This is a genomic window from Roseburia sp. OM02-15 (assembly GCF_003481835.1).
GTDB classification, from domain to species: Bacteria; Bacillota; Clostridia; order Lachnospirales; family Lachnospiraceae; genus Eubacterium_I; species Eubacterium_I ramulus_A.
The window spans coordinates 1-202,293 of sequence record NZ_QULX01000007.1 but is presented as its reverse complement, the minus strand read 5'-3'; the positions used below and the strand labels follow the sequence as shown (position 1 = coordinate 202,293).

The window sequence follows — 202,293 nt, the reverse complement described above, 5'->3', positions numbered from 1 at the left end:
ATGATACCTTAATTATATCAGATATATGATTTTACGACCACTTTTTCAGTGGCGTCCTTGCAGAAGTGGGAGTCTCAACTCAGACTGAGATGAAATATACAAATAAGAACTTTCTTGTGTCAAATTCAAGAAGCATTCCTCTCTTAACACTCAGTTAATCAAGATTATTATGTATCATTACCTTAATTTCCTAGTTTGTTCCAGATTTATCTTCCAGCTCCGGTGTTCCACGCATCTGAATCAGTGGACCGCCTGTCTTTTCAATATATGCCTCTGTAATGGTAACAGCACCTATATTGTCATCTTTCGGAATCTCATACATGATATCCAGCATAAATTCCTCAATGATGGAACGCAGTGCACGAGCTCCCACGTTTTTCTCTTTGGCACATTTTGCAATGGCACGTAATGCACCATCGTCAAACTCCAGTTTTACTTCATCCATAGCCAGCAATTTCTGATACTGCTTAATGATCGCGTTTTTCGGCTCTTTCAGAATCTGTACCAGCATATCCTCAGACAATGCATCCAGTGAAAACAGAATCGGCAGACGTCCGATAAACTCCGGGATCATACCAAATTTACGGATATCCTCTGTGGTCACCTGACGAAGCAGATTTTCTTCTTTATCATATTTATCCTTCAGATCTGCCTGAAAACCGATGGACGCATGTTCATTCAAACGCTCTTTGATGATGTCCTCCAGTCCCGGGAACGCACCACCGCAGATAAATAAAATATTTGAGGTATCAATGGTTGTCATCGGAACCATGGCATTTTTACTGGTTGCTCCGATCGGCACTTCTACTTCCGCGCCTTCTAACAGTTTCAACATTCCCTGCTGTACGGATTCACCGCTGACATCACGCTGTGTCGCATTTTTCTTCTTGGCAAGTTTGTCAATTTCGTCGATAAACACGATGCCGCGCTCTGCTTTTTCCACGTCGTTATCTGCTGCTGTCAGTAGTTTGGACAGTACACTTTCAATATCATCGCCTATGTAACCAGCTTCTGTCAGGGAAGTTGCATCTGCGATAGCAAGCGGCACATCCAAAAGTTTTGCCAGTGTTTTTACCAGATAAGTCTTACCGCAACCGGTCGGTCCAACCATCAGCATGTTGGATTTTTCAATCTCGACACCATCTGCATTTGCTTCAGCACCTGCTGCCACACGTTTGTAATGATTGTAAACAGCTACTGACATCACTTTTTTCGCATAATCCTGACCAACTACATAATCATCCAGACTTGCTTTAATCTTGTGTGGTGCAGGAATTTTACGGATATCTAAATCCGGCTCTTCTTTCTTTTTCTCTTTCGGTTTTTTCTTCTTTACTTTCTGCTGATTGCCAAACGGCAGGTCAGACATATTTACAAACTGAATGTTCGGCATCTTTCCGCTGGAAAGCATATCTCCGATATTAATGTCACCCAGTCCCGGGATTCCCGGCATCTGTCCCATGGTATCAAAGGTCTTCTGCATACAATCCTGACAGATTGCCATATTCGGAGCCACATGGATCAGTTTGCCAGCTTTGCTTGCCGGACGTCTGCACATTGCACAGAACTCGTCAAAATCATCGGATTTTTCATGCTCCTCTGCGTGATCGTCTGTCACTACCTCACCGGTCTCTACCGGAGTCTCGGTTGTCTCGTTTTTCTCAGATACAGCCTCGTCTTTTTCGTCTGTATCTACTTCTCTGTAATCGTTATCTATCATAAAAATTTCTCCATTCGTCTGTATTTTCCTCAAAAATGCCGTTGAGACTTTTTTATCTTACCATAGATTGACGGTTATTTTCAACTGTACTTACCTCATTTAATAAAAGGTTTATGTTTCGGGTAATTGTGTGATTTATAATTTTAGTTAGTGAAGGCGCCAGGCAGGCACTCTTACCTCTGCCGCTAACAATCGCTTACAGAGGAAAGAGTGCCTGCCTGGCGCCATATACGTTTCGCTAAATTCACAAACTGAATTAAGACCTCCTGGAATTTTTTCTCAAGGAGCGATTGTTAGCGACTGAGACAAAATTCCAGGAGGTCCTATCATAACCTAAATCAGTCAAGCGGATATTCGCAATCCGCTTCGCTACTTGCTCATAACCGAATAACTGCTCCGCAGTTTATCAGAAGGAGCTTGCACTCCTCCTGATACAAGCAAGTCCCCACCCACTGCTTATTGCTTTTCGCAATTGAAGCAGGGGACTTACTTGATTCGGTTAAATTTTTAAGTCATCCCTAAACAAGAATCCCTAAGCAAGAAGTTCCTGCAAAATCGCATTCACCATAGCCGGATTTGCTTTTCCTTTCATCGCCTTCATGGTCTGTCCAACAAGAAATCCCATAGCCTTCTTTTTACCATTATGGTAATCTTCCACCGACTGCGGATTCTCCGCAATGACTTTTTCAATGGTCTCTCTCAGAGCCCCCTCGTCATTGACCACTTTCAAACCTTTTTCTTCGACATATTTCTCCGGATCAACGTCTGATTTAAACATCTCCTCGAATACTTCTTTTGCCACGGAACCATTGATAGTACCCGCATCTACCAGCTCGATCAATGCAGCCAGATGCTCCGGTGCAAAACAGATTTCCTCTGCTTCCATGCTGTTCTCTTTTAACAGACGCATGGTCTCACCCATGAGCCAGTTGGATACTTTTTTCGGCTTGCCACAGATTTTTGTAGTCTCCTCAAAAAGATCTGCCATATGCTTTGTTCCGGTGATGATCTCTGCATCGTAATCCGGAATATCGTACTCTCTGTGGTAACGCTCCAGCTTCTGCGGACGCAGTTCCGGCTGACGGCTTCGGATCTCATTAATCCACTCCTCGGAAATGACGATTGGTGCCAGATCCGGTTCCGGGAAGTAACGGTAATCCTGCGCATCCTCTTTGGAACGCATTGCATGAGAAGATTCCTTATTGTCATCCCAACGACGGGTTTCCTGCACAACTTTTCTTTCCATTTCAAGAAGCTCGATCTGACGCTCACGCTCACCCTCGATAGCATGTGCGATCGCCTTGAAGGAGTTCAGGTTTTTCATCTCGGTACGGGTTCCAAATTTCGGTGAACCGACCTCACGCACAGACAGGTTGACATCGGCACGCATGGAACCTTCGTTTAATTTACAGTCGGATGCCCCCAGATACTGAATGGTCTGGCGCAGTGTCTCCAGATAAGCGATCACCTCATCTGCGGAACGCATATCTGGCTCAGATACGATCTCAATCAGCGGCACACCGGAACGGTTGTAATCCACGATGGATACGTCCTCCCACTCGTCGTGCACCAGTTTACCAGCATCTTCCTCCATATGGATCTCATGGATGCGCACCTGTTTTTTGCCCGCCGGTGTATCAATCTCCACATAACCATTTCGGCAGATCGGCAGATATAACTGTGAGATCTGGTAGTTCTGTGGGTTATCCGGGTAAAAATAGTTTTTCCGGTCGAATTTACTGTATCGGGTAATGCTGCAGTTTGTAGCCAGACCAACTGCCATGGCATATTCTACCACCTGTTTATTCAACACCGGAAGGGAACCCGGCATACCGGTACAAACCGGGCAGGTGTGTGTGTTTGGTTTTCCTCCGAACTCTGTGGAACAGGAACAGAAGATTTTTGTTTTGGTTGCAAGCTCTACATGCACTTCCAGTCCGATGACTGTTTCATAATTCTTACTCATTATCTTCTCCTCCTTCCTACGCCAGACTCAGCGGGCTGTGCTGATATGGACGTGTCTGCTCAAAACTGTATGCTGCCTGAATAATTTTTTTCTCTTGGAAACAGTCTCCTATCAACTGTAAACCGATCGGCAGTCCCTGACTGTCCGTGCCACACGGAAGGGAAATGCCCGGAAGTCCCGCAAGGTTGACGGAAATTGTGTAAATATCGCCAAGATACATGCTGATCGGATCCTGCAGGCTCTCGCCAAGCTTTGGTGCCGTGGTCGGTGCTGCCGGTCCAAGGATCATGTCATATTTTGCAAATGCATCGTCAAAGGCTTTTTTAATTAACGCTTTAACACGCAGTGCTTTCAGATAATACGCGTCATAATATCCGGAACTTAAAACGAAAGAGCCAAGCATGATTCTTCGTTTTACCTCTGGACCAAATCCTTCGGAACGGGATTTTTTATACATGTTGTGAAGGCCTTCGTATTCTTTGGTACGATAACCGTATTTTACGCCATCAAAACGTGCCAGGTTAGAGCTTGCTTCTGCGCAGGCGATAACGTAATACGCCGGAATCGCATATTTTACAAGTCCAAGGTCAAATTCTTCTACAATGGCACCTTTTTCTTCCAGTACTTTTGCTGCTGCCAGTACTGCATCCTTTACTTCCGGATTTAAACCTTCCCCAAAATAATCTTTCGGGATACCGATACGCATGCCTTTGACATCGTCCACCAGTGCAGAAGTAAAATCGGTATCATCTCTTTTTACGGAAGTAGAATCCTTTTTATCATAGGAAGTGATTGCTTCCAGAATCGTTGCGCAATCGGTCACATCTTTTGCCACCGGTCCGATCTGATCCAGAGAAGAACCATAGGCGATCAGTCCATAACGGGAAACTGTTCCGTATGTCGGTTTGATACCGGTTACGCCGCAGAAAGAACTCGGCTGACGGATGGAACCGCCGGTGTCAGAACCAAGAGCAAAGGAACACTCCTCGGCTGCCACTGCTGCGCAGGAACCGCCGGAAGATCCTCCCGGAACATGCTCTGTATTCCATGGATTTTTTGTCTCGCCGTAAGCGGAAGTCTCTGTGGTACTTCCCATGGCAAACTCATCCATATTTGTTTTTCCGATAATGACCGCTCCGGCTTCCTCCAGTTTTTTCACTGCTTCTGCCGTATAGGTCGGTATAAAGTTATATAAAATTTTTGAGGAACAGGTGGTCAAAAGGCCTTCCGTACACATATTGTCCTTGATAGCTACCGGGACACCCACCAGCGGGCCGGTCAGCTCTCCTGCATCGATTTTTGCCTGTACTTCCTTCGCACGGGCAAGGGCGCCTTCCTCATCTACGGTCACAAAACTGTGTACCTGTTCTTCTTTTGCGTGTACCGCATTCAGAGCTTCCCGAACGGCAGCTTCCACGGTCACTTCTTTTGCTTTTATCTTTTTTCCCAGCTCTACAGCTGTCAAACTCATCAAACTCATTTCCATGTCCTCCGTTCTTATTCGCCGATTGTCTTCGGTACTTTGAATCCGCCATCTTTCTGCTCCGGAGCATTCTTCAGTGTCGCTTCACTGCCGTCTCCGTTTGTCACAACATCCTCGCGGAATACATTTTCAATCGGAAATACATGGGACATTGGCTCAATGCCTGTGGTGTCAAGCTCGTTTAAGAGATCAATGTAATCCAACATATCTTCCATGTCTTTTTTTGCTGCTTCTGCCTCTTCCGGACTCAACTCCAGTTTTGCCAGAATGCCGACATATTCCATGGTGTCATCGGAAATGACATTTTTCATGGTTCCGTCCTCTGCCATCACTTTTGTGACAGATGCACCACTGGTCTGCTCCTCTTCTTCCGGTTCTTCGTCCAGTGCTACATGGCTGATTTTTGCATAAACAGCGGAATCCACGATGCCCTGATTATTCTTTGCGGACTGACGCAGGGTTCCTTCGTAATCCATGCCGGCTTTTTTCATCACTTCACCGGAATTTGGATTTGCCACATCATGCTGTGCCCAGACACGTCCGGCTCCGACTTCTGCCATCAGAAAACGGATGACTGCCTCCACTGCCTCCGTGGTGTAGCCCTGATGCCACCAGGATTTTCCGATGCAGTAACCAATTTCTGCACTCTGTACATCTTCATTCAGCGATACCACGTTGATGCTTCCGATTGGCTGCTCGATGTCATTTACCTCGATGGCCCACTGATAAAAATCATTTTTGCTGTAATCTTCTTCCCACTGCTGCAGAATCTCTGTGGTCTCTTCCACACTTTTGTGTGGCTGCCAGGTCAGATATTTTGTCACTTCCGGGTCGCTCGCCCAGTTGTAATACATATTTTCTGCATCTTCTATCGTAAAACGCCGTAAAGTCAGGCGTTCTGTTGCTATTGTCTGTGTTCCTGTATGTCTCACGTTTTTTCTCCTCCTATGGCTCTAATCTGCTCAGGTCTCTCGGGAACATGGTTGCTTCCCGGACGTTATCTTCTCCGATCAGCTGCATGGTCAGACGCTCCATACCGATACCAAGTCCACCATGTGGCGGCATACCGTATTTGAACGCGGACAGGTAATGCTCCATGCCCTCTGTCTCCATGCCACGCTGGGCGATCTTTTCCATTAATTTATCATACTGATGAATACGCTGTCCACCGGTTGTAATCTCCAGACCTTTGTAAAGCAGGTCAAAACTTAAGGTGTAGGTCGAATCTGCCGGATCATCCATCGCATAAAACGGACGTTTCTTGGACGGATAATGTGTGACAAATACAAAATCACTGCCGAATTCTTCTTTTGCATACTGACCGATCAGATGCTCCTCCTCCGGCTCCAGATCGTATGGATTACGGAACTGTCTGTCATATTTTTCAGCCACGCACTGTTTTGCCTCATCGAAACGGATCGCCGGAATCTGGCTTACATCCGGAAGCTCGATCTGCAAAATATCTAACTCTTTCGCATAGTCTTTTTTCAGCAGTTCCATGGTATACTGCAAAAATCCGGTCTCCATCGCCATGATATCTTCGAATCCGTCAATGTAACCCATCTCAAAATCCAGACTGTTATATTCGTTCAAATGGCGTTTTGTGTTATGTTTTTCCGCACGAAAAACCGGTGCTGTCTCAAAGACTCTGTCAAACACGCCCACCATCATCTGTTTGTAAAACTGTGGACTCTGCTGTAAGATCGCAGGTCTGTGGAAATACTCCAGCTTAAACAGGTTGGCTCCGCCCTCGGCACTTTTTGCGCCAAGCTTTGGTGTGTGGATCTCTGTAAATCCCTGACTATAGAGGAAATCACGGAAGCCTCTTACGATGCCTTCCTGAATCCGAAAGGTAGCACGCTCTCTGATATTTCTCAGAGCTACGGCGCGGTGATTTAATTTGGCTTCCAGGGAAGTATTCATCTTCCATTTCGCAATTGGAAGCGGCAGGCTTTCTGTCGGCTCGGAAAGGATTTTGACCTCTTTCATGCGGATCTCGAATCCTCCCGGCGCGCGATCTTCCTTATTTAATACACCGCTCACCTCGATAGCTGCACCTTCTTTGAGTTCCTTCAGGTCAATGGCAGTCACGCCTTCTTCATATACGCACTGCAGCAGACCTTCTCTTTTTCTAAGGACTACAAAGGCGACTTCGCCCATGTCACGCACCGTATGAACGGCTCCGTTGACGCTGATCGTCTGCCCATACAGGTCAGACGCCAGGATTTCGCTGATTTCCATGGTCTCTTTTGGCATTACACCGGTCATCATTTTCATTGTTTCGTACACTCCTTTTGCATAAAATGTTGTAAGGTGCGGGACGGAACAAACTCCCAAAAAAGCAAAAATCGCCCTAAGGATACGTCTTTGTATCCCAGGACGAAATAATGTTCTTTTATATTATTCCGCGGTACCACCCGCATTGAGAAAAACAATACTACAAAACACTCATGATCTGTGTCTTTCCCCACTCAGGCACGTAACGTGTGCGATCCGTACAGACCTACTGAATTTCTCGTTCAATCTGTCTGCTCCAGAGTGTTCCCTTCATCTCCTCCGCCAAACAGCGTTCTCAGTCGGTGACGCCGTATTCCTGTCGGTTTCTGAAGACAAGAGTCTCCTTCTACGCATTTGCTCATGATTTTGTATCTTAGCACAACATTTTTCGGTTTGCAAGCCTTAATCATACAATAATGGTATCTTTTTCTGTAAATTTCATGTGAAAAGCATTATCTTTTTTCATAAATACAACCCAAATTTTATTTTTCATTCCATTCATTATCTGACATCTTAAGAAATTATTTACTTTTTCTTCCAAAAGTTTCCTTATTATATAATTTATAATACCCAAAAAATAAGATAAAAATCTGTTTACTGCTTATTTAGTAACTCATAAAGCACGTTCCAATACAAATAGGAACGTTCCTTAAAATAAATAGCATAAACAGACAATTCTGCTGTATTATTCTACAAAAGAAAATGACTATATGAATTTTTTTTGTTCATATCGTGCATTTTATACTTTTTTAATTGACTTTTTGTAAAATTGGGACTAATATCTGTACGGTTATGTAAAATTCTTTTAACTTAATAGTAAAGTTTATATCTTTCGTAGTACGTTTTGAGAGAAGGAGTTTATATGAAATCATTTAGAAAAGAAAGAAAAGAAAAACCGATCATCATCGGTAACAACAACACCAAAAGACGACATGGATTTTTCAGTTTTCTGAAAAGTTTCAATTTTCCGGATCTGTCTGACAGTCCAAAAGTAAAATTTATGAACAAATTTTCTTTACTGTTCCACGGACTGCTGGCATGCATCCTGGTTTTTGCGATTGAATGGGTATCCAGACATTCCTTTACCTCAGCAGTAAGCTTCTGCATCAGCTCCCCGCTGACATTCCTTTACAATGCGCTACTGATTTTTGCAACGCTGCTGATCGTGTACCTGTTCAAACATCGTGCACTGGTCCGTATCGTGATATCCGTATTCTGGATGCTGCTCGGTGTCATCAACGGCTGCGTACTTGCATCCCGTGTCACACCGTTTAACTTTGCAGACCTGAAACTGATCGGAGACCTGCTCTCCATGAAAAACAGCAAATATCTGTCCGCCGGACAGGAGATCGCAGTTATCGCTCTGCTGATCGCACTTGCAGCGTTCCTGATCGTTTTTGCATTCAAGGGACCGAAATTCAAAGAAAGAGTTCACCTGTTCCGTAACCTTGGTTTACTGGTGCTCTGTGTAGCAACGATTCCTTTTATCACAAAAGCTGCTATCCATTCCGATATTCTTTCCGGATACTTCGGAAATCTGGCTCAGGGATATAAGGACTACGGTTTTGTATACAGTTTCTCCGCCAGCGTGGTAGACACTGGTATGAGTAAACCGGCTAACTATAATGAAGAGACCATCGACACGATCAATGACAATGTAAAAACTGCTCAGACAACGGTCGATTCTTCCGATATGCCAAATATCATTTTCGTACAGCTTGAGACATTCATTGATCCGTACGAATTAAACTTTTTAAGTTACTCTGAAGACCCGATCCCGAATTTTCATAAATTAATGCAGAACTACACTTCCGGATATCTTACCGTTCCGGTTGTCGGTGCAGGAACTGCAAACACAGAGTTCGAGGTTCTGACAGGAATGGGCATTCGTTTCTTCGGTCTGGGTGAATACCCATACAAAACGGTTTTAAAAGATACTTCCTGTGAAAGTGCTGCTGACGTCCTTGGTGATCTCGGATACGCAACACACGCACTTCACAACAACGGTGGTAACTTCTACGGACGTGCAACCGTTTTCTCCCAGATGGGATTTGATACCTTCACCAGCAAAGAGCTGATGAACATTACAGAATATAACGAAATTGCTTCCTGGCCGACAGATAACATTCTGATCGACGAGACAACAAAGACTCTGGATTCTACTCCTAACCAGTCCGATTTCCTGTACACCATTACCGTACAGAGCCACGGAAGCTACCCGGATTACAAAGTATTTGAAAATCCGGAAATTCAGGTAACCGGTGGTGATACCGAAGCTGAGCATTATCAGTGGGAGTACTACATCAACGAACTTCACGAAGTTGACAAATTTATTGAAAACCTGATCGATACTTTATCCAAACGTGATGAGAAAACAATCGTTGTTATGTACGGCGATCACCTTCCAACTCTTGGTCTGGAAGATTCCGATATGAATACCGGAAACCTGTATGACACTACATACGTGACATGGAACAACTTTGGTCTGGAAAAACAGGATAAAGACGTGGCAGCTTACCAGTTGATGTCTTATATCACAGATCAGCTTGGTATTCACGAAGGAACCATGTTCCGTTATCATCAGTCTGAGATGAATGCAGGCGTATCTACTGACGATGCTTCTTACCTCACAAACTGGAAATTACTGCAGTATGATCTGCTTTACGGAGACCGCTACTCCTACCATGGTGTAGATAAATATCCGGCATCTGACCTTGTAATGGGTGTTCAGGACGTTGTGATCGATCACACTTCCATGAATACGGATGAGACAAAATTGACACTGTTTGGTAAAAACTTCACTCCTTGGAGTAAGGTTTATATCGATGGTGAAAAAGTCTCTACGGAATATATTTCCGGAAACTGTCTGGAGATTTCCATGGCAGACTTAAAAGCCGGCTCACAGATCGTTGTAAATCAGGTTGGATCAAGCAATACGATCTTCCGCAGTTCCAATACGATCACATTTAATGCACCGGCTGATTTCAATGAGCATGATGCAGATAATGTGGAAGTTCCGGATACTTCCGGAGATGATCTGGGTGTGCCGGTAGTCATTCCGCCAGATGAGCAGACCACAGATGATGGGGCTGCGACAACTACGACTGCCGCTCAGTAGGAAAAAATTATTTTGTGAATTAAATTTACGATATTGAATAAGAGAGAAGAAAATTTCCCTTTGCAGCTGACAATCGCTTGCCAAGGGAAGTTTTTCTTCTCCCTTTATTTACAACGTACACTCGGAAACTTTCAAAGCCGAGTCATTCTGGCTATTTTTTACAATACAAAATATTGTAGTATAAAATTAGTAATTGGCAAAACGTATATGGCGCCAGACAGGCAATCTTTCCTCGGCATGCGATTATCAGCTGCAGAGGTAAGATTGATGTCTGGCGCCTTCACTACCTAAAATTCAAACCTTATCATTATCCGAACCAACTACACTCCAGAAGTATCAAATTCCGGTATAAAACTTTCTTCCGCTGTCTCCCCCTCCTGAATAAATCCATTTTCCACACCGCTTTCAATTGCATAATCCACGACTTCGTCGTATTCTCGCAATGTAATCTTTCTTCCAAGTTCCGGATACTGTACTTCAATTCCGGACATCGGCGTATACTGGTTCATAATACTGATATAAATCTGATTTCCATATGTCTCATATAGATAACGAATCACATTTTTAGATTCTTCTACATACCCCGGAAGCACCAGATGCCGAACTACCACGCCCTGCAACATCCGTTCCAGTTCACCGTCTCCATAATCCACGTCTGTGAGCAGCTCATCCGTAACCCTCCCGGAATTTTCCCCGGATACAATTTCAAACTGAGCACTTCCCACCTGCCGCACCATCTCCTGCAACGCCAGTTTTGCTACCTGCGGATAATCTGCCGCATGGGAATAAGCATCAGCAAGCTCCGCACTCAGGTATTTAAAATCCGGCAGATAAATATCCACCAGGCCTTCAAACATCCGCAACGTTTCTACCTTTTCATATCCGGAAGTATTGTACACGATTGGAAGTTTTAATCCCTGTCCTTTTGCCAACTCCAGCGCCCGGACTACCTGCGGCGCAAAATGCCCCGCCGTCACCAGATTAATATTCCATGCTTTCTGATCCTGAAGTTCTAAAAATATCTCTGCCAGCCGCTCCGTGGCGATTGTTTTTCCCAATCTTCCTGCTGCAATGGAATGATTCTGGCAAAATACGCAGCCTAAGGGACAGCCTGAAAAAAACACGGCTCCGGAACCTGCATCGCCGGATATGCAGGGTTCCTCCCACATATGCAATGCAGCCCGTGCCGCGCGTATCTGATCGGTCTGTCCACAGTAACCTGTTTTCCCCTGTGTCCGATCCACATGACAGTTTCTCGGACACAGACAGCAATCAGTAAATTTATTCATATTCAACTTCTCCAAATTTGGACTCTATTTCTTTGTCTTCCTCATCCAGATGCTCTGCCGGAAGATGATGTTCGATAATCTCCAGGAAACGCCCGATCTCCTGCCATGCATGTTTGGATTCCGGAATCATCAGCATTGCCATCTGGAAAATATGAAACATTCCCTCATACACACTGAGACGCACTTTGCAGCCGGCACGTTTCGCCTTTTCTGCCACAAGTTCGGAATCACTCAGCAGCATTTCATAACTTCCCACCTGGATCAACATCGGCGGAAATCCACTGAAATTACCATACAGAGGAGAAATATACGGATTGGTCGGATCTTCATCCTGAATATAGTCCCTGCTGTAAATCAGACTGTCTCTGGTATTTCCAAACAATGGATCCCGCTCATAATTAAAATCATAAGACGCTCCGGACTGCGTCATATCCGTCCAAGGAGACATACAGATAAGTCCCGCCGGAAGCTTCCGGTTCTGATTCTTCAGATACATACAAAGTGCCAACGCCAGTCCACCACCGGCAGAATCTCCTGCGACTACAATCTCATGCTCCTGCCAGCCCTGCTGCAGCAGCCAGTTATAACCGGTGATGGCATCCTCCAGAGCCGCCGGGTACGGATGCTCTGGTGCCACACGGTAATCCACTGTCAAGACGCTCATGCCCCGGCCAAGTTCACTGTAAAGTCCCGCAAAACTGCGGTACGCATTGCGCATTCCCCCGATATATCCGCCTCCGTGCAGCTGAAGCAGCACCAGGCGCTCATTTTTGATATCACACTCCAATAATTCCAGACGGCAGTTTTTCTCTTCAATCACGCGCAGATTGTAAAATTCCGGCACTCTCCACTCGGGTTCTGTCATCTTTTTGCGCAGTTCGCCGCTTTTTAACTTTCTTCCGATCAGGTTGTCGGATGCGACCCTTGCGATCAATTCACGCATTACTTTTCCGCGAATACTGTTGTCGGTCTGTAACATTCACTTCTCTCCTATATTAATCCTATTTTTGCTCTCTTATTCAAGAATGCCTCGGTATTCTTGCTGCAAGGTGCGCGTCATGCAATTGCTTGACATCCTTCAACTGCGCACCTCTGCAATCCTGCCGGAGGCTATATCAGATGTGGGATTGGCTCCCATCTGATATACTATACATGGAAACGACGGTACAGCTCATCCATTGCCCGACGGCCTCCAATGATCACACTGCCGGCAAATACAAAGATCGCCACACACAATGCGATCAGACACATAATACTATCACTGGAAATTCCAAAATGATGCAAAATATATGGAATGATGCAGAGCACGATGAGCAACAGCTGCATCGGAATATAACTCTGCCAATTTCTGCTATTTACGATCATCAGAACAATTACCGTCGCATCGATCAGAACAAAAGCCGCCGGCAACACATAGTTTACCGACCATCCGGAAAATCCCGTCAAAAAATCAATCAGTACGACGACAGCAACACCTAACAGCGTCTGCATTAGTATCTTAAACTGATATCCATTGTGCTTTTGAATGGAAAATTTCAATGTAATATACGCATACACCATGCAGGCTCCGGTCATGATAGACCAGCCGATCCGGTCTCCCACATGAAAATCAATGATCACCAGGATTGCTTCTGCAATAATTGCTGCCAGCGTATAGATGCTCATTGCCAGCTGAATTTTCTTTATTTCCTTGTCCGGACGAAACGGATACGTCGGTTTGAACTCCTCTTCCTCCGCATCATCCCGTTCTGTAATACATTTGCAAAGTGGACATACGTTGGTCGGATCGATAAATTCCACTCCGCAGTTCCAACATTTATTCATAATACACACCATTACTTTCTATTGTTACCGGAATATCATTTGCCACCAGATAACGGTAAAATGCTTTCTGCAGCTTCGTATCCTTCATCACGGATGAGATCGTGGATGTCAGCGTGCCCTTATAAGAACACAGACACATCTTCAGGTTCTGTCCTTTGGAACGCGACAGGATGACACTGAAATGATCCACGTAATCCTCATATTCCGGTGCCACCTGAATGTTGCCCAGATTTGTGATGGTCGCGGTATTCGCACTTGCCGCCATGTTGTAAATGTATTTCATACCAAGTTTTTTGAATACCAGCGGAATCGTTCGAAGGATCATCGTCTTCTCTCCGGTTACATTATAAGAAAAGATCTCTTCCAGATGTTCTTTTGTGATCTGTTCCCGCAGCGATTCTTTCACTTCTCCGATCACATCCTCAAAAGGCTGATTTTCAGTCTTCGGATGAAAGGTTGCCGTAACCATAACAAAAAAGTTCTTCGTCGTTACGGAATTAAAATACGGCCGCAGGTTGACCGGTACACTGGTAGTGATTGGCCGTTTGGACGGCATGCCCTTTAAATATTCCTGATAGATTGCCCAGATAAACACTGCTACCAGAAATTCGTTGATGGTGGCATCGTATTTTTTTGCCGCGCGTTTTACCGCATCCACCGGCATATGGCCATGAATGATACCCATTTTTCCTTCCGGGAACATACTGCCCTTTAATATATAGGCTTTTTCTGATTTATATGATTTTTCAAAACGGCTCTTTCTGTAATTCTGCAAAAAGCTGTCTTCTGTATTCAGTGAAGTGTCCTTGTGGAGTCGGTTTCCATACTGTTCTCCAAGCTCCGGATGGGACAGACGCAGATACTGATACGTCAGCTCCTTTAAGAAATTTAATGCACCATTGCCATCTGTCAGGGAATGAAATACCTCCAAATTAATCCGGCAGCCGTAATAAGTTACCCGGAACAGATAGCTGCGGTTGCGATGCTCATCGATATAACGGCATGGATACGTGTGTTCTTCATGTACCGTCGGCGATTTTTTACCGTTTTCCTCAAAGTAATACCAGAACATACCTTGTCGCAGTCTGCAGTTAAATACGGAAAACTTCGGTAGCACCATATCCAGTGCCTGTTGCAGCAAATCCTGCTGAATTTCTTCTTTTAAAATAATTGCCACTCGGTAGACATTCGTCATGCCTTCACCGGCAATGACCGGAAATAAATGTGCGGTATTGTCCAGTTTTCCCCACTTGATCTCCCGGTCCTTGTTTCCTTTTTGTTCCCTGTAAACAGATCTGGCTTCCCGTTTCTGTTGCTTTTCTTCTGCTTTCTGCAACTTTTTCTGAGCCTTCTGTTGTTTCTTTTCTTCTTTACTCATAAATTTCCTGATTTTCCTAAATATTCCTGATTATTCTGATTGTTTCGATATTTTCCAATATTAATTTTGTTTTCCGCCACCTGTAACAGCGGCAGTTATCTCTCATCAGATATAGCGCGCGATTCCGACCCGAATCCTTCCTTTTTTCGTCTCCTGTAAAAATCCGCGAAATACGAATTTGCCAAATCCACGCACCGAAACAATATCCTGCGCTTTCAGTATACCACTATTGCGGTCATATTGTCTTCCATTTACAAATATTTTTCCTGCCCGGAATAATTCCGCACTTTGCGTCCGGGACAGCCTGTATGCTTTTGAAACGACAGCATCACATCGATTGGAACTGACGACAAACTCTTCTTCCGCAAACTGCGGTGCCGCCTGCGCCGGACATTCTTTCGTCACTTCCGTCGTCATGGTCGTGTGCCGCACCTGTGTGATGTTTTTTTCCAGATAGTCGGCCATCGCATCCTCGCAGAAAACATAACCAACAGCACCCCTGACAATAATATCGCCCAGAACATCCCGCTCTATTCCAAGATTCATCAATGCGCCCAAAAAATCCCGATGGGTCAGCTCTTCCGCAAATTTCGGTGCCGAAGGTCGGATCACAACACAACTGATGGGAAATGCCTCCTCATATCCCAGCGTTTCTTCTGAGCCAAAGCGCAGCATCTGCCGCTCACAACCTTCTGTTCCTCCAAACAATTTCCATGGCACAAAGTCAAGTTCCCGCTCCATGGCATACACATCCGACACTTCTGCCACATTTAAAAATCCGGAAAACGTATAAATATTTTGCTGATAACAACGGTTTGCCAGATCCAGCACCCGCCGCTTTAATTCTTCCTTTTCTTTCATGGAACACAGTATACCATACACCGGTCTTTCTGCACAATACAAAAACCTCCACAGAAATCACAGTCTCTCGTGATCCATATGGAGGTTTTTCTTACCTGTATCTATATATATTATGTTTTATATCGCTTTCTTTTTATGGGATAACAGCTTCATACTGTAGGTTACAATATTCTGAATCTCTGCCTCATAATCATCTTCGGTGATACCAAGCAGATCAACCGTTGTTTCTTCCGGCAGATACTTGTTCAGATAATGGATATCCGTGTATTTCACCATATCAAATCCACTCTCGTACCCGTTTCTTCTCTGCACTTTTTTCAACCGTTTTCCACCGGCTGTATACATGAATTTCGGAATCAGACGCATCTTACGATCAGATAGATTCAATGCATCTCTCATAATTTCTGTAATATGACTCCAGGATTCATTATATTTGCCCACCGGATAGCAGCCGCCTTCCAGCTCACCTTCCAGCGCACCGACAATCGCTTCTCCGGCCTGACGTCTGGTCAGCAGACTGATGCCGCCACCGGAATACACGATTTCTTTCTTCATATTGGAAAAGCTGTCTACCATATAAAACCAGGAGGGTTTTCGTCCTTCCTGCACACCGACGATTGGAGAAAATTCCAGAACGATAACGGAAAATCCAGGCTCATTTTCTGCCAGACAGACACGTTCCTGCTCTGCCAGACTTCGCACATACGGATGCCATTTTGCCAGCTTCAGTTCCGGCATCGTTCTCTCAAAATAAGTATAATAAGAGCCGCAGATCACCGTTTTTTTCACATCTGCCGCTTTTGCCGCCCACAGAATGCGTTTTACCATCTCTACATTATGCATCTCATACAGATCATAGATTGGCGCTTTGCCATCTACTCTCTCGTCAATTCCCGCCGCATAAACCAGCGAATCACATCCAACAAGTATCGCTGCCAGTGCATCCTCTGATAACCCGCTGATATCATTCTGGATCAATTCCAGTCCTTCCGGCTGTTCATAGTCTACCGGCAGTTCCGGAAGGGCCAGCGCTTTTACGCGATGTCCCTGTTCCAGCAGCATTCTTACTGCCTGATCTCCGATAAATCCGGTTCCCCCAATCACCAGTATGTTCATATATTTCTCCTTTTACGCTCTGACGTACATTTTTTTCAGGATCTCAACCAGTTCTTCCTTGGAAGGCTGAACCGGATTACAGATATAACCCATTTCCTGCATTGCAAGATCTGCCAGACGGTCTAAATCTTCCTCTTTGACACCATATTCGGACATCATCGGAATATGGATCTCTTTCATCAGTTCTTTGATCGCTGTGATCACATCTTCCGGCTGAAGGTCCTCTTTTGTAAGTCCCATTGCTCTGCCGACATTTATAATGCGTTCTCCCTCAGACGGAATCTCATACTCCAGTACATACGGAAGACCAAAAGCGTTTGCCACACCATGTGGTACATGCCATACAGCGCCCAGCGGATGTGCGATACCATGTACCAGACCAAGCAGGGCATTTGCAAATGAGCATCCTGCCAGCATGCTTCCCATCATAACAGCGCTTCTTGCTTCTATATTGGTCGGGTCATCTACTACACAGGTTTTAAGGTTATTGTATATCAAAGACACTGCTTTGAGGGAAAGCATATCGGACAGATCATTTGGTGTCTTGCATGCATAAGATTCAATGGCATGGGTCAGTGCATCCATTCCGGTAGCTGCTGTGATACCAGCCGGCAGACCTACAGTCAGCTCCGGATCTACGATTGCCTGTGTTGCTACCACACTTTTTCCGATCAGATTGACTTTCTGCTGTGTGGAAGTATCAGAAATAACGGCAAAATCCGTTAATTCGGATCCTGTTCCTGCTGTTGTCGGAATCGTAACTAATGTTCCGGTCAGATTTGGGATCGCATCCCACTGGTTTTTGTAATCCTGAATCGTTCCGTCATTGTATAACAGTACATTTACGGCTTTTCCAAAATCCATACAGCTTCCGCCTCCGACTGCGACGATGGCATCCGGACGGTCGTTTTTGTATTTTGCAGCACATGCTGCTACTGTGGTATCTTTTGGATCCGGCTCGATCTGATCAAAGATCTCTGTACGGCTGCACACTTCTTTTGCAACAGAAATGACTTTATCCGCAATACCTGCTTTTACAATTCCCTGATCTGTTACAACCAGTACATACTCTGCTTTTATATTTCTTAAAACATCTGCAAGCTGTTTTAAACTGCCCGCTCCCCAGAAAACTTCCGGTAATAATTTAAATCCCATGATCATTCTCCCTTCAATGCTTTTACTGTCTGCTCACATGCACGTCCGAACAGCATCAGGTCCGTACAGCAGATAATATAGCGAAATCCCATCTTAGCATATTCTTTTGCCTGTTCCGGTGACATGGCAAAAATGCCAGCATATTTATGATGTTTTTTCGTTTCTTCCAATACAATGTCAATAACTTCTTTTACACGCGGATCCTGTGTCTGTCCGACAATTCCCATGGATTCTGTCAGATCCATTGGTCCGATAAAGATCACATCGACTCCATCTACGGCTGCGATCTCGCCTACGTTTGGCACACCCGCTACATTTTCGCACTGTACGGCAATCAGCATATTTTCGTTATTATGTACAACATAATCCCCTTTGCAGAAACCATAGTCCGCGTTGCGTGGCATGGTAAATCCACGCATGCCTTCCGGATAATATTTGGCAGCCCGTACAATGGATTCCGCCTCTTCCTTTGTGTTCACCTGCGGTACAAGAAGTCCCTGTGCTCCCGCATCGCAATGTCTTAAAACGGTAGAATCCAATTTATTCGGAATACGTGTAAACATGCTCGCTCCGCGGCACTCTCCCGCCATATTTAAGATACGGTTTGTCTCCGGGCCAGAAGAAGAATGTTCACTGTCCACTACGATAAAATCAAACCCGGTAATTCCCATAATCTCGATTAATTCCGGGGAGATCGCATTTGCGAAAATTCCATACAGGGTTTCACCCGCATATAATCTCTTTTTTGCAATATTCTCTCTCATGTTACTCTCTGCACTTTCTGAATTTATTTTCTCACTTAATCTTCTTTCTGTTCAAAGCCTTCCAGCTCATATCCCATCACGCCACCGGCGCTGAATCTCTTCGGATTGATTTCTCTGACGATGACGCGCACCTGATCCGGTTTCACATCCAGCTCTTTCATCAGCACTTCTGCGATGGATTTTGTCAGATTATCTCCATGTTTCGGGTCTTTTCCTTTCGGATACTGAATCGTTGCAAGTACAGGCATTTACTTTTCCTCCTTTTTCTCTTCCGGCAGCTTCTGGAATACTTTCGGCCGTCCGCCGATGGCAAAATGATTTCCTTCACTGGATAAAATATAGATGCGTACTTCTTCCTTTTTACAGCCAAGATTTTCACTTAAGATCTCTGTTACCTTTGTTGCAAATTTCTGTTTCGCTTCCGTACTTCTGCCCGGTCCGATGGTAAACACAACAGACGGATTGATCTTATCCACCACTGCTTCCCCATTTTCAAAATTCATCTCCGGCTCCGCCTCGAAAACACTGACTCTCAACATCCGTTTTTTTGTATTTTCCAGAATATCCTCTGCAGCCTGCGGAATCTGTAACAGACAGTTTTCAATCGCCTGATCACTGCAGCCTTTTCGCATGGTAATATCTATTGTCGGCATGCTCACACGCTCCTTTCCAATCTCTAAAATCAGCAAAGGATGACGGTTTCCCGCCATCCTTCCCTTTTTAATAATCTGTATTTGTTTTATCAAACATGACTTTTCCGTTTACAATAGTAGCAACCGGAAGTACCTGTTTATTACCTTTGGTTTTTACACCAAACGCATCGACAAATTCTACTTCGCCCTCTTTCAGATCCAGTACACTGATATTGGCACGATTTCCGACTTTCAGACCTACGGTCACGTTGTTCATAACAGCCGCCGGTGCGTCAGTTACACAGTACAACACATCTTTGAAATCCATACCGAGTGCCATACATTCTGCCATATGTACATTTAATCTGGAAGTATGCGGATCGTTACTTAAAGAAGACAGATCCGAAGTAATCATCTGTGGATAAAAACCCTGCTCAAAGGCCGGTTTTGCCATCTCGACACTCCAGTTTCTGGAACCTCTTCCGGTATCAAAAATAACGCCGCGTTTTCTTGCTTCCCATACTTCCGGTAATACCTGTCCGTTCTCGTCCAGAATGTTTCCTTTGTTGTAAGTATGTGTGACTACATCACCCGGTTTGAAGTAGGAAAGCCACTCGCTTGCCGGAATCGGCGGATTTGCGATATGTGCAAACATTCTGCAGCCAATCTCGTCACATGCTTCTCTTGTTTTCTTAAATACTCTGTGGATCAGTTCCGGTGTCGGTGTCTCATTTTTACCAACCAGAATCTTGATACCTACCAAAATGTCTTTGTTGATCTCGAAACATTCTTTCAGACGTTCAATATTGACTTCGGCATCTACATCTGCCCAGAGTTCTGCCGCACAGCCGATCTCCGCATTGACGGTCAACATCAATGCTGCCTGGATCGTTGCCGGAAAATCATTGATACATTTCTTTCTGTTGCGGTTGAACCCTGGCCATGATACGCTTCCAAGATCAATACAGGAAGTGATGCCGCGCTCAAACATACGCTCCGGTGGAAAATTAAACCATGCTCCGTCTACTACATGTGCATGTCCGTCGATCAGACCCGGTACTACATAATATCCGGTTGCATCAATGACGCGGTGTGCGCAGATCTTGCCCGGAATATGGTCCGGATCAATAATCGTCGCAATATTCGGTTCCAAGATACCGATATGTCCGATCATATCAACGCCCCGTTCCGGATCATAAATATGTCCGTTTTTAATCAATGTGTCATAACAATCAACTCGAAATCCCATTTTTTGTCGCCTACTTTCTTATCAGCCTGTAATACTTAAAATAATATTTGCAGCTCCAAGTCCAAGGTATGCACCGAGTACCTGTCCCAATACTGCCAGAATACATCCCGGAAGTACCATATCTTTCCATCCGTAGTTGTCACACAGAGGTCCGATGGTAACCGGTCCGCCGATCAGTGCCATATGGGAGATGAGACCATATTCCCAAGGCATACGGATCAGTTTCAGTACAAGGAATACTAACAGGAAGGATACTGCGTAAATAAAGATAACACCTACCGTTACTTTCCATGTGGAGTTTGCGATACTTGCCAGTGTTGCATTTGCTCCCAGTGAGAAAATATACATACCAAACATGAAGGAAGCAAGATCTTCACTGATTTTAAATTTACCAATTTTTGTAAAGTTTGCAATTACAACTGCGATACCTGCGTAGAATACGATGGAATAGAATCCGGTCAGCTCGCCAAGGAAGTTACCAAGTGCTGCAACTGCCATACCTGCGCCCATAACGACTGCAACGTCGATGATGCCGACTTTCTTTTCTTTGCTTGCCATCTCTTCTGCATATGCAAGACGCTCTTCTTCTGATAATGCCATATCTGTCACTTCATCTCTGTAAGATTTGAAGTTTTTCTTAAAGAATTTACTTTTACCAATATCGAATGCGATCAGACTGTAAACCATCCAGATGATCATACCGGTTGCAGAAAATACAACCAGATCGCCGTCCTGTAATCCAAGCGCCGCAGCTACACCGGATAATGTAGAGAAGTTACCTATCATATTTGCTGTAACAGCGCCCCAGAGTTTCCATCCACCTTCATACTGGAAGATAATACCTGCCAGAACACAGATTGCAAATACGATTACCAGTGAAATACCAAACACTGCGATTAATTTCTTACCGATTTTCCATAATTTTTTCAAATTTGCCTGGAATAACATCAAAACGATTGCCAGCGGTATAAAATAATTTGACAATATGCTGTACTGCTCACAGAACTGCGGTACCACTTTGATATTAACCAGTACAAAACCACCAATAATACATAAATTAATATAACCCAGTTTACGTCCAAGTTTCGTTTTGTTACTTAACCAGATAGACAAACCTGTCCATCCCAAGATAATGCCCCACATGAGCCATGGATAATTTGCTAACATTTTGTTCTCCTTTTCCGGGTCGTAAAATCAACTTTTTCTCATTTGTCATTCACTCTTTACGGTTTCACAACGGGTTCAAACGCCAAATACTTCTCCTTCCTTTCCCTGATTTTGTCTTTCCCCTCGAATGCTCTTCGATGTGCTGATGCGATATCAGCCTGATGATCGACCTCTCCCTGCTTCGTAAAACGATGAGTTTCTACCGACTGTTTGTCCCAGTATATGACCAGAGCATCGTTTTTGATTGAAATTTTTCCTCTGGATTTACAAAATGCACACGTTACATCTAATCCGTTTTGTGGTACAATTACATTGCAGTGGCATCCTGGACAGACGCCCTTCGGTCCCTGATATTGCGCGTTTTGCTTGTTTAACAGCGCGTTTACCATATTGGAACCCAGTTGTGCTGCCCGGCTCAACAAGTCATCGTCCAGGAGTACCATTGCAGGTGCTGTGTAACCTCCAATTACCAGTCTGTCTATAACGATTGCATCTTTGCTCAGGTTCGTTAATACGAGATTCATGACCGGTTCTGTAAAATCAATCCAGTCAGATCCCCCAACAGCGATCGCAGCACACACTTTTTTCTGTGCCCTGCACATCTCTCTGTATTCTTTTCCCACGCCTAAGGCCCGGTTTAATAATGTGATCAGATTTCCGGAAGGAAGCAGATCATAGATAGGTGCTGCCACGATCAGTCCGTCTGCATCTTTCAGTTCTTCCAGCAGCCAGGACAGATCATCCTGTTTCTTTACGCAGCAGCCATCGCCGCCCGATATCAGTGTTTTCATGCAGCTCTCACATCCGCTGCAATGCTCGATATCCAGATCCGATAATCGAATGATCGTAAATTCCAGATCCAGTTGCTCCCGCATGGTAAGCATTGCATGTTTCATCAGCAGTTCACTGTTTCCATTTTTTCTTCCTGCGGCAAGTCCTACAATTTTCATCGTGCAACCTCCAGTCTGATCGAACCGATTTCACTGAAATCTGACTCCACCACATCGCCCGGATGTAAAAAGGTGGATGGAATGATGGCTCCGGATAACACGATGGATCCTGCCGGAAGCGGCATATCCAGATACTGATACATCAGTCTTACCAGTGCGGATACGGCTCTCGCCGGATGTCCCATAACAGCTCCGGAAGCTCCGAAATTCACAAGCTGACCATTGATTCTTGTTCTGACTCCGAGATTTGCCAGATTAATCTGTCTCGGATCCGCTTTCACTTCGCCGAGTTTAAATCTTGCGGAAGATACATTATCGATCACCGCATCGGTCAGTCCTCCTACTTTAAAATCTTTGAACCGGCTGTCAATAATCTCAAAGGCCGGTGCCACATATTCAGTAGCGTTCATGACATCTACGGAATACACATCCGGTCCGTATAACTCACGATTGGTTACAAAAGCAAGTTCTGTTTCTACCTTCGGATGGATCAGATCCTTCAGATCCAGTATTTCCTCCGGCTTCATCGGCATATATTCAAACAGAAATCCATAGGATGGATCTGCATTGACCTTGACGCCTTCCAGAGTCATGGTGTCACGCACCTGCGCGATCTTTGCCATGCTTGTATTTCCAAGTTTTGCACCGATCATTCTGTGACCTTTTTTTTCAGCCAGATCAAGTCTCATGCCCATTGCCCGATAGGCTTCTTCCGGTGTGATGTCTGGATACTTGATTTTGAAAGATTCAATCTCTTTTTTCTGTTCTTCCGCCGTCAGTGAAATCTGTGCAAGTTCTTTTAACAATTCTGCTGTAGCAGCCATATGTGTGATACCTCCTTCCTATCTGTTACTATTGAAATTTTACTCCTACGGTTCCGTATCTGCCGTACTGGCAACAAATATAGTCGCCTTTTTCTACCGGAACTGCCTTAACGGCGGATCCTGCCAGCACCAGCTCTCCTTTTTTCAGCGGATTGCCGAGGGAATAGAATTTTTCCCCGAGCCATGCAATGGATTTTGCCGGATCATCTAAGATGGCAGCTCCACAGGAGGTTTCCAACTGTTTGTGATTTTTTTCAAAAATAAAACTGATCAGTCCCAGATCCGTCTCCCCAGGATAAATCGGATAATCACCTACTACATATCCACCGAATGCCGCATTATCCGCTACGGTGTCAAAAATCTTTCTCGGGCGGTCATTCAACTGACGGATATCTACGATTTCCAGACATGGAACAATGTATTCTGTCGCATTCAGCACCATCTCTGCATCGATTTTCTCATAATCCAAATCCTCTTTTAATTTAAATGCAAGTTCTGCTTCAATGGCCGGCTGGCAATACACCTCATCAAATGGGATTACGGATTCGTTCTCATAACAGTCTTCCTGAAAAATAATTCCATAGTCCGGCTCCTCTATTCCTGCCAGCTTTCGCATGGCGTTGCTGGTCAGTCCCACTTTTTTACCGGATGGATGTCTTCCGTTTTTTACATACTCTTCGACCATCACACTGGCAATGGCGTAAGCATCTTCATAATTGATATCCGGAAAATCATAACTCGGCGGCATAATTAGCTTATGATCCAGTGTTGCCTGATAATGCATCCGTCCGATTCTTTCAATATCTTCTCGTTTCATCTCTTCTCCCTTCTGTATAATATTTTATACTCTTGCGTTATTTTTTTATTTTTTCTGTTTGTTATATTGTATTCTTATATTGTGATCTTGTCAATATGTTTTGATATTTCTGTTTATTTTTACGTTTTTTTGTATGCTTATTTTAGCCATTTGTCACAAATTTTAAAAACTACTTTAATTTTTGCACAATTATTGTTATACTTAGTATGAAAAAATATATAAAGGACTAACTTATATGGCAGAAAAAATAACTCATAATAATATATCACTGGATAAAGCATTTCAGATTATTGAATATCTGAGTTTATCGAATATTCCGCTCAGTGTTTCGGAAATCAGTCAGAAATTAAATTTTAACCGCGCGACAACAAACAACCTGCTTGGCACCATGCTGAGCCACAAATATGTAACAAAAGACCGTTATGGAAAATATTCTATATCCAGCAAATTTTTTGAGATTGGCTGCGCGTACCACAACAACAATCCACTGGTACAGGCCTTTGTTCAGCAGAACTTTTTTGAAACACACAATTACAACTGTGCCTTCGGTCTGTCCATTCCGGTTTATCCGCAAAAGGGAATTCTGCTCTGTGTACAGAACCATATGGATAATTTTGACGATATTCCTTTGGTAGGTAACTCCCTGCCGCTGTATGCATCCGGAGCCGGCAAACTGATCCTCGCTTATTCTTCCGAAGAATACCGCGATCTGTTTTTTTCCACACACGAATTACTTCCACTGACACCTCAGACGATTACTGACCGCGATACGTTAGAGAGGGAATTAGTTTTGGCTAAAACACAGGGATACGCACAGGACAACTGTGAAGTTCGTCCAAATCTGTGCTGTGTTTCCGCGCCTGTCTTTAATGCCGAACAGGCGCTTGCTGCTGCGGTCAGTATCACAGGAAGCAAAGATTTCATTCTCTCGAACGAGTCCAAGCTCATCAAGGATATCACTTCCTGCGCACAACTGATCACATACCGTATCGGCGGTCAAACTCCGTAATCATCTTCGTTGTATATCGGTTATTTCCGAAGCCCTCTGTATTGTGTCAGAGGGCTTCTTTTGTATGTTACTATATTTCGTACTTTCCACATTTTCCTGTACATTTCACATCCGCAATATTTATTCTGCCAGATGTTTATATATTTCATAACGTTCCTTCGCATCTTCCTCCGTGATCTGATACATTTGTTCTGCATGATCCGGAGAAACAAGGCTCAGGGCTCGATACCTGTTTTCACCCAGCAGGAACTCTCTGAGATTTCCTGTCGGTTCTTTGGAATCCAGAGTAAATGGATTCTTTCCTTCTTTTTTCCTCTCTGGATTATAACGGTACAGATGCCAGTAGCCGGCTTCCACTGCTTTTTTCATATGGGTCTGGCTCTTTGACATACCCTCGTGGATTCCATGCTCGATACATGGGCAGTACGCAATAATAATGGATGGTCCGTCATATTTTTCTGCCTCCCGTATCGCCCGAAGTGTCTGCTCTGGATCATATCCCATGGCAACCTGTGCCACATAGACATAACCGTAACTCATTGCCATCCGCCCCAGATCTTTCTTCTTTGTCCGCTTGCCCGCTGCAGCAAATTTTGCGATGGCGCTGGCCGGTGTGGACTTGGAAGACTGTCCGCCGGTGTTGGAATATACTTCTGTATCCAGTACTAAAATATTGATATTTTTGTTGGATGCGATGACATGATCCAAACCGCCGTAGCCGATATCATAAGCCCAGCCGTCTCCGCCGAAGGCCCAGTAGGATTTTTTTACCAGATATTCCCGGTCTTTTAAAATATCCTGAACTTCGGAAATGCTGCTGTATTCCGGTTTTTCTAAAGCCGCAACCAGCGCATCTGTCACGCTTCTTGTTTTCTCGCTGTCATTGCAGTCTGCAAGCCATGCTTCTGCCTCGTTCTTTGCAATACCCTGTTCTGCCAGATCTTTTACTTTTCCGGTCAATGCTGCCCGTACTTTTTCCGCACCGAGCATCAAACCGTAGGCATACTCAGCATTGTCCTCAAATAAGGACATTGCCCAGGCGGTACCATGACCGCATTTATTCTTTGTATATGGTGTGGACGGAGTACTTCCACCATAAGCGGAGGAACATCCTGAAGCATTTGCCACGTACATCCGATCGCCAAATAACTGAGTCACCAGTTTGATATACGGTGTTTCTGCGCATCCTGCACATGCTCCGGAAAACTCAAATAATGGCTGTGCAAACTGACTGTTTTTCACATTGTTTTTGCCCGTTATTGCTGATTTATCGGATACTTCCTTCACTGCATAAGTCCAGTTCTCTTTCTGTGCCAACTGGCTCTCTAACGGTTTCATCTCCAATGCTTTATCTTTTACCGGACACACATTGACACAGCTTCCACAACCAGTACAGTCAAGCGGGGATACCTGAATACGGAATTCATATTCAGACAAGTTCTTACCGATGGCCTTTTTTGTCTCAAAACCAGTTGGTCTTACCTGTTGTTCGCTTTTGTCTAACAGATATGGACGAATTGCCGCATGTGGACATACATAGGCACAACGGTTACACTGAATACATTTTTCCAGATCCCACTCCGGTACATCCGTTGCCTGTCCGCGTTTCTCATAAGCACTTGTTCCGTTCGGGAATGTTCCATTTTCCAGACCGATAAATTTGCTGACCGGAAGTTTTTCACCCTGCTGACGGTTCATCGGTACCACAAGTTCTTTTACAAATTCCGGTAACGCGCTTGCCGTTGTGTCATCCTGCGCATCTTTCCACGCTTCCGGGACTTCCACCCTAATCAGGCTCGAAACGCCAAGTTCAATGGCTTTATAGTTTTTCTCAATGACATCGACACCTTTTTTTGCATAAGTTTTCTTTACAGCTTCTTTCATATACTGTACTGCATCCTCAAGTGGAAGCACCGGAACCAGTTTAAAAAACGCACCCTGCAGAATGGAATTCGTACGTCCTGCCATTCCGATCTCTTTTGCAAGTCTGGTGGCATCAATGACATAGAACTGTACCTGTTTTTTCGCCAGAATCCGTTTCATGGCAGCCGGCAGATGTTCTGCCAGTTCTTTTTCATTCCATCCACAGTTCAAAAGGAAGGTTCCCCCCTGCTTCATACCATCTAACAGATCATAATTGTTCAAATAAGACGGTGCGGAGCATGCGATAAAGTCAGCATCTGTTACCAGATATGGAGAACGGATCGGCCGCTTGCCAAATCGCAAATGGGACTGGGTCAGTCCTCCGGATTTCTTGGAGTCGTATACAAAATACGCCTGACAGAACTGTTCGGTATGGTTACCGATGATCTTGACGGAGTTTTTGTTTGCACCAACGGTTCCGTCGGAGCCAAGTCCCCAGAATTTACAGTTAATCGTATCGGTACTACTCAGTTGTTTTGTTTCATCTACCTCCAGTGACAGATGGGTCACATCATCGACAATACCGATGGTAAAATTGTGTCTCGGAGCAGTTTTTAACATCTCATAGACAGCCATGATCTGTGCCGGTGTCGTATCCTTTGAAGCAAGTCCGTAACGGCCGCCGTACACTTCCATCTCAATCTGTGCCTGATACAGTGCATTACAGATATCCAGATATAATGGTTCTCCACCTGCTCCCGGCTCTTTTGTTCTGTCCAGTACCACAATTCGTTTTACACTTGGCGGTAATTGTTCCAGAAAATGGCGGATGGAAAACGGGCGGTACAGATGTACATTAATCAGTCCGACTTTTTCACCTTTTCCATTCAGATAATCTACGGTCTCGCAGATGGTATCACAGACGGAACCCATGGCAATGATGACATATTCTGCATCTTTTACACCATAGTAGTTGAAAAGCTGATAGTTTCTGCCGGTTACCTCTGATACCTGCTTCATATATTCTTCCACGATTTGTGGCATTTTCTCGTAATACTGGTTAGCAGCCTCTCTGCGCTGGAAATAAATATCCGGGTTCTCGGTACACCCGCGTGTGGTCGGCCGCTCCGGATTTAATGATTTTTTCCGGAATGCATCAACCGCATCCATATCCACCATGCCCTTTAATACATCATAATCCCAGGTTTCGATCTTCTGTATCTCATGGGAAGTACGGAATCCATCAAAGAAATGGATAAACGGTATACTTCCCTTAATGGCAGCCAGATGTGCTACTGCACCCAGATCCATGACTTCCTGCGGATTGGAAGAAGCAAGCATTGCTGTACCGATCTGTCTGCAGGCCATAACATCGGAATGGTCTCCGAAAATGGATAACGCATGTACCGACAGTGCTCTGGCTGATACATGAAATACACCCGGCAGTAATTCGCCCGCTACTTTATAAATATTCGGAATCATAAGCAGCAGTCCCTGAGATGCTGTATAGGTTGTGGTTAGCGCACCTGCTGCCAGAGAACCATGCATCGTTCCGGCTGCACCGCCTTCTGACTGCATCTCTACGACTTCTACCGTCTCTTCAAAAATGTTCTTTTTTCCTTTTGCTGCCCACTCATCGACATATTCTGCCATCGGGGAAGACGGGGTGATTGGGAAAATAGCGGCCACTTCCGTAAATGCATAGGATACATATGCGGCAGCCGTATTTCCATCCATTACTTCATAATTCTTTTTCATTGCTTTTGCTCCTTAGTCTAACGGCTTCTCTCCTGTATATTTCAAAATGTAAATGCCGTCCTGCTGGGTACTTATATAGATATAACCTCTGTCATCTACCACCAGATCTTCGGTAATAGCGACCGGTGCCCCCGGCATCACATCATGCGTCTCATTATCCGTCAGCATTTCCGGCGGATCCGGCGGAAGAAAATATGCGATTTCTTTCGGTACAAACGGATCATGTACATCATAGATCCTCAGTCCCGCATGGAAATAGCAGTTAAACACTGTATTGTTAAATTGTCCATATACCGGTGTTCCAAACTGATCAAAGCAGTTATGCGGTCCAAACGGTACCCGGACACCATCCACAAAGTTAAAATTCTCTCCATGGGTATAGCCCTCCGGCATTTCCGGATACGGAAATACAGAAATCATACGCGGATGTTCCATATCGCCGGTTTCAATCATCATCATGGCATTCATTGCCTGATATTCAATTTTTTTGCCAAATCCTTCTGTTTTCTTCCCATCAAAGAAACGGCTGCGCTCTCCCTCTGTAGATACTACCGCAAACGGGCGGTCTCCCAGCGGATAAGCAGAATGCACCGGCGCACCTGCTGCATCTCCACCAAACGGAGGATTGAGCGATAGCTTTCCGATCATCTTCGGATTCGTTTTGTCACTGACATCCACCAATACAAAGCCGACATTTGAATAAGCCAGATATGCAATATCATCTTTTACCGTCACTGCATGCACAAACGGTTTGAACAGATGATCGCCAAACTGCAGGTTACTCTCGCCCTGAATGATCTGTTCTGGAACACAATATCTGCCTGCCTCTACTGGATGTGCTGGATCTGCCAGGTCAATAATTCTTAAAATAAAACTCTCATATCCATTATCACAACCGGTGATATAGGCATAACGGCCTCCATTATAGAAGGATCTGTGGACGCCCTGACCACCCGGGCACTCAAATGTTCCAAGCAATTTCGGATCTGTCGGATCTGTTTTTACGTCCCACACCATCAGACCACACCAGGCCGGGCAGCCTTCCGGACAACCGGTTAGAAATCCCGCCATCGTTCCATGCGCTGTCAACATCAGACCGTCCGCCACCTGAATTTTGCATGTATTCTGTCCGTCGTGGCAATCCTCATTGATCCATGGTCCTTCTTTAAACTGAATCATTTTCGGATTCGTCGGATCCGTCACATCCAGAATGGACCAGCCATTGTGTCTCCAGGATGCACAGTATAAATAATATTTTTCTCCGCATTTTTGCATTACAATCTGAAATGCCGGACGTTTCTGCAGGTCGTGGTAACCGACCTGCTCTATATTTTTCATTAATGCCTTATTTCGTAACGTCATTTTTCTCTCCTAATGCTCTATAAATTCAATTAGAATATCGTTCGGTCCATGGATGAAACAGTAATAATTTCCAATCAAATGCTCCGGTCCCTGTACGATTTCCACATCATTTTCATAAAAAGTCTCTACCAGTGCATCGAGATTATCCACAGCAAAACAGATATGTTTCGTTCCGAGTGTTTTCAGATCCAGATTCGGCACTTTTCGCTCCTCCGACATCTCTTTGTACTCATAGCATTGAAACAGTTCGATTTCAAAATTCCCATTTCTTAAAAATGCCAGATCAAATCCTGCTGCTGGAATAGAATCTCTGGATACTACTTCAAAATCTAACACTCGTCCGAACCACTCGATGGATGCTTCCAGATTACTGACACTGATGCCGCAATGTAACGGACTGATGTTCCATGTATGTTCTGCCATATGTTCTTCTCCTTTCCGCATCAATGACTAAAATTCCATTTCCAGTCGATTGATGATATCGTTCTGCAGATTTTCTCCAAGTTCTACGAAGTATGCACTGTAAGTTGCCACACGTACCAAAAGATCACGATATTTATCCGGGTTCTTCTGTGCGTCACGCAACGTCTCGGTATCTACAATATTAAACTGTACGAAGAATCCGCCTGTCTCCAGGAAATTACGCAGCATGGAGCTGAATTTTTTCTTTGCTTCTTCTGTTTTTAAAGTCTCCGGATTGAATCTCATGTTCAGAACGGAACCATTGGTCAACTGAATATGGTCAATCTTGGATACAGAATTATAAGTTGCTACCGGACCGCTGACATTTCGTCCCTGATGAGGAGAAATACCGCCTTCTGAAATCGGTTCTCCGGCACTTCTTCCATCCGGTAATGCTCCAACATTGTAGCCAAAAATTACGTTGGCAGTAACAGCCGCTGCTGCACAGTTGATTTTGGTTCCACATGCCCCCTGCATTCCGGTCAGAACACCAGCACCATACATCAGGACATCATTTACAATGTTGTCTACATAATCATCATCGTTACCAAATTTCGGTGCAGAAATCATCAGTTTGTGGATATCCTCATGGCCTTCCCAGTTTGCATCCAGTGCGTCGATAAGTTCTGCCATGGTACAGATATGATCCTCGAATACATTTTTGCGGATGGCCGCCAATGCATCACCAACATCCGGCGTTCCAGACATTGAAATTGCAATTCTTGAGTATTTTAATGCTCCATCTGCCATATCTTTTCCTTTCTGGATCGTTCCTTCAAACAGGGAAGACTCTAACGGAACCGGACGATATTTTGCAAACATGTAACGATCAGAATTTCGGAACATAATCGCGATTGGGAAGAAATAATCCACCTGTTTTTTAAACGCGTTCCAAACCTGCTCATAAGAAGTAAAGTTTCTCGGATCTCCGGTCTCAACACCGATCAAATCTCCAGTCAGACGTTGACGACCGTTATTTAATGCCAGCTCCAATAACAGTGGCATATTGATATTGCCACCCGGCAGATCAGAAGATTTTCCCGGGATCGTCGGATTGTTACATCCGGTGATTACAAAGTTTCTGGCATCTTTCAGATCATATCCGTCATGCAATAACTGATCGATACACATCTCATCGCTCATGAATTTTAGCTTTCCTTTTAACGCGATCGCCAGATCAATGGATTTTCTCACAAATTTTTCCGGTGATTTTTTGGAAATACGGACAACCAGATCATTGGACGGAAGTCCTACTTCCATATCTGCATCCAGACAGAGATAAGTAAGCTCATTGACTGCATCATGACCGTTCTCATCCACACCACCAAGGTTGATATTTACCGTCTGTGGTAAACCGGTGAAGAATCCGGATGTAATGCGGTCTGTAATGATAACAATCTCGTTCGCTTTGATATAAAACATGGAGATCAGCATCTGTGCATAATCATCTGTCAGTGTGCCCGCTTCTTTTTCTTTTTTGTAATACGGATATAACCACTGATCCAGACGTCCGCCCAGTGTCATACCATAGCCGCAGCCTTCGATATTCATACAGATCCAGATCATCAGCATACTCTGAAGTGCCTCATGAAAGTTTCTAGCCGGTTTTGCCGGAACCTGCGCACATACTTCTGCGATCTTTAACAGTTCTTCTTTTCGCTGCGGATCTTCGCAGGTGGCTGCCATCTCTTTAGCCAGTATGGAATATCTCATGGCATAATCCATAGTTGCCTGCAGTGAAATCTTCATGGCTTTCAGATACTGCATTTTTTCAAACTCATCCGGATTGGAGATATTTACCCCAGCAAGTTCAGTCTCTACTTCTTCGAGAACACCTTCCAGTCCGATCTGTAATACTTTTTCATAATCTACACAGGAATGTTTTAGGTAATGTCCGTTTAATGCGTAAACTGCACCGCCAACCGAACCACATTCCAGATATTTCAGCTTGTCTTCCGGAATTTTTGCTTTCCACATAGAGATCAGATTGCGCTGATTCCAGTACGGAAGAAAATTACGGATGGTTGCCTTATCTTCCTCGCTGATCGGTTCAAAGGTATCCTGCGGTCTTGTAGATAATTCTTCCATCTCATCGTATAGAAACTGGGAACTGAGTTCTGGGATAATATTACCGCCACGATATTTCATGGTCATTCGTCCTACCAGTAATTCGTCGTCAAAGATTGCAATCGTCTTTTTCGCCAGATTCTTCTCCAGTGCTTTTGCCTGACGATAAGCTGGTTCTCTGCCCTCGGTCTCCATATAGGCTTCTGTCATATAGACGCCACGCTCCACATCCACCTCGGCTTTAGTCACCATACGCTTTCTCATTCTTCTGATTCTTTCAATGTACTCTGTGTTCATAGATTTCCTCCTTTTATAAAATGCTTATTTCATCAACCACCAATCTGCACATTCAACCCTCGTTTTCGGAACAATTCCACAAAATGTGCTTCCTCTTCTTTGCTATATGCCGTTACATCCGCAATCGCGTAATCCATTCCAAGCTGTTCGTATTTGATCATTCCGTATTTGTGCACCGGCAGCAGATCTACCCGGCGGATGGACCTTAATGTTTTTAAAAAATCTGCCGTCTGATTCAGATTTTCTTCCGATGCATTGTAACCGGGTATGATTGGAACCCGGACAATAATGTCTTTTCCTAAAGAATCCCGATATCTGAGATTTTTATGGATCAACTGATTCGATACTCCTGTATTGATCCTGTGCTGTGCATCATCCATACCTTTTAAGTCAAACAGCACCAGATCCGCTTCTTCCAGACATTTTCTTCCGTTCTCTGTCTCGATAAATCCACAGGTGTCTAGGGCAACATGGATATAATTGTCGTGACACATCCTGATCAATTCCAATGTAAAATCCGGAAAATACGTTGCTTCTCCGCCACCGATGGTCAGTCCTCCGTCACTCCCAAAATACCGTTCGTCCCGCGCGATACAGTCAAAAATCTCTTTGACAGAATAATATTTTCCAAATACATCCATTGCCGATGTCTCACATATTTTCGTGCAGGCAAGACAGTCATCGCACTGACTCCGGTCCACAACTGCCAGATGTTTCTCTGGATCCATGTGGATTGCCTGCTTCGGACAGACCGTCACGCATTTCCCGCAGCCATTGCAGTCCTGCTGTGTAAACCGAAGCTCCGGATAGGTCTTCTGCCCTTCCGGATTACAGCACCATACACAATTCAGCGGACAGCCTTTTAAGAAAATGGTGGTTCGTGTTCCCCATCCATCAACAAAAGATCCATGAACAATATTAAAAACTGGTGCTCTCAATTCTTTTGCATCTACTCCTCCAACCATAATTTCTCCCTTTTTGTATAATTTTTTATTTACTCTGTTTCTTTTTTTATATTATCATGGTATAATTTTTATGTGAAATACATAAATTTTATGTATCAATTTGGTTATAAGATTTTTTTATATCAATTTTAGATTGGATTAGTTCCAGGGAGGTTTTCTATGACATCTCGTCAGCTTGATTATTTTTCAACCATCGCTGAATGTCAGAATTTTTCAGCGGCAGCAAGGAAATTATATGTATCACAGCCGGCCATCAGCCAGCAGATTCAGGTACTCGAAGAAGAGATTGGGTATCCACTGATTCACCGGACACGCCATCATGTAGAATTAACCGAATACGGTCAGATTTTTCTGCAGTTTTGTCAGAAACTCAAAGATGATTACACAGATTTGTGTGACTCCATGTATGAGCTAAAAAAATCAAAAGAAAATCAATTCACCATCGGATTGTTAGAAGGCCTGTCCATACCATGGTTTTCCCGCCTGCTTCAGGACTTTTCAGCAGAAAACCCGGACTGCATTGTTTCCATACAAAGTCACAGTTTCTCCGGCTTAACAAGAGAACTGCAGCAAAATAGGTTAGACCTTACACTTTCCTTATTATTAGACAGTACAGAGCCAGAAATCCTTGTCAAAAAGCTATGCGAATCTCCATGTATGTTTGTTATTTCCAGAAATCATCCGCTCTCGCAAAAAAATGAAATCTGTATCCGTGACTTTGATAACAACATTTTTTATCAGATCACACAGGATGAACTCCCCTCCGCTCCCAGAATCATGGCCGATGTCTGTCAGCATTACGGAATCTCGCCCAAACAGATCATTCCTGTCCCAAATCCGTCTTCCATGCTTTTGATGCTGACTTCAGGTGTCGGTGTCACGCTGTTGGACAAATATACCTACCCTGAGATTTTGAAATTTAACTCCTTGAAGACGATAGACACCGACTATTCACACAATTTGAACCTGATGTGGAACGCAAAAACAGCCAATCCTTATACCGAAAAATTTGTTTCCTATGCTCAGACATATATCCATAAATATATAGAGAATACTGTATAAAATCATATACAAAAAGGAACTTCTTCCTTCATTCAGAAGTGAAAGATGTTCCTTTTTCTTTTTTAATATTTCTAAAAAAGATATTTTCTTTGTAAATTATGTTCAATTTTGGGCATAATAACTAGCAAGATTGTCTAATTTTAAACAATTGGAAATAATGCTTGCATGTCGAACAAGAGTATATTATAATGTTTTCTAAATTGTATTTTATTTAGTACAACGCATAAAAGAAGAAGGGAAGTGAACATATGGAATTACAGATTCAAGACTTAGTTTCCTCCATCCGCAAAGACGGAATTGATGCAGCAAATGCCGAGGCAGAGGCAATTATTACAGAAGCTAAGAAAAAAGCAGAAGCCATCGTGGCAGAGGCGAAATCTGAAGCAAAAAGTATACAGGAAGCTTCAGAAAAAGAAATCAGTATTCTAAAAGAGAGTGCTGCACTCAGTGCTGAGCAGGCAAAAAGAGATGCGATGCTTGCATTTAAAACTGAGGTGAAAGCCGAATTTGAAAAGATTCTTTCCGCAAAGGTTAAAGATAGTCTTTCTGATGCCGCACTTGGTAAATTGATCAAAGCAGCCATTGCAGACGAAGGGGTAGAAAATTATACCGCAGAAGTTGCACAGGTAAGTGACGCACTGAAAGCAGAACTTGCAGAAGAAATCAAAAACGGACTTGAGATCAAACCAGCCAAAAGTGTCCGCGCAGGATTCCGCCTGGCAGCAAAAGACGGTTCCGGATATTTTGACTGTTCCGATGATGAGATCATGCAGATGCTGATGCCATACTTCAGAAATCTTGATTTCTAGCAGGAGGTGCTTATGGCTTCATATTATTATTTGATATCCAGCCTGCCGGACCTGAGAACCGACGGTGATATGCCATTTTCTTATAAAGAATTTCTTGGCATGTGCCAGTCAAATGTAAGCGAATCAAAATACGAATTTTTAAGTAATCTCACCCTCTCCTCTGATGAGGGACCACTCTTAAAAGACTGGGCTGTTTTTTATAACAACCTGATGAGTGAACTGAATGCGCAGAGAAGCGCGAACCTTGGACGGGCATATTTAAAATCCTATGATAAAGATTCCGTACTCTCTCAGGTAGTAGGAACCGTGCTTGCAGCCAAAAACCCGCTGGAAGCAGAAAAGATCCTGCTGGATTACGAATTTGAAAATCTTGATTCCCTGGTAGGTTTGCATACCTTTGACGATGTATATCTCTTTGGCTATGCAGTGAAATTGAAACTGCTGGAGCGCCAGAACTGTTTTATACAGGAAAAAGGCAAAAAAGAATTCAAACGTCTTTTTGATCAGGTGCAGCAGCGCGTTTATCAGTTATAGAAGAAACACACATCTTTGCTGATAAAACGGAAAACTATTGATAACAGGAGAAAATTGAATGGAAACAGTAACAGGATATGTAACTGGTATTAACGGCAACCTGGCAAATGTCAGCTTTGAAGGTGCCGTTCATAAAAATGAAGTTGGTTATATCCTTGTTGACGGAAAACGCTTAAAAGGCGAGGTTATCCGAATCAACAACGGCGTAGCCAGCATGCAGATCTACGAGATGTCAAACGGCATTAAAGTCGGAGACTCAGTAGAATTTACCGGTGAACTGATGAGCGTAGAACTTGGACCGGGTCTGCTCACACAGGTATTTGACGGTCTGCAGAATCCGTTGCCGGATCTGGCCGAGCAGTGCGGATTTTTCCTTGAGCGAGGTGTATACCTTGACCCGATTCCGGACAGAGAATGGGAATTTACCCCATCCGTAAAAGTCGGTGATGCCGTAGAGGCAGGTGACTCCATCGGAAGCGTTCCGGAAGGATTATTCACACATGAGATCATGGTTCCTTTTACCTTAAAAGGTCATGACTGGAAAGTAAAATCAATCAAAGAAAAAGGTTCTTACCATGTAAGAGCAACCATCTGTGTCATTGAAAATGGCAACGGTGAGGAGAAAAACTTAAGCATGGTCATCTCCCAGCCGATCAAACAGGCAGTAAAATGTTACGATGAAAGACTTCGTCCGGACGAACCTCTGGTAACACAGATTCGCTGTATCGACTCTTTCCTTCCGGTAGCAAAAGGCGGAACCTTCTGTGTTCCTGGACCATTCGGAGCCGGAAAAACAGTTCTTCAGCATATGGAGGCGAAAAACGGTGAGGCCGATATCGTTATCGTCGCTGCATGTGGTGAGCGTGCCGGCGAGGTTGTAGAGATCTTAAAAGAGTTCCCGGAACTGGAAGATCCGAAAACAGGCAGATCCCTGATGGAACGTACCATCATTATCTGTAACACATCTTCCATGCCGGTAGCCGCACGAGAAGCTTCCTGCTACACAGCCGTAACTCTGGCTGAGTATTACAGACAGATGGGACTGGATGTTCTTCTGCTGGCAGATTCCACCAGCCGTTGGGCACAGGCCATGCGTGAAATGTCCGGACGTCTGGAAGAGATTCCTGGTGAAGAGGCATTCCCGGCTTACCTTGAGTCTACCATCGCTTCTTTCTATGAACGTGCAGGTAAAGTAAGACTGAAAAACGGCAAGATCGCATCTGTTACCATCGGTGGTACCGTATCACCGGCAGGTGGTAACTTCGAGGAACCGGTTACACAGGCAACCCTGAAGGTAGTTGGTGCTTTCCACGGACTTTCCAGAGAGCGTTCCGATGCCCGTAAATACCCGGCGATCCATCCGATGGATTCCTGGTCCAAATATGACGGCGTAGTCGATATGGCCCGGGTGGAAGAAGCCCGTTCTATTCTGCACAGAGGAAATGAGATCAACCAGATGATGAAAGTAGTTGGTGAGGAAGGAACTTCCGCAGAAGACTACATTATTTATCAGAAGGGCGAACTTCTCGATTCCGTATATCTGCAGCAGAACTCCTTCGATCCGATCGATGCAGCATGCTCTCCGGACAGACAGCGTGAAGAATTCGGCATCCTTTACGATGCTTTGATGGCATCCTATGATCTAGATGACAAAAACGAGATCCGAGGTTTCTTCAACCAGTTGAGACAGGAATTCCTTGACTGGCACGGTACAGAATTCGAATCACCGGAATTCTACGAACAGGAAAAGAAAATCTCAGAATTCTACAAATCAAAAGCTGTTGAGTAGGAGGATTTTAGAGTGCAGAAAGTATATACAAAAATTGAATCAATTGTCGGCAACGTAGTTACTGTCAGAGCAAAAGATGTCCGTCTGGGCGACCTTGCTCTCGTAGGTGACAGTTACGCGACTGTTATAAAACTTGATAAAGACCTGGTATCCCTTCAGGTATTTGCAGGTGCACAGGGCGTCGGAACCAGCGATCCGGTCCGCTTCCTTGGTCGACCAATGATGGTTTCCTTCTCCGAACACCTGCTTGGACGAGTATTTGACGGTGCAGGTGTTCCGCGTGATCATGGTCCGGCACTGACTGAGAATATGATCCCGATCGGTGGACCGTCCTTTAACCCGGCAAAACGTATTTTACCGAAAAACATGATCCGTACCGGTATCCCGATGATCGACGTGTTCAACACACTGGTAGAGAGTCAGAAACTTCCGATCTTCTCTATCTCCGGAGAGCCATACAACGCACTGCTCTCCCGTATCGCACTTCAGGCAGAAGTAGATGTCATCGTTTTGGGTGGTATGGGATTAAAATATGATGATTACCTTGCATTCCGTGATACCCTGGAAAAAGGTGGCGCCATGAGCCATACCGTTATGTTTATCCACACAGCTTCCGATCCGACCGTTGAGTGTACACTGGTTCCGGATATGGCACTTGCTGTTGCAGAGCAGTTTGCCTTGAACGGAAAGAAAGTTCTGGTACTGCTTACCGATATGACAAACTACGCCGATGCACAGAAAGAGATGGCGATCACCATGGAGCAGGTACCTTCCAACCGAGGTTATCCGGGCGATCTGTACAGCTGCCTGGCTTCCCGTTATGAGAAAGCCGTTGATATCGAAGGTGCAGGTTCTATTACAATCCTTGGTGTTACCACAATGCCTGGTGATGACGTAACTCACCCAGTACCGGATAACACCGGTTATATCACAGAAGGTCAGTACTATCTGAAAAATGGACACATTGAGCCATTCGGTTCTCTCTCCCGTCTGAAACAGAACGTAAACGGCAAGACCCGTGATGACCACCGTGCACTGATGGATGGTATGATCCGTCTGTACTCCCAGTATAAGGAAGCTCTTGAGAAGAAATCCATGGGATTCCTGATGAGTGACTGGGATGAAAAGCTTCTGAAATACGGTGAGCTTTTCGAGACAAAACTTATGGACCTCAGTGTAAACATTCCACTTGAGGATGCACTTGATCTTGGCTGGGAAATCCTTGCAGAGTGCTTCGAGCCAAACGAAACCGGTTTGAAGACAAGTCTTCTGCAGGAGAGATGGCCAAACAAAGAAGCATTAAACTAAAAGGAGCAGCTGATGGCTATCAAACTTACAAAAAATGAGCAGAAGGTGCAGAAAGACCGCCTGAAACAGTATCAGCGTTATCTTCCTACCCTGCAGTTGAAAAAACAGCAGCTGCAGGCTGTCATCACGAAAACAAAAGCTGATCTGGACCAGAAGGAAGTCGAACGTGCTCAGATGATCGGTGACCTGGATGACTGGGTTGCAGTATTTGCTGAAAATGAAATCTTCGATGAAAGCAAAAAATTAGATCACCTAGTACAGCCGGATACCGTCATCTGTAAGAATGAGAACATCGCCGGTGTCACAGTTCCTGCCTTTCAGGAGCTGACCTTCAAAGACATCGATTACGATGTGGACGACTATCCTCTGTGGGTGGACACTGCTATTATAAAACTCCGCGAGATCGCACGTCTGGATGCTCTGGTATCAACACTGCGCAAACAGGAAGCGCTTCTGGAAAAAGAGTTACGCTCTACTTCCCAGCGTGTCAACCTGTTTGAAAAAGTCAAGATTCCGGAAGCCAAGGAAAATATCCGCATGATCGGCGTTTTCCTTGGAGATCAGCAGACAGCGGCCGTTGTCCGCGGAAAGATTTCAAAGAAAAAATTAGTGGAGGCGGCACAATGATAGAGAAAATGAAAATGGTCTGCGTCGTGTCATCTGTCTCCCGAAAAGACGAGATGCTCGACGGACTTCGATCCTTAGGGCTCTTACATCTGGCAGAAAAGAAAAGTCCGGACCGTGCAGTTGCAGAACGTTTTACAACGCTTTCCAAGACAGCTGCCACTCTGACGGACTATGCGCCGGATAAAAAGAACAAAAAGAAAGAACCTGTACCGGTTCTCTCCGATTCCGAATTTGAGGAAATGTATCAGAATGTGTTAGCCACATTAGATAAAAAAGCCTCACTGGAGCAGGAAATCAGTGCTGCCAACGCTGAGATTGAACGAATCAAGGCTTGGGGCAATTTTTCACCGGAAGATGTGAAACGCGTAAAAGAAGATGGATATGATCTTCACTTCTACCGCCTTGGTAAAAATGAATACCAGATGGCACTGCAGGATCCAGAAATCAAAATGATCGCACTGACACCGATAGATAAAATGCACACAGTTGCAGTACTGGGAGCACTTCCGGTCACAATTCCGGCAACAGAATTTACCCTTCCGGAAAAAGGCATCGATGAGCTGACAGCACAGATTGAAAGCTGTCAGACAGAAATCGGTACATGTGAGGAAACACTCAAAAAATCCAGCATCTATGATACAAGTTTTCAAGTTCAGATGCTGAAAGCGCAAAATGCAGAAAACTATTCTTCTGCAAGTGAAACAGCAGAAAATGATGAAGATTTTGTATGGATTTCCGGATACCTTCCGGAAGCAGATCTTCCGAAATTCAAAGCTGCGGCAACAGAGCATAAATGGGCATGGGCCATGGATGACGTGTCAGAAGATGACACAGAGATCCCTACCAAAGTAAAATATGGAAAAGTTTCCGGACTGATCCAGCCGGTATTTGATATCCTTGGAATCCTTCCGGGATATCGGGAGTCAGATATCTCCCTCTGGTTTTTCCTGTTTTTCACCCTGTTCTTTGCAATGATCATCGGTGATGCCGGTTACGGCTGCCTGATCCTGATTACAACGATCGCTCTGGTAGCAAAAACAAAGAAATTTAATACTACAACTTACCTGTTACTGGTTCTCTCCATTGCAACCATCGTATGGGGTGCCGTCACGGGTACGTGGTTCGGTATGGAAAAAGCAATGCATGTGCCTTTCTTAAAGGCTCTGGTTATTCCTCAGTTTGCAAACTACCCGGATTACTTCGGTGTATCTGCCACAACACAGCAGAACGCCATCATGAAGTTCTCTTTCACCATCGGAGCGATCCAGATGGCATTGGGAAGTCTGATCTCCATCAAAAAGAAACTGAGTGAAAAGAACTTAAGTTGGGTGGCAGATCTTGGCTGGCTGGTAGCAGTCATCGGCATGTATCTGTTATCCCTGTATCTGGTTATTGGCCAGAAGCTTAATATCGTACCAGTCTTCGCCATGGTAGGCGTTGCATTTATCCTGGTCGTACTCTTCGGTGGCATGTCCCCGGACAAAACATTTGGTCAGGGTCTGAAAAGTGGTGTCGCAGATGCATTTACCGTATTCTTAAATACGATCAGCTGCTTTGGTAACGTCATGAGTTACATCCGTCTGTTTGCGGTAGGTATGGCAGGATTTGCCATTTCCCAGAGTTTCAACGGCATTGCAGCAGGTTTTCACGGACCGCTCATCATTCTCGGCGTTGTGGTCGTACTAATCGGACACGGACTGAACATTATCATGTGTTTCCTTTCCGTCGTTGTACACGGTGTTCGACTGAACGTATTAGAGTTTTCCGGTCAGGCCGGTCTGGAGTGGACAGGAATTGCATACGAACCATTTAAAGTAAACGAAAAGATTAAAAAATAGTGTATTTGCAAAGATGCACAACAGAATGATATCATGGATTGCATGATGTGCATCTCGCAACAGGAATGAAAAACATTCTTGAATAAAACAGTATTAAAAAAGGAGAATTATTATGAATATCGCATTTATAGGTATGGCAGCCGCACTTGGTTTATCAGCAGCAGGATCTGCATTTGGTGCAGGATTTGCCGGAATGGCATCAGTAGGAGCTTGGAAAAAGTGTTACGCAAGCGGTAAAGCAGCACCGTTCATTATGATCGCATTCTCCGGTGCACCGCTGACACAGACAATTTATGGATTCCTTCTTATGAACTTTATCAAATCCGCAGTAGCAGGTGGCGCAGACGCTGGTCTGGCACTTGGCGTTGGACTCTTTGGCGGACTTGCAATCGGACTTTCCGGATTATTCCAGGGTAAATGTGCTGCTGCTGCTGCAGACGCTCTTGGCGCAACCGGTAAAGGTACCGCGAACTACTTCATCGTAGTTGGTATCGTTGAGACAGTAGCGCTGTTCACACTGGTATTCAGCTTACTGCTGTTAGGCTAAAAAGCAATTTAAAGCAAAGATTAAAAAGCTCAGTCCTTCGGGGCTGGGCTTTTTTATGTATAAAAAGAGAAGGTACAATGCCTCTCAGAAGCACTGTACCTTCTCTATATTCGTTTTTAAAGCAATCTTTAAGAATTACTCACCGTATTTCTCAAAACGCTCTTTTCTTGCCTCAGCGACTTCATCCTGACGCTCTTTCCATAATCTGTCAGCAACTGGTTTCCAGTTCTCTGCGTATGGAATTGTTTTTGCAATCAGGCTGTCAACCGGCTCTTCTGCCTGCATATCTGTAGAATGAGCTCCGGAAGCCTCTACCATCTTCTTGATCATCTCCGGATTCTCAAGCATCGGGCATGGACGAAGCTGGTTGTCATTGAACGGCATATTGTCATGATACTGCATGAACAGCGGCTGCTGTAAGCACTCAAGCAGGGAATGCTCTTTGATGTTGATGTTGGAGTAGTGAATGAATACACATGGCTCTACATCACCGTTCGGGTTGATATGTAAGTAGTTCTTACCACCAGCGATACATCCGCCTACGAACTCAGCATCGTTCTGGAAATCCAGTGTGAAGAGTTTGATCGGGCATTTTCTGCTACGTACGAAACGAACACGGTTAACCATGTACTCACGCTGTTCCGGTGTCAGAAGCAGATCTGTACTTGCGTCTTTTCCAACTGGCATGTAATGGAAGAACCAGGAAAGGATTGCTCCTTTGTCTACCAACATCTGAAGGAATTCATCAGATGTAACTACTTTATAGTTTTTGCTTGTGTAACAGATAGATGTACCGAATAACAGACCATGCTCTTTCATCAGATCCATAGCGTGCATAACTTTCTCGAATACACCCTGTCCACGACGGTCATCGTTTGTCTCTGCATATCCCTCTACAGACAGAGCGAAGGATAAGTTACCAAGTCTCTGAACTTCTTTACAAAGCTCCTCATCGATCAGTGTTCCGTTTGTGAAGATATGGAATGCACAGTCGTTATGTTTCTCAGCAAGCATCAGGATATCTTTCTTACGAACCATCGGCTCACCACCTGTTAATACGAAGAAGTGGATACCAAGCTCTTTTGCTTCTGTGATAATTCTGTCAAGCTCTTCATTGCTTAACTGAAGCTGATGACCATACTCAGCAGCCCAGCATCCTGTACATTTCAGGTTACATGCACTGGTCGGGTCCATCAGGATAACCCACGGCACGTTACATCCGTATTTTTCACGGTTCTCTTTTACTTTTTTGAAACCTGTCAGACCAGCTTCAAATCCCATGTTTAATACGTGCTGTTTTACGATGTTTGGATGAAGTCTCTCTAAAGCATCGTAAATCATCTGTGTCCATTTCTGCTCCGGATCAGACAGAACTTCGTTTGCATTATCCCAGAAATACTGTGGGAAGTTCTTACCTGCGATCTTGTTTGCCAGGTTCATCAGTTTTACTAAATTTTCTTCTTTATTTTTGTTGATGTATTTATAAACTCCTGAGAAAGCCAGTTCAAATGACTTTCTTGCTGCAGCGTGTTTTACGTCCATCTTTCAATTCCTCCTGTTGTCTGTCCTTAGTTTGCATCAGTTCCTTCGATCTCACTCTTGTAGTTCTTGTAGCCTTTCTTTACGAATGGATGCTCTGCCCAGATCTTGTCAGCATGCTCTTTCCACTCAGCTGCGTACGGCTCACATTTCTCGCAAAGGTGCTCTGCGCTCTCCGGAGACTGTAAATCAGTAGATTTTGCACCGGTCTCACGAACCATCTCCTGCAGTTTCTCCGGGTTCTCAAGCATCGGACACGGACGAAGCATGTTGTCGTTGAACGGCTGGTTGTCTCTGTATGCCATGAATAACGGCTGTTTCAGACACTCAAGTAATGTGTTCTCACGGATGTTTGCTCCTGAGTAGTGAATGAAAACACATGGCTCAGCATCTCCGTTTGCGTTGATATGGAAGTAGTTACGTCCACCGGCGATACATCCGCCTACAAACTCACCATCGTTCTGGAAGTCCATGAGCATAATCGGTTTTCCACCTTCGAATGCACGAACCTCACGGATACGTTTGTAGATGTACTCTCGCTGCTCCATAGTCGGCATCAGTTCTACATCAGCTTCGTTTCCGACTGGCATATAGTGGAAGTACCAGGAGTAACGGCATCCGTGCTCGATCAGCAGATCGAAGAACTCATCAGATGTAACGGCATCCATGTTCTTTCTTGTATAACATACAGATGTTCCGAAGAACAGACCATACTGTTTCATCAGATCCATAGCGCCCAGAACTTTCTGGAAAATACCCTGACCACGACGGCCATCGTTTGCTTCCTCAAATCCTTCCAGACTCAGAGAGAAGGAAAGGTTTCCTAATTTCTGAACTTCTTTACAGAACTCTTCGTCGATCAGTGTTCCGTTTGTGAAGCTGTGGAATGCTACATCATGATGTTTTTTACAAAGTTTCAGGATATCTGCTTTACGAACCAGCGGTTCTCCACCTGTGAACATGTAGAAGTAGATACCAAGCTCTTTACCCTGTGTTACAATGTCGTCTAACTCATCGTATGTAAGGTTCAGCTTGTAACCGTACTCTGCTGCCCAGCATCCTGTACATCTTAAGTTACATGCACTTGTCGGGTCCATCAGGATCAGCCACGGAATATTGCAGTGGTGAACCTCACGCATTTTACGGATTGTTTTTGTACCATAGAAAGCAGCCTCAAAACCAAGGTTTAATGCTGTCATTTTTGCTACGTTCGGATCTAACTCGTCAAGCATTGTGTTTACGAATTTCATCCATTTGTGATCCGGATTCTGAACGATTTTTTTTGCACCTTCATATGCTTCCGGTTTGAAGTTGTCGCCCATGAATCTCTGAGCCAGATCGATGATCTGAAGTAATCCTTTTTCTCTGTCTTTGTTCAGTCTTTTTAAAGCAACGTCAATTGCTGCACTGAACGCTTTTCTCTGCATAGTATGTGATAAACTTGCCACGATATGCTCTCCTTTCCTATTCCCTTAGCCATCCGTCAGGCAGATATTCACAATCCGCCATCGCTACTTGTTCACAACCAAATAACTATCATATAACTTCATTTGGTTAAATAGTTTGTTTCTTATATAAACAATTTTTCCAAACAGACACCTACTACTTTCTACAATTGTAAAAATGTGTCTGTTTTATAACATATGTTTCTTACACGACATCCGTGTCTTTGACAACACATGTTGCATTTTTAACTCTTGTATATTATAATCAACTTAAGTTAAATATCAACCGTCAATTTAATTTTTTCTGTCAATTATCCCACATTTTACCTGTACTTTGTTGGATAATTAACAGTTTCCAAGGGGATTGACTGCCGGATTTTGCCTGTTTTTGGTATAATTTAATTTGGTGTGATAAAGTGAAAAAGCAGTATTTACCAGACATGTCTGAGCAGTAAGTTTCTACTAATATAATGAGTGCAAACGAGTCAACATGCTGGTATGATTGACGAGTGGCGAAATTATCGAGTGATAAAATCACGATATAATATAAAGAAAGAATCAATGCAAACGGACAAAGGAGAGGATTGGAAATGGCAACTGACCGCCGCACAAAGTATACGAAATCGGTAATTCGACAGGCACTTTTTGACCTGTTAAAGGAAAAGCCTTTAAATAAGATCACAGTAACGGATATCTGTAAAATGGCAGACATCAACCGCAGTACCTTCTATTCTTATTATGAAGATGTGTATGCACTGCTGACGCAGATTCATAATGAGCTGTTTGAAAATATTGTGGTGACACTTGGAAATGATAACTGGTTTGATGATCTCTTGAAACTGATCGACCAGAACCGTGATCTCTGTCAGGTGCTGATCGGACCACACGGAGATTCTTCTTTTATCAGACAGCTGATGTATCTGGGATATGATAACAGTATGCGTGTCTGGCAGAAGATTTATCCAAATGCGGATGCGACGATGCTGGATTATTCCTATGCGTATCTGGCAAATGGAGTGATCGGGATTCTGGAGAACTGGGTGTGCAGTAATTATAAACTCTCGATTGAGCAGGTTGGAAAGCTACTGATGGGGATTACGATGAATGGGCTGAGTTTTCTAGAACAGGGGGCGTCGGCTTATGCTGTCGAAAATTAAATTTTTGTTTAGGGTGGCTTAAAAATTTACTACGATAGTACTCTGAATGTCCACTTTTTAGTACCAATGTCTACATTTATGTTTTGAATGTCCACTTTTATGTTCTAAATCTCTACTTTTTTAGTGGCAACATATGTGAATTTTCAGGACACACAACGTATATAAGCGGAATTTGAGAAATTTTTTCTTTGAAAGCGATTTGTTAGCTGAAAAGACCAAATTTTCAAATTCCGCTTTCATAACCTTTCGTTTTGCCAATCACAATATTACGTTTTTCCAATATTCCAGCAGCCGCTCCACACTGTAAGCCGCATTCGCCGGACTGGTAGACGGCAGCTGCACCGCCTCAATCCCAAGCCGTTTTGACAGATATTTATCATACAACTGCTTTGACTTCGCCCCGTTCGCATAAATTTTTGTAATCCGACTTCTACTTATAATATATCCCAGATCATTTGGCACAACATTCCGGATACTGCTATCACTGGATCCCGCGATATCGCAGCTTGCGATCACGTCCCACAACGCAATATGATGCCGCAGCAACATCTCTTTTTTCTCCGGAATTGTCTGTGGAACGTTTTCATGTAAAACCTGCGCCATCACTTTCCAGAAACGATTCTGGGGATGTCCGTAAAAAAACTGCATTTCTCTGGACTTCACGGACGGGAAACTTCCCAGGATCAGTATTTCGGAATTTTCATCATACACCGGTGGAAATTCATGATTTTGTCGTTTTAACTCCATACAAAATCCTTCTTTCTCATAACTTCATTTACTAAACTAAATTTTATCAGGGAAACATGATTTTCAATTACTGATATCGCTCTTTTCGAAAGGTGCATTTTGTTTTATACACTACATTCTTCTCTGCAATTTATCACGTTTCCCTGTTTTATCATCAACTATTATTTTTCTGCTTTGCCTTCATCCGTCTCTTCTTTTTTCGGCGGATCAATTCTCCGACGATAGGACAATCCTGTCATATGCGCAATATACCCTGCCAGATCATGTGTCAGCTGCTCCTTACGCACACGCCACTCCCAGTTATGTCCAAGAGTAGACGGGAAGTTCATCCGGGCTTCTTTTCCAAGTCCCAGATAATCCTGAATCGGAATGATACAATATTTTCCAACGCTGGACATTGCCATCCAGATCAGATTTTCACAAAGTTCCCCATTAGACGCATGCGGACGGTTCATGTACTCCCGAATATGGTTGCGTACATGATCCTGTGTACCATCCAGATACTGCATCAAAGTCTCATTGTCATGGGTTCCTGTGTATACCACAGAGTTCGGTGTATAGTTGTGTGGAAGATATTCGTTGTCGCTGCCGCCGCCAAAGGCAAACTGCAGTACTTTCATGCCCGGGTAACCGGTTTCTGCCACCAGATCACGAACAGACTGTGTCATGTAGCCAAGATCCTCCGCAATGATCTCAATGTTTTTCACATATTTTTTCACTTCTTTAAAAAGCGCGATACCCGGTCCCTTTTTCCACTTTCCGATGCGGGCGTTTGTCATGCCGTAAGGAATGGTGTAATACTCATCAAAACCACGGAAATGATCAATTCGAACCACATCATACAATACTTCGCAATGTTTGATACGACGGATCCACCATGCAAAGTTCTGTTTTTTATGGTATTCCCAGTCATAGATTGGGTTGCCCCAGAGCTGCCCATCGGCGGTAAATCCGTCTGGCGGGCATCCAGCAACTTCGATTGGGTTCATATCTTCGTCAAACTCAAATAATTCCGGATTCATCCATGCATCCGCGCTGTCGAAGGCTACATAAATCGGGATATCACCAATGATCTTGATACCACGCTCGTTTGCATATTTTTTTACTTTCAACCACTGTTTTAAAAACCAGTACTGCAGATATTCGTAATAACAGATCTCATCTGCAAGCTCTTCCCGGTATTTTGCCAGAACTTCCGGCTCTTTCTGGATCAGTTCTTTCTCCCAGGTGTTCCATGCCTGTTTGTCATGAACGTCCTTCAATGCCATAAATAATGCATAATCCGGCAGCCATTCTTTCTGCTCTTCCTCAAATTTCAGAAACTCTGCGTCTTCCCGTTTTTTGCTGTTTTCATATGCTTTATGTAACAATGGATTTCTGTTTTCATATTGCTTCTCATAGTCCACATAGGACGGATTCGTACCAAGCTGCGCAGACTCACATTCCGCTCTCGTCAGAAGCCCTTCCTCGATCAGTTCTTCCAGTGAAATAAAGTACGGATTTCCCGCAAAGGTGGAAAATGATTGATACGGAGAATCACCGTAACTGGTTGGTCCCAACGGCAGGATCTGCCAGAAGGTCTGACCGCTCTCCTGCAGAAAATCAATCCATTCAAAGGCACTCTTTGAAAAACATCCGATTCCATATTTTGACGGTAAACTGCTTACCGGAAGTAAAATACCACTTGCTCTCATACTTAAAAACTCCTTCTCAAACTCTGCCAAAAGAAACATAATTCTTCTCGTACTAATATGCATCATTTGCACGAAGTACTTTTGTCAGATAAATAATTCAACGTAATTTTCTATCCAAATAAAGTGCTTTTTTGACAGCGGGATTTTTTCCCGAATTATGTGTTTTATTATACTCGTTTTTCCGCTATTTCTCAACCAAAAATACACCACGGTTCACGTTCAATATATGGGAACAGGAATGCTTTCTTACTAAAAAATAGTTCACTATTTTAGCCATCCCATTCTTGGAGCCGATTCAAAAAATATCCTTACTCCAAACATTCATCTCAGTCTGAGTTGAGACTCCCACTTCTGCAAGTGGTGAGTAATAACAAGTATTTCTCAGTGGGAGTTCAATCTCCGACTGAGATAAATGCTCCGCGCGGATGTGCAGTAATTCTGAAAAGAAGATGTCAGCTTGCGCTGACCAGAATCACGCACCAAGTCTCACGTGCGTTCGACTTGAATTTTAAATCCTCATGCCTGCAATCATACAATCCTATAAATTTTCTATGAATTCACATTTTTTCTATAGAAACGCAGAGAATATTATAGTATACTGAATACATCAGAATCATTCGATTCACATTATAAAGGAGGTAAATTCATATGGCAGAAAATACAATTGGCGGATGTACAGGTAATTGCCACAGCTGTGGTTCTTCCTGCGACACTCAGACAGGCGAAAGAAAGCCAAGTTTTTTTGATAAACTGGAATCCATTTCCGAACACTTTGACAATGTAGGTGAGGACAACGTACTTCAGATGTTAAACGACATTGTTGCAGAGCTGGAAAAAGAAGATTAACTATCACAAATAACACAAGAGCAGGCGAACAACCGCCTGCTCTTTTTACATCTGCATATTCTTGTTACGTTCAAGAATGCAACGCATAACTTCTTCCTCTGTCCTCGTATCTCCCCTATACACAACCAATCTTTTTCTTTCGAAAGAATTAAGATTTTCTTTTACGCTTCTTCCTTGTATGTCCTCTGCATGCATGCTATATTAACTGTATTAACACGGTTAGTACGCTGTCTGCCATATGGGTTTTATCTCAGCCGAGAAGACTCCCACTTCTGCAAGTGGTGAGTAATAACAAGTCTTTCTCAGTGGGAGTACAATCTCCGACTGAGATAAACGCTCCACGGGGGCGCAAAACCATTGTCTGGGAGACATTGGTTTTGCGCCGACCGGAACGAAGTGTAGATGTGCAGTGATTCTGAGAAGAATATGTCAGCTTTCGCTGACCAGAATCACGCACCAAGTCTCACGTGCGTTCGACTTGAACTTTCATCCGATATATTCAATCTGACATTCAGCTAACACCATTCGTTTATTTTCACATAAGGAGATTTCTATGATACAGTTAAATTACCGCGATACGCGCCCCTTTTATCAGCAGATAAAGGATAATGTCCGGCAGCTTGTGGTCAGCGGTGCTTTGAAAAAAGATGAAAAACTGCCTTCCGTCCGTGATATGGCTGCTTCGCTGGCGATCAATCCGAATACGATCCAGCGTGCCTATCGGGAACTGGAAAGCGAAGGTTACATCTATACGTTGTCCGGAAAAGGCACCTTTGTTGCTGAGGTGGACCACTCCAACCAGTTTCGCCAGCAGGAACTGCTGCCACAGTTTGATAAGATCGTGTCTGAGCTTCTCTACCTGTCCATGCCGGTAAATGATCTCACGAACCGCATCCTTTCCTTATCAGGAAGGAGGATTCAGGCATGATTCAGGCAGAACATATTACAAAAACCTTCAACGGCTTCATGGCTTTAGACGACATGAGCCTGCACGTTCCGAAAGGAACCATTTACGGTCTCGTCGGTCCAAACGGTGCCGGAAAATCCACCCTAATCCGTCATCTCACGGGAATTTACCGCCCGGACAGCGGCTCCATCCTCATTGATGGTCTGCCGGTATATGACAATCCAGAGGCAAAAGCCAAATTCACGTACATTCCGGATGACATGTTTTATTTTTTACAGTCAAACACACTGGAAATGAAACAGTTTTATCAGGGCATTTACAAAAAATTTGATGCCGCATTATTTGACCGACTACAGGAATTTTTCCCAAATATCGATACCAAGCGCAGCATCCGCCGCCTTTCCAAAGGTATGCAAAAACAGGTGGCCTTCTGGCTTTCCATCTGTGCTATGCCAGAGTTGATGATCCTGGATGAGCCGATGGACGGTCTCGACCCTGTCATGCGCCGTCAGATCTGGAGTATCATTTTATCCAAAGCAAGCGAAAGCCGAACTACGATCCTGATCTCCTCCCACAATCTGCGTGAGTTAGAGGATGTCTGCGACCATGTGGGCATTATGCACAAGGGCAAGATTATCGTGGAACGTTCCCTCTCCGATCTGCAGGGAAATGTGTCCAAGATTCAGGTGGCATTCCAGGAAGGCATGCCGACGCTGCCGAAAGATTTTGAGATTTTACACATGTCCAATACCGGTCGTGTATACACACTGATCGTAAAAGGCAATCCGGAACGCGCCAAAATGATCCTTGAGGAAACACATCCGATGCTGATCGATATCCTTCCTCTTACATTGGAAGAAATTTTTATTTACGAAATGGGAGGAAAGAATTATGAAATCAAAGACATCCTGTTTTAATAAAACGATATTCCTCAAAAATATGACTCGGTTCTGGCCGGTATGGGCGGTTTATCTGGCGTATCTGTTTTTCAATATGACCGTGCGAATGTTCCTGAACACCCGCAATTATATGAATACCCCGGCAGTTGATCACTATTCTGCCACTCCAGCTACTAACCGCTTAATGACCATGCTGGAATGCATCAATGGAAACCTGGAACCATATGTCATTTTTTTCGCGGCACTGGTGGCTGCCCTTACCATTTTTTCCTATCTGTTCACAACCCGAAGCTGCTATATGATGCATGCGCTTCCGGTAAAACGGAGTGAACTTTTTGTAACAAATTATATCAGCGGATTTTTATTCCTGCTACTTCCACAGTTAGTCACGTTTTTATTGAACCTGCTGGTCTGCATTATCAATAATATTACGTCCGTGGAATATCTGCTGTACTGGCTGCTTTATATGATAGGCATGAGTTTTCTGTTTTATACTCTTGCGGTGTTCTGCTGTATGCTCACTGGGCATGCGGTTGCCGCTGCAGCTTACTATTTTGTAGGAAATTTTCTGTATATTGGAATTAAATCCATTGCCACACTGATCATTTCCTCCATGTGTTATGGCATGGGAATCCTTGGTGATCAGGTAAGTTATAGGCTGACAGAGACCAGAGACACGGTACTTTCTCCATTTATGTATCTGCTGGATCACGTATCCCTGACCTGGTCCATGAATGAAGATTTTACCGCACTGGAACAGATTCATATGCGCGGAAGCCTGCTGATCGGACTGTACTGCATTATCGCAGTCGTATTTTTGATCCTTGCTTACGTGTTTTACCAGAAACGTCAGTTGGAATGTACCAGCGATGTGGTTGCCTTTGGATGGCTGCATCCGTGTTTCCGCTGGATGCTGGCGCTGGTTGGAGGCTTCGGGCTCTCCTTCCTGCTTTTCAGTCTGCTCTTTGACAACACCGCACATATGACAACGGCATTATTTGTATTTCTGATTCCGTGCTCCTTTGTGAGTTTCTTCATTTCAGAAATGCTGTTAAAAAAACGTTTTCATATCTTTTCAAGGAAACGCTGGATCGAATGGGCGGCATGCATTGCACTCTGCCTGATTGGAACCGGTCTGCTGAAAGGTGATGCCTTCCGTATCGAACGCAGAATTCCGGACACGGATCAGATTGCTGCCATCTATATGTACGGCGATTATGAGCATGTATACACGGATGAAGCGGATTTTGAAGTTCTGGAGAAAATCCACCAGAATATTTTGAACCACAAGCAGGAGTATTTACCGTATTCCTACCAGCAAAATTATCTGGAATACAATCATCCTGAAGAACGAAGTGCTGATTTTGCAACCGCAACATTGTCCGACACCACAGCATCCAGCACATCAACCTCCGTTGTTTACAGCGAAAGCGATTATATCTCTTCCATTCAGCTTACCTATTATCTGAAAAATGGACGAAAAATTATGCGCCGCTATGAAATTCCGGTAACAAACGCAACACTGAAGGATGATACCACACCGGCTTATCAAATTTCTAAACTGGAAACCGGAAATGAAGATCTGCTTCGTTATCTGCTCTGCTACAATTATGAAGATGTCACCTTTGTAAACGGCACCTTAAGCCATGTAGACGAATACGGACATGATGGAAACATCACCCTGAATCAGCAGCAGACGGAGACACTGTATGAAGCACTCAAGGCAGATATCCTTGCAGGCAATTATCCGGCAGGACTTGGCATTCATGATACTGACGATAACCCAATTTACTATGACAGTTTTTACTTCTATGGACAGGTTCCTGGGGATGTGGAATACCTGACAGATATGCTGCCATCCAGAAATTCGTCAAGTACTTCCAGTGATTACAAAACAGCTTCGGCAAATACGGTAAATGCTGCCGTTCAGAATAATAAACCGACAAATTATTATTCTTCCATAGAAGTGTCATTTTCTCTGTCTAAGTCCTGTACGAACACGATCCAGGCAATGATCGATCTGGGGCTGATTGATAATGCTTCGGATCTGATGACTCAGAATGAGTATTATGATGTAATGAACGTAGATGGGATAACAGACTAATCTGATTGAAGAATAATGAATTTTTTGAGGTGAACACATAACATGAACAACACAGTTGAAATGAATGAAACACTGATCAGAAAAATGCTGGCATACTATTCCGGCGATCCTGCCCGCATCCAGCATTACACAAAAGTATATACTTACGCATCCATGATCGGACACGCAGAACATTTATCCGATGAATTGCAGCATATTCTGGAAACCGCTGCAATTCTTCATGACATCGGTATCAAAATTGCAGAAGAAAAATATCACTGTTCTACCGGATCGTTGCAGGAAAAAGAAGGTCCGGCAGCTGCCCGCCAGATGCTGACGGAATGTGGAACTTATTCTGATGCGGTGATTGATCGTGTCTGCTATCTCATCGGACATCATCATACTTACAGCAATATTGTTGGGTTAGATTACCAAATTCTGGTAGAGGCAGATTTCCTCGTAAATCTTTATGAAGATCATGCGGATAAGCAGGCAATTCAAACAGCGATTGATCGGATTTTCATAACCAAATCCGGTACAGAAATGGCACATGTAATGTTTAATGTATAAGTATGCGCTAACTCAGTGAAATTTAGCAAAACTTAATATTATTTATCATTCTGTTGTATACTACAAAAAAAGGCACTGAAGACCTATAAATTCATTGGTTTTCAGTGCTTTTTTATATTTTTTCAATTCATTTCATACTTTAATTCTTCTACCTTATCTGTATCTCCCGCTAAAAGAGCATTACAGAAAGAATTGACCATCTCTCCGTCTTTTCCTACATTTTCTTTAAACAATGACATCACACGATCTGTCATAATATTTCGAACTTCTCGGTTTGGAATTACAAGCTGGTACAGATTTCCATCCGCCTCTCCCCTCTGTGTCAGATAGCCGGTCATAAAAAGCGCACTCCAGATATGCTCTCTGGAATCATACAACTCCTTATAGGTCAGTTCTGGTTCAAGTCGAACGCACGTGAGACTTGGTGCGTGATTCTGGTCAGCGCAAGCTGACATCTTCTTTTCAGAATCACTGCACTCTACACTCCGTTCCGGTCGGCGCAAAACCATTGTCTCCCAGACAATGTGCGCCCTCGCGGAGCATTTATCTCAGTCGGAGATTGAACTCCCACTGAGAAATACTTGTTACTACTCACCACTTGCAGAAGTGGGAGTCTCAACTCAGACTGAGATGAATGCTCCGCAAGCACCCGGCGGAAGAATCCCGTCGGGTGCTATACATAAACTCTTATAAATTTTTTATTATTTCCGGCAACTGCTCCAGACTCTCTACCTGTGGTACATCTGCATCCACAGTTCCAAAACCATAAGCTGCAAACAAGAACGGAACTCCCGCTTTCCGACAAGCATTATAATCCCCCTGCGTATCTCCAAGATAATAATACTTCTCATAGTGGTTACGCTCAATCAGTGCTTTCAGATTTGCATCTTTCTGCTGTTGCGTATTGCCATAACACTCGATGTCTGCCACCAGATCACCAAGATGATAATACTCCAGAAATACTTCAATGTATCCTGCCTGACAGTTGCTGACAATACCGATCTCATATCCCATATCACGCAAAGTTTCAAACACTTTACGGATATCTCCGTACAGTTTTGCGCCAACATGGCTCAGATACTCATTCTCATCCCGCTCGCAGGCATGAATGATCTCCATCGCCTCATCCAATTTATATTCTGATAACAATTCTTTTGCAAAACAGTCCATGGTTTTTCCCATGAGACCGATCAGCTGTTCTCTGCGAATATGCATTTCCGGACAGGTCTTATTCCAAGACTCCACGATTTCATCCACAGAATCCCACAACGTACCGTCCATATCAAAAATAACTGCTTTTTTCATAAATTATGCCTCATCGATGGCTTTACCGATATCATGACGCATATATTTGTTTGCGAAATCAATCCATTCTGTTGCTGCATAAGCGTTTGCGCGGGCTTCTTTTAAGGTAGCACCTTTGGCAGTAACTCCAAGGACACGACCGCCGTTTGTCACGATCTTGCCTTCCTCATTTAACTTGCTACCTGCATGGAAACAGTAATAGCCATCTTTGTTTTCAAAATTCTCCAGACCTTTGATCTCGAATCCTTTTTCATAGGAAACCGGATAACCATCACTTGCCAGAACAACACAAACTGCTGCATTGTCCTCAAACTGCAGATTGATCTGATCTAAAGTTCCATCGATGCAGGCTTCCATCACGTCAATCACATCATTTTTCATACGTGGAAGGACAACCTGTGCTTCCGGATCACCAAATCTGGCATTGTACTCCAGAACCTTCGGTCCATCCTCTGTCAGCATCAGACCAAAGAAAATGATACCTTTGAAAGTACGTCCCTCTGCTGCCATGGCATCTACCGTTGCCTGGAACACATATTTTTTACAGAACTCGTCTACTTCTTTTGTATAGAACGGGCTTGGTGAGAAAGTTCCCATACCACCTGTGTTTAATCCCTGGTCGCCGTCTTTTGCACGTTTGTGATCCTGTGCGGAAGACATGATCTTAATGGTTTTTCCGTCTACGAAAGATAATACGGATACTTCACGACCTGTCATAAACTCTTCGATAACCATATGGTTGCCGGCAGAACCGAATTTTTTATCCATCATGATCTCTTTGACGCCAGCTTCTGCTTCCTCTAAAGTATTGCAGATCAGCACGCCTTTTCCAAGTGCCAATCCGTCTGCTTTCAGAACGATCGGCATTTTTGCTGTTTTCAGATATTCCAGTGCTTTCTGAGGATCGTCAAAATTCTCATATGCTGCAGTTGGAATATTGTATTTTTTCATTAAATCTTTGGAAAATGCTTTGGAACCTTCCAGAATTGCTGCTGCTTTGTTCGGTCCAAAGACGCGAAGTCCCTCTGCCTCAAAAGCATCTACCACGCCGCCAACCAACGGATCGTCCATGCCGATGATGGTCAGGTCGATCTGGTGTTCTTTTGCAAATGCAACCAGTTTGTCAAATTCCATAGCACCGATCGGTACACACTCTGCGATCTGTCCGATTCCGGCATTGCCCGGTGCACAGTAAATTTTATCTACACGACTGCTTTTTGCCACACTTGTTGCGATGGCATGCTCTCTTCCGCCACTTCCTACGATCAGTACTTTCATGTCAGTTCTCCTTTTTACATTCTCTGTGTTTTCTCAAGAATGCTCTCAATCTCTTTGTTATTCACGCTTTATAGATCTGAGAGTCATCTTACGTTTGATATATCAAAAGTCCATATAAGCTGACGAACGCTGTTACCTTTTTTACAAGGTATTTCAGACATCCGTCAGCTTTTATTCCTATGTATATTATTCTTCTACGATTGCTTTTCCGTCAACAACTTTAACCTTGCCGTTTGCGATCAGATCAATGGCTTTCGGCATAATGATCCATTCTGCCTCTTCCATGACACGCTGCTGTAAAATCTTCGGTGTGTCACCATTTTTTACGTCAACGGCTTTCTGTAAAATAATTGGACCGGTATCAGTTCCCTCATCTACAAAATGACAGGTTGCTCCCGTTACTTTTACGCCACGGTTTAACACGCCTTCATGCACTTTCAAACCATAATATCCGGTTCCGCAGAAAGACGGAATCAGAGATGGATGAATGTTGATGATGCGGTTTCTGTATTTCTGGATCATCATCTCCGGGATGACTACCAGAAATCCTGCCAAAACGATCAGATCTACCTGCGCCTCATCCAATACTGCTAACAGTGCCTCATGAAACTGTGCTCTGTCCTCATAATCTTTCGGAGAGATGCAGCGGTTTGGGATACCTGCCTTTGCGGCACGCTCCAGCGCATAGGCATTTTTGTTATTGCTGATGACCGTTGCGATCTCGGTGTTTGTGATTTTTCCATCTGCGATGGCATCAATGATCGCCTGCAGATTCGTACCGCCGCCGGATACCAGCACTGCAATTCTTAGCATAAATCTACTCCTTTTTCACCATCAATGATCTTTCCTACAACATATGGTGTATCGCCTGCCTGTTTGATTGCTTCCATGGTCTTGTCAACGTCTGCCGGATCTACAGCAACGATCATGCCAAGTCCCATATTGAAGGTGTTGTACATCATTTCTTCGGAAATGTCGCCTTCTTTTGCAAGCATTGCAAAAATTGGTGGTACCGGGTAGCTGTCTTTCTCTACTACCGCACGTTTACCGTCGATGAGCATACGCGGAATGTTCTCATAGAATCCGCCGCCTGTGATGTGGCTGCATGCTTTGACTGTCACGCCAGCTTCACGGATGGATTTTAATGCATTTACATAAATTCTTGTCGGAGCTAATAATGTCTCGCCAAGAGTTTTTCCAAGTTCTTCATGATAGGTATTCAGAGTTTCCTCATCCATCTGGAATACTTTACGAACCAGAGAGAATCCGTTGGAATGTACACCGGTAGAAGCCATACCGATCAGCACATCGCCGTCTTTTACCTCGCTTCCTGTGATCATATCTTTGCGGTCAACCACGCCAACTGCAAAACCAGCCAGATCGTATTCATCCTCAGGCATAAGTCCCGGATGCTCTGCTGTCTCACCACCGATCAGCGCTGCGCCGGACTGTTTACATCCTTCTGCTACACCTTTTACGATCTCAGCAATCTTCTCCGGATAGTTTTTGCCGCAGGCAATATAATCCAGGAAAAACAGCGGCTCGCCGCCTGCGCAGGCAATATCGTTTACGCACATTGCAACTGCATCGATTCCGATGGTATCATGTTTGTCCATTAAAAATGCAAGTTTTACTTTTGTACCGCATCCGTCTGTGCCGGATAACAATACCGGATCTTCCATCTCTTTGATCTTATTTAAAGAAAATGCTCCGGAAAATCCGCCAAGTCCGCCAAGAACTTCTGCACGCATGGTTTCCTTTACATGTTTTTTCATCAGCTCTACTGATTTGTAACCAGCTTCAATATCTACACCTGCTTTTTTGTAATCCATTCTGAATTCCTCCGTTATGTATCAGCACATATTTTCATGTTCTTTTATCAACGCGGATATTTGCAATCCACTTGCTCATAATCAAATAGCTCCTGCTTCACTCAACAGAAACATTGTATCCTTACTCTGACTATTTTGCGTAATTTTTATATCCGGTTTCCTGTAATTTTTCGTCTTTTTCCACTACCTGAGATTTCAGCTCCTCTGTGTAAGCTTTCAGTTTCTCTAAAAGTTCCGGATCAGAAGTAGCCAGAATCTTTGCTGCCAAAATACCAGCATTTGCGCCACCATTGATCGCTACAGTTGCAACTGGAATTCCGCTCGGCATCTGTACGATGGAGTACAGAGAATCTACACCGCCCAGATCAGATGTCTTCATCGGGATTCCGATTACCGGCATCGGGAAGATTGCTGCACACATACCCGGCAGATGAGCTGCTTTACCTGCTCCGGCAATAATTACTTTGAAGCCTTTCTCCTCTGCGGATTTTGCATAGTCAAAAAACACATCCGGCTCACGATGTGCGGAGATGATACGCATCTCATAATCGATACCGAATTTATCCAAAATTTCTGCTGCCTTTGCCATGATCGGCATATCTGAATCACTGCCCATTACAATTCCTACTTTAGCCATTTGTATGTGCTCCTTTCATCCCTCATGTAAATATTTATAACACCATCAGAGCAAAATTGATTTATCCTGATGGCTTACTACTCTGTTTACATCTTACCTTGAATCATGCAAATTTGCCAATTATATATTGTTATATTTTTTATAAGTGTCACTAATATACATCATTCGTTTCATTTGTTTTTCTAATAATTTAATAACGGCTCGTTAAGTTCTTCTGCGCCTTCCACCTGGAATAAACCGTCGCGGATAATGTCTGAAGTGCTGCCATCCGGACGAATGACTGTAATCGCACCAAGTTCATCATACGGAATGGTGATATCTGTATGGCAGTTAAAGTATGCCTTTGACATATCCTCTTTGCGAAGCAGACTCTTCTCATTATCTCTGGCAATGATCTCCTTGCCATTCGGATTGTAAACAGCGGTATCCTCTGCATGAGAATAGCAGGTATCGCCCACTGCAAAATGCGGACCTGTCTTTTCCGCGATCAGGATCGGCAATTTTGCTCCGATCTGATATTCTTTTGCCATACGATAAGCGGTTGTATTTGTTCCGATGGCAAACTCGCCCATCGGTAATGTTTCATGACGCATCAAAATATTATCACGGATATAAGCCTTGTTCTGTGCCTCATCCGCAAAGTTTCCGCAGTTGTAACTCTCGATCATACCGTCTTTGAACACAACTTCCAGATCAAGATACTGCAGACCGTTTAAAAATACTTCTGATACATGCAGCGTTCCGTTTGTTCCTGCCAGAACCGGTGACGTAAATACCTCGCCAACCGGAATATTGACATCTGCCACACAGTTTTCAAAAATTGTCTGTTTGTCCGGATCGGTCAGCGGATGAAGTGCTACTGTCAGATCCGTACGGTTGCCGCCACGACCGGTGATGTGTACTTTTGTACCAGTGTCAAGCACATCGATGATACACTGCTGCATTTTCTGATATTTCGCATAATCCAGAGTATTGATAACCACTGTCTCTGCAAAAATTTCCTTAAATTTATCACCGATCTCCGGAATCGGATAAGCAATGATCGTGAAGCTGCGCTCCTCACCTTTGATATACTCATTTGTGATCTGACCGGACATGGATGCATTGTAAACAACCAGCTCCTGCTGACGGTCATGATAATGAATTGCAGCATCTTTTTTCTCCGGTGAAAACGGCTCCTCACCAAAGACTTCCAGAACTGCCGGTCCGCCATGCTCTGCTGCCTGAATTTTATGCTGCTCAAATACAGTACGCAGTACTTCCAGACGCCGCTCCACAAATGCTTTATCAAAATAGAATGCTTTGTCTTCTTTATGATCAAAATCATACTGACGGTTTACGCTGGTTGCGTAAGCACCACGCTTGGAACCGCCACGGTTATTAAAGGAAGATGACGGCTCTCTGTTGATGGTCGCCTGCAGTCCGATTTTTTCAAAATTCTGGATGGCTGCACGGATCATGCGCTCAAATCCAATCTGATAATGAATCTGAACTGTCTTTTTCTTTTTGATATCCTTGCCAGTAATCTCAAATCCAATGCGATATCCTTCTGTATAAGTATCTGCCATGGACTGAATTTCTTCCTCGGAAAGCTGATTTAAAAATTCTGCAATGCCAAGTTCATTTTTTCCAATATAAAATCCATACTGATACAAATAACTGAGTTCAGACAGATCTGCTTTCATAATAATATTTTTGTACAGGCTGTCCACCGGATCGATCATTTCCCGGATCTGGTTCTCCACAAACACTTCACTGTAATCATGGAAATACCAGTAAATGGTCTGTTTTGCCTCCTGCACATCTTCTTCTTCGAAGCAGTTATACACCTGCACGAAAAGCTCCAGTAACAAGGTCAGTTCTGCCAGTTTTCCCTCAAAAGCATAGGTAATCGCCACATCCAACTCTGCACGCAGAAAACTTAACAACTCGCCTTCTTTTTCGCCAAAAATAGCTACTGCATAAGCCGGGTTCGCATAGCTTTCCTCATAATAAGCCGGCAGCATATGATGATATAACTGCTCCTGATCTGCCTTGCAAGTCTCCAGGCTGCGCTGCTGCAAAGTTCCATCTTTTGCCATCTGACACAGTTCCATTGTTTTTTTCAAATAAACTGCTGCCTCTGTAAAATATCCTTTGTAAAGCTCCGGCACCAGAGCTTCTTTGCTGATTTCCTCCACACGCTCTGCCACCAGTTCATATCGTTCTTCGATTGTCTCATCTAAAAAATCATTCCAAACGCTGTCACCCATATTATTTTATCTCCTGCTGATTTTTTATTTATTATTTTCATTTTTTCTATTTGTTGCTATAAAATTCAAGTCGAACGCACGTGAGACTTGGTGCGTGATTCTGGTCAGCGAAAGCTGACATATTCTTCTCAGAATCACTGCACTCTACACTCCGTTCCGGTCGGCGCAAAACCATTGTCTCCCAGACAATGTGCGCCCCCGCGGAGCGTTTATCAATAATTTAGAATTTATTTGCAAAATCACAGTAAAGCGGACATTCGCGATCCGCTTTCGCTGCTTGCTCATGAACGCAGTCGCTTTGCGACCTGTCAGTGGGAGCTTTTAACTCCCACTGACATAAGCATCCCCCCTTACCCACCGCTTAGTGCTCCACGCACTTGAAGCTGGGGAATGCTTATTCTGCGTTCAAATAATGTGTTTCTTTTGCGCTGAATCATGATTTACATCAAACCGTATATGTACATGCCGCCAAGTCCAACGGTCAGCACTGCGCCAAACACAATGCCAAGTCTTGGGGGCAATGGTCTGATTTTTGGCTCCTTCACTGCAAAAATTCCACAGATCAATGCGCCAAGTGCCAGGATCAATCCAATTAATCCCAGACCACCTACTTTATATCCACCTTCACCGGATGCCAGAAACGACTGGATCACCGCGGTACAAAATACCGCCAGCGCCGCCATTGCTGTACAAAAAGACAAAATCCCGGTAGGGGAATGTTTTAAATCCCTCATCCGGGTCTTTCGTGTCCGGCGAAAATATTCTCTTCTGCTGCTTGCCATACGTTGCCTCCTTAATGTTTTTGCTCTTTCAGCCTTCTGGCATCGGCATCCCGGTCCCGCTTGCGCTGCACCAGCGCATAGACCAGATACCCCAACATTCCACCGATTGTATTCAGGAAAATATCGTCCACATCAAAGCAGCCGGTTTTGGTTACAAGCTGAATGCATTCCACACTCAGACTCAGTTCAAAACTCGCCAGTGCTGTGAACCAGAATTTCCGTTTTTTTCTGCCCAGGATCGGGACCCAAAAACCAAATGGCATAAAAATGGCAATATTCCCAAATAAATTGGAAATCACTGCCACCGGTCCCAGAAGATCCGCATATACAATAAATCTCCGGATCTCCCTGAACGGAATCACATTGTAATGATAACTGCGCTCAATTCCGACCCGGTCCAGCATATCCGCAAAAAACAGGAAGTACACCAGACCGGCGATATACAGCGCAAACAATACTCTGCATAAAAGTCGAATTTGTTTTTTATGATTATTTATAAACATTGCCGCAATGCTTATTTTGCGCCATACTGCTCATAATATGCGTCAATGGCAGCTTTTAATGTATCATCGATGACCACTTTGCCATTGCACTCACGGTTGTACAGATGCTCAACCACCTCTGCCATAGTTACGATAGCATTTGTCTCGAAACCGTACAGATCTTTTACTTCCTCAAGAGCGCATTTCTTGCCGCCTTTTCCAACTTCCATACGATCCAGAGAAACCATCAGACCAACGATTTCTACGTTTGCAGCTTCACGTACCTTCGGAACCGTCTCTTCCATGGATTTTCCGGAAGTGGTAACATCCTCGATCATAACGACACGATCGCCGTCTTTCAAAGTACTTCCAAGGAATTTTCCTTTGTCTGCACCGTGGTCTTTTGTTTCTTTACGATCTGAGCAGTAACGAACCTCTTTTCCGTATAACTCGCTGTATGCAATAGCTGTTACAACGCTGATCGGGATTCCTTTGTAAGCCGGTCCGAATAATACATCGAAATCATCCCCGTATTTATCATGAATTGCTTTTGCATAATACTCACCAAGTCTCTTTAACTGAGAACCAGTCACATAAGCGCCTGCATTCATAAAAAATGGAGATTTTCTGCCGCTTTTCAGGGTAAACTCTCCAAATTTTAAAACATCACTTTCTACCATAAATTCGATAAACTCCTGCTTATAAGCTTCCATTCTACTGTTTCCTCCTTATTTTAAGCCATTTCTGGGATTTTTCATTTTTAAATCTGTGTTTTAACTGGAAGTTTCTTAATAACAAAAACTCTACACAGATATAAAATAAGTATACTATGCACATGTTTTTTTTTCAACTGACAAGGCAGAAATTTATAGGGCATTTTTCTTTCCTTTTGTATGTATTTTTCACAGAAAAATAAGCCTGTGCCCCCATATACTGCAAGTACACAGACTTATTTTCTTAAGTAATAATTATTCTACGCTCTCATGTCAGCTTCTTACCACCTCTGCAAAAGCTCGGATTACTTTTGCTGTAAGTCCCCAGATTACATGTCCTTCATACTGATAAAAACAAACATCTTCCTTCCGGCTTCTCCAATTATACTCACGACCGCCACAGATCAAATCATAAGGGAAATCCTCTCCGGGTTCCACCCTTGCCCGGGTGATATAGCATTTTGGTTCCGTATGTAAAAAAAACTCCAACGGAACATGAAACACCTCATCTACCTCTGCCGGACTGAATGTATTCTGATATTCTGTTACTTCTGCAGCAAAGGAATACATGATCAGCCTGCTTCCGGTATAAAGCTTATCCATATCTCCAAGGTAACAGATCTGATCCTTGTTCAACAATAATTCTTCCTGCAATTCACGCAATGCCGCTTCCCGCGGGGTCTCGCCTTCTTCCACCATACCGCCGGGCAAACAAACGTCTCCCGGCTGGTGTGCAATAGTTGCTGCCCGCACTTCAAACAGTACATCATATCCACCGCTTGCATTTTTCAGCAATGGGATACAGACTGCCGCCTGATGACACTGATCCATGCCGATAAAAGTCGGCGTATGATGCGCCAAAATATCTTTTAAATTCTCCATTTTTTATCTTCCTATAGCCAAATTTTCTGCAGGATTTCTTTCAATTCATTTGCGAAGTGAAGGAGTTCCGTATTTTCACCTGCTCTTTTCTATATTTTCAGCATAAAAGCACCTTAATAAATAGTCAAGGACTGAACAGAAAAAATACCATCCAGTCCTCTTTCACACTATTTTATCCTGCTTAAAACATATGCTGCGCTTTAAGGATCTCAGCAATTATCATATCCCGGTATTTTATCACATCTTCCGGTGTACGTCCCTGCCTGGCAGTTCGAGCTGCCATTGCTTCATCAATTCCATCTGCCAACGCAAGATACTCTTCCGATGCCTGATCCTTTCCACTGTATTTCTTTTCATATTCTCGAAAGCCGCCCTGCACGCCAAGAGACATCGTCAACAACTGTCCGGTTACCGCCATACGCAATCCCGGTCCATACATAATCGCTTTATCCACATCATCTACAGAACAAATACCATTTTCTACAATTTCTTTCGCCGCTGCCATAACACCCCATGATATTTTATTTGCAATAAAACCTTTTACTTCTTTTTTGCACACAATGGGTACTTTTCGCATAGATTGATATACCGATACCGCCATATCTATTGTTTTCTGATCAGTCTGTGCTCCACTACATACTTCCATCAATGGAAGCAGATAAGAAGGATTATATGGATGACCCACCAAAATTTTTTCCGGATACAATGCACCTTCCTGTAATTCTGTAGGGAACTTTGCAGAAGTTGCACTTGCAATCACCGTATTTTTTCCATTCACTTCCTGAATCACCCGATAAGTCTCTCTTTTTAAATCCACTCTTTCCGGTACACACTCCTGAACAAAATCAACACCGTTTACTGCCTCTCGCAAATCATTCGTAATCACAACATCCTTCATTAACAGCTCTGCCTGATCTCTTTCCACAGCCCCGAGACGTACCATAATATCCATGATATCCATAATATTTTTCTGTACATTTTCTACTGAAATCACATCATACAGAGACACTTTATTACCTGCAAGTATCGCATTTACGGCCAGACCACTGCCAATAATGCCAGTACCTGCAAATGCTATTTTATATGTTTTCATGTTTCCTCCAAATTTTTAACCGTAACTCACGCTACCTTACAAAAAAAGATGCTTCTTTATACACAATTTTCTTTACATTTTCTCCTGTATAAGTTCTGGCATCTTCACATTTTATTTTTCCTTCTTTGTATAATTCCAGACATTTAATCTGTGTTTCTGCCTGAGCAATACATTGTATTGGTGTTCCATGACAGCCAAGTATTGTATCATACCACTCCTGATGAGCAACAATCCAGATCAGAGATTTTCTGTAAGAATCCAGATTTGCTCCCTGCAGACACATATATATCGTCCGGTCAGAGATACAGTCTCCGGAAAATAAAACCTTTGCTTTTCGATCAAGGAATCCCAGACTGCCAGGCGTATGCCCCGGCAGTCTGATAATTTCCAATTTACGATTGCCAAGGTCTATCATCTGACCATCCGTAAGAGTATGTATATGGCATGATTTATGATGCATTTCAAGATAATTCTGAATTACATCTGTTTCTTCTTTTGCAACATATAGTTCAGAGAAAAAAATATCTCCACCGATATGATCGTGATGAGTATGTGTATGGCACACAATAACGTGATTGTCATAAAGTGCCTTTACTGTTGTTTCCAGTGAAAGCTCTCCAAATCCAGTGTCAATAAGAACTGCTCTTTCTCTGCCTTTCACAAGATACATCCATACATTTCCATCTTTTATTGCAATAATATCTGGCACAATCTCCTGATAACTTAACATACCTTTTCCTCATCTAATCCTCTTCCAAATATGGTAAATGATATTTTTGAGCTTTACGATAGAGAGAAGACGGATAAATTCCCAGCAATTTTGCTGCCTTGTTCGCATTTCCGGTTTTCTTTAGGGCAGCTTCAATCAGATGCTTTTCAAATTCATCTCTCAATTCAAACAACGTTCTTTTTCCGTCTAAATAATCCATTTTATTTTCTTCTGGAATTACTTTCCTGTCTTCTACCGTCCATTCATCACCTGTCTGCGATGAAAATGCCAGTTGTTCATCGTCTGCATTCCCACTGCTTTCTGTGTCAGAAAGAGTATTTTCCACTTTTTCAAATAAACGGTCTACCTGCAAATTATCACATTCCAGTCCGTTTCTCTGTAAAAGCTCCAACAATTCATTTTTATCTAACAGCGCATTTTCTTCCGAACAGATCACATAATATTCAACCAGATTCTGTAATTCACGCACATTGCCAGGCCAGTTATACTCTTCTAAAAGTTCCATATTAGCCTCCTGCATCTGAACCATCCGACCATAATATTCACCATACTCATACAGAAAATGCTGAATTAATCCACGTATATCCTCTCGTCTCTCCCTTAATGGTGGAAGACTGATCGGGAATACATTGATTCTGTAATACAAATCTTTCCGAAACTTTCCTTCTCTCACAGACTCTTTCAGATCTGCATTTGTTGCCGCAATTACTCTGACATCTAACCGTACAGGCTGCGTACTTCCTATCCGATAAATTTCACCCTGTTGCAAAGTTCTGAGTAATTTCGGTTGTAATTCCAGCGGAAAATCTCCGATTTCATCTAAAAAGATGGTCCCATGATTTGCCACTTCAAATAATCCCAGCTTTCTGGATACCGCGCCGGTAAAAGCACCTTTTTCATATCCAAACAACTCTGCTTCCAACATATTTGCCGGTATCGCTGCACAATTCACCCGGACATAAGGTTTATTACTTCTCCGGCTCATTTGCTGAATACAATTTGCAACTACTTCCTTACCGGTTCCTGATTCTCCACAAATCAATGCTGTTGCATCTGTTATGGCAACTTTTCGAATCAATCCCCGTACTTCTTTAATTGCCGGTGCTTTTCCAAGAAGACTTATTTCTGCCGGATTACCTTCTTCAAATATTCTGACACTGTTCTGCTCACTGACCAGTTTTTTCATTTCCTGAAATCTTCGAAAGATTTCAGATTCCGGAGCTAACGTAATCACTACATGGGTCAGATTATGATCTCTGTCAAAAATCGGTACACCTGTTACAAAACGACTCTTTTTATTAGGTGCTTTCAACCCGTTATTGCCAAAGGAAATGGTTCTTCCACTCGCAATTACCTGTTTACTGATGGATATATTATACGGTTCCTTTTTTCCTATGATATGTTCATCCAGCCCCGTATCTCGCATATACTGTTCATTCATATACTGAATGTAGCCCTCACCATCAGTGATGCATAATGCCTGATTATAATTCAGACAGAATTCTCTCACATCAACGGCCTCACAGTTCACTTTCATCAGATATTGAACGATTCTTTTTAATTCTCCGGCAATTTTGGAATCACATTTACTGCTGTTTGTTAAAATATGCAATTCTTTGATAATACCTAATAATTCATCTTTATAAACCATACTTTTACCTCTGATCTTCCCGTTAAATCCTGAATTATATTATACATTTATTTCCATTCATCAACAACCAGATTTATGGCATATAAAATGCTTTATTTCCTAATCATTTATCTCCTCTGCCGAAAACTGCTGACGTCCAATCATCTTATCATTTATGCAGACCGCATTCACAATACCAAGAACAGCAACACAGATCAGTACCACATATGGCACAGTATAACCACCCGTTATTTCACGCAGATTTCCAATAAACGCATAAGAACATGACCGGACAGCAACACAGATTGGGTAAATAACCGCAAATGCATTGGCATAATCATACCGTCCAAAAACTGTAGTTGTCATGGCTCCCATAATATTTCCGGAGCCTCCAATCATGCCCCCTACCATGACAATCGCCGGATAAATCACCCATTGAAATGGCAGGATCAACAAAGTAAGTTCCATGGCACACCAGATAAAAAAGATAATTACCGTTGCTCTGCTTCCTTTTTTTGCATCAATCACACCAAATAAATAGCTCAGTGGGATGGCAACAATTGCACCAACTGTCATCATTGTCATTGCTGTAGAACGTTCAAATCCATGTGACATAATAGACGGAATCAACTGACTCATCACCGAATTGCCTATAAGCATATTCAATCCACCTACTCCGACTCCAATCTGCCAGACCTGACGATTTGTCAGTAATTTTTTAATCGTCCATGGACTTGTTTTCTTATACTCCATTCCTTTTTCATGTATTTTCTGCGCCATTTCTCTGGTCATCGTTTTTTCATTATCCGGAAAGCATCCCTTATCTTCCGGATCATCCCGAAGCCAGAAAATAGATATTAACAACAACACTACAAATCCAACTACCATAATATCAAAATGTCCGGTAAATCCTGCAATTTTTCCACCAAAGCGAATCAGCCATAATACAGTCGCTGTTGCGATCAACGGGCCCATTGTTGCCCATCCAAGCGCTAATCCTGACTTACTTGGAAACCAGTTATTAATACACAAATTTCGAATAACCATAATTCCACTGGATGATGCAGTCAGAATCAGAATTGCCACAAAATACATTTTCGGACTTTGCACTCTTCCCCATAAAAACATTCCTGTTGCTGCCAATGTCATTGACAAAATAGCCGTTTTTCTGGCTCCGGCTTTTCTGGCCAACTGCGTATAACCTATAATAATGATAATCGACACCCACCCAGCAATAGAGGAATAGGTAAGCAGATTTGCCGAGGACCATCCAAATTTATCAACAAATAATCCAACATAGGTATTCAGACCGTCATTCATACTTCCGTTTGAAAAATATCCGAATCCCATCATCAGCAAAATAACAAGCCAATGCGTCATGCCAAAATTACTTTTTGCATTTTTAGCCAGTACATTATCCTTTTTCATACCATTCTCCTTTTCCTTTGCATGCTACTACAATCCTATCCACCGATTTGTGTTGAAAATCCTTTTTCTGAAAACATTGCAACAATTGCTTCCTGCTTTTGTGGATCCAATTTTGTATTTTCCGGAATGGTATATTCTAACCCTATCTGATCATATTTGTTCGCTCCAAAACGATGATATGGCAAAATATCAATTCTTTTCACAGACGGAATCTGTGTAAGGAGTTCTGAAATATCCGATAATTCCTGCATATCATCATTATAACCGGGAATAACCGGAATCCGAATAATCACCGGTTTCTGCCATTTTCCTAACATTCTGAGATTTTTCCAGATAATTTCATTATCAACACCTGTATTCGCTTTGTGTCGTTCCCGATCCAGACCTTTAATATCAAATAAAACAAGATCTGCCTTCTGTAATATCTGGCGTCCCTCTTCGGTATCCACATAACCACAACTATCAACTGCCACCTGAATGCCCTCCTCATGAAGACGATCCATCAAAGGTAATACAAACTCTGGAAACCAGGTTACTTCCCCGCCTCCAATTGTTACACCTCCACCGGTCGCATCGTAAAATGGCTTGTCTTTTTTCAGGTAATTAACCATTTCATCCACTGTATAATATGACCCAAAAGGTTCCAACGCTCCCCGATAACAGAAATCCGCACATTTACCACAGACATTACATTTTTTCCGATCAATTTCTATTTCAGATCCGTCAAATGAAATCGCATGTTCCGGACATAGCTGCACGCATCTGCCACAGTTATCGCAATCCTCTCTGATAAATTTTAATTCCGGTGCAAAAGACTGGCCTTCCGGATTACAGCACCATTTACATTTCAAGGGACATCCTTTCAGGAAAATAGTTGTCCGTACTCCCCAGCCATCAACAAAGGATCCCTGCACTTTATTAAAAATAATAGCTCTTGTTTTATCGCACATAAATGTCTCCTTTCAGAAACGCCAAATATTTTTATTCTTTTTGAGGGGAGAATGATCTCCCCTCATTTTACAGACTCTCCATCTCAATCCGGTTAATAATATCATTCTGCAATATCGTACTTAACTCTACAAAATATGCGGAATATGTCGATACACGAACCAGCAGGTCTTTGTACTGTTCCGGATGTGCCTGCGCATCACGAAGAGTCTCTGTACTGACAACATTAAACTGTACCAGAAATCCTCCCATCTTGTGAAACGTCCTTACCAGTATCGCCAGTTTCTTTATTTTTTCGTCACTTGATACTGCTTCCGGGTTCAATCGAATATTTAAAACCGAACCGTTACAAAATGACAGCGGATTCAGTTTTGCCACAGAAGCCATCGTAGCAGTAATACCGCTTACATTTCGTCCCTGATGTGGTGATATTCCACCTTCTGCAATTGGTTCACCTGCGTGACGTCCATCCGGCTGTGCACCGGTATCATTTCCCATCATAATATTTGCGGTTATCGTTCCTGCACAACAAATTGATTTTGAATCAAATGGTCCCGGTATTTTAGCAATTTCACCTGCACAATATTCCAAAACATCATTTACATAAAAATCTACTTCCGGAATATCATTTCCGAATTTTGGTTCTGCGCAGAAATCACGATACATGGATTCATAGCCTTCCCAGTTAGCATCTAACGCATCCATCACCTGATCCATCGTATATTTCTTTTTATCAAACACAAGATCTTTTAACGCATATAAACTGTCGCCCATATTCGGTGCACCGGACAATGACATTGCACAGGATCTGTATGCAGCCGCACCTCTCGTAATATCTGTTGCCTTATCAATACAACCCTGCATCAACGCAGACTGCAGAAGGCATGGAGAATATTGTGCAAACATCAGCTTATCCATATTTTTATAGAGATGCATATATGGAACTAAATAACTGAATTGCTTCTTAAATGCACTGTACACTTCTTCAAATGAGTCAAACTTCCTTGCATCACCGGTCGATATACCCAATTTTTTCTTTAACATCGGAGAATATCCGTCATGTAATGCCAGATCAAAAATGAGTGGCAGATTAATCATTCCACCCGGAAGATCCAGAGAATAGCCCGGAACCGAAGGTGAATTACATCCTGTAATCGCACAGGTATTTGCAACTTCCAACGGACGTCCCATACTCAGGAACTGTTTTACAACAACATTTGTACCAATGAATTTCATCTTTCCACGTAAATATGCCGCTGTTCTTATCGCCTCTTCCACAAAATCCTGCGGTGTATTTTCACTGGTCATAACCATTAAATCTTCTGTCAGACCATATCGTGCAGCTTTCATAAAAATATACGAAAGTTCATTTACTGCACTTGTGCCATCCGGATTGTTTCCACCAATCGTATTTCCAAGCCGGGAAGAAAGTCCACCATAAATTTTAGCTGCCGGTGTAGAGTAAACCGTAAACTGGCCATTCTGGCGAATCAAAAAGCATCCAACCAGTTCTACTGCGTCTTTATCCGTAATTCTTCCGGCTTTGATATCAGCCTGATAATATGGATACAGATACTGATCTACCCTTGCCATAGATGGTCCGGCTCCCCATGCTTCATTGTTCAAGCCACAGTAAGTAAACCAGGCCGCCTGTAATGCCTGCCATAATGTTTTCGGTGGATTTTCCGGAACAGTTCTGCAATTATCTGCAATCTGTAATAATTCCTGTTTTCTTTTCTCATCGTTCTCCTGCATTGCCATAGACTCTGCCAGATCAGCATATCGATTTGCGAAAATAACCAGTGCATTCAGTGAGCGTTTCATGCACAGCAAATATTGTACTTTCTTATAACTGTCAATGTTTCCAATGGTGTCTTTTTTTAACTCTTCAATTTTTTGATCTATTTCCGCTTTTAGACCGACAACTCCTTTTGATAAAATTGCTTCAAAGTCTGTAGCAATATGACCAAAATACTGCGTATTCAGGCAGAATCCTCCACCTCCAATAATCGGTCCGTTTGCAAACTTGAATTCGTCCGGTATCTCTTTTTGCCAGTGGTCAAATAAAGATTTTCCCTTCCAGTATTCACAACAGTCTCTGATGATTTCTTTGTCTTCTTCTGAAACCTCAGCATAGTTTTCCTGTTCCCTTGTATGAAAAGAGTCCATTTCTTTTGTATACCAGGATGAATTCACTTCCGGACTTAACGGACCTCCTCTTACCTTTCCTGTCGGACGTCCTACAATCAGTTCCTGATCACCGATTCCGATCGTCAGATGATTTAATATATTTTCCAATGCCATTGAGCGTCTGTATTCAATTGGATATTCTTCTGTTTCCCGGAAAGTTTCTGTTGTATATTTTGCTTTTTCCACACAGACTTCCGGTTCCACTAACATAGCATTTCGTAAAAATAATAACCGTTTTTCTGCTTCTGGTGTAATATAGTCTTTGTTTTCCACCATTTATCTCCTTTCAATTCCATTTACAAAATTATTTAACTTTCTGCCATCTTTTCCGTTTTACTTTTTGCAGGTTTATCTTTCACTACAAAAACAGTCAGTAATGCCACTACTACGAAAATTGCTGCACAATAGTACCATAATGCAGAATAACCGGCGAAATCAATTACCACACCTGCGATTAGTGCTGCAAATCCCAATCCGATTGCATTTGCCATCTGGAAAGTTCCTGTAGCAACCGGAATTCGATTTGCCGGACACCGGGTAAGCAGACAGCCATTTAACGGGGCTTTGATACCAGCCTGGCCAATACCATAAATCAATCCCAGAACAGCCCAGTTTGTCATTCCATTTGCCAGGCAGAGATATACCCCTACACAAATTGCACAACATGGAATAATAATCGGTTTACAACCAAATTTATCCTGAAGAGGTCCCTGATAAAAACGGCTTAAAAATTCTGTAAGTGCCTGCGTACTGAAGAAAATAGCTGCTGAAACTCCACCATATGTAGCTGCTACGTATGCAGTCAGGAAAAACATGGTACAATGACCAAAAGATGCAATAATCATTGTGACAGAAGCCGGAAGTGCTGATTTTTCAATTACTTTCCAGATTCCCTTATATTCTTTTCCATTTTCATCATATTTTGCTGCTTCTTCTGCTTTTTTATCTGTTGCAACTACCTTTGTCTGCGCTTCCATCTTCTTTTTGCCAGGAACAAGAATTGCTGCAAGAACCAGACCTGCAGCCATAATTGCCGCAATCACAACAAAGAATTTAAACCAGTTCGGATTACTTGTATCACCGATCAGCAACACAGCAAGCCATGGACCAAGTACAATCGCTGCTGCCTGTGGGATTCCTACAAACATACTGGATGCAAATCCCATATGTTCTTTTGGAATACGCTCTGCTGCCAGCGAATTGGCCGTTGTATAGGACCATCCATGACCAATACACTGTAAAACACGAAATACACAAAATCCGGCAAATGTCATAAAGATACCACATGCGCCTATCATAGCTGCAAAAATTCCAAGTCCGACCAGCATCACTGCTTTACTTCCAAATTTCTGTGATAACGGACCGGCAGATGGACGAATAACCATTGCAAGAAACGTCCATGCCATGCCGATCATTCCATAAACTGTTGCTGATCCATGAAGATATTCTAACACATAAACAGATAAATAATTTGCCATTGCCTGATAACAGATACTGATAATCACAATAATAAGAATCGGGACTATCATCGGAACCCACCACATATTTTTTTTCGCTGTGCTTTCCATACTTTACCTCCCAGTATTATATACTTTTTCCTCTCACTTTTAAAATGGACACTCTGTAATCTTATCAACTGGCCATTTTGTCAAAAGTTCATAACCATCTTTTGTAACAACCACATCTTCTTCCAGACGAACACCGAATTTTCCATATTTCGGGTCTTCTCCACCCGCCCAGGTTTCAACGGCTATTACCATACCTTCTTCCAGTTTTTCAATAATTCCAGCCTGTACCGTACCCGGTTTAAAGCAGGCCGGAGCTTCATGTAATGATAATCCAAGACCATGTCCCAACGCATATCCTGCTACATCCAGCCACTGATCATATCCCCAGTATTGTGGAGTCTTTGGCCAGCCTTCACAGATATCGGCAGTTGTATTTCCCGCTTTGATTCCTTTCATTCCTTCGTACAACATATTACGGCATTCCTCATATACCGCATTCTGAATTTCTGTCGCTTCTCCACATACAAACGTACGATAATAACAGGACTTATATCCCATATAGGAATTGCCATTTACATCGATACAGATCACATCCCCAGGTGCAATCGCCCGATCCGTATAATCAATATGAAGTGGATTGGTTCTCGGACCGGATGAGCATACAAACTCCTGTGTTTCATCTGCTCCGAGTTCATAAAGTTTTTTCATACCAATTCCTACCAGATCACATTCTCTGATTCCAGGTACAATCGCTTTTTTCATTTCATAAAAAGCTGCATCTGCAGACTCACAAGCCAGACGCATGCAGGCAATCTCATCTTCATTTTTGATTTTTCTTGCCTCAAACATCATATCATGTGCAGATTTTACCTTTGAAACGCCCTCAGCTTTCAGAGCAGCGCTTACCAGCAATTCCAATGTACAACCATCCAGACCGACTGTACCATCCATTAACCCATGTTCTTTTATGATTGGAATAATTTTTGCCATATGTGGTGCGAGATCTGATACCTTCGAACACCATTTTAATCCCGCCGGCGGTGCCCATAAACGATTTTCCATCCATGGCATTTCCTCTCTTAATGCATAAGCTGAAAAACTCGTTGTTAAAAATGCGTGCGGCTCACCGTTTTTTGGTAACACAACAAACTGTGCCTGACTGTAACGGCATGGAACCGTCGGATAACCTCCACAAATATAACGAATCGAATAAGCATCCCATGTGATCAGAACATCAATTCCGAATTTTTCCATTGCTTCTTTTGTTCTTTTCAGACGATAAGCTCTCATCCGTTCCCAGTCAATTCCACCCAGTCGATCCATAGACATTCTTCCATTTGTCCCTGCATACATAATACTTTTCCTCCCATTTTTTAATCATTTAATTTCATTGCAGCAGCTAATGCAATACACATATATTTTGTCTCTGTCATTGAAGCTCTCGAGCTCAGTATGACAGGTACTTTCGTTCCCAATATCAGTGATCCCACAGGGATTCTGCATGTCTGTGTGATTGCTTTTGTTGTACAGTTCGCACAGGTCAGATCCGGAAATACAAGCAGATCTGCATCTCCTGCTACCGGACTGTGAAATCCTTTGATTTCTGCTGCTTCTTTATTGATCGCAACGTCATATGATATTGGGCCTTCTATCAGACAATCTTTGATAATACCTTCCTGGTTCATACGCTTTAGTTCTGCTGCCTCAACGCTGTCCTGCATTTTTGGATTTACAACTTCCACCGAAGCTAAAACACCTACTTTTGGCTGCTCATACCCCATTGCAATTAACGCTTTCACTGCATTTTCAATAATCTGCCGCTTTTCGTCCAGAGTCGGGTTCATACAGATTCCCGCATCCGTAAATGCGATCAGCTTATGATAATGCGGTAATTCCCGGATTGACAGCATAGATACCAGATTTCCCGTTCGCAAATTGTTCTCCCGTTTTAAAATGGTGTGCATAAACTCTTTTGTATGCACCAGTCCCTTCATAATACAGTCTGCTTCCTGTTTATTTGCCAGATCTACAGCAATCTGGCAGGCCTTTTTATGATCCGTTTCATGAATAATCCTGATATTATTCTTCTCGCAGCAATATTCTGCCAGCATTTCGCCGATCAGTTCACTGTCTCCGATTAAAATCGGTGATATCAGGCACTCATGGTATGCACGTATAACCGCTGCAATTGTATTTGCATCTTCTGCGGCTACCACTGCGCATCTTGCCCTTTTATTCATACTCGAAACCTGTTCTATTAGCTGGTTAAATTTCGTATAAATGGTATCCACCTCCTCATTTTTACTACCTTCTTATATTTGCAATTTTTATGCCAGATTATATGCTCTATATAGCGCCTTATTTATGTCGTACAGCATAATTTTTATGCTTTTTGACATATCATTATGTTATTCAACATAATCACTTTTTTGAATACATGCTTCCAAAAATTCTTTATAATCCGAATATCCTTCCGGTACCCAGGTATATTCCTTTGGTAATTCTTCATTTAACAGCACCCGCATGCCGCCATTTGCCAGTGCCTGCATTTCATGCTCTCCCGGAATCACTTTTACCGGAGCCAGGAAGGAAACACGATCCGAAATCCATTTCACCAGCATTTCAGAATACGCAAGTCCTCCGGTCAGAATAATGCAGTCCATCTTTCCACTGTTGCATACGGAAAGTTCTCCAATTCCTTTTGCGATCTGATATGCCATATACCAGTAAATCATTTTTGCTTTCTCATCACCCTGCGCAATCATTTTTTCCACGCTGCGTGCGTCATGAACACCAAAATACGCAACCAGTCCGCTGTTTCCCCGCATTTTGTGAGCCATTTCTTCTTTGGAATATCTTCCGCTGTAACACATATTGATAACATCTGTGACAGGAATCCGACCTGCTCGCTGCGGTGACATCGGTCCGGCATCATCAAGTAATGTGTCAATCATACGCCCACCGGAATGAAAAGCCATGGTGATACCACCTCCCATATGAACAGTAATCATATTGCAGTCTTCATATTTTTTCCCCATTTCTTCCGCAATCTCTCTGGCTACCATTTTTGAATTCAGACAATGAGAAGTAACAAATCTTTTCACTTCCGGAATTCCCGTATAATGCATAATTTCATCTGCATCATCAGCAGATACACCGTCATAAAACATGGAAGGTATTCTATATTCTTTTCCGAGAATATAAGCAATAATTCCAGCCAGTGAAGATACATGCTGGGAACGTGGCGCATAGCGAAGCATTGTCTCCACATGCTCCGTTATCATATATGCACCGCTTTTCACACCATTAATTGACCCTCCACGTGCAACGATCATATCAACCTCAGACATATTGATTTTTTCTTCTTTTATAAAATCCTTTACTGTATCCAGACGCAGTTGTAACTGGTCGATCATTCTGACACAATCTTTTATTTTCTCCAGATCAACCATCAAATCCCGTTCCAGCACCGGTGTTCGTTCTTCATATAATGCTACTTTTGTTGACGTGGAACCAGGATTAATAATCAAAAGCTTCTTCTTTTTTTCCATAGCTTACTTACCCCATTGCTGTTAATCCACCATCCGGATAAATAATCTGTCCGGAAACAAAATCAGACGCTGCAGATGCCAGAAAAATTGCCGGTCCCACACAATCTTGCGGTTCTCCAATTCTCTGAAGCGGCATATTAGCTGCTTTTGCGGCACGTTCCTTTGGATCAGACGGAAGAATTCCTTCCATCATCGGAGTATATGTAATAGTTGGACCGATGGCATTAACATATACATACGGACCAAGATCCTTTGCAGCCATTCTTGTCAGCATATCAACTGCGCCCTTGGTTGCCCCATAACCGGAATTTCCTCCACCACATGCCCGGATCCCACGAACCGAAGACAGATTTATAATTTTTCCTTTTCCAACATCTTCTTTCATATGTCTGCCATAGTATTTCATGGTCAGCATAACTGACTTCACATTTACCTGAAACATCTGATCCCAGACCTTTGCATCCATTTCTGTAATAGGATATTTTTTATTAAATCCCTGTGCATTTACAAGAATATCTATATGCTTTAATTGCTGTACTGTTTTCTCATATAATTCTTTTACACTTTCTTCTGCTCCTGCATCTACCGTATAATAAATGACTTCACATCCGCAGGATTCCTTTATTTCTTTCTGTGCCCGCTGCAGACTTTCCACTTTTCGACTTGCAATCACCACGTTTGCTCCATACATGGCCAATCCCTGCGCAATTGCCTGTCCTATTCCACCTGCGCCGCCAACAACCACAGCATTTTTTCCATTCAGATCAAATAAATTTTCTGCTATTTTCATTTTTACCTCTCCTTCCTTAACACATTTCAAAAATACCTGCTGCACCCATGCCACCGCCAATACACATTGTGACCAGAGCTCGCTTTTTATGGCGAACTTTTAAATAATCCAGGGCCTTACAGGTCAGGAAAATACCGGTTGCCCCCATGGGATGTCCCAATGCCATTGCGCCACCCCATGGATTTATTTTTTCTTTCGGTAATTTTAATTCTCTGGTACAGGCAATATCCTGTGCCGCAAATGCTTCATTTAATTCAATCACATCGATATCTTCCAGTGTCATATCTGCTTTTTTCATTGCCTTGGGGACAGCATAAATCGGTCCAAGCCCCATGTATCTGCCGTCACATCCCCCCACTGCAAACGATACAAATTTTGCGATTGGCTTAATTCCTAACTGTTCTGCTTTTTCTCTGCTCATTAAAATTGCAAAAGCAGCGCCATCGCTCATCTGCGAAGATGTTGCCGCTGTCACAACACCATCTTCTTTAAAGCAAGGTTGTAACGATGAAACTTTTTCCAATGTCGTCCCTCTTCTGATTCCCTCATCCCGGGTTACAACAATCGTATTTCCATCCGTATCTTTTCCTGTAACCGGAATAATGGACATATTCAGATAACCGTTGTCCTGTGCCTTGGCAGCACGCCGATGGCTTTCTACTGCCATTTCATCCATTTCTCTTCTGGATATTTCATATTTTCTGGCAACATTTTCCGCAGTTAATCCCATACTGATATAGGCACCTTCACAATTTTTTACCAGCCAGGGATTTCTCTCTGATGGATCTGCCGATTTAAAAGTATGTGTCATATCTTCTATGCCACCAGCAATCATGACTTCCTCCTGTCCACACATAATCGCATTTGCACAGGTTGCAATTGCCTGAAGTCCTGAGGAGCAATATCTGTTAATGGTCTGTGCACAGATACTGTCCGGGAGCTGTGCACGCTGTATCACCTGACGCGCAACATTTAAATTCAATGTCTTAACCGGCATTGCACACCCAAGAATCAAGTCTGAAATCCATTCCGGTTTTAACTGCGGAACCTGTGCCAGCACTCCCTTTAAAGTTTCTGCCGCCCAATCCACCGGATGCACATTTGCCAGAGCACCTTTTTTTGCTCTGCATACAGCACTTCTTCCATATGCTACTATTACTGCTTCCTGCAACATTTTTTCTATCCTCCATTCCTTTTTTTGCATTTTGTATTTTTCTTACGCCATACAATATTGCAAATATAATGCCAGTAATATCAGCCTCAAAATTCCTCTGTCTGTACTTATTTTTCCACAAATATGTCAATCAGCATAATCACATTATGTCGTTTGGCACACAAATTATGTCGTTTAACATATTTTTATTTCTGTTCCGGGCAAATCTCCCGTCCAAACTCTGGCATCTGATTTGCATGTTATCTACATATCAAACTAATACGAAGAAAGGATCTTTTATATTATGAAAAAAACAATTATCACCGCAGCACTTACAGGTGCAGTCACACCGGCAGGATACCAAATTCCGGAAACTCCAGAGCAGATTGCTGAATCCGCATACAACTGCTGGAAACTGGGTGCCGCTATTGTTCATTTGCATATGAGAGGCGAAGACGGTTACGGTACCATGAATAAAGAACGTTTTCGCCAGACGATAAAACTCATTCGTTCTCATAAAGATTGTGATGTAATTATAAACTGTACTTCCTCCGGTGCCTCAAAAGCGCACCCTGCCACCAATGAAGAACGTATGGCTCATCATAAAGAAATCCCCGGTATTGAAATGGGCACTTATGATGCCGGAACCTTTAACTGGGGATGTATCGGAATGTTTGAAAATACCGGTGAATTTTTAAAAAATCTCGGAACATTATATAAAGAGAAGGGAATTAAGCCAGAATGTGAGATTTTTGATTATGGAATGCTGACCAACGTGGAATATTTCAGAAAACAGGGTATTTTAACGGATCCCATTCATTACCAGATGTGTCTTGGTGTAAAAGGCGCCATGGATGCCACTGTTGAAAATCTGGAATATTTAGTACGACATCTGCCTGAGAACTGTACCTGGTCCGGCTTTGGTGTTGGTGCCGGACACATGCCGATCATATATGCATGTCTTGCACTGGGCGGTCATATCCGGGTTGGACTGGAAGATAATGTAGTCTACGGAAAAGATAAAAATGGAAACAAAATTTTTGCAACAAATGAACTGCTTGTACAAAGAGCTGTAACGGCAATTGAAACTTTCGGTAACGAAGTCGCTACTCCTTCCGAAGCACGTGAAATACTGGGCATTCCGCCTTTGAAAATGGATGAAATTCGAAAAGAACTTGGAATTGATTAATTATTACAGAAAGGATTTTTACTGATGGAAGTCAAAAATAAAGTAATCATCATCATTGGTGCCGATCACCCTGCCGGATATGCCCTGATGCATCTGTTAAACGGGGAAAATACATTTATCTATGCATATGGTGCTTCTCTGTCATTTGATTTCAAAAGAAAAACTAATATTACATACCACTCCTTTTCGCCTGAACACATTACTTTTTTACAGGAAAATATTCAGGAAATTTATAACATTCATGGCCATATTGATACCGTATTTTGTATCATCCCCGATTCTGTTCCAGAAATAAATGTAACAGACTTAACTCCGGAACTTTTACAGCAGGCAATGTTAAAAACAACCTATTGTGCATGGAAATCCACTTTGTATGCTGTCCCATATTTAAAAAATGCAACACATGGAAGCGTTATTTTTATAACATCTAACAGCCATCGACATATCTCACCAGATAACAGTTTATCTTCCTTGTGCAGCGCTTCCATTGAATCAATCACAAAAAATTTTGCTTCTGAAGTCGCTGCCTTTGGAATCCGTATATGTTCCGTTGCTGCAGACATCAGGGCGACTCCTGACCAGATTGCTTCCTGTGCAATGTTTCTTGCCTCTGAACAGGCTTCTTATATCACAGGAACTATGATCGAAGTCAGCCCATTACTTTAAAACAATTATTTTACATTTATCATGGAGGCAAACAAAATGAATATTAATTTAAAAGGGAAAGTCGCCGTCATCACTGGTGGCACAAGCGGAATTGGAGCTGCTGCAACAAATCTGTTTTTAGAATCAGGAGCTTCCGTCTGTGTGTGCGATGTCAGACAGGATCTGATTGATCAGATAAATGAGCGTGCAATTTCCATGCATCTCCCGTTATCAGGCATCGTTGCAGACATTACCAACCATTCCCAGATGGAAAATTTATTAAACAGAACCATTGAAAAATTCGGAAAAATTGATATTTTCATCAATAATGCCGGGATGGGATGTCCGGATGGTTTTCTTACGATTAATGATAACCTCTGGTTTCGGGAAATAAATGTAAATTTATCTGCCGTTATCGATGCCTGCAATCTCATTATTCCATATTTTGAAAGACAGGGATATGGCTGTATTCTGTCGACATCCTCCTTATGTGGCCGAATTGCTGCAACGGTGCGAAGTATCTACGCAATCACCAAATGCTGTGTAAATGTATATACCAGTTCACTTGCAGAGGAATTAGCCGATAAAAATATTCGGGTAAATGCCATTGCTCCCGGCATGGTAGGCACTGATATGGTCAAAAAAAATCATCCGGATCCGGACGACTATCGTTCCCTTGGAAAAAGTTCTATGTTACAACGAATGGGAGAACCGGAAGAAATTGCCGCAGCTATGGTCTTTTTAGCCTCTGATCTTGCAAGCGGTATCACAGGAGAAGTTCTTGAAGTTACCGGTGGCAAATGTGTTGTTCAGGATCCAGACTATTCATGGAACATCAGCAATCCCCTTCTTTCTTAATATAAAAACGGGGGCTTGTACCGCAAGCCCCTGCCCCCTCTTATTTTTTATACAAATCATTTTTTATAACCAGATTTTCTGCAGGATTTCCTTCAACTCATTTGCGGAGTGAAGGAGTTCCGTATTTTCTTTTTCGTTCAATGGAATCTCCAATACCTGCTGCACACCGTTTCCGCCAACGATGGCCGGTACACTGATACACAGATCTGACAGTCCGTACTCTCCCTGCATCAGACTGGAAATCGGCAATACTGCGCCCTCATCCCGAATCAACGCCGCCGCAATCCGCGTGACCGCCATGGCTACACCATAATAAGTAGCACCTTTTTCTTCAATAATCTGATACGCGCTCTCACGCACCCGGCGGTAAATCTGCTCCATCGCCTGTTCGTGATCATAATGTCCCCGGATTTCGCAGAAATCATGGATTGGAATTCCGGATACGTTAGCACCGCTCCACACAGCAAGTTCGCTGTCTCCATGTTCTCCGATGATCATGGCATGTACACTGGCAGAATCCACCTGCAGATGTTCACTGAGCAGATAACGAAAGCGCGCGGAATCCAGCACCGTTCCACTGCCAATTACCCTCTCCTTTGGATATCCTGATATCTTCCACGCTGCATATGTCAAAATATCCACCGGATTGCTGACAATCAGCAAAATTCCTTCAAAATTCTGAGCCGTAATCTGCGGAATAATATTTTTAAATATTTCCACATTTTTGTACACCAGTGCCGTCCGGCTCTCTCCGGGTTTCTGTGCCGCTCCCGCCGTAATAATGATCAGTCCGCAGTCTCCCACATCGGAATAATCTCCTGCATAAATCTGCATCATATGTGCAAAAGGCCGCCCATGGGCAATATCCGCTGCCTCACCATGTGCTTTTTTCTGATCCGCATCAATGAGCACCAACTCCGAAAAAAGTCCTTTCTGCATCAGTGCAAATGCTGTGGAAGATCCCACAAATCCACAGCCGATGATCGCTGCTTTCTGTCTGTTCATAGCCGTTTCCTCCAGATTCGTATAAAATATATGTTTATACTTTCCGGAAACTGAACTTTTTATGCGTACCCGGATTTTTTCTTACCGTCATCAATAATATTTCCATCATCAATATTTTTCTTAAAAAAATTCTCATAGGCATAGTCCCATAAAACCTGTGAACCTTCGGCGGTGTGAGCATTACGCTTCATGATCTGACTTATAGCGATGCCATGTTCTTTCCATGAAACACCATTGTTTACCACATTCAGCATAGCCGGCTGCAGGTTGTCCATCGTATGTGCAAATTTTGCCTCCGGCGTTTCTCCTGCCTCAAATTCTTCCCAAATGTCCCGCAGTTTGCTCTGCTGATCCTCTGGAAGCAGCGCATAGATACGATCTGCCGCCTGGCATTCCCTCTCGCGCTGTGTTTTCAATCCTTCTTCGTCATACGCATAGGTATCTCCCGCATCGATCTCCACAATATCGTGGATCAAAAGCATGGTAACCGTCCGCAACACATCAATTTTTTCATTGGCGTATTCTGACAAAAGTACCGTCATGATTGCCATATGCCATGCATGTTCCGCGTCATTTTCCCGACGCACATTGTCCGACAATCTCGTCTGCCGCTGAATAAACTTTTCCTTATCAATCTCTTTTATAAAATCAAACTGCTGATCCAGTCGTTTTCTATCCATTCCGTGCCTCCCTCTTTTTTGCTGAGTGTCCTTTTATTATATGCCACCGACCACGTAATAGCAATTTTTTATTCATCATACATCCTCACCAAATGTTTCTCCCCTTCATAAAAAATCAACTTCCTGCATATACTATATGTTTTTTGCATTTTTCTATGTGAAATAAGTATCAAATCTTGAAAAATCATACTTAGATGCTATAATAAACAATGGCTGAATCATGAATAAACATAATTTGTGCTCAGCATATGACACTCGTCACTTTATAACCATCCAGAATCAGCTAATTAATCCGTTAATTTTCTGACACTGAATGATTATGAACAGATATAAAAAAATAATAGAGGAGATTTTTATGGGTACCATCACTATTCCAAAAGGTTATAAATCTGACCTCAATCTGCACGATACACAGATTGCGATCAAGACAGTAAAGGATTTCTTTCAGACACGTCTGGCTCAGGAATTGAACCTTGCCCGTGTATCTGCACCACTTTTTGTAGATCCGGCTTCCGGATTGAACGACAACTTAAACGGTGTGGAGCGCCCGGTAAGCTTTGACATTGCAGAGCAGAACGGACGCATCGGAGAAGTTGTACATTCTCTGGCAAAATGGAAACGTTACGCATTAGACAAATACGATTTTGAAGTCGGCTCCGGACTTTACACTGATATGAATGCCATCCGCCGCGATGAAGTGACAGACAACATTCATTCCATTTTCGTTGATCAGTGGGACTGGGAAAAAGTTATTGAAAAATCTCAGAGAAATCTGGATACATTAAAAGAAACTGTTCGTCAGGTTTACAAAGTACTGCGCAAGACAGAAAAATACATGTCCATTCAGTATGATTACATCCATGAAATCTTACCAAAAGATATTTTCTTTGTAACAACACGCGAACTGGAAGAAATGTTCCCGGACAACACTCCGAAGGAACGTGAATATTATATCGCACAGGCAAAAGGTGCTGTCTGCATTATGCAGATCGGTGATAAACTGGAATGCGGCGAACCGCACGACGGTCGTGCTCCGGATTACGATGACTGGGCTCTAAATGCAGATATCGTTGTTTACTATCCGGTACTTGACATCGCACTGGAACTTTCTTCCATGGGTATCCGTGTAGACGAAGTATCCCTGAAAGAGCAGCTTGACAAAGCCGGCTGCCCGGAGCGTGCAGAACTTCCGTTCCAGAAAGCAATTCTGGAGAAAAAACTTCCATACACTATGGGTGGTGGAATCGGACAGTCCCGTATCTGTATGTTCTTCCTGCGTAAAGCACATATCGGAGAGGTACAGTGCTCTCTGTGGCCGGAAGAAATGGAAGCAAAACTGAAAGAGGCTGGAATTCAGCTTCTTTAGGCTTATAATAAAATTAAATATTTTAAAGCGAAATCGAAGACTTCTTCTGCAACCGCTAGACGTGCGCTACCCTCATCTCACTTCGTTTTCATCGCGCTCACTCCCACCTCCTATAAAAGCTGGTCGGTTCCCGTTCGCGCAAAAACTTGTGAGACTCAGTCGCTTACTTAATCGCTTGTCGCAGAAGAAGTCTTCGATTTCGTCATTTACACATTCAAGTCGAACGCACGTGAGACTTGGTGCGTGATTCTGGTCAGCGCAAGCTGACATCTTCTTTTCAGAATCACTGCACTCTACACTCCGTTCCGGTCGGCGCAAAACCATTGTCTCCCAGACAATGTGCGCCCTCGCGGAGCATTTATCTCAGTCGGAGATTGAACTCCCACTGAGAAATACTTGTTACTACTCACCACTTGCAGAAGTGGGAGTCTCATCTCAGACTGAGATGAAAATGCATCTATAGTAATATTCAAAAATTTTCTCAATATGATACCGCAAGAATCCATTGTGTAACTATTGAAACAAAAAAACGTCTACAATCATGTGGGATATGTTCATTTAATAATCGTACAGCATGACTTTGTAACGTAAATGAAAGGACTCTGGCTATTTTGTCTCGGCCAGCGATTGTTAGCGGATGAGACAAAATCGCAGAGTCCTTTTTCACAACCTAAATTTTAAATCATGCACTTTTAAAAAAATTAAACGATAAAGGGAGTATAACATACATGGGGAAAAGAACTTTTAACTGGGCGGAATTAAAGCCAGAAGTCAAACAAGTCTGGCAATTAAGTCTGCCCGCGATTTTAACGCAGATCACCACCATCGCCATGCAGTACATTGACTCTGCCATGGTCGGTGCTCTGGGCGCTGCCGCTTCTGCTGCCATCGGTCTGGTCGTTGCCATGACCTGGCTGTACAACGGCGTGCTATCCGCAGTTTCTGCCGGATTTTCGGTGCAGGTGGCGCATCACATCGGAGCAAATCAGGATATGGAAGCCCGAAATGTCGTCCGGCACGGTCTGATCAGTGCCCTGATTATTTCCGGACTTTTGTGTTTAAGCGGTCTTCTGCTCAGTCATCCGCTGCCGATCGCATTGGGTGGCGATCCTGCAATCTGCCCGGATGCAACTGCATACTTTTTCGTGTACTCGCTGATGATCCCGTTTTCACAGTTGAACTCCCTGACATCGTCCTTTTTACAATGCTGCGGTGATATGGTAACACCAAGTATTTTGAATGCCGTCATGTGTGGGCTGGATGTTGTGTTCAATGCTCTGCTGATTCCGCATTTCGGCGTTCTCGGTGCAGGTATGGGAACAGCGCTGGCCTGCGCCGTGATCAGTCTGATCATGGCATGGCGCTGCTGTATTTCCAATAAGCGGCTGCGGATCAGACGTACCGATAAGCATCCTTTTGACCGCAATATTCTAAAAAAGGCATTCCAGATTGGAATGCCTGTGGCGGTACAGGAAATCGCCATGAACGGTGCCATGGTCATGTCCACCAGAATCATTGCGCCACTGGGTGCTGCCGCCATCGCTGCCAACTCCTTCGCGGTCACCGCAGAAAGTCTCTGCTACATGCCAGGATATGGTCTCGGCATGGCAGCAACAACACTCGTTGGGCGAAGCATCGGTGCCGGAGAGTTAAAAACTGCCAAACGATATGGCAATATCAGTACCGCCATGGGCGCGATTTTTATGGGCTGCACCGGTGCGGTCATGATGTTTGCCTGCCCGTTCGTTTTCCGGCTTCTGACACCCGATACAACCGTACAGGCCATGGCTGTTCATGTTCTGAGAATTGAGCTGCTTTCCGAACCGCTTTTCGGAGTGTCCATCGTAGCTGCCGGAGCACTGCGTGGAACCGGCGATACCTTCGTGCCAAGTCTGATGAACCTCGGCAGCATCTGGATCGTGCGTATCGGTCTGGCATTAATTCTGGTCAAACGCCTTGGACTTACCGGAATGTGGATTGCAATGTCCATTGAACTTTGCGTCCGCGGATTGCTGATGCTGTATCGGCAACACACCACGAAATATTATCGTTCGCGTACTTAAGTAAGGAAGAAAACAAAAACATCCAAGACAGACACGAACAGTTTTCTATCTTCGTTGCGCCGCTTATCTCCGACTGCTCCCGTGAACTCACCAACAGCAAAAACAGCTGTTGGCTCAAACACACTCCCGCAGTCGGGCTATGCTCACTTCGATAACGAAAATTGTCCTACCGTCTTGTCTTTGGATGTGTAGATGTGCAGTGATTCTGAGAAGAATATGTCAGCTTTCGCTGACCAGAATCACGCACCAAGTCTCACGTGCGTTCGACTTGAATTTCTTCCATTTACACAACTGAAATAGCAAAATCAGAGAAAGTTTCCTCGACGAACGATTCAGTGAACGACTGAGTTTTGCAAGTTTTGCGCGAACGGGAAACGACCGGCTTTTATCGGAGTTGGAAGTGAGCGCGATAAAACCGAAGCAAAACGAAGGTAGTGAATGGCTAGTGAGTGAGGAAACTTTCTCTGATTTTGTTTTCACATATTAAATTTTAACAAATACTTCTACTCGGAGAACTGGCTATTATACAGATCCGCATAAAATCCACCCTTCGCCAGCAATTCCGCATGATCACCCTGCTCAATGATATCTCCATCTTTCATCACAAGAATCATATCCGCATTTTTGATCGTAGACAACCGATGCGCAATGACAAAACTGGTTCGTCCCTTCATCAGATTATCCATCGCACTCTGAATCAGTTCCTCCGTTCTTGTATCAACAGAAGACGTTGCCTCATCCAGAATCAGAATACGGTTATCTGCCAAAATCGCTCTCGCGATGGTCAGCAGCTGCTTCTGTCCCTGAGAAATATTGCTTGCATCCTCATTCAGCTCCATGTCATAGCCACCCGGCAGTGTCCGGATAAAGTGATCCGCATGTGCTGCCTTTGCCGCTTCAATGACTTCCTCATCGGTAGCATCCAGACGTCCGTAACGGATATTTTCCATAATGCTTCCCTTAAAGAGCCAGGTATCCTGCAATACCATTCCAAACGCATCTCTCAGCTCCCGGCGGTTGAAATCGCGGATATCGTGACCATCAATGCGAATGGAACCACTATTCACATCATAGAAACGCATCAGCAATTTTACCATCGTCGTCTTACCTGCACCTGTTGGTCCAACGATAGCAATCTTCTGTCCGGCTTCTGCCTTTGCACTGAAATCATGGATGATCATCTGATCCGGATTGTAACCAAAGCTTACGTGCTCAAATTCTACGTTTCCGACTACTTTTGTCACATCTGCAGGCTGCTCCACGATCTGATCTTCTTCCTCTTCTTCCAGGAATTCAAACACACGCTCTGCCGCTGCTGCCATGGACTGCACCTGATTTGTTACCTGTGCGATCTGCTGGATCGGCTGTGTGAAACTCTTCACATACTGGATAAACGCCTGAATATCACCAATGGTAATAATTCCACGGATTGCCAGCATACCGCCGCTGAGTGCAACTGCCGCATAACCAAGGTTTCCGATAAACTGCATGATCGGCATCATGATTCCGGAAAGGAACTGGGATTTCCATGCAGAAGTATACAATACGTCATTGGTCTGGTTGAACTGAGCAATCATCTCGTCTTCTTTATTATAAGCTTTGATCACCAGATGACCGCCATAGCTTTCCTCTACCTGACCATTGATATGTCCAAGGTATTCCTGCTGTGTGATAAAGTGTTTCTGTGATTTTTTTACCACCAGTGACACGCAAAGTCCGGAAACCGGAAGCACAACCAGCGCGATCAGCGTCATCAGCGGAGAGATGCTGAGCATCATTACAAGCACACCGATGATCGTTGCTGTGGATGTAATGATCTGGGTCACACTCTGGTTTAAGCCCATGCCAAGGGTATCCACATCGTTGGTGATTCTGGATAACACCTCACCGTAAGTACGGCTCTCAAAATATTTCATCGGCATGCGGTTGATTTTTTCCGTAATCTCTTTTCGCATCCGGTAACAGATTTTCTGTGTGATACCGGTCATGATCCATCCCTGCAGAAAACTTAAGACAGAGCTGAGCAGGTATAAACCAAGCACAAAAAGCAGGATTTTTCCGATATAAGTAAAATCAATGCCGCCGGTTCCGGCTACTTTTGCCATCAGACCGCTTGCCAGCGCTGTGGTTGCCTTACCAAGTACTTTCGGTCCTACGACACTGAATACGGTGGAGCAGGCCGCAATGATCATAACAAACACAACGGCTATTTTATATTTTCCAATATAGCGGAGCATTTTTCCGATTGCTCCTTTGAGGTCTTTTGCCTTTTCTCCCGGTGCCATTCCTCTGCCCGGTCCCATCGGACGTCTTTGTCTGGAAGCGGAATGTGTATTTCTCTCATTACTCATGATCTTCTGCCTCCTCTCCGTCTGTCAGTCCAAGTTCTTTTGCTGACATCTGAGATTTTGCAATCTCCTGATATACCGTACAGGTTTTCATCAGTTCCTCATGAGTGCCTTTACCCACGATCTGTCCTTCATCCAGAACAAGGATCTGGTCTGCATGTAAAATCGTGCTGATACGCTGTGCCACGATGATCACCGTGCTGTCCTGAACGGTATTTGACAGTGCTTTTCTCAGTTTTGCATCTGTTTTCAGATCCAGTGCAGAAAAACTGTCGTCAAACACAAAAATCTTCGGATGTTTTGCAATGGCACGGGCAATGGCAAGACGCTGTTTCTGTCCGCCGGAAACGTTTGTTCCGCCCTGTGCGATCGGTGCATCGTATTTCTCAGATTTTTCTTCAATAAAATCTTCCGCCTGGGCGATCTGAGCCGCCTGACGCACATCTGCATCACTGGCGTCCTTATTACCCAAACGCAGGTTGGATGCAATGGTTCCGGAGAACAGCACACCTTTCTGCGGTACAAAGCCAATCTGCTGACGCAGATCTTTCATGGAAAGCTCCCGGATATCGGTGCCATCCAGCGTAATGCTTCCCTCTGTCACATCGTACAGACGCGGAATCAGGTTTACGATCGTTGACTTACCGCAGCCGGTACTTCCGATGATAGCTGTGGTCTGTCCCGGGTTCGCCGTAAAATCAATATCCGTAATCGCGGTTTCTTTGCTTCCCGGATACGTGAAATCAACATGTGAAAATTTCAAGACACCTGCTGTTTTCTCAACATGTTTCGGTTCTTCTGCTTCTTTGATAGAAATATCCATATTTAATACTTCATCGATACGGTCTGCTGCCACACCGGCACGCGGAAGCATGACAGACATTGCAGTCAGCATCAAAAATGCCATAACGATCAGCATTGCGTAAGTGATAAATGCAGTCATAGAACCAACCTGCATTACGCCAAGGTCGATTTTCTTTGCTGCCACCCAGACGATTGCAACCGTCAGTGCATACATGATCATCATCATACCAGGCATCATTAATGTCATAACACGGTTAGTAAAAAGCATGGTCTTGGTCAGTTCGCGGTTCACGCCGTCAAAACGTTCTTCCTCTTTGTCCTCACGACGGAAAGCACGGATAACAGAAAGACCGGTCAAAATCTCTCTGGAAACAAGGTTGACATCGTCGACTTTCTCCTGCATTTTCTTGAATTTCGGCATTGTCGCACCCATCAGGATCATGACAAATGCAAAAATTACGATAACCGCCACTACGATCAGCCATCCCATTCCGGCTTTTGTCTGTACCACTTTAATGATACCGCCGATTCCGATGATCGGTGCATAAGCAAGCATTCGTAAAAATACCGCTGTCACCATCTGAATCTGCTGTACGTCATTCGTACTTCTGGTGATCAATGACGCAGTAGAAAAATGCTCCATCTCCGCATTAGAAAAATGCATAACTTTTTCATACAGTCTGCCACGCAGAGAACGTCCCACACCTGCTCCGACCTTGGAAGCCAGATAAGAAACAAAAATTGCTGCGGCCATCATGACTGCGGCAAGCCCTGCCATCTGCAATCCTTTTTTCCAAAGATATGCGGTCTGAATTTTTGCCAGATCCAGACCTGCATCCTCGTCACAGGCTGCCGCGTACGCTGCTCCGGTAGAAGTAAGCATGGAGTCGCCCATGGTTTCCACCATATCTTCCATGGAATCACGCATGGATAAAACAGCACTTTCGTCCATCTGTCCGGATGCCTCCATTGCCTCAAAAATCGGACGTACATCCACGCAGTTGACGGTCTGTGTGCTTCCGTCGTCCTGCTCAACTTCTTTTTCTGATACACTCAGTTCTGTGCCAAGCATCTGCCCGATCTGCTCCAGACTCATCTGTTCGTATCCAGATACGTCCTGCCCGTTCTGTGTTGCCAGCATTTCTTTGAACTGGTCTTCTTCCATCTGAGACATCTGATAATTCAGGATCAGTGGAATCGCAAATTCGGAATCCAGCTCATCCAGGGTATCTTTGTCTGTTACAGAACATTCATAGGTCTTATGCTGCGTTGCCTCATAACTGGAAGCCCATAACGTCTTTTCTTCTTTCGTCATAAAAAGCTGTGCATTCTCATACTCTTCTGACGTCATTTCCTGTGGAAGAATATGTTCGATTCCCTTATTCTGAATACCCACATCAATGATATCTGCGGTATATGTCGGCAACGCCAGATCACAGTACGCCTGGATTACAAGCACCACCACGATCAGAATGATCGATTTCCAGTACGGAAGCATATTTTTAAAAATCTTCTTCATTTCCGTGATTTCCTTTCTAACTACTATTTTATGCTTTCCCAAAATTCAGATTGATTCTATTACCGGCTATTTTATTTAACCAGCATGTAGATCCATCCGCTATGATTGACTTCATTAAGCTTCTTCATCTGTAGCTTCTTTTGCCTTTTTCTGGCTCTCCCGGATCTTCTCCAGTTCTTCTTTTGCCAGCTCATATTGCTGATAAATATAACTCACCAGCCGCGCCATCTCTTCCTTATCTGTCTTTTCAAACACCCGGTGGATAAATTCATCCATAATGGCATTGGATTCCTGCAAAACTTCCTGACCGGATTCGGTGATCTCCACCAATGTATTCCTGCGGTCGTTCTGATCCACAAAACGTCTGACGTATCCCTTTTTCTCCAATGCTTTAATGCTTCTGGATACCGCCGGTGGCAGCGCGTGGGTATATTTCGCCAGATCCGACATCTTCACCCCATGTTCAGAACCAATTTTCTTCTGCACATGATAAATGCCGTTCATCAGCACAAATTCCCCTTTGTTCAGACGCGGCAGAATGCTTCCGATATTCAGTTTCCGAAACATATGCAGGGCTTCCCAAACATTCTGCTCCATATGATCCATGTGATTCACATGCTCCATGCATTCTCTATACTGCATGTGTTCCTCATGCTCCATAGACTCTGTTTCGCTCCTGCGATCTACAGAACCCGTTATTTCCCGGTCAAGCACTTCTTTCCTATTTTCAACGTATTTCATAACTCCCGAAAGCTTCCTCCTTTCCGTATACATATCTTTTGAAAGATACCTCCTGTTTTCCTCATACAACGCAGTATATAACAGGTGAGATACTCTTGTTTTCCCAATATTTAACAGTGTTAATCATTGACTGTTGGTAAATATTAACACCGTTAAGTATTATTGTCAATAAAAAGAGGAACAATCAATTCTTAAATAATTCTAAAATGGTAACTGTTCCAATACACCATTCCTATCATCAAGAACTCAATTGTTCCTCTTTTGCATCTAAATTTTCCTATTTTTCAAAAATCATTCCGCTGACCTTACAAAGAATTACTTCATAACATAGCTATTATTTAGCTGATTTCCTTCTGTCAAACCAGAAATCTTCTCTCATTCATTAAGATCAAAACTTCTCTACCAGCATACCGCTTCGATAAGCCTCCAGTAATTCTTCCAGCTCCTCGATATTTTCCCGCAGAACTTTACCAGTGTCGGTATCATTTACTGTTTTCCGTTTTACCACGTTCTGTTCCATAACGATATGAGAATGGATACATGTCTCATTCAACACCGTATCTTCCATGGAAGTAAATGGTTCATGTGCTGCCAGCACCAGTCCATAAGAGTTGTAGATCAGTGTGTAACCCGCAATTCCGGTCTTCTGCTGATAAGCCTTGGAAAATCCACCGTCAATGACAAGCAGCTTGCCGCCACATTTTACCGGAGATTCACCTTTTTTTACAATCACCGGAATATGACCATTGATGATATGCGCACCCTGTACCGGAAGTCCAAATTCTTTCAGGATCTTATCCACGATCTCTTCCTTCTCAAACAGACGGTAATACGCATTTTTCGGTTCCTCATGAGTTTCCTTTTCATTAATAAAATAACGCTCAAAGGTTGCCATACGCTCTTTTCCGAATACCGGTGAATGTTTGTTTTTCCAGATAAACCAGAGAATATCCTCGCCGCGTTTCTTCTCCACCGGATCAATGGAATAGTAACCTTTTCTGGCATAATGCTCTAAAATATCATACAGAGCCTTTCCACTGTAAGTCTTTCCATAAATATTGACTTTCATAAAGCTGCCGTCATCATTCAACGGAACGCAGCCATGATACAACAGGTTTCCATTGTATACTTTGTAAAGACTTCCTTTTGTATACAGGAAACGGATATGGCGCTGCAGACGCTCACTGCCAAGAAAACTGTTTTTCAGACGCTCTACTACATCTTCTTCCTGCTGGGTAAATTTGTACGGTTCCTTTGGATCGATGGTCGGGAAATACGTATCGTTCAACGTATATTCTTTGCCGTTTAATTTGATCGTACCTTTTTCATAATCAATCTTATCCAACAGCAGACGCTCCTGCATATCCCATTCCGGATGCTCTTTGATCAGCTGTCCCTCTGCCTTAAACTGAATGATGGTGATAGCTTTGTGCATCATGGCATCCAGCTCCGCAAAATCGCGGTCATATTCTTCGTCATCATCCCGCACATGAACATTAAATGTCTTACTTGTGTGTCCCTGATAACAATCCATTGCCAGACGCATCAGTGGAATCATATTGATACCATAGGCATCTTCCAGAATCGACAGATTACCATATCGCGCTGAAATACGAAGCATATTACACATACATGCTACAGAACCTGCTGCCGCTCCCATCCAGAGAATATCATGGTTTCCCCACTGAATATCCACAGAATGATGTTTCATCAGATCATCCATGATCAGATGCGGATACGGTCCTCTGTCAAAAATATCACCAACTACATGCAAATGATCCACAGTAAAACGACGGATCAAATAGCAGAAATCTGCAATCAGCTGTGCTGCCCTGCCGGTGTGGATAACAGAATTGATGATTTCATTATAATAGGCTTCCTGATCTGCCACATCCGGTCTTCCGGTCATCAGCTCCTCGATAATATATGCGAAATCCTTCGGCAAGGATTTTCGCACTTTAGAACGGGTATACTTGGATGACGCATTTTTACAAACACGGATCAGGCGGAAAATTGTCACCTTATACCAGTCCTCCAGATTTTCCCGTGCCGTTAATTTTCCTTCAATCTGTTTGATCTTCAGTTCCGGATAATAGATCAGTGTTGCCAGTGTACGTTTCTCCGGAATGCCCAGAGAACTTCCAAATTCATCCTCGATCTTACGCTGTACGGCACCGGAACCGTTGCACATCACATGACGGAACTGTTCGTACTCCCCATGAACGTCCGTGATGAAGTGCTCGGTTGCCTTTGGCAGACTTAAAATTGCCTTCAGATTGACAATCTCCGTCGCCGCTGCTGCAATGTTCGGATATTGTGTTGCCAGTACTTTCAGATACTTAATATCTGCATTTTCCATGTCTGGTAATCCCCCTTATATTATTCTAACCACTTGATTTAAGTTTTCTGATTTCGATACAAGTCGATGCTTCCACGCAAAATTGCAACGCTCGCACGTTGAATCATCCTTCACGCATAAAATACGCTCATTTTATGATGCGCTCTTGATCACATCTGCCATTCCGTAAAATCCAGCCGGTTTTCCTGCCAGATATTTTGCAGCTTCAATGGCTCCCTTACCAAAGATTGCTTTGGAATATGCAGTATGTTTGAATGTAATGACTTCATCTGTTCCTGCAAAGATCACTTCATGCTCGCCAACGATGTTGCCGCCACGGACTGCCTGAATACCGATCTCGTATTTGTCACGTTTTTTACGCTCCTGGGAACGGTCATATTTGTAAGAATATGCCTCATCCAACGCTTCATTCATGGAATCTGCCAGTGCGATTGCGGTTCCGCTCGGTGCATCCAGTTTCTGGTTGTGATGTTTCTCCACGATCTCCATGTCAAATCCTGCCGGAGCCAGTACTTTTGCTGCGGTCTGAAGAAGTTCCATTAAGGTATTAACGCCCAGAGACATATTCGCTGATTTTAAAACTGCAACTTTCTCGCTGGATGATTTTAATAATGCATCCTGCTCTGCGGAAAGTCCTGTAGTACAAACAACTACCGGAATCTGACGCTCTACACTGTAGTTCATCAGTGCATCAATGCAGCTGACATGAGAAAAATCAATAATCGCCTCTGCCTCTACGTCACAGTCAGCAATATTTGCAAACACCGGATATCCATAGTGCTGCTCTGTATTGATATCTACTCCTGCTACGATCTCAATCTCCGGATCTTTCTCACACAGATCACTGATCACCTGTCCCATATGTCCGTTACATCCGTTCATAATTACTTTTGTCATATTCTAACTTCCTCCGTAAAATTCATTTACTGAAACATTTATTTCTCACATAAGCTATAATACCCCCGCATTCCATGCGGGGGCAAGTGATTTCTCATATTTTTGTAATATTCACCGCTATTTTTTGCATAATCGTCTCTAAATCGGGTGATTTTCCGATTTATCTCACGCTGAATAATACTTAATGATACCTGTTCAAGTCGAACGCACGTGAGACTTGGTGCGTGATTCTGGTCAGCGCAAGCTGACATCTTCTTTTCAGAATCACTGCACTCTACACTCCGTTCCGGTCGGCGCAAAACCATTGTCTCCCAGACAATGTGCGCCCTCGCGGAGCATTTATCTCAGTCGGAGATTGAACTCCCACTGAGAAATACTTGTTACTACTCACCACTTGCAGAAGTGGGAGTCTCAACTCAGACTGAGATGATCCTTATTTCATCAGACCGTATTTGATCATTTCCTGACGAAGAATCTCTTTGTGTGCATCCTCCAGCTCAGACAACGGTGCTCTGAGCGGTCCAGCCTGCATACCAAGCATATTCATGGCAGCTTTTACCGGAATCGGGTTTACCTCGCTGAATAATGCATTGATCAGTGGGATAGCATCTAACTGTAATTTTGCAGCTTTTTTGTAGTCACCCTCTAAGAACTCCATAACAATATTGTGCGCCTGACGTGGTGCAATATTGGATAATACAGAGATAACACCAAGTCCGCCAATAGATAACAGCGGAACTACCTGATCATCATTTCCGGAATACAGTTCCAAATTACCGTCACACAGGTTCATCATCTGTGCTGCCTGAGACAGATCACCGGTTGCATCTTTGATGGCAACGATATTGTCTACATTTTTTACCAGGTGTGCAACCGTTGCCGGCTGCAGATTACATCCGGTTCTGGAAGGTACGTTATACATGATCACCGGCACTTTGATGGATTCTGCAACGCTGGTGTAATGTCCGATCAGACCTTTCTGTGTTGCTTTGTTGTAATAAGGAGTAACGATCAGAACGGCATCTACTCCGTCTGCATCAGCTTCCTGAGAAAGCTCGATGGCTGTCTGTGTGCTGTTAGAACCAGTACCTGCGATAACCGGTACACGATGTTTTGTAAACTCAACCGCTGCTTTTACAACTTTTTTATGCTCTTCCTCAGATAAAGTTGCACTTTCACCGGTGGTACCTGCGATAACAATCGCATCGGTACCATTGTCGATCTGATAATTAATATTGGTCTCCAGTGCATCATAATCTACTTCCAGATTGTCTTTCATAGGTGTAACGATTGCGACACCTGCTCCTTTAAAAATTGGCATTTTCTATGTCCTCCCTGTCTTTTTTTACAATTCTCAACAAACAAATTTTACATAAAATAAGAACCAGCGTGCGCACTCGCTGGTTCCTGAAAATCTTTCTTAATTCCAAAAGAGTTGATTCCTTTATTCCAGTGATAGCGCCCCATCGTTTCCGATGACAGTCACAGTGTTCTTCACATTGTGCCCAAGTAACACACAGCCGCTCCTGTATATCCTTTCGGCATGATTTCCTTTTGACTGCCCTCATCTGTGATACGGTACATACGGCAGTTTACTCATAAATCATGCAACCTCTATCTCACTACTGTCTCATTTGTGCTCAATATAGCACTTTCCTATAAGAATGTCAACCTTTATGATTTTTATTTATATCCTTTTTTATGATATGACGGGATTCTGTCACTTATCCTTCTTTTTTAATACAGATTTCGTACACATCATCAGCCTGTTCCATGATCCCGTCACTGATCACCTGACCGGTCATGATCATATGCATGTCATCTGATTTCATTGCCATCAACTGAAGAATCTCTTCCTCCGGCACAATGTTCTGATCCAGAAGTCCCAACACTTCATCCAGAATCAGGATATCACACTCACCTGTCTGCAACACCTTTCTAGCATAACTAATGCCATTTTTCATATTCATCTGCTCTTCCAACTGTTCTTCTGCTGGCAATTCTCTGTAAAACTTCTCCGATTTTTGAAAACGAAACAGACGAATTTCCGGCTCCAACCGTCCCAGAAAACTGATCTCATCCTCATCTTTTTGTTTTAAAAACTGAATAACGATCACGGACTCACCTTTACTGGCTTCATGAATGGCATATCCCAGTGCTGCGGAGGTTTTTCCCCGTCCTTCACCATAATATACCTGTATTTTTCCTGTACTCATAGTCTCCTCCTTTGAAGTCACATACGAACACACTACGTGAACTCTCCGTTTCACTCATCCGATCCCAACGGATTTCATGAACTGTGAACTAAGATAGCACATTTGTTAGGAAAATGCAACTATCGTATGAACCAGATCTGCCGCATGAGCCGAATGCACCGTACGAGCCGGATGGTACGCTAGTCATTCTCCAGCAGATCTACTTTGCTCACGGATACCTCATAAGCTACCCGGTGCTCTACATTTTCCTCATCAATCCGTTTTACATATTCCCGGCTCTGTACACGTCCTACGATCTGAATATGGCTTCCTACCGTAAACCCAGAAGCAAAGCGGGCATTTCTGCCCCAGCAGATACAGGGTATGTAGTCTGATTTTCCATAAGAACGGTTGACCGCAAGCAACACATCCGCGATTTCACGTCCCAACGGTGTTTTCCGGTAAATCGGCTCCTTGCAGATGTATCCATCCAGAAAAATCTGATTCGTTTTCTCATTTTCATCAATCTCATCCAAAAATTCAAGTTCCCTCACAAACACCGACAGAACAAGGCGGTTCTTTTTCTCTTCATGGCGATTATAGGAACGGAACTGTCCCGATACCCGAATCAGCTGTCCGGTGTAATCCTGCTCTGTATCGATCAGTCGTTCTGATATCATCAGCGGAATGTAATCCGAATAGTTACTCAGACGGTTCACTGCCAGTTCTACCATATAAAATCCTTCTCCAAACACCTCATGACTGAACTGAAACTCCGAAACAATTTCTCCCATCATCGACACCTGATTGTTCTCAAATAATTTATCTGTCATCTTTGTAAGCTCCCTTCTTCACATGTACTTTCTTTGTGCTTTCAATTTATTCCAGTTTTTCATTTTTAGAACTCAAAACCACTTTTTTCTGCCGGCAAATACAATCTAACATGAAAAACTTGCGATTTTACGAAAAAAATGTCGACAACCTTTTCATTCTTCCTCTTGCCAAATCTGAATTTTGTGATAAAATGAATTGGTTGCACTAATGAATACTATATATTTTCTATCATTTAGATAGGAAAGACTTAACAACTGATCTATTCAGAAGGAAGGATACATGTAATGAAAACAAAGAGAGAGGACATTAGAAATATTGCCATCATCGCTCACGTAGACCACGGTAAAACAACACTGGTTGATGAGCTGCTGAAACAGTCCGGCGTCTTCCGTCAGAATCAGGAAGTGCAGGAACGTGTCATGGATTCCAATGACATCGAGCGTGAAAGAGGAATCACGATTCTGTCAAAAAATACTGCAGTATTTTACAAAGATACAAAAATCAATATTATCGACACACCAGGTCATGCCGATTTCGGTGGCGAGGTTGAGCGTGTACTGAAAATGGTAAACGGCGTTATCCTTGTGGTTGACGCATTTGAGGGCGCTATGCCACAGACAAAATTCGTTCTGATGAAAGCATTAGAGCTGAATCTGCCGGTTATCGTCTGCATCAACAAGATCGACCGTCCGGAAGCAAGACCGGATGAGGTTATCGACGAAGTTCTGGAACTGTTTATGGATCTGGATGCTTCCGATGAGCAGCTTGACTGCCCGTTCGTTTACGCATCTGCAAAGAACGGTTACGCAACATTAGATCTGAACGACGAGCCAAAAGACATGATGCCACTGTTTGAGACCATCTTAAACTACATTCCGGCTCCGGAAGGTGATCCGGATGCAAACACACAGGTTCTGATCAGTACCATTGATTACAATGAGTACGTTGGACGTATCGGTGTCGGCAAAGTCGACAACGGATGCCTGCGTGTCAACCAGGATGCCATCATGCTGAACGCACATGATCCTGAGAAACAGAAAAAAGTCCGCATCAGCAAACTGTATGAGTTTGACGGATTAAATAAAGTAGAAGTAAAAGAGGCAAAGATCGGTTCTATCGTAGCAATCTCCGGTATTGCTGATATCCATATCGGTGATACGATCTGTGATCCGGAAAATCCGGTAGCGATCCCGTTCCAGAAGATCTCTGAGCCGACCATCTCCATGAACTTCATCGTAAACGACAGCCCGCTGGCAGGTCAGGAAGGTAAATACGTTACTTCCCGTCACATCCGTGACCGTCTTTTCAAAGAGCTGAACACCGACGTTTCTCTCCGCGTAGAGGAAACAGACAGTGCCGACAGCTTCAAAGTATCCGGTCGTGGTGAACTGCATCTGTCCGTCCTGATCGAGAACATGCGTCGTGAAGGTTACGAGTTTGCAGTAAGTAAAGCAGAGGTTCTGTACCATACCGATGAAAATGGTAAAAAAACAGAGCCGATGGAAATGGCTTACGTTGATGTACCGGATGAATTTACCGGTGTTGTTATCGAAAAACTGAGTCAGCGTAAAGGTGAGCTGCAGAACATGGGAAGCATCAGCGGCGGTTATACCCGTCTTGAATTCAAGATCCCGTCCCGTGGTCTCATCGGTTATCGTGGCGACTTTATGACAGATACAAAAGGTAACGGTATCATCAATACCATCTTCTGTGGTTATGAGCCGTACCGTGGAGATATCCAGTATCGTAAACTTGGTTCCCTGATCGCATTTGAATCCGGTGAATCCGTAGCATACGGTCTGTTCTCCGCACAGGAGCGTGGTTCCCTGTTTATCGGACCTGGCGAGAAAGTATATTCCGGAATGGTTATCGGACAGTGCTCCCGTGCAGAAGATATTGAGTTAAATGTCTGCAAGAAGAAACATCTGACAAATACACGTTCTTCTTCTGCTGATGAGGCGCTGACACTGACACCGCCGAGAGTACTCAGCTTGGAGCAGGCACTGGATTTCATCGATACAGATGAGCTGCTGGAGGTAACTCCGGAGAGCCTGAGAATCCGTAAGAAGATTCTGGATCCGACTTTAAGAAAACGTGCGTCTTTTAAAAAGTAAAATTATTTTGATAACACGATAGGTAGTGAACAAAAAAGAGTAAAAAAGCATCCGACAGCCTGAGACGGCTTGCCGGATGTCTTTTTGCTCTTTTTTGAATTTACGTTAATTATAATGCTTTGATTCTCTCCAGGGCAGCAAGTGTATTTTCATATGTTCCAAATGCTGTCAGTCTGAAGTATCCTTCTCCACTCGGTCCAAATCCTGATCCCGGTGTACCTACAACGTTTGCTTTCTCAAGCAGGTAATCGAAGAATTCCCAGGATGTCATCTGATCCGGTGTTTTTAACCAGATGTACGGTGCATTTACGCCGCCGAATACTTCAAATCCTGCGTCCTGCAGTCCGCCTTTGATGGCTGCTGCATTTTTCATGTAGTAAGCAACCTGCTCTTTTAACTGTGCTTTACCAGCCGCGCTGTAAACTGCTTCGCCGGCACGCTGTACGATGTACGGAGCACCGTTGAATTTTGTTCCGTGACGTCTTGCCCACATCTGATGTAAGGAAACATCTCCGCATTTCAGGTCTTTCGGAACAACTGCGTATCCCAGACGAACACCGGTAAATCCAGCGTTCTTGGAAAAGCTCTTTAACTCGATCGCACAAGTTCTTGCGCCTTCACACTCATAAATGGAATGTGCTACATTGTCCTCGGAAATATATGCTTCATATGCGCCATCATAAATGATCACTGCACCAATCTTGTTTGCGTAGTTTACCCACTCCTGCAGCTGATCTTTTGTGATTGTTGTTCCTGTCGGGTTGTTCGGCAGACACAGATAAATGATGTCTGGATTCTCCTTCGGGAACTCCGGTACGAAATTGTTTTCTTTTGTACACGGCATGTAGATGACATTGCTCCACATCTCTGTCTTCGGATCGTATGTACCGGTTCTGCCAGCCATAACGTTGGAATCCACATAAACTGGGTAAACCGGATCACATACAGCGATGCGGTTATCTACAGAGAAGATCTCCTGAATGTTTCCGGAATCGCTTTTTGCGCCGTCGGATACAAAAATCTCATCCGCGCTGATGTCACATCCTCTTGCTTTATAATCGTTGTCTGCAATGGCTGTACGCAGGAATTCATATCCCAGATCCGGTGCATAACCATGGAATGTCTCAGCATTTCCCATCTCTGTTACAGCATTGTGCATTGCATCAATAATTGCCGGTGCCAGTGGCTGTGTTACATCACCGATACCAAGACGGATCAGTGTTTTCTCCGGATTTGCAGCCTGGAATGCACTTACTTTTTTCGCGATTGTGCTGAACAGATAGCTGCCCGGAAGTTTCTGGTAATTGTCGTTTACTTTAAACATATTTACAACTCCTCACTAAAATGTATCTCATGTTGCAAGATTCCACTCAGCGTATGTTGAGATTCTCATTGCTACATAAATGTAGTATAGATGAGATATTCAAGTCGAACGCACGTGAGACTTGGTGCGTGATTCTGGTCAGCGCAAGCTGACATCTTCTTTTCAGAATCACTGCACATCCTCGCGGAGCATTTATCTCAGTCGGAGATTGAACTCCCACTGAGAAATACTTGTTACTACTCACCACTTGCAGAAGTGGGAGTCTCATCTCAGACTGAGATGAATCTTGTTTTACCTGTAAAATCGTTCCTAGTATAACATAACTAACACAGAAAAATCAACCGCCTGACACTTTTCTGTTGTAAATTGTCACCGTAACAGTTACAGTTCACACGCGCTATTCGCAAAATGCCCTTTCGGGCTTCTCCGTAGCTTCGCTACTACTTTTGCTCATAAAAAGGCGCTCCCTTCATCACTATGTATCCAGCTAATTCCTCATGCAAGCATGATCATTACCTGAATACATGTGATGAGTGAACTGTAACCCGTAACATAAACAAACGGAAACTTTCTCTGAAAATCTGCATATTTTTCCAAAGGAACGTTCTTTTGCAGGCATACTCATCATCCTATTTTCACTTCCCCGGAAAAAATTTCTTCTGCCGGTCCGGTCAGATACAAATGCCTGCTTCTGGTTCCATAAGTCACCCGCAGTTCTCCACCCGGAAGTACCACAACAACTGACATGGCACATTTTCGCATCCTCATTGCCGCGGCTGCCACTGCACAGGCCCCGGTTCCGCAGGCTTTTGTTTCCCCGCATCCACGCTCCCAGACACGCACAAAAATATGTCCTGCATCCTGTATCCATGCAAATTCCACATTTGTTCCATTTGGAAATGCCGGATGATGCTCCATTTCCGTTCCATACACTTCCATTGGAATCTGATCCAGTTCCTCTTTCTTATTCAAAAAAATGACACAATGCGGATTTCCCATAGAAACACCGGTATAAGAAAAACGGGCAGATATGTGCTCTGGCACAAATTCAGGTGTGCCCATATCCACCCGAACTGCTGTTACAGCCACTCTGTCCGTTCCTTTATCTAAACGCAACTGACGCACACCGGCGTCCGTTTCGATTCTAAGATTCTCCTGTTCTGTTTTTCCATGGTCAGATACATATTTTCCGATACATCGAATACCATTTCCGCACATCTGCGCCCGGCTTCCATCCGCATTACAGATCAGCATCCGAAAATCTGCCACCTTTGATGGCAGCACACAGATCACTCCATCCGCTCCGATCCCATAATGACGGTCACAAAGCTTCTGTACCCGTTCTGCATTCAGCCATACTGGAGCGTGTTCACTGTCCCCATTTTCAAGACAATCAAAGATCAGAAAATCATTTCCAAGACCATGCATTTTAACAAATTTCATAGAACCTCTCCCGGAATACATGCCTGTATACCAATGATCAAAGTACATACAGGCTCTTTCTCTCAACTATATGTTATTCTGCGAAAAAGGTTCCTGATCACTCCCCGCCTATCGCACCGGGAGTCTTCTCATCTCTATATGTATTATCACTTTTTTACGCCATCAAAGCTGTTACTGATCCAGCATACCAAGAATCATCTGTGCCGTTTCTGTAAAACTGGTTCCATTATCCATACTGGTCTTTTGCAGGTAACGATGTGCTTCGTCTTCCGTCATTTGATTTCGTTCCATCAGAATCGCCTTTGCCCGATCCACCAGTTCCTGTTCTTCTTTCGTTCGTTTTCGTGGAGCCTGACGGCGCTTCCGCCGTTTCCGTTCCAGATTGTACGAAACCATTTCTACCGTAGATAACAGTTCGTGGATTTTCAACGGAACTGCCAGCCCAACAATTCCCGGTGTCCCGTTTTCCACCCACTGATCCTTCGTGGAGATCACGATCGTATCAAATCCCGGTGGCAGACATTCCACCAGTTCCTGATAGATCATATCGGAAAGCTTGTAAGTACAGACGACAATGCCATCCTGCAGACCATTTGCTTCCTGGATCACCTGCGCACCATTCGTACAGACACACACAACCTGATAACCGTTTCTGACCAGTACATTCTTAATGTTTTTTCCGTTTTCTGCTTTCGGAAATGCAACAATTATCCTTGTCAAAACTCAACCATCCACCTTTTAGAATTTGTCCAGATACTCATCTACTTCCCACTGTGTCACAGCTCTGCAATACCGATCCCACTCATCTTTCTTGGAATTGATATATACGTTACTGATATGTTCTCCAAGCACATCCTGAATAAATGCATCCTGTTCCATCGCCTCTACTGCATCACTCAGATTTGTCGGCAGTGATTTGATATTTCTCTCTGCTTTTTCTTCCTCAGACATGCTGAAAATATTCTTCTGAATATTCTCCGGCGGAGTAATTTTATTCTTCATTCCGTCCAGACCTGCTGCCAGACACAGCGCAATCGTCAGATACGGATTTGCCGCACAGTCCGGGCTTCGAAGCTCAATACGTGTGCCGCCGCCCACTGCAGACGGAATACGGATCAGCGGACTTCTGTTTCTCACAGACCAGGTAATATGAAGCGGAGCCTCAAATCCGGAAACCAGACGTTTGTAAGAATTTACCAGCGGATTTGTGATCGCTGTCATTTCATAAACATGTTTCATCAGACCACCAATAAAATAATAAGCGTCCTGGCTCAGTCCAAATTTATCATTCTCATCAGCAAAAATATTTTTGCCGTCTTTTCTCAGAGACATATTGATATGCATTCCGGAACCGCTGACACCACTCTTTGGCTTTGGCATAAATGTTGCATGCATACCATGACGTTTCGCAATGGTTTTGACAGCCAGCTTAAATGTCATAATGTTATCTGCCGCATGCATCGCCGGCTCATATCTGAAATCAATCTCATGCTGTCCCGGAGATGCCTCATGGTGGGATGCCTCAATCTCAAATCCCATATCTTCCAGCGTCAGAACCATATCACGTCTGGCATTTTCGCCATGATCGTTTGGTCCCATCTCAAAATAACCTGCTTTTTCTGTTGTGTCTGTTGTCGGACAGCCGTTATCGTCCGTATTAAACAGGAAAAATTCACATTCCGGTCCCACATCAAACACATATCCCATATCTTCTGCTTGTTTGATCACTTTCTGCAAAACATAACGCGGATCTCCCTCAAACGGTGTACCGTCCGGGCGGTAAATATCACAGATGATACGTGCTACCTTGCCCTGCTGCGGTCTCCATGGGAAAATGGTAAATGTATCCAGATCCGGATGCAGATACATATCGGATTCTTCGATTCTTACAAATCCCTCAATGGATGAACCGTCGAACATGCAACGGTTATCCAACGCTTTTTCCAACTGGCTGCTTGTAATGGCAACATTTTTCATATTGCCAAAAATATCGGTAAACTGCAGACGGATAAATTCGACATCTTCATCTTCCACCATCTGCATAATGTCATTCTTTGTATACATGGCGTTCCTCCTGTAATTTTATCAAAACTCTAATTCAAAGCCAGTATTTAATACTTCTTCAGGTTTTATTCGATACTTTTTCGCTCTGAATTATTAGGTTCATTATACTGATTTCTTATCAAATTTCAAGATTACATTTCCAAAAATCCCAGATCCCAGGATCGGTATTTTTATTTCAGAGTTTTCTGCTGAAGCCCAGTACCTCTTTTTTACTGAAAAAAATACAGGGTTCTTATATTAAAGTTTCTTGCCAAACTCCAATACATCCTCAAATTTCATATTTCCGTCAAAGAGATCCAGCGCACTTCCAATCGTATAATTCAGATGATGCTGTCCCCACTCTGCCAGTTCTTCCAGATTTTGAAAACTTCCGATTCCGCCGGCATATGTCACCGGAATGCGATTCCAGCTTCCAAGTAGTTCTACCAGTTCACGCTCAATGCCGGACGCTTTGCCTTCCACATCCACCGCATGGATCAGAAACTCATCCGCATACTGATACAAGCGGTCCAGCAATTCCACAGTCACGCGTTCTTCTGTAAATTTCTGCCAGCGGTCCGTTACGATATAATAAGCACCATCCTTTTTGCGACAGCTTAAATCCAGTACCAGATGTTCCTTTCCGACTGCCTGCACCAGTTTCTCCAGACGCTCATAATCCACTTTTCCATCCCGGAACACATAAGACGTCACGATCACATGACTGGCTCCTGCCCGCAAAAATTCATGGGCATTTTCTGCCGTAATACCGCCGCCCACCTGCAGTCCGCCCGGGTAAACCTGAAGTGCTGCCAGTGCCTGTAACTTAGTTGCCTCATAATGCGGGGAATCCTTTCCATTTAATAGGATAATATGTCCTCCACGGATTCCATAAGACTGATACAATTTTGCATAAAAGGGTGCATCCTGCTCCGACACAAAATTTTCTGCCGCCAGATCTCCCTGATCCTTCAGCGTACCACCTACGATCTGTTTTACCTTTCCATTATGAATGTCAATACATGGTCGAAATTCCATACAGCTCTCCTTACTGTCTCTCTATTAATTGCCATCGGGTTGCAGGTAACAATATCTCATTTCAAGTCGAACGTACGTGAGACTTGGTGCGTGATTCTGGTCAGCGTATGCTGACATATTCTCCTCAGAATCACTGCACATCCTCGCGGAGCATTTTATCTCAGTCAGAAATTAGACTGAGATAAAAAAGACCGGTTGAGAAATTACCTTATTATATTTATTAACTCTGCTTATTTGTGCTTTGGTTGTTTCTCCTAACATTTTGCAAAGTATACACTTAAAATATCACAAACTGTAAAAAAAAGAAACCTTTGCCGAAAAGTCATTGACATTACAATTTTAAATTACTATAATATTTTCAAAATTAATTTATTTATTTTTAGAAATCAGAAAAACAGCAGTGTTTTTCTTTTTTTGCTCACAAAACAGATAAGGGAGGATACAAAATGGCAAAAATTATTGGTGAAGGTATTACTTTTGATGATGTGCTGCTCGTTCCGGCATACTCCGAGGTAACCCCGAACATGGTTGATCTTACGACAAAACTGACCAACAAAATCACACTGAACATTCCGATGATGAGTGCCGGCATGGATACAGTTACTGAACACCGCATGGCAATCGCAATGGCAAGACAGGGCGGTATCGGTATCATCCACAAAAATATGTCTATCGAAGCACAGGCTGAGGAAGTAGACAAAGTAAAACGTTCCGAAAACGGAGTTATCACAGATCCATTCTCCCTTTCCGCAGATCACACACTTCAGGACGCTGACGACCTGATGGCAAAATTCCGTATTTCCGGTGTGCCGATCGTCAAAGAAGATGGTACACTGATCGGTATCATCACAAACCGTGATCTTAAATTTGAGACTGATTTTTCCAAAAAAATCAGTGAGAGCATGACCAGTGAGGGACTGATCACTGCTCCGGAAGGCATCACTTTAGAGGAAGCCAAAGCAATCCTTGCAAAAGCAAGAAAAGAGAAACTTCCGATCGTTGACAAAGACTTCAAATTAAAAGGTCTGATCACAATCAAAGATATTGAAAAACAGATCAAATATCCGCTTTCTGCAAAAGATGAGCAGGGACGTCTGCTCTGTGGTGCTGCTGTTGGTATCACAGCAAATATGATGGATCGTATCGATGCTCTGGTAAAAGCACATGTAGATGTTATCGTTGTAGATTCCGCACACGGACATTCCTTAAACATCTTAAATGCAGTTCACAAGATCAAAGAAGCTTATCCGGATCTGCAGGTTATCGCAGGTAACGTTGCAACAGGCGCAGCTACAAAAGCGCTGATCGAAGCTGGCGCTGACGCTGTTAAAGTAGGTATCGGACCTGGTTCTATCTGTACAACCCGTGTCGTTGCGGGTATCGGTGTTCCACAGATCACAGCTGTTATGGACTGCTACGAAGTTGCAAAAGAGTACAATATTCCGATCATCGCAGACGGTGGTATCAAATACTCCGGAGATATGACAAAAGCTCTGGCTGCCGGTGGTAGTGTATGTATGATGGGTTCCATGTTCGCAGGATGTGACGAAGCTCCGGGCGCTTTCGAATTATATCAGGGACGTAAATACAAAGTATATCGTGGTATGGGATCTCTTGCTGCTATGGAAAATGGAAGCAAAGACCGTTACTTCCAGCAGGATGCTAAAAAACTGGTTCCGGAAGGTGTGGAAGGACGTGTTGCTTACAAAGGCAGCGTAGAAGATATTATCTTCCAGCTTGTTGGTGGTATCCGCGCTGGTATGGGTTACTGTGGAGCTTCGACAATCAGAGATCTGACTGCTACCAGTCATTTTGTAAAAATCTCTGCTGCTTCACTGAAAGAGAGTCATCCGCATGATATTCATATCACAAAAGAGGCTCCGAACTACAGTATTGAGGAGTAATTAATTTCCGTATTTTTATAATGTAGTCTAAGAAAGGAGAAGAACTCAGACGAGTGCTTTGGGCTAAGACGCCCTGCATCACTAATCTGAGTTCTTCTCCTTATTTCAGTTTTGGCTATACTACAAAAGTTGCTCCGCCAGTTTATACCTATTCGCATTTTGCAGTATTCTATCAAAAATTGATGTGCAAACCTTTTTTCATAATTTTACTATTTCATTCTAGGGTAAAATTTTTCTTAGTTTTATTAATAACTCTATTTACTTTTATTCAATGTGTTTTTTCGATATTTTTATCTGCCACTGTTATTGTTTTCAGTTACGCCCGTATTGTTGTCTGTTCCGACTGTATTTTCGGTCTTATTTCCATTTGTGCCATCCTTATGATCTCTGTTGGTATCTGTGTCACCGGTGACACCATTTTTGATCGCCTCTCCGGTATCCTCAATCGACTCTTTCGCATTTTCTGCTGCGTCCCTCATATTTTCACCGGTTGTTCCATAATCTGTCTGATTGGTATCTGCTCTGTCATTGACGATTCCGTTATTGTCCGTCACAGTATTATCATCCACGACATTGTTATCGTTAGTTCCATTTTTGTCAGTGCCGTTCTCTGTGACAGAATTATTGTTGCTCCCATCGTTCATATCCGTATTTTTCTTTCCACATGCTGCAAAGGTCGTCAAACTCAATGCCAGCATAAGTATAAATGCTATCTGTCTGAATTTTTTCATCTTGGTATCTCTCCTTCTCATAACTTTTTTCACTAATGAAAATGAATCGTTGATTTTCTGTCAGCAACTATCAGCAAACGATCATCAAGCATATTCATTTCTGTATCGTTAATATGGTTCATTTTGTATTTTTTATACCTGTCTGATAAAAATACTCTACGTTTTCTTCATTCCCCCTCATTGTTTTTGTGCGCGTAGCAATAACCATAGCCTTCAAATCGAATGCATGTGAAACTTGGTACGTGATTCTGGTCAACGTATGCTGACATATTCTTCTCTTTGAATTTATTGAAAATCTATTTTGAGCTATTATTTCCGCATCTTGGAATTAAATATCAGAGATGCCAGATAGCCGAAAATTAATGCCGCTGATACACCTACCGCACAGGCAGTAAATCCACCGGTAAAAAGCCCCAGAAATCCACTTTCATCAACGGCAGTTTTCATCCCCTTCCAAAGCGTATTTCCAAAGCCAAGCAACGGCACATTTGCTCCTGCTCCCGCAAATTCAGAAAAAGGTTCATAAATTCCTACTGCTCCTAATACCGCTCCTGAGCAGACAAGAAGCACCATGACACGCCCCGGAAGTAATTTTGTTTTTTCCAGTAAAATCTGCACCAACGCACAGATCAGTCCACCTACCCAAAAGGCATTGACATAATCCATCGTTACACTTCCCTCCATTTTATAACTTTTACGTTTCATTTTTGCTTTATATATTTTTTTACTCTAAATAATGTGTATCACTTGCGTTTTACAAAATACTTCACATTTATCCATACCACTTAACATAATCACCAAATATCATTTTTCTGCACTTCATTCTTTCGAATTTTTTTAACGATTTTCTAGTACTTCTAATACTACTGCATGTGCAATTCCCGGCACGTTTTCACCCTCATTAAAACTGATTTTGGACAGCAGGGCACCTGTCGGCACAAACAGTACACGTTTTAATTCCCCGCGCCGCATCATCGGCAAAAAATGTGCACTCATAGTTACTGCCGCACATCCGCAGCCACTTCCTCCACTTCCGGTTCCCTGCCGCTCATTATCAAAAATCTCCAGCCCACAATCTGTATGGCAGCTTCCGATATCAATATTTTTCTGCTGTAACAGTTCAATCAGGATTTCCCGTCCAACCGCCCCCAGATCACCGGTAATGATCTTGTCATAATAAGACGGGCTTCTGGAAAAATCCTCCAAATGTGCTGCAATACAAGCTGCTGCCGCCGGTGCCATAGCAGCTCCCATGTTCATGGAATCACGCACGCCATAATCTACGATTTTGCCCGGTGTGATGCCGGTGATGCAGACATCACAACACGCTTCCCCCTTGCATTCTTTTTGCTGTACTCCTTGTGTTTTTGTACACTCTTCTTTTTCTAGTCCGCTTTTACATCTATTTTCTGTTTTATACCTGTCTCTACCAAGTACAAAGGCACCGGCTCCCGTAACCGTCCAGGTAGTACATAAGGGCCTTTGATTGGCATATTCCAAGGGAAACCGAAACTGTTTCTCCGCACTGGCAAAATGACTGGATGTGACCGCTCCTGCCAGATTCGCATATCCGGCAGACACGGTCATTGCCGCCAGAGCCAGCGATTCTCCCGCTGTTGAGCAGGCACCGTACAATCCAAATAATGGCAGATCAAATTGCTGTAAGCCAAAAGATGTTGCCATGGACTGTCCAAGCAGATCCCCCGCAAACAGATAGCGAAGTTCCTCTGCTTTCAATCGCGCTTTTCCTAATGCAATTGTCAATGCCTCTTTTTGCAGTGTGCTTTCCGCTTCTTCCCAGATGTCACATCCAAAATTGTCATCTTCTCCCACCAGGTCAATTTCATGCCCGATCGGTCCTTCTGCTTCCTTAGTTCCTGCCACGCAGCCGCTGCTGATAATCCAGGGTGGTTTTTCAAAAGTGATGCTTTGTTTTCCTGTCTGTGTTGTCATCGCATTATTCTCCTCACACATATTCTCATGCAAAGTATCTGTAAATAATCAAAAAAAATGCATACTATAACAAAAAAAGAACATCTCACATGGTAATTTCTACCGCATGAAATGTTCTTTCTTAACTTTCTAATATGCTATTCCTGCATTTAAAATCTATGCTAATTCAGATCAGACAGATTTTAAATATATTTACGCCATTTCTCACATACTCCAATCGCAATCTTTCTGTTTATCCTAGAATAAAGGAGTCTTGTATACACCGTCCGCGATCAGTTTTGCAAAAGCATCTACAACAGTCTGACGATCTTCCTGATAGGTTACACCAAACCATTTATCCTGTGTCTCAAGAACTTTTACAGACACCTCACCTTTTGCAAGCATGTCGCCAATGATGGTCGGAAGCAGATACTCTGCTTTGATGTTGCCCGGCTCCACATTTGCCAGAAATTCTGCAAATCCTTTATCCAGTACATCCAAAAATTCCGGTGTAACACCCCACATATTCATAGATACGTGTGTTCCTGTCGGAATCTCATTGCCATTTTCGTCTTTGACAATACCATCCGTATCACGGGCAATACCGCTTGTCTCAACAATCTTCTGCAACATCTCCTGTTCATCTACCTGGCATACACCTCTGGTAACAGTTCCGTTATCGCTGAGTGTATTATCAAGGATAAACCCTGCCATGCAATATTTGTACTGGGAATCACCACAGCCAACCAGATAATCATGCACTTTTACAAATGCTTCTTTCCCATAATAATCATCCGCATTAATTACTGCAAACGGCTCATTTACAATACCTTTACAGCATCTTACCGCCTGACCGGTTCCCCAAGGTTTTGTACGGTCTGCCGGTTTCTCAAAGCCTTCCGGAAGATCATCCAGAGACTGGAACACATATTCCACATCACAAATTTTTTCAATACGGTCTCCGATTACCTCTCTAAAATCTTTCTCAATATCCTTACGGATAATAAATACGATTTTATTAAATCCTGCTTCCAACGCATCATGGATAGAATAATCAATAATAATCTCGCCATTCGGTCCAACCGGTGTCAACTGTTTTACGCCACCACCAAAACGGGATCCGATTCCGGCTGCCATAATTACTAATGTAGTATTCATATACTTTTTCCTTCCTAAATTCCTAACTTGTATTTTTTCCTGTATTTAACAGAATTGTAACATTTTTTCTGCTAATAGTAAAGCAAAATGCACTTATTATTCAAATAAGTGCATTTTACACGCATATTCAACTATTACATAAAAATATGCAGGCGTTTTAGAGCTTTTTTAATTATTAAGCAGCTTTTGCCGAACCATTGACAACCTGATATAATTTTCCATCATATGTCACGGTACCATTATAGTTAAAATCTACTTTTCCATTGGAGAGATACCAGTCTCCGTTCTGGTTAGACGCAACACCGGTAAAATTAAAATTTACTTTTCCTTCTTCTATGCGCCACCAGCCATTCGCATTTTGGGCAACTGTCGTATCATAAGTAACTTTACTGTTGACCACATGCCACCACGTAGTTTCTCCATCAACGATTCCTTTTATGACATCATTTTTTTGGAAAGTTACTTTTCCGCCTTCCAGATACCACCAGCCATTACTGTTTGATGCGAATCCTTCAAAGCTGAAGTTTACTTTTCCATTTTCGATGCGCCACCAACCATTGCTGTTCTTTTCTACTCCATTATGTGAAAAGTCTACCATTCCATTGCTGATATACCACCAACCATTACTGTTTTTCGCCACGGTTGTATCAAAGATTACCTTGCTTCCGACTACGTGCCACCAGCCACTCTGAGCAGCAACGGCTCCTTTTATGACATCATTTTTTGTATAAGTAATCTGCCCATTTTCTACATATAAATAATCTGTACCGTTCTTATAGAATCCCGAATATGAAAAATCTACTTTTCCGCCATCAAGGTACCAGGTTCCATTTTTGTTAGATGCAATACCAGTAAAATTGAAATTTACTTTTCCTTCTTCTATGCGCCACCAGCCATTACTGTTTTTCTCTACTCCATTATGTGAAAAGTCTACCATTCCATTGTTGATATACCACCAGCCGTTGCTGTTTTTCTCTACTCCAGTATGTGAAAAGTCTACCATTCCATTGCTGATATACCACCAGCCGTTGCTGTTTTTCGCTACGGTCGTATCAAACGTCACTTTACTTTCGACTACATGCCACCAGCCATAGATCCCCTTTACGGTTCCTTTGATAACATCTGTTTTCTGGAAGGTTACTTTTCCAGATTCAATATACCACCAGCCATTACTATTGCTTGCAAATCCATTATAAGAAAAGTCAACTTTGCCACCTTTCAGGTACCACCAGCCGTTCTGGTTTTTCGCAACACCTTCATAATTAAAGTTTACTTTACCATTTTCGATCCGCCACCAGCCATTGGCATTCTTCTCAATACCAGTATGGCTATAATCAATCACACCATTTACATAATAGTACCAGTTACCATCAGATGCTTTGATCACACCATTCAGCCTTTTATCTGTCACGCCATTATTATTGCTTCCATCACCAGAATTTATAATTGTTACATAAGAAGTACTTACATATGCATACATATTTGCAAAATCATACTTTCCTGTACTTGTATTAATTCCTGTTCGTCCGCTTTTTAATACCGGATCACTTTGAATACGATAAAATCCATTTGTAGAGGTATTGCCATCTTTCAACAGAAATGCCACACCATACAGGTTTGCCGCATAATACAACCTGCTGGAAGAAGTACTGTTCCTATTCCGAATATTCAAGTTATTGGTAGGAGTTGTCTTCATGCAACTGATGGGATCTTTAATTCCAATTGTATAGCGATATTCATCCTTTGATGACAATTTTTCTCCAAGATAATACGCATAATTGGCCGCTTTCTCACCCCAGTACGGATCTGATGCATACTGCACATTGATTCCACTGGCTTTATTTCCCAGATAGGCACCACGATAGTTACTTCCATTTGGATTCAGATATTTTTTTGACATATAAGTCTCTGCAAAATCCTTAATACAAGCAGAAACACTACTGTAATAATTTGCACTCTGTGAAGGGGATGCATCTACAGCATTCAAGCCAAACAGGTTATTTTTATTTTTGGCTATGCTGCTATCCCCCCATCCACTCTCATTGATTGCAATGGAAGCCATCAACAATGCATTCACACCATATGTATTCTGATTATTTACAAAATCATTTCCCAAATCCTTTAACTTGGATGTAGAGGATATTTTTCCATTAATTGTGCTGTTCAAATCTGATGCAGAATAAGAAGTTGTACTTCTTAACGGAAGATACTGGTAATAATTAAAATACGGATTATTCGAATTTACAGAATGTGTCCTGCTATCACTGGTATAATCCGAAATCATTGTTGTATAGTTGGTATAAAAATAATGTCCATCATAACTGAAATAGTTCGTTCCCTGTGATAAATAAGACGGAGCTTTTCCATATCTTAGGTTTGAAACATACTTTGACTGTGACAGATTTCCGGTAATTCGATGATATAATTTTTCACCAGATACATAATAATAACTGTAACTCTTTACATTAGAAAGAGCTACGAGCGTTACGTCACTGCTTTTTACCTTTCCAATTACACCTGACATCATAAATATGTAATAATTCCCAGTTGTTCCAAGATATGCAGCATCTGCGCCGTATGTTCCATTAATATAGCCACTTTTTCCTGTACTGTATTCTGTGTAAGTAACATAAGCCGACGAATTATTTGTCTTGTTAAAATTAACCAGATATTGTGTTGATGTACTTCTTGCTCCATCTAAAGAAAATGTTTCCACTTTATTTTCCTGATTCTGCTGATCACTATTCCCCTGCTGTAGATTTTCTTCTGATTCTGACTCTGCCAGATCAGATGTGGCATCTATAGACTCTGCGTTATCTTCTCTCTGGGAACTATCTTCTTCCAGATTTCCCTCTTTTTCAATTTTCTCCATATCATCATTGGATGATACTTCTTCCCCCATCGCAGTATTGTCCCCGTCTGAAAACTCTGCATCTGATTTCTCACCGCTCTGACTTTCTGAATCCGACTGATTCATTTCTGAAGTTATCGTTGGTGTATCATTCCCATCTGCTTCAGCTGCCATAAAAGGTGTTGTCGTTATTACAGTACAAAGAATCACTGCTATCACTATCGATGTTATCTTTTTCTTCATACACTCATCCTCATTTGAATATTCTACAGTCCGCTAACTTTTCCACCCTTAATTGCATACGTTTTTCCATCTACAACCAGTTTTCCGTTATATCCGAATTTTACTTTTCCACCTTCCAGATACCACCATCCATTGCTGTTCTGTGCAATTCCTTTATAAGAAAAGTCAACTTTTCCATTTGTAATCTTCCACCAACCATTGCTGTTTTTCTCTACTCCGTTATGTGTAAAATCTACCACTCCATTATGAATATACCACCAGCCATTACTGTTTTTCGCTACCGTTGTGTCTAAAATCACTTTGCTGCCAACTACGTGCCACCATCCATTGACACCATCTACTGTTCCTTTGATGACATCATTCTTTTTAAATGTCACTTTTCCGCCTTCCAGATACCACCAGCCATTACTGTTTGATGCAAATCCATAGTATCCGAAATCTACTTTTCCATTATTGATGTACCACCAACCGTTGTTGTTTTTCTCTACCCCGTTGTGTGTAAAATCAACCTTTCCATTATGAATATACCACCAGCCATTACTGTTTTTTGCTACCGTCGTGTCTAAAATCACTTTGCTTTCAACCACATGCCACCATGCATTGACACCTCCAGCAGTTCCTTTGATAACATCATTCTTCTTAAATGTCACTTTTCCGCCTTCCAGATACCACCATCCATTGCTGTTTGCCGCAAATCCATAGTATCCCAAATCTACTTTTCCATTATTGATGTACCACCAACCATTACTGTTTTTCGCTACCGTCGTATCTCTTGTCACTTTGCTGTTTACGACATGCCACCATGCATTGACACCATTAACGTTACCCTTGATCACATCATTTTTATTGTATGTAACCTGTCCATTTTCCACATACCACCAATTAGTATTATCATGTACAAATCCATTATATGTAAAATCTACTTTTCCATTTTTTAAATACCAGGTTCCATTTTCATTTTCCGCAATTCCTTCAAACTTAAAATTAACCCAGCCATTTTCAATACGCCACCAGCCATTGCTGTTTTTCGCCACACCGGTATAGCCCTCATCCATCACACCATTTACGGTATAATACCACTCGCCTGTTTTTGGATCTTTTACAACATCCGTTCCACCGGATTTATACCAGTAATCCAGATCCACACAAGTCTTAATACCATCGATTTTTGCCCTGCTGCTACACTGCCAGATATTTAATGTGCCATCATAGAATCTTCCTTTTTCTGAATCCACATAGGAATGAGTATTATATCTTGCCATCCACACCCCATAATTTTTGCTGAGTGTGTCTGTGTCCATATCCTTTTCTAACCAACTGGAACTGGAATATACCATTGCCTGATATCCTGCGGTCTTTACCTTTTTACAAAAAGCATCGACACACGCTGTCTTCTGTGATTTTGATAAATTAGCATTGTTCAGTCTTTCCAGAGAATTTCCATTCTTATCGGTTGTTCCCGCATATTCATAGTCAATCACTACCGGAAGATCAAGCTGATACCCTTTGATTCTGTTCAGGGTCCATACCGCTTCTTCTTCTGCTTCCTGCACATTGATTGCCTGAGAGAAAAAGTAAACTCCGACCTTCAATCCTGCCGCTTTTGCGCCTTCAATATAGGTCTTAAACTTACTGTCGCCTGTACTTGCAATCGTTCCACCGGCATATCCACGATATCCGACACGGATCAATGCATATTCCACACCAGATGCTTTTACTTTTTTCCAGTCAATGTTTTCGTTATGATAAGATACATCAATTCCCATTGCAATACTTTTTCCAGAAGTATCCTTGCTGTTATGTGTATATGTATTGATTTTAGTACCTGTAATCTTTCCGGCACTGTTTAATATATAATTTTCCCATTTCGTTGTGATTCCACTGCTGCTGCGTGCTGATCCATCTTCCTCTAGTGAAAATGTCGCAATACTATCATTTTCTGCAACGTCATCAGCTGTCTGCTCGTCACCATACATTTGCTGAAAAGCTCTTGCATTTTCCGGATCATCCGCATCCCAGTCTGCTGGATACAGATCCTCATTTGCTGCTTTCGTATCCGTTTCCAAACTACTTTCACCTGTACTATTTTCAATTTGAGGCTGATTTGCAGATTGAGCCAGAGCAGTCACACTACTATTCATTGATACTGCCAAAGAAGCAACCAAACAAATTACCGCAATTTTTTTCATTCGTAAACCTCATCTTTCCTTTTAAAATCTGTATTATCTTTTCTCAATACTTTATTATATCGCAATATGAACAATGGGACAAGACGGAAATCTATTGTTCTCCACCTTGTCCCCTCTACATGCGACAGTTCACACGCACCATACCAGAATACATGTGATGAGTGAACTGCAACATCTACATTAAATTTCTACCCATCCATTTGTTACACGGCAATTACGATTATGATACCATACCGTTCCATTGTATCCGAAATTGACTTTTCCACCTTCCAGATACCAGCTGCCATTACTATTCTTTGCTACTCCATAAAAATTAAAATTGACTTTTCCATTCTCAATGCGCCACCAGCCATTGCTGTTCTTTTCCACACCATTATGGCTAAAGTTTACTTTTCCATTATGGAGATACCACCAACCATTTTCGTTCTTTTCTACGCTGTTACAGCTGAAATCGACCTTGCCATTCACAATACGCCACCAGCCGTTACTGTTTTTTGCAACTCCTGTATATGTAAAATCGACCTTACCGCCTCTGATATACCACCAGCCGTTTTCATTTTTCTCTACACTGTTGCATCCAAAGTCAACTTTTCCGCTTACGATTCTCCACCAGCCATTTTCATTCTTTGCCACACCTGTGTAGTTAAAATCTACCTTGCCATCATGGATATACCACCAGCCATTGCTGTTTTTCTCTACAGAATCAACAAACTGTACCTTGCTATCCTTTACATACCACCAGGCATACACGCCGCTTACGTTACCCTTAATCACATCTTTTTTCTGGAAAGTAATAACTCCATTTTCCACATACCACCAGCCATTTTCATTCTTGACAAATCCGGTATAGCCGAAATCCACTTTACCATTTCTGACATACACCCAGGTACCATTCTCATCTTTATGTAAGCCAGTAAAATTCGTTCCAAGTTCTGCCGAATAATCCCATTCATCTAATACATTGACCTGGATTTTATCTCCTGACGTTGCATATATGGTTCCTTTACTGCCTTTTTGAAACCCTTTTAAAACTCCTGTTTCTGAATTATAGAAAATATTTCCTGCTGTATGATAAGAAACTTTTTTTGCCCCATAAACCGGTGTCGTAACACCTACTACGGTTGTCTCATGGTTCTGTCGTACATAAGCCTGCGTAATATTTTTTCCATTACTGTCTTTCCATGTGACACTTGCGTGATTTACCTTACCTTCAATTACCTGATACATTCCTTCCGCGGCCATCAGTCCATTCTCATTATGTCCAATCTGCGAATAATGAATATCATAATGCACATCTGCGATCGCAGTTGGTACTTTACTCGAAAGATTGCGGATCGGATAATCGAAGGTTCCATTATATTTAGAAAAATAATTTTTTACTCCAGAATCTGTTACCCAATTTTCATTATCATTCGTCACTACATAAACATTGTTGAATTTTGAACTGCCGCCAATGCCATATTGAGCTGCACGCGGACCTGTCATCATCAGCTCATCTTCGTACTCACGTGTTCCAACAGAAGAACGCAGCATGATAATACCGCATTTATCTATTGCTAAATTATTTGTAATGTTACGATACATGTTGGAAAAATCAGCATAATAATCATCTGCTGTACGATAATGATCCTCCGTTTCTCCCTGTAACCAGAACATCAGACGTTTCCCTGCCGTATAATGTCCTGCATTAATTTCCGCCTGATATACCTTCTGTGCCAGCTTACTGACTGCCATAGCACGCTCATAATTGCTCTGCCCCGGCTGCCAGCTTGCAATCGCAGATCCACTCCATGCCACATTTACCGTCCATACTTTTTCTCCGGTCAGTTCATTCCATTTATAAGCCAGTGCACTGTCCGGTCCGGTTTTTCCATTTCCTGCTGCCGTCAATGTATTTAACTCATATTCCAGCTTTTTACCAGATACCGAAGTATCCGCACTTAATGATCCTGCAACAAAATCAGACGCATTTCCTGCATCACACATGTTTGAAAAATTAATACCGGTAATATTTTTTGCCCAGCTGGATACGGTTGGTGCATAGGTAGAATATACAGTACCTTCCTTACAGGCAACCGAATTATTTAACTGATACCCCGTATTAGAAGAACACATTCCTTCCATATTACTCTGTCCCATTAAATACATGATTGTCAGTTTTGCAGGAACAACCGTAACCTTAAGGTCAATCTCATCATATTCTGTCTCTGTGTCTTCTTTTGGTTCTAACACTATCGTTGCTGTACCAACGCCACTTGCCACAACTGTTTCATCATCCAGTTTTGTTAAAACAGAATCATCCAATTCCGTTTGTACAACTCCGTTTGTAACCGGATTTGATTTACTTTCCTCTGTCCTAACGTCCGCTATGATATAATCATTATACTGTTCTTCAGAACAAATCGAATATCTGTCATCATAGCTTAAATCCGGAATACTATCTGTCTTTATCTTTTTATTATCATTGATGTCATCTTTAATATCATCCATCAAATCTTTCAAACTTCGGTCTGTTACCGCTTCAGACTCTGCTGTACTCTGATTTTCTATCTGAGAATCACAATCCTGATCTTCTGTTTCAGTTTCTACTTCATTTTCTGCTTCCTGCGCTGAAGCATTTTCATTCACATCTTCTTCCATATGATCAGATAAGTTCTCTTCTGTTACCTCTACATTTTGAGAAACATCAGAAACTTCTGCTGCATACACATTGCCTGCGCCAAGAGCAAGGATCATGATACAACAGATCAGAGCTGACATATGTTTTTTCCATTTTCTCATCTCTTTCCGTCTTTCCTTTCTCATTTATTTATCCAACTAATTATTTATAAGCTAATTTTATATTATAGGATATTTTTTTTTAATGTTCAAGGTTTTCCACTAAAAAAACAGAGATTTCAGCATAAACTGAAATCCCTATTTTTATAATTGGAATATTAGAATACAATAACTTTTGTTCCATTTGGGATGTTATCATAAATCCATTTTGCATCATTGATATTTAATCTGACACATCCATGAGATAACTGCATTCCCAAACGTCCATCCTGAATACTTGTCTTACTTCCTTTATTGTAAATTACAGAATGGAACAGATAATCTCCATAAAACTGTGTATAATACCAGCAATCATAGCTTGGTTTACCAAAAGATAAACCACGACCAGTTACTTTAAATTCTCCTTTGACGGTCGGAGTGGAAGGTTTGCCCGGACTGCACGAAATATATTTCACGGTAGACCAGTTTCCCTTTGAACCTGCAAAAATAGCAACTTTACAAGCAGATGTATCCGTTACGATCAACCAGTTTGTATCACTGGATGCATAAGCTGCTCGGGATGAAATCTGTACACTTACACCACTCATGGTCACTTTTCCATTTGCGACATAACAATCTGTACCGTTCCATTTTATATTTCCATTATAACCAAAGTCAACTTTTCCTCCACGGATATACCAGGCTCCATTATTATTTACACCAATACCATTGAATCCAAAATTCACTTTACCATTATCGATTTTCCACCAACCGTTAGCATTTTTTGCTACTCCTGTATAGCCGAAATCTACTTTTCCTCCGCGGATATACCACCAGCCAAGATGATTTTTTTCTACACTGTTACAATTGAAATCAACTTTTCCATTTACAATGCGCCACCAGCCAAGACGGTTTTTCGCTACTCCTGTATAACCGAAATCTACTTTTCCTCCGCGGATATACCACCAGCCAAGATGATTTTTTTCTACACTGTTACAATTGAAATCAACTTTTCCATTTACAATGCGCCACCAGCCAAGACGGTTTTTCGCTACTCCTGTATAACCGAAATCTACTTTTCCTCCGCGGATATACCACCAGCCAAGATGATTTTTTTCTACACTGTTACAATTGAAATCAACTTTTCCATTTACAATGCGCCACCAGCCATTGACATTTTTATCCACACCGCTGTGTCCGAAATCTACTTTTCCTCCGCGAACATACCACCAGCCGTCTTCACTCTTTACAATGTCATTACAGTTAAAATCAACTTTTCCTCTGACAATTCTCCAGGAGCCATTTTCATTGCTTTTTACACCTGTATAGGAAAAATCTACCTGACCATTTTTTACATACCACCAACCATTTGCATTTTTTCCAACATTGGTATAAGTACGATCTATGATACCATTTCGGTAGTAATACCAATTTCCATCTGCCGTATTTTTGCAAATACCATTCAACATATCGGCTGTAACTTCACAGGAAGCTGATACTTTCATTTCAGAATCATAAGCAGTAATCGTTGCTGTACCATTTTTAATCGGTGTAACCGTACCATTCTCATCAACTGAAATAACAGAAGGATCAGAAGATTCCCAGATCAGATCCTGATCAGATGCATCTTCCGGATAAATAGTAGCATCTAATTCAAATGGTGTATCATCTGTCACGTATTTTTTATCTGTATTAAATACAATTCCAGAAACAGGTACCCATTCTGTATCAGTTACATCCGTCACTTCATAGCAATCATTATCTGTACAATGGATACTTTTTGTTCCTTTCACACCAGGCTTTGCAGAAATATCTACTGTATAATCCTTATTCCACATATCTGCCTCATGTGTTTTATGTACATTTACCATGTTCTGTGCCTGTTCAACATCACATTTATAAGTTACTGTCTCCCAGTCATCTCCTTTTTCACTATCACCAACCGTATAATTTGTAACTTCATCAATATGACCATTATGACGAATTTCCAATGTTGGCAGTTCACTTTCCTGATTTGTATTCTCATCTGATAATACTGCAATCTCTGCCCCACTGTTATCATTTGATATTTCTGCTGCCAGTGCCGGTACTGCACACATGCCAGCCATCAGGGATACTGCTGCCAATCCCACTATTACTTTTTTTAATTTCATAAACCCACCTTTCTGCAAAAGGCTCTCACAGATTTCTCTGCATATCGGTCTTTTACTCAATCACTCTTAAGATTTTTACTCTTTTTCCAGAAAATGTCAATAGAATATTCAACTATTACTATATATTGTCAAAATCTCATCAATCTGCGCCTGTTGATTTTTTTCATAAGATTTGAATTCTTCTACATTATCTAATTTGTATTGTTTCAGAAGAATGGTACTATCTGCTACAAGTTCTCCAATAACTGCCACACCCAGCATAATACACAGCATCTGTTTACCTGCTTTTTTGCCTCCACAAACAAAAACATTTCCAGAAATACCCAGATTCCAGTGAAAATGCAGTTAATTCCGCCTGTGTACCAATTTAAGGAAATCGATATTCCAACACAAAGACTCAGATGCCACAGATTCTTTTTCCAGATCAGACGATAAATACCTAGTAAGATCAATGGAAGTAAGATCACACCGTCCAGCCACATTACATTACTGCTCTGTGCCAAACCATACTGACACAATCCAGATCCCATAGAAAGGAACCAGATCCATACACGTCCCAACTGATTTTCAAATCTTCTGTTTAGCCAGATTCCTCAAGTCATAGATGCCAGTGCAAGTTTGATCAGGATCATCAAATCAAAAAACGTATGTAATTGCGTTTTATCAAAAAAATACACCAGCAAATTTAATGGAGATGCCAGATAATAACTGAATACTGTGATATTTGTTCCATCCAGTGTCTTGCCAAACGTATAGCCAATATTGTTGCTTCCATGCAATACATCATGAAACCAGGCATAAAAATCCATGTATTGATAGTATACATCTGCGCTTGCCAGTGTAGAACCACCAAATGGTGCCAGACCTAATATTTTAAAAAGAATGATCAGAAGTACTGCCACACCTGTAAAACATCCCATATACAAGCTCAAACTTTTTATTTTAAGCTCCATATTAGCAAGTTTTACTCTGTGTGCCAATATCAATATTGCCTGCATATCCGCTCTCCATTACAAATAATCAGAAACTCTGTCCATACTTTTGGTTCTTAAATTTCGCTGCCAGAAAAGATTTAATCTTCTTGGGCCAGTTCTCTTTTCCAAGCTGAATACATGGCAACTCTTTATAATTCACCTGATTATATTCCATCCATACATCCAGCAACAATTCACTGATTCGTCCCATAAACCTCGCTTCATAAGGTGTCATTGCACTGGTATCAACTTTTTGCTCTACCTGACCCAATATTGCAAACAGCCATTCACAGTATGCATGATACAACTCTTTCTTCATAATAAACATATTAAACATATGTCCGCTTTTTCTCTGAAGCATTCTCTTGTAAGTCTCATAATATTCCGGGCATATCAACTGTATGATTTCCCCGGTAATATCTAAATGTCTGTGATCATGTGTATGCTCATAATGACTATATAAAGTTTCAATATAATAATTTCTTCGCGTCGGAACGATTACATCTGCATGCTCCAAGACATCCTGTGCCTTTTTTGAAGTAAGAATCGCACGTTGTTTATCCTGGCACAGCATCGCTGCCAGCTTTGAATTTTTATTTGAAATGTACCGTCTGTAATGCACTAACCCAATATAATCCGCATCCAGATTCTTCCATGCCCAATATATTCCTGTCAATTCACAATAATTTGCATTTTTTGCTGATATATTTTCGCCGCTGTCATCCCCCTGAAATCCAATCTCCTGTTTTGCAATCGCATGACCAACATGTAACGGTAAATACATCTCATCCGACGGCATCCAATATTTCTTATGTGCGGCAACTAATACTTTTATATTTTTCTTACTCATAATTTTAATATATCCTCTGCTGACAATATTGCATATTTGCCAAACTGACCTGTTCTCAGCTTTTCAGAAAGTTCTCTTACAGATTCAGCGTATTTATTATACGCGTTCTCATCCAACATTTCAAATTTTGCAGATAATTCCTTTAAAGAATCTACGCAAATTCCTACTCCCTGTTTCTCTACAAAATCTGCCTCCGCAGCTTCTTTCCAGATAATAACCGGCAAGCCACTCGACAAATACAGTGAAAGTTTGTGCGGGTTATTATATCGCAGATATTGTCCGGACTGTCCGACACAACCATCAATACTTGCACCGTCCCATACCAGACCAAATCCACTTGTCAGTTTTCCCGGAATCTCATCCGATGGGAAGCTTCCAAAATACTGTACATTTTCGCATTGATCCATCTTTTTGTCATAATTCATGCCATACAGTTTCACACTGACACCGCTTAGTTCGCCAAGCTGACCGACATACCCGCATTTTTCTGTATCAAGATTTCCAGCTACTGTAATCGCTTTTTCAAACTTTGGTATATTGATAACACTTCCTTTTTGCAGATAATCAAAAATCTCAAGTGTCACAATTTTCTCTTCTGATACACCGCGTTCTATAAAAAACTGTTTCATCACTGCATTATGTACGATCAGTACATCTGCAATTCGCAGCATAAATTCAAATTCACCTTTATAATAATCATTGTAACGAAATGCCCGCAATTCCTCTACATCATGAATCAGACTGATAAATTTTACATGTTTTTTTTCTTTTAATTCCGTCAGTGTTTTCTCTCTGGTCAACTGCGGATAATGAAACGGATGCTGTAGCAGAATAACCGAATTTTCTTCTACTCTTTTCAGACATTCTGCCCAGTCTTTCCGATAGCCAATCTGACGCTGTACTTTTGCAAGCTTCGTTCTTTTTGTCGTATTCATGCGGATCAGGATTCTTTCATACTTCAGAACATCTGCAACCTCTGCAATATCCTGCGTTGCTTTCGTTCCCGCATGATTATAATTTTCAGAAATTTCTACAATTTGATATTTCTTCATCTTACATCCTTTAAAAACAGTTTCTCTAATTTCACGGTTTCCGTCTCGATATTATATCCTTTTTCTGTAAAATTTTGTTTTACTTCCGAAACATCCAGACGTTTTGCCGTTTTCTGCATCTGACTCAAATGCTCACTCCATACTTCTGACCCTTCATCCAGATCCAGGAATGCAAAGTTGGAATTAATCTTCACTTCCTGTGGGATTACTTTTGCCGAAGCAAGCATCGGAACACCATTTGCCTGTGCTTCTAAGGCAGCGATTGGCAATCCCTCGAATTTTGACGGGAACAAAAAAGTATCAAATGCACTTAACCAGCCACAAATGTCTGTCTGCATTCCTGCAAAATACACTTTTTCACTGATTCCATAACGTGCTGACAGCATTTTCAGGTCTGTTTCATCCTCACCCTGACCGATCAAAACCAGACAGGCATTCGGATATTTTTTCAGAAAATGCTGAAAGATATCCAGACAAAACTTCTGATTTTTTTGAAAATGTAATCTGCCGACATTACCAATCACCCATGTTCGTTCATCACACTGCAGCTTTTCCCGATAGTTTCTGCGCTTTTCTTCATCAAAAGCCATGCGATCCACCGATATGGAATTTCGAATCATTACAACCTTCGGCAGCAATCGGTCTTCATAAAACCATTTTGCTGCATCTTCTGAGCATGTCCAAAAATCGGTTGCAAATTTATCAATGCGTTTTTTATTTCTTTCATGCAACATGCCACGCAGTTTACTGTCCATATTCTGTGAATTATGACTGTGAATAATTCTCCGTGGGATGCCATATTTTTTTGCCATAATCAAATAATCAATATTAGCCAGACTACAGACATTTACCCAGATCGCATCGTATGTTCCCTGTGAATCTTTAAAAAATGCTTTTAATTCCTTTTTATATTTTCCATAATTTTCACTGCGGGCTGTAATATGAAAAACGTTACCGCCCATGGCAGTCAGTTCGTCCTCATACGCCGCATCTTCATGAAAATTACAAAGAAAGTCAAATTGTATTTTTGTTTTATCAATACACCGGTAATAGTTCATGATCACACTTTCCACACCACCGGGATTTTCTGTCATTCCAAATACAAGAACTCTGTACATTTTCTTTTACTCCTAAAATAATCTGTCTGCATTTCCTATTTTTATCATTATGATAGATTTGACCATTTTTATACAAGTATATTATATACTCAAACCATCTTTTTCTGTACCTTTTTATTTTTAATTTTTTATTAAGTCACTGTAACTATCTTGTATCACTTTTACTGATATGCTTTTTCGCATCTTTAAAAAAGCTCCATATCATCAGAATCATGATGATTCCAATCGGAAACGCCGAAATAATACTGATCGACTGAATATTTCCCATAGAACTTTCTGAAAAAACAAGTGCGATCGGTAACACAATTAACAGAACACACCATAATAATGTAATTAATGTGTGCGGATGTTCATTTTCTCCAAGTTCTTTATAGCTATAGCATGCTGCGGTATACGCTATAGAATCAAAGGATGTTGCATAGAATGCAATCATACATACAAAAGTGAGAATCAGAATAAAAGGTGCACAAGGCATTGTCTGTATAATATTAAGGATCAAATCATACAAATCTCCGTTTGCCTTAAACTGAGCAATAAAATCTACTCTTCCTGCTACCTGCAATCCCAGGGAATAATTGCCCAGCACAATAAAGCTTACAATTGTTGAGCCAACACCAAAAACGTATCCTCCAAGTATTGTCTGTTTTATCGTTCTTCCCTTTGAAATATTGCCAATAAAAAACGGAGCAGCAACACACCATACCATCCAGTATGCCCAATAATAAATGGCACTAACGTGACCATCCAGTCTATTTTCTTCTTCATTTCTCCTCCCCTGCATTTCATCACATATCTTTATATGATCCATCTAATGCTATCAGTTCCTCCAGATTATCGATTTCAATTACATCATCCGCATTCATCGGACGAATACCCAGTTCATACTCGTCCGCATGACAAAACATTACAACATCATCCCAGTAAATCTGTCGGTTATATTTCTCATTAAATTCCAGTTCCAGGTGATGTTTCAGACGCTTTCCATCTGCTTCGTTCCATCTTGATACAGAATACAGCTGCCATCCGCCTTTTCCACCGGTTCTGCTACATGAAGTAACAATCCCTTTTTCCACCGTCATCAGCCATTCCTCTGTCTCGTCATCTGTCCAAACTGCATTGTATCCGGATCTATCAAATTCCGGGGCCAGAATTTTCTCATGGTAAATGATCTGGTCTCCATCCAATATAATGGCATTTTCTATATAATCTCTTGCCACATATAATGATGAAATATTATTACAGGTGTCATAAAATGGATTTTCAATGAGCTTCACGTTTTCATATTCTTTGGGCAATATCTCAAATTGATCTTTCAGATATCCAACTACAATATAAATTTCAGATATTCCATTTTTATGCAGCGCTTCAATTACACTGTCGATCATTCTCTTTCCATTTACTTTTACCAATGGCTTTGGTGTATGCAGCGTTACCGGTCTCATTCGGGTTCCTTTTCCCGCAGCCATAATGATTGCTCTTTCTACTTTATACATGTTCCTATATCTCCACTTTTCTTCTCTCAGTCTCTACAATCGCATAATACTCTTTTGCATATCTGTATTGCCGTAGCGAATATTCTCCAAATTCAACACCAAGATTTCGCTTATATTCGCACCAGTTGCTCCACAATAAACCACATATCGCTATATATGCATAAATTTTTATACGGATGTTTTCTGCACACCCCTCTGTAAAATAAGCATCGATTGTCTGATCAATATGTGTTCTGTTATACATAGCATAAATGCAAAACATCGCAATATCCACATGCGGATCCTGCATTGCTGCATATTCCCAGTCAATCAGCCTGATGTCAGTTTCTTCCGGATTTTTCTCCCAAAACAGAAAATTATCCGGAACAGCGTCAATATGTGTCAGTACTTTCTGCCCACAATACTGTTCCACATACGATTTCAGCGAAAATACTTTCCTTTTCGTCTCCGCATAATCTTTAAAAGTGGAAGGGCTTCCCTCCCACAATTGCTCATAAAATTGAATATGTTCAAACAAATCAAATTCGTGATTGACCTTCAGCTTTAATTCATGAAACTCGCGCAACTTTTTCATACATTTCTTCACATCTTCCATCTGCTCTGCATCGCAGTTTCTGACAGAGTTCATATATTCTGTAATTTTATATCCGTTCTCCGGATTCATATAAATTACCCGGTCACATATATGATAATCTGCTATCTTCTGATAAACTTCTGCTTCCTCACGTCTGTTGATCAGTTTATCTGTCCCCTCACCGGGGATTCGCATAATATACTTTTTCTCTTTGCATTCAAATAAAAATGACCGGTTGGTCATTCCCTTTTTCAGAACCGTAATATTCTTTATATCCTTTTGCGACACCTGGAACACTTCTTCAATAATCTGAATCGCATCTGTTTTTAACTGATCACAACCGCTGTCCAACTCCCGTAACTGTTCAAATGTATTAATTTCTACTACATCTGCTTCATCTACTACTCTGGCCGGCACGATCATTTTTCTTTTTTCATACAGCGTTTCTTCCCAGAATGCACTCGTATAACAGGATGTACTGCACATCTCTTTTATCCGTTGTTTTACCAGCTGCGCTTCCTTTCCTGTCAAATAAGAAATACCAATCATACCATTTCCGGCATCTGTCTCTGATATCAGATTCAGTTCCATATTTTGATTTACTAAGACACAGCTGTCTGGTTTTAAAGAATTATTTACCATGTACCAGGAGTATAATTCCTGTTTTCGGAACAGATTATGTTCACACCAGATATCACATGGAACAATATACGTATTTGAAATATATTTTTCTGCACATTTCAGTGAATACAGGTTATTTTTCGTTGTATATTCCGGATTTACGATCAACTCCACCCGATATTCATCAATCAGATATTCATATCTTTCTTTCATAAATCCAACTACGATATATATATCGTATATTTCCGCTTCATGAAGCTGCCGGATCAACCTTTCGATTAGTGGTTCCCCGTGAATCTCTAGAAGTCCTTTGCTCACTTCTGTATTGATTGGAACCATCCGCATACCATATCCGGCGGCCAGAATAATTGCATTTTTTGGTGATGCCGCATGAATCTGCGCTTTCGTTTTACCATTCCTTTGCATATTTACATCCACATAGTAGTTCTCTTCCATCAACCTAATCCTCTGTCCGCATTTCTTTTTTTTCATTCTGCTTTGCACGCAGTTCATACACTTTTCCACACAAATAATATTGCTGAAATTTTAAAAGCAATATTGGCATCATACGCGCAGATCTGCAGGAAGCTACCGGTACAGCCTGCAATGCTTTCTGAAATATTTCCTCCCGCAGAAGCTTCTTCAATGCCTTCACCTTTTCTGAAAAAGCCACTCTGTTTCCCGCGGAAAATACTTCTCTGACCATCATTATATTCAGATGCATTAAAATATACACCTGATAAGCCTGATATAACTGTTGGTCATTCTCTGGTATCGCATTCTGTGTTGTCTGCAGAGATAACAGGTATCCTTCCGTCTTCTTCCCGTCATATGTCCGCATTGCAGAACCTGCATCCGTAGAATAATGATAACAGGATTCCTGTGAAAAAATGATCCTGCCACATTTTATTATATACCGAATCAGGAAATCACTGTCTTCAGCCAGGCTTAATTTTTTATTAAAATCTAATGAAGATTGCTGAATAATACTATGCCGGAACAATTTACCCCAGACAGCCATGCAGCGTGTCGGGTTCCTGAGCATTCCTGCAAGGCATTCCCGTACCCCGGTTCCTTCATAACCGTCTGCATTTTCTCCAGTTGCAACATTTACGATCGCATTTCCTTTTTCATAACTGAAAATATACAGATCTGCCGCTTTTCCGCTATTTACCGTATCCAATAATTTCTGCAAAGTTCCTGCTGGAAGATAGTCATCTGCATCCAGGAAAAAAATCCATTCTCCATGTGCAGCTTTTACTCCAGCATTTCTTGCATTCGAAACACCTTTTTCAGAACAGATCAGAAAAACATTCTCATACTTTTCAGCCAAAGCTGTTCCAATCTGTTTTGTATGATCGGAAGAACCATTCTCTATAATTATGACTTCAGCCAGGTTGTTATCTTTTGGTTGCTTTTCCTCTTTTACTACACTTTCCACACATCTTTTCAGAAACTTTTCTGAATTATGTGCCGGTATAATAAAAGAAATGACAATGTTATTCTCCATCTTTCTCTGCCTTTCCACGTTTCACTTTCCCATGCAATACATCCTGTAATACCTCAAGGAATAACGGTTCCCGCATAATCAAAAGTAATACCGCATATACTGCTCCAAAAACACATACCGATATTACTAGGGCTATAAAATTTGATAAATTCAGTGCTTTTACTCCATAACAGGCAACTCCTGCTACCGCGGTAGATACACATGCTTTTACCCATTGTACTTCTGAAAACAAATCCCTGATCCAGTCACGCAATACAATGAGCTGAACAATCAGAACAACAGTCTCTGCGATCAGTGTTCCAAGCGCAGCACCAGCTGCCGACATTGTTGGAATAAAAATCATATTTGCAACAAAATCTGCAATTCCTCCGGCAAGTACAGAATAAAATACCATTTTTTCTTTTCCGATCGGCACCATGATCTGCAATCCTAAAACATTTGTCAGGCCGATCAGAAGTACTGTAGGCATAATGATCTGCATTGGTATAATAGAATTTTCATATGTTTTGGAGGCCAGCAAAAAGATAGACTCCCTGGAATACAAAATAAAATATACCGTCACCGGTAGCGCAAGCAGCACCACAAAATGTAATGCTTTTCTGCTCACCCGTTTGAATTCCTCTTTCATTCCACGCTCAATATAATAAGAAACCCTTGGCAGCAATACAGTACTCAAAGCTGTAACAAAACTTACCAGTAATCCTTTAATTTTTATGGATGTTCCATAATAGCCTGCCTGCGTTTCATTTTTCAGGAAACCAAGCATAACGTTATCCAGATTCGTATAAATTGTCGTTGCTGCTGCCATTGCAAAGAAAATCATTACTTCTTTGAAATGGTGTTTTAAATCATAATGACCTACCGGTCGCAGATTAACATACTTTCTCAGATTAATAAAATTCAGGAAATTAGATCCAACCGTAGCCACAATGCTGATTGCTCCATAGATAACGTAATCTCCCTGATGTCTGACAAACAGGAACATCAGCACCAGACCGATTGCTTTAAAGATAATCGACCGCACTGTAATATAAGTATACTGCTCCAAACCTTTATACAGCCATTCCACACCAATTACATTAAAAATAATCGTAGAACTCATGATCCAGTATAAAGCAGCATCATTGTGTATCTTCGGCACTTTCCATATTGCCACAAAATAAGCAGCATACACAAAAACAGAAATAAGGAGATTCAGCAATAGAATCTCCTGTACTGTTTTGGTCAGCTTCTCTCTGTCATCTCTTACCTGTGCACATGCACGAATACCATAAGTTGGCACGCCAAGCATCGCTACCATAGAAAAATACTGAGCAATCGAAGTAGCTACGTTTACCTTACCAACACCTTCTACCGAAAGCACACGCGTGATATACGGCAATGTGATCAGCGGAAAAATGAATGTAGATGCCGTGAGAATCATATTCATTATAAAATTTACTTTAACAGATTTAATCTTGACCATTTATTATTATTACTCCTACAGTATCTTTGTTCCAGATGCGGTGCCGTTGCAAATAATGCCAGTGCAAATGGATTGTACGTTAATTCTATGATATGATGCGCAATCATACAATTAATAGATATCAGAATGATAACCACTATAAAATACGGATCATTTTGAAACTTTTTGCAGCACATCATGTATACCGCCAATGTGATCAGTAAAAAAAACACTCCATATCGCAGAAAAATATACAGGTACGAACAGTCTATAAAGAAATATTGGGAAGCCGATATCTTTGTAGTCCCACCATTTCCAACCATTTTTATCGACTGTCCAAATAATGTCATTCCATATTTCATCAATCCCTTATGCCCCAATTTCAATCTAGTTGACATAAAACTGTCTAATGCCAGGAAAATAGGATTTCCAGAACTGTAAAAATAGGATACAACAAACATAAATCCTGCTGCAATTGGCATGCTGTAAGGTAAAGCCTTCTTTGCTTTTCCTGTACTGAAAATATTTCTACCGTTTGCAACATATCTCTGGCTGATGCAATAAAAACAGATCAGCATAAGAAACAGACAGCCCATATCCAGACGTGTATTGCAAAACCAGTAAACCAATACTCCCACAACCGCTCCAAGAATAAAATGCCATGTCTTCAGTTTGTCCTTCAGCAAATAAAACGCAGACATCGTGATCATAAAAATATGTGATGCAAAATCCGTTGTATAAATTGCACCAAATGAATTTCTGACCCGTTTTCCATCACCTCTGGTATACTGCAGATTTTCTATCACCTGCAACATGGATGCGCAAAAAGCTAAAAGCACAATGCTGATCGTAACGATCAGATATACCTTCAGTATTTTCTTAAATGAAACGTTTTTTGCGCCCATCACAAAAAGTACCCAAAAGAATACTTCCATATATCCGGAATTAACATATACCAGAATAGCTTCCAGTATTAACAATACAAATATAAAAAATGTTCTTCTCGAAAATTCATCAAAGCGAAACACTTTTATAATCAGCAATAAACATGCCACTGCTTTGCAAAGTGTATATGCACTCCCCGGAAGTTGAAACATGGTTGTCGAAAACGTCTCACTAATCAGAAAAATAAAAAATGCCAACAGGTACAATTGTTCTCCTGCACTCGGTTTATTTATTCCGGACAACATTTTCCGTTTTGTTTTACTTAATATTTTCATAATTATTCAACTACAACACATCCTAAAACAGAAACATTAAATTTTTTGCAAATTTCCAAATAAGCTTTGATCTGTGTGTATGTGGTTTTTCCGACTTCAACAAATAAAATACAGTTTCCAATTTCAACGAATCGCTTCATCATCTCAGAATCATTCTCAATATTGCTTCCGACTTCTACAGCAAGTGATTTCTTTTCCATTGCAGCCTGATATTCCTGCACAGCTTTCTGTACAATTTCCGCATCACTCAACATTCCAAAAAATACCTGTTCAACAGAACGTTCTTTTCTGATCAGATCAAAATCTATCATTTCGCGTTCCAATGCCGGACGATATCCCTCTTTTGCGGAATAATTACCAAGAACAGTAATTCCGGCCGCCTTTATATTTTCTTTTCCTTTTAATTTATCACTTAACACATATAAAAGCGCTAATAGAGCACAACTGATCACCAGTCCGGCAATGATTCCCAGAGCGGCATACTGAACCAGCACTTTTTTTGCACTTGGTGCATCCATGCTGTCTGGTTTATAATCCTTTCTATAGGTCTTTTCAGATACCTGTTGTGATAACTCATTCTTTTTCAGTTCAGATAAACTATCTTTGTAATTTTGTAAAGAAGTAAGATAACTGTTTTGAGTACTCTGAACTTCTGGTAGTGCCATAACCGTTTGATTACTCATAATAGTTGAAAATGAAAATTCGCCATTTTCTTTTAACGTAGAAGCCGCATATTTCTGTATCTGTTCGTCAACTACTTTGCAGATTTTCGCAGCTTGGTCTGCATCATAATGCATAACTGTTAATGTAAAAATATTACCTGTTGACGTACTTCCAACCACTTCCGACAAATATTCCACTGGCACATCGCTTAGTTCTTCTTCTGCCGCAACTTTCCAATCACCATTTTTTACGTATGCTGTTAACTCATTCATGATGTCTGCACTTTTTTCATTTGCTACTGATGAATTTCCTTGCGTATCAGATCCATCACTCATCAGTATACGATATTGCACCGAAGCAACGTTAACATTTAACGGATCTATGTTCATATATATGGATGAATCACAATATTTCTGCAAATTGTCAATTTGCTCCTGTGTTGTTGACATATTGGCTAAAATATTATCCATAACATCTTTGTATTTATCCAACCCACTCTTATAATCTTCAATCTCCTGCAATTCAGAAGCTGATGATACCGATCTTGCTTTCTTTACACCCAAACCGACTCCTGCAGCCAAACACAATAGTACAAATATAATTATGATTTTTTTATGTTTCCAGATAGAGTCCCACATTTTTTTCATAGATACTGATTCCATTTGTTAACCCTTTCTTTCTAAGTTATCCCAGGTATTTCCAAGATATTTATGTTCCAGTTTTACTAGTTTCTCTTTCACTTTCAATTTTTTAAATATATATTCTCTGATCATATCAATAAAGGAACATATAAAATATACCGAGACAACAATTGCCAGAAATGCCAGTAACATCAGCATCACATTATAATTTAATAGTCCCTTTAAACGATCCTGCAATATATATGTTTTCACCAATGGATGGAAATGTATCAAATATACACTGAATGAAACCGGTGCAAATAGTTTTATAAACTTCTTCCACTTTTCGGTTACATTTAACTTTGAAAAAAGTATAACCAGTGCAATTCCGGCCAATAGTATGGTTGGTGATGTGTAACTCACTAGAAATGTTGTCTGATTCGTATCTCCGCTCACAAAAAAACGATGATGTTCAATCACAAATTTTCCTAGCCAAGTTACCACTATACATACGATATAAATAAAACCAAGATGTCGTTTTGATTTTTTTTTCCATCCCTGGTATTTTCCAAGGTAACCACCGATAATATATAAAACGATCATCCAGATTGGACTATATCCCTCTTTCGTAATAAAAATATCCCGTCTGAATATTTCCGGCAATATAGAATACAGAATAATTCCAAGCATAACTACAAGTTTTAATTGTTTTCTCGAAGCATGCAACATGAAGAAATTAAGCACTGGTATCAAAAGAAATAATCCTGTATATGCTGTAAAATACCAGTATTGTTCTTTTGATACCGGGAAAAATGCACACACCCACTCATACCTTCCTACTGTTGAAGGTGCAACGATTCTAAAAAACACTGTAATCAGTACCGAATAAAACAATACTCTCAACCATAAAATTCCCCAATTGGAATATCGATATTTTCCATGTATTCCAACATAACCTGAAATTAAAGCATAACAGTTTACCGCACAGTAAGCAGCTATTTCAACCAACCACACAACTTCATATCTTCCAGATAAAAAAGGGGCATAATCCAGAATTCCACCTCTTCCGAGCATATGCAAGCAAACAACCATAAACATAGAGACGATCCGTAAAAAATCAATTCCAAAATTACGTCCCGATTCCATACCTTTAATAAACGTTTGATTTTTATGTCTATTCATAATAATACTACATGGTATATTCTGCTTTATCACTGATATATCCTTCCTAATGATCTAATTTTTCAAATACCCCTATTATATTTTTATAATCCCATAAATTCAACAATACGCCTACAACTATCTCCATCTCTATACTTATATATTTTCGCACAAAGTTCTTCTCTCTGCTTTTTATATTTGTCGTGTTCATTCGCAACATCTTTAAAAAACGTCAAAAGCTCATTATAGTTATAAATTTTAGGTCCGGCAATATAATCATCTGGATTATCTACACTTAATCCATTTGTATAACATACTAAATCAGAGAAATCATATCCAACGGGACGATTTAACATCAAGTAATCATATGCAATACTTGAATAATCGCTTACCAGTGCATCTGCATCTTTTAATAATCTATAATTGTCAACTTCCAACTTTTTAACAGTAACTCCTGTTAACACACAAATATTTGACATGGCATGCACTTTTATAGTATCTGGATCTTGCATTGGATGAATTTTAATAATCAGTAATATATCAAGTTTCATTAATTCATCATTTAAACTACTTAACTCATCTTCTGTTTCTATAATAGGAATTCCCATAGGTTGCTCTTTTGTACTATCATTTCTATTGTATCCTCCACCTTTTCTAAATGTAGGCATCCATAAAATGACTTTTTTATACTTTTTAGTCGTTACCTTTCCTATCTCATTTTCAGATGATGTAAAAAGTCTATCGTAGCTAGGATATCCTAAATACAAAAATCTATTGTTAGGAAAAGGCAATCCTCCCTGTTTTGCTTGAATGGGACCATAAAACTCTGATGGGGCTAAAATATAATCTACCTTATCAGAAAGATGCCCTTTTCCTATTACACTTTTTAAACAAACTGCTCCATGTGTAAAATAAAATGATTTTTGGTCTGAACGTATACGTTCAGTAATTACACAATCTGCTGTGAATATTTTTGCAGTACACACATAAACCGCTTTCTTTAAACTTGGTTTGTATAACCAACACCAATCCACATTATATGGCAATGACTCCGGTGCTTTATTTTTCAAAAGCCATACAATTTTATACCTATCATTATAATGATTTTTTATCAGATAATCATAAAATGCACCACCATTGCAATCAAAATCATTATGGCTTTCTATAATAATAATATCTTTTAATGGTCTATGTTTTAAGAAACAATTACATACTTTTTGTAAAATCAAATCCATTTTGTAATGATAAAGCACATAAAACACTCTTTTTAATCCATTTTGTTTTAAATAATTAATAATTTTCACCTATTAATTCCCCCCTAATGATCTTTTAAGAATTTTTAATATTTTTCAGCCATCCTATAATCATTTTTCTTTTCACAAACAATACAATCAAGATAACAGCAACAATTGCATACCGGAGCACAATGTGTCTATATGTAAATGTCATTACAAACATTACACCTAAAACAGCTGCCAAAATAAGTAATAACTGTCTTATATCGTATACTTCTGATGCACGAACACCTTCCTGATGTAACGCTTTTCGATAGAAGAAGTAATGCATCAATGCTAACAGTCCATAGCAGACCAATGTTGTATAACCTGCTGCATAATATCCAAATAATTCGATAAAAACTTTATTTAATCCTAAGTTGGCAACCGCACACACGATAGATGCCAGCGCAATAAATCCTGTCTTTTTAAAATAATATTCAATATTACTGAACAGCGAGTACAGAAAGATCAAAAACATAGATACCGCAACTGGTGGCACAACCCAAATTGCCTCATAATATTTTCTTCCTCCAAAAATCAAAATAATTTCCGGAGCAAATGCCATAGATAAAACGACTAAAACTGCAACAAAAACACAAAGTAATGTTGCATTCTTCTTTATTCCTCCATAAGTCTTATCTTTTAATGCCTGATATGTATATGGGACAAACGAATTATTAATCGCATTTGTTATCAATTGAACCATTGTACCAATAGTATATGCTATGCTGTATACTGCTGCTGCCGAACTTCCGACCATATCTTTAATCATAATACGATCTGACTGACTGAGTACCATTGTTGAAAGAAAATGTGGAATTAATGGCAAATTGAATAATAACGCATATTTCCAATATTTTTTATCAAACAACTTTCTACCATTTCTAACGATTACAAAAAATGCAACCAAAGAAATAACAGCTTTTACAAACACATCGGAAAATACCCTTGCTTCCAATTTATACGTATCTGTGGCAAGTACTGAAAGAATTCCCAGCAGAATACTTCCAACACTCATTCCCAGTGTACTTAACACAACTTTTCTATATTTATACTCAAACCGCTGTTTCGTTGACCAGAATTCATAAGCAGACATTGTAAATATTTCCACAAACAATGCAATAATCAATATCGGTGATAAGCTTAATTTTCCTGACCAAAATGTTAAGTTACATGCAAATACTGCAAATACTAATAAAGTAATCAATGATGTCAATCCTAGCACAGAAGATGTAAAGCAATCTTTATCATCATCAAACTCTATCAGTCCTTTTCCATACTCACCTGTAAATAAATTTAAAGTAGCAAAAATCACCAGTATACTATACCATGATTGAAATACCGCATAATCACCGTACTGATCCGTTGTCAAAATTCTGACAAAAACAGGTGTCGAAATCAGTGCAATTCCTTTATTTAAAACGTTACAAACCGTAAACCAAAATGAAGCTTTTACCGGCTGTGCCATATCCTTATATTTTTGAAGCCATGTTGAAATTCGCATATTATACTTCCATTTCTTTTTTATTTCTTATATATGAATCTAATGAAATTTTTTCTCTCTTTTAAGTTTTTCATAATGCTCTATATCACGTTTTTTAAACTGAACTGCCGGATGTCCTCCTGCAATTGCGTAAGCCGGAATATTCTTGCAGACTACACTGCCAGCCTGGATAATTGCACCCTCTCCAATTTCCACTCCTCCTAAAATAATCACATTATTTCCAAGCCAGACATTTTCTCCAATTGTAACATCTTTATGGATATACTGATTTCCATATGGAATCGCATCATCCGTATCATAATTGTGAAAAGAAGAAATTATCTGACATCCCGGTCCTGAATGGAAATTATCTCCAATTACAATTCTCCCACTCCCCATTATAGACATCCCATTAAAATTCACATTCGTTCCAAGCTCTGTATTTGACGTAACAAAAGATTTTCCGCCACAATACAAATTTTCACCACAGCATTTTGCTGTCTTTTGAATTTTTCGTTTATAATATTTTCCTTCCCATCTACTCAGTGTTTCTCTTATTTTTGACATACTACTCCTCAAACCATTTATCATATTGGCCGTAATCAACTTTTGCATTTGTATGTGTTTCACGCTCATTTTCCGGTGGCAGTGTCATATAATCGCCATAAAGCGAGCTCAAGTATTCATCATAATCCCTGAATCCCTTATAGTTATGACCTTCAAATGGATACTCTGCGCTGTTTACTAACCACTTTTCTTCCATTTTTTCATCCGGATAGTCGCTGGTAAAACAATCATTTGTGTCCGTATTATCATACTTTGTAATATGAACATATACTTTTTTCTTTAATTTTTCAATAGTTACAAATCTTCCCAGAAAATGAAGAAATTTATATCCTATCCGTCCAGAATGCTCCTTTACTCCATATCCGCATTTGATCCAGAGCATTGTTTTTAACAAATGATTTTTTTTCAAAAAAATTTTTCTTTTCAGTTCTCCATCTGGAAGCTTGTCATAAGGAAAAATGTCTACAAAAATTCCATGATGAATGTCTACACCAATGGAAAAATCCTCTATGATCTCTGTTCCGAGCAACTGTAGCTTCGCCATCGAATAAGCAAAATTCCTGTCCGTTTCTGCTGTCTGCAGGAAAAAAATATCTGTATTCAAATCTTTCTTGCAGGCTTTGAGGAAACGTTCATAATCATTTCTTGTCATGGCAAAATCAAAGTCATCATCCCACGGAATAAACCCTTTATGGCGAACAGCTCCAAGCAAAGTACCTGCCGTAATGTTATACGGTATATTATTTTTATCACAAATACGAATCACTTCATTTGCAATGTATAAAATCAATTTCTGTATTTTTTGTGTCTCTGTCATCTTAAACTCCATATTATTTCTTACTTAACAATTCCTTATAACAGGATTCCAAACCTTCTACAGTATGATCAATAGAAAAAAACTGTGCCGTTTTATAACAATACTCTGCCATTTCATCAGCTTTTCCAGCATAGTAATCTTGTATTAAACTTTCAATTGCATCGGCCAATGCATGTCCACTTTTTTCTTTTGTTAATACACCATTCTTATTCTCATCAATAATCTCTGGTATTCCTCCTACTCGATTTGCCACACAAGGAACTCCGTATGACATTGCTTCCACCAATGAAATTCCAAATACTTCTTCCCATATAGAAGGATATACAAAAATATCTGCCTGTTTTAAATAACTACCAATATCACGCTGCATTCCTGCAAAATGCACAATTTCAGCCACGTCAAAACTTGTACACATATTTTGCAAATTTTTTTCTTCATTTCCATATCCAACAACTTCAAGCTGTACCGGATATTTTGTCTGAAGTTCCTTCATTGCTTCAATCAAGAGATGAACACCTTTTACTCTTTCCAATCTTCCAATAAATACAATTTGGAATATATGATCCTTTGACATCACCCTTTGCATCGGTTTTCGATATTCTGTCTGCGAAACTACTCCATTGTATACAACACGACACTTAGTAGCTGGAAGATCAAAAGCTTCTCTATATGACTTTTCACCTGCTTTTGATACAAATATAACCCTATCAGAAATTTTCAAAACATGTTTTTGTAACCATGCCCTAACACTATTTTTCATTTTTGAGTTATAATTATAATAATCCTCTACAGAGAAACAACTATGCCCAACCAATATATACTTTTTATTCGGAAAAATTCGTTTTAATAAAGAATAATAAAGCTGTATTGCAAGCGCACTATGATGTACTACTATGATATCATATCCTTTCGCCACATCGATCAATTTTTTGATTCTTTTTATTGTAATTTTCTTGCTTCCATATGATGCCAGTGAAACTGCATTCCCATTTTTTTTAATTTCCTCATAAATCACACCTTCCTCAAACAAGCAGCAGAAACAATTTTCCTCTGTTCGTATATCAGAAATACATTTACATAAATTCTCGATGCCACCAACACCGCCATCTGATAACAAATTTAAAACTTTATAAGCCATATGTTCGTTCTCCTCATTCACAACCTGTATACAAAATCATGTTCTGCTCTGTATTTTTGAAATGTCCGGCAAATACAGTAATATCATTAATGTAAGCATAAAATACGGGTAAAAAGAAACACTGTCAAACAATGCAACACACATAAATGCGATCATTGTTAAAGTTCCTATGCTTCTTAAAATCTTATTCTCTGTCTTTCTGACACAAAATGCCACTGCAACAAACATAACAAAAAACAGAATCGACAATACAATTCCGCCATCCAGCAGATTTTGTGCAAATTGACTATGTGCATAGTTAAATTTTCCGCCCCAGTATAATTCCAAAGTCACTCCCTGAACGCCATAGCCAATCACTGGAGCTTCTTTTATATGTTGAAGTGCTACTGCCCAAATACTCTGTCTCGAATTCAACATTGAAATCACAAAACCTGGCAAGCGAACATTCACCATAACCAGAATTGCACTAAATATTGTATATAGCACGATATAAATTGGAATTCCTTTACAAAAGATGCCATATACTTTAAAGATTACTAAAACGATAAACACAACAAGCAGGACTACAATTAAAATAGCACTGGCAGCATTACTGGTCAACATTGTTAAAATAGAAAGAAGTTCCAGCAACAATGCCGTTTTCTTTCTACTCCTGAATGCCAATGCTCCACACAAAATTCCCAATACCCCAAACTGCGCTGCCACCTGAATATGTCCCAGAAAAATAATATGATATTCAGCGATCTTATACTGCATAATATATGGGTTGAATATTGTCAGGTTCAACAAAAACAACACAATCAGGATATTGGATATCATTTTTATAAAATGCTTTGGATCGTTGCGCAGACATAAAATGGCATATACACACAAAAAAGGAGTTGCTATCATATTCTGTAACCCCTCATGTAATCCTCCCTGCGCTGTCAATGTAATCAAAATCACAGCTGCAAAATAGGAAAAAATGGCAATCTCCGCCCTTTTTTCCATATGAATTAAATTTCCTCTATATTGTAAACACATCTCAAATATAATCAGGAGTAATGCCAGATAAACCCACGCCGTCATGAATGGCTTATAAAACGGAACGACATCATAAAATCCTCTTGGATTTAAAAATGGGATCAGGATAAAATAACCGATTATATTATGTATATTAATCTCACGTACCTTTGCAGTCATACAATTATCAATCCTTACTTACTAATTTTTCGTGCCGGAACTCCTGCAACAGCGGAATAAGCAGCTACATCTCTGTTTACAACAGAGCCGGCAGCTATGACCGCACCATCCCCGATCGTAACCCCTTTTAATACAGTTACATTTGCACCACACCATACATTATTTCCGATTTTAACAGGTGCACTCACCAATTCTTTTAATATTTTTCCATCTTTTCTGTCATGGTCATGATCCACCACCACAAAATTATTTGCAAACATGCACTGATTGCCTATCACAATATTCTCTGCTGCCGTCAGACTGCAATTATGATTAAAAAAGCAGTTAGCACCTATTGTAATCTCCGCCTTATCCGTACACTTTATATAAAAAGGTCCTGCCGTCATCAAAAAATTACCAATCCTGCATTTTGCATCTGAAAACAGATCTATCTCAATCCTGCCTTTCAGTGAATTGATTTTTGCCATTTGTATACGACTTCCGTATAATATTTTATATTTCATATAGGTAAATACACTCTTGCATCCTATGATTACCTTTTTCATATTGTTCTTCCTTCCTTACTGCAAACATATACTGCTTATTTTCCGCAGTATATGTCATGCAGCAACTCTGCATTATCCCGTATATCAAACCCAGCTCTTTTTGTCTCAGCTATCACATTCAAAGCTTCTTCATTTCTGTCTGTATTTTCAATTTTCTTCAACAAAATATCAGCCCACACATCCGGGTTTTCTTCTAATGAGCAAAATTCCACCAAATCAGAAAAAGCACAGTCTGTTGTAACTTCATTCGACAATACACACGGAAGTGCTGCGATCTGCCACTCAACAGCAACAAGCGGAAGTCCCTCAAACACAGACGGAAGAAGCATACCATCCATTGCCTGAAGGAAACAATTCACCTGATCTGACAGTCCCATAAATTTCACGCAGTCTTTTAATCCCAGCTTTTCAACCTTCTGTTCTGTCTCTCCACGCAATGGTCCATCACCAAACAAAACCAGCTCTGTATCAGGCTGTTTCTTATGAACAGCCTGAAATATATCTATTAAAAATGCATGATTTTTCTGCGGCAAAAAACCGCCGACATGTCCGATCACCGTCTTATTTTCCCAATGATACTTTTCCCTTATCGACCTTCGTATCTCCGAATCAAATTTATATTTTTCAATATTTCGGCCATTTGCAATGATCGTAAACGGACGGTTTCCAAAAAGCCATTCTCCTGCCGCTTCACCACATGCCAGATGTTTGTTACACAACAAATAAAAGAAAGGGCGTAACATCTTATCCGCCCTTACCTGTTCGCAACAGGTATTATGTGAATGCGCGATTCGACGTCTGCATCCTCCAAAAAAAGCAGCCGCCATTTCAATTGTCATAGTAGCACTGTTACCATGTGCATGAACTACATCAATTTTCTTTCTTCGAATCACTCTGATCAGCGCTTTAAAATATGCTGTGGTATCTGTTCTTCTGTTTGGGAGATCAATGATCTCACATCCAAGTCCAGTAATCTTCTCCGCAATTTCCGGATGTACCTCTATCGTTCCAGCCAGATAAATTTCAAGATCATCCCGCTTCATAGCTTCCAGATTTGCCAAAATCACACTGGTAATTCCTTCATATTTTAAACCAACTGTACTGATTATCAATACCTTTTTCTTTTTTGTTTTCATCGTTGCTTTACATCCTATTGAAATAGATTATCTACAATTTTTTCAAATTCCCGGTTAAATTCTTCATTATGACTTTTTGCGCCCTGTGTCATTGTCGAAATAATCGTATCATAGTTGCATACGGCATTCCGCAGATCGGCGATATCATACACCGGAATAATTGTTCCCATACGCTTTGAAACATTCTCAACAAATTCCAACTGATGATTGTTTACGTGTTCTCCATATTCTGCCTGTCTTGGCACTACCACAGGTGTCTTTCCCATCTGCAAAGGCATAATAAAGCTTGCCGGACCACCATGTGTAATAACGATTCTGGCTTCTGCCATCTTTTTCTCCATATCCGCATACGGTACAAACTTACTCCATTCACAATATTTTGGAAAATATGTGCTATACCCCGTCTGAATAAATATATCATCAGTGATCAGCTGATCCCTTTTTAACTCATCAATTGCCTTTACCAGACGGTCAAAAGGCTGTTCGTGAGTTCCTACTGTAACAAATATCATTGTTTTTTCCTTTAAAAAATGCTTCCTAAATTGATTGCTTTCTTATATACCTGTTTCTGTTCTTCCCATTGCACAATAAATTTATCTGCAATCGGATATACCATTTTACCTGACATTGTCGGTTTATCGATTCTGTCAAACACTTCCACATAGATCAACTTTGCACCGAACAGTTTTCCCAGATAAAAGAACGGAACAGATACTGCTGCTCCTGATGAAATGATCAGATCCGGTCGTTCCTTTCTCAGTACCTTCCATGCAATTTTTGTATTTTTGATCAATGCTTTCAAACTTCTGTTTGTCGGGAAATAGCATGGATACATTTTTTCATCTTTCAATAAACTTCGTGCATCTTCTTTATCAAAAGTAACCCAAAAACGTTCCCTGGTACTCCAAAATGGCTTTAACATATATAAATGCGTCAGGTGACCTCCTGAAGATCCAACCAAGCATACTTTTATATTATCTTTTTTCATTGAGTAGACCCCTCTTCCTTTCAGTCATTGTAATCCCCACTAATTCAATGTAACGATACCCATAAGTTCCATATTATGTTCCATACAGATTTCCATTTCACGGGTTATGGTTTCATAACGGGCACCGGAAAGCTTTTCTACAAGAACAATATCTTTCAAACGGCTCATTTCTTCCACCGCCTGTGCCTGTTCCAGACCTCCTGACACTTTGCAAAGTTTAATCCCAGCTGCCTGTAACTGCTGTTCCGCTTCTCCAACCCATGTCTGCATATATTTCTCTTCACATGCATACGCCAAAATCATTTCGTGAATATCATTTTTTGCACATTCGTATTTTACATTTGACACCAGCAACTTTAATGCTGATTCTCTGTCGTTTGACGCACTGTCTTTTAAAAGTTTCTTTCTCACTTTTCTATAAAGAACATTTTTTCCAGATACCGGAATTTCAGCTAACACTCTGCTATTATATAAATATTTCATGTCGTTACTTGAATTAATTGTTCCACGCAACAAATATACAATCATTATATAGAGAACGGCAAGAATAATTCCAATCACTCCGCCAAGCCCAATATACTTTTTGCTTATAGAAACTTTTGTAACAACTGCTGATTTATCTGCATCAGAAGATGATTCCTGACTTTCTTTTTGCAAAACAATCTTCTGCGTTGCACTCAACTGCTCTGTTAACTGTTTTGTCTGATCTTTCAACGTAGTAATCGCTGTCATACAATCTGACTGTTTCTGTGCAACAGAAGAATCCACCATATTGGAATAAGCGCAGTTAACCATTATTACTGTATGAACATACATTTTTCCACTCAGTATATTTGCATAATCTGAGATACAGGAAATAATATTATCCACAAGTTTTTCACAGGATTCCTGATCTGTATACTTTACTTTCACTCCAAAAGTACTGCCTGTATTTGTCGTTACCATATTGCCAGTCGTGTTGCTTTCATTATATACCGAAACATCTTCATAACTGATAATTTCATCCAGATACTGTGTTTCTTCTTTTACTCCGCTGGCTTTTAAATCTTCCAGTAACTGTCCTTCATTTACATACATATAATATGCATATTTAAGATCCGCCAGCTGCTCTTTATTCTCTGTTCCAATTAGAAATTGAATGGACGCTGTGCTGACATTATATGGATCCAGCTGCATCAATACAGATTTTTCTGCATACTCCTGTTTCTTTTCCAGAGATGTCTGTGTATATTCTGCTAATCTTACCTGTTCCAATTCTTCCTCAGTGAGACTTTTTTCCGCCTCTTCTATCGACACCGCCGCAGGAGTAATATCTGAGGATTTTTTATCCTTTATATATTTGTATGCACCTAAAGCAGCAGCAAAAACGATCGCAGCTAAAATTATTAATTTAATTCGTTTAAAAAGTTCCAAAAGCAATTCCGTCACGCTTACAATCCTGCTGTCCTGAACTTTCTTATACTCTTTTTTTGAATTCATAAATTTCCTCCATTATAATACCAACAGTCCATTTCGTACATTCTGCAAGTATTTAATATGTTTCACTTTATCACTTTTTCGTTATTTTTACAAGGAATAAAATTAGCATGAAAAACGTGCTGCAAAAAGCAGCACGTTAACCCCAACACATGACAGCCTATAAAAAGCAGTCATTTACCAACTTAATTCCATCATCTTGTTTCATTTTTCAAAACATAAGTTCTAAGCTTTACTTCCGTTTTCATATTTTCATACTTTTTATTTTCATAGTGTTTTGTTCGTACAAAACCATTTTTCAAAGCAATTTTTTGAGATGGAATATTGTCATCTCTAATTCGAACAACTAATTCATCACTGAATTTTTTTGCTATTTCAATGCCCAATCTCAGCGCACAGGTTCCATATCCCAGGCCCTGATATTCATCTACTATTGTGTAACCAATTTCAACATTACTATCATGTTTAATCAACTGTACAAAACCGATGCTTACAGATTCCGCTTCACTATTACCGAGCTGTATTAGATAATTACGTCGACATTCTTCTTTATCAAATGGCGATGTAGCCATTCTTGTTTCATATATTTTTCGAAATTCTTCTTTATCCGGCTTATCAAGATATCCATTCCAATATACATCACCTTTGCTAGAACGAATTTTATAATATACTTCAAAATCATTTTCTAAAGCGCCACGTAAGCTAATACTTTTCATTTTATCGAATCTCCCATAAAATAATCTTTTACTTATCCACGACAAATTTTATAGCATCTATAATGTTCTGACAACGTTCTAATGCCTCCTGCCTACTGCTTCCTTTTGCAACCACATATCCAAATCGACCAGTATCATCCCTCGCATCACTATAATTTGTTCCTTGGGTAACACTTATATGGATATCCAACACATTTTCCTTATCCATATTTTGATCAACAATTACTTTTTTCAGAGTTCCCGTGCAAGATGGTATAAACTTCACCGCAGAATATATTCCACTTTCTCTATATTCTCCCAAACTTCTTTTTTCTCCTAATGAAATGCGAATTGCTTCTTCTGACATACTTACACCTAAAATAGATGCATTAATCAAATATGTTGTAATACAATCCCCACCCATTCTTGCTCCAAGTTCTACAAGTTTAGGTCCCTCATCTGTAACTTTTATTTCAACATGTGCCGGTGAATTTACTAGTCCTACTGCCATACATGCCGCCTCAGCAGTTTTAGTTATCTGACTTTTAATATCATCAGCCAGATCCGACGGTTGAGAATGTCCTATCTCGTAAAAATATGGTTCTCCAGATGTTATTTTATCTGTTATTTGTAAAACATGTGGTACACCATCACATACAATAACCTCTACACTTACTTCAGGCCCTTCCATATATTCTTCAACAAGGACATTACCATTTTTCCCTTCTTTCGAGGAATCACAAATTTTATCAACCAATTCTTTTTCATTCTCTATAAAATTAATTCCACGACCACCGGCACTATCTACTGGTTTTGCTATAACAGGATATGGAATCTCCAGTTCAAAATCTTTTATTGCTGTTTTGTCCACAAATTGAAATTTTGGATGAGGAACTGCATTTTTTTCAAATGCTTTCAACATCTCCAGTTTATCTGTAGACTTAATAGCTGATTCTACGCTATTTCCCGGCAATCCCAACGTTTCGCAAACCTTCGCACATGTCACAACTGATGTATCGCATGCACCACAAATAATGCCATCTGGTTTAAAATCCTTTGCAATCTCTAAAATCTGTTCATAATCAATAATACTTGCCTCATATACTTTATCAGCATATGGTTTTGCAGGAGCATCTGAATCTATATCTACAACACCAACGTACAACCCCATTTTTTTTGCATCTTCAATAATAGGTATTTGAAATACTGGAGCTCCTAAAAATAATATTTTCTTCATTTTCACTCTCCTATCCCTGTTTTTTCATCTCATCAGGGAATTTTATACAAGAAGCCGGATTATGACTTTCTCTCTGGTTTTCTGGTGGAAGTTTCATATAATCTCCATATGCCATCTTCAATACTTCATCATAACCAGACATAGACATAAATTTTGTCCCCTCAAATTCTAAATCAACACTATTAACTAAACATCTCCGTGGTATTCCATATTTGCATCGCGGAGAATTTGCAATATACATTAAATCAACATTTTCAGTATTTTTCTTACATATGATTTTTTGAGCTATTGAGAATACAAACCCTTTTGGAATTTTAGATAAGATTTTATATACAAGTCTTATCATTGCATTCTTTTCATTCACCTTTCCAGCTTCTGAATATAATGTCTTTTTTATTAAGAAAAACATGAAATAATACAATTTTCTCATTATCTTATTATCTGGAACACTATATAATGAAAAAACATCTATGCACATTCCTGAATGGTATTTCATATGTTCTTGTCCTGTCCTAATAAAAGACGAATTATTTCTACGTAATTTTGCATATCCCCATCTATAGTACTCATCAGATCTATAATCCTGCAGGAAAAATTTCTCCTTATTTAAATCTTTTTTGCATGCCTGATAAAATTTTTCATATTCTTCTGGTAAAAATGCTATATCCGCATCATCATCCCATGGTATAAAACCTTTATGTCTGACCGCCCCTAGCAATGTGCCCGCATAAAGTGTATATTGAATATCATTTTTTCTGCAAATTCTATCAACTTCCTGAAGCATTTCCAATTCTACCAACTGCAATTTTCTCAATTGCTCTCCTGATAGATTCACTGCATCTGACATATGTGTGTCTCCTTAAATTTCAACAAAATCTTTTCTTTCATAAAAATCTTCAATCACTTGAACTATCGCTACCGATATATCTTCTGAGATATTACTAAGATTTTTATTATTTTCAATAGATTTAGAAAATGTAACAATTTGATTTCTTATTCCCTCTCCATCTAATTGATAGAAATACTTTTTATTATTTTCGAAATCTTCGTATCTAATCTCAAAATAATCAGTTTTCCACCAAGGAGATGGAACATAAATATATCCTTTTGTTCCTGTTACAATTAATTCGCCTTCTGACTTTGCCATTTTTGCAACTTTCGCAGACGCAGTAGCTCCTTCATAAATAAAATCGATTTTTGTATAAGCATCAAAATTGTTCTCTTTGTCCGCGAACTTACTAATTATTCTTTTTTCCTTATATTCAGTACCTAATATTTGAAAAACCGGAAGCATAGCTGTTGGTCCCCATGCTGAAATACTATTCCATTTATCACCCAAATCACCCTCATCCTGAATATCTTTTAAGCTTGTACAAGTAGCATCCACAGAAAGGACCTCTCCAATTTTTCCACTCTTTATCAATAATAGCAAACGATTATATGCAGTAGAATATGCCGTCTTTATACCATCCATAAGGATACAATTATTTTTTTTTGCAATATCGAACAATTCATGACATTTTACTGCATTATCAATAATCGGAGATTCACAAATAACACTTTTTCCTCTTTGTAAAAGTTCTTTCAGATTTTCATACCTCAAACCTGGTTTAGAAGTAATATAATATGCATCAGCATCTTCAGAAACAATTTCAACTCCATTAATATATTCGCTTTCATTAACGAATTTCTTACATACACCATTACATCCATCAACTTGAATGCGATTTTTGCGTCGTTCAGCTCTAATTTCTGAACTGGAAACCCCCTCTGTCCGATCAAGATAAACTACCTTACAATATTCTTTTAGATAATCAAATGTCCCAATCCAATCTGATCCTACAGTAAAAATATCTATATCATATCTACGGATATCATCTATTTTCTGCCCTTCATACTCCTCAATAATAATTTCATCTGCAATCCCGGTAGCCCGTACTCCCTCGACCCTTTCCATTAATGATTGCTGTACATTTATTTTTCCTCTTGTCTTATCAAAATCATCTGCAGTAACACCTACTATAAGATAATCTCCAAGTGCTTTTGCACGTTCCAAGAGTCTGATATGTCCATAATGTAATAAATCATATGTACCATATGTAATAACTTTAACCATACTTCCCTCCAAATTTGTTCTATATAATTCCTCTCTTTTGCATATCTTTTAATGCATCCACTAATATTTCATTATCCTTATGTGTAAGTGCGCCAATATGTCCTACTCTAAAAACTTTATCTTTCATTTCACCACCATTTGGGCATACCCAAATATGATATTCATCCTTAAGTGTCAGGAAAATATCATATGCCTTTGCTGTTGTAGAATGTAAAGACGTCACTCCATTTGCCGGACTTTCAGATACCATTTCAAACGGCATTCCCTCTATTCTGCTTCTAAAATCTGCAGCTTGAGCAGCTACTCGAGCCACTTCTGCATCAGCGCCACCTTGATTATCAATTTCTTTTAACCGCTCATTAATTTGAAGTAAAATTCCAACTGCCGGTGTAAAAGGTGTTTGTCCACGATCTTGATTTTTTAACGCACTATTTAAATCAAAATACATTGTTCGTGCTGCTGATTTTTCAACCCGCTCTAACCCCTTCGGTGCCAAAACAATAATTGATATTCCTGGCGGGCATGCAAGTACTTTCTGAGATCCTGTAATCATAACATCTGCACCACATTTTTCCATATCAAAGTGATCTGCTAAAAACGAAGATACACAATCACACACAAAAAACATATTATTTTTCTTACAGAACTCCCCTAACATATCTGTATCATACAAGACACCTGTAGACGTCTCATCAACATTAACCAACATACCTGTGAAATCCTGATTATCATATTCATACAAATGTTCCTTGGTTAATTTTTGTCCATGTTTCAATTCAAGTGCTACATACGGTATATTGTGAATCTCACATAACTCAACAAATCTATGTCCAAAACTTCCACCATTGATTACCAACACTTTATCTGATTCAGAAAAACAATTCATCACAACCGCTTCCATTGATCCAGTGCTTGAGCAAGTCATAAATACAGCTCTTGATTTTTCTGGAGCTTTTGCATATCTAAGCATATATTTTTCATTTTCTAACATTATTTTTGAAAATTCTTCTGTTCTAAAATACGGCACCTGCTGTGCACCAATACTTCTTACATTTTCACTAGACTGAACCGGACCAACTGTAAAATTAATCATTTTTTTATTGTATTGTGTTTATAGAAGCTAAAACACATACTTTTCCTTTCTTCAAACTTACATCTTTTGATGGCTTCTTCCTGTCATCTAAGTTTTATTTAGAGGTACAGCATCATGTATTCATAATAATACTACTAATCTAATACTTTTTAGATAAATTTTATTCTTATTATAACACTGACTTTTAGTAAACGTCAAATTCATCATATATATTAACAATTCGTTATGATTACTATTTAGCAACATATCTTTCTAATTATAGATTTTTTCAAAATATGTTTCTTTTTCCATCCACATTAAATTATTCCTCTCATATTATGATAAACCACAGCATATATAGACAAGAATAACCAATTCATACTCACTATCTCACTTCAAATTTTTTCTTAAATAAATATGTTAATATTTTTTCGATCATTTTAAATATAACTGCTACCGTTGAGGAAATAACAAACACACTCACAACCACAAATATAAAGAATAAAATTCCTGTACTCATACATAGCGTATTCTTAAATTTCCATAAAAAGCTTATACTAAAATCCATAACTGCTGGATGGCACAAATATATTAAATACGTCAACATTGAAACTTTATGTACCAGATTGTTAACTTTTTTATTTATCTTTTGAATCCACTCATTGAGTTTTATAAAGATTTCACGGGAAGACTTATTTTTATCTTCCCGTCCTACTTTTATTGCCATATCAATATTATACTATTTGTCGTCCATATTTTGCTTTTCATACGTTCGATCACTTATGATATAACGTGGACGATGTTTTGTTTCCATATAAACTTTCCCAATGTACTGACCAATCACACCTGTACATAATAATTGAACACCACCAATAAAACATATCACACATATCATACTTGCCCAGCCCGAAACCGTATTTCCAAGTGCCCAGCTAATAACAGCCCATATAACTCCTATAAATCCTATAATTGACACCAATATTCCGAAATTAGTAATCATCTGGATAGGCTTAACCGACAGACTTGTTATACCATCAAATGCCAAAGCAAGCATTTTTCTGAGTGGATAATGAGATTTAGCCATACGTTCCTGCCGCTCGTAATAAACAGATGTACTTTTAAATCCCACAAGCGGAAACATGCCTCTCAAAAACAGATTCACTTCTTTAAACTCTGAAAATGCTTCCAACACTTTTCGGGAAACCAATCGATAATCTGCATGATTATAAACAACCTCTGCTCCCATAGTATTCAGCAACTTGTAAAAGCCTTCTGCTGTTACTCTTTTAAAAAAAGTATCTGTATCTCGTTTACTTCTGACACCATATACAATTTCACATCCATTATGATATTCATTTATCATAGCTTCCATAGCAGTAATATCGTCCTGTCCATCGCAATCAATAGAAATTGTAATATCCGCATATTTTTTTGCTTCCATTAAACCTGCCAATACAGCATTTTGATGTCCTCGATTCCTGCTTTGGCAAATACCAATATAATGTTCATCCTTTTCCGCCAGATTTTTTATAATTTCCCATGTTTTATCTCTGCTTCCATCATTTATAAATAGTATTCTGCTTTTGCTCGAAATTTTTTCTTTTTCAATCAACAGGCTTAACTCTTTCAAAAACAATTCTGATGTAATTGGCAAAACGTCTTCTTCATTATAGCATGGTATCACTATCCACAACACTGTATCCAACTCAAACACCTCATTTCTTTTTCTCTGCTCTATTTAGTAAAAGTGCTACTCCATATATTGCCAACAATATGTATAATGGAACATAAGCATATAAATATCTGGATCTTGCCTCAAAAAGTAATTCAAATATCGTTAATCCTATAACAGAAAGCATTAGTACACTTCTTTCTTTTTGATTTTTATAGCATACTCCCAGAATTCCTAATCCCAGACAAGTTAACCAAATCATTTGGACAAAATTTATCCAAACTGTATTATATTTTCCAACAGAACTATAATTTCTATTATAATAAAGTCCTCTCAAGAAACCACTGATTTTTGTATTTCTTTCCATAACATTTATGTAAAACGCCCCTTCTCCACCCCAGAAAAAAGTTCCGTCATTATAATTTGTTAGCGTTTTTCTTATCATTTGTTTTGAGAAACCCACTGCACCCATATTTTCAATACGCTCAAATGCTTTCTGCAGATCTGCTTGATCACGTTCTTCCACCGTTTGAAATGAATCTGAATAAGAAACATCGTCCCCGGCCCATACTCCCATTGTCTGGGTATTCATTCCCATCATAAAAAAATGTTTTATTCCAAAAGCTTTTTCATCATCAAGCTGTATATTCAGGCTTCTCACTGCGGCTATTGAAATTCCTAATGCTAATAAGAATCCCAAGATAAGAGCTGCCACTTTTTTTAAATATCCTCTTCCAATGCAGCTTAATTTTATATTTAAAATTGTTATTAACATAATTGCAATAGCGACTATCATTGTTTGTGGTTTAATTTTATATCCAATATAAGATAAAAACGGAATCGCAAACCACGAAAAACACTTAAATTTTTCTCTATTGACATAAATGTACATTATCAAAATCGGAAATACTAATGCTATCGAATCAGAGTATGGAATCGAAACCCAAGGTGACAAGCCTATTAAAAAAAAGTATATACTATATCCCACCATCGTTAAAACACGATTATGAAACAATTTACTTATTATTTTTGCAAGAAGTACTCCTGTACATGTATTAAACGCACATTGTACGCACAAAAGCATAAAATATTCATGCGCATGACCGCCCAAAAAATGAACAATTTCCATTATCTTCGAAAAGACAAATACCAAAAATAAATTATTTGGATATCTCGAAAAATAATTAATATATATATCTGTTGATTCATTATGTGCAATTTTATCAGCAAGTCCTACTACTGAAGCCACATCCCAATCTGTATACACATAATAATTCCACACAAAATATATCTGCATTAAAAATATCATTACCGGAACAACTATCCAGAAAATTATAGGTTTTATTTTACATTCTCTATCTGCCCTTTTGCAAATTGTCACAATGCCACATATTGTGATTCCACCAAATATTAATAATACAATTGCAGGCAAAAAGTTTTCACTATAAGATAATGTCCAATAACGTATGTGCGCAAAGAAAATACAACATATCACGATAAATATCATCATTAAACCATATATACCAGCAATGGCACTATTTAGCATTCTAAACATACTTTGTACGATTTCCTGTACTCGTTTCATTATTTAGATTCTCCCATCTAATTTTTTGTTTTCACCTTCAACATTATGCATTCATTTTCTTACATTGTAAAGAAATTCTTCACCAAACCTGCTATTTTAAAATCTAAAAGCTGTGTATTTTCAAATCCTTGCCACTCGTCAATCATATATATATGTATCAAAAAAATAATCTTGATTTTCAGTTATACACTCGTTTAAAAGTCTTTCATAAGCATTTGCCATTCCACTATATGCAACAGCCGTTGGATGCCCTCCAGACATATTTTTATAAATTTCTGATTGAAAGAAAGAATCCTCTGACTGAACGATATATGAAATATGAATTCTCAATTGTTGATATTTTAACTGTATTTTCCAGTTCCTCAATAGACATAGAAGGTCTGCCATTGATTTATAGGAGCTAAAGTTTTTAAAAGCGAATTCATATATCATAATTCCATCTCCTTGAGATTTTTCACAATATCATTCTCTTGCTGTTTTTCCTTGACAATTCCACTCTCCTGCGTTAACATCTTACCCGTAAAGTGCCATACAAACGGATTTTCCGTTTCATAATTAACCAGGGGAGCATATCGCTGAGAGTAAGGACAAACCTTAGACCCTTATACCTGTTGGGCAATGCCATCGTAGGAAGTGTTACAGAATATAATAGTAGAGAAAACTATCAGACATTCTTAAAGCATCTGCCAACCGGTTGGTGCTTTTTTGATTGTAAAAATGTGCAGCACCACATGTATTGCATAATCAAGTAAAGCGGACATTCGCAATCCGTTTTCGCTACTTGCTCATGAACGCAGTCGCTTTGCGACCTGTCAGTGGGAGCTTTTAACTCCCACTGACATAAGTATCCCCCTTACCCACCGCTTAGTGCTCTACGCACTTGAAATGGGGTGGGGGAATGCTTATTCTGCGTTCAAAAATGCCTCTCATTTCTGCTGCGAATATGTGATATGGCATGGGAGTTATGGTTACTTAATGTAATAAGGTTCACAGATGGATCTTAAATTTCACTTTTATTTTCAGGGAGGAACAAATAATGAACGCAAGTGTAGCTATTCAGGTATTACCGACAGTCACAGATGAAGACGAAGTCATCCGTATCGTAGACGAAGTCATTGATTACATCAAATCCACAGGTCTGAACTATTATGTAGGACCGTGTGAGACATCCATCGAAGGCGATTATGACGAACTGATGGAGATCGTAAAAAACTGCCAGCTCGTTGCTGCAAAAGCAGGCTGCCCGGCTATGAATACTTATGTAAAAATTTCTTTTAAACCAGAGGGAGATGTACTGACCATTGACAAAAAAGTTACAAAGCATCACCAGTAAGATTCCGGCAATCGTCGCGTTATGCCTGATCGTGCTGGCATGGTATCTGATCTGTGTATCCGGACTGGTTCCGGCTTATATGCTGCCGTCACCGGTCAATGTGGCAAAAGCGCTGATCTCAGACATGCCGCTGATTCTGATGCATGCAAGATACACCCTGCAGGAGGCATTTTACGGTCTTTGCATCGGTATCCTGCTGGCTTTTGTCAGTGCCACACTGATGGATCGTTTTCTGACCATCAACCGGGCATTTTATCCGCTGATGGTAATCACACAGACGATTCCTACCATTGCCATTGCGCCGGTTCTGGTGCTCTGGATGGGATTTGGCATGGCACCAAAAATTGCATTGGTTGTCATCACCACATTTTTCCCGATCGCAGTCGGTCTGCTGGACGGATATAAAAGTGTGGATCAGGATGCGGTCAATCTGATGCGCGCCATGGGAGCGACAAAATTTCAGATTTTCCGGCATTTAAAATTTCCATCCGCTTTGAACCAGTTTTTCTCCGGTTTGAAGATTTCTGCTTCCTACGCTGTGGTTGGTGCTGTTGTTGCAGAATGGCTCGGTGGATTCAACGGACTTGGTGTTTATATGACCCGTGTCAAAAAGGCATACGCATTCGACAAAATGTTTGCCGTTATTATTTTTATCGTGATCATCAGTTTGCTGCTGATGCTCGCTGTCAACATTATCAGAAACTTATCCATGCCTTGGATAAGAACAGAAAAAGAGGGAAAAGAAGTATGAAAAACAAATTTTTAAAGAAACTTGCTGCTGCATCTTTAGCAGCTGCTATGGTATTTTCCATGGCTGCATGCGGAAATGCTGACAACAACGCTGCAAAAGGAAATGCCTCCGACAGCTCTTCTGCTGCCGCAGAGAACACTTCCAGCTCTGATAAAGATCTGACAAAGATCACATTCTGCCTGGACTGGACACCGAATACAAACCATACCGGTTTATACGTTGCTCAGCAGCTTGGTTACTATGAGCAGGCAGGTCTGGATGTCCAGATCGTTCAGCCACCAGAGGACGGTGCTGCATTAATGTGTGCTTCCGGTCAGGCTCAGTTCGCCATTGAAGCGCAGGATACTATGGCTGCATCTCTGGATTCCGATAATCCACTTGGTATCACAGCGGTTGCTGCTGTTCTCCAGCACAACACTTCCGGTATCCTCTCCCGTCAGGGTGACGGTATCGACACTCCGAAAGGAATGACAGGCAAAACTTATTCTACATGGGAGTCCCCGATCGAACTTGCTACTTTAAAAACTGTTATCAACGGTGACGGTGGTGATTTTGATAAAGTAAATCTGATCCCGAACGATATCACAGATGAACCGGCTGCTCTGGCTGCTCATCAGACAGATGCTATCTGGGTATTCTACGGATGGGGCGGAATCAATGCAAACGTAGAGAAAACACCTTGTGATTTCTTCTTCTTTAAAGATGTAAACCCGGTATTTGATTACTACACACCGGTTATCATCGCAAACAATGAATTTTTACAGAACAGCCCGGATGTTGCTAAAAAATTCCTTGAGGCAACTCAGAAAGGTTATGAATATGCCATCCAGAATCCGGTAGATGCCGCAAACATGCTGATCGCCGGTGACAACACGGGTTCCTTAAGCGGATCTGAAGATCTGGTTCAGGCTTCTCAGCAGTATATTTCCGAGCAGTACATCGCAGATGCTCAGAAATGGGGATTCATCGATGAGGATCGTTGGAATACATTCTACAAATGGCTGGCAGATAACGGACTTACCTCCAAAGATCTGACCGGACAGGGATTTTCAAACGACTACTTAGGTGGTAATTAAGATTTCAAACAGGAAATAAAAATGGCATTATTAAAAGCAGAACATATTACAAAAATATATGGACAGCGAACGATCATCAAAGATATCAATATCGAACTGAATCAGGGTGAGCTGGTATGCCTTCTTGGTGTCAGCGGTTCCGGAAAGACGACATTGTTTCACATTCTTTCCGGCCTGACTACACCGGAGGAAGGACATGTGTATCTGAATGATAAAGAGATCACTTCCACTCCGGGACAGATCAGCTACATGCTTCAGAAAGATCTGCTGCTGCCTCATAAGAAAATTATTGATAATGTATCGCTGCCCCTTGTCTTAAAGGGCATGAAAAAAGCAGATGCACGCCAGAAAGCAGATCCACTGTTTGCAGATTTTGGTCTGGATGGTACACAGTATCAGTATCCAAGTCAGCTCTCCGGCGGTATGCGTCAGCGTGCAGCGCTTCTGCGGACATATCTGTCATCCAACGGTGTCGCGCTGCTGGACGAACCGTTTTCCGCACTGGATACCATTACAAAATCCAATATTCATAAGTGGTATCTGAATATTATGACGCACATTGATCTGTCAACGCTGTTTATTACGCACGATATTGATGAAGCGATTCTTTTATCTGACCGCATTTACATCTTGAATGGTACACCGGGTGAGATTAAAGATGAGATCGTGATTCGTGAGAAGAAACCGCGACCGGATGATTTTTATCTGACGGAAACGTTTTTAAATTATAAACGTGACATTATAAGTAGACTTTAAGTGGCTAAACATTTTACCTTTGCCACGTATGTAAATAGGGACTGAGTTCATTTTTTCTTAGCGAGCGATTGTTAGCCGCGAAGACAAAATGAACTCAGTCCCTTTCAAAATCTCAAATTTTCTGCCACAAAACAAGCTTTTTAAATAATTTCCATTGCTGCGGTCCAGCCTTCTCTTACCGCATCACCAATCTGACGGGCACGGACACAGTCACCGATCTTCCATACCGGAATACCAGCTTCTTTGATTGCCGCCTCAAGTGCCTCTGTCGCATGTGCGCGGCGTCCCATTGCATTGACAACAGAATCTGCTTTGATAGTAATTTCTGTTCCATTCTGCTCAGCTACAACAAAGTCTTTGCCGACTTTGATAACTTTTGCATTTACTTCGTATTTACCACCGTTTTTATCGATAAAGTCATGTACAGCAGTTCTGTACAAACCGGTTGTCTCCGGCATCAAAGCACCTTTCATCTCTACGATGGTTGTCTCTACACCGTGATCTATGTAATCTGCTGCTGCCTCACAACCTACCAGACCACCGCCGAGTACAATGGTGCTTTTTCCAAGACCAGCAAAATCGTTGTAATATACCTCCATTGCTGTGACAGCATTTTCAATTCCCTCAATTGGAAGGATCAGATCATCAGATCCGACTGCCAGTACAACTGCTTCCGGAGCGATCTCTTTGATAAGTTCCGGTGTTACTTCACAGTTTAATCTTACTTTGATCGGACGTTTCTCTACATCACGGACCAGCAGATCTTTGAAGTTTCTGATATCTACTTTATGATCGGTATGATCTGTAAAGTTAATCAGACCGCCTAACACGCCTGCTTTCTCGCACAGGATTACCTGATGCCCTCTATCTGCTGCTGTGATTGCTGTCTGCAGACCACCGCAGCCGCCACCTACTACCAGTACTTTACGGCTTGCTTCCGGTTTTGGCATACGCTCCGGAAGAACTTTATGATGAGAAGCCGGCCATACGTCGTATGGGTTGATCGTACAGGAATCCAGTGGTGGGAACTTCACAGTCCAAATCTCTGTCTCATGTTCACCGGACGGACCCGGATAACATCTTCCGCAACGTAGACAGCGACGAATTTCATCTGCATGACCAGCTTTTGCCTTATTCGGGAATGCCGGATCAGCAAAGAACTGACGTCCCATGGATACCATATCAATTTTGCCTGCTGCAATTGCTTCTTCTGCCTGTTCCGGAGAGTTAATACCTCCAACTGCTGCAACCGGGATAGACACGTTTTGTTTGATCACAGATGCCGGCTCGATATTCGGTCCATGCGGAGCATATGCAGTTGTGAACTCCCAGCTTCTGGAAGAACTCAGATAATGACCACAGGATACATGAATCATATCAATGTACGGCTCACAAAGTTTACAGTATTTTACAGCATCTTCCAGCTCTAAGCCACCCGACAGATGTTCAGAACTGCTGACACGAATCTCAATCACAAAATCAGGTCCCATAGCCTCACGAATAGTTTTTAACAGATCAACAGTAAATCTTGCTCTGTTTTCAAAGGATCCGCCGTACTCATCGGTACGTTTATTGTACTGCGGAGAAAGGAACTGTGCCGGAAGCCAACCATGTCCGCAATGGATCATAACGCCTTCCCAACCTGCTGCCTCAAACCATTTACAGGCAGTTACATAATCCTGATAACAGCTTAAGATTTCTTCTTTTGTAAATGCATCTACATGAGTTCCATCCGGAAGATCTTTCTCAGATGGTCCTTTTGGATTGATGCCGTCTCCGATATTTGTTTTGATCTCACCACAGGAAATCAGCTCACCGATGGCCAGTGCGCCATAGCTTTTGATCATCTCTGCGGTTTCTTTAATGATGTTGAATTTTTTATCGGATCTGGATGTATAATCAAGGTATGGTTCAAACGGGAAACGTTTGTCATACTCATGGTTCGGGCTTAACTCACCCAGACAGACGATTCCTGCACCGCCTTTTGCCTTCGCTTCCAGCATCCGAAATGCACGCTCCGGTACCGGGGTGGTGTAACCAAACGGATCCGGATCCAGCTCGATATAATGATCAAATGCAAATAATGCTGGAGCTGCCTCAATACGGTTTTTAACGATTTTTGAACCAACTTTTAACGGCTCAAATAAATGTGGAAAATACGGATTTTTTTCTGCCATAATCTCTTACCTCATCCTTCTTTTTTGTTACTGAAACTGTAACAGAAATTACCCTGTTTATTCAAACATCAGCTTTTTTCATGCTGTTTCATTTTGCAATATTTTTATTATATTTGTTGCATTGTCCTTGTATAAGTACAGAAAAACGTGCTACAATCGAATCAGATTTTATAATAAGAATAAATAATATCTGTCACATTTTTCTATTATAATTTTCTGAGATATTTTTTATTTCATAAGATGAATCATTTATCGTTCATAAAAAGGAGAAAAGAGCACTATGGACCACCGCGCAGACCGCATGAAATCACTGATCATACGCACATTTTTTGACTGTATGGAAAAAGAAGATTTTTCTCAGATTACGATTGGAAAAATATCAGAACAGGCATTGATCAACCGTTCTACCTTTTACCGCTATTTCTCTGATAAATATGAGTTGCGGGATGAAGTGGTCGACCATATTGTTCAGGATTTTGCAGATCATATGGAAGTAGATTTTCTGCATATGGATGTCAGTGATGCCGAACATACCCGCGCGCTTCAGGATTGTCTGGCTCACCTTTGCACTCAGAAACGTGAGTTGGAAATTCTGTGGAAGCAACAGCTGCTCGGTCGAAATGTCTTTGATGAAATGATGAATGCCGGTGCACGCAAGGTAGAAACTGAAATTCAGAATCATCCAACGATCTCACCGGGGAAAAAACAGTTTGCTGACTGGTATGCAAAACTTCTGGTCAACAATTTTCTTGTGACAGTTCGCTGGTGGTTTTCCCGTAAAGATGACATTTCACCACAACAGATCACCGCTATGATGAAACGTCATATGATTTCAGGAACAATTCCTACTTTAAAAGAACAGCCCTAACAAGATTGTTCTTCCGTTTCTCTTCTTTTTTCATATGCTGCATATATATGATAAAAATCAGACCACCGGTAACTACCCATGAAGCAACATAAACATTCATCAGCATGTTATACGTCGGAACCCGTTTAAACACAGTTACCATCCAGATCATTCGAAATACAACCGTTCCAAGAATAGTAATGATTGCCGGCTCCAGTGATTTTCCCATGCCACGCAATGCTGCACTCTCCACTTCGTAAGTCGCGGTCAGACCTTCCAGAGAGCATACATGCTGCATGCGGATCAGTGCATACATGGCTACCGCGTCACTGGCAGTATAAATATGTACAAATGTATTGCCGCCTGCAATAAAAATCACACTTAAAATCTCGGTAAATCCGATTCCAAACAGCATACTTAAGCAAAAAATTTTCTTGCATCGTTTCAGATTGCCAGCTCCATAATTCTGACTGGTAAAAGTTACCGCGCCCTGTGCAAAGGCACATGCAATGGCATAGGTAAAATATTCAAAATTCAATCCGACCGAAGCACCGGCAATGGCATCCTCCCCAAAGGAATTAATGCCACTCTGGATAAATATGTTTGACACAGAAAAAATGGCTCCCTGAATTCCCGCCGGAACTCCGATTACCAGAACACGACGCAAAAAATCTTTTCGAATCTGCATTTTTCCAAATCGGAACTGAAATTCATCCTCTCTCCGATACAGGCAGAGCAAAACCAGTGACGCACTCAGTACATTAGATGCCAGCGTACCGATGGCAACACCTTCCACGCCCAAATGAACGCCTACTACCAAAAGAAGATTCAGTACAACGTTTACCACACCTGCCAGTAAAAGATAGTACATCGGACGTTTGCTGTCTCCGTAGCTTCGCAGAGCCGCCGCACCAAAATTGTAAAGCAGCATAAATGGAATACTCAAAAGATAAATACGGATATACAGCATCGCCTGATCCATGACGCTGTCCGGCGTTCCTGACACCACAAGAACCGGCTTTGCAATGATAAATCCAAGGCACATCAGACCGATGCCAAGAATCAGACCAAACGTCAGAATCGTATGCAGCATAGCACTGATCTGTTCCCGTTTGTTCTGACCGATCAGATTTGCCAAAGCTGCATTCGGTCCCACGGAAAGTCCTGTGATCAGATTTACAAATATTCCGACCAGAGCGACACTGCTTCCAACTGCTGCAAGTGCACTGCTTCCGGCAAATCTGCCGACAACTGCCACGTCTGCGGAATTGAATAACTGCTGCAGGATCGTGCTAAAAGCAAGCGGCAGGGCAAACATGATCAGCTTTCCGGCAATTTTTCCATTTAGCATATCTATTTCTCTGTTTTTTTCTTTCGTCTTTGTCTGTTCCATTCGGAAACCAGTCCTTTCCTGTGGGATGCTACTGTTTTTATGCTATGTACGATTATAACATATATAAAGCGAAATCGAAAACTCCTTCTGTGACCACTTATCACAAAAGGAGTTTTTAATCTCGCTATTTCGGATATAAAATTATTTTGAAAGCTTGTTGTTTGCTTTTGTCTGGAATTTCTCATTCTGTACAACGAAACGCTCATGTGTTCCTTCACCGATCAGACCTGCCTCATCATAAGCTGCTACTTTGAATACAAGACGACGTCCGTCTACTTCGGTAAGCTCTGTCTCGCAACGAACAGTCATTCCGATTGGAGTAGCCGCTACATGGCTGATATTTACCTGTGTACCAACGCTGCCACAGCCTTCTTCCAGATATGGAGCTACGCTCTCGCTTGCTGTTTTTTCCATTAATGCAAGCATGCATGGTGTTCCGAATACTTCCAGTACACCGCTTCCTACTGCTGTTGCTGTATTCTCATATACAACTTCTACGCTCTGTTCCCCTTTGACTCCTGCTTCTAACATTTTATGTCCTCCTTATCAAGCATCTGAATTTTTTGTTGCTTTTGTTTTCAAATGTTTTTTTCTGTTTTTATGTGTCTTTGGTAAGTATATCATAACTTTTTGTGTGCGACTAGTGTTTTTCTGCATCACTGGAGTGTGGATTTATTTGATTTTCATTTTGTACAGGGAATTCTCGTATCATCCCCAATATCTACGAATCATCCGCAACATATTCTCTCTCCCAACCGGATTCATAGTATGAAGCTTTATTGGATAAAAAAGACTATTTTCCACTAACCAATCCAACAGTTTTATCCCATCTCCGCCATCATAAGCATAATCTCCCAGATCATGATCACAATCAATCAGCAAAATCGGTTCCTTTGCCGATTCAATGACGCTTTTCGCGCTATTTACACTTTTACACCATACATAGCCTTCCGGCGCAGGGCGTATATCATCTAACCAAATCTTCATATTTTTTCATTCTCCTTCTACAGTAACTATTCGTCTTTATCTGCTTTCCATCCTTTATTCAAATTTTATTTACACCACAAATTTACAAATTAATCTCAAAACAGACATCCCGTTTCTTTCGAACTCAGAATGTCTGTTTCAACTTTTATCTTATTAACAATTACAATGCATTATGCCTCTAACAGTTTTTCCACACTTGCAAGTTTTGCACAAACGATAAATACCTCGCATGCCTCTTTCAGTTCTTCCATTGGTGGAAGTGTCGGAGCGATACGGATCACGGAATCCTTCGGATCCTTTTTGTATGGGTATGGTGCGCCTGCACCTGTCAGTACAACACCAGCCTCTTTTGCTTTTGCAACGATGTTCTTTGCACATCCTTCATTTGCCTTGAAGGTGATGAAATATCCACCATTCGGACGAATCCAGCTTCCTGCGCCAAGACCTTTCAGTTCTTCCTCAAAACGATCCAGGATCATCTCAAATTTCGGACGGATGATTGCTGCATGTTTTGCCATATGTGCTTTTACGCCATCAATATCTTTTAAAAATTTTACGTGGCGAAGCTGGTTGATCTTGTCAAATCCGATAGTCTGAATGGTCAGACGTTTCAGGATGTCTGCTTTGTTCTCAAGACTTGTGATCAGTCCGGATACACCTGCGCCTGAGAATGTGATCTTGGATGTGGAGCAGAACTCGATCGGAAGGTTCGGATTTCCGGCTTTCTCACACTCGCCAAGGATCTCAAGGATCTGATCTGCTTTATCTTCATACAGATCATGTACGCAGTAAGCATTATCCCAGTAAATACGGAAGTCTTCTGCTGCCGGTTTTAAGTGGGCCAGTCTGCGGACGGTCTCATCAGAATAGGATGTTCCCATCGGATTGGAGTATTTCGGTACACACCAGATACCTTTGATACTGTCATCTTCGCTGACTAATTTTTCTACCATATCCATATCCGGGCCATCTTCGTAAAGTGGTACGTTAATCATCTCGATGCCAAAGCACTCTGTGATGGCAAAATGACGGTCATATCCCGGAACCGGGCAGAGCCATTTTACTTTATCAAGTTTGCACCATGGTGTGCTTCCGTTTACACCAAAAAGCATGGAACGTGCAATGCAGTCATACATGATGTTCAGACTTGCATTTCCGTAAACAATGACATTGTCATATGCTTCCGGGCCAAGTCCAACTAAGCTTGCGATGAATTCCTGTCCCTCTGTGATACCATCAATCACACCGTAGTTACGGATATCTGTACCGGCTCTGCTGACTAACGGAGTCTTGCTGGTCAGAACGTCCATCATCGGCATGGACAGCTCAAGCTGCTCTTTGGATGGTTTTCCTCTGGACATATCCAGCTTCAAGCCTTTTTTGCAGATTTCTTTGTACTGCTGTTCCAGGCTCTCTTTTTCTTTTAATAATTCCTCTCTGCTCATTTCCTGATAAGACTGCATTGATTTTTCCTCCTGCTGTGTATTGTTAAATCATTTTTTACAACTTCTTTTTATTTTATATTCAAAAGGAGATTTGACAAAAATTTACTCCTGTTTGATTTTTTTAAAATATTCCCGAATGGTCTGCTCATAGCCGTTTTCTGTCGGCTCATAGAATTTCATATCTTTGTATGCATCCGGCAGATACTGCTGCTCCACGTAGTGATTCGGATAATCGTGGGCATATTTGTATCCAAGCCCACGTCCAAGTTTTGCAGCACCTTTGTAATGGGCATCGCAGAGATACGTTGGAACCGGTGCGGTTCTCGACTCCCGAACAACGGAAAGTGCTTTGTCCACTGCCAGGTAAGCCGCATTGCTCTTTGGTGCGCTTGCCACATAAGTGACTGCCTGTGCCAGCACGATCCGTGCCTCCGGCATTCCAAGCCGCTCCACCGCCTGAGCTGCGCTGACCGCCACAGTCAGGGCGTTCGGGTCTGCATTTCCCACATCTTCTGATGCACAGATCATAATTCTCCGGGCAATAAATGTCACATCTTCCCCGGCGTACAGCATTTTTGCCAGATAGTAGACCGCTGCGTCCGGATCAGACCCCCGCATACTTTTGATAAATGCGGAAATATTATCATAATGGCTGTCGCCATTTTTATCATACTTGATCACGCGCTTCTGGATACATTCGGAAGCCACATCCAGCGTGATATGGATGAGCCCGTCTGCACTGCGTTCTGTGGTAAGGATTCCCAGTTCTATGGCATTTAATGCGCTGCGGGCATCTCCGTTTGACACATCTGCCAGAAATTCCAGTGCATCTTCATCCGCCACCGCACGATAAGCTCCCATGCCTTTTTCCATGTCCTCTAAGGCACGGTGCAGCAGCGTTTTGATATCCTCTTTATCCAACGGCTTTAATTCAAAAATAATGGATCGGGAAATCAGCGCTCCGTTTACCTCAAAATACGGATTCTCCGTAGTGGCACCGATCAGTGTCACCGTACCGTCCTCCACAAACGGAAGCAGATAATCCTGCTGACCTTTGTTAAAACGGTGAATCTCATCGATAAACAGGATCGTACGTTTTCCGTACATGCCCTGCAGCTGTTTTGCCTTTTCAATCACAGCTTCCATATCCTTTTTTCCGGCGGAAGTCGCATTGATCTGCATAAATTCTGCGCTGGTCGTTTTCGCAATGACCTTCGCCAGTGTGGTTTTTCCGGTTCCCGGAGGTCCGTAAAAAATAACCGACTGCAGTTTGTCCGCTTTGATGGCACGATACAGCAATTTGTCTTTGCCGATGATGTGCTGCTGACCAACCACTTCTTCCAGCTTCGTTGGTCGCAATCTGGAAGCCAGCGGCGATTCCTTTTCCTTATTTTGTTCTCTCATGTAATCAAATAAATCCATTTTTTGATCTCCATTTCACGTTTCATCCTTCAAAAATGAATCCTTTTCATGATATAAAATTCATTTTTAACTGTTTTCATCCTGTAAAATGCATGGAATTTAAATGTTTTTGCATGATACCAATGTGATATCTTTCATATCCATGCTATACAATACATTAAATTTACCGGTCTGACAAGTTATTTTTTTGTCAAAGTTGCATTTTCTCCAATTTTTCCATAATATAGGAAGATTTGCATTTCTGTTTTCTACATTGTGCCGAAGATTTTTCTCCTGTTTTCGCCTTATAATATCAATTTGAACGCAGATTCAAGTCGAACGCACGTGAGACTTGGTGCGTGATTCTGGTCAGCGAAAGCTGACATATTCTTCTCAGAATCACTGCACATCCCCGCGGAGCGTTTATCTCAGTCGGAGATTGTACTCCCACTGAGAAAGACTTGTTATTACTCACCACTTGCAGAAGTGGGAGTCTTCTCGACTGAGATAAACATTCTCCCGCTTCAAGTGCGTAGAGCACTAAGCGGTAGGTAAGGGGGGATGCTTATGTCAGTGGGAGTTAAAAGCTCCCACTGACAGGTCGCAAAGCGACTGCGTTCATGAGCAAGTAGCGAAAGCGGATTGCGAATGTCCGCTTTACATCACAAATCATATCATAATTACATTACTCTTCTTCCGCCAATTCTATCACCGCCGCGATCGCCGTCTCCACTTCTTCCTCAGTATTGTAATGGGAAAAACTAAACCGCACAGCGCCCTGCTCAACCGTTCCAAGCGCCTCATGCATCAGCGGTGCACAATGTCCGCCTGGTCTTGTAGAAATCTCCCATCCTTCAAACAATTCATCACTGACCTCTGAAGAATCATAATCCCCGATATTAAAAGACACGATCGGGCAACGATTTTTCTGTGAAAAATCACCGTATATTTTCACTCCCGGAATTTCACGGATGCCTTCATAAAACTGCCACATCAGGTTATGTTCTTTTTCCCGAATTGCGTCAATGCCTGTCCGCATCAGGTAGTCTAAGGCCGCATCCAACCCTGCAATCCCATGTCCGTTCAGCGTCCCGGCTTCCAGCGCCGTCGGCATCTGCTGCGGATGCCTTTTACTATACGTCTGCACGCCGCTGCCGCCGCTCTTTAACGGACGAAGCTGCAGACCGGTTCTGACATAGAGCCCGCCGGTTCCCTGCGGGCCAAGCAAGCTTTTGTGCCCGGTAAAGCATAAAATATCTATATGCATTGCCTGCACATCGATAGGAAATACCCCTGCGGTCTGTGACGCATCCACCACGAAAAGGATTCCGTGCTTTTGCGTCAGTTCTCCGATTGCTGCAATGTCCACCAGATTTCCGGTGACATTGGATCCATGGGTACAGATGATGGCTTTTGTCTCCGGTCGGATTGCAGCCTCCATATTCTCTAACGAAAATCTGCCCTGTGCATCCGCTTTTACAATCGTCAGTTCCACACCTTTTTCTTCCATCTCATAGAGCGGACGGAGCACAGAATTATGCTCCAGCTGCGTGGTGATCACATGATCTCCCGGATTTAATAATCCTTTAATCGCAATATTCAGACTCTCTGTTGCATTGCTTGTAAACACCATCCGCTCCGGATTTTCCGCATGGAAAAATTCTGCCAGTTTTCGTCTTGTATCATAAATCGTGCGAGAAGCCTGCAGTGTTGCTTCGTGCGCCCCTCGTCCTGCATTTCCAAGTGAACATAACGCCTCTGTGACTGCCTGCACAACTTCCTGCGGTTTCCGTCGCGTCGTTGCCGCATTATCAAAATATATCATCGTAAAATCCCCTTTTCTCATATCACATATTACTATTTATTTTACCATAAAAAGGAGCTCCCGCCAATCAGCGAAAGCTCCTTCTATATTCAGCCAAATAATTATTTTCTTATTTCTTTTCTGCTGGTTTATTCTTCGGCAGCACCAGATTTAAGAATACCGCAGTTACTGTTGCAATAACAACCGGCGTCTTACCAAATACAGTTGTCACCCATGCCGGGAACATTCCCAGAGACGCAGATGCCTGTGTCACACCAACACCAAGCGCAACCGACAAACCAACAATAGAAGTATTTCGATAACTCATCGGCTGACTTGTGATCAGCTTGATACCTGTCATTGCGATAGAAGCAAATACAGAAATCGTTGCTCCACCAAGCACACACTGCGGAATGGTTGTCAGCAGTGCAGAAAACTTCGGCACCAGACCTGCAATCAGCAGAATACCCGCAGACATTCCGAGTACAGAACGATTGATAACTTTTGTCGTAGTAACGATACCTACATTCTGACTGTAGGAAGCAGTCGGCAGACCACCAAGGAATGCACCGATGACATTCGTACATCCATATCCTACAATGGCACCTTTTAACTCTTTATCCGTCGGCTCACGATCCATACCGCCGGTTGTGGTTGCGGTAAAATCACCGATCGCCTGAATTGCATTGATGGCAAATAACAAACCAATCGCAATGCAGGAAGACGGATCAAACTGAATGCCAAAATGCATGATCTGCGGCATCTGGAAAAAGCTTGCCTGCGCCACCGCACTCAGATCTACCATACCGAAACATGCTGCAATAATATAACCACAAATAATACCGATCAGAATAGAAGCCAGTTTCAAAAATCCTTTGGTAAAATGATTCAAAAATGTAACGATAGCTAACGTGATAATGGCTACCAGCCAGTTTGTCCAATGTCCGTAATTTCCACTGGATGCGCCACCTGCCATGTAATTGACAGCAGTCGGATACAGAGAAAGTCCAATCGTAAATACAACGGTTCCTGTTACCAGCGGTGGAAATACTTTTCGGATCTTATCAATAAAAAATCCAATGATCATCGCAATGATACCACCGATGATCTGTGCTCCAAATATCGCCGCAATACCTGTATCTGCCGCAATCGCCTGCATACTTGCCACATATGCAAAACTGGTTCCCATAATAACCGGTAATCCTGCCCCCATGCGGAAGCCGTTTTTCGGTCCGATCGGAAACAGCTGTAAAAATGTGGAAAGTGCGGAAACTACCAGTGCAGACTGAATCAGCATAACACGGTTGGCTCCCTCAAGACCTGCGACACCTGCCACAATGATTGCCGGGGTTACACAGCCTACGATCATCGCTACTACATGCTGCAGTGCCAGCGGAAGTGCCTTGCTCAGCTGCGGAACACCGTTTAACTCGAAAATAGACGCATTTTTTCCCTCTGTCTTTTTCATATACTAAAATCCTCCATCTTTTGCATTATGCTATCGTGATCTCATCACACAATAATTTTTACATTTTTTTCTCAGATATTATAACGCAGATATTTTCCGATTTACAACCACTCCGCTTATGAATTGTATTTATAGTATTTGTTAGTTGTGCTAATAAAAAAGCTCTCCTTTTTACATTTTTCAAAGTCTGTAAAAAAAGAGAGCTTTCATCATTCATCTCAAGATTTTATTAAATTTTATTTTTCTTCTGTTTCTTTTTTCACTTCTGGTTTTTCTTTCGGCAATACCAGATTTAAGAATACAGCTGCTACTGTTGCGATAACAACCGGAGTTTTTCCGAATACAGTTGTTACCCATGCCGGGAACATTGCAAGAGATGCGGAAGCCTGAGTTACACCAACACCAAGTGCTACAGCCAGACCTACAACGGATGTATTTCTGAAGTTCATCTCCTGTGTGGTGATCAGTTTGATACCTGTCATTGCGATAGATGCAAATACGGAAATGGTTGCACCACCAAGTACACACTGCGGAATGGTTGTCAGTAATGCGGAGAATTTCGGCACCAGACCTGCGATCAGCAGAATGCCAGCACCCATTCCAAGGACTACACGGTTGATAACTTTTGTTGTTGTAACGATACCTACGTTCTGGCTGTAGGAAGCTGTCGGAAGACCACCAAGGAATGCACCGACAACGTTCATGCATCCGTAACCTACGATGGCACCTTTTAACTCTTTATCGGTCGGCTCACGATCCATACTACCTGTTGTAGTTGCTGTGAAATCGCCGATAGCCTGAATTGCATTGATCGCAAACAGTAATCCGATGGCAATACAGGATGACGGCTCAAATTTGATACCAAAATGCATGATCTGCGGAGCCTGGAAAAAGCTTGCCTGTGCCACTGCGGTCAGATCTACCATTCCAAAAAATGCTGCAATGATATAACCACAGATAATACCGATCAGGATAGAAGCCAGTTTTACAAAACCTTTTGTAAAGTGATTTAAAAATGTAACGATAGCCAGTGTGATAAATGCTACCAGCCAGTTTGTCCAGTGACCATAGTTTGCGCTAGAAGAACCACCTGCCATGTAATTAACAGCGGTCGGATACAGGGAAAGTCCGATGGTAAATACAACCGTTCCTGTTACCAGCGGCGGGAATACTTTACGGATCTTGTCGATGAAGAATCCGATAATGACTGCGATAATACCGCCGACGATCTGTGCACCAAATATTGCTGCGATACCCGTATCTGCTGCAATTGCCTGCATACTTGCTACATAGGCAAAGCTGACACCCATGATCACCGGCAAACCGGAACCCAGACGGAAGCCGCCCTTTTTACCGATCGGGAACAACTGCAAAAATGTGGAAATTGCGGATACGATCAGTGCTGACTGAATCAGCATAACACGGTTTGCATTGTCAAGTCCTGCTACTCCTGCTACGATGATCGCCGGTGTTACACAGCCTACGATCATCGCTACAACGTGCTGCAAAGCCAGCGGAAGCGCTTTGCTCATCTGCGGAATTCCATCAAGTTCGAAAATAGACGCGTATTTTCTTTTTGCCTTTTCCATTACATAAATCCTCCTCTTATATGTATGTGATTTTATATCATTTTTTTATAAATTCACGGATATCAACAATTGCATTTCTCGGACATTTCACCACACAGTTTCCACAGGATAAACAGTCTGCTTCATATATTACCGCACAATTATCTTCAATCTGTATTGCCTCACTCGGGCAGTTTCTGTGGCACAGACCACAGCCGATGCAGCTCACATCACAGGCATTTCTCGCCGGTGCTCCCATATCACGATTGGAGCAGCGTACCAGAAACGGTTCTCCCACATTGTGCATGTGGATGATCTGCTGCGGACAGGCTTTTTCACACAACCGACAACCCACACAGTTGTCACGATCGATTTCTGCCACGCCCTGTGCATTGATGCTCACGGCATTTTTCCGACAGGCTTCCACACAGGCGCCACAGCCGATACATCCATATTGACAGTTGTGATTGTGTTCTCCGCCGTTACATGCCACATAAGCAAACTTCCGAATTCGTTTTTTCATTGTCACTGCACCCCCTTTTTATACTGCTGGTCTGCAGCATAAGGTGTATCTGCAAGTGGAAGTCTGGTACGATACTTGCCATCATAACTGTAGTAAGCTGCCGCGATCGCCGGTGCGGTCGGAATGGAAGTGATCTCTCCGATACCGATGGCTCCGCATGCCACATTCAGTCCTGCTTTTTCTACAATGATACTTTCCACTTCCGGAATCTCATTCGCCCGGAATAAACCAAGAGTTCCGTATTTGGATAACGGTTTACAGTCCTTAAGGTCGTAGCGCTCTCTTAGGGTATAGCCAAGAGACATGATCACGCCGCCCTCGATCTGACCTTCCACAGACAATGGATTTACCGCACGTCCCACATCGTGAGCTGCCACAACTTTTTCCACTCTTCCGTCTTTGTCTAGGACACATACCTGAGTCGCATAACCGTAAGCTACGTGAGATACCGGGTTTGGAACATCTGCGCCAAGTTTATCGGTTTTTGCCAGATATTCGCCGTAGAATTCTTCCCCTTCCAGCTCTGCAAGACTTTTGGTTTTTCTCGCTTCGTTATATAATTCACAGGCTCTGCGCATCGCCTCACCGGTAACCAACGTCTGTCTGGAGCCGGATGTGGTTCCGGAATCCGGTGCGTTGATGGTATTTGCCGCTTCATATACGATATCCTCACGGGTCAAATCCGTATTTTCGATCGTCATCTGTACCAGTACCGTTCCAAGTCCCTGACCGATGCAGGAAGCACCGGATCGGATATGTGCTTTTCCATCCTTAATGGCAAGAATCGCTCTTCCAAAATCCGGAATACCAACGCCGACACCGGCATTTTTCATGGCACAGGCAATACCTACATACTGATTGTTTTCAAATACATCTTTCACCGCTTCCAGTGTCTCCACCAGTCCGGTGGATTCATCTACGATCTGTCCGTTTGGAAGTACCTGTCCCGGCCGGATCGCATTGCGATAACGGATCTCCCAGGCGCTAATGCCGATCTTCTCTGCCAGCTTCGTCAGCATCATTTCCATGCAGAAGCAGGTCTGGGTTACACCGAATCCACGGAAGGCGCCTCCCGGCGGATTGTTTGTATAATATGCTTTTCCATCGATTTCAAAGTTCTGATAGTTATACGGACCCGCCGCATGGGTACAGGCACGCTCCAGAACTGGTCCGCCTAAAGATGCATATGCTCCGGTATCTGCGATAACGGTAGCGGTTACGCCCTGAATAATGCCGTTCTCATCACATCCAACCGTAAATTTCATATCCATCGGATGCCGTTTCGGATGGATCAGGATGCTTTCCTGTCGCGTTAGTTTTACTTTGACCGGACGTTTCAGCAGATAAGCCGCCAGTGACGCATGATGCTGCACGGACATATCCTCTTTTCCGCCGAATCCGCCGCCCACCAGTTTGTTGACAACCCGGACTTTTTCGCTCGGAAGACCAAGCATTTCGGAACATTCGTGCTGAGTTGCGTAAGTTCCCTGATCTGTGGAATAGATCAGTACGCCGTCCTCATACGGCATGGCAATCGCACATTCCGGCTCCAGAAATGCATGTTCCGTCCAGGGAGTATGGAACTCCTCGGTATAGACATATTTTGCATTGGCAATGGCTTCCTTGGCGTTTCCTCTTGATACATGCTTGTGTGCCAACAGGTTTCCGCTTCCGTGTACCTGCGGCGCATCCTCTTTCATCGCCTCATACGGACTGCTGACAAAGGGCAGCTCCTCGTATTCGACTTTCACCAGTTTTTTCGCTTTTTCCACCACATCCAGGTTCTCACCAACCACAAGTGCAATGGCATCTCCCAGATAATGGGTAATGGAGCCAACCGGAATCATCGTATCCCAGTCCTGAACCAGATGTCCGACTTTCACATCTCCCGGAATATCCGCAGCGGTAAAAATATCTACGATACCCGGAACTGCTTTTGCTTTTTCTGTATCGATGGACAACACCCTTGCTCTCGGATATTTGGAACGGACCGCACTCGCGTGAAGCAGTCCTTCCACCTCCATGTCATCCACGTATTCTCCATATCCTAATGTCTTTTCCCTGGCATCCACACGATGCACGCGCTCGCCCAGTTTCCAGGTAAATTCTTTTTTCGGGATTCCCTTTCCTTCCCGTTTGATCTTTGCGGCTAATTCCACCGCATCCATGATTTTTTTATATCCGGTGCAGCGGCAGATGTTGTTGCGCAGCGCAAACGCGATCTCGTCTCTCGTCGGGTTTGGGTTCTTATCCAGAAGTCCCTTTGTACAAATGACCATTCCCGGAATACAGAATCCGCACTGCACGGCTCCTGCCTCTGCAAAAGCGTATGCATACAGTTCTTTTTCCTCATCCGAAAAGCCTTCCACGGTAAGGATCGATCTGCCATCCATCATGGACAGAGTCGGAATACAGGCTTTCATCGCCACTCCGTCTACCAGCACATGACAGGTTCCGCAGGCTCCCTCACTGCAGCCATCCTTTACGGATTTGCACTTACAGACATCCCGCAGGAACGGCAGCAGCTTTCCATCGCCTTCCACCTGATATAATTCATTATTTACATAAAATTGATACATCGAAATGCCCCCATTCTGATGCAGATGGATAAAAATTCCAGAATGCCTTTTGCTCTGCATACTGACATACACTTGATGCTCCAATATTTGCTTTTACCTGATTCATTTATGTTTCATTTTGTCTGGATTTGATTAAATATTCGACCAAACCGGAATGACCAGTTATCCTTAGATTTGTATCAGATAAGGTATACGAACAGAACCGGCATTTTCATCCGGCGTTTTCGTGATTGTGATATATAAAACCCACCACATTCCGCGTACTTTGACTGAATATTCAATCAAACAGAATGATACATTACATCTTTGCTTTTCCCCATAGCAAAGTTTCAGTAAAAACCATTGGAAATCAAACCTCTGTCAGTAGACAGACCTGTTACCCTTCTTTTTTCTCCATCGCAATTCTGATCTGGCGAAGCACCATGTCTTCTGCATATGCAAAATAGCTGTCTGCGTCAAAACCTTTTCCATCTACCAGCACCTGGATCGAAGCCCCCTCAAGCAACGATACTGCCATATACGGAATCAGTTCCTTGTCTGTCTCCTCCATATTCGGGCAAAAACGAATGATGATCGCCCGGATATTATCTCTCCAAACTGCATACGCTTCCTGAAAACGTGCTCTGATGTCTGCATCGATCCTTGTCTGAACAAGGAAATCAAGTTCTGCAAAATCATACTCTTTTTTCTTGGTCAGCAGAGTTTTTTTCTGCTGGAAGAAAATGTGTAACTGATCTTCCAGTGTATCTTTACTTGATTTCTTGCTTACCTGCTGCATATCGTAGCATTCTTCTAAGATCCATTCCTGCAGTCTCTTTAACAGATCCTGCTTTGTTTTATAATAATAGTGAACATTTGACTGCACCATATCTGCCTTGTCTGCGATCAGATGCATTCTCGTTCCACTGATTGTGACATCATTTACAACTTTCAGTGCCGCATTCAGAATTCTTTCTTCTGTTTCTGTAACATGTAATGTTTCTGTTTTCAAGTCCTTGCCTCCTGCCCATAAGATTCATTAGCACTAGGATTCTATTGTATTTTCTCTTACAGGCAGTGTCAAGAATTTAGCTAAAAATTTTTTAGAGTTAACCTATCGGTCTTGTATACAATCCTGTATTTCTTATTTTTCTACAGCAACTGCTTCAATCTCTACCAGACCTGCTTTCGGAAGGTTTGCAACCTCTACGCAGGAGCGGGCCGGTACTTCGTTTGCAAAATATTTTGCATAGATCTCATTTACTTTACCGAAATCAGCAATGTCTGCTAAGAAGATAGTTGTTTTTACAACATGATCAAAATCAGATCCTGTACCTTCCAGAATAGTTTTCAGATTCTCAAGACTCTGTACAGTCTGTGCCTCGATGCCTTCCGGAAGGGTACCATCTGCCGGGTTTAAACCTAACTGTCCGGAAATAAAGATCATGTTTCCTGTTTTTACTGCGTGTACATATGGACCTACTGCTGCCGGTGCTCCGTTTACGTTGATTGACTGTTTCATAATAATTTCCTTCTTTCTTTTATTCTTTTTAAACTGTCATAATAACAATTTAGATTCTATTATAATGCAGTACCTCACTGCTTTACAAGCAATCCTGTAAATACACATTCGTATATACATTCTATTTGCTATCATTCCTATGTAATATTTGAAAACAATATTTAAAAATCTGTTTCCATTCTACTCATATGCTATAACTGCCGTGCAGTTCTGTGGATGTATTTTCCTTTTAATTCGGTATGTACTTTTCCGTACTCTGCCACCGGACAGCCTCTTAAAAATACCTGTGCTGCCATTCCAGTTCCCGAAATTCCTTCATATGGCGTGTTGTCCACGTTCTGAACCTGTGTCTTGGCTGAGATTGTCCATGCCTTATCCGGATCCCAGATCACCAGATCTGCATCGCTGCCCGGAAGAATGGCTCCTTTTTGCGGATACATGCCAAAAAGTTTTGCCGGACGCTCCGCCAGAAGCTGGCACATGCGCTCAATGGAAGTTCTTCCTTCCACCACTCCATACTGATAAAACAGCATCGGTCGCTGTTCAGTTCCCGGAATACCTCCCGGAATTCTGGTAAAATCATCCTTGCCTCTTGTTTTCTGACCATCCATGTTGAAACTGCAGTGGTCAGTGCCAAGCATATCAACTTCGTCCTTTTCAACTGCCTCCCAGAGTGCCTCCCGGTCTTCTTTTTTTCGAAGGGGCGGTGCACATACATAGGCTGCGCCTGCAAATCCCGGACGATTATATTCTTTCTCATCCAGAATCAGATACTGTGGACAGGTCTCCACAAATACCTGCTGACCTTCTTTTCTGGCTCTCTGGACCACTTTCAGTCCCTGCTTTGAACTTAAATGCACGATATTCACCGGTGTGCCTGCCAGCTTTGCAATGGTCAGAAGCCGGTTAATGGCTTCTGCTTCCGCCTCCGCCGGACGGCTCTTCGGATGCAGGCGTACACTGTTGCGTTCCTCGGATTTGAGTTTTTCCGTTACCGCCTTGATGATGTCACCGTTTTCACAATGAACACCGGCGATACCGTGTTCTTCCTCGATGGCTGATAAAATCTCGAATATCTCTTTGTCATTCACTTTGAGATTATCATATGCCATATATAATTTATAAGAAGTAACACCCTGACGGGTCATTTCTTTGATTTCCCTTTTTGACTCGTCGTTCCAGTCTGTGATCGACATATGAAAACCGTAATCACAGGAACTTTTTCCGTCTGCCATCTTGTGCCAGACATCCAGCGCTTCGGTTAAGGTCTGCCCTTTTTCCTGCGTGGTAAAATCAAGGATCGATGTGGTTCCTCCTGCTATCGCAGCTTTTGTTCCTGTATAAAAATCATCTGCGGTATGAAAATCTCCCGCATCCAGATCGAAATGTGTATGGGTATCGATGAATCCGGGAAATATATATTTCCCGGACGCATCGATGACCGTCATGCCCGGCGCATCAATGGTTTTTGCCACCTGGGTTATTTTCTCACCTTCTACCAGTACATCGGCTGTGTAACTGCCGTTTGCGTAAACAACGGTACCGTTTTTGATTAAATATCCCATTATGAACTCCTTATCTGAAATGCTGTTTCATGCAAGCATGATTCACATTTCTCCATTCAGACTGATTTCTGATCTATTACAGATACAGATAATCATAATCTGCATCGATTGTCAGAATCACCTGTTTTAATCCATCGTATAAGGTACAGTCAGCATCTTTCAGGTTGTAATCCTTCACGAAACCTGCCAGTCTTACTTTAACTGTCATGTTCTCTCTGTTCAGAACCACATAACCGTCATTTTTGCTGTTTTCAAAATCTGCTTCATTTGCAAATAATGTAATTTTCGCCTGATATGGTGCACTGCTGTACGGGCAGAAACTCTTGCAGTTGCCGCACTCGTTACACATGTAATCCACATGGACGATGGCTGGCATTTTCTGTCCCGGTACTGCGATTGTTACATTTGCACGGTTCGGACATACGTCTACGCAGTTCTCACAAATGTGATTACATTCCAGACATCTCTCTTCTTCCGCTTTTCCTTCTGCGGAATGAACCAGAATGCCTTTCTTTTCTGCTGCACGGGCTACATCTGTATCGTATACATACTCAGATTTTGCTGCCTCGCCAAGAATGTGGCTTGCGGCTTTCTGTGCATCACGGATTGCTAACACAATGGTTGCTGCTCCGCCTGCACCATCACCGATGGCGTATACACCCGGTTTGCTTGTCTCCATGGTTTCAGCATCGAGAACCGGCTGTCCTTTCTCGTTGACATTGATGCCGTTTGCTTCATACAGTGCACTGTCTACACGCTCTCCCAGAGATGCGATGATCGTGTCTGCCGGGATCTGAACTTCTTCCTCTGTCTCCACCGGTTTCTGTCTGCCGCTGGCATCCATCTCACCAAGAACTACTTTCTTGCAGGTCAGAACGCCGTCTTTCTGTGTCTTCGGTGCCAACAGTTCTTTCATAACAACGCCGTCTTCTAATGCTTCTAATAATTCATCCTCATCGGCTGGCATGTAACGTTTGGTTCTGCGGTATACCACAGTAACGTCTTCCACGCCTTCAATTCTGCCCGCCATACGTGCCGCATCCATCGCTGTGTTACCAGCTCCGATGACAACGACATGTCTGCCAAGGTTCTGTGCCTTCGGATCTTCTTTTGCTGCCTCAAGGAAGTCTACCGCATTCAGTTCTTTCTCGGTATCTACACCGATGGACATACCTTTGTGTGCACCGATAGCAAGAACGATGGTATCAAAACCTTCCTCTTTCAGACTTTCAATATTTTCAATATTTCTGTTATTTACAAATTTTGCTCCGTATGCTTTTGCAATCTCCACATCTTTTGCGATTGCTTCGTTATCAATACGGAAGGACGGGATCACGTTGCGAACCGTTCCGCCAAAATGCTCTTTTTTGTCAAATACGGTAACGTCTGCTCCACCTTTTGCAAGGAATGCGGAACAGGCAATACCAGCCGGGCCGCCACCTACGATGGCAACTTTCTTGCCGCTGTTTCCTTCTGCTTTCAGCCCACCCAGAACACTGTCATATCCGCCTTTTGCTGCCTGCAGTTTGGTACCGCGGATCGCAACCGGCTCTTCATAGAAGTTTCTGGTACATTTGCTCATACATCTGTGGTTACACAGGGTACCTGTCATAAACGGAAGCGGGTTTTTATCAAGAATAACCTCTAATGCTTCCTGCATTTTTCCTTCACCGGCAAGTTTTACATATGCCGGAATATCCTGATGGATCGGACATCCTTCCATACATGGTGCTGTGAAGCAGTCCAGTAACGGAACTTCTTTGTCCATCTTGCGGCTCGGTAACGGTTTTACCGGTTTTACATGATGTGGATCATGTTTGATCTCCTCGATCAGAGCTGCCAGTCCGTCTACATCTACACCTTCAAACGGTTTGAATTCCATTGCATTCAGTTTGTCTGCAAGCTGGATGCCACGGTTGTATCCGCCTGGTTTTAATAAAGTTGTAGCTACTGTGATCGGCCAAATGCCAAGTCCGAAGATCTTGTCAATGTTAAATGCATCGGCTCCGCCGGAGTAGGAAATTCTTAATTTTCCGTCAAACGCTTTACTGAGCTTATGCGCTACGCTTAAGGACAAAGCACATAAGGATTTTCCGGACATGTACATCTCTTCGCTTGGAAGCTCGTTTCTGGTCACATCTACCGGGAAGGTATTGGTGATTTTTACACCAAAGGCAAGTCCTTTGCTGTCTGCCAGTGCCTGCAGTCTGGTCAGCATCGGTACAGCATCCTCAAACTGAAGATCATCTTTAAAATGGAAATCACCGAATGCCACGTAATCATATCCCATATCGTCCATGATCTTGCGGGCTTCTTCGTATCCCAACAGCGTCGGATTACATTTTACAAATGTATTTAATCCTTTTTCTGTCAGCAGATAAGAAGCAATGCTCTCAATCTCCTCTGGTGGACATCCGTGCAGAGTGGATACTGTTACAGATTTGCAGATATCAGATGGAATTGCCTCGATATCAGCATCTGTCAGTTTACTGAAGCTGTCTTTGTTGTCTTTCAGCCACTGGATGCACTCCTGAAATACCGGATTGTCTTTGGATTCGATCATATTATTTAAAAATGTATCGATTTTTTCTGATTTGATGCCCTGCAGATCATATCCAACACTGATGTTGAAAATAAATCCGTCTGTTGCACCAAGTCCCCACTCTTTGGAGAGTGCTTTTAATGCAACCCATGCTTTGACATACTCTGCGTAAGCCTGCGGTACATACAGCTCTGTAGACCACTCGCAGTTGTAGCATTCATCGTCTGCAAGAATACACGGTTTGCTTACCGGAAGATCCTCGCCGTCTAAGATCTGTACTGTTTTTAACTCAAAGAAACGGCTGCCTGCCAGATATGCTGCTATGATATTCTGTGCAAGCTGTGTGTTTGGTCCTGCCGCCGGTCCGTACGGTGTCTCAATCTTCTCTCCGAAAATAGAAAGACATTTCGCTGGATCTGCTTTATACTCTTTGCGAACGCCAAATACGGTCTGCCGCTTTGTGCGCTCTGTCATCGCCCAGTTCATCAGATTCCCGAAAGGAATCGGTGTCATTCTGTCGCCCATTGTAATTAACCTCTCTTCGTCATGATAATTGTTTTATAAATTCAGCTTATCCCGTCCTAAATATTTATTACATCATCTAATAGATATGTTTTTCTGTAATCCCAACAGTTCCTCTACATTCAAAACCATACTGTCGGGAACCCACAATAAAATCATCCATTGATGCTGTGTGCCAGCTCTGCTGCTGCCTGTCTGCAATCTGCCATTGCTTTTGCCTCATCGATCACGGTCAGCTCACGGTCTTTCATCAGAACTTTTCCGTTACAGATGGTTGTCTGAGTCATGGCACCGTTGATACCGAATAACATATGGCTGTTGATATTGTCTGCGGTCAGTGGTGTCAGCGGATCATAAGCGACTACAACTACGTCTGCTGCTGCACCTTCTTTTAACACGCCAAGCGGAATGTTGAAATAGCGGTTTGCCATTTTTGCATTTCCTTCAAACAGCATTGCCGGAACTTCGCCCCAGGCAGCGTTTGCATCACATAAGGAATGTTTGTGCAGTACATTCGCCACCTTATAAGATTCAAACATATCGTGTGTATAACCGTCCGTTCCAAGTCCTGTCAGAATGCCTTTCTGGAAAATTCTCATGGTTGGCGGACATCCACAGGCATTTCCCATATTTGACTCCGGATTGTGCACTACCATCGTATCTGTCGCTTTCAGCAGATCCATCTCCTGCTCATTGACATAAATACAATGTGCGGTCATGGTCTGCGGGCCTAACAGATCGTGATCCATCAGTCTGTTTACGATTCTCTTTCCATATTTATGTAAGCAGTCATGCAGGTCTTCGATACCCTCTGCCACATGAATGTGTGCGCCTACGCCCTCCGGCATATTTTTGCGACACATCTCAAATGTTTTATCAGAGATTGTAAACTGTGCATGCATACCCATCATGGCTTTGATCATGTCATTGTTCTGCTGTGCGGCATATTTAATGAAGTCTGCATTTTCTTTTACGGAAGCTTTTGCTTTCTCCTCGCCGTCACGATCAGATACTTCATAACACAGACAGCTTCTTACGCCCATCTTCTCAGATGCTTCCGCAATTTTAAACAGGCTGCCTTCAATAGCACCGAAACTTGCATGATGATCAAATACGGTTGTCACACCGTTTTTGATACAATCTATATAAGTAGCGATAGCACTTAAGTATGTCTGCTCCAGTGTCAGGTGACGGTCAATCGTCCACCACAGTCCATCCAGAATATCTAAAAATCCGTTTGGGTTATATCCATTAATAGATAATCCTCTGGCAAATGCGCTGTAAATATGTTCATGCATATTAATAAGGGACGGCATGATGATCTGACCTTTTGCATCGATCAGCTCTGCCTGCGGATATTCGCTTCGCAGTGTCTCATAATCGCCTACCTTTACAATTCGTTCCCCGTCAAGGACAACACCACCATCTTTGATCAGAGGCTTGGTCTCATCTCTTGTGATCACGGTTCCTTTTCCTACCAGAATCATGTTTCTTCTCCTTTCATTCCCCGTGTAGTTTCTTATCATGTTTACAACTTTTCAAAAAACAAAAATATATCTCTTTCTATATAGAAGAAACAGGTAGATTCCTGCCTTTTTCCAAGTTGTTTTTCCCCGATTCACAACGGCTCTGTTTTTATTGACCGTTCAATCTAATATGATATTACCACACCCCAAAATTAAAAGCAATATTCTTTTCAAACTTTTTTTGTAAATACCTAAAAATATTTTTGATTTTAGTGTTGACATCTGAAAAAAATCTGATATGATGAGTACAGAAAGCAAAACAAAAGGAGACAGCAAAATGATGACACTGGAGCTTTTAAAACAACTGGCAAAAGCACTGGCTGTTCAGTTTGGAAATGACTGTGAAGTTGTGATTCATGACCTGACCCGCAAGAGTCTTCATAAATCCATCGTTTATATAGAAAACGGCCACATTACAAACAGAAAAACCGGTGACGGTCCTTCCAAAGTCGTATTGGAGACCATGAGAAAAGATCCATCCAAGATTTCCGATCATCTCGGTTATCTGACCAAAACAAACGATGGTAAAACATTAAAATCTTCTACGATTTTCGTTCGTGAAGAAGAAGGTGGACCAATCCAGTATATCCTTGCCATCAATTTTGACATTACCAATCTCCTGTATTTTCAGGATTCTGTCCGCTCACTCATCAGTGAGAGCGGCGAACCGGCGGTTTCTTCCTATCATAAGGAACCGGAAAGCATCTGCACCAACGTGGCAGACCTGTTAGACGACCTGATCGTTCAGGCAGTTGCGATGGTCGGAAAACCTGCATCTCTGATGTCAAAGGATGAAAAAGTACAGGCCATTCAGTTCCTGAATAATACCGGTGCTTTCCTTATTACCAAATCGGGCGACAAAGTTTCCCAGTACTTCGGGATTTCAAAATATACTTTGTACAGCTACATCAAAGCAGATAAAAATTAGGAGGAGGTTTTTATGAAACAAATCAAATGGGTAAAAAACACAATGCCAAAAACCGATGACGCAAACCTTCCGGTTATGGCACTTGAAGAAGTTGAAAAAGCCCGCGCTTTCCACAAAACAATTCCGGGATATGAGAGAACACCTCTTGCACATCTGACTCACATGGCAGACCGCCTTGGCCTGAAAGATGTCTGTGTAAAAGATGAATCTTACCGTTTCGGTCTGAATGCATTCAAAGTGCTCGGTGGATCTTTCGCAATGGCAAAATACATTGCAAAACAGACTGGACGCGATATCTCAGAACTTGATTTTGAGACACTGACATCCGACAAACTCCGTGAGGAATTCGGACAGGCTACATTCTTTACCGCGACAGATGGTAACCATGGACGTGGTGTTGCATGGGCTGCAAACCGTTTAAAACAGAAAGCGGTTGTATTTATGCCGAAGGGTTCCACGCAGAACCGACTGAACCACATTCTTGCAGAGAACGCTACTGCTACCATCGAAGAAGTAAACTATGACGAATGTGTCCGCATGGCTGCTGCAGCTGCTGCAAAAGTAGAAAACGGTGTCGTTGTACAGGATACTGCATGGAAAGGTTATGAGGAAATCCCATCCTGGATCATGCAGGGATACGGAAGCATGGCCATGGAAGCAAATGAACAGCTTCATGAACTTGGCATCAAACGTCCGACACATGTATTTGTTCAGGCAGGTGTTGGTTCTTTAGCAGGTGGTGTACAGGGTTATTTCGCAAATCAGTATCCGGACAATCCTCCGATCGTCTGTGTAGTAGAAGCTGATACAGCTGCATGTCTGTACAAAGGTGCAGTTGCAGGCGATGGTGCAGAGTACAACGTAGAAGGCGATATGCCAACCATCATGGCTGGTCTTGCATGTGGTGAACCGAATACAACTTCCTGGGATATTCTGAAAAACCATGTATCTGTATTCGTTGCCGCTCCGGACTGGGTATCCGCAAAATCTATGCGTATGCTTGCAGCTCCGATCAAAGGCGATCCACAGGTAACATCCGGTGAATCAGGAGCCGTTACATTCGGAGTTTTAAATGAGATCATGACCAACCCGGAATACGCTGATCTGAAGGAAGCATTACAGTTAGATGAAAATTCACAGGTACTGCTCTTCTCCACTGAGGGAGATACAGATCCGGAACGTTATAAAGAGATCGTCTGGGACGGAAAAGATTATTTAGATGAATAATCAGATTTAAATTTTTTGAGTTATTTTTAGATTAACCAATCAATCTATTTCACATTATAGTATGGAGGTATTACTACTATGGATTACAACAAAATCAAAGCAACCGCTGAGAGCTACAAAGACGACATGACCAAATTCTTACGTGCCATCGTAAAGAATCCGGGCGAGAGCTGTGATGAGAAAGCTCATATCGAGACCATCGCTGCTGAGATGAAAAAACTGGACTTCGACGAAGTTGTCATCGATCCGCAGGGTAACGTCATCGGTTACATGGGAACAGGCGACAAGATCATCGCTTACGATGCACATATTGATACAGTAGGTATCGGAAACATTGAAAACTGGAACTTCGATCCATACGATGGATATGAAAACGACGAAGAGATCGGCGGACGTGGTGTATCTGATCAGTGTGGCGGTCTTGTATCTGCTACATACGGTGCTAAGATCATGAAAGACCTTGACCTGATTCCGGAAGGATGCAAGATCATGGTAGTCGGAACTGTTCAGGAAGAAGACTGTGATGGTCTTTGCTGGCAGTACATCATCAACGAAGATAAAATCCGTCCGGAATTCGTTGTTTCCACAGAGCCGACAGACGGCGGTATCTACCGTGGACAGCGTGGACGTATGGAAATCCGCGTAGATGTAAAAGGTATCTCCTGCCATGGTTCCGCTCCGGAGCGTGGAGACAACGCAATCTACAAAATGGCTGACATTCTTCAGGACATCCGTTCCTTAAATGAGAACGATGACGCTGACGAGACAGAGATCAAAGGTCTTGTAAAAATGCTCAACCCGAAATACAACAAAGATTGGGAAGAGGCACGTTTCCTTGGCCGCGGTACTGTAACCGTATCCCAGATCTTCTATACATCCCCAAGCCGTTGTGCAGTTGCTGACTCCTGTGCAATCTCCCTTGACCGTCGTATGACATTCGGAGAAACATGGGAAAGCTGCTTAGACGAGATCCGTGCACTTCCGAGCGTACAGAAATACGGCGATGACGTAAAAGTATCTATGTACAACTACGATCGTCCTTCCTACACAGGATGCGTATATGAGATTGAGTGCTACTTCCCGACATGGGCTATCCCGAAAGATCACAAAGTAACAAAATCTCTCGAGAACGCTTACAAAGCATTATACGGAGATCAGCGTATCGGTGCTGCTGAGACACTTGAAATGCGTCAGGCTCGTCCACTTACAGATAAATGGACATTCTCTACAAACGGCGTATCTATCATGGGTAGAAATAACATTCCTTGTATTGGTTTTGGACCGGGTGCTGAGGCTCAGGCTCATGCTCCAAACGAGAAAACATGGAAACAGGATCTGGTAACATGCGCAGCTGTATATGCAGCATTACCGAAAAATTACATGGAGTAAATTTCATTCATTATTTTTGTGAGGGATCCTTCCTGCATTGATTTCAGGAAGTTCCCTCCCTAAAACCAGATAACTCTAAATTTTAATATATCTCAACCGAATCTATTTTATAAGGAGAATACATAAATGAAAACATTACAGGATTACATCGACAAACTCAACAGCTTAAACTTCAAAGAAATGTACAACAACGATTTCTTCCTTACATGGGAGAAAACAGATGACGAGTTAGAGGCTGTTTTCACTATCGCTGACGCACTTCGTTTCATGCGTGAGAACAACATTTCCACAAAAGTATTTGAGAGCGGTCTTGGAATTTCCTTATTCCGTGATAACTCCACAAGAACACGTTTCTCTTTCGCTTCCGCATGTAACCTGCTTGGTCTGGAAGTTCAGGATCTGGACGAGGGCAAATCTCAGGTAGCTCATGGTGAGACTGTTCGTGAGACAGCTAACATGATCTCCTTCATGGCTGACGTTATCGGTATCCGTGACGATATGTACATCGGAAAAGGTAATGCTTACATGCACGAAGTATCTGACGCTGTAAAACAGGGTAACGCTGACGGCATCTTAGAGCAGCGCCCGACACTGGTAAACCTTCAGTGTGATATCGACCATCCGACACAGGCTATGGCAGATGCTCTTCACCTGATCCATGAATTCGGCGGTGTTGAGAACTTAAAAGGTAAAAAAGTTGCCATGACATGGGCTTACTCTCCTTCTTATGGTAAACCACTCTCCGTTCCGCAGGGTATCATCGGTCTGATGACACGTTTCGGTATGGACGTTGTACTTGCTCATCCGGAAGGATACGATGTAATGCCGGAAGTTGAGGAAGTTGCAAAAGCAAACGCTGAGAAATCAGGCGGTTCCTTCACAAAAGTAAACAGCATGGCTGAGGCTTTCAAAGATGCTGATATCGTATATCCGAAGAGCTGGGCTCCGTTCGCTGCTATGGAGAAACGTACAAACCTTTACGGTGAAGGCGATACAGAAGGAATCAAAGCACTTGAGAAAGAGCTTCTTGCTCAGAACGCAGAGCACAAAGACTGGTGCTGTACTGAAGAATTAATGAAAACAACAAAAGATGGCAAAGCATTATACTTACACTGCCTGCCAGCAGATATCAACGATGTAAGCTGCAAAGACGGCGAGGTTGAGGCTTCCGTATTCGATCGTTATCGTACACCGCTTTACAAAGAAGCAAGCTACAAACCATACATCATCGCTGCTATGATCTTCTTAAGCAAATTTGAGAATCCGCAGGAGATCTTAAAGAAATTAGAAGATCGCGCTGGAAAACGTATCTTTGAGTAATTAACTGAGCTGTATTTTGTGAGAGATTCTTCTTAGACTTTATTCAAGAGGAGTCTTTCACAGCTCTGATTTTTAAATTTTGATGTAATATACTAATCCATTTGGGGGTAACGAATCATGGGTAAAAAACGTATCGTCATTGCACTTGGCGGTAATGCCCTTGGAAAAAATCTTCCTGAACAGTACTTGGCTGTTCAGGAAACTTCCAGAGCAATCGCTGATCTGATCGAAGCCGGAAATGAAGTCATCATCTCCCACGGCAACGGTCCACAGGTTGGAATGATCAACAATGCAATGGCTGCATATTCCAAAACAGAACCTTCTCATCCGGCCATCACACCTCTCTCCGTTTGTGTGGCCATGAGTCAGGCATATATTGGTTACGATCTTCAGAATGCATTAAAAGAGGAATTATTAAACCGCGGCATCAAGAAAAATGTTGCCACGGTGATCACACAGGTTCGTGTGGATGAAAATGATCCTGCATTCGAGCATCCGACCAAACCAATCGGTCAGTTTATGACTAAAGAAGAAGCTGATGCCGCAGTAGCCAGCAGCGGTATTCAAGTCATGGAGGATGCGGGACGCGGCTATCGTCGTGTCGTTGCTTCTCCAAAACCGGCAGAAATTATTGAAATCGACACAGTCAAAGATCTCCTGAACGCAGGCGAAGTCGTCATCGCCAGCGGCGGCGGCGGTATCCCTGTGATCCGTCAGGGAAATCATTTAAAAGGTGTTGGAGCAGTTATCGATAAAGATTTCGCAAGCTGTCTCCTTGCACAGCAGTTAAATGCTGATTTTCTGATCATTCTGACTGCAGTCGAGAAAGTAGCACTCCGCTTCGGTACTCCGGAAGAGACATGGCTGGATGATATTACAGTCGATGAAGCAAAACAGTACATGGAAGAAGGGCATTTCGCACCGGGCTCCATGCTTCCGAAAGTTCAGGCAGGTGTAGAATTTGCCGAGTCTGGCGAGGGACGTACCGCCCTCATCACCCTTTTGCAGAAAGCAAAAGACGGTGTCAACGGTGCAACAGGAACACGTATAATCAAGAAGTAAAAATTTTTTAGTTTGTTATTTGATTGATTATTCGATAAAACTTTTTTTAACATTTTCCCTCTATTTTTACAATATACAAAGCAAAGAAAGAGCTCCGATCCTAACCAAATCGGAGCTCTTTCGTATTCTTCTTTGATGGCATCCAGTTTTGTCGGAATTCCAACATCAGCAGAAAGCTCCCAGAAAAAGGGACTAAAAAATATATCAGCAACAGAAAGATCACAAAAAAACGCCAGAGCCGGCATTTGCCAGAACTGGCGTTTTTTTAGCTGTGGACTTATTTTACAGCCCCTTTCTTTTTATTTATAGAAATATTACATTTATTGTGATATGATAATTATAAATATCGTAAATTAATGTTATTGATGGGTAGCAATCCCAGAAAAAGAAAGGAGTTCGATAATGTCAAAACTGAAAGCCAAAAAAGGTTTTACACTGGTAGAACTTATTGTTGTTCTTGTTATTATAGCGGTTCTTGCTGCATTACTCATCCCGGCACTGACCGGATATATTGACAAATCAAAAGCGAGAGCAATTGAATCTGAAGCAAAAGGGATCTGGACGGCAGCACAATCTGCCGCTTCTGAATACTATGGTTTGAATATTGATGAGAAAAGTATGGAAAATGCATTGACCAATTCTTGTACGATTGATGGTATAACTTACACAAAATGTCTTGGTCGTATATCAAATGCAACATTTTCTGATGAGCAAAGGTACTGGCATAAAAATCCAACAACTGCCAGTCAGTTGATAGCCCAGCAAGTCCTGATCTATTTAGACAGTCAGACCAAAAATAATTCCCAATATAGTTTCGGAAATAGCAATGTTCCAACCTCTGGTGCGACATTGGACAACAGTATTAAAAACAATTTTGGATCCAATCCTCCAAAAAATGCCGTATTTATTCAAATTTTTTATGACGAAAACTGCAAGGTTCTTGCCATAAATTTTGGCAAAGATGGTTACTTGGTGACTATGACAGCCGGTCATTCTCCAATTTGTGAAAAAAACGGTAAAATTCTCTAATTATACGGGGCTGTAAAAAAACTCCCCTAACAGAAAATCGCCCAGACCGTGAGGTCAATGGCATTAAGTTAAGAAAATCTCGCATCACACATAGTGTGATGTGGGATTTTTTTATGGAAAAGTATTGACATGTCAATCAAAAAATGATCTTGTCATTACTATCAAAGGGACAACTTTAACAAACGAATTGTTAAGGCAGTTCGGATGTGATGCATCAACTGCAACATCATCCGCATTTGTACAGCAACGAAAGAAAATACTTCCGCTTGCACTCGAAAAACTTTTTCTAGATTTTGTTTCTCAAACTTCTCAAAATGATACATATAAGGGATATAGACTTCTAGCTGTTGATGTCCATCGTAAAAATCTCCTTTGAAATGAAATAAATAGTACTGTCACATTTCATAAAGAAGCGGTGGACGGATAAAAAATAAGATATGTAGTTGTTGAGTTTAAAAATCCATGGTAAACTAATCATAGCAGTTCTTGTGAATATGTGATTGTTTTGTGTGGTAACTTAACAATACAACATATATACAAAAACTGCTATTTTTTTATGAAAAAAGTAGTGATTTCACGTACCTGGGGCTAGCCGTCGCGCCAGCGACTTGGTATAATAGACGAAAAAAGAGACTCAGCTCAGTTATTACAACTAAGCTAAGTCTCTTAATTCTATTTTTGAATTATTTTACACGTGCTGTCAGATGATCTCCATCTACATCAATGAGAATCACATCATTTGCATGTACCTCATCGGCAAGGATCAGTTTTGCAGATAATGTCTCCACATGTTTCTGCAGGAATCGTTTCAATGGTCTTGCACCATAGATTGGGTCATAACCATGCTCTACGATAAAGCTCTCTGCTGCCGGTGTCAGTTCTACGGAAATCTCACGGTCTTCCAGACGTTTGTTCAACTGATTCATCAGCAGATGAATGATATTTCCGATGTTGTCCTTGGTCAGCGGCTTGAACATGATGATCTCGTCCAGACGGTTTAAGAACTCCGGTCTGAAGTTGCCACGCAGCTCATTCATAACCCGTTCTTCTGCTTCCGGATTAATATCGCCGTTCTCATCGATGCCTTCCAGCAGATGCGCAGATCCAAGGTTGGATGTCATAATGATGATGGTGTTCTTGAAGTCTACGGTACGTCCCTGGGAATCCGTGATACGACCGTCATCCAATACCTGTAACAGTACGTTAAATACATCCGGATGGGCTTTTTCTACCTCATCAAACAGGACTACAGAATATGGTTTTCTACGAACGGCCTCAGTCAGCTGACCACCTTCATCGTAACCTACATATCCTGGAGGTGCTCCGATCAGTCTGGATACGGAGTATTTCTCCATGTATTCACTCATATCAAGTCGAACCATGTTGGATTCATCGTCAAACAGGCTTGCGGCCAGTGCCTTTGCCAGCTCGGTTTTACCAACACCAGTTGGTCCAAGAAACAGGAAAGAACCGATCGGTTTGCTCGGATCTTTGATTCCGGCTTTGGAACGAATGATCGCTTCGGTAACTTTTGTGACGCCCTCATCCTGTCCGATGACACGTTTGTGCAGTTCTTCGTCCAGATGCAAGGTTTTGTTACGTTCACTCTCGGTCAGTTTTGCAACCGGGATACCTGTCCAGCGGGAAATGATTCTTGCGATTTCATCCTCGCTGACGCTCTCATGAACCAGTGACATATCTTTATTTTTCACGATTTCTTCTTCGTGAGCTAATTCTTTCTCCAGCTGTGGTTTCTTGCCATACTGCAGTTCTGCTGCTTTTTCCAGATCGTAATTCTGCTGTGCAGTCTGAATTTCTTTATTCAGGCTTTCCAGTTCCTCACGTAATTTCTGTACACGCTCAACAGCTTTCTTCTCATTGTCCCACTGTGCTTTCTTTGTCTGGAACTCGCTGCGCAGTTCTGCCAGCTCTTTCTGAAGATTCTCCAGACGCTCTTTGCTCAGATTGTCTTCCTCTTTCTTCAGCGCAGTTTCCTCGATCTCCAGCTGCATTACTTTACGGTTCAGCTCATCCAGCTCTGTCGGCATGGAATCAAGTTCTGTCTTGATCAATGCGCACGCCTCATCCACCAGATCGATGGCTTTGTCCGGCAGGAAACGGTCGGAAATATAACGGTTGGACAGTACGGCTGCGGAAACCAGCGCACCATCTGTAATTTTTACGCCATGGAATACTTCGTAACGCTCTTTCAAGCCACGCAAAATGGAAATAGTATCTTCTACGGTCGGCTCGTCTACCATAACCGGCTGGAAACGACGCTCCAGAGCGGCATCTTTTTCGATATATTCACGGTACTCATCCAGTGTAGTAGCACCGATACAATGTAATTCACCTCTTGCCAGCATTGGTTTTAACATGTTGCCGGCATCCATAGCTCCGTCTGTTTTTCCTGCGCCAACGATGGTATGAAGTTCATCGATAAACAGGATGATCTTGCCTTCGCTCTTCTTTACCTCGTCCAATACGGCTTTCAGACGTTCCTCAAATTCGCCTCTGTATTTTGCACCTGCAACCAGTGCTCCCATATCAAGGGCAAATAATTTCTTGTCTTTCAGTCCTTCCGGTACATCACCGCGAACAATACGCTGTGCCAGACCTTCGACAACGGCAGTTTTACCAACACCAGGTTCACCGATCAGAACCGGGTTGTTTTTTGTTTTTCTGGAAAGGATACGAACCACGTTTCGGATCTCGCTGTCACGGCCGATGACCGGATCCAGTTTCTGATCTCTTGCACGCTCTACCATATCGTAACCATATTTTTCCAATGTATCATAAGTAGCTTCCGGATTGTCACTTACGACTCTCTGGTTGCCACGGACGGTGGATAATACCTGAAGGAATCTGTCTCTTGTGATTCCATACTCACGGAAGATTTCTTTGATCGCCGGGTTCGGGTAACGGATCATGCTCAGGAACAGATGCTCTACGGATACATACTCATCGCCCATCTGCTTTGCTTCGTCCTCAGCACTGATCAGCACTTTATTCAGTTGCTGACCGACATAAACCTGTCCGCCGGAAACTTTCACTCTCTTTGCCAGATGATCCTCAGCATTGTTCATGAAATGCTGTTTGTTGATCTCCATTTTCTCGATCAGCATCGGGATCAGACCGTCTTCCTGTCTCATCAGGGCTACCAGCAGATGTTCCTGCTCGATTTCCTGATTGCCATATTCATAAGCTAATTTCTCGCAATCCTGGATTGCCTGCATTGATTTCTGTGTAAATTTCTGGATATTCATAAAAACCCCTCCTTTCCGGGTGTTTCTACTTTTCTTAATTATTATGTTCTACTTGTTGTATAACGCTTTTCCTTGCGTTAAGTATGTTATATCACATGTTATTAGCCACGTCAAGCATTGAGTGCTAATTTATCTTAAAATTTTTCTTCCTTAATTATATAACAATTATATAACGGAAGATAATGAAAGCGGGCACAGATTATTTTGTCTTTCATGCTAACAATCGCATTTCAAGAAAAAATAATCTGCACCCGCTATTTTCGTTACAACCAAAAACCTGATTTTCTGTTTCTAATTTCAATGTTACCACTTCCAAAAGTTTCAATCAGATTCATTTAAAATATTCTCTATCATTTGAAATACTAAATTAGCACCACAAAATAAGTTTTTTCATTACTTCAAAATCTCTGCCAATGTTTCTTTTATTTTTGACGCATCAATTGGTTTCGCAATATGCCCGTTCATTCCGGCTTCAAACGCCTTTTTCCGATCTTCCGCAAAGGCATTCGCCGTCATGGCCACAATTGGAATTCCGGACTTGCCGACATCCGGCAAATGCCGGATGATCGATGCCGCCTTATAGCCGTCCATATTCGGCATCTGAATATCCATCAGGATCAGATCATAAGTTCCTGTCGGTTCTTTTTCCAGTTTATCCACGCAGCAAATGCCATCTTCTACGCGATCTACGGAAAATCCCATTTCCTCCAGCAATAAGATTGCGATTTCTGCATTCAGATCATTGTCTTCTGCCAGAAGAATATGTTTTCCGGAAAATTCCACTTTTTCATTGGCTTCGTTTGATGCTTTTTTCGCGTAATATTCCGGTGGAGCTATTTTATGCGGAATGGTCACTGTAAATTTTGTTCCTTTTCCCAGTTCGCTTTCAACCGTAACAGAGCCATCCATCAGATCTACCAGACTTTTGACAATTGCCATACCAAGTCCTGTTCCTACTACTTTTGCACTGGTCGTATCCCGCTCTCTGGTAAATGAGTCAAACAAATGCGGTAAAAACTCTCTGCTCATTCCAATGCCGTTATCTTCTACCACCGTCCGGATCTTGATATATCCCTCTCTCTCATCGGGCAATTCATCTGTTGTAATCGTTATCGTTCCACCCGGAGGGGTATATTTTACCGCATTACCGATAATATTGGTAAGAACTTCCTGCATCTTTGTTTTGTCACATATAATATCCGGATGCTGCACATTCACATAATGTTCAATCGTCAGATTCTTTTTCTGTGATTCCATTTCAAACACGCTGCAGACACCACTCACAATATTTCCGGTCTCACTGTAATTCTCATCTAATTCCATCTCACCGCTTTCAATCCGCGCCATATCAAGGACATTATTGATAATGGAAAGAAGGACATTGCCCGACTGCTCGATCATCTCCTGATAATGCTGCATTTCCGGATCTGATATATGACCACGCATCAGCTTTGAATATCCTAAAATTGCATTCATCGGTGTACGGATATCATGGGACATGTTGAGCAGAAACCTTGTCTTTGCCGCATTTGCCGCATCTGCTGCAGCCGCTGTTTCTTCCAGTTTTTTCTGCTGGATCAGATCTTTTTCGTTTTGTTTGCGCATCCACCGGTACATAAATATGATGATCAGCACAATTACAAACGCTGCAACCACCGCTGCCTTAAACACAATGTTGTTTATTTTTTCCAGAAACAGATAGGACGATTCCATATCCATTTCAATACAAAGCGCACCAATAATCTCATTCGTTTCAGCATCCCGCACCGGATAACAGGCGGTAAATATATGTCCCCAGGTGGTATCCACGATATCCTGTGAATAAACATTCTCACCCTCTAAAGCCACTTCAATGTATGGAATCATCTCATCCTCAATATAAGTTCCCGGATAGGCAAAATCGTCCGCATCAAGATCCAGTCCATCCACCAGATAGATCAGCTTTCCCTCACTGTTTCGTTTTGCCGTATACAGATATCTGGTAGAATTCAATGTCCGCAATTCGTTCAGTCTCTGCTGAAGCTCCTGATAACGCGGGGTATCCATATCCGCCTTGGTATTGATCTCATCGTAATCCGCCTTATTGAACCGGTCTGATACCAGCGTATGGATTGCATCCGAACATTCGATATCACGTTCCACTGCCGCTTCCAATGTGTTTGTCTTATAATTTTTCTGCAAAATCAATGTATATACTGCCACAAATAAAGCTGCCAGTAAAAATATCAGCACAAACCTTCCCAGATAAACATTTGCATTCTTCTTTTGCTGAGAATTTTCCATACGTCCTCCCTTTCACAATACCTTATCGTAAAATAAAGAAATAACTCCGCAACATGATACCCTATTGTATCATGCCGCAGAGTTAATTTCAAATTTCAATCACGCAATTTCCAGTCATGAAAATATTTCCGTTACAGTTCACGCAAAATGTCATTTATGAAAATATTATGATGTACAACTGTCTTTTTCTAGCCGCGTTTCTTTACAGCATACATTGTAGTTGTCAGAGCACCGCCTGCGATCGCAAGCATTACAAACCACAGAACCATTGCACTGGTATCTGCTGTCTTCGGAGCTTTCGCTGCAGATGTATTATTTGCAGTAGCAGCTGTTGTTTTATTAACCGTCTGATTTGTTTTGTTGGAAGCTGCTGAGCCATTTCCGTTCGTTTTGTTATTGTTTACAGTCTGATTCTTGTTCTGATCTGTATTGGTATTTCCATTGTTATTAGATCCATTGTTATTGCCTGCAGTGGAGTTATTGCCATTGTCAGATCCATTGTTATTAGAACCGTTATTATTGTTATCGGAATTGTTCTGTTTTACAGTGAATACAAATTTTCCTGTAGAACCTGCATAATTTCCAATACCAGTTACAAAAATTGTATACTCACCGGCTTTTACAAACTTCGCACCTGCAAAATCAGCAGTATTGCTATCGCTTCCATATGTATAAGATACGGTATAGTCAACGCCTTCTGTCAGAACGGTATCACCGTCTTTAACTGTCAGAGTCGGTGTCTTGCTCTGTCCGTCATAAATTGCAGAATCAGAATCTGCTGCAACATCAAATGTCATCTGTTTCGGTTCAATTGTGAATGTTTTTGTTGCTGTTCCGTAATACTCACCCATACCTGTTACCGTTACAGTGTAGTCACCAGCATTTACATATTCATCTGCTGCACTTCTCTGTGCCGGCTGTGTATAAGTAACGAAATAATCAACGTCCTCTGTCAAAACTTTTTCTGTATCAGCCGCATCAGTAACTTTAACAACCGGTTTTAAAACTTCTCCGTTGTAAACCTGACTCTCGATATCAACAACATTGATAAGTTTTGTTACCTCAGGAGTTTCAAATTTATCCAATGGTGGCTGAGCGTCAATACCAGTCTTCCAGTACAGTTCTGCAAGTGGATCATTCTCAGTTGCCCCCATCACAGTACCGTCTTCCATATGACGATATTGTCCTGTCACTTTAATGGTTCCTTCTGTTGCTTTTCCAGCTTCTGCTTTGTTTGACTCATTTGCTGTTGCACCCTGTAAAAATGCAGATTTTGTAGCAATGGTACCATTTCCGGTTACAGCGTTTCCGCCATTTCCCCAGAGTACATCACCACCGATTGCTGTTACTTTTCCATTTCCATCAATCGTTGCATTGTCAAGATCGATTGCTACACCGCCCTCTCTGTAAAGCAGTGTCTTTCCGCTTCCGCCGTAAGCTACCAGCTGTGAACCATCTTCCAGATGAAGTGTTCCGTTTGATACGCGTAATGCAGTCTGACCGATCTCATTTCCTGCGTCATCACCTTCGATGTATACGTTTCCTTTGATCGTTACGTTTCCTGTAACAGTTACTACTGGCTCAGACGTTGTACGATCTGTAAGATTTCCATTTGCTAGATAGTTCGCATGAGAATAAATTGCTGCGTTTTCAAGTGTTGCACCATCCTCTAAACGAAGCTGTCCACAGATAGAAGCACCTACTTTAAATTCTTCGTCATAAGCACTATAGTTCATGGAGAATGTTCCGCCATCTTTTACTTCAATGATACCCTGAACAACAGAATCATCTAATGTCAGTTTTCCACCTTTTTCAACAACGATACGAACGCTGCTGAGAATTTCCATATTTGTGATTGTCAGATCACAGCCATCCGGAATGTAAAGTGTCTGAGGAATATTTCCTTTTTCAACTTCTTTCCAGGCAAGATCATAACCAAGGTAACCGTAAGTACCACTTACCTGAGAACCAAACCATGCTTCCAGATCAGCAGGAACACGAACGCTCTCATCTTCTCCGTCTACATTGCTGCCAAAATTGCTAATTGCCCATGGCTCCATGATATCCCATGCATATTTGCCATTTGCATACTGTTTAAAGTTTTCTTTTACCAGCTGATCCGCAAGTTTTTCTTCGCCGGAATATACGTTAAACTGTAAGGTATTACTTGTTGCAGTACGTCCCTGCATATCTGTGATAGATACAGAAACCAGATATTTTCCCGGATCCTTTGGTGTTCCGCTAAGGCTCAGCGCACTGCTGATTGTCATATAAACACCCTGCATTCCGCTGTCACTGTCTGCGCTTGTACCTTTGTCTGTATCCGGTACAATGTTAACTGTGCATTTTTTACCATCCAGATTAATGTTTGACATGTTGTCAAGCTCTTTCCAGTCACTGTCTGTCGGCTCTGTGCCTTTCTTCACCAATGCACCGTAAACGGTTACGTCACTGTTTTTGTTGGAAGAAGAACCACCGGTACTTGCACTTGATACAGTATCATAATTTGTCTGACCTTTGATTGCACTGTCAAATGTGCCTGCGATTTTTACATAAAGCTGATACGGATCGCCCTGTCCGTCATCTTCAACCAGAGATGCTTTTCCGCTTGGATCTACGACAAATTTCATAGTCAGATCTTCGTATCCATCTGCTGTGATTGTGATCACATCTCCACTTTTCAGAACAGCTGCATCATCGCTGGAACTGAAATTTGTCTCAGCAAACAGCAGTTTATTATCAGATGTATTTTGGTAATACTGACCACCATATATGAAACTTGCATAGCTTGCTTTTTTCCAGGTTTCACCATTTACTTTTACTTCTGTAATATCTTCTACATATCCATCTGCATTTGCAAAAGATACATTCCAGTTTCTATTGAAACTATCAAGAGAAATACTTACCTGATCAAGATTAATCTTGATTGGAGCTGCTTTCTTAAATATAGCTGTTACAGTTACATTTTCAGCCGGCATGGTAAAAGTATATTCGTTATCGGATTTTTTTGTTGTATCAACAGTTGTTCCTCTCTCACCTTTTACGGTAAGTGTATCCAGCTCATAATGTTTGTTCGGTGTAGTTGTTACTGTAACAGTATCACCAGCTTTCAGACTACTTGTTTTGTCTAAAGTAACTTTGCCGTTTTCAGCTGAATCTGCTGTTGCGGAATAAGTTTTCTCAGCTGGAGTAGAGTCTTTTACTACTGTTGCTGTGTAAACATCACTATAAGATACTGTCGTTTTTGTAATCTCTACAGTAAGATCTTTGTATCCATTTGCTGTAAATTTTACTGTTAATGGGTATGATACATTATCAGCATTTGCAATTCTGAATGCTGTATAGCTGCCATATGCTCCCGTCACACTTCCAATATCCCAGATTCCAGTATCACTGCCAAATGAACTAATTGTTTTATTTTTGTATACGGTATCATTTACAGTTACACTGTCGATTGCATTCATCCATGTGGTATCCTCAAATTCAAGATTGAGAATCTCAGTCCACAATCCACTTTTTATGCAGGATTTCACCTCTGTCGGTGCATCCTTGCTTCCACTTCTCGTTGTCCCCTCTGCCGCCATCGCCGGTGTAACCACCATAGACAGCATCAATAATACTGACAGGAACAGCGATGCCATTTTCTTCCAAGTCTTTTTCATTTGCTCCTCCTTTTTTCCTAATCTTTGTTCCTCTTAGTTAACATTAGTTCTTTTAAGCTAACACCATGAAATACTATCAAACTCATGGTAGTTGTGTCAACCCAAAATATTCCATTTTTTCGTCGTTGAAAAATCTTTATCAAAAGTCAAAAAAAGAGACAGGCACTTTTCATTAAAAAGCACTTGTCTCTCATTTTTATGCGTAAAGCGGACATTCGCAATCCGCTTTCACTACTTGCTCATGAACGCAGTCACTTTGTACACTCAAAATGGGGAATATTTATTCTGCGTTCACATCCTTAATTACATAAATTCAGTTTTTCATTGCATCAGCATGCTTTCGCAAACTCTTTTAATTTTTCCTTTGCGGTCTCATTCAGGTTCTTCGGTACCTGAATCTGAACTACTGCATACTCATCTCCATGCACAGATCTGTCTTTCATTGACACAATACCTTTGCCTTTCAAACGGATCTTGCTGCCGGACTGTGTACCCGGACGGATCTTGCAGATCACATTGCCATTCAGCGTCGGCACTACAGCTTCGCCGCCCAAAACAGCTGTCGTAAACGGAATCGAAATGTTTGTATACACATCCATTCCTTTTCGTTCAAATCCGGCTCTGTCTCCTACTTTTACTTTCAACAGGAGATCTCCGGCTTCTCCACCGCTGAATCCCGGATTTCCTTTTCCTTTCAGACGTACCGTTTTACCGGTATCGATTCCTGCCGGAATTGTTACTTTCAACGACTGAACCTGACCATTTTCGTCTTTCAGATGAATCATTTTCTCACAACCAAATGCCGCATCATCAAAACTTACGGTTACATCGGCATGGATGTCGCTGCCTTTCTGACGGAACTGACCACCATGGAAGCCGCCTCCCTGACCAAATCCGCCAAAGTGACTGCCCTGTCCGAAGCCATCTGCACCGGAACCATTGCTGTAGTACTGGTGGAAGCCGCCATTTCCATCGCTGTGGAAACTGTAGCTTCTGTGTCCTCCGGATGAACCGCCATGGAACATATCTCCAAAGATATCTCCGAAAATATCTCCCATATCCTGTCCGTTAAAATGGAATTCCTGATAACCGCCATTCTGTGCGCCGCCTGCATTGCCATATCCGTAAGCGCCACCTTCCGGCATGCTTCCGTCAAAAGCCGCATGACCGAACTGATCATACAGTTTTCTCTTTTCCGGATCACTTAAGATTGAATACGCTTCCGTTACCTCCTTAAATTTCTGTTCTGCAGTCGGATCACCGGCATTTGTATCCGGATGATATTTTTTTGCAAGTTTTCGATATGCTTTCTTTATTGCTGTGGCATCTGCATTTTTTGCAACGCCAAGTAATTCATAATAATCCTGTTTTGCTGCCATACAAATCACCATCCATTTCTGTTATTTACTATGTATGATCCAGTAGATTTCTGCTTCTATTTTTCTTTATCGTTCATTATTCTGTGAACTTTCTTGTAAAATTTTCCATATAAAATAGAAACTCTCATTGGATATAATAATTCCCCGGGAAACTCCCGGGGAAACATCGTTATCTGAATCATTCTCTACCGGTTTTCCCGGTTTTATTTGTTCTATCTGTAATATAACATTAGTGTCGTTGTATGTCAACAAGTTTTTTATTTATTTTCGCTTCCAATTCAGCAGCAATGCAGAATTGATAATAACCAGCACCGATCCGGCATTATGTACCAGCGCACCTGCAACCGGATTTAAGATACCAAGGATTGCCAGTGTAATCGCAAGAAAGTTTAATCCCATGGAAAAACTCATATTGCACTTGATCGTGATCATCATTCGTTTGGATCATGCTACCAGATGTGGCAATTCTTTGACTTCATCATCCACCAGCGCAATATCCGCTGCATCCACTGCAATGTCACTTCCAACACCACCCATGGCAATTCCGACATCTGCACGTTTCAGGGCAGGCGAATCATTGACGCCATCACCAATCATGCAGACTTTATGGTACATCCCTGCTGTAAATACTCCTTTGCCTCCGCGCACATTGTCATAAGTGCAATTTCTTCCACACCGGATTCCTGCATCAGTTCTTCATTTCCTGCCAAGAGCATTTTTCCGTTGATCACTGCGCTGACACCGCGTCCCGGAAGCATTTCAAACGTTTCTGCTGCCGGCAGATTTTTCTGACAGGACTCTTTGTAACAACTTACTACTGCTTTTCCCAATGGATGCTCTGACCAGAAAACCGTGCTTTGTTGCATTTCCAATCGCTGCCATGATTGCCGTCGGTGTCGCAAGTACCAGCGCACACGGACAAAATACAACCAGAATCGTTACCGTACGGATCAGTTCTCCTGAAATGATACAAATAAATGTTGCTACGGAAAGTGCGATCACCACGATCCAGGTTGCCCATCGGTCTGCGATACCCACAATTTTGGTTTTTCCTGCATCTGCGGACTGTACCAGTTGGATCATTCGCTGAATGGAACTGTCTTTTCCAACTTTCGTCGCCTGCTTCCAGAATAATCGGCACACCACATAAAATAATGGAAATCCATGCCAGATCAAATGGCAATGGAGATACGTGAAAAATGCTGAGCAACAGTGCGATTCCACCGATGACCAGCAACGTAATATCTTTTTTAATGCCGCCTAATTCCAGAAATTCTTCTAATTTCTTCATTGCTTTTTTCATTTTTATATCCATTCCTTTCGCGCTGCTCAAGGCACAAAACGTCATGAAAAAAAC

The 202,293-nt window shown here is 41.9% G+C and carries 163 protein-coding genes, 3 pseudogenes and 1 riboswitch; of the genes and pseudogenes, 34 read left to right on the top strand and 132 right to left on the bottom strand.

All coding sequences use genetic code 11. The annotated features are described in order from the left end of the window. Window positions 1–190 precede the first annotated feature (190 nt). The 6 genes and pseudogenes from clpX to aspS form a co-directional block, all read right to left on the bottom strand. Window positions 191–1,720, bottom strand: coding sequence for an ATP-dependent Clp protease ATP-binding subunit ClpX (gene clpX / locus DXB15_RS09150; protein ID WP_118702771.1), 1,530 nt, complete (start codon window positions 1,718–1,720; stop codon window positions 191–193). A 532-nt stretch (window positions 1,721–2,252) separates the two neighbouring features. Beyond that, window positions 2,253–3,686, bottom strand: coding sequence for an Asp-tRNA(Asn)/Glu-tRNA(Gln) amidotransferase subunit GatB (gatB, locus tag DXB15_RS09145; protein WP_118702770.1), 1,434 nt, complete (start codon window positions 3,684–3,686; stop codon window positions 2,253–2,255). A gap of 16 nt (window positions 3,687–3,702) precedes the next feature. Continuing rightward, window positions 3,703–5,166, bottom strand: a complete 1,464-nt coding sequence (gene gatA, locus DXB15_RS09140; RefSeq protein ID WP_118702769.1) for an Asp-tRNA(Asn)/Glu-tRNA(Gln) amidotransferase subunit GatA — start codon at window positions 5,164–5,166, stop codon at window positions 3,703–3,705. 17 nt (window positions 5,167–5,183) lie between these two features. Next, on the bottom strand, window positions 5,184–5,480 hold the full coding sequence (gatC, locus tag DXB15_RS17715) for an Asp-tRNA(Asn)/Glu-tRNA(Gln) amidotransferase subunit GatC (RefSeq protein WP_333491588.1): 297 nt from the start codon (window positions 5,478–5,480) through the stop codon (window positions 5,184–5,186). 174 nt (window positions 5,481–5,654) lie between these two features. Beyond that, window positions 5,655–6,101, bottom strand: a pseudogene (locus tag DXB15_RS17710) (GNAT family N-acetyltransferase); the annotation flags it as partial. Between the two features lie 13 nt (window positions 6,102–6,114). After that, a complete protein-coding gene (gene aspS, locus DXB15_RS09130) occupies window positions 6,115–7,446 on the bottom strand; it encodes an aspartate--tRNA(Asn) ligase (RefSeq protein ID WP_118702767.1) in 1,332 nt (443 codons plus the stop codon). A gap of 862 nt (window positions 7,447–8,308) precedes the next feature. On the opposite strand from aspS, the gene DXB15_RS09125 reads away from it, so the two are divergent. After that, window positions 8,309–10,564 carry an LTA synthase family protein gene (locus DXB15_RS09125; RefSeq protein WP_118702766.1) on the top strand — a complete coding sequence of 752 codons (2,256 nt, stop codon included), beginning with the start codon at window positions 8,309–8,311 and terminating at the stop codon, window positions 10,562–10,564. Between the two features lie 320 nt (window positions 10,565–10,884). Here DXB15_RS09125 and DXB15_RS09120 read toward each other — a convergent pair whose 3' ends face one another. From DXB15_RS09120 to DXB15_RS09050, 15 genes are all read right to left on the bottom strand, one after another. After that, a complete protein-coding gene (locus tag DXB15_RS09120) occupies window positions 10,885–11,853 on the bottom strand; it encodes a radical SAM protein (protein ID WP_118702765.1) in 969 nt (322 codons plus the stop codon). After that, on the bottom strand, window positions 11,846–12,832 hold the full coding sequence (locus DXB15_RS09115) for an alpha/beta hydrolase (protein ID WP_109216786.1): 987 nt from the start codon (window positions 12,830–12,832) through the stop codon (window positions 11,846–11,848). Before DXB15_RS09115 ends, DXB15_RS09120 begins: the two co-directional genes overlap by 8 nt. A 167-nt stretch (window positions 12,833–12,999) precedes the next feature. After that, a complete protein-coding gene (locus DXB15_RS16830) occupies window positions 13,000–13,677 on the bottom strand; it encodes a DUF6320 domain-containing protein (protein ID WP_146190242.1) in 678 nt (225 codons plus the stop codon). Beyond that, window positions 13,670–15,055 carry a hypothetical protein gene (locus DXB15_RS09105; protein WP_118702764.1) on the bottom strand — a complete coding sequence of 462 codons (1,386 nt, stop codon included), beginning with the start codon at window positions 15,053–15,055 and terminating at the stop codon, window positions 13,670–13,672. Before DXB15_RS09105 ends, DXB15_RS16830 begins: the two co-directional genes overlap by 8 nt. A gap of 105 nt (window positions 15,056–15,160) precedes the next feature. Next, complete coding sequence (locus DXB15_RS09100) at window positions 15,161–15,958, bottom strand: YlmH/Sll1252 family protein (protein ID WP_243115619.1); 798 nt, start codon at window positions 15,956–15,958, stop codon at window positions 15,161–15,163. 75 nt (window positions 15,959–16,033) lie between these two features. Then, window positions 16,034–17,032, bottom strand: coding sequence for an NAD-dependent epimerase/dehydratase family protein (locus tag DXB15_RS09095; protein WP_118702763.1), 999 nt, complete (start codon window positions 17,030–17,032; stop codon window positions 16,034–16,036). 12 nt (window positions 17,033–17,044) lie between these two features. Next, window positions 17,045–18,187, bottom strand: a complete 1,143-nt coding sequence (locus DXB15_RS09090; RefSeq protein ID WP_158582232.1) for an iron-containing alcohol dehydrogenase family protein — start codon at window positions 18,185–18,187, stop codon at window positions 17,045–17,047. A gap of 2 nt (window positions 18,188–18,189) precedes the next feature. After that, the gene (locus tag DXB15_RS09085; RefSeq protein ID WP_118702761.1) at window positions 18,190–18,951 is read right to left on the bottom strand and encodes an HpcH/HpaI aldolase family protein; all 762 of its coding nucleotides are present in this window, start codon (window positions 18,949–18,951) and stop codon (window positions 18,190–18,192) included. A 35-nt stretch (window positions 18,952–18,986) separates the two neighbouring features. Next, window positions 18,987–19,199 (bottom strand): tautomerase family protein, encoded by a 213-nt coding sequence (locus tag DXB15_RS09080; protein WP_118702760.1) that lies wholly within the window; start codon window positions 19,197–19,199, stop codon window positions 18,987–18,989. Next, a complete protein-coding gene (locus tag DXB15_RS09075; RefSeq protein WP_158582231.1) occupies window positions 19,200–19,604 on the bottom strand; it encodes a tautomerase family protein in 405 nt (134 codons plus the stop codon). A 67-nt stretch (window positions 19,605–19,671) separates the two neighbouring features. Further along, window positions 19,672–20,832, bottom strand: a complete 1,161-nt coding sequence (locus DXB15_RS09070; RefSeq protein ID WP_118702758.1) for an amidohydrolase family protein — start codon at window positions 20,830–20,832, stop codon at window positions 19,672–19,674. A 21-nt stretch (window positions 20,833–20,853) separates the two neighbouring features. Next, a complete protein-coding gene (locus DXB15_RS09065) occupies window positions 20,854–21,999 on the bottom strand; it encodes a DUF819 family protein (protein ID WP_118702757.1) in 1,146 nt (381 codons plus the stop codon). 56 nt (window positions 22,000–22,055) lie between these two features. Then, the gene (locus tag DXB15_RS09060) at window positions 22,056–22,949 is read right to left on the bottom strand and encodes a flavodoxin family protein (protein ID WP_118702756.1); all 894 of its coding nucleotides are present in this window, start codon (window positions 22,947–22,949) and stop codon (window positions 22,056–22,058) included. Then, on the bottom strand, window positions 22,946–23,773 hold the full coding sequence (locus DXB15_RS09055; protein ID WP_118702755.1) for a 2-keto-4-pentenoate hydratase: 828 nt from the start codon (window positions 23,771–23,773) through the stop codon (window positions 22,946–22,948). Before DXB15_RS09055 ends, DXB15_RS09060 begins: the two co-directional genes overlap by 4 nt. A gap of 28 nt (window positions 23,774–23,801) precedes the next feature. Continuing rightward, window positions 23,802–24,590, bottom strand: a complete 789-nt coding sequence (locus DXB15_RS09050; RefSeq protein ID WP_118702754.1) for a 2-keto-4-pentenoate hydratase — start codon at window positions 24,588–24,590, stop codon at window positions 23,802–23,804. Between the two features lie 235 nt (window positions 24,591–24,825). Between DXB15_RS09050 and DXB15_RS09045 the strand changes: the two genes are divergently transcribed. Beyond that, window positions 24,826–25,599: an IclR family transcriptional regulator gene (locus DXB15_RS09045; protein ID WP_118702753.1), complete on the top strand. Its 774-nt coding sequence runs from the start codon at window positions 24,826–24,828 to the stop codon at window positions 25,597–25,599. A gap of 120 nt (window positions 25,600–25,719) precedes the next feature. Here DXB15_RS09045 and nifJ read toward each other — a convergent pair whose 3' ends face one another. The 5 genes from nifJ to DXB15_RS09020 are packed head-to-tail and all read right to left on the bottom strand — an operon-like array spanning window position 25,720 to window position 34,373. Further along, window positions 25,720–29,220 carry a pyruvate:ferredoxin (flavodoxin) oxidoreductase gene (gene nifJ / locus DXB15_RS09040; protein WP_118702752.1) on the bottom strand — a complete coding sequence of 1,167 codons (3,501 nt, stop codon included), beginning with the start codon at window positions 29,218–29,220 and terminating at the stop codon, window positions 25,720–25,722. A gap of 12 nt (window positions 29,221–29,232) precedes the next feature. Further along, complete coding sequence (locus DXB15_RS09035) at window positions 29,233–30,582, bottom strand: LVIVD repeat-containing protein (protein WP_118702751.1); 1,350 nt, start codon at window positions 30,580–30,582, stop codon at window positions 29,233–29,235. A 9-nt stretch (window positions 30,583–30,591) separates the two neighbouring features. Further along, window positions 30,592–31,005, bottom strand: coding sequence for a VOC family protein (locus tag DXB15_RS09030; RefSeq protein WP_158582230.1), 414 nt, complete (start codon window positions 31,003–31,005; stop codon window positions 30,592–30,594). A gap of 27 nt (window positions 31,006–31,032) precedes the next feature. Beyond that, a complete protein-coding gene (locus tag DXB15_RS09025; protein WP_118702749.1) occupies window positions 31,033–33,408 on the bottom strand; it encodes a glycyl radical protein in 2,376 nt (791 codons plus the stop codon). A 32-nt stretch (window positions 33,409–33,440) separates the two neighbouring features. After that, the gene (locus DXB15_RS09020; protein WP_118702748.1) at window positions 33,441–34,373 is read right to left on the bottom strand and encodes a glycyl-radical enzyme activating protein; all 933 of its coding nucleotides are present in this window, start codon (window positions 34,371–34,373) and stop codon (window positions 33,441–33,443) included. Window positions 34,374–34,532: 159 nt separating this feature from the next. On the opposite strand from DXB15_RS09020, the gene DXB15_RS09015 reads away from it, so the two are divergent. The 8 genes from DXB15_RS09015 (at window position 34,533) to DXB15_RS08980 (ending at window position 42,887) form a co-directional block, all read left to right on the top strand. Continuing rightward, entirely contained in the window at window positions 34,533–35,435 is a 903-nt protein-coding gene (locus DXB15_RS09015; RefSeq protein WP_118702747.1) for a LysR family transcriptional regulator, read from the top strand. A 248-nt stretch (window positions 35,436–35,683) separates the two neighbouring features. Then, on the top strand, window positions 35,684–36,244 hold the full coding sequence (locus tag DXB15_RS09010; protein ID WP_109216783.1) for a hypothetical protein: 561 nt from the start codon (window positions 35,684–35,686) through the stop codon (window positions 36,242–36,244). A 12-nt stretch (window positions 36,245–36,256) separates the two neighbouring features. Continuing rightward, a complete protein-coding gene (locus tag DXB15_RS09005) occupies window positions 36,257–36,778 on the top strand; it encodes a DUF2764 family protein (RefSeq protein WP_118702746.1) in 522 nt (173 codons plus the stop codon). 58 nt (window positions 36,779–36,836) lie between these two features. Beyond that, complete coding sequence (locus DXB15_RS09000; protein ID WP_118702745.1) at window positions 36,837–38,567, top strand: V-type ATP synthase subunit A; 1,731 nt, start codon at window positions 36,837–36,839, stop codon at window positions 38,565–38,567. 12 nt (window positions 38,568–38,579) lie between these two features. Next, window positions 38,580–39,875, top strand: a complete 1,296-nt coding sequence (locus DXB15_RS08995; RefSeq protein ID WP_109216780.1) for a V-type ATP synthase subunit B — start codon at window positions 38,580–38,582, stop codon at window positions 39,873–39,875. A gap of 12 nt (window positions 39,876–39,887) precedes the next feature. Then, window positions 39,888–40,502, top strand: a complete 615-nt coding sequence (locus DXB15_RS08990; protein WP_109216779.1) for a V-type ATP synthase subunit D — start codon at window positions 39,888–39,890, stop codon at window positions 40,500–40,502. Continuing rightward, a complete protein-coding gene (locus DXB15_RS08985; protein WP_118702744.1) occupies window positions 40,499–42,340 on the top strand; it encodes a V-type ATP synthase subunit I in 1,842 nt (613 codons plus the stop codon). Before DXB15_RS08990 ends, DXB15_RS08985 begins: the two co-directional genes overlap by 4 nt. A gap of 112 nt (window positions 42,341–42,452) precedes the next feature. Then, on the top strand, window positions 42,453–42,887 hold the full coding sequence (locus DXB15_RS08980; RefSeq protein WP_109216777.1) for a V-type ATP synthase subunit K: 435 nt from the start codon (window positions 42,453–42,455) through the stop codon (window positions 42,885–42,887). 135 nt (window positions 42,888–43,022) lie between these two features. Here DXB15_RS08980 and DXB15_RS08975 read toward each other — a convergent pair whose 3' ends face one another. Then, window positions 43,023–44,429 carry a radical SAM protein gene (locus DXB15_RS08975; RefSeq protein ID WP_109216776.1) on the bottom strand — a complete coding sequence of 469 codons (1,407 nt, stop codon included), beginning with the start codon at window positions 44,427–44,429 and terminating at the stop codon, window positions 43,023–43,025. Between the two features lie 26 nt (window positions 44,430–44,455). Continuing rightward, window positions 44,456–45,853 carry a radical SAM protein gene (locus DXB15_RS08970; RefSeq protein ID WP_333491042.1) on the bottom strand — a complete coding sequence of 466 codons (1,398 nt, stop codon included), beginning with the start codon at window positions 45,851–45,853 and terminating at the stop codon, window positions 44,456–44,458. A gap of 608 nt (window positions 45,854–46,461) precedes the next feature. Here DXB15_RS08970 and DXB15_RS08965 point away from each other — a divergent pair. Beyond that, on the top strand, window positions 46,462–47,028 hold the full coding sequence (locus tag DXB15_RS08965; RefSeq protein ID WP_109216774.1) for a TetR/AcrR family transcriptional regulator: 567 nt from the start codon (window positions 46,462–46,464) through the stop codon (window positions 47,026–47,028). Between the two features lie 258 nt (window positions 47,029–47,286). Here DXB15_RS08965 and DXB15_RS08960 read toward each other — a convergent pair whose 3' ends face one another. Both DXB15_RS08960 and malQ read right to left on the bottom strand, forming a co-directional pair. Beyond that, window positions 47,287–47,775, bottom strand: coding sequence for a DNA-deoxyinosine glycosylase (locus DXB15_RS08960; RefSeq protein WP_118702743.1), 489 nt, complete (start codon window positions 47,773–47,775; stop codon window positions 47,287–47,289). Window positions 47,776–47,936: 161 nt separating this feature from the next. Then, the gene (malQ, locus tag DXB15_RS08955) at window positions 47,937–49,469 is read right to left on the bottom strand and encodes a 4-alpha-glucanotransferase (protein ID WP_118702775.1); all 1,533 of its coding nucleotides are present in this window, start codon (window positions 49,467–49,469) and stop codon (window positions 47,937–47,939) included. 648 nt (window positions 49,470–50,117) lie between these two features. Here malQ and DXB15_RS08950 point away from each other — a divergent pair. The 5 genes from DXB15_RS08950 (at window position 50,118) to DXB15_RS08930 (ending at window position 54,774) form a co-directional block, all read left to right on the top strand. Next, window positions 50,118–50,315 (top strand): hypothetical protein, encoded by a 198-nt coding sequence (locus DXB15_RS08950; protein ID WP_118702742.1) that lies wholly within the window; start codon window positions 50,118–50,120, stop codon window positions 50,313–50,315. Window positions 50,316–50,868: 553 nt separating this feature from the next. After that, entirely contained in the window at window positions 50,869–51,243 is a 375-nt protein-coding gene (locus DXB15_RS08945) for a GntR family transcriptional regulator (RefSeq protein WP_118702741.1), read from the top strand. Beyond that, the gene (locus DXB15_RS08940) at window positions 51,240–52,139 is read left to right on the top strand and encodes an ABC transporter ATP-binding protein (RefSeq protein WP_118702740.1); all 900 of its coding nucleotides are present in this window, start codon (window positions 51,240–51,242) and stop codon (window positions 52,137–52,139) included. Before DXB15_RS08945 ends, DXB15_RS08940 begins: the two co-directional genes overlap by 4 nt. Beyond that, the gene (locus DXB15_RS08935; protein WP_118702739.1) at window positions 52,114–54,225 is read left to right on the top strand and encodes an ABC transporter permease; all 2,112 of its coding nucleotides are present in this window, start codon (window positions 52,114–52,116) and stop codon (window positions 54,223–54,225) included. The genes DXB15_RS08940 and DXB15_RS08935 overlap by 26 nt, the downstream gene beginning before the upstream one ends. A 42-nt stretch (window positions 54,226–54,267) precedes the next feature. Beyond that, complete coding sequence (locus DXB15_RS08930; RefSeq protein ID WP_243115618.1) at window positions 54,268–54,774, top strand: HD domain-containing protein; 507 nt, start codon at window positions 54,268–54,270, stop codon at window positions 54,772–54,774. 122 nt (window positions 54,775–54,896) lie between these two features. On the opposite strand, the gene DXB15_RS08925 is transcribed toward DXB15_RS08930, so the two are convergent. The 23 genes from DXB15_RS08925 to DXB15_RS08815 form a co-directional block, all read right to left on the bottom strand. Further along, entirely contained in the window at window positions 54,897–55,283 is a 387-nt protein-coding gene (locus DXB15_RS08925) for a hypothetical protein (RefSeq protein WP_118702738.1), read from the bottom strand. Between the two features lie 178 nt (window positions 55,284–55,461). Beyond that, entirely contained in the window at window positions 55,462–56,079 is a 618-nt protein-coding gene (locus DXB15_RS08920) for an HAD family hydrolase (RefSeq protein WP_118702737.1), read from the bottom strand. 3 nt (window positions 56,080–56,082) lie between these two features. Beyond that, entirely contained in the window at window positions 56,083–57,357 is a 1,275-nt protein-coding gene (gene purD, locus DXB15_RS08915; protein ID WP_118702736.1) for a phosphoribosylamine--glycine ligase, read from the bottom strand. A gap of 186 nt (window positions 57,358–57,543) precedes the next feature. Then, window positions 57,544–58,170: a phosphoribosylglycinamide formyltransferase gene (gene purN / locus DXB15_RS08910; RefSeq protein WP_118702735.1), complete on the bottom strand. Its 627-nt coding sequence runs from the start codon at window positions 58,168–58,170 to the stop codon at window positions 57,544–57,546. Then, window positions 58,164–59,189, bottom strand: a complete 1,026-nt coding sequence (purM, locus tag DXB15_RS08905; RefSeq protein ID WP_109216731.1) for a phosphoribosylformylglycinamidine cyclo-ligase — start codon at window positions 59,187–59,189, stop codon at window positions 58,164–58,166. The genes purN and purM overlap by 7 nt, the downstream gene beginning before the upstream one ends. Window positions 59,190–59,319: 130 nt before the next feature. Beyond that, window positions 59,320–59,826 carry a 5-(carboxyamino)imidazole ribonucleotide mutase gene (gene purE / locus DXB15_RS08900; protein ID WP_109216730.1) on the bottom strand — a complete coding sequence of 169 codons (507 nt, stop codon included), beginning with the start codon at window positions 59,824–59,826 and terminating at the stop codon, window positions 59,320–59,322. A gap of 182 nt (window positions 59,827–60,008) precedes the next feature. Continuing rightward, on the bottom strand, window positions 60,009–62,078 hold the full coding sequence (locus tag DXB15_RS08895; protein WP_118702734.1) for an aminopeptidase: 2,070 nt from the start codon (window positions 62,076–62,078) through the stop codon (window positions 60,009–60,011). Between the two features lie 440 nt (window positions 62,079–62,518). Beyond that, complete coding sequence (locus DXB15_RS08890; protein ID WP_109216826.1) at window positions 62,519–62,860, bottom strand: DUF6142 family protein; 342 nt, start codon at window positions 62,858–62,860, stop codon at window positions 62,519–62,521. A gap of 11 nt (window positions 62,861–62,871) precedes the next feature. Continuing rightward, window positions 62,872–63,363: a VanZ family protein gene (locus tag DXB15_RS08885; protein ID WP_118702733.1), complete on the bottom strand. Its 492-nt coding sequence runs from the start codon at window positions 63,361–63,363 to the stop codon at window positions 62,872–62,874. A gap of 11 nt (window positions 63,364–63,374) precedes the next feature. Beyond that, a complete protein-coding gene (gene pyrE, locus DXB15_RS08880; RefSeq protein ID WP_109216824.1) occupies window positions 63,375–64,055 on the bottom strand; it encodes an orotate phosphoribosyltransferase in 681 nt (226 codons plus the stop codon). 273 nt (window positions 64,056–64,328) lie between these two features. Next, window positions 64,329–64,937 (bottom strand): NUDIX hydrolase, encoded by a 609-nt coding sequence (locus DXB15_RS08875; RefSeq protein WP_118702732.1) that lies wholly within the window; start codon window positions 64,935–64,937, stop codon window positions 64,329–64,331. A gap of 181 nt (window positions 64,938–65,118) precedes the next feature. Next, the gene (locus DXB15_RS08870; protein WP_118702731.1) at window positions 65,119–66,030 is read right to left on the bottom strand and encodes a 3-hydroxyacyl-CoA dehydrogenase NAD-binding domain-containing protein; all 912 of its coding nucleotides are present in this window, start codon (window positions 66,028–66,030) and stop codon (window positions 65,119–65,121) included. Between the two features lie 31 nt (window positions 66,031–66,061). Next, window positions 66,062–66,760 carry an MBL fold metallo-hydrolase gene (locus tag DXB15_RS08865; protein WP_118702730.1) on the bottom strand — a complete coding sequence of 233 codons (699 nt, stop codon included), beginning with the start codon at window positions 66,758–66,760 and terminating at the stop codon, window positions 66,062–66,064. 13 nt (window positions 66,761–66,773) lie between these two features. Next, window positions 66,774–68,411, bottom strand: a complete 1,638-nt coding sequence (locus DXB15_RS08860) for a sigma-54 interaction domain-containing protein (protein ID WP_118702729.1) — start codon at window positions 68,409–68,411, stop codon at window positions 66,774–66,776. 99 nt (window positions 68,412–68,510) lie between these two features. Further along, entirely contained in the window at window positions 68,511–69,818 is a 1,308-nt protein-coding gene (locus tag DXB15_RS08855; protein ID WP_118702728.1) for an MFS transporter, read from the bottom strand. 35 nt (window positions 69,819–69,853) lie between these two features. After that, a complete protein-coding gene (locus tag DXB15_RS08850; protein ID WP_118702727.1) occupies window positions 69,854–70,768 on the bottom strand; it encodes a glycyl-radical enzyme activating protein in 915 nt (304 codons plus the stop codon). Between the two features lie 67 nt (window positions 70,769–70,835). Then, window positions 70,836–73,232, bottom strand: coding sequence for a pyruvate formate lyase family protein (locus tag DXB15_RS08845; RefSeq protein WP_118702726.1), 2,397 nt, complete (start codon window positions 73,230–73,232; stop codon window positions 70,836–70,838). A 32-nt stretch (window positions 73,233–73,264) separates the two neighbouring features. Further along, window positions 73,265–74,524, bottom strand: a complete 1,260-nt coding sequence (locus DXB15_RS08840; protein WP_118702725.1) for an MFS transporter — start codon at window positions 74,522–74,524, stop codon at window positions 73,265–73,267. A 39-nt stretch (window positions 74,525–74,563) separates the two neighbouring features. Further along, entirely contained in the window at window positions 74,564–75,817 is a 1,254-nt protein-coding gene (locus DXB15_RS08835; protein WP_118702724.1) for a M24 family metallopeptidase, read from the bottom strand. 20 nt (window positions 75,818–75,837) lie between these two features. Further along, window positions 75,838–76,704 carry a phosphate acyltransferase gene (locus tag DXB15_RS08830; RefSeq protein ID WP_118702723.1) on the bottom strand — a complete coding sequence of 289 codons (867 nt, stop codon included), beginning with the start codon at window positions 76,702–76,704 and terminating at the stop codon, window positions 75,838–75,840. Window positions 76,705–76,872: 168 nt separating this feature from the next. Next, window positions 76,873–78,015, bottom strand: a complete 1,143-nt coding sequence (gene buk, locus DXB15_RS08825; protein WP_118702722.1) for a butyrate kinase — start codon at window positions 78,013–78,015, stop codon at window positions 76,873–76,875. Between the two features lie 7 nt (window positions 78,016–78,022). Beyond that, window positions 78,023–78,805 carry an SDR family NAD(P)-dependent oxidoreductase gene (locus DXB15_RS08820; RefSeq protein ID WP_118702721.1) on the bottom strand — a complete coding sequence of 261 codons (783 nt, stop codon included), beginning with the start codon at window positions 78,803–78,805 and terminating at the stop codon, window positions 78,023–78,025. Window positions 78,806–78,821: 16 nt separating this feature from the next. Next, window positions 78,822–79,979 (bottom strand): thiolase family protein, encoded by a 1,158-nt coding sequence (locus DXB15_RS08815; RefSeq protein WP_177957416.1) that lies wholly within the window; start codon window positions 79,977–79,979, stop codon window positions 78,822–78,824. Window positions 79,980–80,262: 283 nt separating this feature from the next. On the opposite strand from DXB15_RS08815, the gene DXB15_RS08810 reads away from it, so the two are divergent. Genes DXB15_RS08810 through DXB15_RS08800 form a run of 3 tightly spaced genes read left to right on the top strand, consistent with a single transcriptional unit; the run spans window position 80,263 to window position 82,650 of the window. Then, the gene (locus tag DXB15_RS08810; protein WP_118702720.1) at window positions 80,263–81,147 is read left to right on the top strand and encodes a 3-keto-5-aminohexanoate cleavage protein; all 885 of its coding nucleotides are present in this window, start codon (window positions 80,263–80,265) and stop codon (window positions 81,145–81,147) included. Between the two features lie 24 nt (window positions 81,148–81,171). Beyond that, window positions 81,172–81,813 carry an SDR family NAD(P)-dependent oxidoreductase gene (locus tag DXB15_RS08805; RefSeq protein WP_118702719.1) on the top strand — a complete coding sequence of 214 codons (642 nt, stop codon included), beginning with the start codon at window positions 81,172–81,174 and terminating at the stop codon, window positions 81,811–81,813. Between the two features lie 36 nt (window positions 81,814–81,849). Then, window positions 81,850–82,650 carry an SDR family NAD(P)-dependent oxidoreductase gene (locus DXB15_RS08800; RefSeq protein WP_158582229.1) on the top strand — a complete coding sequence of 267 codons (801 nt, stop codon included), beginning with the start codon at window positions 81,850–81,852 and terminating at the stop codon, window positions 82,648–82,650. Between the two features lie 63 nt (window positions 82,651–82,713). Here DXB15_RS08800 and DXB15_RS08795 read toward each other — a convergent pair whose 3' ends face one another. Continuing rightward, window positions 82,714–83,655, bottom strand: coding sequence for an L-lactate dehydrogenase (locus DXB15_RS08795; RefSeq protein ID WP_118702717.1), 942 nt, complete (start codon window positions 83,653–83,655; stop codon window positions 82,714–82,716). A 59-nt stretch (window positions 83,656–83,714) separates the two neighbouring features. Continuing rightward, on the bottom strand, window positions 83,715–84,335 hold the full coding sequence (locus DXB15_RS08790; protein ID WP_118702716.1) for an HD domain-containing protein: 621 nt from the start codon (window positions 84,333–84,335) through the stop codon (window positions 83,715–83,717). 355 nt (window positions 84,336–84,690) lie between these two features. Between DXB15_RS08790 and asnA the strand changes: the two genes are divergently transcribed. After that, a complete protein-coding gene (asnA, locus tag DXB15_RS08785) occupies window positions 84,691–85,701 on the top strand; it encodes an aspartate--ammonia ligase (protein WP_109215965.1) in 1,011 nt (336 codons plus the stop codon). 728 nt (window positions 85,702–86,429) lie between these two features. After that, window positions 86,430–87,764, top strand: a complete 1,335-nt coding sequence (locus DXB15_RS08780) for an MATE family efflux transporter (RefSeq protein ID WP_118702715.1) — start codon at window positions 86,430–86,432, stop codon at window positions 87,762–87,764. Between the two features lie 503 nt (window positions 87,765–88,267). On the opposite strand, the gene DXB15_RS08775 is transcribed toward DXB15_RS08780, so the two are convergent. From DXB15_RS08775 to DXB15_RS08740, 8 genes are all read right to left on the bottom strand, one after another. Then, a complete protein-coding gene (locus DXB15_RS08775) occupies window positions 88,268–90,115 on the bottom strand; it encodes an ABC transporter ATP-binding protein (RefSeq protein WP_118702714.1) in 1,848 nt (615 codons plus the stop codon). Then, window positions 90,108–92,435, bottom strand: coding sequence for an ABC transporter ATP-binding protein (locus DXB15_RS08770; RefSeq protein WP_118702713.1), 2,328 nt, complete (start codon window positions 92,433–92,435; stop codon window positions 90,108–90,110). The genes DXB15_RS08775 and DXB15_RS08770 overlap by 8 nt, the downstream gene beginning before the upstream one ends. 114 nt (window positions 92,436–92,549) lie before the next feature. Further along, window positions 92,550–93,176 (bottom strand): MarR family winged helix-turn-helix transcriptional regulator, encoded by a 627-nt coding sequence (locus DXB15_RS08765; RefSeq protein ID WP_158582228.1) that lies wholly within the window; start codon window positions 93,174–93,176, stop codon window positions 92,550–92,552. 388 nt (window positions 93,177–93,564) lie between these two features. Then, on the bottom strand, window positions 93,565–95,535 hold the full coding sequence (locus DXB15_RS08760; protein WP_109216765.1) for a fructose-1,6-bisphosphatase: 1,971 nt from the start codon (window positions 95,533–95,535) through the stop codon (window positions 93,565–93,567). 132 nt (window positions 95,536–95,667) lie between these two features. Beyond that, on the bottom strand, window positions 95,668–96,432 hold the full coding sequence (gene dapB / locus DXB15_RS08755) for a 4-hydroxy-tetrahydrodipicolinate reductase (RefSeq protein WP_109216764.1): 765 nt from the start codon (window positions 96,430–96,432) through the stop codon (window positions 95,668–95,670). Window positions 96,433–96,865: 433 nt separating this feature from the next. Beyond that, window positions 96,866–97,753, bottom strand: a complete 888-nt coding sequence (gene dapA / locus DXB15_RS08750) for a 4-hydroxy-tetrahydrodipicolinate synthase (protein WP_118702712.1) — start codon at window positions 97,751–97,753, stop codon at window positions 96,866–96,868. Between the two features lie 127 nt (window positions 97,754–97,880). Then, window positions 97,881–98,057, bottom strand: a riboswitch (Lysine riboswitch). A 99-nt stretch (window positions 98,058–98,156) separates the two neighbouring features. Beyond that, window positions 98,157–98,648: a cob(I)yrinic acid a,c-diamide adenosyltransferase gene (locus tag DXB15_RS08745; RefSeq protein ID WP_109216763.1), complete on the bottom strand. Its 492-nt coding sequence runs from the start codon at window positions 98,646–98,648 to the stop codon at window positions 98,157–98,159. Window positions 98,649–98,827: 179 nt separating this feature from the next. Further along, window positions 98,828–99,460 (bottom strand): single-stranded DNA-binding protein, encoded by a 633-nt coding sequence (locus DXB15_RS08740; RefSeq protein WP_118702711.1) that lies wholly within the window; start codon window positions 99,458–99,460, stop codon window positions 98,828–98,830. A 285-nt stretch (window positions 99,461–99,745) separates the two neighbouring features. Here DXB15_RS08740 and typA point away from each other — a divergent pair, with 285 nt between their 5' ends. Beyond that, entirely contained in the window at window positions 99,746–101,575 is a 1,830-nt protein-coding gene (typA, locus tag DXB15_RS08735) for a translational GTPase TypA (protein WP_109216761.1), read from the top strand. A 109-nt stretch (window positions 101,576–101,684) separates the two neighbouring features. Here typA and DXB15_RS08730 read toward each other — a convergent pair whose 3' ends face one another. The 5 genes from DXB15_RS08730 to hisA form a co-directional block, all read right to left on the bottom strand. Next, window positions 101,685–102,899 carry an LL-diaminopimelate aminotransferase gene (locus DXB15_RS08730; protein WP_118702710.1) on the bottom strand — a complete coding sequence of 405 codons (1,215 nt, stop codon included), beginning with the start codon at window positions 102,897–102,899 and terminating at the stop codon, window positions 101,685–101,687. A 624-nt stretch (window positions 102,900–103,523) separates the two neighbouring features. Beyond that, a complete protein-coding gene (gene dapF, locus DXB15_RS08725) occupies window positions 103,524–104,342 on the bottom strand; it encodes a diaminopimelate epimerase (protein WP_118702709.1) in 819 nt (272 codons plus the stop codon). Between the two features lie 171 nt (window positions 104,343–104,513). Beyond that, on the bottom strand, window positions 104,514–105,062 hold the full coding sequence (locus DXB15_RS08720; protein WP_109214744.1) for an ANTAR domain-containing response regulator: 549 nt from the start codon (window positions 105,060–105,062) through the stop codon (window positions 104,514–104,516). A gap of 18 nt (window positions 105,063–105,080) precedes the next feature. After that, window positions 105,081–106,406, bottom strand: coding sequence for a type I glutamate--ammonia ligase (glnA, locus tag DXB15_RS08715; protein WP_118702708.1), 1,326 nt, complete (start codon window positions 106,404–106,406; stop codon window positions 105,081–105,083). Window positions 106,407–106,643: 237 nt separating this feature from the next. Beyond that, window positions 106,644–107,423 carry a phosphoribosylformimino-5-aminoimidazole carboxamide ribotide isomerase gene (gene hisA / locus DXB15_RS08710; protein WP_118702707.1) on the bottom strand — a complete coding sequence of 260 codons (780 nt, stop codon included), beginning with the start codon at window positions 107,421–107,423 and terminating at the stop codon, window positions 106,644–106,646. A 446-nt stretch (window positions 107,424–107,869) separates the two neighbouring features. On the opposite strand from hisA, the gene guaB reads away from it, so the two are divergent. Next, window positions 107,870–109,327: an IMP dehydrogenase gene (gene guaB / locus DXB15_RS08705; RefSeq protein WP_109214746.1), complete on the top strand. Its 1,458-nt coding sequence runs from the start codon at window positions 107,870–107,872 to the stop codon at window positions 109,325–109,327. Window positions 109,328–109,617: 290 nt separating this feature from the next. Here the strand turns inward: guaB and DXB15_RS08700 are convergent, their stop codons facing one another. The 40 genes and pseudogenes from DXB15_RS08700 to DXB15_RS08505 all read right to left on the bottom strand — a co-directional run bounded on the left by DXB15_RS08700 (window position 109,618) and on the right by DXB15_RS08505 (window position 156,059). Beyond that, window positions 109,618–110,058 carry a hypothetical protein gene (locus DXB15_RS08700; protein ID WP_118702706.1) on the bottom strand — a complete coding sequence of 147 codons (441 nt, stop codon included), beginning with the start codon at window positions 110,056–110,058 and terminating at the stop codon, window positions 109,618–109,620. A 309-nt stretch (window positions 110,059–110,367) separates the two neighbouring features. Then, window positions 110,368–110,724 carry a SpoVA/SpoVAEb family sporulation membrane protein gene (locus DXB15_RS08695; RefSeq protein WP_109214748.1) on the bottom strand — a complete coding sequence of 119 codons (357 nt, stop codon included), beginning with the start codon at window positions 110,722–110,724 and terminating at the stop codon, window positions 110,368–110,370. Between the two features lie 171 nt (window positions 110,725–110,895). Beyond that, on the bottom strand, window positions 110,896–112,011 hold the full coding sequence (locus tag DXB15_RS08690; RefSeq protein WP_118702705.1) for a stage V sporulation protein AD: 1,116 nt from the start codon (window positions 112,009–112,011) through the stop codon (window positions 110,896–110,898). Between the two features lie 237 nt (window positions 112,012–112,248). Beyond that, window positions 112,249–113,148: a nucleotidyltransferase family protein gene (locus tag DXB15_RS08685; protein WP_109214750.1), complete on the bottom strand. Its 900-nt coding sequence runs from the start codon at window positions 113,146–113,148 to the stop codon at window positions 112,249–112,251. A 175-nt stretch (window positions 113,149–113,323) separates the two neighbouring features. Further along, window positions 113,324–116,242 carry a glucosaminidase domain-containing protein gene (locus DXB15_RS08680; RefSeq protein ID WP_118702704.1) on the bottom strand — a complete coding sequence of 973 codons (2,919 nt, stop codon included), beginning with the start codon at window positions 116,240–116,242 and terminating at the stop codon, window positions 113,324–113,326. 23 nt (window positions 116,243–116,265) lie between these two features. Continuing rightward, a complete protein-coding gene (locus DXB15_RS08675) occupies window positions 116,266–118,431 on the bottom strand; it encodes a glycoside hydrolase family 25 protein (protein WP_118702703.1) in 2,166 nt (721 codons plus the stop codon). Between the two features lie 180 nt (window positions 118,432–118,611). Next, entirely contained in the window at window positions 118,612–121,212 is a 2,601-nt protein-coding gene (locus tag DXB15_RS08670; protein WP_158582227.1) for a sialate O-acetylesterase, read from the bottom strand. A gap of 155 nt (window positions 121,213–121,367) precedes the next feature. Further along, on the bottom strand, window positions 121,368–123,341 hold the full coding sequence (locus tag DXB15_RS08665) for a L,D-transpeptidase family protein (RefSeq protein ID WP_118702701.1): 1,974 nt from the start codon (window positions 123,339–123,341) through the stop codon (window positions 121,368–121,370). A gap of 227 nt (window positions 123,342–123,568) precedes the next feature. Next, window positions 123,569–124,261: pseudogene (locus DXB15_RS17275) on the bottom strand (YfhO family protein). A gap of 100 nt (window positions 124,262–124,361) precedes the next feature. Further along, window positions 124,362–125,165, bottom strand: coding sequence for a DUF4422 domain-containing protein (locus DXB15_RS08650; protein ID WP_109214757.1), 804 nt, complete (start codon window positions 125,163–125,165; stop codon window positions 124,362–124,364). Beyond that, the gene (locus DXB15_RS08645) at window positions 125,162–126,217 is read right to left on the bottom strand and encodes a sugar transferase (RefSeq protein ID WP_118702698.1); all 1,056 of its coding nucleotides are present in this window, start codon (window positions 126,215–126,217) and stop codon (window positions 125,162–125,164) included. Before DXB15_RS08645 ends, DXB15_RS08650 begins: the two co-directional genes overlap by 4 nt. Continuing rightward, window positions 126,214–127,335, bottom strand: coding sequence for a glycosyltransferase family 1 protein (locus tag DXB15_RS08640; protein WP_118702697.1), 1,122 nt, complete (start codon window positions 127,333–127,335; stop codon window positions 126,214–126,216). Before DXB15_RS08640 ends, DXB15_RS08645 begins: the two co-directional genes overlap by 4 nt. Window positions 127,336–127,480: 145 nt before the next feature. Then, window positions 127,481–128,062: pseudogene (locus DXB15_RS08635) on the bottom strand (BCCT family transporter); the annotation flags it as partial. A gap of 58 nt (window positions 128,063–128,120) precedes the next feature. Further along, window positions 128,121–128,828, bottom strand: coding sequence for an NTP transferase domain-containing protein (locus tag DXB15_RS08630; RefSeq protein WP_109214760.1), 708 nt, complete (start codon window positions 128,826–128,828; stop codon window positions 128,121–128,123). Between the two features lie 4 nt (window positions 128,829–128,832). After that, window positions 128,833–130,479 (bottom strand): NTP transferase domain-containing protein, encoded by a 1,647-nt coding sequence (locus tag DXB15_RS08625; protein ID WP_242979785.1) that lies wholly within the window; start codon window positions 130,477–130,479, stop codon window positions 128,833–128,835. Window positions 130,480–130,483: 4 nt separating this feature from the next. Continuing rightward, on the bottom strand, window positions 130,484–131,533 hold the full coding sequence (locus DXB15_RS08620; RefSeq protein ID WP_118702696.1) for a glycosyltransferase family 2 protein: 1,050 nt from the start codon (window positions 131,531–131,533) through the stop codon (window positions 130,484–130,486). Continuing rightward, complete coding sequence (locus DXB15_RS08615) at window positions 131,523–132,998, bottom strand: flippase (RefSeq protein WP_109214763.1); 1,476 nt, start codon at window positions 132,996–132,998, stop codon at window positions 131,523–131,525. The genes DXB15_RS08620 and DXB15_RS08615 overlap by 11 nt, the downstream gene beginning before the upstream one ends. Continuing rightward, window positions 132,971–134,119 (bottom strand): hypothetical protein, encoded by a 1,149-nt coding sequence (locus DXB15_RS16825; protein WP_146190176.1) that lies wholly within the window; start codon window positions 134,117–134,119, stop codon window positions 132,971–132,973. The genes DXB15_RS08615 and DXB15_RS16825 overlap by 28 nt, the downstream gene beginning before the upstream one ends. A gap of 80 nt (window positions 134,120–134,199) precedes the next feature. Continuing rightward, on the bottom strand, window positions 134,200–135,423 hold the full coding sequence (locus tag DXB15_RS08610; protein ID WP_147404793.1) for a hypothetical protein: 1,224 nt from the start codon (window positions 135,421–135,423) through the stop codon (window positions 134,200–134,202). Between the two features lie 102 nt (window positions 135,424–135,525). Next, window positions 135,526–136,695 (bottom strand): acyltransferase, encoded by a 1,170-nt coding sequence (locus DXB15_RS08605; RefSeq protein ID WP_147404792.1) that lies wholly within the window; start codon window positions 136,693–136,695, stop codon window positions 135,526–135,528. Between the two features lie 50 nt (window positions 136,696–136,745). Further along, window positions 136,746–137,945 (bottom strand): CDP-glycerol glycerophosphotransferase family protein, encoded by a 1,200-nt coding sequence (locus tag DXB15_RS08600; RefSeq protein ID WP_118702693.1) that lies wholly within the window; start codon window positions 137,943–137,945, stop codon window positions 136,746–136,748. A 25-nt stretch (window positions 137,946–137,970) separates the two neighbouring features. Then, complete coding sequence (locus tag DXB15_RS08595) at window positions 137,971–139,422, bottom strand: lipopolysaccharide biosynthesis protein (RefSeq protein ID WP_118702692.1); 1,452 nt, start codon at window positions 139,420–139,422, stop codon at window positions 137,971–137,973. Window positions 139,423–139,461: 39 nt separating this feature from the next. After that, window positions 139,462–139,968 (bottom strand): acyltransferase, encoded by a 507-nt coding sequence (locus tag DXB15_RS08590; RefSeq protein WP_199670982.1) that lies wholly within the window; start codon window positions 139,966–139,968, stop codon window positions 139,462–139,464. A 1-nt stretch (window position 139,969) separates the two neighbouring features. Next, window positions 139,970–140,785, bottom strand: coding sequence for a LicD family protein (locus tag DXB15_RS08585; RefSeq protein ID WP_158582225.1), 816 nt, complete (start codon window positions 140,783–140,785; stop codon window positions 139,970–139,972). 13 nt (window positions 140,786–140,798) lie between these two features. After that, window positions 140,799–141,923, bottom strand: a complete 1,125-nt coding sequence (locus DXB15_RS08580) for a glycosyltransferase family 4 protein (RefSeq protein ID WP_118702689.1) — start codon at window positions 141,921–141,923, stop codon at window positions 140,799–140,801. Window positions 141,924–141,959: 36 nt separating this feature from the next. Further along, window positions 141,960–143,105 (bottom strand): O-antigen ligase family protein, encoded by a 1,146-nt coding sequence (locus DXB15_RS08575; protein ID WP_118702688.1) that lies wholly within the window; start codon window positions 143,103–143,105, stop codon window positions 141,960–141,962. Window positions 143,106–143,119: 14 nt separating this feature from the next. Beyond that, window positions 143,120–143,572: an acyltransferase gene (locus DXB15_RS17480; protein ID WP_158582224.1), complete on the bottom strand. Its 453-nt coding sequence runs from the start codon at window positions 143,570–143,572 to the stop codon at window positions 143,120–143,122. Window positions 143,573–143,685: 113 nt separating this feature from the next. Then, window positions 143,686–144,786 (bottom strand): glycosyltransferase family 1 protein, encoded by a 1,101-nt coding sequence (locus tag DXB15_RS08565; protein ID WP_118702686.1) that lies wholly within the window; start codon window positions 144,784–144,786, stop codon window positions 143,686–143,688. Between the two features lie 14 nt (window positions 144,787–144,800). Next, window positions 144,801–145,298, bottom strand: coding sequence for a glycosyltransferase (locus tag DXB15_RS08560; RefSeq protein ID WP_118702685.1), 498 nt, complete (start codon window positions 145,296–145,298; stop codon window positions 144,801–144,803). Window positions 145,299–145,309: 11 nt separating this feature from the next. Beyond that, the gene (pssD, locus tag DXB15_RS08555; protein WP_109214779.1) at window positions 145,310–145,774 is read right to left on the bottom strand and encodes a PssD/Cps14F family polysaccharide biosynthesis glycosyltransferase; all 465 of its coding nucleotides are present in this window, start codon (window positions 145,772–145,774) and stop codon (window positions 145,310–145,312) included. Window positions 145,775–145,813: 39 nt separating this feature from the next. Next, a complete protein-coding gene (locus DXB15_RS08550) occupies window positions 145,814–147,253 on the bottom strand; it encodes a hypothetical protein (protein ID WP_118702684.1) in 1,440 nt (479 codons plus the stop codon). 191 nt (window positions 147,254–147,444) lie between these two features. After that, complete coding sequence (locus tag DXB15_RS08545; protein ID WP_118702683.1) at window positions 147,445–147,966, bottom strand: GNAT family N-acetyltransferase; 522 nt, start codon at window positions 147,964–147,966, stop codon at window positions 147,445–147,447. Window positions 147,967–147,994: 28 nt separating this feature from the next. After that, window positions 147,995–149,182, bottom strand: coding sequence for an ATP-grasp domain-containing protein (locus DXB15_RS08540; protein WP_118702682.1), 1,188 nt, complete (start codon window positions 149,180–149,182; stop codon window positions 147,995–147,997). A 10-nt stretch (window positions 149,183–149,192) separates the two neighbouring features. After that, window positions 149,193–150,029, bottom strand: coding sequence for a LicD family protein (locus tag DXB15_RS08535; RefSeq protein ID WP_118702681.1), 837 nt, complete (start codon window positions 150,027–150,029; stop codon window positions 149,193–149,195). 12 nt (window positions 150,030–150,041) lie between these two features. After that, entirely contained in the window at window positions 150,042–151,298 is a 1,257-nt protein-coding gene (locus tag DXB15_RS08530; protein ID WP_118702680.1) for an adenylyltransferase/cytidyltransferase family protein, read from the bottom strand. A gap of 19 nt (window positions 151,299–151,317) precedes the next feature. After that, window positions 151,318–152,391 carry a pyridoxal-phosphate-dependent aminotransferase family protein gene (locus DXB15_RS08525; protein WP_118702679.1) on the bottom strand — a complete coding sequence of 358 codons (1,074 nt, stop codon included), beginning with the start codon at window positions 152,389–152,391 and terminating at the stop codon, window positions 151,318–151,320. A gap of 364 nt (window positions 152,392–152,755) precedes the next feature. Further along, entirely contained in the window at window positions 152,756–153,097 is a 342-nt protein-coding gene (locus tag DXB15_RS08520; protein WP_118702678.1) for a hypothetical protein, read from the bottom strand. A 12-nt stretch (window positions 153,098–153,109) separates the two neighbouring features. After that, window positions 153,110–154,075, bottom strand: coding sequence for a glycosyltransferase family 2 protein (locus tag DXB15_RS08515; protein WP_118702677.1), 966 nt, complete (start codon window positions 154,073–154,075; stop codon window positions 153,110–153,112). A 10-nt stretch (window positions 154,076–154,085) separates the two neighbouring features. After that, window positions 154,086–155,627 (bottom strand): hypothetical protein, encoded by a 1,542-nt coding sequence (locus DXB15_RS08510; protein ID WP_118702676.1) that lies wholly within the window; start codon window positions 155,625–155,627, stop codon window positions 154,086–154,088. Between the two features lie 138 nt (window positions 155,628–155,765). Beyond that, window positions 155,766–156,059 (bottom strand): hypothetical protein, encoded by a 294-nt coding sequence (locus DXB15_RS08505; protein WP_109214783.1) that lies wholly within the window; start codon window positions 156,057–156,059, stop codon window positions 155,766–155,768. A 604-nt stretch (window positions 156,060–156,663) separates the two neighbouring features. Between DXB15_RS08505 and DXB15_RS08500 the strand changes: the two genes are divergently transcribed. Genes DXB15_RS08500 through DXB15_RS08485 form a run of 4 tightly spaced genes read left to right on the top strand, consistent with a single transcriptional unit; the run spans window position 156,664 to window position 159,543 of the window. Beyond that, the gene (locus tag DXB15_RS08500) at window positions 156,664–156,960 is read left to right on the top strand and encodes a thiamine-binding protein (RefSeq protein WP_118702675.1); all 297 of its coding nucleotides are present in this window, start codon (window positions 156,664–156,666) and stop codon (window positions 156,958–156,960) included. Then, window positions 156,929–157,711, top strand: coding sequence for an ABC transporter permease (locus DXB15_RS08495; protein WP_177957286.1), 783 nt, complete (start codon window positions 156,929–156,931; stop codon window positions 157,709–157,711). The genes DXB15_RS08500 and DXB15_RS08495 overlap by 32 nt, the downstream gene beginning before the upstream one ends. Next, the gene (locus tag DXB15_RS08490) at window positions 157,708–158,787 is read left to right on the top strand and encodes an ABC transporter substrate-binding protein (RefSeq protein WP_118702674.1); all 1,080 of its coding nucleotides are present in this window, start codon (window positions 157,708–157,710) and stop codon (window positions 158,785–158,787) included. The genes DXB15_RS08495 and DXB15_RS08490 overlap by 4 nt, the downstream gene beginning before the upstream one ends. Before the next feature lie 21 nt (window positions 158,788–158,808). Next, complete coding sequence (locus DXB15_RS08485; RefSeq protein ID WP_109214786.1) at window positions 158,809–159,543, top strand: ABC transporter ATP-binding protein; 735 nt, start codon at window positions 158,809–158,811, stop codon at window positions 159,541–159,543. Between the two features lie 140 nt (window positions 159,544–159,683). Here DXB15_RS08485 and DXB15_RS08480 read toward each other — a convergent pair whose 3' ends face one another. Beyond that, window positions 159,684–161,720: an oxidoreductase gene (locus DXB15_RS08480; RefSeq protein ID WP_118702673.1), complete on the bottom strand. Its 2,037-nt coding sequence runs from the start codon at window positions 161,718–161,720 to the stop codon at window positions 159,684–159,686. 280 nt (window positions 161,721–162,000) lie between these two features. Between DXB15_RS08480 and DXB15_RS08475 the strand changes: the two genes are divergently transcribed. Then, the gene (locus DXB15_RS08475) at window positions 162,001–162,588 is read left to right on the top strand and encodes a TetR/AcrR family transcriptional regulator (protein WP_118702672.1); all 588 of its coding nucleotides are present in this window, start codon (window positions 162,001–162,003) and stop codon (window positions 162,586–162,588) included. Here DXB15_RS08475 and DXB15_RS08470 read toward each other — a convergent pair. The 15 genes from DXB15_RS08470 to ssnA form a co-directional block, all read right to left on the bottom strand. Further along, window positions 162,566–163,960 (bottom strand): MATE family efflux transporter, encoded by a 1,395-nt coding sequence (locus DXB15_RS08470; RefSeq protein WP_243115617.1) that lies wholly within the window; start codon window positions 163,958–163,960, stop codon window positions 162,566–162,568. The two genes, DXB15_RS08475 and DXB15_RS08470, sit on opposite strands and share 23 nt — an antisense overlap. A gap of 141 nt (window positions 163,961–164,101) precedes the next feature. Beyond that, window positions 164,102–164,491, bottom strand: a complete 390-nt coding sequence (locus DXB15_RS08465) for a thioesterase family protein (protein WP_109214789.1) — start codon at window positions 164,489–164,491, stop codon at window positions 164,102–164,104. A gap of 177 nt (window positions 164,492–164,668) precedes the next feature. Then, window positions 164,669–164,947, bottom strand: a complete 279-nt coding sequence (locus DXB15_RS08460; protein ID WP_109214790.1) for a cyclic-phosphate processing receiver domain-containing protein — start codon at window positions 164,945–164,947, stop codon at window positions 164,669–164,671. 170 nt (window positions 164,948–165,117) lie between these two features. Next, window positions 165,118–166,410, bottom strand: a complete 1,293-nt coding sequence (locus DXB15_RS08455) for an aminotransferase class I/II-fold pyridoxal phosphate-dependent enzyme (protein WP_118702671.1) — start codon at window positions 166,408–166,410, stop codon at window positions 165,118–165,120. 84 nt (window positions 166,411–166,494) lie between these two features. Beyond that, on the bottom strand, window positions 166,495–167,814 hold the full coding sequence (locus tag DXB15_RS08450; RefSeq protein ID WP_118702670.1) for a replication-associated recombination protein A: 1,320 nt from the start codon (window positions 167,812–167,814) through the stop codon (window positions 166,495–166,497). A gap of 664 nt (window positions 167,815–168,478) precedes the next feature. Beyond that, complete coding sequence (locus DXB15_RS08445) at window positions 168,479–169,618, bottom strand: aminotransferase class V-fold PLP-dependent enzyme (RefSeq protein WP_118702669.1); 1,140 nt, start codon at window positions 169,616–169,618, stop codon at window positions 168,479–168,481. Window positions 169,619–169,727: 109 nt separating this feature from the next. Further along, entirely contained in the window at window positions 169,728–171,065 is a 1,338-nt protein-coding gene (locus DXB15_RS08440; protein ID WP_109214797.1) for a uracil-xanthine permease family protein, read from the bottom strand. Window positions 171,066–171,301: 236 nt separating this feature from the next. Continuing rightward, the gene (locus DXB15_RS08435; RefSeq protein ID WP_109214798.1) at window positions 171,302–172,654 is read right to left on the bottom strand and encodes a uracil-xanthine permease family protein; all 1,353 of its coding nucleotides are present in this window, start codon (window positions 172,652–172,654) and stop codon (window positions 171,302–171,304) included. A 37-nt stretch (window positions 172,655–172,691) separates the two neighbouring features. Then, the gene (locus tag DXB15_RS08430) at window positions 172,692–173,156 is read right to left on the bottom strand and encodes a 4Fe-4S binding protein (protein WP_118702668.1); all 465 of its coding nucleotides are present in this window, start codon (window positions 173,154–173,156) and stop codon (window positions 172,692–172,694) included. A gap of 2 nt (window positions 173,157–173,158) precedes the next feature. Next, entirely contained in the window at window positions 173,159–175,735 is a 2,577-nt protein-coding gene (gene xdh, locus DXB15_RS08425; RefSeq protein ID WP_118702667.1) for a selenium-dependent xanthine dehydrogenase, read from the bottom strand. Window positions 175,736–176,111: 376 nt separating this feature from the next. After that, window positions 176,112–176,726 (bottom strand): TetR/AcrR family transcriptional regulator, encoded by a 615-nt coding sequence (locus tag DXB15_RS08420; RefSeq protein WP_118702666.1) that lies wholly within the window; start codon window positions 176,724–176,726, stop codon window positions 176,112–176,114. A gap of 132 nt (window positions 176,727–176,858) precedes the next feature. Next, window positions 176,859–177,236 (bottom strand): RidA family protein, encoded by a 378-nt coding sequence (locus DXB15_RS08415; RefSeq protein ID WP_109214802.1) that lies wholly within the window; start codon window positions 177,234–177,236, stop codon window positions 176,859–176,861. Window positions 177,237–177,427: 191 nt separating this feature from the next. After that, window positions 177,428–178,801, bottom strand: a complete 1,374-nt coding sequence (gene hydA / locus DXB15_RS08410; RefSeq protein ID WP_118702665.1) for a dihydropyrimidinase — start codon at window positions 178,799–178,801, stop codon at window positions 177,428–177,430. A 76-nt stretch (window positions 178,802–178,877) separates the two neighbouring features. Beyond that, entirely contained in the window at window positions 178,878–181,868 is a 2,991-nt protein-coding gene (ygfK, locus tag DXB15_RS08405; protein ID WP_118702664.1) for a putative selenate reductase subunit YgfK, read from the bottom strand. Window positions 181,869–182,020: 152 nt separating this feature from the next. Continuing rightward, complete coding sequence (gene ssnA, locus DXB15_RS08400) at window positions 182,021–183,352, bottom strand: putative aminohydrolase SsnA (protein ID WP_118702663.1); 1,332 nt, start codon at window positions 183,350–183,352, stop codon at window positions 182,021–182,023. A gap of 316 nt (window positions 183,353–183,668) precedes the next feature. Between ssnA and DXB15_RS08395 the strand changes: the two genes are divergently transcribed. The 6 genes from DXB15_RS08395 to DXB15_RS08370 all read left to right on the top strand — a co-directional run bounded on the left by DXB15_RS08395 (window position 183,669) and on the right by DXB15_RS08370 (window position 190,346). Further along, window positions 183,669–184,319 (top strand): helix-turn-helix transcriptional regulator, encoded by a 651-nt coding sequence (locus tag DXB15_RS08395; protein ID WP_118702662.1) that lies wholly within the window; start codon window positions 183,669–183,671, stop codon window positions 184,317–184,319. A 12-nt stretch (window positions 184,320–184,331) separates the two neighbouring features. Further along, the gene (gene dpaL, locus DXB15_RS08390; RefSeq protein WP_118702661.1) at window positions 184,332–185,546 is read left to right on the top strand and encodes a diaminopropionate ammonia-lyase; all 1,215 of its coding nucleotides are present in this window, start codon (window positions 184,332–184,334) and stop codon (window positions 185,544–185,546) included. Between the two features lie 78 nt (window positions 185,547–185,624). After that, a complete protein-coding gene (locus DXB15_RS08385; protein WP_109214808.1) occupies window positions 185,625–186,935 on the top strand; it encodes a YgeY family selenium metabolism-linked hydrolase in 1,311 nt (436 codons plus the stop codon). Window positions 186,936–187,061: 126 nt separating this feature from the next. Then, complete coding sequence (ygeW, locus tag DXB15_RS08380; protein WP_118702660.1) at window positions 187,062–188,255, top strand: knotted carbamoyltransferase YgeW; 1,194 nt, start codon at window positions 187,062–187,064, stop codon at window positions 188,253–188,255. A gap of 117 nt (window positions 188,256–188,372) precedes the next feature. Beyond that, window positions 188,373–189,317 (top strand): carbamate kinase, encoded by a 945-nt coding sequence (gene arcC / locus DXB15_RS08375; protein ID WP_118702659.1) that lies wholly within the window; start codon window positions 188,373–188,375, stop codon window positions 189,315–189,317. 402 nt (window positions 189,318–189,719) lie between these two features. Beyond that, complete coding sequence (locus DXB15_RS08370) at window positions 189,720–190,346, top strand: type II secretion system protein (RefSeq protein ID WP_118702658.1); 627 nt, start codon at window positions 189,720–189,722, stop codon at window positions 190,344–190,346. A 683-nt stretch (window positions 190,347–191,029) separates the two neighbouring features. Here DXB15_RS08370 and clpB read toward each other — a convergent pair. From clpB to DXB15_RS17705, 8 genes are all read right to left on the bottom strand, one after another. Next, a complete protein-coding gene (gene clpB / locus DXB15_RS08365) occupies window positions 191,030–193,612 on the bottom strand; it encodes an ATP-dependent chaperone ClpB (RefSeq protein WP_109214812.1) in 2,583 nt (860 codons plus the stop codon). 393 nt (window positions 193,613–194,005) lie between these two features. Then, window positions 194,006–195,895 (bottom strand): hybrid sensor histidine kinase/response regulator, encoded by a 1,890-nt coding sequence (locus DXB15_RS08360; protein WP_118702657.1) that lies wholly within the window; start codon window positions 195,893–195,895, stop codon window positions 194,006–194,008. Window positions 195,896–196,083: 188 nt separating this feature from the next. Next, window positions 196,084–199,557 carry an InlB B-repeat-containing protein gene (locus DXB15_RS08355; RefSeq protein ID WP_118702656.1) on the bottom strand — a complete coding sequence of 1,158 codons (3,474 nt, stop codon included), beginning with the start codon at window positions 199,555–199,557 and terminating at the stop codon, window positions 196,084–196,086. Between the two features lie 329 nt (window positions 199,558–199,886). Beyond that, window positions 199,887–200,936: a DnaJ C-terminal domain-containing protein gene (locus tag DXB15_RS08350; protein ID WP_118702655.1), complete on the bottom strand. Its 1,050-nt coding sequence runs from the start codon at window positions 200,934–200,936 to the stop codon at window positions 199,887–199,889. A 261-nt stretch (window positions 200,937–201,197) separates the two neighbouring features. After that, window positions 201,198–201,335 carry a hypothetical protein gene (locus DXB15_RS17580; protein ID WP_243115616.1) on the bottom strand — a complete coding sequence of 46 codons (138 nt, stop codon included), beginning with the start codon at window positions 201,333–201,335 and terminating at the stop codon, window positions 201,198–201,200. 45 nt (window positions 201,336–201,380) lie between these two features. After that, window positions 201,381–201,551, bottom strand: coding sequence for an HAD hydrolase family protein (locus DXB15_RS17575; protein WP_243115622.1), 171 nt, complete (start codon window positions 201,549–201,551; stop codon window positions 201,381–201,383). Next, complete coding sequence (locus DXB15_RS17570) at window positions 201,530–201,766, bottom strand: hypothetical protein (protein WP_243115621.1); 237 nt, start codon at window positions 201,764–201,766, stop codon at window positions 201,530–201,532. The genes DXB15_RS17575 and DXB15_RS17570 overlap by 22 nt, the downstream gene beginning before the upstream one ends. Further along, window positions 201,696–202,019, bottom strand: coding sequence for a P-type ATPase (locus DXB15_RS17705; RefSeq protein ID WP_243115620.1), 324 nt, complete (start codon window positions 202,017–202,019; stop codon window positions 201,696–201,698). The genes DXB15_RS17570 and DXB15_RS17705 overlap by 71 nt, the downstream gene beginning before the upstream one ends. Window positions 202,020–202,293: the final 274 nt, after the last annotated feature.

Bases quoted from the DNA above. Each gene is read 5' to 3' on its own strand.
- pssD (WP_109214779.1), bottom strand. From the start codon at position 145,774: ATGAAAAAAGATAATATAAAAGTATGCTTGGTTGGATCTTCAGGAGGT.
- DXB15_RS08865 (WP_118702730.1), bottom strand. From the start codon at position 66,760: ATGTTAAGTTATCAGGAGATTGTGCCAGATATTATTGCAATAAAAGAT.
- DXB15_RS08925 (WP_118702738.1), bottom strand. From the start codon at position 55,283: ATGGTTTTGCGCCGACCGGAACGGAGTGTAGAGTGCAGTGATTCTGAA.
- DXB15_RS08490 (WP_118702674.1), top strand. From the start codon at position 157,708: ATGAAAAACAAATTTTTAAAGAAACTTGCTGCTGCATCTTTAGCAGCT.
- nifJ (WP_118702752.1), bottom strand. From the start codon at position 29,220: ATGAAAAAGAATTATGAAGTAATGGATGGAAATACGGCTGCCGCATAT.
- DXB15_RS08525 (WP_118702679.1), bottom strand. From the start codon at position 152,391: ATGATTAATTTTACAGTTGGTCCGGTTCAGTCTAGTGAAAATGTAAGA.
- DXB15_RS08940 (WP_118702740.1), top strand. From the start codon at position 51,240: ATGATTCAGGCAGAACATATTACAAAAACCTTCAACGGCTTCATGGCT.
- DXB15_RS08455 (WP_118702671.1), bottom strand. From the start codon at position 166,410: ATGCAGTCTTATCAGGAAATGAGCAGAGAGGAATTATTAAAAGAAAAA.
- DXB15_RS08730 (WP_118702710.1), bottom strand. From the start codon at position 102,899: ATGTTTAAAGTAAACGACAATTACCAGAAACTTCCGGGCAGCTATCTG.
- DXB15_RS08435 (WP_109214798.1), bottom strand. From the start codon at position 172,654: ATGGAAAAGGCAAAAAGAAAATACGCGTCTATTTTCGAACTTGATGGA.
- DXB15_RS08840 (WP_118702725.1), bottom strand. From the start codon at position 74,524: ATGGAAAGCACAGCGAAAAAAAATATGTGGTGGGTTCCGATGATAGTC.
- dapA (WP_118702712.1), bottom strand. From the start codon at position 97,753: ATGCCAATTTTTAAAGGAGCAGGTGTCGCAATCGTTACACCTATGAAA.
- DXB15_RS08845 (WP_118702726.1), bottom strand. From the start codon at position 73,232: ATGGTGGAAAACAAAGACTATATTACACCAGAAGCAGAAAAACGGTTA.
- ssnA (WP_118702663.1), bottom strand. From the start codon at position 183,352: ATGATTCTGGTAGGAAAAGGAACCGTGATCACAAGAGATGAGACCAAG.
- DXB15_RS08385 (WP_109214808.1), top strand. From the start codon at position 185,625: ATGGATTACAACAAAATCAAAGCAACCGCTGAGAGCTACAAAGACGAC.
- hydA (WP_118702665.1), bottom strand. From the start codon at position 178,801: ATGGGATATTTAATCAAAAACGGTACCGTTGTTTACGCAAACGGCAGT.
- DXB15_RS08670 (WP_158582227.1), bottom strand. From the start codon at position 121,212: ATGAGAAAATGGAAAAAACATATGTCAGCTCTGATCTGTTGTATCATG.
- DXB15_RS08890 (WP_109216826.1), bottom strand. From the start codon at position 62,860: ATGGCAAGCAGCAGAAGAGAATATTTTCGCCGGACACGAAAGACCCGG.
- DXB15_RS08970 (WP_333491042.1), bottom strand. From the start codon at position 45,853: ATGCAGAGAAAAGCGTTCAGTGCAGCAATTGACGTTGCTTTAAAAAGA.
- DXB15_RS08500 (WP_118702675.1), top strand. From the start codon at position 156,664: ATGAACGCAAGTGTAGCTATTCAGGTATTACCGACAGTCACAGATGAA.
- DXB15_RS17480 (WP_158582224.1), bottom strand. From the start codon at position 143,572: ATGGCAAAAATCAATTCACTGAAAGGCAGGATTGAGATAGATCTGTTT.
- DXB15_RS08805 (WP_118702719.1), top strand. From the start codon at position 81,172: ATGGAAGTCAAAAATAAAGTAATCATCATCATTGGTGCCGATCACCCT.
- DXB15_RS08360 (WP_118702657.1), bottom strand. From the start codon at position 195,895: ATGGAAAATTCTCAGCAAAAGAAGAATGCAAATGTTTATCTGGGAAGG.
- DXB15_RS09050 (WP_118702754.1), bottom strand. From the start codon at position 24,590: ATGAAACGAGAAGATATTGAAAGAATCGGACGGATGCATTATCAGGCA.
- DXB15_RS09075 (WP_158582231.1), bottom strand. From the start codon at position 19,604: ATGCCGACAATAGATATTACCATGCGAAAAGGCTGCAGTGATCAGGCG.
- DXB15_RS08975 (WP_109216776.1), bottom strand. From the start codon at position 44,429: ATGGACGTAAAACACGCTGCAGCAAGAAAGTCATTTGAACTGGCTTTC.
- DXB15_RS09105 (WP_118702764.1), bottom strand. From the start codon at position 15,055: ATGAGTAAAGAAGAAAAGAAACAACAGAAGGCTCAGAAAAAGTTGCAG.
- DXB15_RS08650 (WP_109214757.1), bottom strand. From the start codon at position 125,165: ATGAGTAAGAAAAATATAAAAGTATTAGTTGCCGCACATAAGAAATAT.
- DXB15_RS08860 (WP_118702729.1), bottom strand. From the start codon at position 68,411: ATGGTTTATAAAGATGAATTATTAGGTATTATCAAAGAATTGCATATT.
- DXB15_RS08870 (WP_118702731.1), bottom strand. From the start codon at position 66,030: ATGAAAACATATAAAATAGCATTTGCAGGTACTGGCATTATTGGCAGT.
- malQ (WP_118702775.1), bottom strand. From the start codon at position 49,469: ATGAGAGCAAGTGGTATTTTACTTCCGGTAAGCAGTTTACCGTCAAAA.
- DXB15_RS08465 (WP_109214789.1), bottom strand. From the start codon at position 164,491: ATGTTAGAAGCAGGAGTCAAAGGGGAACAGAGCGTAGAAGTTGTATAT.
- DXB15_RS08675 (WP_118702703.1), bottom strand. From the start codon at position 118,431: ATGAAAAAAATTGCGGTAATTTGTTTGGTTGCTTCTTTGGCAGTATCA.
- DXB15_RS08645 (WP_118702698.1), bottom strand. From the start codon at position 126,217: ATGAAGAAATATCAAATTGTAGAAATTTCTGAAAATTATAATCATGCG.
- DXB15_RS08355 (WP_118702656.1), bottom strand. From the start codon at position 199,557: ATGAAAAAGACTTGGAAGAAAATGGCATCGCTGTTCCTGTCAGTATTA.
- DXB15_RS08640 (WP_118702697.1), bottom strand. From the start codon at position 127,335: ATGTACAGAGTTCTTGTATTTGGAATGACAGAAAATCCCGGTGGTGTG.
- DXB15_RS08795 (WP_118702717.1), bottom strand. From the start codon at position 83,655: ATGAACAGACAGAAAGCAGCGATCATCGGCTGTGGATTTGTGGGATCT.
- DXB15_RS08780 (WP_118702715.1), top strand. From the start codon at position 86,430: ATGGGGAAAAGAACTTTTAACTGGGCGGAATTAAAGCCAGAAGTCAAA.
- gatA (WP_118702769.1), bottom strand. From the start codon at position 5,166: ATGAGTTTGATGAGTTTGACAGCTGTAGAGCTGGGAAAAAAGATAAAA.
- DXB15_RS08765 (WP_158582228.1), bottom strand. From the start codon at position 93,176: ATGAAATACGTTGAAAATAGGAAAGAAGTGCTTGACCGGGAAATAACG.
- DXB15_RS08760 (WP_109216765.1), bottom strand. From the start codon at position 95,535: ATGGAAAATGCAGATATTAAGTATCTGAAAGTACTGGCAACACAATAT.
- DXB15_RS08695 (WP_109214748.1), bottom strand. From the start codon at position 110,724: ATGGATTATGTCAATGCCTTTTGGGTAGGTGGACTGATCTGTGCGTTG.
- DXB15_RS08745 (WP_109216763.1), bottom strand. From the start codon at position 98,648: ATGAGTACAGGAAAAATACAGGTATATTATGGTGAAGGACGGGGAAAA.
- DXB15_RS08430 (WP_118702668.1), bottom strand. From the start codon at position 173,156: ATGAAAAAACGAATTCGGAAGTTTGCTTATGTGGCATGTAACGGCGGA.
- DXB15_RS08565 (WP_118702686.1), bottom strand. From the start codon at position 144,786: ATGAAAACAAAAAAGAAAAAGGTATTGATAATCAGTACAGTTGGTTTA.
- DXB15_RS08545 (WP_118702683.1), bottom strand. From the start codon at position 147,966: ATGAAAAGTATTAGCTTACGTGGCGCTTTAGAAAATGATTTTGAAGTA.
- DXB15_RS08895 (WP_118702734.1), bottom strand. From the start codon at position 62,078: ATGGGTGACAGCGTTTGGAATGATTTTTTAGATGAGACAATCGAAGAA.
- pyrE (WP_109216824.1), bottom strand. From the start codon at position 64,055: ATGGAAGCTTATAAGCAGGAGTTTATCGAATTTATGGTAGAAAGTGAT.
- DXB15_RS09060 (WP_118702756.1), bottom strand. From the start codon at position 22,949: ATGAAAATTGTAGGACTTGCCGCAGGAAGAAAAAATGGAAACAGTGAA.
- DXB15_RS08470 (WP_243115617.1), bottom strand. From the start codon at position 163,960: ATGGAACAGACAAAGACGAAAGAAAAAAACAGAGAAATAGATATGCTA.
- DXB15_RS08370 (WP_118702658.1), top strand. From the start codon at position 189,720: ATGTCAAAACTGAAAGCCAAAAAAGGTTTTACACTGGTAGAACTTATT.
- guaB (WP_109214746.1), top strand. From the start codon at position 107,870: ATGGCAAAAATTATTGGTGAAGGTATTACTTTTGATGATGTGCTGCTC.
- DXB15_RS17580 (WP_243115616.1), bottom strand. From the start codon at position 201,335: ATGGGATTAAACTTTCTTGCGATTACACTGGCAATCCTTGGTATCTTA.
- clpX (WP_118702771.1), bottom strand. From the start codon at position 1,720: ATGATAGATAACGATTACAGAGAAGTAGATACAGACGAAAAAGACGAG.
- DXB15_RS09090 (WP_158582232.1), bottom strand. From the start codon at position 18,187: ATGGGATTTAAATTATTACCGGAAGTTTTCTGGGGAGCGGGCAGTTTA.
- DXB15_RS08585 (WP_158582225.1), bottom strand. From the start codon at position 140,785: ATGACAGAGACACAAAAAATACAGAAATTGATTTTATACATTGCAAAT.
- DXB15_RS08770 (WP_118702713.1), bottom strand. From the start codon at position 92,435: ATGAAGAAGATTTTTAAAAATATGCTTCCGTACTGGAAATCGATCATT.
- DXB15_RS08630 (WP_109214760.1), bottom strand. From the start codon at position 128,828: ATGTATAAAGTAGAAAGAGCAATCATTATGGCTGCGGGAAAAGGAACC.
- DXB15_RS09030 (WP_158582230.1), bottom strand. From the start codon at position 31,005: ATGGCAGAACATACATGGAACATCAGTCCGTTACATTGCGGCATCAGT.
- purE (WP_109216730.1), bottom strand. From the start codon at position 59,826: ATGGCTAAAGTAGGAATTGTAATGGGCAGTGATTCAGATATGCCGATC.
- DXB15_RS09115 (WP_109216786.1), bottom strand. From the start codon at position 12,832: ATGTTACAGACCGACAACAGTATTCGCGGAAAAGTAATGCGTGAATTG.
- DXB15_RS08550 (WP_118702684.1), bottom strand. From the start codon at position 147,253: ATGAATTCAAAAAAAGAGTATAAGAAAGTTCAGGACAGCAGGATTGTA.
- DXB15_RS08800 (WP_158582229.1), top strand. From the start codon at position 81,850: ATGAATATTAATTTAAAAGGGAAAGTCGCCGTCATCACTGGTGGCACA.
- DXB15_RS08945 (WP_118702741.1), top strand. From the start codon at position 50,869: ATGATACAGTTAAATTACCGCGATACGCGCCCCTTTTATCAGCAGATA.
- DXB15_RS08960 (WP_118702743.1), bottom strand. From the start codon at position 47,775: ATGGAGTTAAAACGACAAAATCATGAATTTCCACCGGTGTATGATGAA.
- DXB15_RS08445 (WP_118702669.1), bottom strand. From the start codon at position 169,618: ATGATATATTTTGATAATGCGGCAACGACGCGACGGAAACCGCAGGAA.
- DXB15_RS08625 (WP_242979785.1), bottom strand. From the start codon at position 130,479: ATGGAAGAGAACTACTATGTGGATGTAAATATGCAAAGGAATGGTAAA.
- DXB15_RS09080 (WP_118702760.1), bottom strand. From the start codon at position 19,199: ATGCCTGTACTTGCAACGATTCAGTATCCGAAAGGAAAAGACCCGAAA.
- DXB15_RS08740 (WP_118702711.1), bottom strand. From the start codon at position 99,460: ATGACAGATAAATTATTTGAGAACAATCAGGTGTCGATGATGGGAGAA.
- asnA (WP_109215965.1), top strand. From the start codon at position 84,691: ATGGGTACCATCACTATTCCAAAAGGTTATAAATCTGACCTCAATCTG.
- DXB15_RS17705 (WP_243115620.1), bottom strand. From the start codon at position 202,019: ATGATCCAACTGGTACAGTCCGCAGATGCAGGAAAAACCAAAATTGTG.
- purN (WP_118702735.1), bottom strand. From the start codon at position 58,170: ATGCTAAGAATTGCAGTGCTGGTATCCGGCGGCGGTACGAATCTGCAG.
- DXB15_RS08830 (WP_118702723.1), bottom strand. From the start codon at position 76,704: ATGAATAAAAGGGCAAGATGCGCAGTGGTAGCCGCAGAAGATGCAAAT.
- DXB15_RS08460 (WP_109214790.1), bottom strand. From the start codon at position 164,947: ATGAAGATTTGGTTAGATGATATACGCCCTGCGCCGGAAGGCTATGTA.
- hisA (WP_118702707.1), bottom strand. From the start codon at position 107,423: ATGGAATTTCGACCATGTATTGACATTCATAATGGAAAGGTAAAACAG.
- DXB15_RS08935 (WP_118702739.1), top strand. From the start codon at position 52,114: ATGAAATCAAAGACATCCTGTTTTAATAAAACGATATTCCTCAAAAAT.
- DXB15_RS08855 (WP_118702728.1), bottom strand. From the start codon at position 69,818: ATGAAAAAGGATAATGTACTGGCTAAAAATGCAAAAAGTAATTTTGGC.
- DXB15_RS08530 (WP_118702680.1), bottom strand. From the start codon at position 151,298: ATGGTTAAAGTTATTACATATGGTACATATGATTTATTACATTATGGA.
- dapF (WP_118702709.1), bottom strand. From the start codon at position 104,342: ATGAAATTTGTTAAAATGCATGGTCTTGGAAATGATTTTCTGATCTTT.
- DXB15_RS09070 (WP_118702758.1), bottom strand. From the start codon at position 20,832: ATGGGATTTCGAGTTGATTGTTATGACACATTGATTAAAAACGGACAT.
- DXB15_RS08485 (WP_109214786.1), top strand. From the start codon at position 158,809: ATGGCATTATTAAAAGCAGAACATATTACAAAAATATATGGACAGCGA.
- DXB15_RS09020 (WP_118702748.1), bottom strand. From the start codon at position 34,373: ATGGTTGGAGGAGTAGATGCAAAAGAATTGAGAGCACCAGTTTTTAAT.
- ygfK (WP_118702664.1), bottom strand. From the start codon at position 181,868: ATGGGCGACAGAATGACACCGATTCCTTTCGGGAATCTGATGAACTGG.
- DXB15_RS08580 (WP_118702689.1), bottom strand. From the start codon at position 141,923: ATGGCTTATAAAGTTTTAAATTTGTTATCAGATGGCGGTGTTGGTGGC.
- xdh (WP_118702667.1), bottom strand. From the start codon at position 175,735: ATGTATCAATTTTATGTAAATAATGAATTATATCAGGTGGAAGGCGAT.
- DXB15_RS09005 (WP_118702746.1), top strand. From the start codon at position 36,257: ATGGCTTCATATTATTATTTGATATCCAGCCTGCCGGACCTGAGAACC.
- aspS (WP_118702767.1), bottom strand. From the start codon at position 7,446: ATGAAAATGATGACCGGTGTAATGCCAAAAGAGACCATGGAAATCAGC.
- purD (WP_118702736.1), bottom strand. From the start codon at position 57,357: ATGAAAGTACTGATCGTAGGAAGTGGCGGAAGAGAGCATGCCATCGCA.
- DXB15_RS09025 (WP_118702749.1), bottom strand. From the start codon at position 33,408: ATGAACACAGAGTACATTGAAAGAATCAGAAGAATGAGAAAGCGTATG.
- DXB15_RS08450 (WP_118702670.1), bottom strand. From the start codon at position 167,814: ATGGATTTATTTGATTACATGAGAGAACAAAATAAGGAAAAGGAATCG.
- DXB15_RS08775 (WP_118702714.1), bottom strand. From the start codon at position 90,115: ATGAGTAATGAGAGAAATACACATTCCGCTTCCAGACAAAGACGTCCG.
- buk (WP_118702722.1), bottom strand. From the start codon at position 78,015: ATGGAAAAAAAGAAGAAGCTTTTGATTATTAATCCTGGTTCCACGTCA.
- gatC (WP_333491588.1), bottom strand. From the start codon at position 5,480: ATGAAAAATGTCATTTCCGATGACACCATGGAATATGTCGGCATTCTG.
- gatB (WP_118702770.1), bottom strand. From the start codon at position 3,686: ATGAGTAAGAATTATGAAACAGTCATCGGACTGGAAGTGCATGTAGAG.
- DXB15_RS08505 (WP_109214783.1), bottom strand. From the start codon at position 156,059: ATGATATATGAATTCGCTTTTAAAAACTTTAGCTCCTATAAATCAATG.
- DXB15_RS08985 (WP_118702744.1), top strand. From the start codon at position 40,499: ATGATAGAGAAAATGAAAATGGTCTGCGTCGTGTCATCTGTCTCCCGA.
- DXB15_RS08990 (WP_109216779.1), top strand. From the start codon at position 39,888: ATGGCTATCAAACTTACAAAAAATGAGCAGAAGGTGCAGAAAGACCGC.
- DXB15_RS08950 (WP_118702742.1), top strand. From the start codon at position 50,118: ATGGCAGAAAATACAATTGGCGGATGTACAGGTAATTGCCACAGCTGT.
- DXB15_RS08350 (WP_118702655.1), bottom strand. From the start codon at position 200,936: ATGGCAGCAAAACAGGATTATTATGAATTACTTGGCGTTGCAAAAAAT.
- DXB15_RS08665 (WP_118702701.1), bottom strand. From the start codon at position 123,341: ATGAAATTAAAAAAAGTAATAGTGGGATTGGCAGCAGTATCCCTGATG.
- DXB15_RS09095 (WP_118702763.1), bottom strand. From the start codon at position 17,032: ATGAACATACTGGTGATTGGGGGAACCGGATTTATCGGAGATCAGGCA.
- DXB15_RS08395 (WP_118702662.1), top strand. From the start codon at position 183,669: ATGATGACACTGGAGCTTTTAAAACAACTGGCAAAAGCACTGGCTGTT.
- DXB15_RS09125 (WP_118702766.1), top strand. From the start codon at position 8,309: ATGAAATCATTTAGAAAAGAAAGAAAAGAAAAACCGATCATCATCGGT.
- arcC (WP_118702659.1), top strand. From the start codon at position 188,373: ATGGGTAAAAAACGTATCGTCATTGCACTTGGCGGTAATGCCCTTGGA.
- clpB (WP_109214812.1), bottom strand. From the start codon at position 193,612: ATGAATATCCAGAAATTTACACAGAAATCAATGCAGGCAATCCAGGAT.
- DXB15_RS17575 (WP_243115622.1), bottom strand. From the start codon at position 201,551: ATGTACCATAAAGTCTGCATGATTGGTGATGGCGTCAATGATTCGCCT.
- DXB15_RS09015 (WP_118702747.1), top strand. From the start codon at position 34,533: ATGACATCTCGTCAGCTTGATTATTTTTCAACCATCGCTGAATGTCAG.
- DXB15_RS08980 (WP_109216777.1), top strand. From the start codon at position 42,453: ATGAATATCGCATTTATAGGTATGGCAGCCGCACTTGGTTTATCAGCA.
- dpaL (WP_118702661.1), top strand. From the start codon at position 184,332: ATGAAACAAATCAAATGGGTAAAAAACACAATGCCAAAAACCGATGAC.
- purM (WP_109216731.1), bottom strand. From the start codon at position 59,189: ATGGATTACAAAAAAGCAGGTGTAGATATTGAAGCTGGTTACAAATCA.
- DXB15_RS08575 (WP_118702688.1), bottom strand. From the start codon at position 143,105: ATGACTGCAAAGGTACGTGAGATTAATATACATAATATAATCGGTTAT.
- DXB15_RS09085 (WP_118702761.1), bottom strand. From the start codon at position 18,951: ATGAGAGAGAATATTGCAAAAAAGAGATTATATGCGGGTGAAACCCTG.
- DXB15_RS08615 (WP_109214763.1), bottom strand. From the start codon at position 132,998: ATGGTCAAGATTAAATCTGTTAAAGTAAATTTTATAATGAATATGATT.
- DXB15_RS08820 (WP_118702721.1), bottom strand. From the start codon at position 78,805: ATGAAAATAGCAGAAAATTTATTTGATCTGAATGGAAAAAATGCTGTG.
- DXB15_RS09010 (WP_109216783.1), top strand. From the start codon at position 35,684: ATGGAATTACAGATTCAAGACTTAGTTTCCTCCATCCGCAAAGACGGA.
- DXB15_RS09035 (WP_118702751.1), bottom strand. From the start codon at position 30,582: ATGACGTTACGAAATAAGGCATTAATGAAAAATATAGAGCAGGTCGGT.
- DXB15_RS08475 (WP_118702672.1), top strand. From the start codon at position 162,001: ATGGACCACCGCGCAGACCGCATGAAATCACTGATCATACGCACATTT.
- DXB15_RS09065 (WP_118702757.1), bottom strand. From the start codon at position 21,999: ATGTTAGCAAATTATCCATGGCTCATGTGGGGCATTATCTTGGGATGG.
- DXB15_RS08790 (WP_118702716.1), bottom strand. From the start codon at position 84,335: ATGGATAGAAAACGACTGGATCAGCAGTTTGATTTTATAAAAGAGATT.
- glnA (WP_118702708.1), bottom strand. From the start codon at position 106,406: ATGTATACAAAGAATGACATTATGCAGATGGTGGAAGATGAAGATGTC.
- DXB15_RS08835 (WP_118702724.1), bottom strand. From the start codon at position 75,817: ATGTATGCAGGGACAAATGGAAGAATGTCTATGGATCGACTGGGTGGA.
- DXB15_RS09055 (WP_118702755.1), bottom strand. From the start codon at position 23,773: ATGGCTGCTACAGCAGAATTGTTAAAAGAACTTGCACAGATTTCACTG.
- typA (WP_109216761.1), top strand. From the start codon at position 99,746: ATGAAAACAAAGAGAGAGGACATTAGAAATATTGCCATCATCGCTCAC.
- DXB15_RS08685 (WP_109214750.1), bottom strand. From the start codon at position 113,148: ATGAATACTACATTAGTAATTATGGCAGCCGGAATCGGATCCCGTTTT.
- DXB15_RS08680 (WP_118702704.1), bottom strand. From the start codon at position 116,242: ATGAAGAAAAAGATAACATCGATAGTGATAGCAGTGATTCTTTGTACT.
- DXB15_RS08535 (WP_118702681.1), bottom strand. From the start codon at position 150,029: ATGTCAGATGCAGTGAATCTATCAGGAGAGCAATTGAGAAAATTGCAG.
- DXB15_RS08415 (WP_109214802.1), bottom strand. From the start codon at position 177,236: ATGAAACAGTCAATCAACGTAAACGGAGCACCGGCAGCAGTAGGTCCA.
- DXB15_RS08590 (WP_199670982.1), bottom strand. From the start codon at position 139,968: ATGTCAAAAATAAGAGAAACACTGAGTAGATGGGAAGGAAAATATTAT.
- DXB15_RS09000 (WP_118702745.1), top strand. From the start codon at position 36,837: ATGGAAACAGTAACAGGATATGTAACTGGTATTAACGGCAACCTGGCA.
- DXB15_RS08560 (WP_118702685.1), bottom strand. From the start codon at position 145,298: ATGATATTTGTTACAGTAGGAACTCACGAACAGCCTTTTGACCGTCTG.
- DXB15_RS16830 (WP_146190242.1), bottom strand. From the start codon at position 13,677: ATGAATAAATGTTGGAACTGCGGAGTGGAATTTATCGATCCGACCAAC.
- DXB15_RS08965 (WP_109216774.1), top strand. From the start codon at position 46,462: ATGGCAACTGACCGCCGCACAAAGTATACGAAATCGGTAATTCGACAG.
- DXB15_RS08885 (WP_118702733.1), bottom strand. From the start codon at position 63,363: ATGTTTATAAATAATCATAAAAAACAAATTCGACTTTTATGCAGAGTA.
- DXB15_RS08930 (WP_243115618.1), top strand. From the start codon at position 54,268: ATGAACAACACAGTTGAAATGAATGAAACACTGATCAGAAAAATGCTG.
- DXB15_RS08510 (WP_118702676.1), bottom strand. From the start codon at position 155,627: ATGAAACGAGTACAGGAAATCGTACAAAGTATGTTTAGAATGCTAAAT.
- DXB15_RS08520 (WP_118702678.1), bottom strand. From the start codon at position 153,097: ATGGCAATAAAAGTAGGACGGGAAGATAAAAATAAGTCTTCCCGTGAA.
- DXB15_RS08700 (WP_118702706.1), bottom strand. From the start codon at position 110,058: ATGAAAAAATTCAGACAGATAGCATTTATACTTATGCTGGCATTGAGT.
- DXB15_RS08690 (WP_118702705.1), bottom strand. From the start codon at position 112,011: ATGACAACACAGACAGGAAAACAAAGCATCACTTTTGAAAAACCACCC.
- DXB15_RS08815 (WP_177957416.1), bottom strand. From the start codon at position 79,979: ATGTTGCAGGAAGCAGTAATAGTAGCATATGGAAGAAGTGCTGTATGC.
- DXB15_RS08875 (WP_118702732.1), bottom strand. From the start codon at position 64,937: ATGGAGAATTTAAAAGATATTTTGGCGCATCATACGCCGACTTTTATC.
- DXB15_RS08440 (WP_109214797.1), bottom strand. From the start codon at position 171,065: ATGAAAAAGACAGAGGGAAAAAATGCGTCTATTTTCGAGTTAAACGGT.
- DXB15_RS08850 (WP_118702727.1), bottom strand. From the start codon at position 70,768: ATGTGCGATAAAACAAGAGCTATTATTTTTAATAAAGTGCAGGGATCC.
- DXB15_RS08595 (WP_118702692.1), bottom strand. From the start codon at position 139,422: ATGCGAATTTCAACATGGCTTCAAAAATATAAGGATATGGCACAGCCG.
- DXB15_RS08480 (WP_118702673.1), bottom strand. From the start codon at position 161,720: ATGGCAGAAAAAAATCCGTATTTTCCACATTTATTTGAGCCGTTAAAA.
- dapB (WP_109216764.1), bottom strand. From the start codon at position 96,432: ATGACAAAAGTAATTATGAACGGATGTAACGGACATATGGGACAGGTG.
- DXB15_RS08810 (WP_118702720.1), top strand. From the start codon at position 80,263: ATGAAAAAAACAATTATCACCGCAGCACTTACAGGTGCAGTCACACCG.
- DXB15_RS08620 (WP_118702696.1), bottom strand. From the start codon at position 131,533: ATGGAGAATAACATTGTCATTTCTTTTATTATACCGGCACATAATTCA.
- ygeW (WP_118702660.1), top strand. From the start codon at position 187,062: ATGAAAACATTACAGGATTACATCGACAAACTCAACAGCTTAAACTTC.
- DXB15_RS09045 (WP_118702753.1), top strand. From the start codon at position 24,826: ATGGCAGAAAAAATAACTCATAATAATATATCACTGGATAAAGCATTT.
- DXB15_RS08920 (WP_118702737.1), bottom strand. From the start codon at position 56,079: ATGAAAAAAGCAGTTATTTTTGATATGGACGGTACGTTGTGGGATTCT.
- DXB15_RS08540 (WP_118702682.1), bottom strand. From the start codon at position 149,182: ATGAAGAAAATATTATTTTTAGGAGCTCCAGTATTTCAAATACCTATT.
- DXB15_RS09120 (WP_118702765.1), bottom strand. From the start codon at position 11,853: ATGAATAAATTTACTGATTGCTGTCTGTGTCCGAGAAACTGTCATGTG.